This is a genomic window from Sorangium sp. So ce394, from assembly GCF_051474665.1.
Classification (GTDB): Bacteria; Myxococcota_A; Polyangia; order Polyangiales; family Polyangiaceae; genus Sorangium; species Sorangium cellulosum_D.
In genome coordinates this window covers 3442501-3672353 of record NZ_CP150339.1, presented here as the reverse complement: position 1 = coordinate 3672353, position 229853 = coordinate 3442501, and the positions used below count along the sequence as shown (strand labels likewise).

General features: G+C 72.3%; 184 protein-coding genes, 1 rRNA gene and 1 pseudogene (1 of these 186 running past the window's edge). 90 read left to right on the top strand and 96 right to left on the bottom strand.

From position 1 onward, the window contains the following. The first annotated feature begins 168 nt into the window (after positions 1-168). On the top strand, positions 169-609 hold the full coding sequence (locus tag WMF33_RS13790) for a hypothetical protein (protein WP_437337572.1): 441 nt from the start codon (positions 169-171) through the stop codon (positions 607-609). 17 nt (positions 610-626) lie between these two features. Here the strand turns inward: WMF33_RS13790 and WMF33_RS13785 are convergent, their stop codons facing one another. Continuing rightward, the gene (locus WMF33_RS13785; protein WP_437337571.1) at positions 627-1061 is read right to left on the bottom strand and encodes a hypothetical protein; all 435 of its coding nucleotides are present in this window, start codon (positions 1059-1061) and stop codon (positions 627-629) included. 257 nt (positions 1062-1318) lie between these two features. Between WMF33_RS13785 and WMF33_RS13780 the strand changes: the two genes are divergently transcribed. Next, a complete protein-coding gene (locus tag WMF33_RS13780) occupies positions 1319-5260 on the top strand; it encodes a protein kinase domain-containing protein (RefSeq protein WP_437337570.1) in 3942 nt (1313 codons plus the stop codon). Between the two features lie 31 nt (positions 5261-5291). Here the strand turns inward: WMF33_RS13780 and WMF33_RS13775 are convergent, their stop codons facing one another. Further along, the gene (locus WMF33_RS13775) at positions 5292-6113 is read right to left on the bottom strand and encodes an NAD(P)H-binding protein (protein ID WP_437337569.1); all 822 of its coding nucleotides are present in this window, start codon (positions 6111-6113) and stop codon (positions 5292-5294) included. 230 nt (positions 6114-6343) lie between these two features. Then, a complete protein-coding gene (locus WMF33_RS13770; RefSeq protein ID WP_437337568.1) occupies positions 6344-7045 on the bottom strand; it encodes a helix-turn-helix transcriptional regulator in 702 nt (233 codons plus the stop codon). Between the two features lie 587 nt (positions 7046-7632). On the opposite strand from WMF33_RS13770, the gene WMF33_RS13765 reads away from it, so the two are divergent. The 8 genes from WMF33_RS13765 to trxA all read left to right on the top strand — a co-directional run bounded on the left by WMF33_RS13765 (position 7633) and on the right by trxA (position 18809). Then, positions 7633-10401 (top strand): DUF2169 domain-containing protein, encoded by a 2769-nt coding sequence (locus WMF33_RS13765; protein ID WP_437337567.1) that lies wholly within the window; start codon positions 7633-7635, stop codon positions 10399-10401. A 95-nt stretch (positions 10402-10496) separates the two neighbouring features. Beyond that, positions 10497-12923: a type VI secretion system Vgr family protein gene (locus WMF33_RS13760; protein WP_437337566.1), complete on the top strand. Its 2427-nt coding sequence runs from the start codon at positions 10497-10499 to the stop codon at positions 12921-12923. A 100-nt stretch (positions 12924-13023) separates the two neighbouring features. Continuing rightward, positions 13024-15690, top strand: coding sequence for a DUF2169 domain-containing protein (locus WMF33_RS13755; RefSeq protein WP_437337565.1), 2667 nt, complete (start codon positions 13024-13026; stop codon positions 15688-15690). After that, on the top strand, positions 15687-16730 hold the full coding sequence (locus WMF33_RS13750; protein ID WP_437337564.1) for a pentapeptide repeat-containing protein: 1044 nt from the start codon (positions 15687-15689) through the stop codon (positions 16728-16730). Before WMF33_RS13755 ends, WMF33_RS13750 begins: the two co-directional genes overlap by 4 nt. Positions 16731-16765: 35 nt before the next feature. Beyond that, the gene (locus WMF33_RS13745) at positions 16766-17416 is read left to right on the top strand and encodes a DUF3540 domain-containing protein (RefSeq protein ID WP_437337563.1); all 651 of its coding nucleotides are present in this window, start codon (positions 16766-16768) and stop codon (positions 17414-17416) included. 12 nt (positions 17417-17428) lie between these two features. Continuing rightward, on the top strand, positions 17429-17818 hold the full coding sequence (locus WMF33_RS13740; RefSeq protein ID WP_437337562.1) for a DUF4150 domain-containing protein: 390 nt from the start codon (positions 17429-17431) through the stop codon (positions 17816-17818). Positions 17819-17825: 7 nt separating this feature from the next. Next, on the top strand, positions 17826-18272 hold the full coding sequence (locus tag WMF33_RS13735) for a hypothetical protein (protein WP_061622775.1): 447 nt from the start codon (positions 17826-17828) through the stop codon (positions 18270-18272). Positions 18273-18410: 138 nt separating this feature from the next. Then, a complete protein-coding gene (gene trxA, locus WMF33_RS13730) occupies positions 18411-18809 on the top strand; it encodes a thioredoxin (RefSeq protein WP_437337561.1) in 399 nt (132 codons plus the stop codon). A 56-nt stretch (positions 18810-18865) separates the two neighbouring features. On the opposite strand, the gene WMF33_RS13725 is transcribed toward trxA, so the two are convergent. The 3 genes from WMF33_RS13725 to WMF33_RS13715 all read right to left on the bottom strand — a co-directional run bounded on the left by WMF33_RS13725 (position 18866) and on the right by WMF33_RS13715 (position 20913). Then, positions 18866-19984, bottom strand: coding sequence for a DUF3089 domain-containing protein (locus WMF33_RS13725; protein ID WP_437337560.1), 1119 nt, complete (start codon positions 19982-19984; stop codon positions 18866-18868). Between the two features lie 28 nt (positions 19985-20012). Continuing rightward, on the bottom strand, positions 20013-20423 hold the full coding sequence (locus WMF33_RS13720; protein ID WP_061622772.1) for a GFA family protein: 411 nt from the start codon (positions 20421-20423) through the stop codon (positions 20013-20015). Positions 20424-20520: 97 nt separating this feature from the next. Then, positions 20521-20913, bottom strand: coding sequence for a DUF2809 domain-containing protein (locus WMF33_RS13715; RefSeq protein WP_061622771.1), 393 nt, complete (start codon positions 20911-20913; stop codon positions 20521-20523). A 256-nt stretch (positions 20914-21169) separates the two neighbouring features. On the opposite strand from WMF33_RS13715, the gene chvE reads away from it, so the two are divergent. The 3 genes from chvE to mmsB all read left to right on the top strand — a co-directional run bounded on the left by chvE (position 21170) and on the right by mmsB (position 25235). Beyond that, positions 21170-22294, top strand: a complete 1125-nt coding sequence (gene chvE, locus WMF33_RS13710; protein WP_437337559.1) for a multiple monosaccharide ABC transporter substrate-binding protein — start codon at positions 21170-21172, stop codon at positions 22292-22294. A 135-nt stretch (positions 22295-22429) separates the two neighbouring features. Then, on the top strand, positions 22430-23962 hold the full coding sequence (mmsA, locus tag WMF33_RS13705; protein ID WP_437337558.1) for a multiple monosaccharide ABC transporter ATP-binding protein: 1533 nt from the start codon (positions 22430-22432) through the stop codon (positions 23960-23962). 7 nt (positions 23963-23969) lie between these two features. Beyond that, positions 23970-25235 (top strand): multiple monosaccharide ABC transporter permease, encoded by a 1266-nt coding sequence (gene mmsB / locus WMF33_RS13700; protein ID WP_437337557.1) that lies wholly within the window; start codon positions 23970-23972, stop codon positions 25233-25235. 24 nt (positions 25236-25259) lie between these two features. On the opposite strand, the gene WMF33_RS13695 is transcribed toward mmsB, so the two are convergent. The 3 genes from WMF33_RS13695 to WMF33_RS13685 are packed head-to-tail and all read right to left on the bottom strand — an operon-like array spanning position 25260 to position 26484. Next, entirely contained in the window at positions 25260-25808 is a 549-nt protein-coding gene (locus tag WMF33_RS13695; RefSeq protein WP_437337556.1) for a hypothetical protein, read from the bottom strand. Next, positions 25798-26340, bottom strand: coding sequence for an RNA polymerase sigma factor (locus WMF33_RS13690; protein WP_437337555.1), 543 nt, complete (start codon positions 26338-26340; stop codon positions 25798-25800). Before WMF33_RS13690 ends, WMF33_RS13695 begins: the two co-directional genes overlap by 11 nt. A gap of 12 nt (positions 26341-26352) precedes the next feature. Beyond that, entirely contained in the window at positions 26353-26484 is a 132-nt protein-coding gene (locus WMF33_RS13685; protein WP_257792777.1) for a hypothetical protein, read from the bottom strand. Positions 26485-26688: 204 nt separating this feature from the next. Here WMF33_RS13685 and WMF33_RS13680 point away from each other — a divergent pair, with 204 nt between their 5' ends. Then, complete coding sequence (locus tag WMF33_RS13680) at positions 26689-28194, top strand: L,D-transpeptidase (protein WP_437337554.1); 1506 nt, start codon at positions 26689-26691, stop codon at positions 28192-28194. Positions 28195-28254: 60 nt separating this feature from the next. On the opposite strand, the gene WMF33_RS13675 is transcribed toward WMF33_RS13680, so the two are convergent. Continuing rightward, positions 28255-29115, bottom strand: coding sequence for an STAS domain-containing protein (locus WMF33_RS13675; RefSeq protein WP_437337553.1), 861 nt, complete (start codon positions 29113-29115; stop codon positions 28255-28257). A 252-nt stretch (positions 29116-29367) separates the two neighbouring features. Between WMF33_RS13675 and WMF33_RS13670 the strand changes: the two genes are divergently transcribed. Further along, positions 29368-30057, top strand: a complete 690-nt coding sequence (locus tag WMF33_RS13670; protein ID WP_437337552.1) for an NUDIX hydrolase — start codon at positions 29368-29370, stop codon at positions 30055-30057. 12 nt (positions 30058-30069) lie between these two features. Here WMF33_RS13670 and WMF33_RS13665 read toward each other — a convergent pair whose 3' ends face one another. Next, a complete protein-coding gene (locus tag WMF33_RS13665) occupies positions 30070-30438 on the bottom strand; it encodes a carboxypeptidase-like regulatory domain-containing protein (protein ID WP_437337551.1) in 369 nt (122 codons plus the stop codon). Between the two features lie 388 nt (positions 30439-30826). Here WMF33_RS13665 and WMF33_RS13660 point away from each other — a divergent pair, with 388 nt between their 5' ends. The 4 genes from WMF33_RS13660 (at position 30827) to WMF33_RS13645 (ending at position 35646) form a co-directional block, all read left to right on the top strand. Further along, entirely contained in the window at positions 30827-31690 is an 864-nt protein-coding gene (locus WMF33_RS13660; RefSeq protein ID WP_437337550.1) for a protein phosphatase 2C domain-containing protein, read from the top strand. A 66-nt stretch (positions 31691-31756) separates the two neighbouring features. After that, positions 31757-33673: a hypothetical protein gene (locus WMF33_RS13655; RefSeq protein ID WP_437337549.1), complete on the top strand. Its 1917-nt coding sequence runs from the start codon at positions 31757-31759 to the stop codon at positions 33671-33673. Positions 33674-33730: 57 nt separating this feature from the next. Then, positions 33731-34777: a nicotinamidase gene (locus WMF33_RS13650; protein WP_437337548.1), complete on the top strand. Its 1047-nt coding sequence runs from the start codon at positions 33731-33733 to the stop codon at positions 34775-34777. A gap of 44 nt (positions 34778-34821) precedes the next feature. After that, positions 34822-35646, top strand: a complete 825-nt coding sequence (locus WMF33_RS13645) for a hypothetical protein (protein ID WP_437337547.1) — start codon at positions 34822-34824, stop codon at positions 35644-35646. Positions 35647-35652: 6 nt separating this feature from the next. On the opposite strand, the gene WMF33_RS13640 is transcribed toward WMF33_RS13645, so the two are convergent. Further along, the gene (locus WMF33_RS13640; protein ID WP_437337546.1) at positions 35653-36621 is read right to left on the bottom strand and encodes a hypothetical protein; all 969 of its coding nucleotides are present in this window, start codon (positions 36619-36621) and stop codon (positions 35653-35655) included. A 438-nt stretch (positions 36622-37059) separates the two neighbouring features. On the opposite strand from WMF33_RS13640, the gene WMF33_RS13635 reads away from it, so the two are divergent. Then, positions 37060-38445, top strand: a complete 1386-nt coding sequence (locus tag WMF33_RS13635; protein WP_437337545.1) for a lipase family protein — start codon at positions 37060-37062, stop codon at positions 38443-38445. Between the two features lie 20 nt (positions 38446-38465). Here WMF33_RS13635 and WMF33_RS13630 read toward each other — a convergent pair whose 3' ends face one another. Continuing rightward, positions 38466-39461, bottom strand: a complete 996-nt coding sequence (locus tag WMF33_RS13630) for an AraC family transcriptional regulator (protein ID WP_437337544.1) — start codon at positions 39459-39461, stop codon at positions 38466-38468. A 231-nt stretch (positions 39462-39692) separates the two neighbouring features. Between WMF33_RS13630 and WMF33_RS13625 the strand changes: the two genes are divergently transcribed. Both WMF33_RS13625 and WMF33_RS13620 read left to right on the top strand, forming a co-directional pair. Further along, positions 39693-40202, top strand: coding sequence for an NUDIX hydrolase (locus WMF33_RS13625; protein WP_437337543.1), 510 nt, complete (start codon positions 39693-39695; stop codon positions 40200-40202). Between the two features lie 70 nt (positions 40203-40272). Next, entirely contained in the window at positions 40273-41241 is a 969-nt protein-coding gene (locus tag WMF33_RS13620; protein ID WP_437337542.1) for a Uma2 family endonuclease, read from the top strand. Positions 41242-41251: 10 nt separating this feature from the next. Here WMF33_RS13620 and arfB read toward each other — a convergent pair whose 3' ends face one another. From arfB to WMF33_RS13605, 3 genes are all read right to left on the bottom strand, one after another. Beyond that, positions 41252-41680: an alternative ribosome rescue aminoacyl-tRNA hydrolase ArfB gene (arfB, locus tag WMF33_RS13615; RefSeq protein ID WP_437337541.1), complete on the bottom strand. Its 429-nt coding sequence runs from the start codon at positions 41678-41680 to the stop codon at positions 41252-41254. A gap of 167 nt (positions 41681-41847) precedes the next feature. Then, positions 41848-44724: a DUF2169 domain-containing protein gene (locus tag WMF33_RS13610; RefSeq protein ID WP_437337540.1), complete on the bottom strand. Its 2877-nt coding sequence runs from the start codon at positions 44722-44724 to the stop codon at positions 41848-41850. Between the two features lie 207 nt (positions 44725-44931). Beyond that, the gene (locus WMF33_RS13605) at positions 44932-46452 is read right to left on the bottom strand and encodes a DUF1990 family protein (protein ID WP_437337539.1); all 1521 of its coding nucleotides are present in this window, start codon (positions 46450-46452) and stop codon (positions 44932-44934) included. A 95-nt stretch (positions 46453-46547) separates the two neighbouring features. On the opposite strand from WMF33_RS13605, the gene WMF33_RS13600 reads away from it, so the two are divergent. The 3 genes from WMF33_RS13600 (at position 46548) to WMF33_RS13590 (ending at position 49490) form a co-directional block, all read left to right on the top strand. Then, the gene (locus WMF33_RS13600) at positions 46548-46946 is read left to right on the top strand and encodes a hypothetical protein (protein WP_437337538.1); all 399 of its coding nucleotides are present in this window, start codon (positions 46548-46550) and stop codon (positions 46944-46946) included. A gap of 345 nt (positions 46947-47291) precedes the next feature. Continuing rightward, positions 47292-48479, top strand: coding sequence for an FIST signal transduction protein (locus WMF33_RS13595; protein WP_437337537.1), 1188 nt, complete (start codon positions 47292-47294; stop codon positions 48477-48479). Between the two features lie 6 nt (positions 48480-48485). Continuing rightward, positions 48486-49490: an STAS domain-containing protein gene (locus WMF33_RS13590; RefSeq protein ID WP_437337536.1), complete on the top strand. Its 1005-nt coding sequence runs from the start codon at positions 48486-48488 to the stop codon at positions 49488-49490. 83 nt (positions 49491-49573) lie between these two features. Here WMF33_RS13590 and WMF33_RS13585 read toward each other — a convergent pair whose 3' ends face one another. The 3 genes from WMF33_RS13585 to WMF33_RS13575 form a co-directional block, all read right to left on the bottom strand. Further along, positions 49574-49978: a hypothetical protein gene (locus WMF33_RS13585; RefSeq protein WP_437337535.1), complete on the bottom strand. Its 405-nt coding sequence runs from the start codon at positions 49976-49978 to the stop codon at positions 49574-49576. Positions 49979-50250: 272 nt separating this feature from the next. Continuing rightward, the gene (locus WMF33_RS13580; RefSeq protein ID WP_437337534.1) at positions 50251-51621 is read right to left on the bottom strand and encodes a hybrid sensor histidine kinase/response regulator; all 1371 of its coding nucleotides are present in this window, start codon (positions 51619-51621) and stop codon (positions 50251-50253) included. 52 nt (positions 51622-51673) lie between these two features. Beyond that, positions 51674-52945 (bottom strand): hybrid sensor histidine kinase/response regulator, encoded by a 1272-nt coding sequence (locus WMF33_RS13575; RefSeq protein WP_437337533.1) that lies wholly within the window; start codon positions 52943-52945, stop codon positions 51674-51676. Between the two features lie 109 nt (positions 52946-53054). On the opposite strand from WMF33_RS13575, the gene WMF33_RS13570 reads away from it, so the two are divergent. The 4 genes from WMF33_RS13570 (at position 53055) to WMF33_RS13555 (ending at position 57436) form a co-directional block, all read left to right on the top strand. Continuing rightward, positions 53055-53669 (top strand): response regulator transcription factor, encoded by a 615-nt coding sequence (locus tag WMF33_RS13570; protein WP_437337532.1) that lies wholly within the window; start codon positions 53055-53057, stop codon positions 53667-53669. A 352-nt stretch (positions 53670-54021) separates the two neighbouring features. Next, positions 54022-54453 (top strand): hypothetical protein, encoded by a 432-nt coding sequence (locus WMF33_RS13565; RefSeq protein WP_437337531.1) that lies wholly within the window; start codon positions 54022-54024, stop codon positions 54451-54453. Positions 54454-54751: 298 nt separating this feature from the next. Next, positions 54752-56341, top strand: coding sequence for a carboxylesterase/lipase family protein (locus tag WMF33_RS13560; RefSeq protein ID WP_437337530.1), 1590 nt, complete (start codon positions 54752-54754; stop codon positions 56339-56341). Positions 56342-56584: 243 nt separating this feature from the next. Continuing rightward, a complete protein-coding gene (locus WMF33_RS13555; RefSeq protein ID WP_437337529.1) occupies positions 56585-57436 on the top strand; it encodes a hypothetical protein in 852 nt (283 codons plus the stop codon). On the opposite strand, the gene WMF33_RS13550 is transcribed toward WMF33_RS13555, so the two are convergent. Continuing rightward, a complete protein-coding gene (locus WMF33_RS13550; RefSeq protein WP_437337528.1) occupies positions 57402-61370 on the bottom strand; it encodes a hybrid sensor histidine kinase/response regulator in 3969 nt (1322 codons plus the stop codon). The genes WMF33_RS13555 and WMF33_RS13550 overlap by 35 nt on opposite strands. 209 nt (positions 61371-61579) lie before the next feature. Beyond that, the gene (locus tag WMF33_RS13545; RefSeq protein ID WP_437337527.1) at positions 61580-62095 is read right to left on the bottom strand and encodes a hypothetical protein; all 516 of its coding nucleotides are present in this window, start codon (positions 62093-62095) and stop codon (positions 61580-61582) included. 1350 nt (positions 62096-63445) lie between these two features. Between WMF33_RS13545 and WMF33_RS13540 the strand changes: the two genes are divergently transcribed. After that, positions 63446-63781 carry a BP74-related protein gene (locus tag WMF33_RS13540; protein ID WP_437337526.1) on the top strand — a complete coding sequence of 112 codons (336 nt, stop codon included), beginning with the start codon at positions 63446-63448 and terminating at the stop codon, positions 63779-63781. Between the two features lie 53 nt (positions 63782-63834). On the opposite strand, the gene WMF33_RS13535 is transcribed toward WMF33_RS13540, so the two are convergent. The 3 genes from WMF33_RS13535 to WMF33_RS13525 form a co-directional block, all read right to left on the bottom strand. Further along, the gene (locus WMF33_RS13535; protein WP_437337525.1) at positions 63835-64836 is read right to left on the bottom strand and encodes an LLM class flavin-dependent oxidoreductase; all 1002 of its coding nucleotides are present in this window, start codon (positions 64834-64836) and stop codon (positions 63835-63837) included. 318 nt (positions 64837-65154) lie between these two features. Next, positions 65155-65493: a DUF6209 family protein gene (locus WMF33_RS13530; RefSeq protein ID WP_437337524.1), complete on the bottom strand. Its 339-nt coding sequence runs from the start codon at positions 65491-65493 to the stop codon at positions 65155-65157. A gap of 381 nt (positions 65494-65874) precedes the next feature. Then, positions 65875-66534 carry a Uma2 family endonuclease gene (locus WMF33_RS13525; protein ID WP_437337523.1) on the bottom strand — a complete coding sequence of 220 codons (660 nt, stop codon included), beginning with the start codon at positions 66532-66534 and terminating at the stop codon, positions 65875-65877. Between the two features lie 489 nt (positions 66535-67023). Between WMF33_RS13525 and WMF33_RS13520 the strand changes: the two genes are divergently transcribed. Continuing rightward, positions 67024-69057, top strand: a complete 2034-nt coding sequence (locus WMF33_RS13520; protein WP_437337522.1) for a WD40 repeat domain-containing protein — start codon at positions 67024-67026, stop codon at positions 69055-69057. A gap of 188 nt (positions 69058-69245) precedes the next feature. On the opposite strand, the gene WMF33_RS13515 is transcribed toward WMF33_RS13520, so the two are convergent. Then, complete coding sequence (locus WMF33_RS13515) at positions 69246-71393, bottom strand: hypothetical protein (RefSeq protein ID WP_437337521.1); 2148 nt, start codon at positions 71391-71393, stop codon at positions 69246-69248. A gap of 297 nt (positions 71394-71690) precedes the next feature. On the opposite strand from WMF33_RS13515, the gene WMF33_RS13510 reads away from it, so the two are divergent. From WMF33_RS13510 to WMF33_RS13500, 3 genes are all read left to right on the top strand, one after another. Then, positions 71691-72887 carry a lipase family protein gene (locus tag WMF33_RS13510; protein ID WP_437337520.1) on the top strand — a complete coding sequence of 399 codons (1197 nt, stop codon included), beginning with the start codon at positions 71691-71693 and terminating at the stop codon, positions 72885-72887. A gap of 217 nt (positions 72888-73104) precedes the next feature. Then, positions 73105-73623: a peptidylprolyl isomerase gene (locus WMF33_RS13505; RefSeq protein WP_061629217.1), complete on the top strand. Its 519-nt coding sequence runs from the start codon at positions 73105-73107 to the stop codon at positions 73621-73623. Between the two features lie 370 nt (positions 73624-73993). Further along, complete coding sequence (locus tag WMF33_RS13500; RefSeq protein ID WP_437337519.1) at positions 73994-75577, top strand: carboxylesterase/lipase family protein; 1584 nt, start codon at positions 73994-73996, stop codon at positions 75575-75577. Between the two features lie 164 nt (positions 75578-75741). Here the strand turns inward: WMF33_RS13500 and ureG are convergent, their stop codons facing one another. The 11 genes from ureG to WMF33_RS13445 all read right to left on the bottom strand — a co-directional run bounded on the left by ureG (position 75742) and on the right by WMF33_RS13445 (position 85195). Further along, positions 75742-76386 carry an urease accessory protein UreG gene (gene ureG, locus WMF33_RS13495; protein WP_437337518.1) on the bottom strand — a complete coding sequence of 215 codons (645 nt, stop codon included), beginning with the start codon at positions 76384-76386 and terminating at the stop codon, positions 75742-75744. After that, positions 76383-77063 carry an urease accessory protein UreF gene (locus WMF33_RS13490; RefSeq protein WP_437337517.1) on the bottom strand — a complete coding sequence of 227 codons (681 nt, stop codon included), beginning with the start codon at positions 77061-77063 and terminating at the stop codon, positions 76383-76385. Before WMF33_RS13490 ends, ureG begins: the two co-directional genes overlap by 4 nt. Then, the gene (locus tag WMF33_RS13485) at positions 77060-77713 is read right to left on the bottom strand and encodes an urease accessory protein UreE (RefSeq protein WP_437337516.1); all 654 of its coding nucleotides are present in this window, start codon (positions 77711-77713) and stop codon (positions 77060-77062) included. Before WMF33_RS13485 ends, WMF33_RS13490 begins: the two co-directional genes overlap by 4 nt. 1 nt (position 77714) lies before the next feature. Then, on the bottom strand, positions 77715-79436 hold the full coding sequence (ureC, locus tag WMF33_RS13480; RefSeq protein WP_437337515.1) for an urease subunit alpha: 1722 nt from the start codon (positions 79434-79436) through the stop codon (positions 77715-77717). A 12-nt stretch (positions 79437-79448) separates the two neighbouring features. Further along, on the bottom strand, positions 79449-79760 hold the full coding sequence (locus WMF33_RS13475) for an urease subunit beta (RefSeq protein ID WP_437337514.1): 312 nt from the start codon (positions 79758-79760) through the stop codon (positions 79449-79451). Between the two features lie 18 nt (positions 79761-79778). Further along, a complete protein-coding gene (locus tag WMF33_RS13470) occupies positions 79779-80129 on the bottom strand; it encodes an urease subunit gamma (RefSeq protein WP_437337513.1) in 351 nt (116 codons plus the stop codon). 10 nt (positions 80130-80139) lie between these two features. Beyond that, a complete protein-coding gene (locus WMF33_RS13465; protein WP_437337512.1) occupies positions 80140-80994 on the bottom strand; it encodes an urease accessory protein UreD in 855 nt (284 codons plus the stop codon). Between the two features lie 495 nt (positions 80995-81489). After that, positions 81490-82590 carry a phytanoyl-CoA dioxygenase family protein gene (locus WMF33_RS13460; protein ID WP_437337511.1) on the bottom strand — a complete coding sequence of 367 codons (1101 nt, stop codon included), beginning with the start codon at positions 82588-82590 and terminating at the stop codon, positions 81490-81492. 196 nt (positions 82591-82786) lie between these two features. Next, entirely contained in the window at positions 82787-83599 is an 813-nt protein-coding gene (locus WMF33_RS13455; protein ID WP_437337510.1) for an SRPBCC family protein, read from the bottom strand. A 200-nt stretch (positions 83600-83799) separates the two neighbouring features. After that, entirely contained in the window at positions 83800-84597 is a 798-nt protein-coding gene (locus tag WMF33_RS13450; protein ID WP_437337509.1) for an N-formylglutamate amidohydrolase, read from the bottom strand. Between the two features lie 61 nt (positions 84598-84658). After that, positions 84659-85195 (bottom strand): RNA polymerase sigma factor, encoded by a 537-nt coding sequence (locus WMF33_RS13445; RefSeq protein ID WP_020734746.1) that lies wholly within the window; start codon positions 85193-85195, stop codon positions 84659-84661. A gap of 100 nt (positions 85196-85295) precedes the next feature. Between WMF33_RS13445 and WMF33_RS13440 the strand changes: the two genes are divergently transcribed. Further along, positions 85296-85670, top strand: coding sequence for a thioredoxin family protein (locus WMF33_RS13440; RefSeq protein ID WP_437337508.1), 375 nt, complete (start codon positions 85296-85298; stop codon positions 85668-85670). 153 nt (positions 85671-85823) lie between these two features. Here WMF33_RS13440 and WMF33_RS13435 read toward each other — a convergent pair whose 3' ends face one another. The 4 genes from WMF33_RS13435 to WMF33_RS13420 form a co-directional block, all read right to left on the bottom strand. Continuing rightward, positions 85824-86189 (bottom strand): hypothetical protein, encoded by a 366-nt coding sequence (locus WMF33_RS13435; protein ID WP_061629219.1) that lies wholly within the window; start codon positions 86187-86189, stop codon positions 85824-85826. Between the two features lie 384 nt (positions 86190-86573). Further along, on the bottom strand, positions 86574-87044 hold the full coding sequence (locus tag WMF33_RS13430; protein ID WP_437337507.1) for a hypothetical protein: 471 nt from the start codon (positions 87042-87044) through the stop codon (positions 86574-86576). A gap of 22 nt (positions 87045-87066) precedes the next feature. Further along, complete coding sequence (locus tag WMF33_RS13425; RefSeq protein WP_437337506.1) at positions 87067-87564, bottom strand: hypothetical protein; 498 nt, start codon at positions 87562-87564, stop codon at positions 87067-87069. 534 nt (positions 87565-88098) lie between these two features. Then, positions 88099-89490 (bottom strand): sigma 54-interacting transcriptional regulator, encoded by a 1392-nt coding sequence (locus WMF33_RS13420; RefSeq protein ID WP_437337505.1) that lies wholly within the window; start codon positions 89488-89490, stop codon positions 88099-88101. A 1-nt stretch (position 89491) separates the two neighbouring features. Between WMF33_RS13420 and WMF33_RS13415 the strand changes: the two genes are divergently transcribed. From WMF33_RS13415 to rarD, 4 genes are all read left to right on the top strand, one after another. Next, positions 89492-89806, top strand: coding sequence for a hypothetical protein (locus WMF33_RS13415; protein ID WP_437337504.1), 315 nt, complete (start codon positions 89492-89494; stop codon positions 89804-89806). 63 nt (positions 89807-89869) lie between these two features. After that, positions 89870-90409 carry an RNA polymerase sigma factor gene (locus WMF33_RS13410; protein WP_437337503.1) on the top strand — a complete coding sequence of 180 codons (540 nt, stop codon included), beginning with the start codon at positions 89870-89872 and terminating at the stop codon, positions 90407-90409. Then, on the top strand, positions 90406-91254 hold the full coding sequence (locus WMF33_RS13405; protein ID WP_437337502.1) for a hypothetical protein: 849 nt from the start codon (positions 90406-90408) through the stop codon (positions 91252-91254). The genes WMF33_RS13410 and WMF33_RS13405 overlap by 4 nt, the downstream gene beginning before the upstream one ends. Before the next feature lie 179 nt (positions 91255-91433). Beyond that, positions 91434-92324 (top strand): EamA family transporter RarD, encoded by an 891-nt coding sequence (rarD, locus tag WMF33_RS13400; RefSeq protein ID WP_437337501.1) that lies wholly within the window; start codon positions 91434-91436, stop codon positions 92322-92324. A 24-nt stretch (positions 92325-92348) separates the two neighbouring features. Here the strand turns inward: rarD and WMF33_RS13395 are convergent, their stop codons facing one another. Continuing rightward, positions 92349-93200 carry an inositol monophosphatase family protein gene (locus WMF33_RS13395; protein WP_437337500.1) on the bottom strand — a complete coding sequence of 284 codons (852 nt, stop codon included), beginning with the start codon at positions 93198-93200 and terminating at the stop codon, positions 92349-92351. 146 nt (positions 93201-93346) lie between these two features. On the opposite strand from WMF33_RS13395, the gene WMF33_RS13390 reads away from it, so the two are divergent. Continuing rightward, a complete protein-coding gene (locus WMF33_RS13390; RefSeq protein WP_437337499.1) occupies positions 93347-94447 on the top strand; it encodes a TauD/TfdA family dioxygenase in 1101 nt (366 codons plus the stop codon). 277 nt (positions 94448-94724) lie between these two features. After that, complete coding sequence (locus tag WMF33_RS13385) at positions 94725-95792, top strand: lysylphosphatidylglycerol synthase domain-containing protein (protein WP_437337498.1); 1068 nt, start codon at positions 94725-94727, stop codon at positions 95790-95792. A 49-nt stretch (positions 95793-95841) separates the two neighbouring features. Here the strand turns inward: WMF33_RS13385 and WMF33_RS13380 are convergent, their stop codons facing one another. Further along, entirely contained in the window at positions 95842-96723 is an 882-nt protein-coding gene (locus WMF33_RS13380; protein WP_437337497.1) for a Uma2 family endonuclease, read from the bottom strand. Between the two features lie 658 nt (positions 96724-97381). Between WMF33_RS13380 and pepN the strand changes: the two genes are divergently transcribed. Together pepN and WMF33_RS13370 are read left to right on the top strand one after the other, a co-directional pair. After that, positions 97382-99994: an aminopeptidase N gene (pepN, locus tag WMF33_RS13375; RefSeq protein WP_437337496.1), complete on the top strand. Its 2613-nt coding sequence runs from the start codon at positions 97382-97384 to the stop codon at positions 99992-99994. 33 nt (positions 99995-100027) lie between these two features. Next, the gene (locus WMF33_RS13370; protein WP_437337495.1) at positions 100028-100675 is read left to right on the top strand and encodes a class I SAM-dependent methyltransferase; all 648 of its coding nucleotides are present in this window, start codon (positions 100028-100030) and stop codon (positions 100673-100675) included. 62 nt (positions 100676-100737) lie between these two features. On the opposite strand, the gene WMF33_RS13365 is transcribed toward WMF33_RS13370, so the two are convergent. After that, positions 100738-102984: a molybdopterin oxidoreductase family protein gene (locus WMF33_RS13365; protein WP_437337494.1), complete on the bottom strand. Its 2247-nt coding sequence runs from the start codon at positions 102982-102984 to the stop codon at positions 100738-100740. Positions 102985-103295: 311 nt separating this feature from the next. On the opposite strand from WMF33_RS13365, the gene aroE reads away from it, so the two are divergent. Then, positions 103296-104120: a shikimate dehydrogenase gene (gene aroE / locus WMF33_RS13360; RefSeq protein WP_437337493.1), complete on the top strand. Its 825-nt coding sequence runs from the start codon at positions 103296-103298 to the stop codon at positions 104118-104120. Positions 104121-104460: 340 nt separating this feature from the next. Next, a complete protein-coding gene (locus WMF33_RS13355; protein ID WP_437337492.1) occupies positions 104461-105684 on the top strand; it encodes a vWA domain-containing protein in 1224 nt (407 codons plus the stop codon). A 67-nt stretch (positions 105685-105751) separates the two neighbouring features. Here the strand turns inward: WMF33_RS13355 and WMF33_RS13350 are convergent, their stop codons facing one another. The 4 genes from WMF33_RS13350 to WMF33_RS13335 form a co-directional block, all read right to left on the bottom strand. Then, positions 105752-106240 carry an N-acetyltransferase family protein gene (locus tag WMF33_RS13350; RefSeq protein WP_437337491.1) on the bottom strand — a complete coding sequence of 163 codons (489 nt, stop codon included), beginning with the start codon at positions 106238-106240 and terminating at the stop codon, positions 105752-105754. Between the two features lie 69 nt (positions 106241-106309). Continuing rightward, on the bottom strand, positions 106310-107260 hold the full coding sequence (locus WMF33_RS13345; RefSeq protein WP_437337490.1) for a hypothetical protein: 951 nt from the start codon (positions 107258-107260) through the stop codon (positions 106310-106312). A 209-nt stretch (positions 107261-107469) separates the two neighbouring features. Continuing rightward, entirely contained in the window at positions 107470-109341 is a 1872-nt protein-coding gene (locus tag WMF33_RS13340; RefSeq protein WP_437337489.1) for a DUF4041 domain-containing protein, read from the bottom strand. A gap of 262 nt (positions 109342-109603) precedes the next feature. Further along, on the bottom strand, positions 109604-109786 hold the full coding sequence (locus tag WMF33_RS13335; protein ID WP_437337488.1) for a hypothetical protein: 183 nt from the start codon (positions 109784-109786) through the stop codon (positions 109604-109606). On the opposite strand from WMF33_RS13335, the gene WMF33_RS13330 reads away from it, so the two are divergent. The 3 genes from WMF33_RS13330 to WMF33_RS13320 all read left to right on the top strand — a co-directional run bounded on the left by WMF33_RS13330 (position 109771) and on the right by WMF33_RS13320 (position 112963). Continuing rightward, positions 109771-111888, top strand: a complete 2118-nt coding sequence (locus WMF33_RS13330) for a hypothetical protein (protein ID WP_437337487.1) — start codon at positions 109771-109773, stop codon at positions 111886-111888. The two genes, WMF33_RS13335 and WMF33_RS13330, sit on opposite strands and share 16 nt — an antisense overlap. Further along, positions 111885-112514, top strand: a complete 630-nt coding sequence (locus WMF33_RS13325) for a hypothetical protein (protein WP_437337486.1) — start codon at positions 111885-111887, stop codon at positions 112512-112514. Before WMF33_RS13330 ends, WMF33_RS13325 begins: the two co-directional genes overlap by 4 nt. Before the next feature lie 77 nt (positions 112515-112591). Continuing rightward, positions 112592-112963, top strand: coding sequence for a hypothetical protein (locus WMF33_RS13320; protein ID WP_437337485.1), 372 nt, complete (start codon positions 112592-112594; stop codon positions 112961-112963). Between the two features lie 78 nt (positions 112964-113041). On the opposite strand, the gene WMF33_RS13315 is transcribed toward WMF33_RS13320, so the two are convergent. Then, positions 113042-113482, bottom strand: coding sequence for a CBS domain-containing protein (locus tag WMF33_RS13315; protein WP_437337484.1), 441 nt, complete (start codon positions 113480-113482; stop codon positions 113042-113044). A 210-nt stretch (positions 113483-113692) separates the two neighbouring features. On the opposite strand from WMF33_RS13315, the gene WMF33_RS13310 reads away from it, so the two are divergent. Then, positions 113693-114229: a GNAT family N-acetyltransferase gene (locus WMF33_RS13310; RefSeq protein WP_061626481.1), complete on the top strand. Its 537-nt coding sequence runs from the start codon at positions 113693-113695 to the stop codon at positions 114227-114229. Positions 114230-114276: 47 nt separating this feature from the next. On the opposite strand, the gene WMF33_RS13305 is transcribed toward WMF33_RS13310, so the two are convergent. From WMF33_RS13305 to WMF33_RS13290, 4 genes are read right to left on the bottom strand one after another with little or no spacing between them, the layout of a single operon-like run. After that, positions 114277-115335, bottom strand: a complete 1059-nt coding sequence (locus WMF33_RS13305) for a hypothetical protein (protein ID WP_437337483.1) — start codon at positions 115333-115335, stop codon at positions 114277-114279. A 19-nt stretch (positions 115336-115354) separates the two neighbouring features. Continuing rightward, positions 115355-116305 (bottom strand): hypothetical protein, encoded by a 951-nt coding sequence (locus WMF33_RS13300; protein WP_437337482.1) that lies wholly within the window; start codon positions 116303-116305, stop codon positions 115355-115357. Then, complete coding sequence (locus tag WMF33_RS13295; protein WP_437337481.1) at positions 116302-116892, bottom strand: RNA polymerase sigma factor; 591 nt, start codon at positions 116890-116892, stop codon at positions 116302-116304. Before WMF33_RS13295 ends, WMF33_RS13300 begins: the two co-directional genes overlap by 4 nt. A gap of 36 nt (positions 116893-116928) precedes the next feature. Then, positions 116929-118155 (bottom strand): hypothetical protein, encoded by a 1227-nt coding sequence (locus WMF33_RS13290; protein ID WP_437337480.1) that lies wholly within the window; start codon positions 118153-118155, stop codon positions 116929-116931. Positions 118156-118450: 295 nt separating this feature from the next. Between WMF33_RS13290 and WMF33_RS13285 the strand changes: the two genes are divergently transcribed. Beyond that, positions 118451-122659 (top strand): DUF6531 domain-containing protein, encoded by a 4209-nt coding sequence (locus WMF33_RS13285; RefSeq protein WP_437337479.1) that lies wholly within the window; start codon positions 118451-118453, stop codon positions 122657-122659. After that, positions 122652-124325, top strand: a complete 1674-nt coding sequence (locus WMF33_RS13280) for a hypothetical protein (RefSeq protein ID WP_437337478.1) — start codon at positions 122652-122654, stop codon at positions 124323-124325. The genes WMF33_RS13285 and WMF33_RS13280 overlap by 8 nt, the downstream gene beginning before the upstream one ends. Here the strand turns inward: WMF33_RS13280 and WMF33_RS13275 are convergent. Next, the gene (locus WMF33_RS13275; RefSeq protein ID WP_437337477.1) at positions 124322-124741 is read right to left on the bottom strand and encodes a hypothetical protein; all 420 of its coding nucleotides are present in this window, start codon (positions 124739-124741) and stop codon (positions 124322-124324) included. The two genes, WMF33_RS13280 and WMF33_RS13275, sit on opposite strands and share 4 nt — an antisense overlap. Positions 124742-125139: 398 nt before the next feature. Between WMF33_RS13275 and WMF33_RS13270 the strand changes: the two genes are divergently transcribed. Then, positions 125140-129192, top strand: a complete 4053-nt coding sequence (locus WMF33_RS13270; RefSeq protein ID WP_437337476.1) for a serine/threonine-protein kinase — start codon at positions 125140-125142, stop codon at positions 129190-129192. A 9-nt stretch (positions 129193-129201) separates the two neighbouring features. Here the strand turns inward: WMF33_RS13270 and WMF33_RS13265 are convergent, their stop codons facing one another. Next, positions 129202-132054: a PQQ-dependent sugar dehydrogenase gene (locus tag WMF33_RS13265; RefSeq protein ID WP_437337475.1), complete on the bottom strand. Its 2853-nt coding sequence runs from the start codon at positions 132052-132054 to the stop codon at positions 129202-129204. A gap of 619 nt (positions 132055-132673) precedes the next feature. Here WMF33_RS13265 and WMF33_RS13260 point away from each other — a divergent pair. The 4 genes from WMF33_RS13260 to WMF33_RS13245 all read left to right on the top strand — a co-directional run bounded on the left by WMF33_RS13260 (position 132674) and on the right by WMF33_RS13245 (position 137990). Continuing rightward, positions 132674-133198 carry a hypothetical protein gene (locus tag WMF33_RS13260; protein WP_020734683.1) on the top strand — a complete coding sequence of 175 codons (525 nt, stop codon included), beginning with the start codon at positions 132674-132676 and terminating at the stop codon, positions 133196-133198. Continuing rightward, positions 133179-133556 carry a hypothetical protein gene (locus tag WMF33_RS13255; protein ID WP_437337474.1) on the top strand — a complete coding sequence of 126 codons (378 nt, stop codon included), beginning with the start codon at positions 133179-133181 and terminating at the stop codon, positions 133554-133556. The genes WMF33_RS13260 and WMF33_RS13255 overlap by 20 nt, the downstream gene beginning before the upstream one ends. A 17-nt stretch (positions 133557-133573) precedes the next feature. After that, positions 133574-136045 carry a SpoIIE family protein phosphatase gene (locus tag WMF33_RS13250; RefSeq protein WP_437337473.1) on the top strand — a complete coding sequence of 824 codons (2472 nt, stop codon included), beginning with the start codon at positions 133574-133576 and terminating at the stop codon, positions 136043-136045. A gap of 382 nt (positions 136046-136427) precedes the next feature. After that, positions 136428-137990, top strand: coding sequence for a 4-hydroxyphenylacetate 3-hydroxylase N-terminal domain-containing protein (locus WMF33_RS13245; protein WP_437337472.1), 1563 nt, complete (start codon positions 136428-136430; stop codon positions 137988-137990). Here WMF33_RS13245 and WMF33_RS13240 read toward each other — a convergent pair whose 3' ends face one another. Together WMF33_RS13240 and WMF33_RS13235 are read right to left on the bottom strand one after the other, a co-directional pair. Continuing rightward, positions 137991-138638: a hypothetical protein gene (locus tag WMF33_RS13240; RefSeq protein ID WP_437337471.1), complete on the bottom strand. Its 648-nt coding sequence runs from the start codon at positions 138636-138638 to the stop codon at positions 137991-137993. Positions 138639-138668: 30 nt separating this feature from the next. After that, a complete protein-coding gene (locus WMF33_RS13235) occupies positions 138669-140894 on the bottom strand; it encodes a serine/threonine protein kinase (protein ID WP_437337470.1) in 2226 nt (741 codons plus the stop codon). Positions 140895-141039: 145 nt separating this feature from the next. Between WMF33_RS13235 and WMF33_RS13230 the strand changes: the two genes are divergently transcribed. The 4 genes from WMF33_RS13230 (at position 141040) to WMF33_RS13215 (ending at position 144826) form a co-directional block, all read left to right on the top strand. Then, positions 141040-141969: an SIMPL domain-containing protein gene (locus WMF33_RS13230; RefSeq protein ID WP_437337469.1), complete on the top strand. Its 930-nt coding sequence runs from the start codon at positions 141040-141042 to the stop codon at positions 141967-141969. Between the two features lie 255 nt (positions 141970-142224). Further along, entirely contained in the window at positions 142225-142917 is a 693-nt protein-coding gene (locus tag WMF33_RS13225; protein ID WP_437337468.1) for a hypothetical protein, read from the top strand. Positions 142918-142975: 58 nt separating this feature from the next. Beyond that, the gene (locus tag WMF33_RS13220; protein ID WP_437337467.1) at positions 142976-143866 is read left to right on the top strand and encodes a tRNA1(Val) (adenine(37)-N6)-methyltransferase; all 891 of its coding nucleotides are present in this window, start codon (positions 142976-142978) and stop codon (positions 143864-143866) included. Positions 143867-143977: 111 nt separating this feature from the next. Continuing rightward, positions 143978-144826 (top strand): PhzF family phenazine biosynthesis protein, encoded by an 849-nt coding sequence (locus tag WMF33_RS13215; RefSeq protein ID WP_061622005.1) that lies wholly within the window; start codon positions 143978-143980, stop codon positions 144824-144826. Between the two features lie 14 nt (positions 144827-144840). On the opposite strand, the gene WMF33_RS13210 is transcribed toward WMF33_RS13215, so the two are convergent. Continuing rightward, positions 144841-145524: a hypothetical protein gene (locus tag WMF33_RS13210; RefSeq protein WP_437337466.1), complete on the bottom strand. Its 684-nt coding sequence runs from the start codon at positions 145522-145524 to the stop codon at positions 144841-144843. A 112-nt stretch (positions 145525-145636) separates the two neighbouring features. Between WMF33_RS13210 and WMF33_RS13205 the strand changes: the two genes are divergently transcribed. The 4 genes from WMF33_RS13205 to WMF33_RS13190 all read left to right on the top strand — a co-directional run bounded on the left by WMF33_RS13205 (position 145637) and on the right by WMF33_RS13190 (position 150394). After that, positions 145637-146107, top strand: a complete 471-nt coding sequence (locus tag WMF33_RS13205) for a nucleotide triphosphate diphosphatase NUDT15 (protein WP_437337465.1) — start codon at positions 145637-145639, stop codon at positions 146105-146107. A gap of 180 nt (positions 146108-146287) precedes the next feature. Next, on the top strand, positions 146288-147115 hold the full coding sequence (locus WMF33_RS13200) for a metal-dependent hydrolase (RefSeq protein ID WP_437337464.1): 828 nt from the start codon (positions 146288-146290) through the stop codon (positions 147113-147115). 293 nt (positions 147116-147408) lie between these two features. Continuing rightward, positions 147409-149034: a protein kinase domain-containing protein gene (locus WMF33_RS13195; protein WP_437337463.1), complete on the top strand. Its 1626-nt coding sequence runs from the start codon at positions 147409-147411 to the stop codon at positions 149032-149034. 118 nt (positions 149035-149152) lie between these two features. Then, the gene (locus tag WMF33_RS13190; protein ID WP_437337462.1) at positions 149153-150394 is read left to right on the top strand and encodes an ATP-binding protein; all 1242 of its coding nucleotides are present in this window, start codon (positions 149153-149155) and stop codon (positions 150392-150394) included. Positions 150395-150551: 157 nt separating this feature from the next. Here the strand turns inward: WMF33_RS13190 and WMF33_RS13185 are convergent, their stop codons facing one another. Continuing rightward, on the bottom strand, positions 150552-152153 hold the full coding sequence (locus WMF33_RS13185) for a glycoside hydrolase family 43 protein (RefSeq protein ID WP_437337461.1): 1602 nt from the start codon (positions 152151-152153) through the stop codon (positions 150552-150554). Between the two features lie 638 nt (positions 152154-152791). Between WMF33_RS13185 and WMF33_RS13180 the strand changes: the two genes are divergently transcribed. Beyond that, positions 152792-156157, top strand: coding sequence for a beta-propeller domain-containing protein (locus tag WMF33_RS13180; RefSeq protein WP_437337460.1), 3366 nt, complete (start codon positions 152792-152794; stop codon positions 156155-156157). A gap of 45 nt (positions 156158-156202) precedes the next feature. Here WMF33_RS13180 and WMF33_RS13175 read toward each other — a convergent pair whose 3' ends face one another. Further along, entirely contained in the window at positions 156203-157114 is a 912-nt protein-coding gene (locus WMF33_RS13175; RefSeq protein WP_437337459.1) for a hypothetical protein, read from the bottom strand. Then, positions 157114-157899: a hypothetical protein gene (locus WMF33_RS13170; protein ID WP_437337458.1), complete on the bottom strand. Its 786-nt coding sequence runs from the start codon at positions 157897-157899 to the stop codon at positions 157114-157116. Before WMF33_RS13170 ends, WMF33_RS13175 begins: the two co-directional genes overlap by 1 nt. A 1038-nt stretch (positions 157900-158937) precedes the next feature. Between WMF33_RS13170 and WMF33_RS13165 the strand changes: the two genes are divergently transcribed. After that, on the top strand, positions 158938-159369 hold the full coding sequence (locus WMF33_RS13165; RefSeq protein ID WP_437337457.1) for a hypothetical protein: 432 nt from the start codon (positions 158938-158940) through the stop codon (positions 159367-159369). A gap of 386 nt (positions 159370-159755) precedes the next feature. Here WMF33_RS13165 and WMF33_RS13160 read toward each other — a convergent pair whose 3' ends face one another. Continuing rightward, entirely contained in the window at positions 159756-160505 is a 750-nt protein-coding gene (locus WMF33_RS13160) for a phytanoyl-CoA dioxygenase family protein (protein WP_437337456.1), read from the bottom strand. A 480-nt stretch (positions 160506-160985) separates the two neighbouring features. Between WMF33_RS13160 and WMF33_RS13155 the strand changes: the two genes are divergently transcribed. Beyond that, positions 160986-161435, top strand: coding sequence for an RNA polymerase sigma factor (locus WMF33_RS13155; protein ID WP_437337455.1), 450 nt, complete (start codon positions 160986-160988; stop codon positions 161433-161435). 220 nt (positions 161436-161655) lie between these two features. Here the strand turns inward: WMF33_RS13155 and WMF33_RS13150 are convergent, their stop codons facing one another. The 3 genes and pseudogenes from WMF33_RS13150 to WMF33_RS13140 all read right to left on the bottom strand — a co-directional run. Continuing rightward, positions 161656-161805 (bottom strand): hypothetical protein, encoded by a 150-nt coding sequence (locus WMF33_RS13150; RefSeq protein ID WP_437337454.1) that lies wholly within the window; start codon positions 161803-161805, stop codon positions 161656-161658. Positions 161806-162041: 236 nt separating this feature from the next. Continuing rightward, positions 162042-162485, bottom strand: a complete 444-nt coding sequence (locus WMF33_RS13145) for an iron chaperone (protein WP_437337453.1) — start codon at positions 162483-162485, stop codon at positions 162042-162044. Between the two features lie 289 nt (positions 162486-162774). After that, positions 162775-163554, bottom strand: a pseudogene (locus tag WMF33_RS13140) (substrate-binding domain-containing protein); the annotation flags it as partial. Positions 163555-164101: 547 nt separating this feature from the next. Here WMF33_RS13140 and WMF33_RS13135 point away from each other — a divergent pair. Then, positions 164102-164527, top strand: a complete 426-nt coding sequence (locus WMF33_RS13135; RefSeq protein WP_437337452.1) for an STAS/SEC14 domain-containing protein — start codon at positions 164102-164104, stop codon at positions 164525-164527. 85 nt (positions 164528-164612) lie between these two features. Beyond that, positions 164613-165038 carry an STAS/SEC14 domain-containing protein gene (locus tag WMF33_RS13130; RefSeq protein WP_437337451.1) on the top strand — a complete coding sequence of 142 codons (426 nt, stop codon included), beginning with the start codon at positions 164613-164615 and terminating at the stop codon, positions 165036-165038. Positions 165039-165164: 126 nt separating this feature from the next. On the opposite strand, the gene WMF33_RS13125 is transcribed toward WMF33_RS13130, so the two are convergent. From WMF33_RS13125 to WMF33_RS13115, 3 genes are read right to left on the bottom strand one after another with little or no spacing between them, the layout of a single operon-like run. Beyond that, entirely contained in the window at positions 165165-166733 is a 1569-nt protein-coding gene (locus tag WMF33_RS13125; RefSeq protein ID WP_437337450.1) for an FAD-dependent monooxygenase, read from the bottom strand. A gap of 18 nt (positions 166734-166751) precedes the next feature. After that, positions 166752-168263: an ArnT family glycosyltransferase gene (locus tag WMF33_RS13120; RefSeq protein WP_437337449.1), complete on the bottom strand. Its 1512-nt coding sequence runs from the start codon at positions 168261-168263 to the stop codon at positions 166752-166754. Continuing rightward, entirely contained in the window at positions 168245-168652 is a 408-nt protein-coding gene (locus tag WMF33_RS13115; protein WP_437337448.1) for a nuclear transport factor 2 family protein, read from the bottom strand. The genes WMF33_RS13120 and WMF33_RS13115 overlap by 19 nt, the downstream gene beginning before the upstream one ends. 367 nt (positions 168653-169019) lie before the next feature. Between WMF33_RS13115 and WMF33_RS13110 the strand changes: the two genes are divergently transcribed. From WMF33_RS13110 to WMF33_RS13100, 3 genes are read left to right on the top strand one after another with little or no spacing between them, the layout of a single operon-like run. Next, on the top strand, positions 169020-169730 hold the full coding sequence (locus WMF33_RS13110; protein ID WP_437337447.1) for a hypothetical protein: 711 nt from the start codon (positions 169020-169022) through the stop codon (positions 169728-169730). Further along, positions 169708-169836, top strand: a complete 129-nt coding sequence (locus tag WMF33_RS13105; protein WP_437337446.1) for a hypothetical protein — start codon at positions 169708-169710, stop codon at positions 169834-169836. Before WMF33_RS13110 ends, WMF33_RS13105 begins: the two co-directional genes overlap by 23 nt. A gap of 17 nt (positions 169837-169853) precedes the next feature. Further along, complete coding sequence (locus tag WMF33_RS13100) at positions 169854-170105, top strand: hypothetical protein (protein WP_437337445.1); 252 nt, start codon at positions 169854-169856, stop codon at positions 170103-170105. Positions 170106-170180: 75 nt separating this feature from the next. Here WMF33_RS13100 and WMF33_RS13095 read toward each other — a convergent pair whose 3' ends face one another. From WMF33_RS13095 to WMF33_RS13085, 3 genes are all read right to left on the bottom strand, one after another. Then, positions 170181-171563, bottom strand: a complete 1383-nt coding sequence (locus WMF33_RS13095; RefSeq protein ID WP_437337444.1) for a hypothetical protein — start codon at positions 171561-171563, stop codon at positions 170181-170183. A gap of 163 nt (positions 171564-171726) precedes the next feature. Then, positions 171727-172218 carry a DUF6691 family protein gene (locus WMF33_RS13090; RefSeq protein ID WP_437337443.1) on the bottom strand — a complete coding sequence of 164 codons (492 nt, stop codon included), beginning with the start codon at positions 172216-172218 and terminating at the stop codon, positions 171727-171729. Next, on the bottom strand, positions 172215-172649 hold the full coding sequence (locus WMF33_RS13085; RefSeq protein ID WP_437337442.1) for a YeeE/YedE family protein: 435 nt from the start codon (positions 172647-172649) through the stop codon (positions 172215-172217). The genes WMF33_RS13090 and WMF33_RS13085 overlap by 4 nt, the downstream gene beginning before the upstream one ends. Positions 172650-172947: 298 nt before the next feature. Between WMF33_RS13085 and WMF33_RS13080 the strand changes: the two genes are divergently transcribed. Further along, on the top strand, positions 172948-174771 hold the full coding sequence (locus WMF33_RS13080) for a protein kinase domain-containing protein (RefSeq protein WP_437337441.1): 1824 nt from the start codon (positions 172948-172950) through the stop codon (positions 174769-174771). 257 nt (positions 174772-175028) lie between these two features. Continuing rightward, a complete protein-coding gene (locus WMF33_RS13075; protein WP_437337440.1) occupies positions 175029-177857 on the top strand; it encodes a TonB-dependent receptor domain-containing protein in 2829 nt (942 codons plus the stop codon). Positions 177858-178076: 219 nt separating this feature from the next. Here WMF33_RS13075 and WMF33_RS13070 read toward each other — a convergent pair whose 3' ends face one another. Continuing rightward, a complete protein-coding gene (locus WMF33_RS13070) occupies positions 178077-178493 on the bottom strand; it encodes a hypothetical protein (protein WP_437337439.1) in 417 nt (138 codons plus the stop codon). Next, positions 178478-180127, bottom strand: coding sequence for an eCIS core domain-containing protein (locus tag WMF33_RS13065; protein WP_437337438.1), 1650 nt, complete (start codon positions 180125-180127; stop codon positions 178478-178480). Before WMF33_RS13065 ends, WMF33_RS13070 begins: the two co-directional genes overlap by 16 nt. A gap of 526 nt (positions 180128-180653) precedes the next feature. Between WMF33_RS13065 and WMF33_RS13060 the strand changes: the two genes are divergently transcribed. After that, the gene (locus WMF33_RS13060) at positions 180654-181727 is read left to right on the top strand and encodes a hypothetical protein (RefSeq protein ID WP_437337437.1); all 1074 of its coding nucleotides are present in this window, start codon (positions 180654-180656) and stop codon (positions 181725-181727) included. A 170-nt stretch (positions 181728-181897) separates the two neighbouring features. Beyond that, complete coding sequence (locus WMF33_RS13055) at positions 181898-183973, top strand: hypothetical protein (RefSeq protein ID WP_437337436.1); 2076 nt, start codon at positions 181898-181900, stop codon at positions 183971-183973. A gap of 113 nt (positions 183974-184086) precedes the next feature. Here WMF33_RS13055 and WMF33_RS13050 read toward each other — a convergent pair whose 3' ends face one another. The 8 genes from WMF33_RS13050 to WMF33_RS13015 form a co-directional block, all read right to left on the bottom strand. Then, positions 184087-184518 (bottom strand): class I SAM-dependent methyltransferase, encoded by a 432-nt coding sequence (locus tag WMF33_RS13050; protein WP_437337435.1) that lies wholly within the window; start codon positions 184516-184518, stop codon positions 184087-184089. Then, complete coding sequence (locus WMF33_RS13045) at positions 184508-185167, bottom strand: hypothetical protein (protein ID WP_437337434.1); 660 nt, start codon at positions 185165-185167, stop codon at positions 184508-184510. Before WMF33_RS13045 ends, WMF33_RS13050 begins: the two co-directional genes overlap by 11 nt. Before the next feature lie 215 nt (positions 185168-185382). Then, entirely contained in the window at positions 185383-186681 is a 1299-nt protein-coding gene (locus WMF33_RS13040) for a right-handed parallel beta-helix repeat-containing protein (RefSeq protein WP_437337433.1), read from the bottom strand. 252 nt (positions 186682-186933) lie between these two features. Further along, positions 186934-189909 carry a glycoside hydrolase family 3 C-terminal domain-containing protein gene (locus WMF33_RS13035; RefSeq protein WP_437337432.1) on the bottom strand — a complete coding sequence of 992 codons (2976 nt, stop codon included), beginning with the start codon at positions 189907-189909 and terminating at the stop codon, positions 186934-186936. A 32-nt stretch (positions 189910-189941) separates the two neighbouring features. After that, positions 189942-192260 carry an alpha-xylosidase gene (gene yicI / locus WMF33_RS13030; RefSeq protein ID WP_437337431.1) on the bottom strand — a complete coding sequence of 773 codons (2319 nt, stop codon included), beginning with the start codon at positions 192258-192260 and terminating at the stop codon, positions 189942-189944. After that, positions 192257-193024: a carbohydrate ABC transporter permease gene (locus WMF33_RS13025; RefSeq protein ID WP_437339478.1), complete on the bottom strand. Its 768-nt coding sequence runs from the start codon at positions 193022-193024 to the stop codon at positions 192257-192259. The genes yicI and WMF33_RS13025 overlap by 4 nt, the downstream gene beginning before the upstream one ends. 116 nt (positions 193025-193140) lie before the next feature. Then, positions 193141-194052 (bottom strand): carbohydrate ABC transporter permease, encoded by a 912-nt coding sequence (locus WMF33_RS13020; protein ID WP_437337430.1) that lies wholly within the window; start codon positions 194050-194052, stop codon positions 193141-193143. Next, a complete protein-coding gene (locus WMF33_RS13015) occupies positions 194049-195335 on the bottom strand; it encodes an ABC transporter substrate-binding protein (RefSeq protein ID WP_437337429.1) in 1287 nt (428 codons plus the stop codon). The genes WMF33_RS13020 and WMF33_RS13015 overlap by 4 nt, the downstream gene beginning before the upstream one ends. A 229-nt stretch (positions 195336-195564) precedes the next feature. On the opposite strand from WMF33_RS13015, the gene WMF33_RS13010 reads away from it, so the two are divergent. After that, entirely contained in the window at positions 195565-197109 is a 1545-nt protein-coding gene (locus tag WMF33_RS13010; protein WP_437337428.1) for a DUF4215 domain-containing protein, read from the top strand. Positions 197110-197215: 106 nt separating this feature from the next. Here the strand turns inward: WMF33_RS13010 and ribB are convergent, their stop codons facing one another. Beyond that, positions 197216-198319 carry a 3,4-dihydroxy-2-butanone-4-phosphate synthase gene (ribB, locus tag WMF33_RS13005; protein ID WP_437337427.1) on the bottom strand — a complete coding sequence of 368 codons (1104 nt, stop codon included), beginning with the start codon at positions 198317-198319 and terminating at the stop codon, positions 197216-197218. A gap of 418 nt (positions 198320-198737) precedes the next feature. After that, positions 198738-199688, bottom strand: coding sequence for an aldo/keto reductase (locus tag WMF33_RS13000; protein ID WP_437337426.1), 951 nt, complete (start codon positions 199686-199688; stop codon positions 198738-198740). Between the two features lie 235 nt (positions 199689-199923). On the opposite strand from WMF33_RS13000, the gene WMF33_RS12995 reads away from it, so the two are divergent. Then, positions 199924-200730, top strand: coding sequence for a class I SAM-dependent methyltransferase (locus WMF33_RS12995; protein WP_437337425.1), 807 nt, complete (start codon positions 199924-199926; stop codon positions 200728-200730). 94 nt (positions 200731-200824) lie between these two features. Here WMF33_RS12995 and WMF33_RS12990 read toward each other — a convergent pair whose 3' ends face one another. From WMF33_RS12990 to WMF33_RS12980, 3 genes are all read right to left on the bottom strand, one after another. Further along, complete coding sequence (locus WMF33_RS12990) at positions 200825-201790, bottom strand: NADP-dependent oxidoreductase (protein ID WP_437337424.1); 966 nt, start codon at positions 201788-201790, stop codon at positions 200825-200827. A gap of 204 nt (positions 201791-201994) precedes the next feature. Then, positions 201995-202579: a protoglobin domain-containing protein gene (locus WMF33_RS12985; RefSeq protein ID WP_437337423.1), complete on the bottom strand. Its 585-nt coding sequence runs from the start codon at positions 202577-202579 to the stop codon at positions 201995-201997. A 348-nt stretch (positions 202580-202927) separates the two neighbouring features. Next, complete coding sequence (locus WMF33_RS12980) at positions 202928-203587, bottom strand: MarR family winged helix-turn-helix transcriptional regulator (protein ID WP_437337422.1); 660 nt, start codon at positions 203585-203587, stop codon at positions 202928-202930. Between the two features lie 251 nt (positions 203588-203838). Between WMF33_RS12980 and WMF33_RS12975 the strand changes: the two genes are divergently transcribed. The 3 genes from WMF33_RS12975 to WMF33_RS12965 are packed head-to-tail and all read left to right on the top strand — an operon-like array spanning position 203839 to position 206866. Further along, complete coding sequence (locus WMF33_RS12975; RefSeq protein ID WP_437337421.1) at positions 203839-204093, top strand: hypothetical protein; 255 nt, start codon at positions 203839-203841, stop codon at positions 204091-204093. Positions 204094-204115: 22 nt separating this feature from the next. Further along, a complete protein-coding gene (locus WMF33_RS12970; protein ID WP_437337420.1) occupies positions 204116-205873 on the top strand; it encodes a hypothetical protein in 1758 nt (585 codons plus the stop codon). 12 nt (positions 205874-205885) lie between these two features. Next, entirely contained in the window at positions 205886-206866 is a 981-nt protein-coding gene (locus WMF33_RS12965) for an alpha/beta hydrolase (protein ID WP_437337419.1), read from the top strand. Between the two features lie 238 nt (positions 206867-207104). Here the strand turns inward: WMF33_RS12965 and WMF33_RS12960 are convergent, their stop codons facing one another. The 3 genes from WMF33_RS12960 to WMF33_RS12950 all read right to left on the bottom strand — a co-directional run bounded on the left by WMF33_RS12960 (position 207105) and on the right by WMF33_RS12950 (position 209850). Further along, a complete protein-coding gene (locus WMF33_RS12960) occupies positions 207105-207341 on the bottom strand; it encodes a DUF4351 domain-containing protein (RefSeq protein WP_437337418.1) in 237 nt (78 codons plus the stop codon). After that, positions 207338-208318: an ABC transporter substrate-binding protein gene (locus WMF33_RS12955; RefSeq protein ID WP_061629236.1), complete on the bottom strand. Its 981-nt coding sequence runs from the start codon at positions 208316-208318 to the stop codon at positions 207338-207340. Before WMF33_RS12955 ends, WMF33_RS12960 begins: the two co-directional genes overlap by 4 nt. A gap of 290 nt (positions 208319-208608) precedes the next feature. Beyond that, positions 208609-209850 carry a methyltransferase gene (locus WMF33_RS12950; protein ID WP_437337417.1) on the bottom strand — a complete coding sequence of 414 codons (1242 nt, stop codon included), beginning with the start codon at positions 209848-209850 and terminating at the stop codon, positions 208609-208611. 113 nt (positions 209851-209963) lie between these two features. Here WMF33_RS12950 and WMF33_RS12945 point away from each other — a divergent pair, with 113 nt between their 5' ends. From WMF33_RS12945 to WMF33_RS12935, 3 genes are all read left to right on the top strand, one after another. Continuing rightward, positions 209964-210266, top strand: coding sequence for a hypothetical protein (locus WMF33_RS12945; protein ID WP_437337416.1), 303 nt, complete (start codon positions 209964-209966; stop codon positions 210264-210266). 82 nt (positions 210267-210348) lie between these two features. Then, entirely contained in the window at positions 210349-211185 is an 837-nt protein-coding gene (locus WMF33_RS12940) for a hypothetical protein (RefSeq protein WP_437337415.1), read from the top strand. Between the two features lie 349 nt (positions 211186-211534). Beyond that, positions 211535-213232 carry a DUF2334 domain-containing protein gene (locus tag WMF33_RS12935; RefSeq protein ID WP_437337414.1) on the top strand — a complete coding sequence of 566 codons (1698 nt, stop codon included), beginning with the start codon at positions 211535-211537 and terminating at the stop codon, positions 213230-213232. A gap of 1 nt (position 213233) precedes the next feature. Here WMF33_RS12935 and WMF33_RS12930 read toward each other — a convergent pair whose 3' ends face one another. The 4 genes from WMF33_RS12930 to WMF33_RS12915 form a co-directional block, all read right to left on the bottom strand. After that, on the bottom strand, positions 213234-214277 hold the full coding sequence (locus WMF33_RS12930) for a DUF4434 domain-containing protein (protein WP_437337413.1): 1044 nt from the start codon (positions 214275-214277) through the stop codon (positions 213234-213236). After that, positions 214262-215461 (bottom strand): non-hydrolyzing UDP-N-acetylglucosamine 2-epimerase, encoded by a 1200-nt coding sequence (wecB, locus tag WMF33_RS12925; RefSeq protein ID WP_437337412.1) that lies wholly within the window; start codon positions 215459-215461, stop codon positions 214262-214264. The genes WMF33_RS12930 and wecB overlap by 16 nt, the downstream gene beginning before the upstream one ends. 132 nt (positions 215462-215593) lie before the next feature. Further along, positions 215594-217078, bottom strand: coding sequence for a glycosyl transferase family protein (locus WMF33_RS12920; protein WP_437337411.1), 1485 nt, complete (start codon positions 217076-217078; stop codon positions 215594-215596). Between the two features lie 2 nt (positions 217079-217080). Next, positions 217081-218184 (bottom strand): hypothetical protein, encoded by a 1104-nt coding sequence (locus WMF33_RS12915; RefSeq protein WP_437337410.1) that lies wholly within the window; start codon positions 218182-218184, stop codon positions 217081-217083. A 673-nt stretch (positions 218185-218857) separates the two neighbouring features. On the opposite strand from WMF33_RS12915, the gene WMF33_RS12910 reads away from it, so the two are divergent. The 5 genes from WMF33_RS12910 (at position 218858) to WMF33_RS12890 (ending at position 224769) form a co-directional block, all read left to right on the top strand. After that, on the top strand, positions 218858-220192 hold the full coding sequence (locus WMF33_RS12910) for an ATP-dependent 6-phosphofructokinase (RefSeq protein WP_061624297.1): 1335 nt from the start codon (positions 218858-218860) through the stop codon (positions 220190-220192). 79 nt (positions 220193-220271) lie between these two features. Further along, positions 220272-220754 carry a hypothetical protein gene (locus WMF33_RS12905; RefSeq protein ID WP_437337409.1) on the top strand — a complete coding sequence of 161 codons (483 nt, stop codon included), beginning with the start codon at positions 220272-220274 and terminating at the stop codon, positions 220752-220754. Between the two features lie 284 nt (positions 220755-221038). Then, on the top strand, positions 221039-222544 hold the full coding sequence (locus tag WMF33_RS12900) for a hypothetical protein (RefSeq protein ID WP_437337408.1): 1506 nt from the start codon (positions 221039-221041) through the stop codon (positions 222542-222544). Positions 222545-222551: 7 nt separating this feature from the next. Continuing rightward, entirely contained in the window at positions 222552-223937 is a 1386-nt protein-coding gene (locus tag WMF33_RS12895) for a hypothetical protein (RefSeq protein ID WP_437337407.1), read from the top strand. Then, positions 223930-224769, top strand: coding sequence for a class II glutamine amidotransferase (locus tag WMF33_RS12890; protein WP_044985785.1), 840 nt, complete (start codon positions 223930-223932; stop codon positions 224767-224769). Before WMF33_RS12895 ends, WMF33_RS12890 begins: the two co-directional genes overlap by 8 nt. A 23-nt stretch (positions 224770-224792) precedes the next feature. Here WMF33_RS12890 and WMF33_RS12885 read toward each other — a convergent pair whose 3' ends face one another. From WMF33_RS12885 to WMF33_RS12875, 3 genes are all read right to left on the bottom strand, one after another. After that, complete coding sequence (locus WMF33_RS12885; protein ID WP_437337406.1) at positions 224793-225167, bottom strand: zf-TFIIB domain-containing protein; 375 nt, start codon at positions 225165-225167, stop codon at positions 224793-224795. A gap of 76 nt (positions 225168-225243) precedes the next feature. Further along, the gene (locus WMF33_RS12880; RefSeq protein WP_437337405.1) at positions 225244-226023 is read right to left on the bottom strand and encodes an N-acyl homoserine lactonase family protein; all 780 of its coding nucleotides are present in this window, start codon (positions 226021-226023) and stop codon (positions 225244-225246) included. A 70-nt stretch (positions 226024-226093) separates the two neighbouring features. After that, positions 226094-226930 carry a DUF1206 domain-containing protein gene (locus tag WMF33_RS12875; RefSeq protein ID WP_437337404.1) on the bottom strand — a complete coding sequence of 279 codons (837 nt, stop codon included), beginning with the start codon at positions 226928-226930 and terminating at the stop codon, positions 226094-226096. Positions 226931-227432: 502 nt separating this feature from the next. Here WMF33_RS12875 and WMF33_RS12870 point away from each other — a divergent pair. Then, on the top strand, positions 227433-229256 hold the full coding sequence (locus tag WMF33_RS12870; protein WP_437337403.1) for an ArnT family glycosyltransferase: 1824 nt from the start codon (positions 227433-227435) through the stop codon (positions 229254-229256). Positions 229257-229806: 550 nt separating this feature from the next. Here the strand turns inward: WMF33_RS12870 and WMF33_RS12865 are convergent. Next, positions 229807-229853, bottom strand: a 23S ribosomal RNA gene (locus tag WMF33_RS12865) (it continues 2960 nt past the right edge of the window).

The window sequence follows — 229853 nt, the reverse complement described above, 5'->3', positions numbered from 1 at the left end:
CAGATGCGCACGCGATGCGGCCTCAGCCGCAAGAACGACGTGGGCTCGCGTATTTAGCCGACGGCGCGCGATATGCAAGCGCGGACGGTATGCAGGGCCGGACGGCAAAGCGAGGAGGGTGTTGGTATGAGCTCAATGCATCGCGGTGCGGCAACGAACGCTGTCGTGGTGTCCTCGACGCCCCTCCTGACTGGCGGCGGCTCGGTCGTTCCTAACGCAACGGGGTGTACGCCCGCCGACAAGGACGCCGAGCCGCCACCCTCGGTCGCGCGCGCGCTGACCGCCGCAGCGGAGGCGCAGGGCGCTGAGCGCTCCGAGTCCTGGGAGCTGTGCGGCGCGCTGCTCGCCCTCGCCACCGGGTGGCTCGCCTGGTCGCTGCCCGCGCCGAACCCGCGCGACGTCCTGCTCGTCGCGCTCTGCTTGACGCTCGTCACGCTCGAGTACCGCCGCGCCGGGGCGCGGTTCCGCAAGGCGATCGCCGCGGCCGCGGGCGCCCGCGGGCTGACGGCCGGCGAGGCGGCGCGCGAGGCGTGGCGGCGCGACGCGGCCTTCCGCACGGCCCGCGCGGAGGGGGAGGCCGCGACGGGCGCTGACGCAGAGCGCCGCTGAGCGGCCTCACCGGCCAGCTATCCGCACCGCTGGCGCCAGCCGCCCCCCACGTCGCGCTCGCGGAACTCGGCGCGCAGCTCGCTGCGCGCGTCGGCCGCGAGCAGCTCGCACGGGTCGAAGTAATGCGACGTCCGGGCCTGCGCGGCGATGGGCGGCAGCGCGCCGGAGAACTCCGGGACCTCGGGGCAGCGATGGTGCCAGAGGGCATAGCGGTCCGGGACCTCGCCGAAGCACAGCACCTCCTTGACCCCGCCGTTGCAGTTCGTGCTCACGACGAGCACCGGACCCGGCAGCGGCGCGAAGCGATGGATCCGGAGGACCACGTCGTGGTGGAACTCGCCCTGCGTCCAGTGCGCCAGGAGCTCGAACTCGCCATGTCGATCCCGGACCTCCTGCAGCAGCGAACCGAGATCCATCGCATCGGCGAGGGCTTGAACACACGCGTTCCCCATGGCGCACGCTCCTTCACGGCAGGCGTTGCTTACGTTGTAGCACAGCGCCCGCCCGGCACGGGACGTGGGCCGCGCGATCGCCTCGCGAGGCGCGCGCAACGGCGGCGCGACACGATTCACGGAGCTCAGGAGGGCGGATGGCCGCCGATCAGGCCTCGCCGCGGCCCCGGCGAGGGTCGGCCGCGCTGGCGCGCGGCCGTCGAACGCCGAACGCCGCTGGCGGACACGCCCTCGTTCCGTGAGATACTCGAGCGCGCATGATACCGGGGGAGCGCTTGGGGGCGCGCTACACGATCGAGCGGCAGGCCGGCAAGGGCGGCCTCGGGACCGTCTACCGCGCGCGCGACGTCGAGAGCGGCGCGCCGGTGGCGATCAAGGTGCTGCGGGAGCCGACCGAGGAGAAGCGCAGCCGGTTCGCCCGCGAGGCGCGCGCGCTCGCCGCCCTGTCGCACCCGAGCATCGTCCGGTACGTCGCCCACGGGACGACGCCGGACGGCGAGCTCTACCTCGTGATGGAGTGGCTCGAGGGGGAAGACCTCGGGGCGCGGATCTCCCGGGGCCGGCTGGAGCCGACCGCCGCGCTCAGGCTCCTTCTCCGGGTGGCCGACGGGCTCGCGTTCGCGCACGCGCAGGGCATCGTCCACCGCGACATCAAGCCCCAGAACATCTTCCTCCCGGGCGGCGAGATCGAGCGGGCGACGATCGTCGACTTCGGCCTCGCGCGCCTCGAGGACGCGACGTCGTCGCTGACGCGCACCGGGGCGACGGTGGGCACGCCGTCGTTCATGGCGCCCGAGCAGATCATCGGCGATTGCGAGGTCGACGCCCGCGCGGACGTCTACTCGCTCGGGTGCGTCCTGTACGCCTGCCTGACCGGCCGGCCGCCCTTCGCCGCGCCGCACCCGCTCGCCCTGCTGGCCAGGGTGGTCTTCGAGGAGGCCCCGCGCCCGAGCGCGCTCGTGGCCGGGCTGCCGCGGGAGCTCGACGCCTTCGCGGCGCGGCTGCTCGCCAAGCGGCCGGGCGATCGCCCCGCCGCGCGGGCCGCCGTCGACGAGCTGCGCGCGCTCGCCGAGCTCGTCGCCGGGTCGTCCTCGACCGCGCCCGCCTCGGTCGCCGGCCTGACGCGCCGCGAGCGGCGCCTCGTCAGCGTCATCCTCGCGTCCGAGGCGCCCGGCGGCGGCCAGCTCCCCGCGAGCGCCGACTCCTGCGAGCTCACCGCCTCGCTCAGCGACTCCCCGCTGCTCAGCACGCTCTTCAACACGTCGCAGGCGCTCCGGCAGGTCGCCGCCCGGCACGGCGCGCAGCTCGAGCTGCTCGGGGACGGCTCCCTCGCGACCGTCCTCGCCGGCTCGGGCTCGCCGACGGATCTCGCCGTGAACGCCGCGCGCTGCGCCCTCGCCCTCCGCGACCTCCTGCCGCACGCGCGCGTCGCGCTCACGACCGGCTGGGACGAGCTCGAGAAGACGCAGCCGATGGGGCAGGTCATCGACCGCGCGAGCGCGCTGCTCGCGGCGAGCTCGGCCGGCGCGGCCCCCGTCCTCCTCGACCGGATGACCGCGGATCTCCTCGGCGAGCGCTTCGACGTGTCCCTCGACGGCGCGGGGCTCGCGCTCGTCGGCGAGCGCGAGCCCGCGGACGAGGCGCGCAAGCTGCTCGGGAAGCCGACGCGGTGCGTAGGGCGGGAGCGCGAGCTGCTCCTCCTCCAGGCGACGTTCGACGAGTGCGTGGCCGAGTCCGAGGCCCGCGCGGTGCTGGTCACGGCCGAGGCCGGGGTGGGCAAGTCGCGCCTGCGCCACGAGCTGATGCGGCGCCTCGCCGCCCGCGGCGAGCCGTTCGAGCTGTGGATCGCGCGCGGCGACCCGATGCGCGAGGGCGCGCCGTTCGGCGTGCTGGGCCAGGTGGTCCGGCGGGCGGCGCGGCTGCTCGACGGCGAGCCGCTCGACGCGCGGCGGCAGAAGCTCGCCGCGCGCGTGGCGGAGCACGTCCCCGAGCCGCTGCGGCGGCAGGTCGCCGAGTTCCTGGGCGAGATGGCGGGCACGCCCTTCCCGGAGGACGACAACGTGCTGCTCCGGGCGGCGCGGCAAAACGCCAAGCTCATGGGCGACCAGATGCAGGCGGCGTGGGTGGAGCTCGTGCGCGCCGAGTGCCGGGTGCGGCCGCTCGTGCTCGTGCTGGAGGACCTGCACTGGGGCGACCGACCCACGGTCGAGTACGTCGACGCGGCGCTCCGGCTGCTCGAGGGCGAGCGGCTCATGGTCCTGGCGCTCGCGCGCCCCGAGGTGCGCGAGGCCTTCCCGGATCTCTGGACCAAGCGGGCGCTGACGGATCTGCGGCTCACGGCGCTGTCGCGGAAGACGTGCGAGAAGCTCGTCAGCGAGGCGCTCGGGGGGCTCGACGCGGAGGACGTCGCCCGCATCGTCGACCGCTCGGGCGGCAACGCGTTCTTCCTCGAGGAGCTCGTGCGCGCCGCGGCGGACGGCCACGTCGGCGGCGTCCCGGAGACGGTGCTCGCGATGACGCAGTCGCGCCTGGAGGGGCTGGCGCCGGACGCGCGGCGGGCGCTGCGCGCGGGCAGCGTGTTCGGGGGCGCGTTCTGGCGCGGCGCGGCGCGCGCGCTGCTCGGCCCCGAGGCGGACGAGGCGCTCCTCGACGACTGCCTGGCGGAGCTCGCGCGCAGCGAGCTCATCTCCCGCCTGCACGAGTCGACGTTCCAGGGCGAGGTGGAGTACGCCTTCCGGCACGCGCTCGTGCGCGAGGCGGCCTACGAGATGCTGACCGACGAGGACCGGCGGCTCGGCCACCGCCTCGCGGGCGCGTGGCTCGCCCAGGCCGGCGAGACCGACGCGATGGTCCTGGCCACGCACTTCGAGCGCGGCGGCGATCTGGAGCGCGCGATCGGGTGCTACCGGCGGGCGGCCGAGCAGGCGCTCGGGGGGAACGACTACGCGGCGGCGCTCGAGCGCGCCGAGCGCGCGGTCGCGTGCGGCGCGGCCGGCGAGGCGCTCGGCGAGCTCGAGACGATCCGGGCGGAGGCGTGCCGCTTCCGGGGCGAGAGCGCGGCGGCCGAGCAGCACGCGACGGCGGCGATGCGGGCGCTGCCCGAGGGGAGCGCGTGGTGGAGCCGCGCGACGGGGGTGGCGCTCTGGACCTTCCAGATGGCGGGGCGCGCCGCGGCGGTCATCGCGCTCGCCAGGCAGCTGTGCGCGCGGTGGTCGGAGGAGACGGTGACCGGGCCCGTGCTCATCTCGATGGCGCAGGCGGCGCTGGCCCTGCACTATATGATGGGCCAGAGCGACGAGACCGAGGCGCTCTGCCGCCGGATCGACGCGACCTTCGAGCGCTTCCGGCACGACCCGACCGTGGCCGCGCCGGTCCTGCGGCTGCGCACGCACCTTGCGATCGTGGCCGGGGACGTCGGCACCGCGCGTGAGCTCGGGGAAGCGACGGTGAGCTGCTACGAGGCGGCGGGCGACATGCGCAACGCCTGCATCGCGCGCGGCAACGCCGGTCATTTCTGCAACGAGATCGGCGCGTACGCCGAGGCCGTGCGCCTGCTCCGCGCCTCGCTGGCCGACACGGAGCGGCTCGGCATGCCGCACATGGCGGCCTTCGTGAAGGAGAACCTCGGCCGCACGCTCGTCCACCTCGGCGCTCTCGACGAGGGGCGCGCTCTGCTGGACGACTCGCTGCGGTCGTTCGTGGCGTCGGGCGACCGGCGCATGGAGGGCGGCACCTACGTCTACCTCGCGGAGGCATCCCGCCTGGCGGGCGATCTCGCCCGCGCCGAGGCGGAGGCGCGCCGCGGCTGCGAGCTGCTCGCCGAGTGTCCGCCGCTCATGCCGTGCGCCCTGGGCACGCTCGCGGGGGCGCTGCTCGCCGCGGGGCGCGCCGAAGGGGCGCGCGAGGCGGCGGACAAGGCCGCAGAGCTCGCCGCCCCGATCATCGCCTCGCAGGGCCACCTCGAGGAGGGCGAGTCGCAGATCTACCTGGTGCGCGCGGAGGCCCTCGCGGCGTGCGGCGAGCGCGTGGAGGCTCGCCGGGCGATCGCGATCGCCCGCGGCCGGCTCCTGGAGCGCGCGGCGAAGATCGCGAACGCGGCGTGGCGGGCGAGCTTCCTGGACAACGTGCCCGAGAACGCCCGCACGCTCCTGCTCGCCCGCGCGTGGCTGGACGAGCAGGACGGCGCGCCGCCCGGGTAGGCGCCCCTGGCGGGATCTCTGAAGCGCGGAGCTAGGCCGCGAACGCCGCCGCGTGCTCCCTCGCCCACTGCGCGAACGTGCGGGCCGGCCGCCCGGTCACCCGCTCGACGGTCGGGGCGACGGTGTAGCCGATTTCCGGCGTATTTCCGTAGATTTCCACGAAGAACTCGATGGCCTCGGGCGGGAATCCCGCCGCCGCCCACCGCTCGCGCGCCTGCTGCTCCGTCAGCTCGACGAGCCGGATCTCGCGCCCGGCGGCGGCGGCGAGCGTCTCGATCTTCTGGCGCAGGCTGAGCACCTCTGGCCCGGTGAGGGTGTACGTCTTGCCCGCGTGGCCCTCCTGGGTCAGCGCCGCGACCGCGACCGCGGCGATGTCGGCCTCGTGGACCACCGCGCTCAGCCGGTCGCAGAACGGCTCGCGCACCACCCCCTCGCCGCGGATCGACGCCGCCCATTCGAGGTGATTGGCCATGAACTCCACCGGCTGGAGGAACGTCCAGTCGATCCCGCCGGCGGCGACCGCCGCGTCGAGCGGGGCGGGCGAGCCGCCGAGCAGCACCGTGATCCGCCGCACCCCGGCCTGCCTGGCGAGCGCGACGATCGGCTCCCCGGTCTGCAGCGGCGCATAATCGTCGCCGCCGAAGTTGATGAGGTGGAGCGCCTCGACGCCCTCCAGGGCCGCCGCGAACGTCTCGGGCGCGGCCAGATCGCCGGCCACGGCCTCGACGCCGGCGGGGAGCTTCGCCCTGCCCGGATTGCGGCTCAAGGCGCGGACGTGGTGACCGCCCTCGGCGAGCTGCTTCACGATCTCGCGGCCGACGGTTCCGGTCGCGCCTGTGACGAGGATCTTCATATTTTTCCTGTACCTCTGGAAACGCCACCGGGGTTCCGGCGGCCTGTGGATGGTCGTGCGCGTTGTGCGCGGGGTCTCGAAGCCGGGATTCCGTGCCCGAAGCGGGCGAGCGGCGTCCGGCTCGCCGCGGGCGCCTCAACGGCGGCGCGCACCCGAGAGCCTGCGCCATCCCTCCTGACAACCCGTGGCAGCAGCGCGCGCGGAGCGAGCGCGCCGCGCCCGCGCCGGCTTCACGCCGGGGCGCTGCGCTCGCGCTCCCAGGCGTGACGCCACTCCTTCGTCAGCGTCCGGCGCGGCTTGCCGTAGGGCTGCGCGGTGAGCGCGACGCGCTCGATGCGATCGGCGCGGAAATGCCGGAACGACGCGCGCAGGCAGCACCACGCGGCGACGATCTGCTTGCCGTCGTAGTACGCGATCTGCACCGGCCAGACGTCGCGCTCGGTGGTGCTCCCGGACTCGCTCTGGTAGCGCATCGCGAGCGCGCGCTCCTTGCGCATCGCCTGGCGCACGAGGCCGAGCACGGGCTGCGGCGCGTCGCCGGGCCCGTGGAGGACGACGGGCCAGAGCCCCGTGTCGTCGATGCGGCCGCGGAGGTCGTCCGGCGAGGCCGCCGCGATCTTGGCCACCGCGTTCGCCGCGGCGCCCGCGAGGCCCTCGTCGGCCTGCGCGCCGACCCAGCGCGCGCCGAGGACGAGCGCCTCGAGCTCCTCCGCGGTGAACATCAGCGGCGGCAGGAAGAACCCGGGCCGCAGCACGTAGCCGACGCCCGCCTCGCCGTCGATCGGCGCGCCGAGCCGGATCAGCGTCTGTACGTCGCGGTAAATCGTGCGCACCGAGACGCCCTGCTCCTCCGCGAGCTGCGCCGCGGTGACCGGACGCCGGTGGCGCCGGAGCGCGTCCATGAGCGCGAAGAGGCGCTCGGTCCTGTCCATCGCCGCCGACGATCGCAGGGCGCGCGGCCCGTGTCGAGCGCCGGCGCCGCGACGGCGCGCCGCCCCCGCCTCCGGGCGCGCGGCTGAAGGACCGCGACGCGCCCCGGAGACCAACCCCGTGGCGGTCGTTCGATGTCGTGCCGCGTCGCCCGGGCTCGTTCGTGGTTGGAGGAGAGAGGGAGCCACAGAGGCACAGAGGACATAAAGGCGAGAAAGAGCCCCCTCTCACGCCCTTTTATCTTTCCTTTTTGCGCCTTTGCGCCTTTGCGCCTTTGCGCCGAACTCTCCCCCACGAGCTCGAAGTTTTCAGCCCAGCAAAACACATAAAGCGATCCAGCAAACCGTGGATGCCAGCCGCGCGGCCCGCGACGCACCGGCGAGCCCGCAGGGAGTTGCCTACCATGCACCACAAATTCAGCGGCTCCGCCGATCTTCACAGCGCCATGGTCCCGTGAGCGCGAGCGCTCGACACGCGATGTCCTCACCGTGGACTCCCGCGCTTGCGTCCGAGAGACGCGCCGCGTATCGTCGTCAGTTCGAGAGCCCTCCGCGGCGGTGAAGGCGCGCGGGCCAGCCGAGATCACGCCGTGCAATCGCCCTGGCCCCTCCCGATCGTCGCCCTGACGCCGGCCTCCTGCGGGGCCGTGCTGTGGCGCATGCAGGGCGCAGAGCGGCTCACCGTCATCGTCAAAGCCACGTTCGCCCTCGTCCACGATCGGCACGCGGAGCTCGCCGCCCCGGCGCCGCTGGTCCGCTCCGACCAGCTGCGAGAGGGGCGCGGCAGCCTGGAGGAGGCGTGTGAGACTGCGCCCTACCTGCCGGGCGCCGGGGTCCTCGTGCGCGGACACGCGGCCGCGCCCGCGGGGACGACCGCGACGGCGCTCTCGGTGCGGGTCGCGCTCTTCCGCGACGATCGCTGGGTCCTCAACAAGGAGCTCCACGTCTACGGCGAATTCACGCCACATGCGCCGAGCCCGCGGCCCTTCAGCCTCGTGCCGCTCGTGTACGAGCGCGCCTACGGCGGCCCGCACCTCGACGCGAACCCCGTGGGCGTGCCCCCAGGGGCCGCGCTGCCGAGCATCTTCGATCCGGCCGACCCGACGCGGCCCGCGGGCTTCGGGCCCATCGCGGGGCACTGGGCGCCGAGGAGAGCGCTCCTCTCGCGCGGCGAGGCGCCCGATCCCGTGGCGCCGGACCTCGATGGCAGCTTCGACTTTCGCTACTTCCACGCCGCCCCTGCGGACCAGCAGATCGAGCGCCTCCGCGGCGACGAGTGGATCTTCCTCCAGGGGCTGCACCCGCACGCGCCGTGGATCCGGTCCAGGCTGCCGTCGGCGCGCGCGCTCGCGCGGCTGCATCGGACCGGGCCGGGAGGCGACGACCCGGGGCAGCCGGTCGAGCTCGTCGCCGACACGCTGACCATCGATGCGGATCGCCTGCTCTGCTCCTTGATCTGGCGGGGGAACGTCGCCCTCCTGCCGGGCGACCTGCCGGCCCGGATGCGGGTGGTCGCAGGCGTCGAGATGCCCGGGCGGCCCCTCGCCTGGCCTTCGGCCGCGGCGGATCCCGCCTCGTCGGCCCCGTGGCCCCCGGCGGCCGGGCCGGCGTGTCCGGCGCCCGCCCTCGCCGGGGACGGGAGGGGGGCCGAGCGGCGGACGGCGCCCGAGGGCGAGGGCAGGCCCGCGGCCGGCGCGCGCGGCCCGGCGGCGGGCATCGATCTGCGGCTCGCGCCCGTCGCGATCGTGGATCCGGGGGGTGCGCTGGCCGAACGGGGGGCGGAGCTGCCGGCGGGGCACTGGAGCGCCGTCACGCAGCAGGTGACGCAGCTGCATGCGCTGCCCCCGTTGCCCTTCTCGCAGCGGCAGGAGCCGCACTGGAGCGCCGTCACGCAGCAGGTGGCGCCGCTGCAGCCGCCGCCTCCCCTGCCCTTCGCGCCCGCACCCGAGCCGCACTGGAGCGCCGTCACGCAGCAGGTGGCGCCGCTGCCGCCGCCGCCTCCCCTGCCCTTCGCGCCCGCGCCCGAGCCGCCGCCGCGCCCCGAGCCTGCCCCGGGCTCCGTGCCGTTCGCGATGCCCTTCGCCGCTTCGGGGGCCCACGCCGCGCCGCCACCCCGGGTGCAGCCGCCGCTCGCCGGGCTCGACGAGACGCACCCCGTCATCGACCCGCCGGCTGCGCGGGCGCAGCCGGCGCCCACGCCGGACGGCGAGGCGGGCGCCGTCGCCGAGACGCCGCCCTCGCAGACACAACCGCCGCCTGGCGAGGCGGCCGCCGTCGCCGGAGCGCCGCCCTCGCAGACACAACCGCCGCCTGGCGAGGCGGCCGCCGTCGCCGGAGCGCCGCCCTCGCAGACACAACCGCCGCCTGGCGAGGCGGCCGCCGTCGCCGGAGCGCCGCCCTCGCAGGCACAACCGCCGCCTGACGAGGCGGCCGCCGTCGCCGAGACGCCGCCCTCGCAAGCGCAGCCGTGGCCCGCGCCGGTCCACGAAACCGGCCCCGCTGCGGGCGAGACGCGCTCTCCGGACGCCGCGGCGCCCGCGGCCGAGACGCCCGCGCCCGCCAGCGCCACCGCGCCGGTCGAAGCGGCTCCCGCCGACGTCGCGCCCCCTGACGCCCCCTCCGCCCTCTCTCCCTCGGACGCCTCCCCCGCCGAGCCTCCCGCGCCCGAGCCGGAGGCGCGCGGCCTGCGCGCGGCGGTGCTCGCCCGCCTCAAGAGCGGCCAGCCGCTCTACGACCTCGAGCTCGCGGGCGCCGAGCTCGACGGCATCGACTGGAGCGGCGCCTCCCTCGAGCGCGTCAACCTCGCCGGCGCGACGCTCGCCCGGTGCAACTTCACCTCGGCCCGCCTCGCCAGGGCGAACCTGAGCGGCGCCGACCTCACCGACGCGCGCCTCACCGCCGCCGACCTCACCCGCGCCGATCTCTCCCGCGCCACCCTCGACCGCGCGCAGCTCTCCTCGGCGATCCTCAGGAGCGCAGACCTCACCTCGACGAGAGGCGCGCACGCGCGCTTCGACGGCGCGTCGCTGGACGGCGCCGACCTGCGGCAAGCGCGCCTCACCGACGCCGTCTTCGACGGGGCCAGCCTCGCCGACATCAACGCAACCAAGGCGGAGCTCTCCCGATCGAGCTTCGCGAACGCGAGCCTCGCGGGCGCCATCCTCCGCGCGGCGAAGCTCAAGGAGGCGAGCCTCCCCCGCGCCAACGTCGATGGCGCCGATCTGCGCGAAGCGGACCTCGCGGGCGCCAACCTCTATGGAGTCAAGCTCGCAAACGCGAAGTCGAGCGGCGCGATCCTGCGGTCCATCGTCGAAATACCGCCGGAGGGAGACGATATTAACGTTTCTTCACAAGGTTGACTCGCGGACTCCTTTACGTCTAGCTCCATGGAACGCGCTCCCTCGGGAACGAAGGCGAAGCATTCACCTCCTCGCACCCTGGAAGAGACACGACCATGAGCGACCTCATCACGTTCTCCTCGAGCATCCTGCAAGGCCCGACGCGCGTCGTCGGCTTTCGCGGCGTGGAGGCGATCTCGCGCCCCTATCGGTTCGAGATCTTCCTGTCGATCCCGAGCGAGGGCGAGGACGACACGGACTTCGCCGAGATGGTCGGGGCCAAGGCCCGGCTCGCGATCGACCGCCAGGACGATACGAATCCGCCCTACGTGTTCACCGGCGTGCTCGCCGGCGTCGACCTCGTGCACGAGTTCGGCGGCCGCGCGCTCCTGCGGGCGGTGCTCGTGCCGCGGCTCTGGGGGCTCACCCTGTCGAAGCACAGCCGCATCTTCACGAAGAAGTCCGTGCCCGAGGTGATCAAGCTCGTCCTCGAGGAGAACGGCATCACGGGGAGCGACGTCGAGCTCAACCTCGGCAGCTACGAGACCGAGGAGCACATCTGCCAGTACCGCGAGAGCGACTTCGACTTCGTCTCGCGCTGGATGGAGCGGGAAGGCATCTTTTACTATTTCGAGCACACCGAGGACGGCGAGAAGCTCGTCCTCTGCGACGACAAGAGCTACCCCGCAGGGCCGCTCGGCGCGCCGGTCCGCTACCACCCGCAGACCGGCGAGGACCGCAGCGCCTCGGCCTCGTTCCGCACCTTCTCCTGCCAGCACGGGGCGCTGCCGTCGCGGGTGAAGCTCAAGGACTACGACTATGTCCGGCCGCACTTCCCCCTCGCGGGGGCGGCGCCGGTGTCCCAGTACGGCACCGGCGAGATCAGCCTCTACGGCGAGCGCTTCTTCAGCGCCGACGCCGGCAAGCGGCTGGCCCAGCTGCGCGCGGAGGAATACCTCGCTCGCGAGGCGGTCTATCAGGCCACCGGCTCGCGGCTCCACCTGCGCTCGGGGTACACGTTCGAGCTCGAGGACCACCCGCGCGCGCGGTTCAACACGAAGTACCTTGCGGTCGAGCTGCGCCACCACGGCAACCAGTCCGCGGGGCACAGCGACTTCGAGGAGCTCACCGGGCTCACGCACGAGGAGGTCTATTTCGTCGAGGTCGCGGCCATCCCGGCGTCGACGCAGTTCCGGGCGGAGTCGCGGACGCCGTGGCCGCGCATCTACGGTTACGAGAACGGCACGGTCGACGGCTCCGCGGCGAGCGAGTACGCGCAGATCGACGACCACGGGCGCTACCTCGTCAAGTTCAAGTTCGACGAGGCGAGCCCGCGCGACGGCAGCGGCTCCACGTACGTGCGCATGATGCAGCCGCACGGCGGCGGCGTCGAAGGGTTCCACTTCCCGCTGCGCCGGGGGACCGAGGTCGTGCTGAGCTTCCTCGGCGGCGACCCGGATCGGCCGGTGATCTCCGGCGTGGTGCCCAACGTGCTCACGCCGAGCCCGGTCACGAGCGGCAACCACACGAAGAACGTCGTCCAGACCGGCGGCAGGAACCGCCTCGAGCTGGAGGACCAGGCCGGAGCGCAGCGCATCACGCTCTCGACGCCGTACTCGAACACGTACATGCGCATGGGGTCGCCCAACGACGGGCACGAGCTCATCGGCAAGACGGACGGCAACATCCTGCTCGACAGCGGGGTGAACATGGACTTCCTGGTCGGCGCCAACTGGACCAGCATCGTGACGAGCAACATCACGACGACCGCCGCGTCGGGCAACATCACGACGACGGCGACCACGGGCGACATCACGACGACGGCCACCGCGGGCGACATCACGACGCAGGCCGTCGCCGGCACCCTCACCGACAAGGCCAAGGGGGACGCGACGTTCATCTCCGAGGCCGGCAGCGTCCACGTGAAGTCCCTGGCCGCCGACGTGAACGTCTTCGCCCAGGGCCACTACAACATCGAGGCGAAGGGCGACAAGAACGAGACCATCTCGGGCAACCACAACACGACGAGGTTCGGCAACTACAACCTCACCACGATCGGGAGCGTCCGCGCCATCGTGCTCGGGAGCGCCACGTCGATCACCATGGGGAACGGGCGCGACGTCAAGATGGGCACGTTCGAGTCGCACACGCACGGATCGACGAAGGAGTACAAGCACAGCGACGCCGAGAGCGTCACCAACGGCAGCACGTACGACCACAAGATCGGCTCCTTCAAGACGATCACCGAGGGGGCGTCCACCGACGTCAAGCTGACGCAGGCCTACGAGTTCACCTTCGGAACCAAGCTGTCGCTGTCGCTCAGCGCCACCGCGGAGGTCGTCGCTGGGTTCAAGTCGTCGATGAACCTCGCAGGCACGCTGGACCTCAAGCTGGGGCCCACGGCGACCATCAAGAACGGTCCGGAGCTCGTCATCCAGAACGCCATCTTCAAGGCCGATACGGTCACCATCGAGAACGAGAACTTCAAGCTGAAGAACGTCGCGGCCGAGATCAAGAAGAGCGGCATCTTCATCGTCACCTGACGCTCGGGCGAGCTGCGCCGCGCTCGCCCGCCTCCCGCCGGCGCTCGCCCGCGCCGGGCCCTCGCCAGGCGCTCCGGGCACAACATCCAATTCGAGATCCATGCGCGTCATCAAGCCTCTTCGCCTCTCCGTCCTGCAGCGGGTGCTCACGATCCGGCGCAGCCATCATCTGAGCGTCGGGCTCCTGATGTTCTTTCCGCTCGACGCCCCGGAGGTGCCGCTGCCCGAGGCCTCGATGTGGCAGCGGGTGACGCCCGCGCTCGGCAAGGACGGTCTCCTGGACGAAGGCATGCCCAAGCCGCGCGGCGAGGTCCTCGTCTTCGGCAAGGCGTTCTCTCCCGGGGGGGAGCCCCGGCCGGCCTTCGCCGCGGGCCTGACGGTCGGCCCGGCCGACAAGCCGCTCGTCGACAAGACGATCGCCGTCGTCGGCAAGCGGCGGTGGCACCACGGCGCGCCGACCGAGCCGGAGCCGATCACCGAGATGCCGCTCGTCTGGGAGCATGCGTTCGGCGGCCCGGACTACGCGCTGAACCCGAAGGGAATGGGGCTCGGGGCGATCGAGGAAGAGGGGGCCAGGGTGCATTACCTGCCCCACCTCGAGGACCCGCGGCACCTCCTCAAGTCGCCCGGCGACAGGCCGCCGCCCGCGTGCTTCGGCGCGCTCGATCCCACGCTCGCCTCGCGGATCGCCAAGCTCGGCACGTACGGCGCCGAGTGGCTGCAGCACGATTTCCCCGGCTACGCCCGGGATCTCGACCCCGAGTACTTCCAGGTGGCCCCGGAGGACCAGCGGCTGCCGGACTACTTCCAGGGAGGAGAGCCGATCAGCCTCAAGCACCTCCACCCGACGCGGCCGCAGCTCGGGACCCGCGCGCCGACGCTCCGCGCCCGGTGCTTCGTGCGCCAGCGGGGCGCCGAGGACGCGGACGGCGAGGAGGGCCTCCGGGAGGTCGCGACGCGCCTGGAGACGGTGATCCTCTTCCCCGACCTGGAGCGCGGCGTCGCGATCTTCCGCGGGGTCGTCCAGGTGGCCGAGGACGACGCCGACGACGTGCGCCTGCTGATCGCCGGCCTGGAGCGGGCGGACGCGCCGAAGCCGGTCGAGCACTACCGCGCCGTGGTGGCGAGGCGGCTCGACAAGGACAAGGGGCACCTCCACGCCCTGAACGACAAGGAGCTGCTGCCCGAGGCCGAGCCCGACGCCCCGTCGTTCCCGGACGAGGCGATCAGCGACATGGACGAGCTCATCCGCCGCGAGCGGGCCCTGGAGCAGCGGTCGTTCACGCGGGCGCAGCGCGAGCTCGATCAGGCGCGCCTCACCCTGCGCATGCTCGGGATGAACCCGGACGAGAAGCTCCCGCGGGAGATCAAGCGCCCGGAGGACCCGAAGCCCGACGAGCTGGCGGAGCTCGCCGAGCGGATGGATCTCGAGGCCGCGGAGCTCCAGAAGCAGGCCGACGCGCAGCGCAGGGACGCCGAGGACGAGGCGCGGAAGCTCTGCGCCGAGCAGGGGCTCGACTTCGACAAGGTGGTCGCGAAGAGCAAGCGCGAGGGGGGCGGCCCGTCGAGGTTCAGCGCCGACGAGGAGCTCGCCCGCCTGCGCGAGCTCGCCGAGGCGGGGCGCAAGGCGGGCGCGCCGATGGATGACCTCGAGGCGAAGCTCGCGGATCCGGAGTTCGCCGCGAGCCTCCGCAGGACCGAGGAGAGGGTCCTGGGCGCGTACCGCGCCTTCGCGCACCTGTACCCGCCGACCGAGCCCGCGGAGGAACCGAGGAAATCCGATCTGCGCGCCGAGGTGGAGCGGGCGCTCGCCGCCGGCGAGTCGCTCGCGCGGCGCGATCTGACGGGCGCCGACCTCCACGGGCTCGGCCTCGCCGGCGCCGAGCTGCGCGAGGCGCTCCTCGAGGGCGCGGATCTGTCGGGGTGTGATCTCGGCGGGGCCGATCTGACGGGCGCGGTGCTCACGCGCGCGAGGCTCGAGGGCGCGCGGCTCGGGAAGGCGACGCTGCGCGGGGCGAACCTCGGCGAGGCGCGCGCCGCGCGCGCGAGCTTCGAGGGGGTCGACCTCCGCGGCGCGGTGCTCCACAAGGCGTGGCTCGAGGAGGCGCGGCTCTCGGGGGCCGACCTCGCCGGGGCCGATTTCCTCGAGGCCCGCGTGCGAGGCGCGGACTTCAGCGGCGCCGCCGCGGACGACGTCCTCTTCTTCCAGCTCGACCTCACGGGCGCGCGCTTCGCCGGCGCGAGCCTGCGCAAGGCGACGTTCTTCCAGTGCGCGGGGGCGGGCGCGGACTTCGGCGAGGCCGACCTCGAGGACGCGGCCCTCGTCGAGTTCAAGGGCGAGAAGGCCTCGTTCCGGAAGGCGAAGGCCACGGCGCTGCGCGTGGTCTCCGCCTCCGCGCTGCCCGGCGCGGACTTCTCCGGGGCCGAGCTCGCGCGGGCGAACCTCCGCGGGGTCGACCTGGAGGGCGCGATCTTCGAGGGCGCCTCGGCCGACGGCGCGGATTTCAGCGAGGCGAACCTCCGCAAGGCGCGCCTCGCGCAGATCTCGGGCAAGGGCGCGCGGTTCATGCGGTCGGACCTCGCCGAGGCGGATCTGACGGGCGCGAACCTCATGGACGCCATGCTGCAGAAGGCGAAGGTGCCCGGCGCCCGCTTCGAGAACACGAACCTGTTCCGCGCCAACCTGCTCGACGCGAAGGGCGATCCGCGGACCTCCTTCTCCGACGCGCACATCAAGCACGTCGTGTTCACGGGGCAGGGCAAGTGATCCGCGACGAGCTGCTCGCGAAGGTGGACGAGGGCGAGGTCATCGCCGGGGAGGACCTGTCCGGGCTCGACCTGTCCGGGCTCGACCTGTCGGGCGTCGTGTTCGAGAAGACGACGTTCCGCGGCGCCCGGCTGAGGGGCGCGAAGATCAGCGAGTCCATGTTCAACGGGTGCGATCTCGCGGGCGCCGACCTGTCCGGCGCGCGGGCCCGCCACGCGGTGTGGAGCGGGTGCGCGCTGCTCCACGCGCGCCTCGACGAGGCCGACCTCGTCTCGGCGAGCTTCGCGGAGTGCGACGCGTCGCGGGCGAGCTTCGACCGCGCGAACCTCACGATCGGCAGCATGATCAAGGGGCGCGCCGACGAGGCGAGCTTCCGCGAGGCCAACCTGGACCGGTTCTCGCTCGTGGAGACCGAGGCCGCGCGCCTCGCGCTCGACGGGGCGAGGCTCAAGCAGGCCTGCCTGCTCAAGGCGGACCTGTCAACCGCGAGCCTGCGCGGCGCGACGATGCACCTCGCGGTGCTGGTCGGCGCCCGCCTCCGCGGGCAGGATCTGTCGGGCATGGACCTGACCCTGGCGCAGCTCACCGACGCCGACCTCGCCGGGTGCGACCTGCGCGGCGCCCGGCTCGTCCAGGCGGGCTTCAAGGGCGCGGACCTCACCGCGGCGAAGCTCGACGGCGCCGACGCCGAGCGCGGCCTCTTCTTCGGCGCGCGGCTCGCCGGGGTCTCCGCCGCGGGCCTCAAGGCGCGGCAGGCGATCTTCTCGGAGGCCGACCTCGAGGCGGCGAACCTCGCCGGCGCCGACCTCTACCAGGCCATCTTCCACCGGGCGGCCTGCCCGCTGGCGAGCTTCCGCGGCGCGGACCTGACCTACGCCGACCTCTCGCACGCGAGCATCGAGAAGGCGGATCTCTCGCACGCGAAGCTCTTCCGCGCGCGCTTCCACCAGGCCCGCGACGCGGGCGCGACCTTCACGAGCCGGTCCGCCGCGCTCGGAGACGACCCGGATCTGCTCGAAGCCGAGCGCTGGACGCCCTGAGGGGATGCCCCTCCCGACAGCAGGAGAACGAGACCATGCGAGACAATCTGGCGAGACAAAGGGTGGAGACCTTCGCGATCCAGGAGGTCGGTACGGTCATCGGCGCCGTGGACCGGTCGTTCCAGGTGCGCGTCGGGTCGGGCGACTACGCCGCGAAGCGGGCGGTGAGCTGCCTCGTCGAGCCGGCGCTCGGCGACCGGGTGCTCGTCGCGCTGCACGACGCCGGGTGCCACGTGCTCGCGGTGCTCGACCGCGAGGGCGACGCGCCGACGCGGCTCGTGGCCGAGGGGGATCTGGAGGTGAGCGCCCCGGGCGGGCGCGTCACGGTCGCCGCGGGCGAGGGCGTGCGCCTCGTCACGCCGGCCGAGGCGTCGGTGGCCGCGGGCAAGGTGCGCGTGGCCGCGAGCGAGGGGTCGCTCGCCGTCGGGGCGATGACGTACGTGGGCGAGCGGCTGGTCGCGCAGGTGGATCGCGTGAAGACGGTCGCGCGGTCGGTCGAGTCGATCGCGGAGCGCTGGGTGCAGCGGCTCGATCGGGCGTACCGGTTCATCGCCGAGTCGGAGCAGGTGCGGGCGCAGTACTACGAGGTCACGGCGAAGGCCGCGGTCAACATCAAGGCGCAGGCGACGCTCGTCTCGAGCGGCGAGCTGACCAAGATCGACGGTGGGCAGATCCACCTCGGCTGACAGGAGGCACCGATGTTCGCGAACACGCAGATGGGAGGCCTGGCCCTGGGCGGGCCGGACGTGTGCTTGACGCCGCCGGCGCACCTGCCGGTGCCCTACCCCAACCTGTCGGCGCAGCCGATGGGGGTGCCGGCGGCCTACAACGTGCTGTTCATGTGCACGCCGGCGCACAACTTGACGACGCAGGTGCCGCTCACGAACGGCGACAACGCCGGCCTGGAGATGGGCCTGGTCTCGCACACGGTGATGGGCCCCTCGCGGCACGTCACCGCGGCGTTCACCGTGCTCGTGGGCAGCGCGCCCGCCACGCGGATGACGAGCATCACGACGCAGAACTCCGTCAACGCGGTCGGGGTCAGCCTCGTCCCGAGCCAGGTCAAGGTGCTGCTCCTCGCCCCGTAGGCCGCCGATGAAAGAGCACAACCGGCTCCGCATCGAGCGCCTCACGGCCCGCTACGCGCGGCGCATCGAGGCGGCGCGCGCCCCGGCGGAAGCCGATTTCCTCCGTGAATTCGAAGACTTGCGCGAGCGCGTGCTCCGCCCCCAGATGGAGGAGTTCGCCGCCGAGCTGAGGAGAGCGGGCCACGCGCCGCGCATCGTGCTCGACGAGGGGCACGACACGCCGAGCATCGAGCTCGCCCTCGGCCTGCGCGAGGCCAAGGCGAGCCGCAACGTGGTCGGCTTCTGCGTCATCCGTTGGACCGGCTATCCGCTCCAGATCCTCGCCTACCTCGAGGTCAACCCCACGCCGTTCGATCTGGAGCGGTTCGCCCGCGCCGCGGACATAGGGCCGGACCGCGTCGAGCAGCTCCTCGTCGAGGCGATCGAGCAGATCATGGTCTGCAACGCGCCCTGAGCGGGCGGAGCAGCGGAGTCAGCAGGAACGGAGTCCGCGGGAGACGGAGGAGGGCAGAGCTCGGCGCGGGAGCGGAGGCGCGGAGTCGAGGGCCGGCCGCTCAGCGACAGGGGTAGGTTTCAGGGCTATGCTCCGCGGATGAGTACCCAAGAGCTCAGCGCGGCGAACTTCGAGCAGACGGTCGAGTCGAACGACATCGTCCTCATCGACTGGTGGGCGCCCTGGTGCGGCCCCTGCCGGGTCTTCGGTCCCGTCTTCGAGAAGGCGTCCGAGAAGCACACGGACATCGTGTTCGGGAAGATCAACACCGACGAGCAGCAGGAGCTGGCCCAGGCGTTCGGCATCCGCTCGATCCCGACGCTGTTCATCTTCCGCGAGAAGGTCCTCCTGTTCGCGGAGGCGGGCTCCTTGCCCGCGTCGGCGCTCGATCAGGTGATCGAGAAGGTGCGCTCGCTCGACATGGACGAGGTGCGCGCGAAGATCGCCGAGGAGGAGGCGAAGGGCGCCGAGGGAGGCGAGGCCGCCGAAGGGGCTTGAGGGACAGGCGGCCGCGAGGGAGCGCCGGGCGCGCCGGCGGGAGCGCCAGCGTCCTCCTACCGGGACTGGCGCGCCGACGCCGCGAGGAACGCGGCCAGCCGCGACGCGGCGTTCTCCCGGAGGTTCATGAAGAAGAGCTGGAACTCGATCGCGTGGTAGTTCTCCTCGCCGAGCACGCGATCGAGGATGCGGCTCGGCAGGTCCCGGGGCGTGGCGCCGACGTCGTGCACGATGAGCGTGCCGTCCACGCACTGGGCGTCCCCCGCGAGCCCCGCGCGCGGCGCCTTGTCGTCGCTCTCGAGGAACACCGCGCCAGGGTTCAGGTCCGCGGGCGCGCGGGCCCCGTCCGTTCGCCATGACAGCGGGTTGGTGCAGAGCCGTTCCCGCGGGTCCGGCCGGTGCATCTCGAAGTCGGTCGGCACGTACGCCGCCCCGCGCGCGTTCCACGCGACGGCGCAGCGGACGTCGTCGGCCGCCTGGCATGGTGGAACGTCGGGCGCGCGCTCGCGCAGCCCGTCGACGGTGACGGCGCCGCCGATGAGGTAGGCCGCCACGAGCTGGTCCCGGAGCGCGGTGCCGGAGATGGCCTCGCGCAGCAGCCGCTCGGCCATGACGGTGCCCTGGCTGTGGGCGGCGAGGAGGAACGGGCGGCCGGCGCCGCGCCGCGCGTTGAAGGCGTCGAACGCCCGCCGGACATCGCCGTAGGCCACGTCGATCGCGCGGTCCCCGTCGGCGGAGGATCGCGTGAACGCCATGCCGTTCGCCTGCCGGTACCGGGGCGCGTACACCGCGCAGCAGCCGTTGAACGCCGTCGCCTGGATCCCTGTCGCGCCCCGGTCGGTGGCGTCGTTGACGGCTGTGTCGTTCGTGTCGGCGTTCCAGGAGCGGCCCACGTAAGAGGTCGAGTGGACATAGAAGACGTCGGCGGCGGCGCGGCGCTGGTCGACCGCCGGCGCGGAGGGGGGCGCCGCGTCGCCGGCGTCGTCGCGCTCCGGGAGCGCGCTCCAGCTCCGCGGATCCGCGTAGTCCGGCGCGGGCGGCAGCGCCGCCGCGTCGAAGGGAGCCCCCGGCGTCAACGCGCTTCGAGTCAGCGCGCCGACGTTCAGCGCCGCGATCGCCCCGCAGGCGACGACGCCCAGCGCGACCCGGAGCGCGATCCTCACCGATCTCTTCATGGGGATACCTCGCCTCGGTGCATCTAGACTACGTGGTGGTCTTGGCGCCGCGGTAGTCGGTGGCCCCGGGGATGGCGGGCAGCCAGGGCACGCGGTGCACGGTCCAGAGCTGGAACGACGGCGGCGGCAGGTCGCCCGGCCGGTCCATCGTGCCGAGGAAGATGTCGAGCTCCCGGGCCCCGTCGCGGCGCCAGAAGAGCGATGAGCCGCAGGTCGCGCAGAACTGGCGGATGGCGAAGCTGGACGACCGGTACGTCGCGGGGGCGCCGGAGAGCAGCTCGAACTGCTCGTCGGGATAGGTGGCGAACGACGGCATCGGCGCGCCGGTCTGGCGCCGGCACTGGCTGCAGTAGCAAACGTTGACGCTCGCCGGCGCGCCGCGGGCGCGGTAGCGGATCGCGCCGCACAGACAGCCGCCGGTGTGGTGAGCCTCGGTCATGGACGTCGCCTCCTTGCTCCTGGAACTCGCGCTCGCCAGCCTGGCCCCGGCCGGCGCACCGCGCAACCGGCGCGCGGCGCAGCGGCGCAGCGGCGCGTCACGCAGCGACCCGGAGCGGCCGGCAGAGCGCGAGACCGAGGGCGGAGCCGACGGCGTACAGCGCGAGGTCGGCGGGATCGAATCCCCCGTTCGCGCCGAGCAGGAGCCGCCCCGGGGTGGTGCTGCGCGCGGCCCACAGCCAGGGCAGCTCGCTCAGCTGGAGCAGCTCGATCGCGCACGTCGCGGCGAAGACCGCGAGCGCAAGCCGGTGGGTGCGGGCGGAGATCCACACGAGCTGCGCCGCGGCGATCCACACGACCTCATAGAGCACGGCGCCCGCGCTGTTGCGCAGCCAGACCGGACCGCCGTGGAAGCGCGCGGCCAGGCCGACGGGAACGACGGCGACGATGAGGAGGGCCAGCGCGAGGCGCTTGCGGGCGGCTTCCGGCATGAGACGAGCCTAACCGCAGCCTCTCCGCCAGCGCAGCTCCCGGCGACCGGCCGTTTGGAATTGACAAGCAAAATGTGAACGCTCACAATGCTGTCCTCAAGGGCATCTTTGCTTCGCCACGGTCGTGACGGGACGATGCCTGACCGACGCGGAAGCTCGCGCGATGTCCGGCGAGACGCGGGCCATGGGCCGAGTTCCTTACCTCACTGGCCGGTTCGACCGGCTCGGATCTGCACCGTTTGCAGCAGGAGCGACGATGAAGCTTGCGAGGTTTGCCGCCGCCGCGGTGGCCATGGCCCTGGCCGCGGGAATGGGCGCCTGCGACTCCAGCGAGAAGACGGCCGACAAGGGTGGTTCCGGCTCCAAGGCGGGCCCCCTCGTCGGCGTCAGCATGCCGACCAAATCGTCGGAGCGGTGGATCTCCGACGGCAACAACGTCAAGGCGTCGCTGGAGAAGCTGGGCTATCAGGTCCACCTGCAGTACGCGGAGAACGACATCCCGACTCAGGTCAACCAGATCGAGACCCAGATCACCAAGGACGCCAAGCTGCTCATCGTCGCCTCCATCGACGGCACGGCGATCACCACGCAGCTTCAGCAGGCGGCGGACAAGAAGATCCCGGTCATCGCGTACGACCGGCTCATCCGCAACTCGCCGAACGTCGACTACTACGCCACCTTCGACAACTACAAGGTGGGCGTGCAGCAGGCCACTTCGCTCCTCGTGGGCCTCGGGCTGAAGAAGGAGGACGGCTCCGACGGCGCCGCCCAGGGTCCGTTCAACATCGAGCTGTTCGCCGGCTCGCCCGACGACAACAACGCGACCTTCTTCTTCAACGGGGCCATGGACACGCTCAAGCCCTACATCGACAAGGGCACGCTCGTCGTCAAGAGCGGTCAGAAAGACTTCAAGACCGTGGCCATCCTCCGGTGGGACCCGGCGACCGCGCAGAAGCGCATGGAGGATCTGCTCACCGCGACGTACACCGGCGGCGCGAAGGTCGACGGCGTGCTGTCGCCCTACGACGGGCTGTCCATCGGCATCCTGTCTGCGCTGAAGAGCAACGGCTACGGCGCCGGCGGCCAGAAGTACCCGATCGTCACCGGGCAGGACGCCGAGAAGGCGTCGGTCAAGTCGATCATCGCCGGCGAGCAGTTCGCCACCATCTTCAAGGACACTCGCCAGCTGGCAGAGGTCACCGTGAAGATGGCCGACGCCGTGCTCAAGGCCGGCAAGCCCGAGGTGAACAACACCAAGGACTACGACAACGGCAAGAAGGTCGTGCCGTCGTACCTGCTCGAGCCGATCATCGTGTACAAGAGCAACTACAAGAAGGTGCTGATCGACAGCGGTTACTACAAGGAGGACGAGCTCAAGTAGCCGCGGCGCCGGCGGCGCGGGGCCGGCCGGCGGCGATCGCGCCGCGCGACGCCGGCCGGCGCGCCGCCTGGGACCGCCGGCCGGGCCAGCGCCGCCCGGCTCGCGCGCGCGACCCCCTCAAGGAGGCAGACCGGGATGGCCGACGACGCGATCCTCGAGATGCACGGAATCACCAAGACGTTCCCGGGTGTCAAGGCGTTGCAGGACGTCAGCCTGTCGGTGCGCCGCGGCGAGATCCACGCGATCTGCGGCGAGAACGGCGCCGGCAAGTCCACCCTGATGAAGGTGCTCTCGGGCGTCTACCCGCACGGCTCGTACGCGGGTGAGATCTACTTCAGCGGCGAGCTCTGCAAGTTCTCCAGCGTGCGGGACAGCGAGAAGCGCGGCATCGTGATCATCCACCAGGAGTTCGCGCTGAGCCCCCACCTGTCCATCGCCGAGAACATCTTCCTCGGCAACGAGCGGGTCCACCGTGGGCTGATCGACTGGAACCGCACCAACGCAGAGGCCGAAGCCCTCCTCGCCCGGGTCGGGCTGCCGGAGAACCCGGTGACCCCCGTGATGGACATCGGCGTGGGCAAGCAGCAGCTGGTCGAGATCGCCAAGGCGCTGTCGAAGCGCGTCCGGCTGCTCATCCTCGACGAGCCGACCGCCGCCCTCAACGACGACGACTCCGCGCATCTGCTCGACCTGATCCGGGGGCTGCGCGACGACGGCATCACCTGCGTGATCATCTCCCACAAGCTGAACGAGATCGAGGCCATCGCCGATTCGACGACGATCCTGCGCGACGGGCGGACGGTCGAGACGCTGGACATGAAGAGCGGTCAGGTGACCGAGGACCGGATCATCGCCGGCATGGTCGGGCGGGATCTGGAGCACCGCTTCCCGCCGCACGAGCCCAAGATCGGCCCCGAGGTGCTGCGGATCGAGGACTGGACCGTGCACGACTCGCTCCGGCACGGGCGGGTGGTGGTGTCGGGCGCGAGCCTCACGCTGCGCGCCGGTGAGATCGTCGGGCTGGCCGGCCTGATGGGCGCGGGCCGCACCGAGCTGGCGATGAGCGTGTTCGGGGGCAGCTACGGCGTCCGCGCCGGCGGGCGGATGTTCAAGGACGGCCGCGAGATCCGCCCGCGAACGGTGAGCGACGCGATCGACCAGGGCATCGCGTACGCGACCGAGGACCGGAAGGCCTATGGCCTGAACCTGATCGAGGACATCAAGCGCAACGTCTCGGCGGCCGCCCTGCGGAAGCTCGCCGAGCTGGGCTGGGTCGACGACAACGAGGAGTACCGCGTCGCCGACGAGTACCGGAGGCGGCTGAACATCAAGGCCCCCAGCGTGCTCACGGTCACAGGCACGCTGAGCGGCGGCAACCAGCAGAAGGTCGTCCTCGCCAAGTGGATGTTCGCGGACCCCGACGTGCTGATCCTGGACGAGCCCACCCGCGGCATCGACGTCGGCGCCAAATACGAGATCTACACGTTCATCAACGCGCTCGCCGACCAGGGCAAGGCGATCCTGGTCATCTCGTCGGAGCTGCCCGAGCTGCTCGGCATCTGCGACCGGATCTACGCCATGTCGGCCGGACGGATCACCGGTCAGCTCGCCCGCGCCGACGCCACACCGGAACGGCTGATGCAATACATGACCAAGGCAAAGGAGTAGCGGCGAGATGGCCAGCGTCGCGCCCACCGGCAGCACGGCCCCCACCACCAAGGCCCTGCCCGCCGACATGCAGTCACCTCCCGAGCGGCCGCTGAGCCACCGGTTCTCGATCAACCTGCGGCAGAGCGGCATCTACGTCGCTTTCGCGCTGATCGTCGCGCTGTTCACGGGCCTGACCGGCGGTCAGCTGCTGGCGCCCCAGAACATCTCGAACATCATGGTCCAGAACTCGTACATCCTGATTCTGGCCATCGGGATGATCTTGATCATCATCGCCGGTCACGTCGACCTGTCGGCCGGCTCGGTCGTGGCGGCGACCGGCGCGGTCGCGGCCGTGCTGATGGTCGAAAACCACGTGCCCTGGCCGCTGGCGGCCGGCATCACCGTCGTCGTGGGCGCCCTGATCGGCGCCTGGCAGGGCTTCTGGGTCGCCTACTTCCGCATCCCGGCGTTCATCGTCACGCTCGCCGGCATGCTCCTGTTCCGGGCCGTGACCCTCACGATCCTGGGCAACCAGGGCATCGGCCCGTTCCCGGACGAGGTGCGCACGCTGGCCAACGGCTTCACCGAGGGGTACCTGGGCAACGTTCGCCTCGGGGCGCTCGGCGGGGCCGACGTGGTCACGCTGCTCGTCGGGGCGGCCGGCGTAGCCGGCATCGTGGCCACCCAGTGGCGCGCCCGGGCCGCCCGGCTCCGCTACAAGCAGCAGGTCGATGCGCTGCCGGTGTTCGTCGCGAAGCTCGCCGCCGCGTCGGCCGTGGTGCTGTTCATCCTCGTGCAGCTCGCCCGGTTCAAGAACCTGCCGTGGGTGCTGATCCTGCTGACCGCCCTGGCGCTGGGCTACACGCTGCTGACCAACCGGACGATCTTCGGCCGACACATCTACGCGGTGGGCGGCAACGTGCACGCCGCGATGCTGTCCGGTATCAAGGTCAGTTGGGTCACCTTCTGGATCTTCGTGAACATGGGCGTGCTCGCCGCGGTCGCGGGGATCATCTTCGCCGGCCGGCTGAACCAGGCGGGCCCGACCGCGGGGATCAACTTCGAGCTGGACGCGATCGCCGCGGCCTTCATCGGCGGCGCCGCCGTGCAGGGCGGCGTCGGCAAGGTGGCCGGCGCGATCACCGGCGGTCTGATGATGGGCGTGATCAACAACGGCATGTCGCTGATCGGCTCCCCGTCCGAGCGGGTGATGCTCGTCAAGGGCCTGGTGCTGCTCGCCGCGGTGGCCTTCGACGTGTGGTCGAAGCGACGCGCCGGGGCGACCCGCTGACCGCCCCCGCCCCGCTTCACCCCGTCACGCGCCGCCGCGCGCGGGGCGGAGCGCGAGCGGCGCCGTGCCGGTGAGCAGCCCCGCCGCGAGGGCGACCACGCCGCCGAAGCCGACGCACGCGCAGCCGAGGGCGCCCGTCAGCGCGGCGACGCCGCACGCCGAGGCCCAGGAGGCCCCGAGCCGGTCCGACCGGCGGAGCGCGCGCGAGAGCAGCACGCCGGCGGCGACCCCGCCCGCCAGGCAGGCCGGGACGCAGATGGAGACGCACCCCTCCGGCGTGCAGAGGTGACCGTAGACGCGCGCGGCGTGCGCCGCCGCGAAGGGGACGAGCCCCGCCGCGACGCCCGGGAGCACGCCCCGCCCGAGCTCGCGCCCCCGCCACGAGAGCAGCGCCGCGGCGACGTAGAGCGCCGCGCCGATGATCGCGGTGGTGAGCGGGCGGTCGCTCATCAGCGCGGCGACGAGCGCCACGGCGAGCGTCGGGGTCGCCGCCCAGGCCGCCTGTCGCGCCCTCCCGCGCTCGTAGGCTCGATAGGCCCTCTCCTTCAGGCCGGCGAGCGCCTCAGGTTCCATAGATCCTCCTCCACGCCTCCCGGAGGCGGGCAAATGCGCGCTCGCGGCGCTTGCGGAACGCCGCGCCCGAGACCGATGGATCGCGATCGCCCTCCAGCAGCGTCGCCCTCAGCGTCTCGCGATCCGCCTCGCCCAGCGCGCCGAGCACCTCGCGCGCCGCGTCGTCCAGATCCCGGGCGATCGCCGCGTCCTCCGGCGTGGGCGTGTCGGCCGCGAGCGACGGGAGTTGCTCGTCCGGCGCCTCCCGCGATCGGGTCCGCCGCCGCCGCGCCGTGCGGCACTCCCACGCCGCGATGGCGAGCGCCCAGGTGAGCGCGTCCGCCTCGGGATCGAACGAGCTGGCGCGGTCGAACACCTTGAGGAGCGCCTGCTGCGCCGCGTCCTCCGCGTCCGCGTCGCCCGCGAGCATGCGGCGGCAGAACGCGCGGATCGCCGGCCAGAGGGCGGCATAAACAGGGTCGAACGCCGCGCGATCGCCGTCGGCGAGGCGCCTCATCGAGGCGTTGAGCAGCGATCGCGCGCGCGGTTCCAAGAGGCTGGGTCCTCAGCCGCAGGGGCAGTCCGGGCACGGGCAATCCGCGCACGGACAGCCGCCGGCGAGCTGCGTTCCAGCATAGGCCATCGCCGGGATGCCGAGGACGGCCGCGAACAGGGTCACCTTGAGCCAACGACGCATGGGAGGTCTCCTTGTCTTCTCCGGCCGGCGGTCCTCACCGGCCTTCCTCGGCTCTAGGCGCGAGCGGGGCCGAGCGTGACACCCGCGCGATCGAAAATCGCGGCGGCCGGACGCGACCTCACCGGTGCGCGCGCCGCCGGCCCCCGTCGCGGCATTGGCAGAACATTCCGCCGGGCAGGCTCGGCGTGCTAGGGTGGCGCGCCTATGTCCGGCCGCTCGTGGTTCGCCGCCGTCGGCGTGCTCTGCCTCGCTTGCACGCCGTCGCGGCACGACGCCGGCTCGGGCGCCGACCCGGCCGGGCGCGCGGGTGTCGCGGTCGCGGAGCCGTCCAGCGAGCGCCCGGCAGCCGACCCGGGCGCCGCCGGGCCGGTCGTCACCCCCGAGCCGCCGAGGGCGCCCGCCGCCGAGGCCCCGCTCGCCGCGGCCGAGGCGGCGCCGGCGGCTCCCTCCCGCGTGTACGCGAGGACCCGCGAGGTGTGGATCCGGTCCGCGCCGCGGCCGAAGGCCCAGTGGATCGGGTATCTCTCGATCGGCGGCTCGGTCCGCCTGAAGAGCCCCGAGCCCGTCCGGGCCGCCGGCGATTGCCCGGCGTTCTACGCCGTGGAGCCCCGCGGGTACGTCTGCGTCGACGGCGAGCGCGCCACCCTCGACGCGGCCGATCCCCTGCTGAAGACGCTGAGCGAGCACGCCCCGCTCGTCGATCAGCCCGTGCCGTACCGCTACGGCGAGTCGCTCGGTCTCAAGCGCCTCTTGAACGTCGAGGGCATCGACGCGCCGGCGTGGCCCGAGGGGATGCACGACCTGCGGCACATGCAGGTCCGCCCGCGCTCGTCGGTCGCATGGACGAAGGAGGTCGAGGCCGGCGGGGCGACGTGGCTCTGGGCCTCCGATCTGACGTTCGTGCCGAAGGACAAGGTGAAGCCGTATGAGCCCGCCACCTTCCAAGGGGTCCACCTCGGCGCCGACGAGCGGCTCCCGATCGCGTTCTTTCGCCGCAAGCCGCGCCCCAAGTACCGCCTCACCGAGGAGAACCAGCTCGCGAAGACGGACGCCGTGTGGGAGCGCCTCGACCGGGTCGGGCTGACGGGCAAATCGCGGCGGGTCGGCGAGCTGACGTACCTCGAGACCCGCGACGACGGGCACTGGGTGCTCGAGCGAGATGCGGTGGTGATCAAGCCGCGGAAGGCGAAGAACCCGTGGGGGCGCCGCATCCAGCTCGGCGGCGCGGCGCCCGCGGCGCCGGTGGAGGGGCCGAGGAACACGTGGATCGAGATCGCGGCGCTCGAAGGCTGGCTCATCGCCTACGAGGACGACCGGCCCGTCTTCGCCACGCTCATCTCGGCCGGGCGCAACGGGGCGGAGGAGCCGGAGAGGGCCGAGCCGTTCGTGCCGCCCTCCACGACCCCGCTCGGCCAGTACCGCATCAACCGCAAGTGGGTGACGAAGACGCTCATCACCCCTCACGTCGACGAGGACGACTGGATCGAGGCGGAGGTGCCGTGGAGCCAGCACTTCTTCAGCAAGTACCTCCTCCACGCGGCGTACTGGCACAACAACTGGGGCGACGGGCAGAGCGGCGGTTGCGTGAACCTCTCGCCGGTCGACGCCAAGTGGCTATTCCACTGGACCGAGCCCCCCGTGCCGGAGGGGTGGTACGCGGTCCAGGTCACGCGCAAAGACCCGTCGACGCGCGTCGTGATCCACCGCTGATCGCCGCGGCCGAGCGCGAGGCGCGCCCGCGTCGCGCCTCGCGGGCGCCCGCAAAGGCGGCTATTTCACCGGGACGCAGCCCGCGCCGCCCGCCTCGCCCGCCGCGGCCATGCGCCGCATGCAGAGCTTGAGGCCGGCGCGGAGGTTGCCGACGGTCGTGACGCCGGACAGGTCGAGCCCGAGCGCGATCATCGTCTGGGCCACGTTCGACCGGATCCCGGTGACGATCCCCTCCGCGCCCAAGAGCCGGATCGCCTTGATCATCTCGATGATGTACCCGGCCGTCCGCGTGTCGACCGCGTCGACGCCCGTGAGGTCGAGGATCGCGTAGCGGGCGTCCTTGTTCACGATCGCCGTGAGCAGGTTGTCCATCACCTCGGCGATCCGCAGGCTGTCCACCACGCCCACCATGGGCAAGGTCAGCACCTTGTCCCAGACCTCGATGATCGGCGTCGAGAGATCGCGGATGACCCGCTGCTGCTTCTCGATCAGCTCGAGCTTGTTCCGGAGCTCCTGCTCGCGCTGCCTCGCCGCGGTGGCGTCCATGGTGATGCTGACCGCGCCGGGCTCCCCGCCGTGGCGCACGGGGACGTACCATGTCTCCCAGGTGAGGCCGTGCGCCTCGGTGACGGTGTGCGACCCTTTCCCCTCGATCGCCTGCCGTATCGCCTCCACCCCCTCCGGCGACCCCGCATAGAGCTCGTAGACGCTCTTGCCGAGGTGCTCCCCCGGCCGCACGCCGGAGGTCTCCAGCCCCTTGCCGTCGTGGAACCTGAAGATCCCCTCGCGGTCGTACCTGCACACGGCGACCGGGAGATTCTCGAGCACGGTCCGGAGGAGCAGCTCCGCCTCTCCGAGCTCCACCTCGGGCTCATTCTGGAGCTCCGCCCCCGCCGCGACCGGCGCCTCGTCCCCCGTCATGAGAGCTTTTTACCCCGCGTGCGTGCCGGCCGTCGAGCGTTTGTCGACAGCGGACGGCAAGTTTCGTGAACCCGTCGGGGGAAACATCGCACCGCTCGCTGAGCCCGCTTGTCCCTCGCAGACGCGATGTCCCGGTGAAGCCATCGAGGCCTGCGGTCGCCGTGCCGCCGCGCCGCGGGGCCGGGCGCGGCGCGGGTTGACATGGTGTCCGAAGCACACTAAGCTTCGTGTCCAGGTCACACGGAGGTCCGGATGTCCGTCGCGTACGAGCACCCACGGCCGGCATTGACGGTGGATTGCGTCGTGTTCGGCCTCGATGAGGAGGATCTGAAGGTCCTCCTCATCCGGCGGGAGCTCGAGCCGTTCCGCGGCCGGTGGGCGCTTCCGGGCGGCTTCGTGCGCGTCGACGAGCCGCTGGACGACGCCGCGCGGCGGGAGCTCGCCGAGGAGACGGGGCTCTCGGGGGTGTACCTGGAGCAGCTCTACACCTTCGGCGCGCTCGGGCGCGACCCGCGCGAGCGCGTCGTGTCGGTGGCGTACTACGCGCTGGTCAAGCTCGGGGATCACCGGGTGAAGGCGGCGACCGACGCCCGCGAGGCCGCGTGGTTCTCGGTGGACGACACGCCGGCGCTCGCCTTCGATCACGAGGAGATCTTTTCGACCGCGCTGGAGCGGCTGAAGGGCAAGGTGCGGTATCGGCCGATCGGGTTCGAGCTGTTGCCGCCGAAGTTCACGCTGTCGCAGCTCCAGCGGCTCTACGAGAAGATCCTCGAGCGCCCGCTCGACAAGCGCAATTTCCGCAAGAAGGTCCTCGGCACCGGGCTGCTCGTGGAGCTCGACGAGGTCGAGCAGGACGTCGCCCACCGCGCCGCGCGGCTCTACCGGTTCGACCGGCGGAAGTACGAGCGGCTCGAGAAGGACGGGTTCAGCTTCGAGATCTGAGGCGGGGCGGCGTCACAGGACGGCGTCCAGCGTGACGACATTGCACGCTGCGCCGCATTGATATTTCCTGTCCTTGCAGTGATCGCGGACCATGTAGTCCTTCGCCTTGCCATCTGGAGCTCGAATCGACACCTTGCACTCGAGCTCCAGGCAGCCGATCTTCGAGGGCACCTCGAAGTGCCCCGAAGCGTCGGTGGACGCCTTGTCGTCGAGGCGCGCCTCAGGGCACGTCACCGTGACCTCCGCGCCCATGATCGGATTGCCCGCCGCGTCACGCACGACGCCGGAGACATCGATCCCCGGGTCGCACCCGACGAGCGCTGCCGCCGCCAAGGCGGCCATGCACGCGCTCCGCAACGCACACCAGACTTGAGAACCCATGGTAGCTCCTCCGGAGATGACGCTGGCCTAGAACGGACATGGCGGGTTTTCATGGGGCCTTGCTCCAGCGACCTCGCCTTCGCGGCCATCGTCGCCCGTCCGCGCCAGCGAGTCGACCCGCGCCAGGGTCCGCAGGGGAGTATACGCGCCCCCGGGCATTTCGCACCTGGCTCGCACAGGCCGCCCTCGGGCGATCGGGGTTGACATAGTGTTCATTCGACACCATGCTTAGTGTACGTTGAACACACAGCCGAGGGCGCGCCGCGTGCGCGCCCCCGCGGCCGGCATCGACCGTGGACCTCCCACGTCGGGATCCGACGGCCCGCTCGGCCGCGTCGTCCACGTCCGGTCGGCAGCGCGCCCTGGGACGGGCGCAGAAGGGACCAGTATGACATGCGAGGCCGCTTTCCCGGCTGACCTCGGAGGGGGATCGCGCTTCGAGGTCGCCGGCGGCACGGTGACCGGGACGGACCACCTCGCGGTGGGGCGGCCCAACCAGGACGCCTATGCCTTCCGGGCCGAGGGCGGCTGTCTGGCCGCGGTGGTCTGCGACGGCTGCGGCAGCGGCGCGCGCAGCGAGGTGGGCGCGGCGCTCGGGGCCCGGCTCGTGACCGAGCAGGTCCTCGGCGCGCTCCGGCGCGGCGGAGATGTCGAGTCGCCGGAGACCTGGGAAGAGGTGCGGCGCGGGGCGCTCGCGCCGCTCCGGGCGATGGCGGCCGGCATGGGCGGGAGCCTCGCCGAGGTCGTGTCGACCTACTTCCTCTTCACCGTGGTCGGCCTCGCCGTCTCCGGGGGCAGGGCGTGCGCGTTCTCCCTCGGCGACGGCCTGATCGCCCTCGGCGATGAGCTCCTGCGGCTCGGCCCTTTCCCGCGGAACGAGCCCCCGTACCTCGCGTATGGCTTGCTCGATCGCCCGCCGGGCGGAGAGGCGCCGCGCTTCACGGTGCACCGCGCCTTCCCGTCGAGCGGGCTCCAGACTGCCCTGCTCGGCACCGACGGCGCGCTCGATCTCCTGGAGTCGTCGTGCCGGCAGATCCCGGGCGGCGGCGGCGCGGTCGGCCCGCTCTCCAGGTTCTGGGAGGACGATCGCATGTTCGCCAACCCGGACGCGGTGAGGCGGCGGCTCGCGCTCATCAACCGCGCGGTGACGCGGCCGGTGTGGAAGGAAGAGCGGATGGAGCGCGAGGGCGGGCTGCTGCGCGACGACACGACGCTCGTCGTCGTGCGGAGGGCCGAGAGCGCGCGCGATTGACCCGCGGCCCTGCGCGACTTCGCGAGGGGGACAACACGATTTTTCGTACGCCCGGAGGAGGCGAAGGTGGACGTTTATCTCGGTGCAAAGCGGGTTCGGCTCGACCCTCGCGCCTCGATCGGCAAGGGCGGAGAGGCGGACGTGTTCGACCTCGGCGACGGCCGCGCGCTCAAGGTCTGGAAGACGCCCGATCACCCGGATTACGCCGGACAGGACGCCGAGCAGCGCGCCGCCCAGGACCGCATCGAGCGCCACCAGGACAAGCTGCGCGCCTTCCCCGGCGCGCTGCCCGCCCAGGTGATCGCGCCCGTCGAGCTCGCGACCGACCGATCGAAGAAGCGCATCGTGGGCTACGCCATGCGCCTCGTGCGGGGCGCCGAGCCGCTCCTGCGGTACGGCGAGCCGTCGATGCGCCACGGCGGGCTCTCGTCGGCCGCGGTCTCCGAGGTGCTCGCGGGGCTCCACCGGACCGTGGAGGCGATCCACGGCCGGGGCGTGGTGATCGGCGACTTCAACGATCTCAACGTCCTCGTCGCCGGCGGCGAGGCGTTCGTCATCGACGCCGACAGCTTCCAGTTCGGCCCGTTCCTGTGCCAGGTGTTCACCGAGCGCTTCGTCGATCCGCTGCTCTGCGACCCTTCCCTGCCCCGGCCGGCGCTGGGGAGGCCTTATTCGCCGGACTCCGACTGGTACGCGTTCGCCGTGATGGTCATGCAGAGCCTGCTCTGCGTCGGGCCTTATGGCGGCGTCTTCCGGCCGCGGTCCGCGGCGGCGCGCGTGCCCGAGTGCGCGAGGCCGCTCCGCCGCATCACCGTGTTCGACCGCGAGGTGCGGTATCCGAAGCCGGCGATCCCGTACCGCGTGCTGCCCGACGATCTCCTCGACGCGCTGTACCGCGTCTTCGTCAAGGATGAGCGCGGCGTCTTCCCGCGCCGGCTGCTCGAGGGGCTCGCGTGGGCGCGGTGCGCGTCGTGCGGCGTCGAGCACGCGCGCCCTGCCTGTCCGACCTGCGCGGGCGCGGCGCCGGCCGCCGTCAAGGCGTCGACGGTGGTCCACGGCGAGGTGCTCGCGACGCGGCTCCTGAGCACGCGCGGGGTGATCCTCGCCGCGTCCGCCGGGCCGGGCGGGCTCGCTTATCTCGTGCACGAGGGCGGGCGGTTCCTGCGGGAGGACGGGTCGGTCGTCCTGTCCGGCGCGCCCCACCCCGCGATGCGGTTCGCGGTGCAAGGGCGGGCGACGCTGATCGGCCGCGCCGGCGAGCTCGTGGTGCTCTCGCCGGGAGCGCCGCCCGAGCGGATCCCGGTGGACTGCCTGGGGACGAGCCCCGCGTTCGGCGTCAACGAGCGCGCCCGCTACTGGACCCGTGGCGGCAAGCTCCTGCGCAGCGGCAGGCCGGGCGCCGCCGCGCTGTCGGGCGAGGCGGGCGCCGTCGCGATGGGCGATGTCCTCGCCGGGCAAACGGTGTTCTGGGTCGGTCCCCGCTTCGGGCTCGGCTTCTACCGGGCCGGGAACGTCTCGATCGCGTTCGTCTTCGACGCCGAGCGGCCGGGCCTCAAGGACACGATCAAGCTGCCTTTCCCCGGCGGCGAGCTCACCTCGGCCACCTGCGTGTTCGACGGGGCGGCGCCGCGCGCCGGCCGCGGGCGCGCGTGGCTCTTCCTCGCGGCCGAGCTGGCCGGCCGGACGGTGCACCGGTGCATCGTCGTGGGCGAGGACGGCGCGGTCGAGGCGGTCGCCGACGGCGAAGGGGGCGGCGGCTCGTGGCTCGGGGCGCTCACGGGCAAGTGCGCGGCGTCCGGCTTCCTGCTCTCGGCGACCGACGGCGGCGTCGTCCGCGTCGAGGTCCGAGGGGGAGCGCTCGTGGAGACGCGGCAGTTCCCCGGCACCGAGCCGTTCGTCACCCAGGCTTCCCGGCTGCTCGTCGGGCCAGAGGGCCTGTTCGTCGTCGACGCGCAGGCGATCACCTTGCTTCGCATCGCGTGAGTTCGATTCTGAGCTGATTGGCCCGCTCCCGCGGGCCCTTGAGAGGAGAGAGAGACCATGATAACGACAGAGCTCCCGCTGCCCGCCTTCTACGATCCGAGGAACGCCGAGCGGTGGGGTTACCACCCCGACGAGACGGCGCTCCACGGCGCCGCCGCGGCGTGGCGGAAGGCGCACGGCGTCAAGCCGTCGGCCGCGGACGCGCGGAACGTGCACCTCCTGCTCATCGACGTGCAGAAGGACTTCTGCTTCCCGCAGGGGTCGCTCTACGTCGCCGGCAGGAGCGGCACGGGCGCGGTCGACGACAGCCGCCGCATCGCCGAGTTCATCTACAAGAACCTCGCGTCCATCACGAACGTCACGGTCACGATGGACACCCATTTCGCGTACCAGATCTTCTTCCCGTCCTTCTGGGTGGATCGCGAGGACCGGCCGCTCACGGCGCACCGCGAGATCACGACGGCGCAGATCGACGCGGGGGAGGTGCGGCCGAACCCGGCCGTGGCGCGGTGGCTCTGCGGCGGGAGCTATCCGTGGCTGATGAAGCAGGTCCGGTACTACTGCGAGGAGCTCGAGAAGGCGGGCAAATACAAGCTGTACCTGTGGCCGCCGCACTGCATCCTCGGCAGCGACGGCCACGCGCTCGCGGGCGTCGTGCACGAGGCGCGGATGTTCCACGCGTTCGCGCGCGGGGTGCAGTCGTGGGTGGAGGTCAAGGGCGGCAACCCGCTCACCGAGAACTACTCGGTGATGCAGCCCGAGGTCCTGACGCGCCACGACGGCCAGCCGCTGGCGCAGCGGAGCACGGCATTCCTGAAGACGCTGCTCCACGCGGACGCGGTGCTCATCGCCGGCCAGGCGGCGAGCCACTGCGTGCGCAGCTCGATCGAGGACATCCTGACCGAGATCGCGCTCACCGATCGCGCGCTCGCGAAGAAGATCTACGTGATGACGGACTGCATGTCGCCGGTCACGGTGCCCGACGGCAAGGGGGGGTTCGTCGCCGACTTCACGGCCGAGGCGGACAAGGCGCTGAGCCGGTTCGCCGCCGCCGGGATGAACCTCGTGAAGAGCACCGACCCGATCGCGCGCTGGCTCGCCTAGCGCGGCGCTGGCCGCCCGGTGAAGCGAAGAAGAGAAGAGAGGCGATGAACATGAGCAAAGACGACGGTAAGACGATGAATGGCGGTGGCTCGCTCGACATCGAGCAGCTGTTCGAGGCCGCGCGGGACGAGGGCGCGCTCTCGCCGGAGGCGATGCAGGCGCTGCACATCACGGACCTGGGCGCCCAGATCCAGGCCGGCTTCGGCGTGCAGGTGGACGACGTCGCGTCGTCGGAGGTGGTGCTCGTCACCGTGATGCCCGACGACTCGGGATCCATCAAGTTCGCCGGCAACGCCCGGGCGGTGCGGGACGGGCACAACCTGGTGGTGAGCGCCCTCGCCGACTCGAAGCAGCGCGACTCCATCCTCGCGCACAACCGCTACCTGAACGGGACCGTGCTGTATCCGTATTGCCCGATCGCCCAGGCGGTGAAGATGGACACGAAGAACTACGACCCCGCGCTCGGCACGCCGCTCTACGACCAGACGGTGGTGCTCCTGGGAACGGTGATCGCCAAGGCGCAGGAGTTCGCGCTGAGCGGCGTCCCGGCGCGCACGGTCACGCTGATCATCTCGGACGGCGCCGACGCGGGATCGACGTGGGCCAAGGCCAAGGACGTGTGCGCGCTCGTCCGCGACATGCGCCGCGCCGAGGCCCACATCGTGGCGGCGATCGGCATCGACGACAAGAACACCGACTTCCGCGCCGTCTTCCGCGACATGGGGATCGAGGACCGCTGGATCCTGACGCCGAAGAGCGACGCGGCCGACATCCGCAAGGCGTTCGCGCTGTTCTCGCAGTCGGCGGTGCGCGCCAGCCAGGGCGGCGCGTCGTTCTCGAAGACGGCCGCCGGCGGCTTCGGCGCGTGAGCCGCGTCAGGCCGCGGCCGCCCAGGGAAGGACGCCGTAACGGCGGCGCAGCTCCTCGACGTCCACGTCCATGACCGACCAGAAATCCCAGTCATCCATCAGGTCGATGTTCATCTTCGTGCCTCGAACGAACGAGCGCACGAGATCGTCGGCGAGCCCCGGCGTCGCCAGCATCCCCTGCTGCGACGGCGCGAGCACCGTGAGCTTTATCCCTTGCTGGAGCTGGACCAGCAGGAACACGAGGATGCCGAACGGGTTCTCGCGGCGATACCCCGCCTGGAAGGCGATCGTCAGCGCCTCGCTGCGGAGGTCGGTGCCGTAGCCGGCGATGATGTGGCTGAGATCGTGGGTGAGCACGCCCTCGGGCACGCCGCGCTTCTCGCCGGGAAAGGAGAAGCCGTTCTCTCGATAGAAGGTGAACAGCGCCTTGCCGAGGGTGCCCTCCGGGTACCCCTCGAGGGACCGGTAGCGCGCGGCCACGGGCTCGTTCTCCAGGAGGCCGGCGAAGCTCGCGAGGTTCCTGGCGAGCCCGGATACGCCGCCCTCGTCGAGCATGCGCCGCACGCTCTTGCCGAGCAGCGCGTTGCGGCTGATGTCGATGCGCAGGAGGAGCAGCCGCCGCTCGTAGAGGCGCTGGAGCTGGCGGACCGCGGGCGGGCGCGCCCCGAGCGCCGCGGCGAAGCGCTCGACCTCGAGCAGCTCGCGCTCGTCGATGCGCTCGCCGCACAGGGTCATCGCGCAGAGGCCGCTCACGAGCTGCTCGCGGAGCGCGGGCTCGCGGACGGCGGCCGCGAGCGCCTCGGGCGCGATCGGGGCGAGCGCGTCGATGTCGTGCGCCGTGTGGAGGAGGTGCCGCTGCACCGCGGCGATCGCGTCGCGCCGCGGCCCGTCGAGGGGACCGGCCGAGGTGAGGACGCCCTTGATGGCACGCAGACCCGCGTGCGCCTGCTCTTGGCTCGGAATGAGGTAGGTCATGCCGGAGAGGATGAGGACGAGCGCGCGCCCCGTCCTTGACCGGCGGCGCCAATGTGTTGACCGGGCGCGCCGCCAGGACGGCTCGCGGGTAGCGGCGCATCGAGGGCCTCTGTCCACACCGCTGTCCCGTTGTTCTGTCCCGGGAGCACGCGCCCGAGAGCGTGGTGCCGTAGCCAGATCGCGACTCACCGCGCGCGGGGCGGCCGTGGTACGGTGGGCGCCGCTTCTCCGCCGCTGCTGGGCCGCGCTCGTGCCTCGCAGATCGCGGAGCGCGGATCGACAGAGGGCCTCGATCGCGCAAACGGGCGGCGACGTGCGCCTTCGCCGCGACAGCCGGCAATCGACAGGAGAGATGGGGGGGTGGCCATGAGGTTTCAGGTCGCTTGTACGAACCGTGATAATCCCGAGATCGATCGCGAGCTTGGACGCGCAGAGACGGTGAGCGCCGACCGCGCGGACAGCAGCGATGGGCCGTTCGCGGTCCCGCGACGGCCCCGGGTCATCACGGCGTCGCGGGGCAGCGCCGGAGAACAGACGATGCTCGACGGTCAGGAGGCGCCGAGCGCCCGCGGGATCGTCGAGCACCTGCTCAAGAGCAGGCCGGGGGAGTACGACAGCCGGGCGGCGCAGCTCCTCGCCACCGCGTCGGCGTGGGCGTACTCGGATATCGACACCTTCACCCGGATCATGGGCCGCCGGGGCCTCCAGGGGGCGACGTGCGTCGAGGTCTCGCTCACCAACGAGGAGCTCTTCGTCGACACAAGCGCATACCTCGTCCAGAGCCCGTGCAAACAGCTGGCGATCCTCTGCTTCCGCGGGACGAGGCTGAGGAACGTGATCACCTGGCTGACGGACGCGGCCGTGAAGCCGGAGCCGTTCCACGCGGCGGGGACGGTGCATGGCGGCTTCTACCGGGCCGCCCGGGCCGTGTGGTCGCCCCTCCTGGTGATGCTGAGGGGCGCGCTCCACGGGCGCCGCGTCGACGACGAGCTCTCGCGGGAGATCGAGAGGACCGCCGTCCGCTCGGTGACGCTCGACGGGCTCGTGCGCAGCGTCGACGAGGCGCGGCTCAACAAGGTCCTCGAGGAGGTGCGCGCGGTCAAGAAGCTCATCGTGCAGGACGCCAGGGAGCGGCTGCTGGACAAGGTCGCTCCGGAGAGCGCCGGCAGAGGGCGGCCGGAGGACGCCCCCGCGACGCCCGGGTGTGACGAGAGCACCTCGTCCGCGCCGTCGGCGGCCCTGGCGCCCCACGCGGCTGCTGGACATCTGCGCGCGCGCGAGGCCGGGCCGAAGCGCGCGGAGAAGCCCGAGCTGAAGGCGCTCTACATCACCGGCCACAGCCTGGGCGGCGCGCTGGCGGTCCTCGCCGCGTCGCAGCTCTTCATGGCCAACGAGGCTCCGGAAGACGCGGTGGAGGACCTCCAGGCGCTGCAGGGGTGCCTGCGCGGCGTCTACACCTTCGGGCAGCCGATGGTCGGCAACAAGGTGTTCGCCGACAAGCTCGGCCGGTGCTTCGGGGACAAGCTGTTCCGTCATGTCTACGGGGTGGACGTGGTGCCGTCGCTCCCGCCGATCTCGACGGGGTCGTTCTCGCATTTCGGCCAGGAGCTGCGCGCCAACGGGTCCGGCTGGGGCGAGCACGCCGGGAAGGTGAACCAGACCTGGTCCGCCACCTTGGGCCTCGCGCTCGGGGTCGCGGCCTTCGTCATCGAGCAGCTGCCTTTCCTCCACTGGATCAAGCTGCGCTTCTCGCTGGCCGACCACTCGCCGCTCACCTATCTGCGCGTGTCCCAGCGGAGGGACTCGGTGACCGAGTTCGACTGACCGAGCCCGCCTCCGCGCCGTCAGGCGGAGCGGCGGTAGGCGGCGGGGCTGTGCCCGGTCCAGCGGCGGAACGCGCGCGAGAAGGCGCTCACCTCGGAGAAGCCCAGCAGGAACGCGACCTCGGCGATGGTGCGGCCCCGCTCGCGCATGTGGGCGATCGCGAGCTTGCGGCGCGCCTCGTCGAGGACGCTCTTGTAGCTCTCGCCCTCGTCGCCGAGCCTCCGCTGCAGCGTCCGCGCGCTCATGCCGAGCGCGCGCGCAGCAGCGCCGACGTCGGGGACGCCGCGCCCGAGCGCCTCGAGGAGGTGGCGCTCGAGGGCGCCGCGCACGCCCGGCTCGGCCGGCAAGCGGGCGAGCAGCTCGTCGGCGTGCCGGCGGAGGACCGCGCCGAGCGCCGGGTCCGACCGCAGCGTGGGGGCGTCGAGGAACGCGGCGTCGAAGAGGATCGCGTTCTCGTCCGCGCCGAAGGCGAGCGGCGCGGCGAGGAGGCGGTCGTACTCGCCGCGCTCCGGCGGGGCGGGATGGGCGAGCGTGATCCGGTGCGGCGTGAAGGAGAGGCCGGTGAGGGCGCGGGCGCGCAGGACCCACAGGCCCACGATGAAGCTCGAGAGCTGCGGCGGCGCGACGGCGGCCGAGAAGCGCTGCGAGACGCGGGCCCGCGCGCCATCCACGGTGAGCCGCACGTCCAAGGCGTCGTGGATCAGGCGCTGATAGCGCAGCATGCAGCCGATCGCCTCGCGCACGGTGGCGCACTGGTCGGTGACGAAATCGACGACGTCGAACAGCTGGCCGACGAGCAGCTCGGCCGCGTGCAGGCCGAACGCCGGGTCGCGCGCGAGCTCGGGGACGCGGGTCCACGCGCGGACGACGGTGTCGTGGGGGACGCGGGCGGTGGGGTCCTCGAGCAGGGCGGGGTCGACGCCGGCGACCGCGAGGGCCTCGCGCGGATCGACGCCGGCGCGCGACGCGGTGAGGACGCAGAGTCGGATGGCCTTGATGCAGCCGGTGGGGCCCATGGCGCTCGCTCCCTGTCGTATCCGATCTTGCGCCTGCCATCACGGCGGCGCGCCGTCGCGCGGGGGCGAGGCCGGCGCGCGGAAGCTCTCCCCTCCCCTTGCCGTCCGCGGCGACGCCTGGTAGCCGTGCCCGTCCCGCGGCCCTCATCGCCTCGCGGCGGCGGCGGCGCGCGCGGGGCTCCGAGGTGGTTTCCGATGGCGGTCGTGCGGTGGAGAGCGTTGGAGCGGCGCGTGACCCAGCACTCGCCGTGGCGGAGGATCGAGGACGTCACCTTCGAGCTCCCGGACGGGCAGATCCGCACGTTCTCGCTCAAGAAGGAGGGGCGGGTCGTCTGCGTCCTCGCCATCTCCCGCGAGGAGCGGGTGATCCTGGCGCGCCAGTACAGGCCCGGCCCCGATCGGATCCTCGACGAGCTCCCCGGCGGCGGCGTCGAGCCGGGCGAGACGCCGGAGGACGCGGCCGCGCGCGAGCTGCTCGAGGAGACCGGGTATGTCGCCGGGCGGCTCCTGCCGCTCGGACGCCCGCTGGAGTGCGCCTACTCGACCATCGAGCGCCACGCGTTCCTGGCCGTGGACTGCGTGCGCGGGGGGGCGCAGGCGCTCGACGAGACCGAGTTCATCGACGTGATCGAGAAGCCGATCGAGGATTTCGTCGCGCAGCTCAGGGAGGGCGCCTGCACGGATCCGGAGGTCGGGTGGATGGGGCTGTACGAGCTGGGCTGTGTGAGGGCGAACGCCTGATCCGCGCCCGCCTCCTGCGTCGCGGGCGTCGCGAGCCCTGCCGGGCGCCGGCTGGGCTATGCTGGAGCGCATGGGCAGCAGGCACGACCACGTCCTCCTCGCTCCCGGCGCAGACGCGTCCGGCCGCACGCTGAAGGCGCCCTCGTCCAGGGCGCGCCCGCACGTCGACGACCGGCTGGCCCCGCCCGAGACGCGGGTGGAGTACCTCGACGGCGCCGAGATCTTCGCCGCCCCGGCCGACACGCCGCACGCGACGCAGCACTTCGATCTGACCTATGTCCTCGGCGCCCACGTCGCCCCGGGCTACCGGGGCGCCGTCGACATGCTCACCCGGGCCGACGAGGGTAGCGATTACGCGCCCGACGCCAGCGTCTTCGCGCAGAAGCCCGACCGGGGGGGCCACCGGCGGCTGGAGGAGCTGGCCTTCGAGGTCAGCGACAAGCAGGCCCTCGCCGTTCCGACCAGCAAGGCGCGCCGGCTGGTCGATCGAGGCGTGCGGCGGGTGTTCTGCATCCTGGTGAAGCAGCATCGGGTGCTCGAATGGTCGCGCGAGACCGATGGCTGGCGGACGCTCCCGAAGGATGCGGTCATCGAGGACCCGTGCCTCGTGCGCCCGCTGCCGCTCCAGGCGTTGCTCGACGCCGCGTCCTCGGACGACGCCGTGGCCCGCGCGCTGCTCCAGAAGCGCGTGCCCGCGCTCGAGGCGGCGCTCGCAGAGGGCGAGGCGCGCGGAGAAGCGCGCGGCGTGGCGCTCGGCGAGGCGCGCGGCGAAGCGCGCGGCGTGGCGCTCGGCGAGGCGCGCGGCGTGGCGCTCGGCGAGGCGCGCGGAGAGGCGCGCGGCGCGCTGCTCGGCGAGATCCGGATGGCGCAGGATGCCATCACCACGGTGCTCCAGGCGCGCGGGGTCGCCGTGCCGGCCAAGGTGGCGCGCACGATCGCCGGCTGCGACGACCCGAGCAAGCTGCGTCGATGGCTCAAGCGCGCGGCCACCGCGGCGACGGCGGCCGAGGTCGTCGCGGGCACCCGGCGCAAGCGCTGAGGGGCGGCCGTCAGTCGGCGCCCCCGCTGCGGCGCACGAGCTTCTTCTCGCTCGTGCGCCGCTTGTCGTCGAGCCGCCTCGCCTTCGACGCCCGCGTCGGCCGCGTCGGCCTCCGCAGCGCCGGCACCTCGAGCGCGCGCAGGATCAGCGCGCGCAGCTTCTCGCGCGCGTCGTCCAGGTTGCGCTGCTGATCGCGCGTCAACTGGCTCACGATGAGCAGCCGCCCTTCGGCGTCGAGGCGGCCGCGCGCCAGCGCGCGCAGCCGCGCCTTGGCGCCCTCGTCGAGCTCCGGCCATGCGGCGAAGTCGAAGCGCAGCTCGACCTTGGAGGCGACCTTGTTGACGTTCTGGCCGCCGGGCCCCGACGCGCGCACGGCGCTCCAGCTGAGGAGCGCGGCCGGGGCGGTCAGCGCATCGTTGACGACGAGGGGGTGGGACACGGCGGCTCGCTCCTCCCCGCGGCGGGCGTGAGCGCCGCGCGGGGCACCTGACGCGTAGCACGCGCCGGCCCGCGGCGAGAGCGCAGCGCAGGCTGTCGGCGGCGAGAGCGTCGCTGCGCGCCGCGAGAGCGTCGGCCGCCCCCGGGGCGCCGGCTCCCGGTGGAGCGTCAGCTCCCCGCGGCCTCGCCGCCGGGATCCCCCGACCGGGGCGGGACCTCGACGAGCCGCGCCTCGTCGCGCTTGCTCAGCTTCGCGCCTTGCCGCGAAGCCCCGTAGACGTTCGCCCCGTCGAGCTCCGCGTCGCGCAGGTCCGCCCCATCGAGCCGGGCGAAGGAGAGGTCGGCCCCGCGCATCCGGCTGGCGCGCAGGTTCGCGCCCGAGAGATCGGCGCGCACGAGGCGGCAGCCGCCGAGATCGGCGCGGTGGGCGATCACCCGACCGAGCGACGCGCCGTCGAAGCGCGCCTCCGCGAGCCGCGCCTGCCGCAGATCCGCGCCGGTCAGGCGAGCGCCCTCGAGATCGGCGCCGTTCCCCTGGGCGCGCTGCAGGTTGGCGCCCGTCAGGTCAGCGCCCGCGAAGACCGACGACGCGCAGCTCGTGCGCGACAGGTCGGCGCCGGTCAGGTCGGCGCCCGCGAAGCGCGAACCGTCGAGCTTTGCGCCCTGCCAGACCGATCCGGGCGCGGCCGCATCCTGGAACGAGCACCCCGTGAGCTCCGCGCTCGGCGCGCGCGCGTTCCCCAGCCTGGCCCGGTCGAACGCGGCGCCGGCGCCGCGCGCGTCGTCGAGGCGGGCTTCCGGGAGCGACGCGCCCGTGAACCGCGCTGCCCCGAGCGAGGCGCCGGAGAGGTTGGGGGCGAGCAGGTCCGCGCCCTCGAACGAGGCGCTGTCCCAGACTCCCCGCGCGAAGCTCGCCCGCGCGCCGGTCACGGCCGCGAGGCTCGCCCCTGCGCCGCGGGCCGAGGCGAGGATCGCCTCGTGCAGCGTGGCGCCGTCGAGCCGCGCGCCCTCCAGCACGGCGCGCGACAGGTCGGCGCGGGTCAGATCCGCGCCCGAGAGGTCTGCCCCGCCGAGATCCGCGCCGACGAGCTTCGCGTCGGCGAGGCGCGCCCCGGCGAGCTTGCTCCCGCGCAGGCTCGCGCCCTGGAGATCGAGCGCGGACAGCGAGGCGCCGCTCAGGTCGAGCCCGCTCAGGTCCGCGTGCGCGAGCTCGAGCCCTCCGAGCAGCTCGCCGGCCCGCAGCCGCGCGATCACCTCGGCCCGCAGGCGTTCGTCCGCGGGGTCCACGGCAGCGGCGCCCGCGGACGGTGCCGCGCCGGCGGCGCCTGCGGGGTCCGGGGGCGCCACGACGCCGGCCGCCGGCGGATCGGCGGCTCGAGGCGCGACCGCCGGCGGCGCCTCCACCGCCGCCACCACCCGCGGCGCCTCCACCGCCGGCGGAGCGCCCTCTCCGGCCGGCGTGCTCCCGGCCGACCCAGCTGCCGATGGCCGCAGCGGCACAGGCGCGTCCTCGGTCTCCGGCACGACCTCCTGCGCGTCCGGCGGATCGAGGCCGACGAGCGCGGTCGCGCTCTCGTCCATCGGCCGGAGCAGCGCGGCGGGCCTGGGCTGCAGCGCGGGCTCCGGGGGAGCCCACGGCGCTCCCGGGATGGGCGCGGCCGGCTGCGCGGGCGACCCGGGCGGCGCCAGCGCGAACGGCGCGAGCGGCGCCTGCAGCTGCATCGCCAGCTCCGCCGGGTCCTGCATCCGCGTCTCCTCGTCCACGAGGGTGGCGCCCGACCACCGCGACGGCCGCGACTCCCGCGCGGCGCTCGCGGCGGGCCAGGCCTGCGCCTGGGCTGCTGGGCTCGGCAAGAACGGCAGCACCGGCGCGCTCGACCTCGACGCGCCGCCGACGGGGAGCGTCGTGCCGAGATCGCCCGGCGCGCTCGGCCTCGACGCGCCGCCGACGGGGAGCGTCGCGCCGAGATCGCTCGGCGCGCTCGGTCGGTCGTGCGGCGAAGGCGCGGCCTGCTCCAGGCTGGGCCACGAGAGCGGATGGCCCGGCATCTCGAGGCCGGCGCACACCCGGATCGACGCCCCCTCCTCGGCGCGCTCGAGCGCGAAGCTGCCGCGCCACACGATGGAGCAGATCTGGCGATCCACATCGATGACGAGCGTGTCGGCGGCCAGATCGACGGGCTGCCCCTGCCCGCCCCCGCCCGCTGGATAGCGGCGCGCCAGCGCCCGCGCCGCGGGGAGCTGCGTCTGCACCCGCGGCAGCTCGGGGTGCAGCCCGTCGAGCACGAGCCACTCGTCCCCGTGCAGGAACGGCAGCTGCTGATCGGGCGGCGCGGCGTGAAAATAACGCCAGTCGAAGCCCGCCATCGGCCCGGCCTGCTGCGGCTCGCCCCCCCGCGGCTCCGCGCCGCCGAGCAGCCGCTGCCGCGCGGGCCACCGCGGCGAGATCGGCCCCATCCCGGCCGGCCGCGTGGGCTGGACGGGGTCGAGCAGGTTCGGCAGCGCCGGCGCGGCGCTGGACGCGGCGCCGACCCCCACGGGGTTCTCGGGCACGCCGGGCCCGCCGAAGGCGCGCTCGTAGACGAGCGGCATCCGCTGGAACGGCTGCGATCTCCACGGCGGGACGGGGGCGCGATCCCCGACGATCTTGAGCCGCTTGTCGAGCAGGCGCGCCTCCCCGCGGTAGATCGCCAACCGGGCGATCATCGTCGCGATCGGCTGCCCGCCCGGCGCGTAAGCGTGGCCGGTCAGCACCACCCCCACGCTCGGCAGGTACGGCGCGACCTCGCTCGCCGCCTCGAGCGAGCCCGAGGGCCCGTGACGGTCCTCGCGCACGATCGGAAGCGGCGCGACGGGCCAGGCGAGGCGATTGTGCGCGAGGGCCAGCGTGGCCTTGACGATGACCGTGACCCGCTGCGCGCTCCCGGCCTGCCACAGCACCGAGCCGCACGAGACGGCGTTCAGCGCGACGACTTGGACAGGCCACGGCGAGGTCACGTGCGGCGGATCGGGCCCGGCGAGGCAGACGCGAGGGCGAGCGTCCACTCTAAGCCCGCCGCCCCGCGGACGACAAGCGCGAGCCGTGGCGGGCTGCCTCGGTCCGCGCCCGATCGAGGCACGAAGCGACACCGCGCGGCGCCGCTTTCCTGCGGAGCGCTTCGGGGCTGGCGCGGGCCAGCCCACACCCGGGCCCCGGCCGCGCCGACCGCGTCTCGTTTCCGCGTTCCGCTTTCCGCTTTCCGCCCTCGGCGCTCAGCCCGCGGCCATCGCGGGCGCGGGGGCGCCGTCGCGCCGGACGCGGCGGTGGATGAGCTCTTCCAGCCAGCGCTCGAACGCCTTGCCCTCGCGCTCGTCGGGGTCGTCGCGGATCACCTCCACGCCCTTCTCGGCGCGGCCGCCGCTGCGCTCGACGAGGGTCTCGACGAGCGAGGTCCACGTGTACGTCTGGATCGCCCCGCCCAGCGTCTCCATGACCAGGAGGTCGGCGAGCGTCGAGGCGCGGTTCCACGTCTGCACCTCGAAGCGCACCGACCCGTCGCCGCCGGGCGCGGGCTCGGCCAGGAAGCGCACGGCGCCGGCCAACGGGTGGCCCTCGAGGGTGGCGAGGGTGATCGCGCGGGGCGAGACCTCCTCGACGCGCACCTGGACGTGTCCGCGCAGCGGCAGGGCCATCGTGAGCGTCGCGCCCGGCGCGATGCGCGTCGGGCTCTCGGGCTCGGCGCCGACGACGACCGTCTTGCGCGGCGTCAGCTCCGGGAACTCGTCGCGCACGAGCGCGATGAGCCCCTCGGCGTCGAGGCGCGCGCCGCGGATCACGGCGCGGTAGATCTTGCGGTGCATCGGGCCGAGCCCCTCGGACGGGAGCCGCTCCGGGAGCGAATCGCCGAGCTTGGCCAGGCTCTCGTCGAGGGGGGTCGCCTTCACGCCGAGCACGTCGAGGGCGTTCTCGCGGCCCTCGGGGATGACGTTCCCCTCGGTCACCATCGTGATCTGGTCGGCGTTGACCGGCGTCTCGATTCCGAACTTCGCCGCGAGCTTCGCCCCCGTCGACTCGATCCACGCCGGCAGCGGGATCCGGGTCGGGTGCCGATCGGTCATGGCCTCGAAGCGGTCGAGCACCTGGTTCATCGAGGTCAGCTCCGGGCCCGCCAGGTCGAGCTCGCGCCCCGCCAGGTCGGCGCGCTCGGCCGCGATGGCGAGCGCCTCGCCGCAGTCCTCGCACCAGATCGGCTGGAACGGATCGTCGCCCTTGCCGACGAGCGGCACGACCGGCAGCGTGCGCACCATCTTGAGCAGGAGCGAGATCTGCTCGTCGCCCGGCCCGAAGACGTTGCCGGGCCTGAGAATGATCCACGCGCGCGAGAAGGTGCGGGCGATCTCCTCGCCCGCCTTCTTCGAGCGATGGTAATCCGACTCGCCGCGATCGGCGCCGAGCGACGAGACGTAGACGAAGCGCTGGACGCGCGCTCGCTCGGCCTCGGCGACGATGTTGCGTGTGCCCTCGACGTTCACGCGCTCGAACGTGACCTGCGGAGGCCGCTCGGCGACGGTCGCCGCCAGGTGAATCACCGCGTCGCACTCGTCGGCGGCGCCGCGGATCGACGCGGCGTCGCCGATGTCGCCGTCGAACGCCTCGACGTCGCCCTCGAACGGCTTGCGATCGTCGCTCGCGTGGCGCGACAGGAGCCGGACGCCGTGCCCTCTCCGCAGGAGCCGCCGCACCACCTCCGGGCCCACCACCCCTGTGCCGCCGGTCACCAGAACCTTCATCATCCGTTCTCCTTTGCACCCATCGGATGGGCGAGGACAGGCGAAGGCCGTGCCAGCCCCAGCTCGCGGCGTGCCCGGGACTTGCTTGCAGGCGCGGCATGAGCCCGCGCATCACCGGCGCGCAGCGCCCCGGCACCGCCTCGCCGCGCGGAGGCGCCTCGCAGGGGCCGCTCGTCACGCCCGACGGCCGCTACCTGATCGTGCGCGGGCGCCTGTGGCGTCGGGCCAACCCCGCGCTGCCGGAGGACGCGCGGAGGCGCCTCGTCTCCGAGCTCATGGCGGCGCGGCGCGAGGTCGGACGCGCGCTGCGCGCGGGCGACGCGGGGGCGCTGCGCGCGGCCCGCCGTCGCGTGAACGAGGCGAAGATCGCGCTCGGCGAGCGGGGGCCGCCGTGGTGGAGCGACGGCGCGCCCGACGAGAACCGACGCTTGGTCGCGTCCACGAGCTACGCGCGCTGGTACAACGCGCTCTCCGGGGAGGAAGGGCTCGCGCGGTAGCGTCTCCCGTGCAGGGCGAGCCTGCCGCTTCCCCTATCCGGCGAGGACCTCATCGAGCGAGCGGGCGCTCATCGCCCGCAGCAGCCAGCGCTGCAGAGTCGTGATCAACCCGGGTCGGTTCGGCGGTGAGCGGCCCGACCTGGCCAGCGCCCGGGACGCAGCCGAATCGCGGCGAGGGACGGCGCCCGTTCGTGTATAGGTACCTGATGACCGCCCCGCTCCTCGCCAGCGGGAGAGCGACACGCGGGAGAGAGATGGTAGGACCACGACCGAGGACGACTCCGCATCTCCGGCGAGCGCGCCGGTCTCGGCGGGTCGGACCGTGAACCAGGGAGGACAGGGCAGATGAAGATAGCGACCTCGGCGTCGACCGCAGCGACGGCGGGCGCGGCGTTCGACGAAGCCATGTCCGCGCTCCACGCGCGCCTCGGCGCAGCCCCCGACCACATCTTCCTGAGCTACACGGAGCGTTATGACGTGGACGAGCTCGCGCGCGCCACCGCGGCGCTCCCGGCGTCGGTCCGCGTCCACGGCTCGAGCTCATGCCTGTCCGTCATGACCTCTGCCGGAGTCCACGGCATGTCCGGTCCCGGCCTCGCCCTGCTCGGGGTCGCCGACGCGCAAGGTGCTTATGGAGTCGCCGCCGAGCCGATCGGCGGGGCGCCGCGCGAAGCGGGCGCGCGCGCCGCGCGCCGCGCCATCGAGGACGCCGGGCGAGCCGGCGAGCTCCCGGCCCTGTTCTGGCTCACCGCGCAGACCGGCGCGGAGGAGGACATCCTGCTCGGCATCGCGGACGTGGTCGGCCCCAACGTGCCTGTGTTCGGCGGCTCCTCTGCAGCAGACTCCCTCGACGGGCAGCAATCGCAGCTGGAGCGCGGGCGCGCCTGCGAGGGATCGGCGCTGCTCTCCGCCCTCTACCCGTCGGGAGAGATCTCCTATGCATTCAGCAGCGGCTACGTCCCCACCGAGCACCGCTGCCGCGTCACCCGCGCCGCGGGCAGGCGCCTGCCCGAGATCGACGGGCTCCCGGCCGCCGAGGTCTACGACCGATGGACCGGCGGCCTGATCTCCGCGCAGCTGGGCGGCGGCACCATCCTGGAGCAGACCGCGCTGCACCCGCTCGGGCGGCCCTCGGGCTGGATCGGCAAGATCCCCCAGTTCCTGCTCATCCATCCGAGCACCGTGGAGGAGGACAACTCCATGACGTTCAGCGCGAACATCCACGATGGCGACGAGCTCGTGCTCATGAGCGGATCGCGGGAGAGCCTGATCGGCCGAGTCCGCTCCGTGGTCGACGCCGCGCTGGCGTCCGCGCCGCGCCCGTTCCGCGCGCAGGGCGCGCTCGTGATCTTCTGCGCGGGGTGCATGCTCGCCGTGCGCGACGAGCTCGACCGCGTGGTCGAGGGGGTGATCGCGTCGCTCGGAGCGACACCCTTCCTGGGCAGGTTCACCTTCGGTGAACAAGGGTGCTTCACGCGGGGCAGGAACCAGCACGCGAACCTCTCCATCGCCGTCCTCCTGCTCGGGCAGTGAGATGTGATGGAGGACGAGGCTGCCCGAGAGACCATCGCCGAGCTGCAACGCGCGCGCGAGGAGGAGCGGGCGCTCCGCCTGGAGGCCGAGGGGCTGGCGGAGGCGCTCCTGCTCTTCACCGAGCCGGGGACCTTCGCGGAGACGCTGGCGCGCATCGTCGAGGCGACCGCGCGGACCGTCGGGGCCCCCGCCGGGCTCGTGATCGCCTTCGCCGAAGGCGCTGACGGCCACGTCGTCGCCTCCACCGATCCGCGCCTGTCAGCCACCGTGTGGCGGCGCGGGCCCGCGTTCGATCGCGCCCTCGCGGGCCGGCCGGTGGCCAGCTTCGACCTCGCCCAGCTCGCCGAGTGGCAGCGCCAGCCGGCGTCCGTCCTGGAGCGGTGCGGCTCCGCGCTCCACGCGCCCCTTCAGGCCGGGCCAGAGCGGGCGTTGCTCGTGCTCACCCATCCCGCCCGCGCCTACTTCGACGCGCGCCATGTCAGCCTCGTCCGTCGCCTCCTGCCCGCGGCCTCGCAGGCGCTCGCGCGCGTCCGCGCCGAGGAGGAGCTCGCCCGGGCGCGCGAGCTCACCCACGAGCGGGAGATCCAGGAGAAGCTCACGCTCATCGAGCACCAGCGCGCCGCGATGCGCGCCCTGTCCGTGCCCATCCTCGAGGTGTGGAGCCAGATCCTCTGCGTCCCCGTGATCGGCTCCATGGACGAGGAGCGTTGCGGGCACCTGATGGAGCGGCTCCTCGCCGCCGTGAACGCCACCAGGGCGCGCGCGGTGGTCATCGACGTCACCGGGCTCGACCGGATGGAGGCGAACGCGCTCACGCTCTTCGTGCGCGTGGCGTCGGCGGTGAGGCTCCTCGGCAGCGCCTGCGTGCTCGCCGGCATCGGCCCCGAGGTCGCCCGGGAGCTCGCGCGGGAGGGCTTCGCGTGGGGCGACATCACGACGCACCGCCGCCTGCACGACGCGCTGCGGACGCTGCTCTCCGCCCGCGGGCGTAGTAGCCACTCGCGGGCGTAGATAGCGGCCGCCGGCGCACCGGCCAGGTGGACGGCGCGCCCAGCCCCGCGCGCCGCCCGCCGGGCCCGCTGCCCGCGTGCGGCTCAGGACGCCTTGCGGCGCGCCGAATCCCACCCGCGCCGGACGGCGCTCCTGGCCTCGTCCCACGTGCGCCCGCTCTTGAGGTCGTTCCACTCCTCCCGGAGCTTGCTCTCGACCCGGTCGTCCCAGTCGCGGTGCTCGGTGTACTGGCTCGCCGCGCCCCAGCCGTAGCGCAGCCCCGGCTCGACGTCGTCCCAGTCGCTGTTCGGCACGTGCCGCGGCGGGATCGGCTGCTTGCCGAGCGCCTGCTTCACCGTGTCGTCCACGTCCTGGTTGAGCTCCTGCCCCTTGGTGTTCGTGAAGTCCGCCTTGGTCTGCTCCCAGTCGCGGCGCAGCGCTTCCTTCACGCGCTCCCAGCCGGACGTCTTGTGCTCATCCCACCACCTCGGATTGATCGACTGCGTCATGGATACCTCCCATCGGGCGCGCGGAAAGGGGCCAGCACGGAGGCCGAGCCCGGCGCGTGAGGGGGGCCGTTACACGAACGGTGCCGCCGCGAGCGCATGCAGAAATGACCAGGAAATACAGACGCTTACAGCAGCGTCCGGGCCGCCGCCTCGCCGTCGCTCCGCGGCTGGAGGCGGCGCCCCCGCGGCAGGCAGCCACGGATGAGACAAGCTGCCTCAGCGCATCCCCGGAGGCTCCGCGCAGCCCCGGCGCCGAGCGGGACGCGCCGGGGTCACCCAGCGGGGCGCGCGCCCTCGTCCCACGCCGGCAGCGCGCAGCGGAGCGTCGCCCCCTCGCCGGGGACGCGCTCGGCCCACAGCCGGCCGCCGTGCGCCTCGACGATCGAGCGGCCGATCGCCAGGCCCACGCCGAGCCCCCGGGCCTTCGTCGTGAAGAACGGCTCGAAGATCCGCTCGAGATCCTCGGCCGGGACGCCCTCGCCGGAGTCCGTCACCGCGAGCTCGACGCGGCCTTCGCCGCCCGCGTGCGTCCGGATCACCACGCGGCGCGCCTCGGGCGGGCGGCAGGAGACCGCATCGAACGCGTTGACCAGCAGGCTGCCGAGCACCAGCTGCAGCCCGGCGCCGTCGCCCCGGACGCGCGGCAGGCCCGGCGCGAGCTCGCTCCGCACGGTCGCGCCCGCGCGGAGCGCGGCGCCCGCCAGCAGCCGGCGCACCTCGCGGACGAGCTCGTTCAGATCCAGCGCGGCCGCGCCGAGCTCGCCCTCGCCGAGCCGCGCGCGCATCCGCCGGACGATCTCCGCGGCGCGGCGGTCGTCCGCCGCGATGTCGTCGAGCGCGGCGCGCACCTCGACGACGTCCGGCGGGGTCCGCGCGAGCAGCCGCTGCGCCGCCTGCGCGTTGCTCAGGATCGCGGCGAGCGGCTGGTTCAGCTCGTGCGCGATCGACGCCGCGAGCGCGCGCATCGCCGACACCCGGCTCAGCGCCGCGAGCTCCTCCCGCGCCGCCTGCGCCTCGCCCTCGGCGGCCCGGCTCAGCGCGATCGTGCGCTCGAGGCGCTGGATCTCCGCGCGGAGCGCCTCCGTCCGCCGCGACACCTCGATCTCCAGCGAGGCCCGGGCGGCCGCGAGCTCCTCGTGCATGTCCGACAGCGCCCTCGCCGCCGCGCGCGCGGCGAGGTGCGCCCGCACGCGGGCCACGAGCTCCTCGCGGACGAACGGCCTGGCCACGCCGTCGACCGCGCCGAGCTCGATCCCCCGCGCCCGGCCCGCCGCGTCGGCGAGCGCCGTCATGAAGAGGACCGGGATCTCGTGCGTCGCCGGATCCTCCTTGAGGCGGCGGCAGACCTCGAACCCGGAGAGGCCCGGCACCGCAGCGTCGAGCAGGACCAGATCGGGCTCCTCGCAGCGGATCTGCTGGAGCGCCGCCCCCCCATCGCCGACCTCCGCGACGTCGAACGGCTGGCCCGAAAGGGCCGCCGCGAGCACCCCGCGGCTCTCGGGGTCGCCATCCACGATCAGGACGAGCGGCGGTCGGGCTCGCGCCAGCCGGGAGCCCGACGCCAGCGGGTCGGCGCGCGCGTCGAGCGCATCGCCGCCCTGGGCCCCCTCGGCGACCTGGGCGCGGGATCGTGGTGCTGCCATGAAACAGAGTCTGTGCCACGCCTCCCCCGCGGTCGACCATGGGACTTTGGTCTTAGTGGGCGCCCTCGCTATCGCGCCACACCGGCAGCGTGCAGCGGAACGTCGCCCCCTGGCCGGGGCCGCACTCGGCCCACAGCCGGCCGCCGTGCGCCTCGACGATCGAGCGGCTGATGGCGAGGCCGACGCCGAGCCCCTGGGCCTTCGACGTGAAGAACGGCTCGAAGATCCGCTCGAGGTCCGCCGGTGGCACACCCTCACCGGAGTCTGCCACCGAGAGCTCGACGCCGCCGCCGTCGGCCGGGCGGGCCCGCACCACCACGAGGCGCGCCTCGGGCGGACGGCGGGAGACCGCGTCGAGCGCGTTGACGAGGAGGTTGAGGAGCACCTGCTGGAGCTGGATCCCGTCGCCCCGGACGCGCGGCAGGCCCGGCGCGAGCTCGATCCGCACGGTCGCGCCCGCGAGGAGCGCCGCGCTGGCCAGGAGCCGGGCCACCTCGCGGACGAGCTCGCCGAGGTCCAGCGCGCCCGCGCTGAGCTCGCCCTTGCGGAGCATCGCGCGCATCCGCTCGATGACCTTCCCGGCGCGGCGGCCGTCCGCCGCGATGTCGTCGAGCGCGGCGCGCGCCTCGGCGATGTCCGGTGGCGCCTGCCCGAGGAGCCGCTGCGCCGCCTGCGCGTTGCTCAGGATGGCGGCGAGCGGCTGGTTCAGCTCGTGCGCGATCGAGGCCGCGAGCTCGCTCATCGCCGACACCCGGTTGAGGTGGGCGAGCTCCTCCTGGGCCTTCCGCACCTTGAGCTCGGCGGCCCGGTTCAGCTCGAGCTCGCGCTCCAGGCGCTGGCTCTGCGCGCGCAGCTCCTCCGTCCGCCGCGCCACCTCGAGCTCCAGCGAGGCCCGGGCGGCCGCGAGCTCCTCGTTCTTCTCCGACAGCGCCCGCGCGGCGGCGTGGATCGCGAGCTGCGTCCGCACGCGGGCCACGAGCTCCTCGCGGACGAACGGCTTGCTCACGTAATCGACCGCGCCGAGCTCGAGCCCGCGCACCCGGCTCGCCGTGTCGGCGAGCACGGTCATGAACAGGACGGGGACATCGCGCGTCGCCGGATCTTCCTTGAGCCGGCGGCAGACCTCGAAGCCGGAGAGGCCTGGCATCACGGCGTCGAGCAGGACGAGATCGGGCACCTCGCGCCGGATCTGCCGCAGCGCCATCTCCCCGTCGATGGCCACGGCGAGGGTGAGGGGCTGGCCCGCGAGGGCCTCGGAGAGCAGCTTGAGGCTGCTGGGGTCGTCATCCACCAGCAAGACGAGCGCGCGGCGGTCCGACGCCATGGGGAGAGCAGATGCCAGCGCGCCGTCGGGTGCGTCAAGCGCTTCGCTGCCGCCTCGCTTGCCCGCGGTTGACGCCCTCGGCGGGTTCGGCGTGAAATGCGCCGCTGCCATGCACGCGACCTCGCCCACCGTGTTCGTTGTGGACGACGACCCCTCGGTGCTGCGCGCCCTCGAGCGGCTGCTGCGCTCGGCGGGCTACGCGGTGGAGGGGCACGCGTCGCCCGAAGCGTTCCTGGAGCGCGCCCCCTCGGAGCGGCCGGGCTGCGTGGTCGTCGACCTGCGCATGCCGGGCCTGGGCGGGCTCGAGCTGCAGGACGAGCTCGCGCGACGGGGGTGCCCCTTGCCGGTCGTGTTCCTCACCGGCCACGGCGACGTGTCGAGCTCGGTGCGGGCGATGAAGGCGGGCGCGATCGACTTCCTCACGAAGCCCTGCGACGACACCGACCTGCTCGCCGCGGTGGAGCGCGCCATCGCGCGCGACGCCGAGGCGCGCGCCGCCCGGGGCGAGCAGCAGGCGCTACGGACGCGCTTCGAGGCGCTGACCCCGCGCGAGCGCGAGGTGTGCCTGCGGGTCGCGCAGGGGCTCCTGAACAAGCAGATCGCCGAGGAGCTCGGCGCGGCGGAGAAGACGATCAAGGTGCACCGCGGCCGGGTGATGGAGAAGCTCGGCGTGGAGTCGGTGGCGGAGCTCGTGCGGCTCGTGGATCGGATCCAGGGGCCCTGAGCCCGGCGCGCGATCCCCAGGGGTCGCCACGGGGCCACGATCTCACGCCGGGCGACGGGTCTGGAGCCCCCGGAGGTCCTGGTTCGCAGCGCCCCTGAGGTGGCCCGTCGAGGGCCGGGCGAGCGCCATCCCGGGGAGCCGTCAGAAGATCTCGGGGCACCACGGGGCGCGCGTCGTCGCTCCCGTAGGCGCGCGCCGCGAGCGCCGCCTCGACGTCCACGGGCCGGATGAGGTGCTGGCGCGGAGAGCTGTACGGGTCGGGGCGCTTCTGGGACAGCATCTGTCCGGCGCTCGGCCAAGTAGGACCTTGGTCCCATAGATTTCCCGGCTGGGCCTATTAACCTGCTCCGCCATGGGCAACCAAGTGATTGCAAACGGACGTTACAGGATTCAGACGGCATTCCGGCGGGAGAACGTGGGGGAGCAGGCCGCCGAAGCGCCCTTGTCGCTGCTCCCGGAGGAGGGCGACAACTTCACCTGGGAGGTGGCCTTCGACGGCACCGACAGCTACACGCTGCGCAACGTCAAGACGGGCAGCTATCTGGGAGACGATGATGCGCCGCAGACCAACACCATGCCGCTGCTGAGGGGCGCATCGAAGCCCTTCCCCTGGAAGATCGAGCGCGGGCCGGAGCCGGACACCTTCACCCTCTCCCCCAAGGGCTCCAACGGCACGACGCGGTTGGCCTTCAGCATGCTGCGGATCTTCCCGCCGCCGGTCGCTTGGATGCCGGCGTCCGGGGATCATCGTCCAGACGAGCTCTGGCGCCTGGTGAAGATCTAGCCAGGCCCCTCCCGCCGGCGGAAGACCCCCGCGCCGCGGTCGACGAGCGCATCCCCTCGGCGGCGTCTTCCGCTTCATGGGGGCAGTATACCCGTCGAGTGAGGAGGTCGATCGCGACGCGGCACCCGCAGGGCAGGGCGCGAAGGATCAACGCATCCGGGCGGACTTCACGAGGACGCTCCACCACCAGCTCGCCGCGCTGAACGGCCCCGCCAACGTGACCATCCCCCGTTTTTTTTTGCTGGAGCGCTCTCCGGCGCGCCAGACGTGCACCCATCGAGTCCAAGGAGACGAGTCCATGACGAGCAACAGCACCCCGATCATCAACACGGTAGAAGGTCCGGTCCAGGGCGTCGTCGAGAGCGAGATCCTCGTGTTCAAGGGGATCCCCTACGCCAGGCCGCCCGTGGGCGCCCTGCGCTGGAAGGAGCCCCAGCCGGTCGAGCCTTGGAAAGAGACCCGCAAGGCCGACGCCTTCGGCAAGGCCTGCCTCCAGCCCACGTATCCCTCGATGGACGGCGCGGGCGACGTGGGGCCGCAGAGCGAGGACTGCCTGTACCTGAACGTCTGGACGAGCGGCGTGGACCCCGGCGTCCTCAAGCCGGTCATGGTGTGGATCCACGGCGGCGCCTTCAAGATCGGCGTCGGCAGCGACAAGATCTACGGCGGGGGTCCGCTGGCCAGGAAGGGCGCGGTGGTGGTGACCCTCAACTACCGCGTGGGCCTGCTCGGGTTCTTCGCCCATCCGGGCCTGGACAGGGAGCTCGGGCCGGTGAACTTCGGCCTGCTCGATCAGATCGCCGCGCTGGAGTGGGTGCAGCGCAACATCGCGGCGTTCGGCGGCGACCCGGGCAACGTCACGATCTTCGGCCAGTCGGCGGGGGCCGAGAGCGTGCTCGCCCTGTTCGCCTCCCCGCTCTCGAGGGACAGGAACCCTGCCCTGTTCCACAAGGGCGTCGCGCAGAGCCCCTATGCGATCCCGGAGCAGACGCGGGTGAAGGCGTCCGAGCTCGGCGTCAAGGTCGCGTCGGGGCTCTTCGGGCTCGATGGCGCGCGGGCCACGGCCGAGGAGCTGCGGGCGGTGCCGGCCGAGAAGTTCGCCGAGAAATTCATGCCGACCCCGGAGAACCCGCGCGGCCAGGTGCCGTTCTTGGGGCCGGGCCCCGTGCGCGGCGACACGGTCCTGCCGACGGGGCTCAGGGCCACCTTCGAGGCCGGCGAGCAGGCGAAAAAGCCGCTCATCATCGGCAGCAACAGCGACGAGGCGAGCGTCCTCGAGGCGTTCGGCATGGATCCGGCGGCCGTCATGCAGATGATCATCGAGGCGGGCGGCGAGGAAGCCGAGGACGCCCTGGAGGCCCTCAAGCGGCTGTACCGCAGGGATCCCGAGGTGACCGAGGAGGACCTCCAGAACCCGAGCCGCTTCGCCGGTCTGGTGCTGCGCGACATGCTGTTCACCGCGCAGGCCCGGTGGCTCGCGGACAGGCACTCGAAGGTGGCCGAAACGCGGTGGTACTACTTCAGCTACGTGCCCGAGGGGGACCGCGAAGGCCAGCCCCACGGCGTCCCGCACGGCGGCGAGATGATCTTCCCGTTCGGGGGCATCAAGCCCAGGTTCACCGCGGCGGATCGGACGATGTCCGAGAAGGTCAGCAGCTACTGGTTCTCCTTCGCGAAGACCGGTACGCCGGCGGGCCAGACGAGCTGGCCCAAGCACGAGATGGGGCGCGAGGGAGATTGGAAGCAGGACAAGACTCTGGTGCTCGGCGAGACGATCGAGGTCGCGAACGACTTCAGGAAGGTGCGCCTCGACGCGCTCATCGCGCAGTATCCGAAGCTCGAGGCGGCGCTCGCGGCGGGCGCCGGCTCGGGCGGCGGGCCGCGGTAGGGGCTCGCCGGCGGGGGCAAGGCGGCCTCGACCAGTCAGCGCGGGGGGCGCCCGCAAAGGAGCCCGGCGCTCGCCCGCGGCGCCCTTCACTCGCCGGAGGTCCCGGACTCCGTGCGGCTTCGGTTCGCGCTCACCTCCGGCGGGGATGGCTGCGAGGCGCTTCGGCGTAGGACCAAGGTCCCATGGCGCGGGGGGCCGTCGCGACCCCACCATGGCCGGGCCATGTACTGCGAGAGCCGAGAGATGGATGTGGGAGCGGTCGCGTCGTCGGCGGGCAGGGGGCGGCCGTCCCCGGCGAGCGCCGGGATCGGAATCCCGGCCGTCGACCTGGTCGTGCTCATCGATTCCGGCGACGCGATGAAGGATCTGGCAGAGACGCTCAGCAAGGTGGTCGGCACGGCCATCGACGCCGCCAGGTTGAAGCACCCGGCGAGCCTCCGCGTCACGTACCTGGGCACCGAAACCGCGCTTCCGCATACCATCTTCATGATCTCGGCGCGCGGCTACCTGACCCTCGCGTGCAGGGTCGATGCGTCGTTGCTCGCGAGCCGCCCCCTCGGGCCCTGGAACGGCAAGCCGGAGGGGCGATCCGCCGGTGTCCCGGGGAGCGCGGGGCACGCCCTCATCGACATCATCTCCCACTTCGACTGGCGGCCCGGGGCCACCCGCAACGTCCTCTTCGTGGGTGATGGGCCGCTCGATGGCGTCCGTTCCCGCACGCCGGCGGGCGAGGGCGAGGATCGCGGGGCCGCGAGCCGCGCCATCGAGGCCGCCCGGCGGATGGGCGCCCGCGTGCACATGAGCCCGAGGCTCGACCGGTCCCGCGGTGACGCGCAGCTCCAGGACAGGCCGCGCAAGGGCATCGACGCGGAGTACGCGCGCGTGGCCGCCGGGACGGGCGGCCGGTTCTTCGCCGTGCAGGACAGCCTGGGCGCCCGCCTCACGATGCTCGAGGCCGCGATCGGCGCCAGCACGACGCCCCCGCGCATCACCGCGGCGGAGCCGATGCCCAGGCAACCGCAGCGGCGGGATGCGCCCAATGTTGCCCTCGGCGCCGCCCTCACATCGGCGCCGGGTGCTCGCGGGCCGCGGTGAGCCGCGCGCCGAGCTCGTGGATCCGGAACTCCTCGGCCAGCCCGCGCACCTCCCGGAGCCACGGCGCGAGCCGCGGGTCCTCCGCTTCGAGCGCGGCGAGGCGCTGCACGAGATCCTGGAGGCGACCCCGCTCGACGAGCTCGGCGAGCCGCGCGAGCTCCTCCCGGGGCGGCGGCACCATCGGTGCTCGCGGCGGCGCGCCGCTGCCGCCGCCATCGTCCACGCCGCGCGCGAGGTCGGGCGCCGCGCGGATCCAGGTGAGCGCGAGGCGGCGCTCCAGGAGCTCGAGCAGGGCGCCGAGCTCGATCGGCTTCGGGAGGAAGCCGTCGCAGCCGGCGGCCACGCTGCGCGCGCGCTCAGGCGCCTCCACGCTGGCCGACGTGGCCAGGATCGGCACCCCCGAAAGCCCGGGGAGCCGGCGGATGCGGCGCGCGGCCTCGTCGCCGCCGAGGTCGGGCATACGCAGATCCATCAGCACGAGGTCCGGCCTGCGCCCGGCCGCGAGCGCGACCGCCGCCTCTCCGCCCGCGGCCTCCAGGACCTCGAAGCCGAGCGGGGCGAGCGCGTCCCGCAGGAAGGCGCGGTTGTCCTCGTGGTCGTCGACGACGAGGATCGACCGGCGCGCTCCCTCGTAGCCCGCGATCGCCGCGGCCCCGCGCCGCTCGCCCGCCGTCGATTCGCCGGAGAGCACGGGGAGGTCGAGCGCCACCGTGAAGGCGCTGCCCTCGCCGGGCGCGCTCTCCACGTCGATGCGGCCGCCCATCTGGTCGACGATGCGGCGCGTGATCGCGAGCCCGAGGCCCGCGCCCTCGCCCTGCGCGCGCCGCTCGCCGGCCTGCTCGAACGGCTCGAAGATGCGCGCGAGATCCGCCGGCGCGATGCCCGGGCCGGTGTCCTCGACGCGGAGCACGACGCCGCCGCGCGCCTGTCCGTCGCGCGGCGCGACCCGGAAGGTCACCCGCCCCGCGCGGGTGAACTTGATGGCGTTGCCGAGCAGGTTGAGGAGCACCTGCGTGAGCCGCTTCTCGTCGACCCGGACCCACGCCGGCGTGCCCTCCGCCACCTCGAGCTCGAACGCGAGCCCCTTCTGCGCCGCCCGCACCTTGCACAGCTCCGCGACCGTCCGCGCGAGCGACGGCAGGTGGACGTCGGCCGGCGCGAGATCCATCCGGCCGGCCTCGATGCGGGCGAGATCGAGCACGTCGTCGATCAGCGTGAGCAGGTGCTCGCCCGACCGGCGCACCACGTCGACGCTCGCTCGATCCTCGGCGATGAGCCGCCCGGAGCGCTGGAGGAGCTGCGCGTACCCGAGGATGCCGTTGAGCGGGGTGCGCAGCTCGTGGCTGATGCTCGCGAGGAAGGTGGTCTTCGCCTGGTTCGCGGCGTCGGCCGCGTCCTTGGCGGCCTTGAGCTCGGCGGTGCGCTGCTCCACGAGCAGCTCCAGCTCGCGCGTGCGCCTCCGGAGGGCCCGGAGCCGCAGCCGCACGCCGGCGTAAGCGAGCCCGGACAGCGCCGCGGCGTAGCCGAGGTACGCCCAGAGGGTGAGCCACGGCGCGGGCCGGACGCGGAAGGCGACGGCCGCGGGGCCGGCGACGTTGCCGGCGTGATCGCGGCCCCAGACCTGGAACGTGTACGCGCCGGGCGCGAGGTTCGTGTAGCGCGCGCTCGCGTCCGCGCTCCACGCGCTCGGCGCCGCGTCGAAGCCGACCAGCTGGGCGCGGTAGCGCGTGCTGCGCTCGTGAAAGAGGCTCAGGAGCGCGTACTCGAACGTGACGGTGTTCTCGTCCCAGGCGAGCGACGCGCCCGGCGCGAGGGCGAGCGCGCCGCGCGGACGTTGAGCGCGGGCGTCGAGCTCGAGCGGCTTCGGCGCGACGTCCGGGACCTCCTCGGCCGGATCGAGCACCGCCACCCCGCCGGACGTGCCCGCCCAGACGCGGCCCCGGCCGTCCACGAACGAGCCGTTCTGGTTGCACTCGTTGCTCGGCAGCCCATCGTCGGTGGTGAAGGTGTACGCGGCGAGCTCGGCGGGATCGTCGGCCGTGGGCGCGCGCGGGGTAAAGCGGGTGACGCCGCGGTCGGTGAACGCGTAGACCCGCCCCTGCGCGTCCGCGCGCACGCCGTAGACGATGCCGTCCGGCAGCGCGGGCCGGCTCCGCTCGCTCAGCGTCTCGAGCCACGCCTCGGCGTCGAGGTCGTACCGCGCGATCCCGCCCTGGGTGCCGATCCAGAGCGCCCGCCGGCCGCGGGCGTCCCGGATCTCGGCGAGCGCGGCGATCGCGTCGGAGGCGAGCGGCGCGCTCGCGGCCGTGTAGCTCCGCCATCGCCCGTCCTGGAGGCGCGACAGCCCCTTCATGGTGCCGAACCAGGTGGAGACCGTCCCGCCCGGGTCCGCGGTCTCGACGATGCTGGTCACGTGATCGTCGGCGATGGGCGCCCGCTCCCTCGTGAAGACCTGCCACGCGCCGTCCGCCTCGAGCCGCGCGGCCCCGCCGACCGTACCGATCCAGAGCGCGCGCCCGTCCAGCGACTCCGACAGCCACCGGATGCCGTCGTGGGGAAGCGGGGAGCTCCGCGCCGTGTACGTGGTGAGCTGCCCGCCGGCCCAGCGGTGGAGCCCGGTGGTGTCGCTGCCGAGCCAGACCACCCCGGGCTCGCGCGCCGACGGAAGGAGGAAGGTCACGAGATCGCCGAGCTTGCCGGAGAGCTCGTGCGCGTCGAGCGGCGCGAAGCCCTGCTCCGAGGACCGCACCACGGTGTTGTTCACGGCCACCCAGATCTCGGGCGGGTCGCCCTGTCCTCCCGGCGCGCGCACCTCGGCGACGGAGGTGATGCTGCCGGACAGGCCCGCGTTCCGCTGCGTGAACCCCGTCCACCCGTCGTGCCGCAGGCGCGCGAGGCCGCCGGCGTTGGTGCCGATCCAGAGCGTGCGGCCGCCGTGCGCCGCGCCGGCCGCGGCGAGCGCCATCACGTGGTCGTCGGGCAGCGTCGAGCTCGCCTTGGTCAGCGCCGTCCACGTCCCGCCCTGGAGCCGCGCGAGGCCGCCGCCGTAGGTGCCGGCCCAGAGCGTCCGCGCGCCGGTGCCGCTCACGGTCTCGGCGAGCGCCCGTACCGGCTGTGAGAGCTCCGGCACGCTCGCCGGCGTGAAGCTCTCCCAGCGCCCGTCCGCGAGCCGGGCGATGCCTCCCCGCGTGCCGGCCCAGAGCACGCGGCCCCCAGCGCCCCCTGCGGTCTCGAGCAGGCTCATGACCACGTTGCTGGGCAGTCCGTCGGCGGTGCTCGCGAAGCGGGCGCAGCCCCGGGCGTCGCAGCGGAAGAGGCCGTCGCCCGTGCCGGCCCAGAGCCCCGACGCCCCGCCCGGGAGGGTGGCCGCGTGCAGCGCGCGCACGTCCGGGTGCTCGAACCCGGGCCCCAGGGGAAGCCGCGCCCATCGCTCGCCGTCGAGCCGGTAGAGGCCGTCGGTCGTCCCGACGAAGACCGCGCGCCCGTCGCCCACGGGTACCTCGAGGAGCGCCCGGATCGGCTTCTCGGCCGCGAGCCCCTCGGCGGCCCCGAAGCGCGTGAAGCGCCCTTGCGCGAAGCGGAGGACCTGGCCGGTCATCATCCCGAACCAGACCGCGCCGTCCTGCCCCACCGCGATCCCCTGCACCCAGCTCGACCCCCCGCCGGTCGGCAGCGGGAGGGGCGTGAAGCGGCGTCCATCATAGGAAGCAGCGCCGTTCTGGGTGCCGATCCACAGGCGGCCGCCGGGCTCGAAGGCCACGGCGTTGATGGTGATCTGGGGGATGCCGTCCTCCACGTCGAAGACGCGCATCGCCGGCGCGCCCCGCGCCCGGAGGTCGTCTGCGGCGGCGGGTCGGGGCGAAAGGGCGAGGGCCACGCCGAGCCCGAGCGCGAGGAGCAGGCGCCCGCGCGGGGACGAGGAGCGATCCGTCATGCGGGACGCATTCTAGACGAGGAGCTGTCCTCGTCGCCGTGATCGCGCTCCGCGCGACGGCGGACAACGGCGCACGAGGTGGCACGCGACGGCGCGCGAAGGCCGCTGCCCTGGCCTGGAGTGCCGAGGACGCTGGGCGAGGAGCGCGTCCTCGCGCCGGGCTCAGGCCGCGGCGGCCGGGATCTCGACGTCGCAGGGCTGCCTGAGCGTCACGGGTTGTGCATGACGGTCAGCGGGAACTGGAGGAGCGCGGCGACGACCTGGTTCGGCGCGCCGATAGGCGCCAGGTCGACCGGCTCCTGAAGCTGGTAGACGTTCCCCTGCGGCGGATACACGGGGAGATTGTCGTTCAACAGCTTGGCCGTCTTCGTGTTCGACAGCACCAGGGGCGAGCCGCCGCCCGGCGGCCGCTCGATCGTGACGGTGAAATCCAGGAACATGGTGTTGCGGTACTTCGGAGGCTGATCGCTGGCGATCTCGAGCAGGCTGAGCGGCGTGACGTCGACATCCGCCTGGCGGATGGTGACCCTGCCGAGCACGGGGCTGTCGGCCGACCACTCAAGGCCGAGCACCTTCAGCCTGACGCCGCCGAGACCTGCCGCGAGGTTGGCCTCGACCCTCACCTTCCACCCGCCCTTGAAGTCCAGGGTGACGATCCCGAGGACATCCACCCTCAGGGGAACGTTGACCGCGTAGGAGCTGCACGGGATTTCAAGACCGATCACTGGAAGACCCTGCCGCGCAGACGACATCTCGCACCTCCTTGCCCCGGTGGGGCGTTGCCCTCGTTGGTTCCGAGCGGCAGGACGCTAGCGGCGGCCGACGCCGTCCGCCATGGGACCTTGGTCCCATGGACCGGCGGGGGCTCGTGCCGATAGGATCCACGCAGCGGTCGCGCGTACGCCGTTTCAGAGGGGCGAGCGCTCGCCGACGCCGCCGTCCTGCACCGCTGGCGGGAGCGGTTCGTCACGATGAGCGAGGCCGACAGGGCGCCGCGGTGGGCGGACGCGCCGTGTCGGCGGCCTCAGGCAGGCGAGGGTGTCCGGATCCGCGGGCGGCATCACGGGCTGGCCGCGCCGCCGCGCGGAGCTGCCGGATAGGACCAAGGTCCCATGGCGCGAGGACCGTCACGACTACTGTGCGGCACATGAGCGTCGCGAAGCGGATCCGGGACGATGGCGAGGGCGCCTCCTCGGCGTGCCGGCAAAGCCCACGCCCGCCGCGCTCCGAAGGCGCAATCCGGGCGGTCGATCTCGTCGTGCTCATCGACTCCGGCGATGCGATGAAGGACGTGGCAGACACGTTCAGCAAGGTGATCGGCACGGCCATCGAGGCCGCCCGGACGAGGAGCACAGCGGACCCCCGTGTCACGTATCTGGGCGTCGGCGGCGTGTTCCCTTGCAGCGTCTTCATGGTCACAATGCGCGGCTATCTCACCCTGGCGCGCAGGGTCGATGAATCGTTGCTCCGGAGCCGCCCCCGGGCGCAGCGGACGGGACGGCAGGAGAAGGCGTCCGCCGATGCGGACGGGAGCGCGGGGCACGCCCTCGTGGACATCATCACGCACTTCGACGGGCGACCGGGAGCCGCCCGCAACGTGCTTTTCCTGGGCGACACGCCGCTCGGTGGGCTCCGCTGCCGTGCGCCGGGGGAGCAGGACGTGGAGGTCTGCGGCCCGTGGACCGGCTCCAGGGGCCCTGATCCTGACGCGCGGGCGGCGCGCTCCGCCATGGGACCAAGGTCCCACTGTCGCTCCCGGCGGGCATCCACCTCCACTGGCTCCTGCCCGAGGCGCTGGCGCACGGGATGCACGAGGAGACGGGCACGCGCTCTCCTCAGGTGCCGAACCGATGGCTCATCCTGCGCAGCCGCAGGGGGCAGGCGGACAAGCAGTGGGGGGTCGAGAGCGATACCTCTCGGTCACTCGCCCACCCGGGCGCAGTCCATAGGACGAAGGTCCCATTGCGCCCGCGGCGCGGCGCCTTCAACGTGCCGCGTGCTGGCGCCGCCCCTGGGCGGACGACCATCGCCGTAGACCCTCCTTCATCATCCAGAACCCCACGAAAGGAAACGTCATGGCCCGCTTCGCATTCACGATTCATAGAGACAAAGAGTTCATCTTCGAGACCACCGATGAAGCACGGATCGCCCACGCGCGCCGGATCCTCTCTGGAGCAGAGACGCACCAGGTGCATGTCATGGGGAGGATCGTGAAAACGCCAGCGCCCTACAACCCGGGCTGGTCGTATCACCTCGACCCTGCGACGATCACCTTCTTCGCGGTGGCGATCGAGGTATGCGATGCCAGTGCAAGCTACCTCGAGGACCACCTCGATGAGGCCTGCGGCGCGTTCCTCCCGGGCTGCCACTGGTGCCCGTGGTCGTCCAAGCTGACGCGCGAAGTGACCTGATGACCAAGAAGGCCGAGGCGTGAACCTCGGTCGCTGCTCGACGGGGGCTGCGATCAGCCGTGCAGCTCCCGGAGCAGCGCGTACGAGCGCTGGCGCGCCTCGGCATCGGGCACCGCGCACAGCACCATCAGCTCGTCGGCGCGGGTGGCCTCGAGCAGCTCGTCGAGCTGCTTGCGCACGGACGCCGGGTCCCCGACGACGTTCTGCGCGAACCACTTCTCGGCGGCGGCGCGCTCTTCCTCGGTCCACGGGTGCGCCTCAGCCTCCTCGATCGTCGGATAGGCCTCGCGTTTGCCCTGGCGCACGCGCAGGAATGCGAGCGCGGTCGGGAGCGCGAGGCGCCGCGCCTCGGCGTCGGTGTCGGCGACGATCACCGTGGCGGCGATCATGGCGTAGGGCTGGGAGAGCGCGGGAGACGGCTGGAACAGCTCGCGGTAGAGCTTCAGCGCAGGCAGCGTATTGGCCTGGCTGAAGAGGTGGGCGAACGCGAAGGGCAAGCCGCGCCGGCCGGCGACCTTGGCGCCGTAGTTGCTCGAGCCGAGCAGCCAGATCGGCGGCTCATTGCCGAGCGCGGGGACGGCGCGCAGGCCGTGGTAAGCGTGATCGGCGGCGAAGTCGCCGCGGAAGAACCCGTAGAGCTCGTCGAGCATCGCGGGGAGGCCGTCGCCGGTCGTGGGGTCGTCGCGGCCCAGGGCCGAGGCCGTGAGGGGATCGGTGCCCGGGGCGCGGCCGATGCCGAGGTCGATGCGGCCGGGGAACATCGCCTCCAGGGTGCCGAATTGCTCGGCGATCGTGAGCGGCGCGTGATTGGGGAGCATCACCCCGCCGGAGCCGACGCGCAGGGTGGAGGTCGCGGCGGCGATCCGCGAAATCAAGACCGCCGGCGCCGCCGAGCCGATGTTCGGCATGGCATGGTGCTCGGCGAACCAGTGCCGCCGGTATCCGAGCGCCTCGACGTGGCGCGCGAGCGCGACGCTCTCGGCGAAGGCCGCGCTGGCGCTGGATCCATGTTTGACGGGGGCCAGATCGAGGACCGAGAGCGGAATCCGGTTCATTGTGCGTCCCTTTTGCAAGTATCCAGACAGGATGTCAAGCGCGGCCTCCGGGGCGCTCAGCGCTCGATTGCGAGCACGAGCACGAGCACGAGCACGAGCCGCTCCGCAATCCAAGCCACGACCTCGGGCGCGTCCGTCTCCACCAGGCCGAAATGGTAGCCGAGCGTCTCGGGCTCCGTCGTCTGCGAGACGTGTTCGTCTTTCGTGAGGCCGAGCTGCGCCGGCGAGGCGGCTGACCGCGCGGACCGCCGGCGTACAGGAGAAGAGACAGCTGGATTGGACGAGATCTTTTGATCCTCGTCTTCGTCGGCCCGCGCCTCACCCGGCAGCCTTCACATCCAGCCAGTAGTTCTGGCCGTAGCGGCTGTCCCAGCTCGAGCCGCCCGTGTGATCGGTGTTGTTGAACCACAGCTCGATCCGGCTGGTGTTCGCGGGCACCTCCACCTCGCACGCTCCTGAGGAGACGTCGCCGGCTCCCTCCTGCAGGCTCGGATGAAACCGGAGGTGGGCGAGGATGCTCCACGCCCTCCGCCCGTAGCGCTCCGACCGGTGATGAGGCAACCTCTCCGTGGCGTATTCGATCCGCAAGGACTCGCCGGATCGAACGTCGCCGTGCTGCTGATGAGACCAGTCCGACGAGAAGCTCACTGTAGCCATTGTCTCTCCTCACTCCCCACCTACCCCACCTAAGACGCGCCCGGGGGCGCCGTCCATGGGACTTTGGTCCCATGGCGCCCGGGGCGGGCTCTACGCGGGGCGGAGCCCTACCTGGACCGGTACGTCTTCTACGGCGGCGCCGACGACACCCGCGGCTGCTCGGAGTGCGGCTGCGGGGCGCCCGAGGGCGCGTCGTGCACGATCATGGCCTCGGTCTACAGCGACGGGGCGTGCGCGGACCAGATCGCATCCAGCCTCGTCAGCTCCATGGCGTCGATGCCCGGGCGGCGCACTTTGCAGGTCCAGAACCGGCGAATCGCAGCGTGCCCCGGCGCCGTGCGCGGCGCGACGGCGGGGGTGTGGGTCGGACGGTCCGCGCGGTCAGCCGCCACGCCGGCGCAGCTCGGCCTTGAGCTCGGCGATGCGCCGCTCCGCGGACGCGCGGGCGGCCTGCTCCGCCTCCGCGCGCCGGTGCTCCGCCTCTGCGCGCCGGCGCTCGGCCTCCGCGCGCCCGCGCGCGGCCTCCTCGGGGGTGAGGACGAGCTCTGCACCGTCGGGGGTGCGGGCGAGCCGGAGCGCCGCCGGATGGCCCGTGGCCGGGACGACGACCCAGTGCAGATCGAGCACCGTGCACGGGCTGCGCTCCCCCTCGACGACCCGCTCGACCAGATCGCCGTCGATGCGGTCCCAGACCCGCAGCCGCTCCCCGGGCGCGGCCTCGGGGCCGAACGCGACGAGCTCCATCACACCGAGCTCGTGGTACTTGCCGAGCTTCTCCGTCCAGATCTGCGGATCCGCGTCGTGCTCGCTCACGATCTCGACGGCGAGCTCGGGCGCCCCGCGCTCCCACGTCTTCCACGAGCCGAACGGCGTGTCCGGGGTGCCGAGCCGGACGAACGCGTCCGGCGCAAGGCACCGGCTCGGGTTGGACGCGGACCAGTAGACGAACTGGCTGGATCCGATCGCCGCTCGATCCGAGAAGGCCTTGAGCACGAGATAGAGCAGCGTCCTCATCTCAAGGTGGCGCTTAGTCTCCGGCACGAGGGCCTCTTCCGGGAAGTGGAGCGGCGAGGGCGTGCGAACGTGACGGAGACGACGCGCGTGCGCGGCGGGTTGCATGGGGGGAGTATGGCCTCTCCCCGGCCGGACTGTGCGGAACAGCCATCGCCGGGGCGGCTCGAACGGTCACGCCCAGATACACCCGCGTCGCGAGGGGGGGATCCCCGGACGAGTCGCGCTCCCGGAACAGGTGCTTACCAGGTCCGCCGCGCCGCCGCCTACCTGCGCTGGACGTCGATCGCCACTGACGATGTTCTCCGGCTCCAGATCGCGGTGCGTGGTCCCCGCCGCGTCACAGAACTCCGCTCGTACCGGGACGGTCGCCTGAAGCCGTGACATGTCACGCCCACGAACCGTGACATGTCACGCCCTCGAACCGTGACATGTCACGCCCTCGAACCGTGACATGCCACACCCGATACCCTGCTGGCCTTCCCGCAAACCGAGGACGTCGCTACACTGCCTCTCACCATGAGACAGCTTCTCGGTGCATCTTCAATCCTTCTCTTCTCCATCCTCGCGGCCTGCGGCGAGTCCGGCGAGCCCCCCGCCAACCCGGGCGAGAGCGGCTCCGGCGGCGACAGCTTCGGCGGCGGAATCGACCCCGATGGCGGCTTCGATCTCACCCCCTGCCGCGACCTCCCGTCGGCCGCCATGACCGTCGACTTCTCGGGCGACGGCGAGCGCCTGCTCGTCGGCGATATGCTCGGGACGAGCGCGATCGACACGCGGACGTGGGCCGTCGAGCGCACCGCGGCGGATCACCGCGGCACGGTCTACGGCGCCGCTCTCTCGTCGGACGGCCGCGTGGCCGCGAGCTTCGGAGAGGACGAGGTCGTGCGAATCTGGGACGCCCCGTCCGGCAAGCGCCTCGCCGAGAGCCCGAAGATCGCCGGCATCACCGCGTTCGCCCGCTCCGAGGAGGGCGGCGTCATCCTGGTTGGGTTCGGCGACGGCACCGTCAAGGCGCTCGACCCCGCCTCGTGGGAGGAGCGCTGGTCGGTCGACGTCGGCGAAGGCCCTGTCGCGCCCCTGATCGCGTCGCCGCGCGGCAGCCTCTTCGCTCTTGGCAAGGACCGCGGCACCCAGCTCCGCGACGCCAGAGACGGGAGGCTCGTCGGGGAGACGACCTTCGGCGACCGCGTGGGCGCCTTCTCCCCCGATGGGACGCGCCTCGCTTGGGCCGAGGACGACGACGTGATCGTCTTCGAGGCCAAGGAGGGTATCCCGGAGCGCGCGGAGGTGCGGGCGCGCGACGTCGTCCAGGCCCTCGCGCTGGGCCCTGACACCGGCGCGGTCTACGTCGCCCACCCGAGCCACATCGAGCGGCTCGCCCTCGAGGGCGGCGCGGTCGAGATGGAGTATCCCGCCACGTTCTCGCCGCGCCAGCTCGCCGTGTCCCCCGACGGCTCGCGCCTCGCGGTCGCGTCGCAGAGCCTCCACGTCTACGACACCGGCTCGGGCGAGGTCATCTACGAGCGGTTCGCCAACGGCTTCGTCTGGAGCCACGACCTGGACAGGACACGACCCTACGTCGCGTTCGCGGGCGTGGGGCAGCCCGCCGAGGTGTGGGACTACGAGACGGGCGCCCGCCTGCGCGTCTTTCCGAGGCCGCCTGGCAACCAGCACCTCGTCGCCTTCCACCCTTCCGGCGAGCTGCTCATCAACCATGACGGCGTCGGTCGCTACTACGACCTCGAGGAGGGCGATCCGACGCGGACCGTCACCTATGAGACGGACGAGGACCTGCCCACGACCTCGTCCTCGGACCCCGAGTGGTCGGGAGACCTCAGGATGTCCCCCGACGGCACGCTGATGCTCGGCACCCACGACGCCAACACGAGGGGGATCTTCCGGGTATTCGACGCCGCGACCGGCGCGCGCGTCGCCACCTTCCCCGGCTTCGAGGGCAATCAAACAGCCTGGGTCTGGTCTCCGGATCAAAGGCTCATCGCGGTCGCTGGGTTTGCCGCGAGCGACGACTCCGCCATTCCCACGACGTACACGGGCATCGCCGTCCGCATCCACGACGCAGCGACGCGCGAGGTGCTCCACGAGCTCGTCGGCCACGAGCACCCGGTGCGGACGCTCGCCTTCTTCCCCGACAATCAACGCCTCGCCACCGCCGATGAGCGGGGCAGCATCCGCTTCTGGGACGTCCAGACCGGCGAGCTGATCGAGGAGTTCCTCGAGCGGAGCAGCGGCGGCGCAGGCGACATCGACATCCACGACGGCGAGATCGCCCTCTCGCCCGACGGCCGCTACCTGGCGAGCGCGGCGGCGAACTGGGGCCTCACCCCCGGTCACACGGGCACGATCACGATCTTCGACATCGAGAAGCATGAGCCTGTTCGTCGCCTGTACTCCTTCGCCGAGGCGAACATGGGGAACGTGAGCTTCTCCCCCGACGCGCGTCACGTCATCGTGGGCGGCGTCCCCGGCGTGCGCGTGTATTGCCTCGGTGACTCCCCCGCGTCTCCCTCTCCTGCTCCCCCGCCGCGCTGAGACGGCGTAGCCGACGATGGTCCCTCGTCGTCGATGGCCCCGCAGGAAGCCGGGGGACGCGCCGCCGAAGTCGCCGTCGCGGCCCCGCTCGCCTATGCCGTGTCGCGCTCCCGGAACAGGCGCCTACCAGGTCCGCCGCGCCGCCGCCTGCCTGCGCGCGGCCCCCCCGCGCCGCCGTGGCGACCCGCTCAGTAGGGCGTCGCGCAGACGTTGTAGCCGCACCCGTGGACGAGGAAGGCGCCGGCGACGGCGTTCCGCACCCCCCCGAAGGTCGCGACCGCCGCCCCCGTCTCGATGTCGTAGAAGACGCCGTCGCCGCGCGAGTAGAAGACCGTCGCCGAGACCGGCTGAATCCCGTAGTAGTCCTCGGTGTCGACAGGGAGCCTCGGCAGCGACGGCGTGCCGACGACGTTGCCCAGCTCGTCGTAGATCGTCGATGCCTTGTAGTTCCAGCGAGGCGTGTTGCGATCCTGGACGTAGGTCTGGACGAGCACGCGGGTATCGTCGACCCAGCCGACCGCGCAGCCGGGCACCGCGTTGACGAGCGCGCTGCCCTCGTAGATCTGCGTGAACCCGCAGCCATTCTCGGCGAGATCATCGGTCACGACGAAGTGGCGGCCGTCGGGGGAGACGAACGGCGTCGGCGCACGCCTGGTGTCCTGGAAAACCACCGATTCGCCCGACCAGTCGCTCACGATGCGCTGGTACCTGGTGGTGCTCGAGGCGTAGGTGCGACCGAGCACGGCGCCATCGAGGGACATCGAGAAGTCCATCGCCCGCACGTCGCGCGACAGCGAGGCGCGCTCCGCGCCGTCCGGCAGGGAGAAGAGCCGGAGAGAGTAGTCCACGACGCTCGACGCGGCGCCATAGGCACGCGCCGCGAGCAGGCTGCCGTCCGCCGAGAGCATCACCTTTGAGGTGAAGAACGGGATGGCCGCCCAGGGCCCCGCGTCGAGCGCGGCCGTGTCGTAGATGAAGGTCTTCCCCGAAGACGTCGCGACGGCCGCATGCCCCGATCGAGAGCCTCCGAGGGCGGTGATCCAGCCGCAGCCGAGCAGCCCCGGATCCTCCGGATCGGTGAGGATGCCCTTCAGCGAGATCACGCCGTACGAGCTCGAGGCCACCCAGCGCAGGTCCTGGTCGATGTGGATGCTGGTGTTGTAGATCATCGGCATGTCGTGCTCGCTCCGGGTCACCTCGGCGCCGCCCAGATCGATGACGTCGAGCTCCGGCCATTCTCCGCGGAGCATGCCGATCGCGCGCTCGTTCGGCACGAGCTTGTAGTCGCTCCCGTAGGCGTACTCGGCGGCGGGGACGACGCCGCCCCCGACGCGATAGATCGTGAGCGGGTAGCCCGATCTGCTGTCCTCGAAGGTCCAGAAGTAGTCGCGCGTCCCCCCGAGATTACGGGTCGACGGCAGGTTGACGATGCTCTCCTGGGTCGCGGCCTTCGAGTACACGCGCACCGTGGTGCCGGTGGTGGTGAGAAACCGCTCTCCATCCTGGAACCAGGCGTGGAACGTGCCCGAGAAGGCGGGGGTGACCGTGGGAGGCGAGCCGTCGGCGGGGAGCACGATGACGCCGTGGTCGCCCCCCACTGCGATGCGCAGCGCGTCCGGCGCCGCGTAGAGGGCTCCGTGGTAGCTCGCCGCCACGGACCAGCGCTCGACCCCCGCGGTGCTCCAGAGGGTGATGATGTTGCCAGAATACCTGCGCGTCCAGACGTAGCTCCCGTCGGTCGCGAGCCCCGCCTCGTCGTACTCCGCGGTGACGGAGGCCAGCAGGGACCCGTCGGCGGCGCTGCGCAGCTCGAAGGCGTGCTGAGGGTCCGTCTGGATCAGCACGATGTCTCCGCGGAGCTCCACGCCCCCCGGCAGCTCGCGCGGCGGGGCTCCTGACATCGGATCATCGAAGAAGGTGCCGCCCGGCGCGTGGCCGTCGGCGATGGCGGCGCGGGCGTCCGTATCCCAGAGGATCCAGCGATCGTAGTCCCAGCCCAGGACGCGGTTTCCGGAGAGGAAGAGCCGGGAGAGGTGTTTGTGGTGACCGATATCGAGAAAGGCGTTCGGAGAGCCGAGCGCCAGGCGGCCGGTGCCGCACGGGCCCAGGGCGGCGCCGGAGCCGCCGGAGCCGCCGGTGCCACCGGCGCCGCCGGTGCCTCCGGTGCCGCCGAGGCCGCCATCACCGCCGGTGCCGCCAAGGCCGCCACCGCCGCCGGTGCCGCCCTCCGCGCCGGTCGCCGTCCCGGGAGCAGCTCCGCCGGAGCCCCCTCCCCCCGCGTCGGAGCAACCGAGGAGAGCGACGAGAGGTGCCGCGACAAGATCGAGCCGTTTCATGTGCATGGTCTCATGGATGCCGCCGATGCCATCCCCGTTCATCGCCGAGCCAGCGCGCGGCACGCAAGCACATGCGGGGAGCAGCCATCGCCGACGCAGCTCGAACGGTCAGGCCCAGATGCGCCCGCGCCGGAAGGGGGGATCCCCCGACCCCCTGCGCGCCGCGCTGGCCTCCCTAGGACCAAGGTCCCATGGCGAGGCCCGGCGCTCGATTCTACAAACGGCCGGCCCGCGACAAACGGCCGGCCCTGCGACGGTGCGCGGAGGCATCGATTCACTTGCCCCGGAGAGGAAGCCATGACGACCAGCGTGACAGTCCCCGAGGACGACACCTTCTACCATCCGCCACAGTCGCTGCTCGAGGGCGAGCACGGCGAGGTGATCTGGTCCCGCCCGCTCTCGGGCGAGGCGGCGATCGCGTCGGCGCGGCTCAACCAGCTCGTGCTCTACCGATCGAGAGATGTCCACGGCAAGCCGATCGCGGTCTCCGGCATCGTCGCGCTGCCTCGCAAGCCCGCCCCGGAGGGCGGCTATCCGATCGTGAGCTGGGCGCACGGGACGGTGGGCTGCGCGGACACGTGCGCGCCGTCGCGCGACACGGTCACGTCGCCGGCGCACCCCTGGAACGAGTACCCGCACGGGCTCCTCAGCGCGTTCCTGGACAGGGGCTGGGCCGTGGCGATGACCGACTACGAGGGGCTCGGCACCGACGGGCTGCACCCGTACCTGCTCGGCGAGTCCCAGGCGCACGGCATCCTCGACATCGCGCTCGCCGCGCGCCGGCTCTTCCCCGCGGAGCTCTCGAGGAAGCTGGCGATCGTGGGCCACTCGCAGGGCGGCCAGGCGGCGCTGTTCGGCGCGCACCACGCCCCGATCTGGACGCCCGATCTCGACCTGCGCGGGGTCGCGGCGATGGCCCCTGCCTCTGGGGTCCACCTCCTCGTCGCCGCCGGCACCACCCTGGACTACGCGCAGCCGGGCTTCGCCTTCACCGCGCTGTTCCTGGCGGGCGCCATCGCCGGCAACCCGAACATCAATCCGGAGGAGCTCCTCACGGTGAAGGCGTACAGCGTGTGGCACCACATCCACGAGCGGGCGCGCGTCGAGCTGGCCAAGGAGGACTCCTGGGGCGGGCTCAAGGGGAACGAGCAGCTGCGCCCGGAGCCGAACCCCAGCAAGAAGGCGTTCTTCGACCAGCTCGAGCTGATGAACCCCGCCCTCCGCATCCTCGCCCCGATCCGGATCTCCCAGGCCGCGAAGGATCAACGCATCCGGGCGGACTTCACGAGGACGCTCCACCACCAGCTCGCCGCGCTGAACGGCCCCGTCAACGTGACCTACAAGGAGTACGAAGAGGTCTCCGCGACGCACGATCCGGTCGAGCTCGGCTTTCACTTCGGCCTGATGGACACGGACCTCCCGAGCCTGACGAGGTGGCTGGAAGAGCGGTTCGCCGACGCCGAGCCGGAGGCGCCGACGGCCAGCCCCCGGTAGCGGCCGGGCGGCCCGCGGGAGGCCGCGGCGGGCGCGGGCCGGGCTCGGCGTCGAGGCCGCCTCGGGGCTGTCAGGCGGAGCGGCAGCACGCCACGGCCGAGGAGCTGCGGGCGGCGCCGGCAGGGGAGCTCATGGCGGCCTCGGAGGCACCGGGGCCAGCTGGGGGCGCGCTCCCCGCGCTTGCCGCCCGCCCACGCTTTCACCTACCCTCTCGCCCATGGCCAACCCCACCGCGCTCCTCGAGACCTCCCTGGGCAACATCAAGATCGAGCTCTACGTCGACAAGATGCCCGTCACCGCCGGAAACTTCCTCAAGCTCGCGAAGAGCGGGTTTTACGACGGGCTGCACTTCCACCGCGTCATCGACGGCTTCATGCTCCAGTTCGGCTGCCCGCACAGCCGCGATCCGAAGAGCCGGCTGGCGGGCACGGGCGACGGGCCCGACGGCTGCATCAAGGACGAGCACCCGGCCGGCGCCAAGCTCTCGAACGAGCCCGGCACGCTCTCCATGGCCAACACGGGCTCCCCCAACAGCGGCTCGTGCCAGTTCTTCATCAACACGGTCCACAACGCCTACCTCGACTGGTTCACGCCCGGCCCCTCGAAGCACCCCGTGTTCGGCCGCGTGATCGAGGGCATGGACGTCGTGCACAAGATCGAGAAGTCGCCCACCGACGGGAGCGACCGGCCCGTGACGCCGATCCGCATGAACCGCGTCGTCGTGCAGGACGCCTGATCCGCGCGGCCGCGGTCGCGGCGCGCGCTTCCCGCCCCATCCCCCCAGCCCCGAGACTCGGCGCCGGCTCCGCGCTCTCGTAGCGCCTCGTGAGCCAGCCCTTCCCGACACATCACATCGTCTGCCTGCGACGCGCCTATGGGACCAAGGTCCCATGGCGCGATCCCAGCTCCCGGGACTAGATCCAGCGGGCCGCGCGACGGTGCGCGGAGGCATCGATTCCCATGCAGGGATCGCGCCCTTGAGCGCGCTGCCGCCCGGGACGTGCGCTCCGCCGGCCGCGGCGCGCGCGGTCCATCTCCCCAGCTTTCACGGGAGCGCGCCTCGGCGCGCCAGACGAGCAACCATCGAATTCCAAGGAGGCGAGTCCATGACGAGCAACAGCACGCCGATCATCAACACAGTAGAGGGCCCGGTCCAGGGCGTCGTCGAGAGCGAGATCCTCGTGTTCAAGGGCATTCCATACGCCAGGCCGCCCGTGGGCGACCTGCGCTGGAAGGAGCCCCAGCCGGTCGAGCGCTGGAAGGAGACCCGCAAGGCCGACACCTTCGGCCTGGCCTGTCTCCAGCCCACCTATCCCTCGATGGATGGCGCGGGCAGCGTGGGTCCGCAGAGCGAGGATTGCCTTTACCTGAACGTCTGGACGAGCGGCGTGGACCCCGGCGCGCTCAAGCCCGTCATGGTGTGGATCCACGGCGGCGCCTTCAAGATCGGCGTCGGCAGCGACAAGATCTACGGCGGGGGTCCGCTGGCCAGGAAGGGCGCGGTGGTGGTGACCTTCAACTACCGCGTGGGCCTGCTCGGGTTCTTCGCCCATCCGGGCCTGGACAGGGAGCTCGGGCCGGTCAACTTCGGCCTGCTCGATCAGATCGCCGTGCTGGAATGGGTGCAGCGCAACATCGCGGCGTTCGGCGGCGACCCGGGCAATGTCACGATTTTCGGTCAATCCGCGGGGGCCGAGAGCGTCCTTGCCCTGTTCGCCTCCCCGCTCTCGAGGGACAGGAGCCCGGCCCTGTTCCACAAGGGCATCGCGCAGAGCCCCTATGCGATCCCGGAGCAGACCCGGGTGAAGGCGTCGGAGCTCGGCGTGAAGGTCGCCTCCGGGCTGTTCGGGCTCAATGGCGCGCAGGCCACGGCCGAGGAGCTGCGGGCGGTGCCGGCCGAGAAGTTCAGCGAGAAGTTCATGCCGACCCCGGAGAACCCGCGCGGCCAGGTGCCGTTCCTGGGGCCGAGCCCGGTGCGCGGCGACACGGTCCTGCCGACGGGGCTCAGGGCGACCTTTGAGGCCGGCGAGCAGGCGAAAAAGCCGCTCATCGTCGGCACCAACAGCGACGAGGCGAGCGTCCTCGACGCGTTCGGCATGAACCCGGCGGAGATCATGCAGATGATCATCGACGCGGGCGGGGAGGACGCCGAGAACGCGCTGGAACAGCTCAAGGGTCTTTACCGCAGCGACCCCGAGGTGACCGAGGAGGACCTCAAGGACCCGAGCCGCTTCGCCGGCCTGGTGCTGCGCGACATGCTGTTCACCGCGCAGGCCCGGTGGCTCGCGGACAAGCACTCGAAGGCGGCCGAGACGCGGTGGTACTACTTCAGCTACGTGCCCGAGGGGGACCGCCAAGACCAGCCCCACGGCGTCCCGCACGGCGGCGAGATGATCTTCCCGTTCGGGGGCATCAAACCCAGGTTCACCGCGGCCGATCGGGCGATGTCCGAGAAGGTCAGCAAGTACTGGTTCTCCTTCGCGAGCAAGGGTACGCCGGAGGGCGACGTGGCGTGGCCCAAGCACGAGACGGGGGGGTTGCTCATGCGCGACAAGACCCTGAAGCTCGGCGAGACGATCGAGGTCGCGTACGACTTCAGGAAGATGCGCCTCGACGCGCTGATCGCGCAGTACCCGAAGCTCGAGGCGGCGCTCGCGGCGGGCGCTGGATCGGGCGGCGGGCCGCGGTAGGGAGCTAGCCGACTCGCTCCCGCGCTGCGCTCGGTGCTGGTCCGGCACGACGTTCACGAGATCGGGATGAAGGACGTCGCGGACCTCGAACCGCCAAGAACGCCAAGAAGAGAATCCTATCTCGGCGTCCTTGGCGCCTCGGCGGTTGATTTCTCGCTCGCCCTTCAGCCGCCCACGGAGGCGAGGCTCTTGGGCTCGAGGCCGCCCTTCTTCACGATGAAGGCGGCGATCTCCTCGACCCCCTTGTTCGCCTTCAAGTTGGTGAAGAGGAACGGCCTGTCGCCCCGCATCTTCCGGGCATCCCGGTCCATCACCTCGAGGCTCGCGCCGACCATGGGCGCGAGGTCGATCTTGTTGATGATGAGCAGGTCCGACCGGGTGATCCCGGGGCCGCCCTTGCGCGGGATCTTGTCGCCGGCCGACACGTCGATGACATAGAGGGTCAGATCGGCGAGCTCCGGCGAGAAGGTCGCCGCCAGGTTGTCCCCGCCGGACTCGACGAACACGAGGTCGAGCGGGGCGAGGCGCTGCGCGATCTCGCGGACGGCCGCCAGGTTGATCGAGGCGTCCTCGCGGATCGCCGTGTGGGGGCAGCCGCCGGTCTCCACGCCGACGATGCGCTCGGGGCTGAGCGCGCCCGAGCGGGTCAGGAACTCGGCGTCTTCCTTCGTGTAGATGTCGTTGGTGACCACGGCGACGCGCCACTCGTCGCGCATGCGCTTGCAGAGGCGATCGACGAGCGCCGTCTTGCCGGAGCCGACCGGCCCTCCGATACCGACGCGGAGGGGACCGTGAGTGCTTGCTGTCATGATCGAAACAACCTCGTGTGTTGGGTTTCGTGGTGCATCGACGAGAGATCGACCCCCGGCGTCGCGGCGCCGATGCGGTCGAGCGGCGTGTCGCGGGCGCGCCGGGCGGCGTCGACGATGATCGGCTGGAGCGCCGCCACGACGCGCTGGCCGTCCGTCTGGCCGAGCGGGACCAGGCGGATGCCCGCCGAGACGAGGCTGGAGCCGAAGGCGTGCAGGTACGCCGTCAGCGTCGGGTCGAGCGGGACACCGTGCGCGGCCGCGGCGAGCCCGACCGCGACCGGGAACGGGGCCTCGCCGGCGTGGCGCTCCGCGAAGGCGTCGAGGCGCGGGTGCGGCCAGGCGGCGCGCGTGATGGCGAGGAACGCGGCCCCCTGCTGCGCGCTCTCCAGCGCGAGCTCGCGGGTGCCCCGGAGCGCCGCCCCGAGCTCGGCCACCTCGTCGAGCTCCCGGTCGTGCTCCGCGCGGTAGGCGGCCGCGAGGAGGGCCGCGTCGACCCGGCCAGAGCCCTCGCCGAGGATCGCCGCGACCCAGACCCGGAGCTGCTCGGCCGTGCGCAAAAGGCCTGCCTCGACCGCCCACTCCAGGCCGTGGCTGTAGCTGAAGCCGCCGACCGGGTAGGCCGGCGACATCCAGCTCATCAGGCGATAGAGCGCGCCCTCACCCACGGCGATCACCTGTGTCCGCGCCCGTGATCGTGCGAATGCCCGTGTGCGTGGGGGTGTCCATGATCGTGAGCGTGCCCGTGATCATGGTCGTGCGAATGCTCGTGAGCATGGGAGTGCCCATGATCGTGGGAATGGGCGTGGTCATGCTCGTGAGCATGAGAGTGCCCGTGCCCATGGGAATGCCCATGTTCGTGAGCGTGCGAGTGCCCATGCCCGTGAGGCGCCTTCTGGTCGTACGCGCCGCGCTCCGGCGTGAACGGCGCGCGGAGCGGCGTCGCCTCGGCGCCGAGCCCCCGGACCATGTCGACGATCACGTGATCGTACCGGATGAGGATCCGCGCGCCGTCGAAGGCGGCCGGGATATGACGGTTGCCGATGTGCCAGGCGATGCGCGGCAGATCCGTCGCCTCGCGGCACGTGACCGCGACGAGCTCCTCGTCCGCCGCGCGGACCAGGAGCCAGCCGCCGTCCTCGAGGCGAAGGCCGTCCCCGTCGCCGAGCACGGTCGCCTCCGGTAGATCGAGCAGGAATTCCCACCCCGCGTCGGTCGCGAGCCGGATCCGCCGGCGGTGTCGGTCGTCGTAGGCGAGCGTCACGCGCGCCTCGGCGGCGGTCTCGGGCGTGCTCCCGCGGGGGATGACCTGGATGGCGCGTCGCATGTCAGAACAGGAAGTAGCGCTGGGCCATGGGGAGCACCTCCGCCGGCTCGCAGGTGAGCAGCTCGCCGTCGGCCTTCACGGTGTAGTGCTCCGGGTCGACCTCGATGCGCGGCGTGGCGCTGTTGTGGATCATGCTCGCCTTCGAGATCCCGGACCGGGTGTTCTCCACCGCGACGAGCGGGCGCGACAGCCCCGCGGCCGCCCCGACCCCGCGCGCGAGCGACGCCTGGCTGACGAACAGGACCGAGCTCTCGATCGCGCTCCGGCCATAGGCCGCGTACATCGGCCGGTAGTGCACGGGCTGCGGCGTCGGGATCGCCGCGTTGGGATCGCCCATCGGCGCCATGACGATCGAGCCGCTCTTGAGCACCATGTCCGGCTTGACCCCGAAGAAGGCCGGCGACCAGATCACGAGATCGGCGAGCTTGCCGACCTCGACCGACCCGATGTGCCGGCTGACGCCCTGGGCGATGGCCGGGTTGATGGTGTACTTCGCGACATACCGCTTGGCGCGGAAGTTGTCGTTGTTCTGCTTCTCCTCCGGCAGCCTGCCGCGCTGTCGCTTCATCTTGTCGGCGGTCTGCCAGGTCCGCAGGACGACCTCGCCGATGCGCCCCATCGCCTGGCTGTCGCTCGACATGATGGAGATGGCGCCGAGGTCGTGCAGGATGTCCTCGGCGGCGATCGTCTCCTTCCGGATGCGGCTCTCGGCGAACTTCACGTCCTCCGGGATGTCCTTCTTGAGGTGATGACAGACCATGAGCATGTCGAGGTGCTCGGCGACCGTGTTCTTGGTGAACGGCCGGGTCGGGTTCGTGGACGCCGGCAGCACGTTGTGCACCCCGACCAGCGCGATGACGTCGGGCGCGTGGCCGCCCCCGGCCCCCTCGGTGTGGAACGAGTGGATCGTCCGGCCCTTGAAGGCCCGGATCGTATCCTGGACGAAGCCGCCCTCGTTCAGCGTGTCGGAGTGGATCGCCACCTGGACGTCGTACGCGTCGGCCACGGAGAGGCAGTTGTCGATGGCCGCGGGCGTGCTGCCCCAGTCCTCATGGAGCTTCAGCCCGCAGGCGCCAGCCTCGATCTGCTCGATGATGCCGGCGGGCCGGCTCGTGTTCCCCTTGCCGAACAGGCCGATGTTGATCGGCAGCGCCTCGGCGGCCTGGAGCATGCGCCGGAGGTGGAAGGGGCCGGGCGTGCACGTCGTCGCGGTCGTGCCCGCCGCCGGCCCGGTGCCTCCGCCGATCAGCGTGGTCAGGCCCGAGCAGAGCGCCTCCTCGACGAGCTGCGGGCAGATGAAGTGGATGTGCGTGTCGATGCCGCCGGCGGTGACGATCTTCCCGGCGCCCGCGATCACCTCGGTGCCGGGGCCGATGACGATGGTCACGCCGTCCTGCACGTCGGGGTTGCCGGCCTTGCCGATGGCGGCGATCCGGCCGTCCTTGAGGCCGATGTCCGCCTTGACGATGCCCCAGTGGTCGAGGATGAGGGCGCTCACGATCACCGTGTCGACGGCGCCCTCGGCCCGCGTCCTCTGCGACTGGCCCATGCCGTCGCGGATGACCTTGCCGCCCCCGAACGAGACTTCCTCTCCATGGCCGTGGAGGGCGGTGAGGTCGTGCTCGACCTCAATGAAGAGGTCGGTGTCGGCGAGCCTCACCTTGTCGCCGACGGTCGGGCCGTACAGGCTCGCGTAGTTGAAGGGAGTGATCGTGGAAGGCATCGCCCGGGTCTCCTAGAGTGAACCGTTGATCTTGCCCTGAAACCCCACGACGACGCGGTCGCCGCCGTAGGCCACCAGGGGCACGTCCTCGTACGTCTGGCCCGGCTCGAAGCGCCTCGCCGTGCCGGCCGGGATGTCGAGCCGCATGCCGCGGGCCCTCTCGCGGTCGAACTCGAGCGCCCCGTTGGCCTCGTAGAAGTGGTAATGGCTGCCCACCTGGATCGGCCGATCGCCGGTGTTCTTGACGGTGACCGTCGCGCTCGGCTTGCGTTCGTTGAGCACGATCAGGTCTTTTCTTCTGCTGATGATCTCTCCGGGGATCATGGGACCTCCTCCTCGCCGCTACGGCTTGTCGTGCTCGTTCTGGGGCGCCGACATGACCCCGAGCCGCGGGCCGATCGGGTTGTGGACGGTGACGAGCTTCGTGCCGTCGGGGAACGTCGCCTCGACCTGGACGTCGTGGATCATCTCGGCGACGCCGTCCATCACGTCTTCGAGGAAGACCACGCGCGCGCCCCTGCGCATCAGATCCTCCACGGAATGGCCGTCGCGGGCGCCCTCCATCACGAAGTCGGAGATGAGCGCGATCGCCTCCGGGTAATTGAGCTTGACGCCGCGCTCGAGCCGCCGGCGCGCGACCATCGCCGCCATGGAGATGAGCAGTTTGTCCTTCTCTCGCGGGGTGAGATTCATCGACTCCTCCTCAGATCGACCAGAAACGCGGCATGCGCGCCGGGTGCCCCGAGCGCGCCGCCCTGAGCCACGAAGCCAGATCGGCGAGATCGCGCCGCACGTGCGCCGGCTCCGCGCCGAGCGCCCGGGCCACGAGCGCCCCGCCGACGAGCGTGACGCCCGCGCGGGACGACCCCCGCGAGAGCCGCGCGCGCGCCTCGTCGACCCACGCCGCCGCGTCGTCGGCGACGAGCAGCACGAGCCCCGCCGCCGTGGCGCCACCGAAGCCCGCGGGATTCGCGATCTGCGCGGCGACGTCGCCCGAGAGGTCGAGCGCGTCCGCCCACGTGAGCCGCCCTCCGCGCCGGAGGCGCCACACGTCGTGCAGCGCGCCGGCCGTGAAGCGCTCGCCCCGCGCGAGCCGGCCGAAGACGACGAGATCCAGCGCCAGGAGGCTCCCGCCGGGCGCGACGTCGAGCTCGACGCGCCGCTCGAGACGGGCGCTGTTGAACAGGATCGTCTCCTGGGGCAGCCACTCCAGCTCGGCGCCTTCCTCCGCGCGGAGCCGGAGCGACAGCTGGCTCGGGGCGCCGAGCGAGGGATAGATCTTCTCGGCGGCCTGGCTCGTCACGGTGGCCGTGGCGCCGCGGGACGCCTCGATGGAGACCCGGAGGACATCGCCGCCGGCCGTCCCGCCGGAGGTCGTGATGAACACCCCGAGCAGCGGCTCGTCCGGCTCTTGCCGCGGGAAGAGCATGCGGCACGGGGAGCGGTGCGCGACGTGCACCGGCCTCGTGCGATCGTGCCGCTCGAAGCGGACCTCGAGAAACCCGTTGTCCCGCTGCAGCCCCAGGCGGCGCTCGGGGTAGTCCGTCGGATCAGCCAATGAGAGCCCCTGTCGATCGTGCAAAGTGCGCCGCCTCGCCGCTCGCCGATCCGGCGTCGGGTTTGTACTCCAGCCGGTGCAGCGCTGTCCATAGGACTTTGGTCCCACGCCGGTCGCCTCTCTCGACGAGCGGGCCAGCCGTGCGCAGGCGGAGCGCGCGCCGCGACGTGCGACGCGCAGGCCGAGGATCGAGCCGTATGTCCGTCGTGTAGCCGCCCGGTCACGGTCCTGTCATCCTCGACAGGCTCATCCACCGCACGGCCTTTCCCAGGCTCGCCTCCGGCACCGCGGTGGAGAAGAATTCGAACGACAGAGGCACAGAGGACAGAGATATAGCCTTTCTCTCTCTTCCTTTGTGCCCTCTGTACCTCTGTGGCTCGGCTACGCATATCCGTGGTCGATTCCGCCCGAATCGACCACGATCGACTCCAGCTATGCGGCGCATCACTGCAGAGGCCAGGTGGATGGGTCCACCGACTGTATGTTGAACGATATTCAGCCCCGGTGCTCGCGGTCGCGCGTGGGGGTCGTCGCGCGCCGGTTGTCCGGGTGCACCATCCGCCTCAGTGACGGATCGTACGTGAAGAACGCATCGAAGAGGTTCAAGAACGCGTGCTTCTCCCGGACCAGCCGGGAGCACACCTCGGGGCCGAGATCGGCGGGCGCCCCGCCGCGCAGGATCTGGAGGTTGAGATCGGCGCCGGGGTTGGCCTCGTCGCGGCTGGGCGCGGGCGCGAAGTTCAGGAGCCACGAGGCGCGATCCACCGCGGAAGCGTTGGCGCGGCTCCCGTGCCATACGTAGTTGTGCAGGAACAGCGCGTCGCCGGCCCGCATCGTCACATCGACGGACCGCTCCGGCGCGTCGAACGGATAGACATAGAGGCACGCTCGCGTCTCCTCGATGTCGACGAGGGGGATCCAGAGGTGCACGGAGCCCTTGTGGCGCCTGGACGCCTCGGAGAAGCCTTCCTTGCCGCCGTCGACGTCCCGGTGGCGCCGGGTGGCGTACGATGAGCCCGCGCGCACCACCATGACCTGCTCGTACTCGAGGAACACCTCGTCCCCGACGATGCTCCGCAGGAGCGGCCCCAGCTTCTCGGCCAGCGCCTGGAGCAGATAAGGGACCTGGAGCAGCACCTTCTCCAGGTTGATCTTGTCGCGGTAGGCCGCCCTGTCCTCCCCCCACACGTCGGCGATCAGGGGGTGCACGACGGCGCGCAGGGCGCTCACCACGTCCGCGGACAGGACGCCTCGGACCACGGCAAACCCGCGTCGCTCGAAGTGACGCTGGACCTCGGCCGTGTAAAAGGCGTTGTCGACGGCGCGGATCCCCTCCCACACGTCCACGGGCCCTCCCTGGTCGAGCGAGTGTGCGAAGTACCGCTCCGCCCTCTCGGTCCCGTCCGCGCCGCGCACCACGTACCGAAACGGCTCGCCGGGAGCCAGCTGGCCCGCGTCGACGGTGTAGAGATGCGGCAGATCGGGGTGCGGCTCGCAGCCGACCGACGTTCCCCCCTCGGAGCGAGCCAGGAGGCTCTCGCCGTGCTGCAGGTGCATCTCGATGAGTCGCTGGCACCTTGGATTCATGGCCGTCATGACGATGGCATATACACCTCCAGCGGCGGGCACAGGGCTCGCCTCTCGCGGTGCATGTCGCGGCCATGGTGGGGTCATGGCGGCCCCGCGCGCCATGGGACCTTGGTCCTACGCCGCAGCGCCGCCGCGCTCGCGTGAACGACGCCAGGCGTCCCCAGGGAGCTCCCGCCCCTTCCGCCTCGGCGGCCTCCCCGGCTCACGGACCAGGAGAGAAGCGCTCGGCCATCCACGCCTGCCACGAGGGCTCGGCGCGGGCGACCGCGGCTTTGGCCTGGTCGCCGTACAGGTAGAGGCGGATCGGCAGGAAGATCTTGCCGGCCATGGGGAGCGCGAAGATGTGGGCGATGCCGGGCGCCGGCTCGTCGAGCCGCAGGAGCAGCTCCGGATGCTCGCTCGGCCCGGCGCGCTCGACGACGCCGGCGAGGGGCGGCGCGCCGGCGGAGGTGCTCACCCGCTGGCCCTCGGCGGCGCCCGCGAGCCCGAGCTGGCCGACCAGCGCGTCCCACGTCGCGGCGAGCGGCGCGGGGCCGGCGCCCATCACCTGGAGCGCCGCGCTGGGCTCTCCGCGGAAATGGGAGAGATAGAGCCGCAGGATGCGGAAGAAGGCGACCCAGCCCTGCTCATGACCTTCGAACTGCTTGTCCCAGTCGTCGGTGCTCGCGAACCAGCTGTGCACCACGCGCACGACGCAGCTCCCGCCGGACCGCGCCTCGACGATCCACTCCGTGGCGACGGCGGGGCTCCCCGGCCCCATGTCCTCCGGGCTCTCGGCGGCGAACCGGCGCGGCGGATCCCAGGCCGTGATCTTCGACACCGAGTCCATGCTGTTGCCCGGGCCGAAGTGAGACACGGCGGCGCCGCCCTCGCGCTCCTCCACGTCGCTCGGCACGAACCACGACGAGATCCCGGGTCCGGTCGCGATGGCTCGCCACACCTCCTCGGGGCTGCCGGGGACCTCGACCTCCGCTTGGACGCTCCGGCGGCCGGACGCGTCTTTTTTCACTGGCATGTTGGCTCCTTTCGAAATGTCGCGATCCGGGAGCCGAGCTCCGCGAGCCGCCGGCTCTCGACGAGCTCGACGGCCGCCGTGGCCGCGGCGGATCTCGACGTCAACGTCAGCCACACGTCAGGCTTAACCTTGACAACTTTTTTTGTCAATGACGTCGGCCCGGCGGTCCCCGCGGGGGGCGGGGCCGCGCGCGGCCCCGGTCACGCGCCGCCAGCCCCGGGGAAGAGCCCGGGCTCGATCTCCCGGTAGATCGCGGCGAGGCGCTGCGCCCAGGCCTCCACGCCGTCGTCGCTCAGCAGCCCGTCCTGGCGGATCTCGAGGAGCACGCACGGCAGGCCGCGGGCCTCGCCGTGCACGGGGATGCCGTAATCGCCCCCCTCGGTCACGCGGTACGGCTCGTTGTCGCCGACGCAGAGCCCGGGCTCGCGGCGCATCGCCTCGAGGAACGGCGCGGCGAGCCGCCGATCGCGGCCGTAGAGGACCGCGGCGTGCCAGGGCCGGTCCTGGCCGGGCATCGACGGGGTGAAGCTGTGGACGCTGAGGATCGCCGTGCTCTTCCGGCGCTCGCGCCGCTCGTCGAGGAGCGCGTCGATGGCGCGGTGGTAGGGCCAGAAGCACGCGTCCGCGCGCGCCGCGGCCTCCGCGGCGTCGATGGCGTTGCCGGGGATGGGCACGCCGCAGCTGATCTCGGGGATGGAGGTCGGCGAGCCCAGCGGCCGGTTGCAGTCGATGACCAGGCGGGAGTAGCCGGAGAGCACGAGCGCCGCGTCGAGGAGGGCGGACAGGCGCCGCGCGAGGCGCGCCGCGCCGATGTCCCAGCCGGTGTGCTGGCAGAGCGCTTCCTTCTGCGCGCCCAGCTCGGCGAGGCGCCGCGGGACCGCGTTGGAGGCGTGATCGCAGAGCAGGACCGCGCTGGATCGACCCTGGGGATTCACCACCTCGAACGCAGGCGGCTCGTCGGGCGCGAGGATGCGCAAGGCAGGCGGGGAGGAGCTCATGGCGTCTCGCCCGAGACATAGCAGACCCGAGCGCCGCCGCGCCGCGCGCGATCGGCCGCGATCAGGGCGGCGCCGTCATGCAGGCGCGCAGCGCGGCCTTGGCGCGGTGCAGGAGGACCGCGACGTGGCCGGCCGAGATGCCGAGCGCGCGCGCCACGTCCTCCCCCGGCTGCTCCTCGAGCATGCGCAGGGTCACCACCGCCTTCTGGATCTCGCAGAGCTCCTCGACGCACGCGCGCAAGCGCACGTGCTCCTCCGCGCGCGCGATCGCCTCGTCGGTCGCCGGGACGACCCCGGCGGCCTCCGGGTGCGCGTCGAGGTCCTCGTGCGGCCGGGCGCGGAAGTGTCGGCGGCGCCGGTTGCGCGCGGCGTTCCGCACCATGCCGGCGAGCACGCCTCCCCACGCGCCGGCGTCCTCCGGGAGCTCGCCGCGCTGCGCGACGGTGAGCAGCGTGCAGAGGCCCTCCTGCACGCAGTCGACCGCATCCTCGGGCGTCACCCCCTCGGCGCGCGCCAGCGCGGCGAGCGCCGCACGCTCGACGCGCACAAGGTGCGACACGCGACCCAGGATGTCGTCCGCGTCCTTGATGGCTTCCATGGTCTACGGAGGTCAGGTCTCGAGCCGCGCCCACATTACACCGGCGCGCGCTGTAATGGATGCCCGCGTCGAGACCTGCCAAGGCATGGAGGCTCGCGCAATGTCCACGAATCCCATCCACGAGATCAACGAGCTCGACTTCGACGCCGAGGTGCTGGAGGCCGGGGTGCCCGTCCTCGTCGAGTTCACCGCGGAGTGGTGCCCGCCGTGCCGCGCGCTCGCGCCGATCCTGCACAAGGTGGAGGAGGAGGGCGCAGGTCGCCTGAAGGTGGTGGCGGTGAACGGCGACCGGAGCCCGGCGCTCGCCCGCCGCTTCGGCATCCGCGGGCTCCCCACGGTCGTCGCGTTCGCCGGGGGCAAGGAGGTGGCGCGCCACGTGGGGCTGACCACGAAGGAGAAGCTCCTGAAGCTGGTCGAGGGGCGAGAGCTCTCCGCGGGGGCGCGGCGAGACCGGGCGGCGCCCTCGCCGCTCTGACGGCGTTTCGCTGACGGCGTCTCGCTGAGGGCGTCTCGCCGGTGCTCCCCTGGTCTGGCGGCGGCGCGGCGGCTCGGCCCGATCCTGCGCGGCGGCTCGGCCCGCGATCTGGCTCGCTCCGGGGGCCGCGCCGGCGGCGCCCCCGCCCGCCTTCTACCGTCGTTGCCGGTCGCGCGGTCGATGCGTACCGCGCTGCCCCTGGTTGTCCCGCTGCCCCTCGGCGGCGGGGAAGCTGACCCGGCGCGTCGCCTGCTCGGTTGCGGAGACCTCGAACGGCCCGACCGGCTGCGGTTCGCTGACCGGCCTACCGTTCTCGTCGACGAGCGTGATCGTCCCGACGTAGTCAGCGGCGGTGACCTGGACGCTCGTGTCGAACCGCTCGCACGGGACCACCTGCCTGGTGACCTGGTTGTTCTTCGCGTCGATGAGCATCAGCTCGACCGCGCTCGCGCCGTACGCCTTGCATTGAGAGGCGTCGGTCTTGTCCTCGATCGACCACTGGACGGTGACGAATCCCATCTTTTCGGGCTCTGTCTCCCCCGGCCGTGTCTCTCCAGGCTCCGTCTCGTCGCTCGTGTTGTGCATGCACGCGACCATCATCGCTGCGCATGCGCATAGCCCTGCCACAGAGTAGATACTTCGCATTCTCAACCTCGCTGTGCTCGGCGCAGATCCCGGCGCCGCGCTCCGCGCCAGCAACGCGGGTGCCACGCTGGTCTCGCGGCGGGGCGGCGAGCGACGAGAGCTCGCCCGCCGGGCGTGAGCCGCGGTTCTGCCCGCGTGGCTGCGCGCCGGCGCGCAGGGCCACACCATCGGGCCGGCGGGCGCGGGGCTCGGCGGGGAGGGCGCGCTCCTTCCCATGCGGTCGGTCGCCCGAGCGTCGCCCTGGGCCGGCCGCCGCGGCTACCCGGGTGGACGGCTCAGGTAGACACGCGTGCGGCCGGGGAACCGCTGAAAGTTGGTGCCCATATCGCCGACGACGGCGCGCGCGATCAGCTTCTCCACGAGGGCGCTCGACAGCGTGTCCATCTGCGGGTGCGAGAGCTCCAGGCGGCACAGCGTCGACGCGCACGCGAGCGCGGTCACCTGCACTTCCCGCGGCAGCGCCTCGCGCAGCTTCGCGCCGAGCTCCTCCTCCGCCTCGGCGCGCCAGCGTGGATCCGGAGGTTCCCTCTCCACCCGATCGCTGAGCTCCTGATAGAAAGCATCCATCGCCCGCGCTCGCGCGGCCGGATCCTCTCCGGCGGAAGGTCCACCCGGCCCGACCGCCGCGAGGGTGGCCTGATCGACCGTACGCAGCCGATGCTCGACGTACCCCACCGCGCCGATCGAGCAGGCGACGGCCACGAGGCTCAGCATAGTTGAGTAGCGCACGGCCTTGCCAGACGGTGAAGGGTTAGAACGCACGAACGGAGCGAACACCCGACTGAATGTTGCTGCTCGTGCCGCCCAGCACCGGCGGAAGCACGCACTCGACCACGTAGCTGTTCGACGCCGAGCCGCTGCCGATGTTGACGCTGAAATTCAGCGTCGTGACGCCGGTGAACACCCCCGTCGTGCTCGCGAAGGGGGTCGTCCCCAGCACGTTCCCCGACCCGTCATAGACGCGGCCTCGGCACGACATGACGCCCAGAACCCCATCGTCCGTCTGATCGTCCACGACAGCAGAGAAATTGATCGTCCCCGATCCGAGGTTCGCCTCGATCGGCACCGGGCACAGCAGGGAGGCGCCCTGAAAACCGTAGGTCCCGCTCAGCAGGTGGCTCGTGACCTCCTCGTCCGTCCCATACTGAGGCTGGCAGATCGATCCGTGCACCGCGGCGTCGGACGTCGTCGTCGCGAGCACCGCCCCGACGAGGAGCGACCCCGCGAAGAGCACCCTCGGCAACGTCAAACGAGCCGAAAAACCGGCACACCGCTCCCTCAACGCGCGCATTCTCGCCATGGAGATACCCCTCATTCCACAATCCAAAGAGTGGACCACGAATCGGTGGCGGACCGACCCCCGCGAGCCTGCAGAGCGCTCGCAGGAGGACCGAGAACCGGGCTCCTCGCGACGGCCTAGACCCTCCGGCCGTCCTCGACTCGCGCTGACGGTCTAGCGCGAGCTCCTATCTACGTCAAGCCGACAACATGAATGCTTCGATCATGAACCATCATGTCACGCTCGCATCGTGACATGTCACGCTCGCATCGTGACATGTCACGCTCGCAGACCGATTCGTCACGTGACATCTCACGATCGCCGTTCGCGGACATGGGCTCGGCGTTGCGCTCGCCGCCTGCGACAGCGCCATTTTCCCCCAGCGATGGACGTATCCAGCTCGGCGGAAGTTGCCGCCCGCGCGCGTCGACGCGCGCGGAGATGAGCCATCCGCTCGCCCCTCCGGGCCGCGATCAGCCGGCCGCGATCACCGCGCCGCGCGGATCAGCGGAAGTCGTCGACGTTCATGTTGTACCGCCGGATCCACCGGTGCACCTGCGCGCGATCTCTCCCGAGCTCGCGCGCCACCGCGGCGACGTTCCCCCGCCGCTGCACCAGGAGCTCCCGCAGCACCTTCTCGTCCGGGGAGATCCTCGGCGGCAGCGTCGCCCTCGGCGCGTACGCCCCCTCGCCTGCAGGCATCGGCGCCTCGTCCGGGATCGGCGTGGCGCGGGCCTCGTCCGCGGGCGGCGGCTGCGACGCCGAGCTCCGGGCCCCGTAGCCCCGCATCGTGCGCCGGATCTCGTCGCTGAGGTCCTCGACGTCGAGCTCGGCGCCGCGATCCCTCGCGGCCCAGCGCTTGATGAGCGCCTCGAGCTCCCGCACGTTGTAGGGGAAATCGTGGTGGAGCAGGCCCGCCATGAACGCCATGCTGGGCCGCGCCACGGGCCGACCGTGGCGCCTCGCGAGCGCGATGCACAGCGAGAAGATGTCTTCCTTGCGCTCGCGCAAGGGCGGCAGGGTGATGCGGAGCTCGTTCAGGCGAGCGAACAGGTCGGCGCGGAAGGCGCCCGTCTGCTGGAGCGCGTCGAGATCGCGGTGGGTGGCGGCGACGATCCGCACGTCGACCTGCTCGGGCTGCGACGCGCCGAGCGGCGTGATCTCCTTCGACTGGATCACCCGGAGGAGCTTCGCCTGGGCTTCGAGCGGCATATCCCCGATCTCGTCGAGCAGGAGCGTGCCCTGGTGGGCCGCGCGGAGGATGCCGAGCCGGTCGCGGTCGGCGCCCGAGAAGGCGCCGCGCTGGTGCCCGAAGAGCTCCCCCTCGATGAGCGCGGCGGGGATCGCCGCGCAGTTGACGGCCTGGAGCGGCCCGCGCCTGCCGCTCCAGTCGTGGAGCTGCTCGGCGAAGATCTCCTTTCCGGTCCCGCTCTCGCCGAGGATCAGCACCGACAGCTCGCTGCGCGCGATCTCGCGCAGGCTCCCGGCGAGGCGCTGGCTCTGGTAGCCGCCGACGATCCGGCTCGTCGAGGCGCGCGGCCGAGCCCCCGCCGGCGCGTCCGGATCGTCGAAATACGCGCCGTCGATGCGGTAGTGCGCGTAGCTCTCAGCGTCGCTCTCGACGAACTTGAAGATGGCGTCGCCGATCCGGATCTCGTCGAGGTGCGCGAGGACGGCCTCGGCGACGAACTCGCCGTTGTGCAGCGTGCCGTTGCGGCCGCCGAGATCGACGAGCTGCCAGACGCCCCCGCGCCGCTCGATGCGGGCGTGGTGGCGCGACGCGGTGCGCGTCGGTATGTAGATGTCCGCGCTCGGGTCGCGGCCGAGGACCGAGCCCGACTCGGAGAGGCTGTACGCCGGGCGAAACTGCTCGTAATTGGGCGCATAGAGCAGCACGATGCCTGCCCCCGAGCTCACGCGCCCGGCGGCCGGCGCGCCAAGTCGCATCGATGCCGTGGTGTTCAACGTCGTTGTCGATGCGCTTCTGTCGCCGGACATCGTGTGGGCCATGCTACCAAACATCCTCCGCGCGGCGCAGGCTTTGTTCCGTTCACACCAGCTCTCGTCGCGTCGGATCCGTGCCTTCCGTGCGACACCGCTCGCGCGGGACACTTTTTGCTACATCGCCGCACAGGACAGGGGCCGCCAGGTCTTCCGGGCGGCCCCGCTGGCGGGGACGGTCGACGTCGTTCTCGACGTTCACTTTCCTTGATAAAGGCTCGCCCCCCGGGCCATCCAGGGAGGGCCGCGGGCGTCGCTGCCTCGGCCCCTCCGGATGACCCTCCAGCAGATTTTCGAAGAGAACGCGGCCTACGTGTGGCGCGTGCTGCGAAGGCTCGGCGTTCGCGACGCCGACGTCGAGGATGTCTGCCAAGAGGTGTTCCTCGTGGTCCACCGGAAGCTCGACACCTTCGATGGCAGCTCGGCGCTGCGCACATGGCTCTACGGCATCTGCCTGCGGCTCGCGTCGGAGTACCGGCGGCGACCGCACCGGAGGCGCGAGGAGGTGGCGGGCACCGTCCCCGAGCAGATCATGGCGGCGCCGCAGGACGAGACGCTCGACCGCCGCCGCGCGCTCGATCGGCTCGACGCGGCGCTCGATCAGCTCGACGACGACAAGCGCGCCGTGTTCGTCCTGTACGAGATCGAGCAGATGCCGATGGCGGAGATCGCGCAGGCGGCGGGGTGTCCGCTGCAGACGGCGTACTCGCGGCTGCGCGCGGCGCGGGCGCAGATCGAGGCGACGATGCGCCGGCAGGAGCTCGTCGCGGCGCCGGCCGAAGCCGCGCGGATGACCGCGAGGAGCAGCGCATGAGCGACGAGCTTCCCAGGTTGATCGACGCGGACGGCAGCCCGGACGCGCTCCGGCTCGGGCTCGAGGCCGCGCGGCGCGACGGGCCGGACGAGGTCCGGCTGGCGCGGCTCGCGGCGCGGCTCCCGCTCGGGGGGCCAGGGCCGTCGGGCGGCTCGGCCGCGCCGTCGGGCGGCTCGGCCGCGCCGTCGGGCGGCTCGGCCGCGCCGTCGGGGCTCGCTCCAACCGTGGCCGCCGCGCCGCCGACGGTCCTCTCCGGCCTGGCGATCGGCGCGGCCGTGGGCGCCGTGCTCGTCGGGGCCGTGTGGCTCATGCCGTCGCGCTCGCAACCGCCGCCCGGGCCGCCCCGCGCCGCGGCGGTCGCGACCGCGCCGAAAGCGGCGCCCACCGCCGCCCCCGTCGCGGAAGCGCCGGCGGTCCCCGCGGACGCCCCCCCTGCGGCGCCGCCGCCGCGCGGGCTCGATCCGGAGCCGCCGCGCCCTCCGGCGAGCGCGCCGGCGCCCCCGCGCGCGCCCGCCCCGGCGACCGACGCGAAGGTCGCGGGGGACCCGGCGCAGGCGGCGCTGCCCGACGCCGAGACGGAGACCGGCCTGCTGCAGCGCGCGCAGGACGCGCTCGGCGCGCGCCCCGCCGAGGCGCTCGCGCTCACCGACGTCCACCGCGCGCGCTTCCCGGGCGGCGCGCTCTCCCAGGAGCGCGAGGTGATCGCGATCGGCGCCTTGAAGGCGCTCGGCCGCGGCGGCGAGGCGCGCGCCCGCGCGGATCGCTTCGTCGCGGAGCACCCGAGCTCGGCCTACCGCCGCCGGATCGAGGTCCTCGTGCCGGAGCTGAGGAGCGACCCGCGATGACGGCGGGCCCGCCCGCAGAAGACGCTTGAAATCCGGGAGCAACCTGGACATGTTCGCCGCGGCTGGACGCGAGCGGCGCCCCGCGACGGCTGCGCCGGGCCGGAAGGATCGCGCCCGGGAAGGCATCACCGTTCATGCGCACGCCCGAGAACGCTCGCGAGAGCCGCCGTGAAGCGGCCTTGGGCGTCGTTTACGGCATCGCCGCCTACAGCGCGTGGGGCGTCGTTCCCGTCTTCTGGAAGCAGCTCCGGCACGTTGGCGCGGTCGAGATCCTGGCCCACCGCACGGTGTGGAGCCTGCTCGCGTTCGCGGCGCTCACGCTGGCCACGGGGCAGCTCCGCGCGCTCGTCGCGGCGCTCCGCGACCGGCGCGTCGTCGGGGCCATGGCGGCGACCGGCGCGCTCGTCTCGGCGAACTGGGTCCTCTTCATCTACGCCGTCGCCGTGGGGCGCGTGCTCGACGCGAGCCTCGGCTACTTCATCAACCCGCTGCTCAGCGTGCTCCTCGGCATGGTCTTCCTGCGCGAGCGGCCGCGCCCGGCGCAGTGGATCGCGCTCGGCCTCGCCGCCGCGGGCGTCGTACACCTCGCCGCGCGCGCCGGCTCGGTCCCCTGGATCGCGCTCGCCCTGGCCGGGACGTTCGGCGTCTACGGCCTGCTGCGGAAGGTCGTCGCCGTCAACGCGCTCCCGGGCTCCACGCTGGAGACCCTGTTCGTCGCCCCGCTCGGCGCGGCTTACCTGGCCACCCTCCACGCCCATGGCGCCGGCGCCATGGGCCGCGTGGATCTCCGCACCGACCTCCTCCTCGCCGCCACCGGCATCATCACCGCGCTGCCGCTCGTCTGGTTCACGAACGCGGCGCGACGCCTGTCGCTCACCACCCTCGGCTTCCTCCAGTACCTCGCGCCCAGCGGTCAGTTCCTGCTGGCCGTGCTGGTCTATGGCGAGCCGTTCACGGCCACCCAGGCGGTGAGCTTCGCCTGCATCTGGACCGGGCTCGCCGTGTTCAGCGCCGACGCCGCGCTGCGCGCGCGCCGCGGGCCCGCGCGCATCGCTCCGTCCCGTCCCTGAGCCGCGCGCGGCGCGTCGAGCGGCTCATCGCGCCTCCGACGCACCACGCCCGGCGTCGTCTCCGGCGGAGAGCACCTGCCGGACCCGATCCGCGATGCCCCGGCTCCGGGCGATGACCGTCACCTGGTCCTTGTCCGTCGGCGCGTAGCGCGTCCCGTCGAGGTGCTCGGCCACGCCGTTCGCCTCGCGGAGGATCAGGGCTCCGGGGGCGTGGTCCCAGGGCAGCAGGCGATAGTAGACGCAGAAGTCCTTGTCGCCGCGCGCGACGCTCGTGTACTCGATGCAGGAGCTGCCCGCGTCGCTCGCCTCCTTCAGCCGGCCCCGCGCGCGGACCTCCACGGTCGCGCGCAGCTCGCTCGGCATGTAGCGCGCGTAGATGGTGCCCGCCGGCACCTCGGCGGCGGCCGCGGGCTCGGCGCTGAGGCGCGCGCCGTTCAGGAAGGCGCCCGCCCCCTCCTCGGCACAGAAGGTCTGTCGCCGCGCCGGCAAGTGGATCCACGCCGCGCGCGGCTCCGAGGCCCTCACCAGCGCCGCCATGATCCCGAAGCGGTCGTTGCCCTCGACGAAGTTGCGCGTCCCGTCGAGCGGATCGACGAGCCAGATCCAGCCGTCGCCGCCGAGCGCGTCGAGCAGCCGCGGGTCGGCGTGCGCCGCCTCCTCGCCGACCACCGCCGACCCGGGCAGGAGCGCGCGCAGGCCCTCGGTCAGGCGCCGCTCCACCGCGAGATCCACGGTCGTCACGAGGTCGCCGGGGTCGGCGACCGTCGCCTTCGACGTCACGTCGCCCGGAGCGAGGCGCCGCCAGAACGGCAGCATGTGCTCGCTCGCGACCTCCTCCAGGAAGGCGCCCACGCGGGCCAGATCGGGGATCGGCATCGCGGCAAGATACGTCCCCTGATACTGTCCGCTGAAGGCAAAGCGGCACGAGGATCGCCTTGCGGCGCCGGCGGCAGCGCGCTCCCTTCCTTCCCGCGCGCGGGGGGAGCGCGAGCGCCCTCCGCGCCGCGACCCGAGGGCACACGATGAGCTCCGAAGAGACCCTACCGAGCGCCGACCTCTCTCGGATCCCGGCGCACATCGCCGGCCCCGCGGCCTGGTACGGCCCCGCGATGGCGCGGGGCGACGGCTGGATCGAGCACCTCACGCCCGCGGAGGTCGAGGAGGTCGAGGCCGCCGTCCGCCGCTTCGGCGAGACGGGCGCCGATCCGGCGCAGATCCGCGCCGAGGGCTTCCCGCTGCCGACGCTGGCCGCGCGCCTCCGCCGCGTGCTCGCCGAGGTGCTCGACGGCCGCGGCTTCGCCCTGCTCCGCGGGCTGCGCGGCCGCTGGCTCGACGGCGGCGGCCGCGACGACCTGCGCGCGGCCGCGATCGCGTTCCTCGGCATCGGCAGCCACCTCGGGAGCGCGCGCTCGCAGAACGCGCGCGGGCACGTCCTCGGTCACGTCAAGGACCTCGGCCTGTCGAGCCAGGACCCGAGCGTGCGCGTCTACCAGACGCGCGAGCGGCAGACGTTCCACACCGACTCGAGCGACGTCGTCGCGCTGCTCTGCCTGCGGACCGCGCGAGCGGGCGGGCTCTCGGCGCTGGTCAGCTCGGTCACGCTGTACAACGAGATGCGGCGCGCGCGCCCTGACCTCGTGGAGGCGCTGTTCGCGCCGATCGAGACCGATCGCCGCGGCGAGGTGCCGGCGGGCGAGAGGCCGTATTTCCGCATCCCCGTGCTCAACTGGCACGCTGGGCTCCTGTCCGCGATCTACCAGCGACAGTACATCGAGTCGGCGCGCCGCTTCCCCGACGTCCCGCCGCTCACGGCGCGTCAGGTCGAGGCGCTCGACCTGTTCGACGCGCTCGCCAACGACCCGGCGCTCCACATGACCATGGAGCTCCGCCCGGGCGACATCCAGCTCGTGCACAACCACACGCTGCTGCACGATCGCACGGCGTTCGAGGACTGGCCGGAGCCGGATCGCAAGCGGCACCTGCTGCGCCTCTGGCTCGCTCCGCCCGGGGCGAGGCCGCTGCCGCCGGTGTTCCGCGAGCGCTTCGGCTCGCTCACCCCCGGCGACCGCGGGGGCATCGTGGTGCCGGGCGCGCGCCTCCACGCGCCGCTCGATCCGGCGTGAGCGCCGGGGTCACGGGCGCGGGCGCCAGCGAGCCCTCACGGCAGCCCGTCCGGATCCGGGGCTGACCGTCTCGCCGATCGGCTCGCCGGCGCTCCCGGGGCGTCCCGCCGCCGCGAGCGCGCGCTGCTCGCTCAGGGCGCCTGCGCTCCGCAAGGCAGCTCACCGCCGCGTGCGCGCGTTGCCTGCTCAGGGCGCCTGCGCTCGCGAGGCAGCTCACCGACGCATGCGCACGCCGCGCCCACATGGCGCCGGCATGCGCCTCGCAGCCCCTCTCCGCATGGCTCCCTTGCCTCCGGCCCGAGCGGCAGAGGAATGCTCCGGCGGCGAGCCCGGGCCCGCGCCGGTCGGCGGGGCGCTCGTCCCGGTCGCTCCGCCCGCCGCCCTGAACGCGCCCGCCGCCCGCCGCGCGCGGTGGAGGGCGCTGCTCCACGCGGCGCTCGCGGCCTTCGGTCTGGCCGCCCTGGCCGCGCTCATCCGCCATGTCGGCGCGGCGGAGATGCTCGCCGCGGTGATCCGCGCCGCGCCGTTCTTGCCGTTCCTGGTCGCGCTGGAGGCGGCGCGCATCGGCTGCGAGGCGCTCGCGACCGGCCTGCTCTGCGCCCCGCGGCGCGTGCCGACCGCCGAGCTCCTTCGCATCCACGCGGTCACCTACCCCGTCATGGCGCTGATGCCGGCCGGCCGCGCCGCGGGCGAGGCGGTCAAGGCCGCGCTGCTCTCCCCCTACGTGGGCGCCCCGCGCGCGGCGGCGATCGCCGCGGCGAACCAGTCGCTCGCGCTCCTGGGCGCGGCGCCGCTGTCGCTCCTCGCGGCCGCGGCGCTCTTCCGGATCGGCGGCGGCGCCTCCCCGTTCGCGCTCGGCGTGCTCGCGCACGCCGCGCTCCTGGTCGCGAGCGGCCTCGGCGTCGCCTTCGCGGCGCGGCAGCGCGCCGCCTCGGCGTGGATCACCCGGCGGTTCGCCCGCGCCGGCCAGCTCACCGCCGCCTTCCAGGAGGCGGTCCGCGAGCGCGCGCCCGTCCCGGCGTGGCCGTTCGCCGCCTGCGTCGCGGGCCGCGCGCTCCAGGCGGCGCAGTACGCCGTGCTCCTCGCCGCCGTCGGCGCCGAGAGCGGCCCGCTCCGCGCGCTCGCCGCGTACGGCGTGGGCGCGGCGGGCACGGCGGCGGGCGACCTCATCCCGGGTCAGATCGGCGCCACCGACGGCGCCTTCACGCTCGCCGCCCCGCTGCTCGGGCTCACCGCGAGCTCCGCCATCGCGATCTCGCTGCTCGTGCACCTGCTCCAGGCGGCCTTCGCGCTCGCGGGGATCGCCGTCACGCTCGCGTGGCGGCGCAGCCCGCCGGGGCGGTGAGCCGAGCTCGGCCGGGGCCAGGGAGGTCGCGCGCGCCTCCGGCGGGCGCTCAGCGGCGCTCGCGCTTGAGGCGCGTGAGCTCGGCGAGGGCCTCGGCCAGCCGCCGCTCGGCCGCGTCGGCGCGCTGCCGCTCCTCGTCGGCGCGCTGCCGCTCCTCGTCGGCGCGCCGTCGCTCCTCGTCGGCGCGCCGTCGCTCCTCGTCGAGCCGCTCCTCGGCGTCATCGAGCCGCTGCTCGGCCTCTTCACGGCGCGCCATCAGGTCGTTCACCATCGCGCCGAGCCTGGCGAGCACCTCGCGCGGCTCCGGGAGCCGGGCCAGCGCATGGTAGAAGCATAGCCGGTCGCCCTCCAGGCCCAGGTCCAGATCGAGCACGGCGCTCGCGAGCAGGCCCCCCTTCCGGGCGATCGGCTCGTAGCGCGCGCTGCCCTGGGCGAGCCGGAAGCCGCGCAGCCGGCGGCGCCGGCGGTCGAAGACGAAGTACTCGGGGATCCCGAGCGACGCGTAGCGGGCGGCGAGGTTCTCGAGCTCCTCGTTGCTCCTCTCGTTCCAGAGGATCTCCATCGCCAGGTCGACCCCCTTGCCCTCCGCGCTCACGGACCAGCAGACGCGTTCCATCACCTCGACGTCGCGCACCGCGATGAGATCCGGCGCGACCATGCGCCCTGCCGGGTAGTAGACCGGCAGCTCGCACGCGAGGTACACGCGCTTGCCGATGCTCTGGAAGTGTCCGCCCAGCGTGTCCCGGGCCGCCAGCTTCGCGTTGAAGTGGAAGTCGCCCTCGGGCGGGCTCGCCTCGGAGATCTCGAGCTCCGACGGGAGCGCATCGACGACGCGCTGCCGCTCCTCCGGGGTCATCCGGTCCCAGATCTCCTGCGGCGGGGCCCGCGGATCGTGGGGGTCGATGACCCAGGATACCGGCGCGCGCTCCATGGTCCGAGCATAGCGAGCCCGCGCACGCGCTACCACGGCACGCGCCCCGCCTGGTAGGCGCTCGGGCTCGGACCGTCGGGACGTTCCAGGACCGCGCCGAGCAAGCGCCGCGCTCCCCCACTCGCGCCGCCTTGCACCCGGAGGGAGTCCGGCACCTCCGCGCGTGCTCTGCACTGCGTCCCGGGAGGGGTCCGGCACCCCCGCCAGCGCTCTGCATTGCGGTCCGAAGGGGTCCGGACCCCTCTTCTGGCACAAAAAGAAGGGGGTACGCGGGGCTGTTGGCACAGAAAACCCTCGAAAACGTGTTTTCTGGCACAATCTTGCCCTAAAAATCGCTCCGCCGAGCGTTCTCGAGGGGTCCGGACCCCGGTGTGTCGCAATGCATTGCGTTTGTGCCGGTGCCGGACCCCCCTCCCCTGGCACAGAGCAACGCCGTTCTGGCACAGAACCAGGGCGCGCTGCTCCGTCCGGAGGCCGCCCGCGGCGTCGGCTTCGGCTCCCCAACCTGGGTCGGTTCCCCAACCTGGGTCGGTTCCCTCGCCCCGTCCCTCCACCGACCGCCCGGCGGCCTCCCCCCGCGCCTCGCGGCGGGGCGGCGCGCGCGACCGCGCCAGATCGCTGGCCACCCTCCGGGGGTTCGTCCTAGGGTGTGCACGTCATGACGGAAAAGACCGGCGGCCCTGGACGGGACGTGCTCACCCAGAAGGAGGCCGAGGAGCGCGCCGCGCGCATCGGCAACGCGCGCTACGAGCTCTCCCTCGACCTGTCGCGCGGCGACAGCGGCTACCGCGGCGAGGCGATCGCCTACTTCGACGTCCGCGGCAGCGGCGACACCTTCATCGACTTCCGCGGCCGGCGCATCGAGCGCCTCGAGATCAACGGCGTCCCGGTCGAGCCCGAGTGGTCCGACTGCCGCATCCGCCTCCCGGGGAAGCTGCTCGACCCGGAGACGCGCGTGCGCGTCGTCTACGAGAACGACTACGACCATACCGGCGACGGCTTCCACCACTTCCGCGACCCGGAGGACGGCGAGGACTACCTCTACTCGGACCTCGAGCCGTTCAGCGCCCACCGCCTGTTCCCCTGCTTCGACCAGCCGGACATCAAGGCGAGCTACCGCCTCTCCGTCACCGCGCCCGAGGACTGGGAGGTCATCGGCAACGCCCGCATCCGCCGCACCATCGGCGCCGGCCTCGGGCGCTCGACGCGCGTGTTCGAGGAGACGACCCGCTTCAGCACCTACATCTTCGCGCTGATCGCCGGCCCCTACAGCGGCGTCCGCGACGAGCACCGCGGCATCCCGCTCGGGCTCTACTGCCGCAGATCGCTCGAGAAGCACCTCGACCCGGACGAGCTCTTCACGATCACCAAGCAGGGCTTCGACTTCTACCCCGAGTTCTTCGACTACCCGTACCCCTTCACCAAGTACGACCAGGTCTTCGTCCCGGAGTTCAACGCCGGCGCCATGGAGAACGCCGGCGCCGTGACCCACAGCGAGCGGATGATCTTCCGCGACCCGCCGACCGACCACCAGCGCCTCACGCGCGCGGAGGTGTTCCTCCACGAGATGGCCCACATGTGGTTCGGCAACCTCGTGACCATGCGGTGGTGGAACGATCTCTGGCTCAACGAGAGCTTCGCCACGTACATGGCCTTCCTCGCCATGGAGCAGGCGACCCGGTTCCAGCCGGCCGTGTGGAAGGCGTTCAACGTCATGAAGAGCTGGGCCTACCGGCAAGACCAGCTCGTGACGACGCACCCCATCGCCGGGGAGCTCGCGGACACCGAGCACACGTTCATGAACTTCGACGGCATCACCTACGGCAAGGGCGCGGCCGCGATGAAGCAGCTCGTCGCGGCGATCGGCCTGCCCGCCTTCCGCGACGGGATGCGCCGGTACTTCAAGCGCTACCAGTACGGCAACGCGACCCTGCGCGAGTTCCTGTCCGCGCTCGAGGAGGGCTCCGCCCGCGACCTCGGCGCCTGGTCGCGCGTCTGGCTGGAGCAGGCGTCGCTCAACACGCTGACCGCCGAGTGGGAGCCCGACGGCGACCGCATCGGCCGGCTCCGCGTGCTGCAGACGGCCCCCGAGGACTACCCGACCCTCCGGCCGCACCGCATCGACGTGGCGCTCGCGCGCGAGGAGGGCGGCGCGCTCGTGGTCGACGCGGTGCCCGCCGAGATCGACGGCGCGGCCACCGAGGTCGCCGCGGCGCGGGGGCAGCGCGCGCCGCTCTTCGTGTTCCCGAACCACAACGACCTCACGTTCGCCAAGATCGCGCTCGACCCGGGCTCGCTCGCGTTCGTGCGCGAGCACATGGGCCGCGTCGAGGATCCGCTGCTGCGCCAGCTGCTCTGGTCGTCGCTCTGGAGCATGGTGCGCGACCAGAAGCTCGCCTCCCCCGCGTACCTCGCGCTGGTGCGGGACAAGCTGCCCGTCGAGCCCGACCTCTCGCTCGTCGAGCCCGTGCTCTCGAACGCGGTGACGGCCCTCGCGCGCTACGTGCCCGACCCGATGCGCGAGGTCGAGGCGAGCGCGTTCACCGGCCTCGCCCTCGAGGCGCTCCGGGCGGCCCCCCGCGGCGACGCGCAGATCGTGTGGGCGCGGGCGCTCCTCAACGCGGCCTACGCCGCGCCGGATCTCGCCCTGGCCGCGCGCCTCGTCGACGGCGAGATCGAGGTGGAGGGGCTCGAGATCGACCAGGAGATGCGCTGGACGGTCGCCGTGAAGTGGATCGCGCGCGGCATGGCCGGCGCGGACGCGCGGCTCGCCGCCGAGCGCGAGCGCGACCCCTCCGATCGCGGCCAGCGCGCGGCGCTGCGCGCCGAGACGGCGCGCCCGGATCCGGCGGCGAAGGCCGCGGCGTGGGAGCGCTTCCACGAGGGCGGGTACGGCTCGCTGCACCTGACGAGCGCGGCCATGTCCGGCTTCAACTGGTCGTTCCAGCGCGCGCTGCTCGAGCCGTACGCGCAGGGGTTCTTCGAGCGGGTGCAGCAGGTCTTCGAGACGCGGACGCACGAGCTCGCGTCCGCGTATTTCACCCACCTGTTCCCGTCGTACCGCGTCGATCGGGACCTCCTCGCCGCCGCCGAGGCGCGGCTCGCGGCGCTCCAGCGGGCCCCGGACGGCGCGGCGCCGCGGCTGCCGATGCTGGTGCGGATGCTGCGCGAGGCGATCGACGACCTCGCGCGGGCGATCGGCTGCCGGGAGCTCGCGGCGGCGAGCGCGCCCCAGAGCGCCCGCGCGGGGAGCGGCGGCGCCCCGCGCTGAGCGGGCGGCCGGGAGGGCGGCCTCGAGGCGGCGATGATCGTGCAGCTCGGCAAGGCGTCCGTCACGTGGACGCGCGCGGACCTCGAGGCGAAGCTCGCCGGCTACGCGCGCGTGCTCATCGACGTCGGCACGGGCGACGGGCGCTTCGTGTACCGCTCGGCCGGCGCCCACCCGGACACGTACTGCATCGGCGTGGACCCCGCGGGCGAGCGGATGCGCGAGGTGTCGTGGCGCGCCAGCCGCAAGCCCGCCCGCGGCGGCCGGCCGAACGCGCTCTTCGTGGTCGCGTCGGTGCAGGCGCTGCCCGAGGAGCTCGCCGGGCTCGCCCACACCCTGACCCTGAACTTCCCGTGGGCGTCGCTGCTCTCGGCCCTGGTGCTCCCGGAGGCGCCCGTGCTCGAGGCGCTGCGCCGGCTCGTCCGGCCGGGCGGGGAGCTCATCGCGCTGCTCAACCAGAGCGTCTTCGACGACCGGCCCTACGCGGCCCGGCTCGGCCTCCCCGAGCTCTCGGACGCGTGGATCGACGACGCGCTGCGCCCCGCCTACCGCGCCGCGGGGTTCGAGATCCGGGCGAGCGAGATCGTGGACGGGGAGGTCCCGCACCAGACGAGCTGGGGGCAGCACCTCACGCTCGCGTCGGGCCGGCGGACGCGGCTGCTCACGGCCGAGGCGATCGGCTGAGGGGCGACGGCCGCGGCGGAGGCGGCGCGCTCTGCGTCGGCCGATCGACGGGGGCGGCCGGGCTACGCCGGCGGGGCCGCGGCCGGCTCGACGCGGACCGGGACGCCGTTCAGCGCGGCGGTGCCCGAGAGCGCGTCGATCGCGAGGTCGTCCGTGAGATCGTTGACGCTCTCGCCGGCGTGCCGCCGCGCCGTCTCGAGCCGGACGCCGTCGCGGCCGTGGCCCCAGCCGTGCGGGGCGCTGACGACGCCGGGCATCACCTCGTCGGTCAGCTCGACCTCGAGGTCGATGCTCCCGACCCGCGAGCGCACCCGGACCCGCTGCCCCGCCGCGATGCCGCGGCGGGCGGCGTCCTCCGGGTGCATGAGCAGCGTGCACCGGTTCCTGCCCTTCACCAGGCGACGGCTGTTGTGCAGCCACGAGTTGTTGCTCCGGAGCTGGCGCCTCCCGATGAGCTGGAGGTCGTACCCCGCCTCGCCCCGCTGCCCCGGCTCGCCCGCCTCCCCCGCCCCGCGCTCCTCGTGGCCGGGCCCCCCGCGCTCCTCGCGGTCGAGCGCCGCGCGCGCCCGCTCGAGATCGGCGACGAGGACCTCCGGCGCGAGCTCGATGCGCCCGGACGGCGTGAACAGCCGCTCGGGCAGGCACGGCACGAGCGGCCCGAGATCCACGCCGTGCGCCTCGCGCTCGAGCCTGCGCAGCGAGAGGCCGCCCGACAGCGGGCGCACGCCGGCGCCGTAAGGCCCGAAGCGGAGGGCGGCGTCGAGCAGCCGCGTCGGCGGGAGCACCCGCGACAGGAGGCGCGCCGCGCGGCCGGCGAGCGGCGCCGCGGGCCCGGGCGCCGCGAGGCGCGCCCCGAGCTCGACGAGGATCTGCCAGTCGTGGCGCGCGTCGTCCGCCGGGGCGAACAGCGCGGGGGCGTACTTGGCGGTGTTCCGGACCGCGAACGCGTGGAACGCGAGGTCGTAGTGATCGCGCTCCAGGGGGCCGGTCGGCGGCAGGATCACGCGGGCGTGCCGGGTCGTCTCGTTGATGTAGAAGTCGATGCTGGCCATGAAATCGAGCCCGGCCAGCGCTCGATCCAGCGTCCGGCCGTTCGGCGTCGACAGCACCGGGTTGCCCGCCATCGTGAGGAGCGCGCGGACCTGCCCCGGGCCCTCCGTGAGGATCTCCTCGGCGAGCGCGGCGGCGGGGTACTCCCCGGCGAACGCGGGCAGCTGCCGCACGCGGCTGCGGCTCCGGCCGAACTCGCCGCGCTGGCCGAGCAGGTCCTGGATCGCGACGACGTCGACGGCCGGCCGGGCGAACATCGCCCCGCCGGGGCGATCGAGGTTGCCGGTGACGAGGTTGAGCACCGCGATGAGCCACGTGGTGAGCGCGCCGAACTCCTGGAGGCAGGCGCCGATCCGGCCGTAGCAGACGGCCGGGCGCGCCGCGGCGAAGGCGCGCGCGAGCTCGCGGATCTGCGCCGCGGGGATGCCGACCTTCGGGGCGACGCGCTCGGGCGTGAAGTCGCGGACGAGCCGCTCGATGTCGGCGACGCCGTTCATGAAATCGCCGAGCCGGCCCGGCGCGACGAGGCGCTCGGCGAAGAGGGTCGAGAGCAGCCCGAGCATCAGGAAGACGTCGGTCCCGGGGCGGATGAAGTGGTGGCGATCGGCGATCTCGGCGGTCTCGGTGCGCCGCGGGTCGACGACGACGATCGTGCCGCCTCGCGCGCGGATCGCCTTGAGCCGCCGCGGCATGCCGGGCGCCGACATGAGGCTGCCGTTCGAGACGACCGGGTTGGCCCCGACGATGAGCAGGAACGAGGTGCGGTCGATGTCGGGCACGGGGACGAGCATCTGGTGCCCGAAGAGCAGGGTCGAGACGAGGTGGTGCGGCAGCTGATCGACCGAGTTGGAGGAGAAGCAGCTCCGCGTCCGCAACGCCTCCAGGAACGGGGTGAGGTAGAGGAGCGACGCGTAGTTGTGCGTCCTTGGATTGCCCAGGTAGACAGCGACGGCGTCCCTGCCGTGGCGCCGCTGGACGTCGCGGAGCCGCCCGGCGACCTCGTCGAGGGCGTCGTCCCACGAGATGCGCTGGAAGCCGGAGGCGGTGCGCCGGACCGGAGCCCGGAGGCGATCCGCGTCCTCGTGGAGGTCCTGGAGCGCGAGCGCCTTCGGGCAGATGTACCCTCGGCTGAACGGGTCGCGCTCGTCGCCGCGGATCGAGGTGATCCGGTCGCCGTCGACCTCGATGTCGATCCCGCACATCGCCTCGCAGATGTTGCAGGTGCGGTGGTGCGTGCGCGCGGTCCCGTGGCTCGGCATGGCGCGCGAGGCTATCAGCGCCCGGCGCGGCCCGCGAGCGACGGAGCTCGAGCCGCGCGAGGCGCTGCGGCGCGAGGCGGGGCGAGGCTCACGTCGGCGCGCGCTCGGGCGGCGGCGATCGCTCGCGGCGTCAACCTCGGGTTGACGCTGTGTACAGGCGCGCGTGACGGCGAAGGGCGCGGCGCTGGACGGAGGGGCACCGCCGCGCGCGCTTGGCGAGAGGCGCGGCGCTGTCGTAGATCTGCGGCGCGCGCTGGCGAGGCTGCGTGTGGCCCGCGCGTTGCTCGCGTTGCTGAGGCGTGGAGACGACCATGACCGACCGCTATGCCATCATCGGTAACCCGATCGCCCAGGCCAAGTCGCCGGCGCTGCAGACCGCCTTCGCCAAGCAGTGCGGGCAGGACATGGAGTACGGCGCGATCCTCGGCGAGCTGGACGGCTTCGCCGCCGCCGTGCGCGAGTTCCAGGGGAGCGGGGGCAAGGGCATGAACATCACCATGCCCTTCAAGCTCGAGGCCTTCGCGCTGGCCGACGAGCTGACGCCGCGCGGCCGTGCGGCCGGGGCGATCAACATGTTCACCTTCCGGGCCGACGGCACCATCCTCGGCGACAACACCGACGGGGTCGGCATCCTGCGCGACATCACGCACAACCTCGGCCGCGAGCTCATGGGCGCGCGCGTGCTGCTGCTCGGCGCGGGGGGCGCGGTGCGCGGCACCTTGCTGCCGCTCTTCGAGGAGCGGCCGGCCGAGATCTTCATCGCCAACCGCACCGCCAGCAAGGCGGTGGAGCTCGCGGCCGAGTTCGGGGCGCAGGCGGGCGCCGCCCGGCTCGCCGGCGGCGGCTTCGCCGATATCGTCGGGCGGTTCGACGTGGTCATCAACGGATCGGCCTCGTCGATGACCAACGAGGTGCCGCCGCTGCCCGACGGCGTGTGGGACAAGGACTCGCTGGCGTACGACATGGCTTACAAGAAGGAGCCGACCGCGTTCGTGCGGGCGGCGCGCGCGGCCGGCGTGAGGCAGACGGCCGACGGCCTCGGCATGGTGGTCGAGCAGGGCGCGGAGTGCTTCACCCTGTGGCGCGGGGTGCGGCCCGACACCGCGCCGGTGATCGCCGCGCTGCGGGGGGCCTGAGCGGAGCTCGTCTTCCGGGGGGCGCTCCGCCGTGCGCAACCTCGCCGTGCGCAACCTGGGTCGGTTCCCCCAACCTGGGTCGGTCGCCCCAACCTGGGTCGGTTCCCCCAACCTGGGTCGGTCGCCCCAACCTGGGTCGGTCGCCCCAACCTGGGTCGGTCGCCCCAACCTGGGTCGGGTTGCCGGTGCCGCGCTGGCGCGTCCTGGCACAGAACGTTCACCACACAGCCGCGTAAGTGCCGGAAATCGCACGATTCGAACTCGGCACGCAGCATGCAATCTGGCACGCCCGGCCGCGTACGACGTGGGCACGTGAGGCCCCGGCGGCCAAGGAGACCCCATGCGCATCCGTTTCCGCTTCGCTTTCATGGTGGGAAGCCTTCTGGCGCTGGCGGCGTGCTCGGGCGGCGCGAGCTCGAGCGACCCGAGCTCGGACGAAGGCGGCGACGGCGAGATCCCGGGCAGCGGCGCCGGCGCTGACGTCGGCGCTTCCGGCTCGGCCGCTGCGGGCGGTGTGTCGGATGGGGGCGACTTCTCCGGCGGCTCCAGCGGCACCGGCGCCGGCGTCGGCGCCGGCGGCGGCACTGGCGTCGGCCCCGGCACCGGCACCGGCGGCGGCGGCGGCGCTGGCGGTGGCGGCGGCGCTGGCGGCACCGGCGGCGGCAGCGTCGAGCCTGGCACGCTCACCGCGGGCGTCTGGGACGACAACCGCAACTTCGACTTCTTCCTCTCGTACCGGAGCACGCTCTACGCGCAGCAGCTCCCGGGCTTCTTGCCCTTCACCGAGGCCGACCACCAGGCCGCCAACAGCCTCTACGCCACGCCTCCCGGACCGAAGGAGACGCTCGACGTCTCGCTCATCATCGACACGACCGGCAGCATGGGCGACGAGATCACGTATCTCCAGACGGAGTTCATCGCCCTCTCGGAATCCATCTTCGCCAAGTACCCGAACGCCGCGCAGCGCTGGTCGCTCGTCGTTTATAAAGACACCGAGGACGACTACATCGTCCGGTGGTTCGACTTCCGCGACGATCCCGACGAGTTCCAGGCGAAGCTCGCCGCGCAGGCGGCCGGCGGCGGCGGCGACTTCCCCGAGGCGCCCGACATGGCGCTGTCCAAGGCGGCCGACCTCGCCTGGCGCACCGGCAACGACACCGCGCGCCTCGCCTTCTGGGTGGCGGACGCGCCCCACCACGACACCAACGCGGGCGCCATGGCAGAGGGGATACGCGCCCTCAAGGACCTCGGCGTGCATGTCTATCCCGTCGCGTCGAGCGGCGTGGATGAGCTCACCGAGATCACCATGCGCTCAGCCGCGCAATTGACGGGCGGCCGATACCTCTTCCTGACGGACGACTCCGGGGTCGGCGGTGCCCACAAGGAGCCGACGATCCCCTGCTACTACGTGACCAAGCTCGATCGCGCGATCCTGCGCATGGTCGACATCGAGCTCTCCGGCGTCCACCGCGAACCGGAGCCGTCCGAGATCCTCCGCACGGGCGGCGATCCCGAGGACGGCGCGTGCGCGCTCTCGTCCGGCAGCGAGGTGCTCGCGTACTGAGCCGGAGGCCGCGCGTCGCTCGCATGCATCATCCCGCCGCCGCCGCCGCTCGCGGCGCGGCGGCGCGCTACGGCGACGATGCGCCGTCGAGCGGCAGCTCCATGACCACCTCCGTCCCGTCCATGCGACCGTTGGGGCGGAAGCCCAGGCTGCGGTAGAACCCCTCGGGGCTGCCCGGGCCCGGCACGTACGACAGCAGCAGCGACGAGAAGCGCCCGAGGCGCCGCACGTGCTCGATCACCTGCAGCATCGCCGCCCGGCCGACGCCGCGCCGCTGGAAGCGCTGGTCGACCATGAAGCGCCACACGCCGATCTCGGGCCTCTCCGGCGGCGGGGACGCCATCGACTGGTCTTCCAGCATGACGAAGCCGGCGGGCTCGTCGCCACAGTAGATGGCGCGGTACCAGGCCTCGGGCGCGAAATGCGCCTGGGCGAGCGAGACCGCGTTGGTCGCGACGAAGCCCTTCTGGCCCTCGGCCACGGAGAGCTCGAGGATGGCGCCGAGGTTATCGCGGGTGATCTCGCGCAGGGTAACGGGCGGCGTGGCGTCAGGCATGGCGTCTCCGGGAAGAAGCGAGGCGCCGGCTCGGCTCAGCGCTCGTCGCGCGGCAGGGTACCACGGAGCTCACGAGGGGCGGATCGGCTCCGCGAGCCAGCGAACCAGCGCCTCGGCCTCGAGATCGAGCAGGGCGTCCTCGACCTCGCCCGGACCGAGCGCGCGGGCTCGCTCGACGATCGAGCGCTCCTCCTCGGCCGTCGGTCGTCGCCCGATCCGCCGCGCGAAGAGGCGGCCGAGCAGCTCGGCGATCGCCTTCTCCTCGCCGCGCTCCTCCCCGCGCTCCACGCCGCGCTGCTCTCCTCGACGCTCGGCCTCGAGGATCATCTCCCCGATGATCGGCGTGCGACGGAGCAGCCCCTCTTCCTCGTCCTCGACCATCATGATGAGCTCCTTCAGCAGATTATGCCGCCAGGGATCGATCGTCGCCATCACCAGGAGCGCCGTGTAGAGCTCGGCCCGCTCCTCCGCGGTCCTCGCGCCCGCGTGGATCTCCGCGACCACCTCCCGCAGCGCCGCCGCGGTCGCGTTGCGTGCAAGCGGGGCGAACACCAGCCAGAGCACGCTGCCGCGCGCCCGCAGCTCGGCGACCGTACGCTGGTAGACGGCGTCGACCCGGAAGCGCGCGCCGCTGAACGGCCGCCCCGGCCAGGCGATGCGGCGCTCCGCGGCCTTCGGCAAGCGCCGCCTGCGCCCCGAGAGGACCACGGCGACGCTCTCGATCGGCGGCACCGGCTCGCCGGGGGCTTCGAGGCGGAGCGCGGCGAAGAGGAAGCCGAGGTATTCGAAGATGCGATCCGGCACGTCGCCCCGGAGCGCGAAGCAGAACTCGACATGTAACACCCGCGGCTCGCCGCCGACCCGAAGGCGAAGGGCCTTGTCGAGGCGGCGCTCGATGTTCGTGACCTGGCTGTCGAGCCAACCGAGGACCTCGATGGATCCCTCGGGGACCAGGGCACGCACCAGGTCCTCGGGGCGCCGTCGGGCGAGGTGGCGCAAGGTGATGTCGGCGTCTCCCATGCGCGGCGCCCATGGCAGAGGGCGTACCAGCCGCTCAGACGGCTGAAACCACGGGCTTCCGCGGTCAGGCGCGATGCCGGCCGGGTGGCGGCGCCATGGCGGATGGCGGCCCCTGGAACGGCTCCGCGAGGAGCCTCGGCCGCTGCGATCCCGCCCGGGCTACCCCAACCTCGATCGGGTTGTTGCGCGGGGTGGGGGTCGCTGCGCTGCTACGCGGGCGCGTAGGCTGCGACCGGCTGCGCCTCGGGTGCGAGGCGCACCCGCGTCGAGGTCTGCTGTGCAGCCTCCCTCTCTTGCCTCATTGCAACGGTCTTGCGGTACTGCTCCGCCTCGGCGACGCGCGTGATCTCGATCTCTCCGTGCATTCTCCGAACTGTCTTGGCAATCTCATCAATGTCGACCTGGAAGAACTCCTTCTTCTCATTGATGAGGTTGATCCGTCGCTCGTGGAAAGCACGATGCAGGGCGGTTTCCAGCGCCGGAGCGTCCTCCGAATAGATCATCGCATGAACATCGAACTCGAACGGCACCGACGCATCGCCGAGCTCATGCACCCGATCGAAGGGATCCAGACGGCGCGTCATACCGATCTTGTAAACGTGCTCCCCGAACGAGCCGACATTGGAGATCACATAGACGTGCCCCGAGCGCGTCAGCTGCGCTCGAGAGATCGCCCGCTCCTTGTTGGCGTGCGCTTCTTCGAGCTTCTTCTGCAGCGCCTCGATCTGCGATTGAAGCTTCAGCTGCTTGGCGCCGGCCGCCCTCTCGACCTCCTCCTGCGCCTTTCGCAGCGCCTCCTCGTAGCGCTGCTCCTCTCGCTCCGCCTCTAGCCTCGCCTTTTCGAGCTCCCGTTGCGCGATCTCCTCCTCCCGCATCTGCTCACGGATACGCCGTTGCTCCTCTTTCTCGGCCTGGACCTTCTCCTGGTACTCGTACGCGAGATACAGCTCTTGAAGCTTGAGATCGAGGTATGCCTTCGTAATCTCGCAGGCCTGTACCCCGACAAGCCCGTTGATGACCTCCCACGACTTCTTGATGCGAGACTCCATCACGTTCACGTTCTTGTAGCTCACCTTCGCGATGGCGGCATCAGACTCGCCGTTGAAGGCACGCAGTATGAGCTTGAGAGTTTGACTGACCTGCTTCCGCCCTTCCGCGGCGCTTCCGTTGACCGTCCACACGGTACGGCAGATGGCGGCTGCCTTGTCCTTGAGCATCTGCTTCTGACGGTCGCGGATCTGCTCGAGCTTGCCCTGGTAGATCTCCGATGATGAGAAATCGTACCGCGGCCGGTAGAAGCCGAAGGACTGGAGGTTCGACTCCTCGTCCAGCGCGCGCTGCTCGGCACGGAGCTTCGCGATGCTTGCCTGGAGCGACGCTAGCTCAGCCGTCCCCTGCTGGAACTGGCCCTGGAGTCCCTGCAGCTTCTGCTCCCACTGGACCCTGGCCTGGGTGACCTCGCCCTGGAGGCGTGCTCGATCTGCATCGAGCTGAGCGACGGCACGCTGCTTCTCCTGCTCCGTTGCAGCGACGCGCCCGAGGCGCTCGCTCATGACGTGAAGATCATTCTGCAACAGCGCTTGCTGAGACGCCAGGTGATCGACTGCGCTCCGCTTCTCCCTCTCGGCTGCGGCGAGGCTGGCATGGGCGTCGCTGAGGGCAGCGTGGGCCAGGCGCAGCTTCTCTAGCTCTGTACCCGTGGCGAGATGTTGCGCCTGCACGTCCCGAAGGGCGTGCCCCCACTCGGCTGTGCTACGGTCGATGTCGCTCTGCAAGCGTGACCGATCTGCCTCGAGCTGAGTAAGCACACGCTGTCGCTCGGCTTCGGCATCGACGATGCCGCGGAAGCGGTTGAGCATGGTCGCATGCGTCTGTTGGAGTGCAGCGAGCTCCGAGAAGACGCGGTCGTGCCGCTCCTGGAGACCCAAGAGGGCCTGCTCTCGCTCGGCCTTCATCCGCTCGGCAGCATCGCGGGCTCCTTGAAGCTTGTTCTTCTCGTTCCTCAGCTTCATGAGCCGTCCGACGAGCACGGCAACCACGATGAGCGCGAGACCGAGCAGGGCTCCCAGCAGTTCTTCCATGGCCGAGCACACTCCTGCGAGGGACAGATTTGCCAGGAACGATCGTAGGCCCCCCGCTAGCATCAACGTACAGGGCGTGTCAGCGCAATGAAAGCGTTTCCTCCTGAGCGGCGTTCTTCGTACCTCTGCGCACCTTCCGGATCAGCTGCGCGCTCGGCGGGGTCGCGCCGGCCGCCAGGACCAGCATCGTTCAGGTCGCGCGGGCGTCGCCCGTGGTCGGTCCCCCTAGCGGCTGTGGGGTTCCGGGCACCCGTTCAACGCCTCACCCGCCGCCGCGCTCGACCACGCGCCGCGCGCCGAGCACCTCGACGCCGGAGAGCGCTCCGTCCGGAACCTGCAACCGCTCCCGGCGCTCCGCCCACCGGGGTCCCCAGACCCGGTAACTCCTGGAATACCCCCACCGCGCGGCGTCGTTGTTGCGGGCGCCCGATGAACCCGCGAACACCGACTCTCCTTCTGGCCGCCGCCCTCCTCGCCTCGGCCTGCTCACCCCCCTCCAGGCAACCCGCGCCGGACGAGCGGAATGCCGGAGCCGAGGAGACCGCGACGCCGCCGCCGTCTCCCCCTCAAGCGCCGTCCACGACGCCGCCGTCCGCGAAGCTCCGCGCGGCCCTGCGCGCCGGCGGCGCCCTCGTGCGCGCGCCCCAGGGCGACGCGCTCTACCTGGCCGACGAGGACCACCGCGTCGTCCGCCGCATCCCGCTGCCCGTGGACGTGAGCACACCGCCCGTCGCGATCGCCATGCCAGGGCGCCCCGCGCAGGTCCTCGCGCTCGACGACCGCGTGCTCGTCACGATCCGAGACCCCGGGCTGCTGCTCGTCATGCGCCCGGATCCGACCGCTGGCCTCGCGGAGGTCGCGCGCGTGCCGCTGCCGGCCGACGCCTGGGGGCTGGCCATCACGCCGGACGAGCGCACCGCCATCGTCACCAGCGCCTGGACCGCCAAGGTCTCCGCCGTGGATCTCGCGACCGCCTCGACGTCATGGTCGATCGACGTCGCGCGCGAGCCCCGCGGCGTCGTGGTCCGCGAGGACGGCGCGGCCGCGTACGTCACGCACCTCACGTCCGCGGCCCTCACCCGGATCGAGCTGCGCTCTCCGCCCAAGGCGCGGTCGATCGCGCTCCCCCCGTCGCCGTACCGCGCCCCGCCGGACGAGCCGCGCGCCGCCTCCCTCGGATACGCGGCCGCGCTCTCCCCGGACGGCCGCCGCCTGTTCGTCGCGCGCCACGCGCTCGGCGCGATCGGCGAGCTCTCGTGGTTCGGCGCCGCCACGGTCGACGCCCTGCAGACGGGCAACGACGAGCCCCTCGCGCCCCGCCGCCGCGAGGGCGCTCCGAGCCGGATCGCGCGGGACTTCGAGCTCGACATCGCCGGCGACCCGGAGCTCGAGGCGCCGAAGACCGAGCTCGCCCCGTTCGTCCAGCCGCGCGCCGTCGTGTACCGCGAGAGCACCCGCACGCTGCTCGTCGCCAGCGAGGGCACCGACGCCCTGGTGGAGCTCGACGCGCTCTCGATCGATCCGGCGCTCCGGCCCCTCGGCACCTACCGGCTCGGCAGCTCGCCGGCGACCGTCGCCGCGGCGCCGGGGTCCGTGGACGCCCTCGCGCGCGACGTCGGCGCCGCGACCCTGTGCGGCGCGCCGAGCGGCGTCGCCCTGTCCGGCGACGAGTCCGTGGCGTGGGTGTACTGCCGCTCGACCGACACGCTCGCCATCGTCCGCCTCGACGAGCACAAGGCGGGCGCGCGCTACGAGCCGGGGCCCGTGCCGTTCATCCGGCTGGCCGAGCCTCCGCTCGTCGAGCAGGCCGCCGTCGGCCGGAGGCTCTTCTACAACGCGACCGACTGGCTCACGAGCGGCGGGCTCGGGTGCGCCGGGTGCCACCCCGACGGGCGCGACGACGGCCACGTGTGGCACGAGGTCAGCGGCGGCGACTTCGCCAATTTCTTCGGATCCGCCGACAACCGGCCGATGGAAGGGCTCGCGGGCGGCGTGGCGCGACAGACACCCATGCTCGCGGGGCGCGTCTCGGCCGTGGGCCCTTATGGCTGGAACGCCCAGAGCGAGAGCCTGGCCGCGCGCATCCTGGAGGGCTTCGGCCTGCATCGATGGGGGACGGGCGGCGCCAAGGACGGCGCGCTCGGGCTGCGCGCGACCTACCTCGCCAGCTTCCTGCGCGAGGGCCTCGCGCCCCCGCCGCGGGAGGATCGGCCGCTCACGCCGCAGGAGAAGCACGGATTCGCGCTCTTCACGAGCGAGGCGGCCCAGTGCTCCCGGTGCCATGTGCCCGAGACCGAGTACACCGACCGGATGGGCTACCCGATGCCGCGCTTCGTCGCCCAGCCGGGGTTTTACAGGGAGAAGAAGGACCAGGTGTTCAAGACGCCATCGCTGCGCTTCGTCGCCGGGACGGCGCCCTATTACCACGACGGCTCCGCGAGGACGCTCGAGGAGCTCGTCGAGAACAACGAGGATCGCATGGGCCGCACGAGCCACATGTCGAAGAAGGACAAGGCGGCGCTCGTCGCCTTCTTGAGGACGTTATGAAGAAGCTCCTTTGGATCGGGACAGTCCTGCTCGGCGCGCTCGCGCCGGCGCAAGCCGCAGAGCCGCAGAGCGCCCAGACCGCGGCGCCGTCCGGCGCCGTGGCCGCCGCGCCGGACGGCGCCGCGGCCGGACCTCGGGCAGAGACGGGGGCAGCCCTCCCGGACGGGGGAGAGGGCGCGCCGGACGGGGGGGACGGCGCGGCGGCGCCCGAGCCGCGCGCGCTGGAAGAGGCGCCGCCCGCGCCCGAGCGGACGCCGCGGCCCGCGATGGCGGAGTGGGACGACGCCGAGCCGGTGCGGCTCGCGAGGGACAAGAGCGGCGCCGCGTGCAAGGCGCGGATGCGGCGCGAGTGGCTGCGCATCGACTGCACGGCGCCCTCGCTGGCCGCCGTGAGGACGCTCGGAGCGAGCGCCGGCGAGGCGTGGTTCCGGCTGGACCAGAAGAACGGCGAGGAGCTCGCGAGCGGCGTCTCCGTGGTCTTCCCCGTCCGGCGCGGCGACCGGAGGGTGATCGAGATCCTCACGGGCGTGTGGGCGTACCGCGGCCAGCTCGGGATCTCGACCAGCTTCGTGATCTCCGAGCAATGGCTCGACGGCGACGCCGGGCCGCTCGTCAGCGTGCTGTGAGCCCGACGCGGGCCGCGGAGAGCGATCGCGCTCGGACCGGCTTGCCCGGGCGCGCGCGGCGTGCCTTGATCGGGCGCGTGACGACGGGGATCTTCGAGGCGCGTGGGTTGCGTTTCCGGCTCGATCGCCAGGGGGCCGAGGTGAGCGGGGGGCCGGCGCGCCCGGTCCAGGCCAGGATCGAGCCCGACGAGGCAGGCCTCGGCGGCGACGAGCCGCTGGCCGAGCTGCTCGGCCGCCGCCTGTCGGCGCTGCTCGGCGCGCCGGTGAGCGACGAGGAGGGGATCTTCGACCTGGCGGTCGAGCGCGATGGCGCCGTGGTCGCGGCCGTGCAGCTCTCGTGCGGCGAGGACGACGAGGACGTGCTCGAGCTGCTCGGCGAGCGGGCGCCCTCGCTGCCGGTGCGCACGCTGGTCGAGGCCCTGGTCGAAGCGCTGCGCGGCCCGGGGTGATCGCGCAGCGCCGCTGAGGCCGGATCGCCCCGCCGTAGGCCCCGGGGGCGGTCGAGGCGGCCCCCTTCGCGAGCGCCGCTACGACGCCCTTGCGCCGTGCGCCGCCTCCCGCTCGGTCACCCGGCGGACGGTCTGCGCCGTGGTCTTGTCGTCCTCGCGCTGCGCGATGTCCGACAGGCTGATGATGCCGACCAGCCGGCCGTCCGCGTCCGTGCACAGGACGCGCGACTTGTGGTGCTGCCCCATCAGCTGCTCGGCGCGGTGCACCTCGTCGTCGGGCCGGCACGCGACCACCGCGCGGGTCATGACGTCGCCCGCCTTCGTGCTCAGCGGGCGGCTGTCGGCCAGCACCCGGATGGCGAGATCGCGGTCCGTGAGCGTGCCGAGCACCTTCCCCTCGTCGTCGCACACAGGAAGGAAGCCGACGTTCGCGTCGCGCATCTTGCGCGCGGCCGTCTGGATCGTGTCCGAGGTGATGACGCACTGGATCTCCCTCTTCATGATCTCCTTGCACAGCATGGTTTCCTCCTTCGGCTCCGTTTGCAGCGCTCGGTTGCGTCGCCGCGCACACCCGGACCTTAGGGGACCGGCGCCGGCAGGGGATGGAGCAGCGGGATGAATGCGGCGTCAGGCGCCGCTTGACGGGGCGCCCGGCTCGGGCGAGCGCCCTGGACCACGCGGCGGCAGCGCCGCGCGCCGCGCGAGAGGCATACTGGGTCGCGAGGCACCATGTCGGAGCGGATCACGAGGGCGGTCATCCGCCGGGCGCAGCCCATGGACGCAGCGACCATCGCGCGCGTCGAGGTCGACTCCTGGAGGGCGGCTTACCTCGGCCTCGTTCCGGCGGCCGACCTCAACGCCCTCTCCGTGCGGGCGCGCGAGGCGAGCTGGCAGCGGATCCTGTTCCACGGCGCCGCGACCGGCACGCGGGCCTGGGTGCTCTGCGCCGACGACGCCGCGCTCGGCTTCGCGAGCGCCGGACCGACGCGCGACGACGACGACGATCCCCGCGCGGTGGGCGAGCTCTACACGATCTACCTCCTGCCCGCCGCGTGGGGCCGCGGCCTCGGCGCCGCGCTGCTCGACACCGCGCAGGCCGACCTCGCGCGGCGCCGCCACCGGACCATGACGATCTGGGTCCTCGAGGGGAACACCCGCGCGCGCCGCTTCTACGAGCTCTCCGGCTTCACCCGCGACGGGGCGCGACGGGGCGCGCGCGTCGGCGCGGGCAGCCTGCCGGAGGTCCGCTACCGGCGCGCGCTGTAACGCCCGCTGCCAACACGGACGCGGCAGCCGACGGGGTTCGGCTCGCCTCACGCGTCGCTGTCGGGCACGCAGATCCCGCCGCCGCAATCGGCGGTGCAGATCCACACGCCGCGCGCAGCGTCGCATCCACACACCGAGGGGGTGCAGCCCTCGTCGACGCAGGTCTGCCCCGCGGGGCAGCCCTGGGTCTTGCAGCCGGCGGGGCTCGGGGCGCGACACTCGGTCTCGTCGGGCTCGTCGGGCACGCACGTCCCGCCGCCGCAATCGTCGGTGCAGACCCACGATCCAGTCGCTGGGTCGCATCCGCACCTCGACGGCGTGCAGCCCTCGTCGACGCAGGTCTGCCCCGCGGGGCAGCCCTGGGTCTTGCAGCCGACGGGGTTAGGGCCGCCGCACGCGGGCTCGTCGGCCACGCACGTCCCGCCGCCGCAGTCGTCGGTGCAGATCCATGATCCGGTCGCTGGGTCGCACTCGCAGCTCGACGGCGTGCACCCCTCGTCGACGCAGCTCTGCCCCGCGGGGCAGCCCTGCGTCCTGCAGCCGGCGGGGTTCGAGCCGCGACACGCGGGCTCGTCCGGCACGCACGTCCCGCCGCCGCAGTCGTCGGTGCAGTACCATGATCCGGTCGCTGGGTCGCATCCGCAGCTCGACGGCGTGCAGCCCTCGTCGACGCAGCTCTGCCCCGCGGGACAACCCTGCGTCCTGCAGCCGGCGGGGTTCGGGCCGCGGCACGCGGGCTCGTCCGGCACGCACGTCCCGCCGCCGCAGTCGTCGGTGCAGTACCATGATCCGGTCGCTGGGTCGCATCCGCAGCTCGACGGCGTGCAGCCCTCGTCGACGCAGCTCTGCCCCGCGGGGCAGCCCTGCGTCCTGCAGCCGGCGGGGTTCGGGCCGCGGCACTCGGCGCCAGCGCCGCCCGAAGAGCTCGAGCCGTTGCCAGCGCCGCTCGAAGAGCTCGAGCCGGTGCCTGCGCCGGAGTTGCTGGTGCCGTCGCTGCCGCCGTCGCCTCCTACGCCGCTGCCGAGAGAAGATATCCCGCACGCGGCGACGAGCAGCGAGAGCACCGAGGAGCAACAGAGTGTGGATACGGTGTTCAAGAGCCTCATAACAAAGCCTCCTGCCGGTTCAATCTCCGGGTCCGCTCCGCCGGATCACGGTTTCTTCGCGCGCGCCGATGCCGGCGGCCGACTCGACGCGATCGGCGTGCGGGCTGCCGGGGTGCGCTTCGAGGAAGCGCCGCGCCGCCGCTCGCGCGCCCGCACGATCTCCCTGGCTCGCCAGCGCCTCGACGCGGATCGCCGCGGCCTCGTCGGCGAGCTGCGCGCCGGCGAACTCGCGCGCGTGGCGATCCAGCAGCGCGAGGGCGGCCGCCGGATCGCCGCGCCGCAGCGCGCGCCGCGCGGTGTCGAGCAACGCCAGCTCGGAGGCCAGCGTCGACGTGTTCCGTTCGGGCGCGCGCGGGCTGCTCGCGGCCGGCGCGGCTTTCGCCAGCGCGGCTCGACCCGGGGCGGCAGGACCCGGGGCGGCTGGCCCGGACAGGGGCGGGCCCTCGTCGGCGCGCTCCTCCGCGACGTGCCGTGGCTCCGCCTCTGCCGCGCCGGAGGCCGGCGGCGGAGCGAGCGCTGCCGGCGCCTTGGCGGGCGGGCGTACCGGTGCCGCCGACGCGGTGGGCGCCTCCTGCGAGCGCCGCGCCGGCGCCGTGACGTCGGTCCATTGCACGACCCCGAGCGTGAGGACGCCCGCGAGCGCGCCGATCCCGAGCGCGCTCAAGATCCCGCCTCCGCTGGCCGCGCCCGCCACCTTCAGCGCGGCCCCCGCGGCCGCCCCGCCCGCGGCCGCCCCGCCCACGGCTGCGCTCCCCGCGGCCGCCCCGCCCGCGGCTGCGCTCCCCGCGGCCGCCCCGCTCGCCCCCGCCTCGGCCGCGCTGCCCGCGAGCGTCGCGGCCGTCGCGACGCCGAGCGCGGCGAGCGTACGCCTCGTCAGGCCGCTCGGCGGGCTCTCGTCGAGCGCCGCGCGGAGGAGCGCCGTCTGCAGATCACCCTCCTTCTTGTCCAGGAGGCGCTCGGGATCGGTCATGGCGATTCTCCTCGGTGATGGGCCCGCGCCTCCAGCCGCTTCACGGCGGCCTGGAAGTGCTCGCGCGCGCGGCGGAGCCGGGACGCGACCGTGCCCGACGGGAGCTCGAGCAGCGCCGCGATGGCCGCCGTCGGCATCTGCTCCAGCTCGAACAGCACGAAGACGGCGCGCAGCTCGAGCGGCATCGTGTCGAGGATCGCGTCGAGCGCCGCACGGGCGCGCGCGCGATCCATCATCTCCTCGGGCCCCGGCGCCGGATCGGCGCGCTCGCGGGGCTCGTCCTCCAGGACCTCCCGGCGCCGCTGCTGCGTCCTCCGCGCGCGCGAGGCGATCCGCAGCGCCGTGCTGAACAGGAACGCAGGCTCCCGGCCCGCTTCGATGTCCCCGAGCCTCCGGGCCGCCACCAGGAAGACCTGCTGCACCGCGTCCTCCGCGTCCGCGCGCGGCACGCCGAGCCGCACCAGCGAGCGCCAGACGAAGGCCGAGTGCTGCGTCACGAGCGCAGCGAGGCGCCCGGCCGCCGCCCGGCTCTCGGGTGGGACGGCGGCGGGGAGCTCCGCCAGGGTCAGCGCTTCACCACGGCTCACGCCTCGTGCAATCTCCGGATCCAGGCGACCGGATCATCAAAACGACAGGCCGGCGCCGGCGTGCAGCGTCCACGTGACCGCGGGCACCTCGTGGACGAGCTGCGCGGGGCTCTCGAACACGAACGAGCGCCGCACCAGCGGGAGCTGCGGGCCGCCTTGCAGGTCGGCGCGCACGCGCGCCCCGAGCGAGGCGGTCGCCCGCGCGAGGAGCCCGAGGCTGGCCCAGGGCACCGTGGCCTGCTTCGCCTCGGCGATCGCCTCGCCGACCCGCCCGGCGCCGCGGAGGAAGCCGCCCTCGGCGCCCACGCAGGGCGCGAGCGCGAGCCAGCGCGCCGGGCGGAAGAGGTCCGCGCAGGCGTCGAGCCGTCCGATCCCGCGGGTGAAGCTGGCGCCGCCCGGCCCGACGTCGACGGCGCCCGTGGCGGCCAGCTCGATCGCGCCGCGAAGCGAGAGGCCGACGCCCACGTCGGCGCGCAGCTCGAGGAAGGGCCCCCCGCCGAGGAGGGCGAAAGGGGTGACGCCGGACGCCGCGCTCGCGTGGAGGCCGAGCGTCCACCGGCGCTCCTCGGGCAGCGGCTGCCGCGGGGAGCCCGAGGACACACGGGCGGCCGGTGACGGCGGGCGGGCCGGCGCGGGCGCGGCGCGCGCGACCTGCGCCGGTGAGGCCGGGGGGGCGGCGGGCGGCGGCGCGGCGGCGCGGGGCGGGCTCGATGATCCCGGCGCTTCGCCGACGGCGGCCTCCGCCGCGCCGGCCGCGCGCGCCGCGCCGGCGGGGTCCGCCGCCCCGCCGACGGTCGCCGCCCCGCCGGCGGTCGCCGCCCCGCCGGGCGCCGGAACCTCGGTCGAGCCCGGCTCAGCGGCCGGCGGCTGGGGATCGAGCGACGCGGTGGGGTCGACCCGGAGGGCCGTGATGAGCGCCAGGGCCGCGACGACCTCCGCGCACGTGACGCCGCCGACCTCGCGGACGCGCGCCCCCTCCCCCGCGCCGAGGGTGATCCGGCCGCGGGTAGCGCCCGCGCCCCCGGTGATGCGCACGCGCACCTCGAGCGCCGCTTCGTCCGGCCCGGCGGCGCGCGCGCGGCTCGTGCGCGCGGTCAGCTCGCGCAGGAACACCTCGGGGCTGGGACAGCCCTCGTGCGCCTCGTAGGTGATGCGCAGGGGCTGGTCCTCCGCCCGCGCGTCCGACCCGGCCAGGGCACCGGCGAGCACGGCGACGGCCACGAGACGGCGCGGGTGGAGCACGGCGCTCCCGGAACATCGCACGGCGGCGCAGCGTACACGAGCCGCCGTGCGTGGCTGCGCCGATCACACGCCGCCACGAACGCCGCGCCGCCGCGCGAGGACGACAGCTCCCCAAAGCGGCGACGCGGCGGACGAGGGTCGTGGCGGACGCCCCGTCGAGCGGGCCGCGACGGATACCCGCGCTTCGCCAAGGTGCCGCGGAACAGCGCGCGGGACACACCTTGCCACATCGCGCCGCTTTTTCTACCGTGGTGTGGGACTGCCCTACCAGCTCCACCAAAGCTTGATTTTTCCCACCAGCGCGAGGGAGTCGGGCATGGCGCACAACTTTCACGACATCAACGGCTGGCTCATCGTCGGCATCGAGGGTCACAGCGGCTTTCACATCTTCCCGCCCGCGCCGATGTGGTTCTGGAAGCTGACGCTGCTCCACCCGTTCACGCTGGGGGACAGGCAGCACCCGACGGTGCTGTTCAACGGCGTCCCGTCGGTCACGCACCAGCATGAGCCGATGTTCCTGTGGCCTCACCTCGGGATCATCCCCGATCCGCTCGACGCCCTGACGCCGCTCCACATCCTCTTCGGCTCTCACAAGTGCTGGCTGCCGCGGGGAGCCGTCGAGATCTGCGGCGAGAAGGCGACGTGTTGCGTGATCGGCGGCCCGGTGTCGCTCAACGCGGATTGCTGGGAGTACGGCAAGTGGCCCACGTCGCTCGTGCTGAACCCGGGGACGGTGCAGACGACGCCGACGTTCAGCGATTTCGCCCAGGGGGCGCTGACGCTGGCGATCGATCTGGTCCTGGATCTCGCCTTCGAGGTCGTGGCGAGGGCCGGCGGCGCGCTCCTCGCGAAGTTCGCGGGCGACCTGGTGAGGCCCCTGTTCCGGAAGGGCGATGATGTCGTCGGCGACGGGCTCCGCGCGGCGACCAAGAACGCCGACGAGGCGGGCCAGGAGGCGGCCGAGAAGGGCGCCAAGGACCTCGCCGACCAGGGCGCCTCCGCGCCGCCGCGGAGCAAGTGCACCGAGGCCGGCCATCCGGTGGACGTGACCTCGGGGCGCGTCGTCGACGCCAGGGTGGATCTCTCGCTCCCCGGCGCCATCGAGCTCTCCTGGGAGCGCCATTACTCCTCGGCGCGGGCCCTCGAGCGGACGTCGCTCGGCCGCGGCGGGTGGGTCCACAGCTTCGAGCAGCGCGTCGAGCGCGGCGAGCACCGGATCACGCTCCGCGACCAGGAGGGGCGCGACGTCTACTTCAGGGCGGTGAAGCCGGGCGAGCGCGCATTCCACCGGGGAGACCGCCTCACCCTGACCGCGCTCCCGGACGGCGCCTTCGCCGTTTACGATCACGAAAGCCGCCTGACCCGGCGCTTCGCGCCGGCCGAGCCCCAGGGGCCGGCGCTCCTGCGATCGATCGAGGACGCGTACGGCAACGCCATCGCGCTGGAGTACAGCGGGGCGAGGCTCCGCCGGGTGATCGACACCGCGGGCCGGGAGGTGCGGGTCAAGCTGACCCACGGCGGCCGCATCGCGCGCCTCGAGGAGTGGGCGGGCGACAGCCTCGAGCAATGGGTCGATTACGGCTATACCGCCATGGGCGAGCTCGCGAGCGCGACAGACGCGCTCGGGTACGCGGACCGCTACGCGTACGACGAGGACCACCGGATGGTGAAGACCACGCTGAAGAACGGCGTGAGCTTCCATTATGAGTACGATCCCGAGACCGGCTGGTGCAGGAGGACCTGGGGCGACGGCGGGATCCATGCGGTCGAGATCGTGCCCGATCTCGAGCGTCGCATCACGCGGCTGAGCGGCAATGACGAGCCGCGGATCCTCCACTGGAACGAGGACGGCCTGGTCGTGCGCGAGGAGACGCCGGACGGGATCCTGATCCGGACGTGCGCGTACGACGCGGACCTCTACCTCCTCGCCGAGGCGAACGGGGCGGGCGAGACGATCCGGTACGAGTACGACGCGCGCGGGAACAAGATCCGGGAGATCGACCGCGCCGGGAACGTGATCACGTGGGATCACGAAGACGACCTGCCGGTCGCTCGCGTCGAGTCGGAGGGACGGGTGGTGGAGCGTTACGGGTACGACGAGCGCGGCCGCCTGCGCGAGATCGTCTATCCCTCCGGGCTGAGGTACGTCTTGACGTGCGACGAGCGCGGCCGGGTCCGCGCGATCCACGGCGAGCAGGGCCTCCTGGCATCCTTCGCGTTCGACGCGCGGCACAACGTCGTCCAGCAGGTCGACGCCCGCGGCGCCAGGACGGAGTACGCCTATGACGCCATGGGGCGCCCCGTCGCGCGGACCGACGCGCTCGGCCGGCGCAGCTCGGTCGAGTACGACCGGCTCGGGCGCCTGCTCGCCCTCCGCCGCCCGGACGGCACCGTCGAGCGCTGGGAGTACGGCCCGCTCGAGCGGCCGATCCGGTCCACCGACGCCATGGGGTATCGCCACGAGATGGAGTACGGCGGCACCGGCGTGCTCACGAAGGTGACCGAGCCGGGCGGGGGCACGTGGAGCTTCGCGTACACGGCGCGAGAGCGGCTGCGGCGGGTCAGGAACCCGCGCGGCGAGAGCTACGAGTTCACCTACGACACGGCGGGGCGGATCGCGACGGAGACGTCCTTCGATGGGCGCGAGCTCGCCTACGCGTACTCGCGCGCCGGGCGGCTCGCCCGGATCGACTACCCGGACAGCACCTTCCGCGCCTTCTCGCACGACCCGCTCGGCAACATCGTGCGCGACGACTCGCCGGACGTGACCGCGGTCTTCCACCGCGATCCGAAGGGCAGGCTGCTCGGCGCGGTGAGCGAGCAGGGAGGCCAGCGGGTCGTCACCGTCTTCGAGCGGGACGCGCTGGGGCGGATCATCGCCGAGACGCAGGGCGCCCGCCGCATCCGGTACGGGTACAACCCGCGCGGCAGGCGGACCGAGCGGATCATGCCGGACGGCGCGACCACGCGGTACGAGTACGACGCGGCGTACAGCCTGACGGGCGTGCAGCACGACGGGTATCGGCTCGACATCCGCCTCGACCGCCTCGGGCGCGAGGTCGCGCGGCACGCCCCGGGACAGGTGACGATCCAGAGCGAGCGCGACGCGCTGGACAGGCTGATCGAGCGGACGGTCAGCGTCGGCCCCCCGGGCGGCGCGCTGTCCTCGGTCCTGGCCCAGCGATCCTGGCGCTACGACGAGAACGGGGTTGTCGAGCGGCTGGACGACCGCCGGTGGGGCGCGACCGCGTTCGCGCACGACGCGATGGGCCAGCTCGTCGCCGCGCAGCGGGGCGCCCGGCGCGAGGTCTTCGATTACGACGTCGCTGGCTCCCTGAGGAGGATGCTGGAGCGCTTCGAGCCGGCGCCGCAGACGGCGCCGGCGGAGCAGGAGCCCTGGCAGATCGCCCCGGGCAACCGCCTGGTCCACACGGAGCGCGCGACGTACAGCCATGACCGGCGGGGCCGCCGCGTCCTCAAGCGCTCGGCGCGCAGCGGAGCGGACGGGCAGCCCGACGACACGACGGCGTACGTGTGGGACTGCCGCGATCAGCTGCGGGAGGTGAGGCTCCCGTCGGGCGCCAGGGTCGCGTTCACCTACGACGCCTTCGGGCGCCGGATCCGCAAGGAGGTGTTCGACGACGGCACGGGCCTGCGCGAGGTCGTCGAGTTCGTCTGGGATGGCGACATGCTCGCGGCCGACATCCACGGCCAGCGCGGGACACGGACCTTCGTCCACGCCCCCGGGACGTTCCTGCCGCTGCTCCAGGCCGAGCAGGGGGAGGTGTTCTGTTACGTCACCGACCACGTGGGCACGCCGAGGGAGCTCATCGACGCCGCTGGCCGGGTGGCGTGGTCCGGCGCCTACTCGGCCTGGGGGGAGCTGCGGGAGACGTTCGTGGACGGCGAGCGCGCGGCGCAAGGCCGGACGGTGGAGCCGCCGTTCCGCCTGCTCGGGCAGTACGAGGACGAGGAGTCCGGCCTGCGCTACACGCGGTACCGCTACTTCGATCCGGAGGTGGCGCGGTGGTGCAGCCCGGATCCGCTGGGGATCTACGGCGGCAACGACCTGTACGGGTTCGGCGGAGCGCCCACGTGGTCCGTCGATCCGTTCGGGCTCAGCCACGATATCGACGTGAGGATCACGCTCGCGGACGGCACCGAGATCCCGGAGTTCCGCGTCGGCAACGTCCCCGGGAACCGGCTCCTGGACAGCGAGGTCATGCTCGTCCAGCAGCTCACCGGGCGCACGGATCTCGCGGGCTCCACGATCCGGATCTTCGGCGAGTGGCACTCCTGCGCGAACTGCGTCAACGCGATGGACAACTTCAGGCAGCTGCCCGAGAACCAGGGTATGGCCATCCAGTACACCGGCCTCGGGGCGGGCAGGGGCGGCCAGGGCATGCCGGTAACGCTCTACCTGGGCCCGGATCCGGTGCCACCCAACATGCTGGGGAGGGACGATTACAACGCCGAGCGCGACCGCAGGCAGCGGGCGGCGAGGCGGCGAGGCGGATGTGGTTGAGCTCGAAGGTCTCGACGCCATCGACTGGGGAGCCCTCGAGACGCCCTGCGGGCCCGGCGACGTCATCCCGGAGATCCTGCACGATCTGGCCTCTCCGGACGCCGACGTGCGCGCGGACGCCTGGCTCGATCTCCTCGAGCGCCTGGTGCACCAGGGGACCTTGTGGCCGGCCTCGCTCGCGGTCGTCCCGTTCGTGATCCAGCTGCTGGGGGCCCCCGAGGTCCCGGACCGACACCGGTTGCTGCTGCTCGTGCGGGAGCTCCTCTCGCCGGAGGGCGACCTCGGGGCGCCCGCGCGCGAGCGCTCTCCGCTCGCCGACGCGGTCGGCGAGGCCGCGCGCGCCGGGGCCCCGGTCTACGTGCGGCACGCGCTCCACGGCGATCCGCAGCTCCGGGCCAGCGCGGCCTGCGTGCTCGCCGCCCTCCCCGGGCCGACCCTCGAGCACCGCGAGGCCGTCGAGCGCGCCGTCGAGGCGGCGGCGGAGGGCGCCCACGGGGCGAGCGCCGTCGTGGCCCTGGGGTTGATCGGCCGGCGGCTCGGGATCACGATCGACGCGCCGCGCTTCGAGGATCTGCTGCGCTCCCGAGATCCGCTGGTGCGCGGGAGCGCCGGCATCGCGCTCGCGCACGTGGCGCCGCAGGACATGCCGCGCGCGGCGCTCGAGGCGATCGGCGACGCCGCGGCGCTCGGCCCGCTCGCCCGGTGGGATTTCCCGTGGGGCGACGGGCACGTCGGCGCGTACGCGGCGCGGGTGCTGGGCCGGCTCGGCGAGGCGCGGCCGGCGGAGGCGCTCGGCGTCCTGCGCGCGGCCGTGGAGCGCCGGCTCGCCGCAGGGGAGCGGCTCTTACCGCGCGTCCGCGGCGAGCGCGTCGAGCCGCCCGCGCCGCACCGCGAGTCGCTGGCCGCCCTGCTCACCGCGCTGTTCGACGTCGCGTTCCGACAGTACGAGGGGCGCGAGCACGACGAGGTGCTGCCCGAGGAGCTCTCGGCGCCGCAGCGCGCGACCCTCGAGCTCCTGGTCGCCGAGGGGGCGCTCCAGGCGCTCGCGCGGGAAGCGTCCTCGATGCTGGCCCGGCGGGGGCTATGGCTGCCGCAGGAGGGCGCGCGGTTCCTCGGGCTGTCGCCGCCGGGGCCGCTCGACGCGCGGCTGACGATGCGGGTCGACGGCGCGACCCGCGACTGGCCGATCTGGAAGTGGCTCCGGGCGCTCCGCCGCGGGCAGGTGGAGGAGGCGGCGCTGCTGGAGGCGCTCCACGGCCAGCGCTCTCCGGAGCAGATCTTCCGGCTCTGCCTCGACATCGTCTCGGGCGCCTATGCTCCCCTCGCCTTCCCCACCTTGCTCGCGGACCGTGGTCCTGGCCTGTTGCTGCGGCTCGTCGAGCCGGTGCGCCGCGCGCTGACGGCGTGCCTGCGCGAGCGCGCCGAGCACCTGCTGGAGATCGGGCGGTCCTCCAGCCCGAACGCGCAGGAGTGCCTCCTCGTGATGCTCCCGATGCTGCGCACGCTGCGCGAGCGCGGCGAGGAGGTCGACCCCCGGTACGATCCGCTGATCGCAAGGTCGCTCTCGCCCGTGGTCCTCGATCTCGGCCGGGAGATGCTCGGCCTGCTCCCCCGGGATCGCAGGGAGCCTCTCGAGCGCGCGCTCGCGCGGATCCAGGGCGGCTAGGCGAAGCGCACGACGATGCTGCTGTAGCCGCCCCGCGGGTCGTGCTCCGAGGTGACCTTGCCCCAAGGATACTCGTACGGCGGCGCGCCGAGCATCGACTCCAGCCACGCGTCGTGATTCGCCTTGCGCTCGGCCTCCTCCTTCTCGGACCAGTCGTTCCAGAAGGCCTTCGACTCCGCGCCCACCTCGAAGAGCTCGACCGACGCGAGCTTGCCGCTGAAGAAGTGCAGCGTGATCCGGAAGGTGCGGAAGCCGATGCGCTGGCGCGCCGTCCGGTAACCGCTCCGCGGATGCGCCTGGCTCAGGGCGTTGGCCGTCCGCGCCAGCGGCGACGACAAAAACTGCGCTTCCGAGTACGAGGGGCCGATGCGGAGCCCGGACGCGAGCTCGATCTCGCCTGTCTGCCGATGGATCATCCAATCCTCCGACCGCTCGCGGCAGCATACACCACGGCTCCCGGCCCCGTGTGGCCCGCCGTGCCACCCCGGCGACCGGACTCGGCCGTTCCTCGAGCGCGAGCGACTCCGCCTCTCCTCGGGTAGGTGCTCGCCGGAGACTCGCCCCCTGCCGGATCCCTCGCCGCTCCGCGGGAGATCGCGAGATCCGCCGCGCATTTCGCGCAATGCGACGGTCGCCGCACCTGTCCCCCGGTGTCGACACGACGCCCACGCTGTCGCCGCGACCCGCGACGTGCGCTTTTACCAGGGGCGTAAAGCTGCGCAGGCAACGCGGCTTTTCCCACTTGTGATGAGCGGAGACCCGGTAATATCGGCCACGGTTCGCGCCGCCCCATCCGAGGTGATTCGAGGTCTTCTTGCCGCGCTGCCCATCCTGCCATCGCCGACTCGCAGCCCTCGCCCCCTGCCCAGCGGACGGCGCCCTGGCGCCGCTCCGCGCCGCGCCCGTCGAGCTCGGCGCCGAGACGCCGCCGTCGCTCGCGGGCTTCCTCATCGGCCCGCCGCTCGCGGCGGGCGCGTTCTCGATCGTCTGGGACGCGACCCGGCTGGAGGACGGCGCGCCCGCCGTGCTCAAGGTCAGCAGGGCCCACTCGCTCCTCGCGCGCGAGCGCTTCCGCAGCGAGGCGTGGGCGCTCGAGCAGCTCGGCCCCCCGGTCTCGCCGCGCCTGCTCCAGAACGGCGTGCTCGAGGACGGCCGCGCGTACATCGCCATGGAGCGGATCGAGGGCCAGACGCTGGCCGCCCGCCTCGAGGGCCTGCCCGCCGCGCTCGACCTGCGCTCCGCGCTCGACGTCGCGCTCGCCGTGCTGAGCTGCCTCCAGGTCGTGCACGAGCGCGGCCTCGTCCACCTGGACCTCGCGCCCGAGAACGTCTTCCTCGAGCCCGGCGGCGGCGTGCGGCTCCTCGACTTCGGCCTCGCGCAGCGCGATCGCGGCGTCGTCTGCCACCCGGCGGACAGCGCGCTCACCACGCTGGGCGCCATGCTCGGGGCGCCCGAGTACGCGTCGCCCGAGCGGCTCCGGGCCGAGCCGCTCGACGGGCGCGCGGACCTCTACGCGTTCGGCGCGCTCCTCTTCGAGCTGCTCACGCTGCGCCCGCCGTTCGCCGGCGATCGCGAGGACGTCGCGCAGGGGCACCTCGGCCGGCGGCCCCCGCGGCCGAGCGAGCTCGCCCCGGCCGCCGCCCCCGTCCCCCCGGCCGTCGAGGCGCTCGTCCTCGCCTGCCTCGCCAAGGAGCGGGCGCTCCGCCCCCGCGACGCCGCCGGCCTGCGGGCCGCGCTCGCCTCGGCGGGCGCCCCCGGCGCCGCGGAGGTGGCGCGGGACGAGGCCGCGAGCTCCGCGGACCGGCACGACACCGTGGTGCTCGCCCTGGAGGCCCGCGGCGCCGAGGCCGAGGTCCGCGCCGCCGTGGCCCGGCACGAGGGGCACCTCGCGCGGCAGCGCGGCTACCGCTTCGTCGCGATCTTCCCGGGGCCGAAGGAGGCCGCGGCCGAGCGCGCGCTGCTCGCGGGGCGGGAGATCGTCGCGTCGGTCGGCGCGCCGCTCGCGATCCACGTCGCGCCGCTGAAGCTCCGGCGCGAGGCCGACGGGGGCCTGGCCGCCACCGGGCTCGCCGTGGAGCGGCCCGAGGCGTGGCTCCCCGCGGATCCGTGGCGCGGGATCGCGCTCAGCGCCGAGCTCGTCACCGCCCACCCCGGCTTCGACGTCGCCGCGGCGAGCGAGGACGGCCGCTACTTCTTCGCGCAGGAGGCGCCGCTGTCCGCGGGCGATCGCGACGCCGCGCGCGCCGCGCCGCCGCTGCCGCTCGTCGGGCGCAGCGACACCCTGAGCGCCCTCGAGGAGAGCCGCGAGCGCGCGCTCGCGGGCCTCGGGCCCGGCCTCTGCGCCCTCGTCGGCGAGCGCGGCCTCGGCAAGTCGCGGCTCGCCGAGGAGATCGCCGCGAGCAGCCGGCGCGCGCACCCCGGCGCGCTGGTGATCGCGCTGCGCGCCGAGCCGGAGCACCCCGGGCGCGCCGCCGGGGGCCGGCCCGGCCAGGCCGCGGCCGCCCTGCTCGCCGGGGTGCTCGGCGCGGAGGGCGGCGCGCTCGCGGCGCCCCGCGATCCGCGCGCGCTCTGCGTCGAGCGGCTCGGCGAGGCGCTCGGCGGCGACGTGTGGCCCGCCGTGGCCGCCTTCCTCGGCTGGCCCGACGGCGCGCGCCTCGCGGAAGAACCGCCGCCGGCGCGCCGCGGCAGCGTGATCCGCGCGATCGCCGAGGGGCTGCGCCGCCGGGCGGCGGAGCGCCCCGTCGTCGTGATCGTCGACGACGCGCACCTCGCCGACGGCGCCGCGCTCGACGCGCTCGACCTCGCGACGCGGCGCGAGGCGGATCTCCCGCTCTGGGTGCTCCTCGCCGGCGCGCCGGAGCTCGCGGCGCGGCGCCACGCGCTGAGCGCCCGCGATCACGCGCGCGACCGGGTCGCGCTCTCGCCGCTCGACGACGCCGCCGGGCTCCTCCTCTGCGCCGAGCTCCTCCGGCCCGCGGAGCACCCGCCCAGCGCCGCCCTCCGCCGCCTCTGCGCGTGGGCCGGCTACAACCCCCGCTGCCTCGTGGAGCTCACCCGGGCGATCAAGCGCGCGGGCCTCGTGCGGCTGCGGGCGCGGTCGAGCAGCTACCAGCTCGCGACCGCCGAGCTCGACAAGCTCCCGCCGTCGGTCGCGTGGCAGTGGTTCGCGACGCGGCAGCTCGAGGCGCTCCCGCCGGAGCTCGGCGCGTGCGCGAGGCTCTGCGCCGTGCTCGGCTTCGAGCTCTCGGAGGACGTGGCCGCGGGCGTGCAGCGGGCGCTCGAGGGCGAGGGCGCGGCGTCCGCTCGCGGCGACGGCATCGACGTCCCGAGCGGCCTGCGCGCGCTCGCCGCGCGGGGGATCCTCGTCCCCCGCGGCGCGCAGGACGCCGCGCGCGAGGGCCCCCCGTGCGGGGGCGCCCGCTACGCCTTCCGGAGCGCGCTCTTGCAGGAGGCGATCTACGCGCTGCTCACCGAGGAGCAGCGCGCGGGGATGCACCGGCACGCGTTCGCCGTCTGGGAGCGCCTGGCCGAGGCCCAGCCGATGGCGCCGGACCTGCTCGAGCCGATCGCGCGGCACGCCGCGGCCGCCGGCGCGCGCGCCCGCGCGGCGCACGCGTACCTGCTCCTCGGCGACATGCACCGCGACCGGCACAACAACGCCGTGGCGGAGGGCCACTACTCGTCCGCGCTCCTCTGGGCCGACGGCGACGATCAGCGCCAGCGGTACCTCGCGCTCCTCGGCCGCGCGCGCGTGCGCTACCGCGTCCTGCGCACCGGCGAGGCGCTCGACGATCTGCGCTCGGCGGGCGCGCTCGCCCGCACCATGAAGGACCCGCGGATGATCGCGGAGGCGCTGCTCGAGGAGGCGACGGCGCTCGACTGGGCCGGCGCCTGGGAGGAGTCGGCCGCGCGGGTCGAGGAGGTGATCCCGCTGCTCGACGTCCGCGAGGATCACGCCGACCCCGGGCTCGCCGCGCGCTTCGAGGTCGCGGCCGGCCGCTCGTCGTACCGCAAGGGCAACCTGGAGGACGCCCTGGAGCGGCTGACGCTCGGCGTGGAGCGGGTGCGCGAGGCCGACCACGACACGCACGTGATCGGGCTGACGCTCCTCGCGTGCGTGCTCGTGCGGTGCGGCCACCTCGACGAGGCGGAGCAGCGCTTCGACGAGGCCGTGCGCGCCTGCGAGGCGCGGGGCGACCGGGTCCACCTCGGCGCGGCGCTCGTCCGGCGCGCGGAGCTCTGGCCGGCGCTCGACGCGCCGGATCGCGGGATCGCCGACCTCAGGCGCGCGGTCCAGCTCGCCCGTGAGGAGGCCAACGCCTGGGCGGAGCGCGAGGCGACGATCAAGCTCGCGGAGCAGCTCTACCTCTGGGGGCGCGAGGACGAGGCGCTGCCCCTCGTGCGGCAGGTGCGCTCGCTGGACGAGCAGTTCAAGGACCGGCCGGTCTACAGCAGCGCGCTCCTGCTCGCGCGGATCCACGCGATGCGCGACGAGCACGCGGACGCGAGCCGGCAGCTCCGGTGGCTCCGGGCGCAGGGCGCGGTCGCGGACCTGCCGCCCTATGCGCAGGCGCTCCTCGGCGTGATGCAGCTCGCCGTGAAGGACCCGAGGAACAGCATGGAGAGCGCGCGCTCGCGGGCGGCGTTCCGCGAGGAGGGCGAGCCCTCGGGCGAGCTCGGGAGCGGTCTGAGCGCCGACCAGCGGGTCGAGCTGCTCTACTGGCGCGCGCGGGCCCTGCTCGACGCCGGCCGCCCCGACGACGTGGCGCTGCTGCTCGCGCGCATCGCGCCGCTGCTCGCCGAGAGCAGGGCCTGGCGCCCGCGCTTCGCGAAGCTCCGCGCGGGGTACGGGCAGCTCGCGGGGTAGCTCGCGGGCTCACCGCGGATCGATGCGGAACACCTCCCCGGTGAGCATCACCACGTACAGCTCGCCGGCGGCGTCCTCGCCGAACGAGGCCGCCGGCAGGCTCGACGCGAGGTCCGCCGTGATCTCCACGTGATCCCGCGCGGCGCTGCCGTCCCACCGCAGCGTCCAGAAGCGGTGTGTCCCGTAGTCGCCGTAAACGTACCTCCCCTGGAGGCACGGGATCGCCGAGCCGCGGTAGACGTAGCCGCCCGTGATCGAGCCGCCCTCACCGCTCGAGTGGCTGTGCTCCACGGCGGGCGCCACGCCGACGCGGGAGCACCCGGAAGCGACGCAGTGGTCGCCCTCCATCGTCGGCCAGCCGTAGTTGCGCCGCCCGGTGCGGGCCGGCTCGATGTTGAGCTCCTCCCAGGCGTTCTGCCCCACGTCGGCGATGTAGAGGTCTCCCGTGCGCCGGTCGAAGCTGAAGCGCCACGGGTTGCGAAGGCCGTAGTCCCACACGAGCGGGTTCACGCCGGCGCCGGAGAGGTTGCCGGACGGACCGAGCCCGGTATTCACGTCGATCCGCAGGATCTTGCCGAGGGGCGACGAGAGGTCCTTGGCCGGAGAGGTCGAGTACGGCGTCACGGCCGAATCGCCGACCGACGCGTAGAGATAGCCGTCGGGCCCGAACGCGAGCGTGCCGCCCGCGTGGTTCCAGCCGCCGTGCTTCGCGTCGAGGAGCGTCCGGACAGGCGCGCTCCCGGCCGAGGTGTCGGCGACATCCGGGTTCGTGGCGGAGCGGCGGAATTCGGCGATCGTGACGTTGCCCCTGGGCGCCGCGGTGTAGAAGAGCCAGAACCGTCCGTTGCTCGCGTAGCTCGGGTGGAACGCCATCCCGAGCAGCCCGCCTTCCGCGGTCGGGCTCGGCGTGCACACGAGCGGGCGCGCGCTCGCCGGGCGCGACGGCGGGCACGAGGTCCCGCCCCGGATGTCGAGGAACGGCGTGGCCAGGAGGACACCGTTCTTGATGAGGCGGACGACCCCGTCCTTTTCGAGGACGAACATCCTCGAGGTGTCGCCCGGCGGGCTCGTGAGGAAGAGGGGCGCTTCCAGGCCCGACGCGACCTGCGTGAGCTTCAGCCGCGGCACCCCGGCGCACGCGGGGCCGGCGCCGCCGCTCCCGCCGGCGCCGCTGCCGCTGCTCGCGCCGGTGCTCCCGCCCGCGCCGGTGCCGGCGCTCCCGCCGCCCGCGCCGGAGGTCGCGCCGCTGGCGCTCGCGCTGCTGGCGCTGCTCGCGCTGCTCGCGCTGCTTCCGCCGCTCGCCGCCCCGGCCGGCGGCCGCACGTCCTCGATCCACGCGCGGACCGCCGCGAGCCCCGCCGCGTCGGCGACCTCCGACCCGATCGGCGGCATCTGCGCCCTGGAGCCGCGGTGCGCCATCCGGCGCACCACCGCGCTCGACTCGGGGTCTCCCGCCGTGATCCGGTGGACCACGCCGGTCTCCCAGAAGCTCGGCCTCACGCCCACGCCCGTCGTGTACGTGTCGGTGCTCTCCACCGTGGTGTCCGCCGCGAGCAGGCGAGTCCGCAGCGTCGCGACGCCGGTGTCGTTGTGGCAGTTGCCGCAGTTCGCGTGGAGATAGCCGAGCGCCGCGGCCGCCGTGGCGTCGCCCGGCGGGCGGAACCCGCCCGGCATCGGCACGGTGAGCCACCCGGCGTTGCTCAGCGACCGGATCGTCTCGCCCGGTCCCGCATGGCTCAATTGCAGCGCGCTGAAGCCGAGGACGCGCTCCGGGAGCTTGCCGTGGCACTCCCAGCAGTCCGCGGTCCGCGGGATATCGTGCTTGGTCCCGCGCGCGTCCTCGACGCCGTCCTCGACAAGGAACGCGTCGCTCCCGGACGGCTCCCACGCATAGGCGGCGAACACCCAGTCGTCGATCCCCGGCCCGAACCGGTGGATGAGCCGCGTCTCCACGGCCACGCCCTCGGCGCGAAACTCCTTCCAGAACCGCGTCCCGACCGGCAGCGACCAGTGATCCATGTCGCTCGTGTCGATCGTCGAGCAGCGCGGCAGGTACACGAAGCGCCGCTTGGCCGCCCCGTCCGACCAGAGCTCGTAGGCAGGGCGGAACTCGCGCGTGTTCGCCGCGCGCGACCGGGTCGCGATGTCGGCGTAGAGCCCGGTCTCGGAGAGCCGATCGGGCGGCACCGGATCCGGCGGGAGCGCGGCCGGGTCCGCGCAGGGATCGCCCGCCGAGCTCGCCCCGCCGGTCGAGCTCGACGTCGCGACGCTCGACGCGGCGGTGCTCGCGGCGCCCGTCGTCACGCCCGTGCAGGGCGCGCAGTGCGGCCCGCCGCAGTCGATGCCCGCCTCGAGGCCGTTCATCACGCCGTCCGAGCAGGTCACGTAACAGACGTCGAGCCGGGGGCGCTCCTCCGCGCGGTCGATCTCGCTGCTCCTCAGGCTGGTGGAGCGCGCCGGCGCCTCGTCGAGGAGCACGCCGTGGTTCGGCGCGGTCCCGAGCACCCACGCCTGGACGAGCGACGACACGTCCGCCGCGCGGGGGCCGACGCCCGCCTCCGCCGCGATCGTCGCCGCGCTCTCCCGCTCGAAGCCGCCGTCGCCGAAGGTCCGCCACGCGACGGTGCGCTCCTCCCACGGGATCATGACGCGATGTACGCCGATCGCGCTGCCATCGACCTTGTACGTCTGATGAACGATCATCGAGGCGGAGACGACCGTCGCGCCCGTGGGCACGGGAGAGAGGTCGAACTGCACGACGGACCGGCGGCGGCCGGCGCTCCCGGCGGCTCCCGTCGAGAGGTTCGGAGAGGCCGAGTCGCTCCACGCTGGAGCGTTTTGCCACAGTGTCGCATCTCTCACCGTGCCTCGCTCTCCACGCTGAATCGAGACGCACACCTTGGCTTCGCTCGAGAGCGCCGCGCGCGCTACCCCGAGCCCGAGACCGAGGGGAGGCGAATCGCCGAGATCGCCCTCCCCCAAGTCGTCGACACCGCCGGTTCCATGCGCGATGTCTCCCTCAGCGCCGGGCCCGGTGCTACAGTTGACGGTCGCGACGGCGGCTCCGGCGAGGACGCCGCGCATCACGAGGGAGTGAACGCGCGAGCTCGCCGCCCCGCGGCGAGATCGGCAGTCGGATGGCCCGGGCAGCCCGGGCGCGAGGGGTCGTTTCATACGGCGAGAACCTCCTTGTGGGGTTGCCCGACGGGATCTCTCCCGCAGGTGACGGCGGTTGTGCGCGAGGCGCTCGGTGGCCCGACCGGATCCACGGACACACCTCACCATCGGTGGGCGCCGAGATCGAATCAATGAGCGTGCCACTCGGCTCGGCCAGCTCGGCTAGGCTCGGCTCGGCTGGGCCAGCGCAGCGCAGCGCACCGCGTCGCACCACGTGGGGCGCGGTGCTCGCCGGCCTGCGATGCACATCACACCGTTCAGACGCGGTTGGATTCCGCGCGAGGGCCGCGTAGAGTCACAGATTGTGTCATCCCCCGAACCGACGCAGAGCGCTTCGCTATTCCTCTGCATCACCTTCTTTCCGAGCGAGCGCCTGGCGACGGCGGTGCTGCGGCTGGTGTCCAGCTTCTGCGGCGCGGTGCTGGACGACGCGAACGTGAGCTCGCGGTTCTACATGGCCGCGCACGAGCTCGCCGAGAACATCACCAAGTATTCCACCGGCCCCCGCGTCAGCCTCGAGCTCGCGCTGGAGGAGGACGAGCGCTCGCACATCATGAAGATCCGCGCGCGCAACGAGGCGTCCCCGGAGCGCCTGCGGGAGGTCGAGAAGCGCCTGCTCGACCTGAAGACCGCCATCGATCCGCTGAAGCACTACGACGAGCTCATCACGGAGACAGCGATGGTCGAGGGCGTCTCCGGCCTGGGCCTCGCGCGCGTCCGCGCCGAGGGAGGGCTCGACGTCGACTACAAGATCGAGGGCAACGAGCTCACGATCATCGCGCACGCGCCGCTCGAGCGGTGGAGGCCCAATGAACAGCTTAAGGGTTGAGCCCGTCGTCACCGAGAGCTTCGGCATCGAGCCGACGCTCGCCGGCGATCGGCTCAGCGTCAAGCTCACGGGGACGGGCGACATGGCGGCGGCCGGGCCGCTCGCCAGCTATTGCAACGAGGTCCAGCTCGAGGTGAAGCGCCTCTCGCTGACCACCGTCGAGTTCGACATACGCGCCTTGTACTTCCTGAACTCGAGCTGCCTCAAGGCGTTCATCGCCTTCATCTGCGGCATCTCCGCGCAGGGCCTCGGGTGCGAGATCAAGTTCCTCACGGACGCGAGGCTCGGCTGGCAGCGGCGCAGCCTGGCGGCCCTCCAGCGCATGTCCCCGAGCCTCGTGTCCATCGACGAGGCGTGAGCCGGGAGCGACGGCGCATGGCGACGAAGCGGCCCACGATCGCCCTCCTGACCGACTATCTCTGCGGCGAGTACCAGTCGGAGGCGCGCTTCGGCGTCGAGCGCGCCGCCGAGGCGCACGACGTCAACCTCGTCATCGCCTTCGGGGAGACGCGCGCCCGCCGGGGCTACTCCCTCCTGGACGCCCGGGGCAGCATCTACTCGCTCGTCGGCGCGGCGACCGTCGACGGGGCGGTGATCATGTCGTCGGCGCTCACGAACGCCCTCGGCGCCGACGGCATGCACGAGTTCTGCCGATCGTACGCGCCCCTGCCCGTCTGCAGCGTGGGGGTCGCGCTGGAGGGCATCCCGAGCGTCGTCGTCGACAACGCGCTCGGAGGGGAGGTGGCGGTCGCGCACGTCGTCGACGACCACGCGCGCCAGCGCGTCGCGTACATCAGCGGGCCGCCCGGCAACACGGAGGCGAAGCTGCGCGCCCGGGCGTACCGGAGGGCCCTCGAGGCGCGCGCGCTCCCCTACGACGAGCGCCTCCTCGTGCACGGCGATTTCCTGATCGACGGCGGTCGCCGCGCGATGCGCGAGCTCCTCGCGCGCGGGGTCCGCTTCGACGCGGTCGTCGCCGGCAACGACAACATGGCCCTCGGCGCGATGGACACGCTGAAGGCGCACGGCATCGGCGTCCCCGGCGACGTGCTCGTGTGCGGGTTCGACGACGTCGCCGTGTCGCGCGTCGCGCGGCCGTCCCTGACGACCGTCCGCCAGCCGATCAAGGAGCTCGGGGCGCTCGCGGTCGCGACGGTCCTGCGCCAGCTCGCCGGCGAGCGGGTGCCGGAGTGCAGCCTCCTCCCGGTCGAGCTCACGCGGCGCGAGTCGTGCGGCTGCGGCTACTACGCCGCCCTCCCGCGCGCGTCCGCCGAGGCGCCGTCGCGCCGCGCGCCGCGCTCCATCGCCGAGCAGCGGGAGGACCTCACGCGCGCGCTCGAGCGGGCGGTGACCGCCTCGGCCGCGTCGCTCAGGGACTGGCCCCGCGAGCTGCTCTCGGCGCTCGAGGAGGAGCTCGCCGGGCAGGAGGGCCGCTTCCTGCGGGCGCTCCAGGACCTCCTCGACGCGGCGGGGCGCGAGTGCGTCGCGCTCGATCAGCTCCAGGGCGCGATCACGCTGCTCCGCGCGCGCGTCCGCCGGGCGCCCGGCGTCGCCGAGGACGACCTCGAGCGGCTCTGGCACACCGCGCGCGTCCTGATCGGCAACGCCTCCGTGCGCGCCGAGGGCGAGAAGCGGCTGCGCCTGGAGCGAGCCTCGATCGACCTGAGCTGGACCGGCATGAGCTTCTCGACGAGCCTGAGCATGCCCACGCTCCGCCGCACGCTCGCCGCGGAGCTGCCCAGGCTCGACCTCAGGCACGTCGCCGTCTCGCTCTACGACGACCCGCGGCGCGCCACCTTGCGGTCGCTCTTCCTGATGGAGAACAGCCGCGAGGTGGAGCCGCCGCCCGCGAGCTTCGCCTCCTCGAGCCTCGCGCCGCCCGGGTTCCTGAGCTCCGCCGAGCGATGGAGCGTCATCGCGATGCCGATCACGTTCGGCGAGGCGGAGCACTTCGGCATCGCGCTCGTCAACAGCGGCGCGAACGAGGTCGTCTACGACGCCGTGCGCCTCCAGATCGGCTCGGCGATGAAGGCGGTCATGATGCACCGCGAGATCGTCCGGCAGGTGGAGATCCGCGAGCGGCTGGAGCAGGAGCGGGTCCGCCAGGAGAGCGTCGTCGCGGAGCGCATCCAGACCACGCTCGTCCCGCCGCGGCTGCGCGTCGAGGGGCTGGAGCTCTGCGCGGCGATGAGGCCGGCCGCGGAGGTCGGCGGCGACTACTACGACGTGATCGCCACGCCGGAGGGCGGGTGGCTCGGCATCGGCGACGTCGCGGGGCACGGGCTCGCGGCGGGCCTCATCATGCTGATGATCCAGAGCATGGTCGCGTGCATGGCGCGCAAGGACCCGACGGCCAGCCCGGGCGAGCTCATCTCCGCGCTCAACCGGGCGATCCACGAGAACATCCGGGATCGCTTGAAGCGCGACGAGCACGCGACCCTGCTCCTGCTCCGCTACGAGCGCAGCGGGCGGGTGACGTTCGCCGGCGCGCACGACGACCTCGTCGTGTGCCGCGCGGGCACGCGGCGCTGCGAGTGCGTCGCGAGCTCCGGCGTGTGGATCGGCGTCCTGCCGTCGGTCGACGCGATGACCCGGGACGCCGAGCTCCTCCTCGAGGACGGCGACCTCCTCGTGCTCTACACCGACGGGGTGACGGAGGCGCGGAACGCGCAGCAGGAGCAGTTCGGGCTGGAGCGGCTCTGCGCCGCCGTCGAGGCCTCCCAGGACGCGCCCGTCGACGTCATCCGCGACCGCCTCCTGAGGGACGTCGAGAGCTGGTGCTCGAGCCAGGACGACGACATCACGCTCCTCGTGGCGCGGCACCGCGCGCCGCCGGGCGCCGCCTAGGGCACCGAACAGGCAGAAAATCATCTAAATTCAACAGGTTGCGGCGCCAGCTGGATCCGCCGAGGAGCAAGCTGGAAGAGCGCGGCACGCCGCGAGCGGAGAGACCTCAAGGGCGCAAGAGGCGCAAGAGGCGCAAGAGGCGCAAACGAACAGAGGTATCGTTGTATTCTTCTCTTCCCCTTGCGTCCCTTGCCTCCCTTGCGCCATTGCGGTCCTCTTCGAGTCGACGGCCGCCGCCGGATGTGGTGAAATCCGCCGTATTCCCTTGAGCAGCCCGCCCCGGCGTCGGGCGCCGGACGGCCGCGCGAAGGCGCCGCGGTGGACAGCGCTCGGCGCGGCGTGACGGCGACGGGGCGGCCCAACCATAGAACGAGGTACCCTTATGAGCCGCGCTTCCTTCGCGAAGCCCCGGATGCCGATGACCGGGGAGGAGTTCCTGGCGAGCCTGCGCGACGAGCGCGAGGTCTGGGTCTACGGCGAGCGCGTCCGCGACGTGACCGCGCACCCGGCGTTTCGCAACGTCGCGCGCATCCTGGCCCGGCTCTATGACGCCTTGCACGACCCGGACACACAGCCGGTCCTGACGGCGCCGACGGACACCGGCTCAGGTGGGCTTACGCACAAGTTCTTCCGATCGCCGAGGAGCGTGGACGATCTGCGGGGGGCCCGGGACGCCATCGCTGCGTGGGCGCGCATGTCGTATGGATGGTTGGGCCGTAGTCCAGACTACAAGTCGAGCTTCCTCGCCACGCTCGAGTCCAACGCCGAGTTCTATGCTCCCTACGAGGCGAACGCGCGGCGCTGGTACCGGGAGGCGCAGGAGCAGGTCCTGTTCTTCAACCATGCCATCGTGAACCCGCCCATCAACCGCGGGCTGCCCCCCCACGAGTCGCGCGACGTCTTCGTCCACGTCGAGAAGGAGACCGACCGCGGGATCGTCGTGAGCGGCGCCAAGGTGGTGGCGACGGGCTCTGCCCTCACCAACTACACGTTCATCAGCCAGTACGCGACGCTGCCCATCCAGGACGAGGGGCTCGCCCTGGCGTTCATCGTGCCGACGGGCGCCCGCGGGGTGAAGCTGCTCTGCCGGCCCTCGTACGCGATGACGGCCGGCGTCATGGGGAGCCCGTTCGATTACCCGCTCTCCAGCCGCTTCGACGAGAACGACGCGATCCTGGTGCTCGAGGACGTCCTCGTGCCCTGGGAGGACGTCCTCATCTACCGCGACATCGAGCGGGCGCAGCAGTTCCTGCCGCGCTCGGGCTTCGCGCCGCGCGCCTTCTTTCATGGGTGCGTCCGCCTCTCGGTGAAGCTCGAGTTCATCGCCGGCCTGCTGCTCCGGGGCGTCGAGGTCATGGGCAACAAGGACTTTCGCGGCGTCCAGGCGGAGGTGGGCGAGGTCATCGCCTGGCGCAACGTCTTCTCGGGCCTGGCCGACGCCATGGTGCACGCCCCGACGCCGTGGAAGGACGGCACGGTGCTGCCCAACGCGGAGTACGCCATGACCTACCGGGCCCTCGCTCCCTCGATCTACCCGCGGATCAAGGGGATCCTCGAGAAGGTCCTGGCCAGCTCCCTCGTGTACGTGCCGTCGCACGCGATCGACTTCGAGGTCCCCGAGCTCCGCCGGCACCTCGACCGGATCGCCCGCGGCTCGGACGGCAGCTCCGCGCTGGAGCGCGCCAAGCTGATGAAGCTGACGTGGGACGCCGTGGGCACCGAGTTCGGCGGGCGGCACGAGCTCTACGAGCGGAGCTACGGCGGCAACGAGGAGAACTGCCTGGTGGAGCTGCTGCACACCGCCGCCGCCGCCGGCGCCACGGAGCGCTGTAAGGAGCTCGTGGCCCGGTGCATGGCCGACTACGACGAGAAGGGGTGGACCGCGCCGGACCTGATCGACGCGAAGGACATCAGCCTCATCGGCGGCCGCGCCGGCGCGCGGTGATCACCGGAGCGCGGGGCCCGGCCGCGCGGCCGCCCGCGCCTCCGCGAGCGCGCGGTGCACCGCGGCGACGAACGCCGGCGGGAACAGCTCGGGGTCGGTGAACCACGACGCCACGCTGTCGACCGCGCTCCGGACGCCGGAGCGCTCGTCCGCGACCGCCCCGGCGAGCAGCCACCCGGTGCCGAGGGCGAGCCGCGTCGGCGGCAGCCCCGCGTCGCGCGCGAACGACCGGGCGATCGCGCGGCAGACCTCGTCGGGCAGGTGCGCGCGCCGGACCTCGCGCAGCAGCTCGGCCGCCTCCAGGAGGCGCTCGTAGGACGCGGCGCGCCGGGGGATCGCCCGGCAGAGCGTGCGGTGGAGGACCCGGAGGTGCTGCTCCAGGAGCACGCTCGGCATGCCGCGGTTGGCGAGCAGGCCCGCGAGCCAGCGGATCTGGCGCTCCACGACCGGGCGCGTGTGGGTCGAGAGCGTGACGAGGAACGCGCTGTCGCTCCCCGTGAAGCGCCGCCCCCGCTCGCCGTAGCGAAACCCGTAGTACGGCGCATAACCGAGGGAGAGCTCGCCCGCGCGCAGCGCCGCGGCGACCTCGCGCGGGTCGTCGGGGACCGGGGTCGAGCCTGCCTCGGGGTTCAGCGGGTGGCCTGGCATCGGAGCGGAGCGCGGCGCGCGGGCGAGCCGTCAGCCGGTGACGCGCCCCTCGATGATACCGCCGTCCGCGGTGATGGCGACAACCACCTCCGAGTCGACGAACAGCGACACGACCGGGCCGACCCAGGCGTCGTTCTCCCAGACGCACTCCCACGTCCCCGCCATCGGCGGGATGCCGCCGCGCCGCACCCAGATGCGGCCCGCGCTGCCCGCCCAGGCGCGGCCCTCCGCGTCGATCGACGCGGCCGACAGGGCGCGGCGCGGCTCGATGTGCTCCGTGAAGACGCTCTGCCCGTACCGCCAGACGACGCTCCCATCCGCGCCGACCGCGATGCCCACGCCGAGATCGGGCCGCCCGGCGCAGGCGACGAACGCCCGCGCCGGCGGCGCGGGGAGGCGCTCCATGTGCCAGTCGAGCGGCGCGTAGAGCGCGACGAGCCCCTCGCCCGCGGTCGACCGGCCGACGAGCAGCCACCGCTCGTCCTCGACGCGCGCGACCGCGGCGAGGAGCGCGACCCCCTCGGCCGGCATCGGCCGCAGCCAGCGCTTGGCGATGAACGCGTGCAGGAGCGGCCGCGGATCGTTCGGCGTCGTCGAGACGAGGATGCCCATGTCCTCGAGGTCGCCGCTCAGCGCGACGTGGCTCTGCGGCTCGCCCGGCAGCTGGAAGACGCCCGTGACGCCGCCCGTCGTGTACACCGCCAGCGTCGAGCCGTCGCCGCCGAGCAGCCAGCGGCCGGGCCCGATCCGGTGCACGAAGCGCACGCCCTGCGGGCTCGGGAGCCCGCCGGACGACGCCTCGCTCCAGCTCGTCCCGTTCCAGAAGAGCAGCCCGCCCGTCGCCGCCGCGAGGCACCGGCCGTAGCCGTCCCAGGCCACGCTCCGGATGACCGAGTCGAGGCTCGGGTGGTGGAGCACGCTCCACGTCCAGCGCTCGACGATGAACGACGGCCGAGGCGGCGGCGCCTCCCGGCTGAGGCGCGGCGGCGCGCTGATGAGCTCGGCCTCGATCGCGCGATCCGGGCTCGGGCGGTCGACGGCGCGATCGACGGCGGCGGGCGCGGCGGCGGGCGCGGCGGCGGGCGCGGCGGCGGCCTTCGGCTGGCGGGGCGAGAGCAGCGTCTGGCCGAGCTCGCCCTTGAGCTGCACCGGCGCCTTCACGTGCGTCGCCGGGATGGTCATGGGCGCCATCTCGTCGTGGGCGCGCGTGCGCTGCTCGCCCGCGCTCGCCACGATCCGCTGCTCGAGCGCGGAGACCGGCGAGGCGGGGCGGAGGTACGGCGAGAGCATCGCGGCCACGGCCACGGCCTCCTGGAGGCGCTCCTGCGCCTCGCCGGCGGAGGCCCAGCGCAGCGCGAAGTCGATCGACTTGCACGCCTGGTCGTTGCCGCGCAGCGCGGGGTGGAGCCACCGCGTCTCGAGGATGCTCCGGCGCGTGCGCGCCATGGCCGCCATGAGCGCCTGCGCCTGCGACTCCGCGACGATGTACTGCTCGCCCGTGAGCAGGAAGAAGATGACGGACGCGAGGTTGAAGATGTCGGTCCACGGGCCGATCGTGCTCGGATCGGCGGACAGCATCTCCGGCGGCGCGACCCCGGTGTTGCTGACGACGCCGGCCATGATCGTCTCGCGGATGCCGCGCGGCCGCGCCATGCCGAAGTCGCTGATCTTGAACAGCTCCTCGTCGCCGGAGCCGCAGCACAGGATGCTCTCCGGCGTGAGCTGCCGGTGGACGACGCCCACGTCGTGCACCGCCGACAGCCCGCTCGAGATGCACTCGATCGCGCGCGTCGCGCGCGCCGGATCGAACGCGTGGCCCGTGGCCTGGATGGTCCCCTGCACCCGCTGGCGGAGCGTCACGCCCTGCACGCCGCCGTGCACGTACTCGATCGTGATCCAGGGCAGGTCGAGCGTCTTCGTGCCGCGGCGGACCGCGAAGGTGCCGGTGTCGATGAGCCTGACCACGAAGGGGGTCGGGGGGACCTGCTCGTTGAGGCGGCCGAGGGACACCGCCTCCTTCTTCACGATGACGGCCGCCGACGGCCCCATCTGCCTGAACAGCGACGGCCTCAGGATCTTGACGACGACGGGGGTCTCGCCCTCGGGCGCGGTGCGGACCGCGTAGTACGAGACGAACATCGTCCCGGCCCCGGCGCGCGACACGATCCGGTAGCCGATGCTTGGCGAGAGGTCGCTGGGGATCGTGGCCCCCTGCAGTCCTCCGAGGGCCTCTTCATCGCTGGGTATTGTGAGCACGTGAACGACCATAGCGCACCCGGCGCGCCGTGGAACAACTTGACGAAGGGGGGCAATGCGGCCCGCGCCGACGTGGCCCGCGCGTGGCCCGCGCGGCCTGCCGGCGCCCCTGTAAGGTGGCGCGGGGCTCGCGCGTTGCACGGCCATGAAGAACCAGAGCTCTCTGTCGCGCCGGCTGTGCCTCGCCGGGTTCCTGCTGTCGACCGCGCCCCTGCTCGCCGCGTGCGCGGCGCAGGCGACGCCGCCTCAGGCCGTTCATCCGGAGTCCCACACCATCACGGTCGTCGGCCGGGGCGAGGTCCACACGAAGCCCGACGTCGCCCGCGCCCAGCTGGGCATCGAGGTCCTGGCGCCCAGCGTGAACGAGGCGACGAGGTCGGCCGCCGCGCGCATGAACGAGATCCTCGCGGCGCTCAGGAAGCTCGGCGTCGCGGACAAGGACATCCAGACCAGCAACTACTCCATCCAGCTCATGCGGCAGGCCGACGTGCCGCCCTGGATGCTCCCCCCGCAGCCTCTCGCGGCGCCTGCGGCGGCCGCGCCCGCCGCGCCCGCCACGGCGCCCGCGGCGCCCGCGGGGCGCGGGCCGAAGCCGGCGCCGCCTCCCGCCCCGAAACCGCCCGCGCCGCCCGATCTGGCGCCGCCCCAGCCGGCGCCTCCGGCGTACTACTATCAGGTGAGCAACACGGTGACGGTCGTCATCCGCAACCTCGATCAGGTCGGGCCGGTGCTCGACGCCGTCGTGGCCGCGGGCGCGAACAACGTGTGGGGCGTCTCGTTCGGCCTCGACAAGACCGAGCCGCTCGAGGCGCAGGCGAGGGAGAAGGCGATCGCGGACGCGCGCGCTCGCGCCGAAGCGCTCGCCAAGCTGCAGGGCGTCTCGCTCGGGGGCGTCGTCGCGATCAGCGAGATCGTCGACTCCGGCCCGCGCGGCCCGATGTACGCCCCCCGCCTCGCCGCCGGCGCGATGGCCGCGGACGCCGCCACCCCCGTCGCGCCCGGCGAGGTGCAGTTCGGCACGCAGGTGAAGGTCATCTACGCCCTGGAGAACGCGCCCGCGGGCCCGCGCAAGTGATCGCCCGCCCCGGGCCGCCGCGCCACGACGGCCATCGCGCGCGCCCGCCCCGTGGGCGGAGCCTCGGCCTCCGCGGCTGAGCGGCCTGCGCTTCGCCCGCCGGCAGGCCGGCGCCGCTGGCAGCCCGGCGCGGCTGGCAGGCCGACGCGGCCGCGGTCGGATTACAGCTATAGCCAACCCGCGCGTCGCCGCAGCGGATAGAGTTCCAGCGTCCCGCTTCGGACCCTACACCGCTCCACCCTCACCAGCGCCACCATGACCGCTCCGACCTGCCCTTCCCTGCTCCGCGCTGCCGTCCTCGCGGCGCGCCCGCGCTTCGCCACCGCGCTCGCGCGCTCGCTCGGGGCCACGGCGCTCGCCGCGTCGGCGACAGGCTGCCTCGTGATCTCGCCGCCGGAGTACGATCACCCCGAGAGGACACCGCCGGTGCTCACGGCGGTCTTCCCGCCCCCGCACACGCCCGTGCACATCGACCCGGTGAACATGATCACGAACTTCCACGCGACGGTGCTGTCCGAGGACAACGGCGATCCCGTGAAGGTCAATCTGTACCTCGATTATGGGCGGCTCTTCATCGATACGCACCCGCACCGGGGCGTCGTGGGCCGGGCATCGGTCGAGGCGGGGACCATCGCCGGCGGACAGCGCCCGGTCACGGCCACGTTAGACCGCAACTTCGACCGCCTCCCGAACGACAGTATGACGGAGGGGGAGTGTCATACGATCACCATGATGGCGTCGCACACCTTCGACGATCGCAAGTGCGATTGCCCGGACGACCCGAACGACATGAGCTGGATCACCTGGCAGCTCATCGACTGCCGCCCGGACGAGCCGTGCCCGACGTCGTGCCCTGCGCTGGACTGCCAGACCACGCGGTGCCGCTTCTGCGATGATCCCGCGCTCGCGACGGACTGCGTCCGCCCGGAGGTCGACGCGGGCCCTTGACGCCGCGCCGGAGGGCGGCGCCGGCCCCCGGCGCCGCCGGGCGTGGTACATGGGGCCGATGACCGCTCCCCCTGACGTCCAGCCCTCCCTCGCGCCGACCGGCGGGGTCGTGCGGCCCGCGCGCCGGCCGCCCGGCTGGGTCGCCCCTGGACCGCGGCCGGTGACGCCGGAGCGGCCGGAGGTCTGGCCCGGCCCCGGCGAGGACCTCTGCTACCTCTCCGGCGATTTCCGCATCCTCCAGCGGCTCGACGGCCACCGCTGGTCGGCGGACGACTTCCTGACCGCCTGCTTCGCGGCCGAGCAGGTCGCGCACGCGCCCCCGCGCCGCGTCGTGGATCTCGGGTGCGGCATCGGCACGGTGCTCCTGTTCACCGCGTGGCGCTTCCCGGACGCGCGCTGCGCGGGCGTGGAGGCGCAGGAGGTGAGCATGGCGATGGCGCGGCGGTCGGTCGCGTGGAACGGCATCGACGACCGCTGCGAGGTCCGGTGGGGGGACCTGCGCGACCCCGCGACGCTCGACGGCCTCGGGCCCGCGGACCTCGTGACGGGGACGCCGCCCTACCTGCCGGTCGGCACAGGCATCGAGTCCTATCGGGTCCAGTGCGGGCCGTGCCGCTTCGAGCACCGGGGCGGCGTGGAGGACTATTGCCTCGCGGCGGCGCGGCTGCTCGCGCCCGGCGCGCCGTTCGTGGCCTGCGCGGCGGCGCGGCAGCGGGGCCGCGTCGAGGCGGCGGCGGCGGCGGCCGGGCTCGCGCTCGAGGCGTGGCGCGACGTCGTCCCGAAGCCGGGCAAGGCCGCCCTCTTCTCCGTCTACGCCCTGCGCCGCGCCGGGGCCGCGGCGCCGTGCCGCGACGAGCCGCCGCTCCTGCTGCGCGGCCAGAACGGACGCTTCACGGAGGAGTTCGACGCGCTCCGCCGGACGATGGGAATCCCGGTGGTGAGGACATGACGGCGTGACGGCGGGTCCGCGCACTACGGATCTCGAAGTTCTCCAGCATACGAGTCCGGGATCGGCCGCTTCGGCGTGGACTGCGGCGCACGACCGCGGTAGTCGATGGCGATGAGCCTCCGGATCACGCAGGTGGACGCGTTCACGGCCAAGGCGTACCGCGGCAACCCGGCGGCGGTCTGCGTCCTGCCCGAGGCGCGCCCCGCCGCGTGGATGCAGGCCGTGGCGCGCGAGATGAACCTCTCCGAGACGGCCTTTCTGGTCGCCCGCGGCGACGGCGGCTTCGATCTCCGCTGGTTCACGCCGACGGTGGAGGTCGCGCTCTGCGGCCACGCCACGCTCGCGAGCGCGCATGTGCTCTGGGAGACAGGCCTGCTCGCGCCCGACGAGCAGGCCCGCTTCTTCACGCAGAGCGGCCTGCTCACCGCGTCTCGCCGCGACGGCGGGTGGATCGAGCTGGATTTCCCGGCGAAGCGGGAGGAGAAGGCGGAGCCGCTCCCCGGCCTCGATGAGGCGCTCCGCGTTGAGCCGCTCTACATCGGCAGGAACGCGTCCGACTACCTCGTCCTCCTCGGCTCGGAGGACGAGGTCCGCGCGGCGCAACCCGACTTTGGCCTGCTCGCGACGGTGCCCGCCAGGGGCGTCATCATCACGAGCCGGAGCTCGTCCCGGGAGTTCGATTTCGTCTCGCGGTTCTTCGCCCCCGCCGCGGGCGTCAACGAGGATCCGGTCACCGGCTCCGCGCATTGCTGCCTGACGCCGTTCTGGGCGGCGCGCCTCGGCAAGGCGGAGATGCTGGCCTATCAGGCCTCGGCGCGCGGCGGCGTGGTGCGCGTGCGCCTGCGCGGCGATCGCGTCGACCTCGGCGGCCAGGCCGTCACCGTCCTGGAGGGCGAGCTGCGCGCCGAGCCGAACATCCGGGGCGAGGGCTCCCCCTCGGACAGCCCTCCTCCGCGCTGACCCTCTCGCGCGCGTCAGCTCGGCTGCGACACGAGCGGCAGGGGCACGGTCTGCGCCCGGAACAGCGGCCGTCCGTCGCGCCCGAGGAGCCCTTCTTTCGCCGGCTGGCCCTGGGCCGGCCGCTGCTTCGCCGGGCGCGCCGGCTTGTCTCCGGGCGCTGGCGCCGGCGCGGCGGGCGCCATCTCGACCGGGGCTTCCCATGCGTTTCGGGTCCCGCCCGCCTCGTTGGCCTGGAAGAACACGGCGCGGAGCGCCCTCCCCTCGACGTCCGTCTCGACGGCCATCATCCAGAACCAAGGGCCGTCCGGCTCGGTCTCTTGCCCCATGAACGTGAAGGTCATCTGTCGCGGCTCGCTCCGCCGGCTGTGCTCGCTGCGCGCCGCCTCGAGGTGCCTCTGCGAGGGCTTGTCGGCCGGACCGCGGTACACCCGCACCGCGATCCCCTCGATATGGGGCATCAGGTACAGGCCGTCTCGGTGGACGGTCAGCCACGGGTGCTTCCCGCTGTCTGCCAGCTTGCAGAGGGCGTGACCGAACCGCTCGTGCGCCTTGCAGCCGATCCCCCAGCTCGTATCGCCCTCTTCCCGGTTCGCCTCGCTGAACGCCTTGTTGCGGACATCGACCGCCGTCTGCGCCAGGAGGACGAGCCGGCTCTCGTGCAGTGCGGGGTTCAGCTCCCAGGGAAGGGCGACATCCATCGGAGCCTGCACGCTACGCATGTTCACTGAAAAGTCAATCAGATCTCGCCGCTCCTCATCGTGATCGCTGCCGCTCTCTATCGCTGCCGCTCTCCCGCAGGCCCCCGCCCCCGTGCTAGAGCGCGCGGCCCGGAGGTATTCTGTGGGATCTCCCCCGATCGTCGGCGCTCCCGCCGCGGCTCGTCCGCAGGTAGGCGTGGGCGTCATGCTGGTGCGCGACGGCCGCGTGCTCCTCGCGCAGCGGCGCGGCAGCCACGGCGATGGCAGCTATTCCTGGTGCGGAGGCCACCTCGAGCTCGGCGAGTCCTTCGAGGACTGCGCCATCCGCGAGGTGCGCGAGGAGAGCGGCCTCGTCGTCAAGAAGCTCTCGTTCCTCTGCCTGAGCAACATCATCGCCTACGGCAAGCATTACGTGGACATCCAGCTCCTCGCAGAGGATTTCGAGGGCGAGCCCGAGGACCGCGAGCCCCACAAGATCGCCGGCTGGGCCTGGTACCCCATCGACGCCCTCCCCGCGCCGCTCTTCCGCCCTGTGGAGCTCGCGATCGCGAGCTATCGCAGCGGCCGCCGCTACAACCCCTGACCCCGCGCGCCCCGCTGCGCGGCGCCGAGCCGCGCCCGCGGCGCTATTGACTACAGTTCAATAGCTGCTATGGACACGGACCGGCACCCATGCCCGGAGCGCGCTGCTTCGCGCCCGGCACGGGCTCCCCCGGCGCCGCGACCGGCGCTGCTGGGAGCAATGGCGAGGAAGGAGAGCTCGATGATCACCGAAAAGGCGCCCCTCAAGCCGCGTAAGCCGCCCGTGTCGTTCGAGCAGGGCCTCACCCGCCACTGGCTCGGCGGCCACATGGTGCCGACCCACGTCGCCAACGCCGTCAACCTGCTGTTCCCCGCGGGCGAGCGCTTCTTCATCCGCAGCGTCGCGCGCTACGCCGACCGCGTCGAGGACCCGGCGCTGCGCGCCCAGGTGAAGGCGTTCTTCGGACAGGAAGGGCACCACGCCAAGGCGCACGAGCGGTTCTTCGACCTGCTCCGCGCGCAGGGCTACGAGATCGACCGCTTCCTCCGCGCCTACGAGCGGGTCGCCTACGACGGCATCGAGCGCGTCAGCTCGCCCGAGCTGCGGCTCTCGGTCACCGCGGCGCTCGAGCACTACACCGCGATCATGGCGGAGGACGCGCTCCAGGCCGGCACGCTCGATCTCGCCCACCCGACCGCGAGGGAGCTCCTGCTCTGGCACGCCGCCGAGGAGATCGAGCACAAGACCGTCGCCTTCGACGTGCTCAAGCTCGTCAACCCGAGCTACGCCCTGCGCCTCGCCGGCTTCGCGCTCGCCACGATCACGCTGGCGATGTTCTGGCTCTCCGCCCTGCTCGTGCTGCTCGCCCAGGAGCTCCCCCGCCGCGGCGAGCGCGACGCGCGCGCGGCGTCGACGACAGCGCGCCTCCCGCCCCTCAGGCACAGGTCCGTGCTGAAGGGCGTGTTTCTCCGCGGTATCCGCGAGTACGTGCGCCGCGACTTCCACCCTTCGCAGAACGACAACATCCACCTCGCGAGGGCCTACCTCGCCGGGATCGGGGCCGCTTGAGCGCCGGGCGGATGTCATGAGCGGTCGCGACCAGCGCGCCTATGCCGACCGCTCCGGGCTCCGCGAGCACATCGCCTCCCGCCCCCGCGCCCCGTTCTGCAGGACGCTTTCCAGCGGCTCCGCTCAGTCCGCATCAGCGAGCGCCGCTGCCGAGGCCGCCCCGCCGGGCGCCGCTCCTCCTGGGAGGCGCCCAGCCACGCTGGCGCGCGCCGCTCCGCGCGAGGGGCCAGCCGCGCTGAGCAGCGTGGCATTCCGACACACTCTCGACATCGCGCTTGACGCCGCGCGGACGCATGCACAGCCATGGCGGCGGACGTGACGCTCCTGCGACACGCCCACAGGCAGTCGCGTGCACGCCGCTTCGCAGCTGCAGCACGTGTCGCTCTTCGTTGATAGGCATGAGCAGGGCACGTATCATGCGCTCCATGGCAGATGCGGCGGGCGGCCCGCCTGGCTTCAGTTCCGGAAGCGAGAACGGCGGCGATCCCCCGGCGCCCCTCGTGCCCGACGTCGCGGATACGCTGCCGGGCGTGGACACCGTCGTGCGCGACCGGTCCCCCGCGCGGGTCGAGCCGCCGGCCGAGCCCCACAGCGACAGCTCGACGCTGAGCGACGAGGACCTCGCGCTGGCCGCCACCCGCTCGAGCATGCACGAGGGCGGAGGCCACGTTCAGGTGCCTCCCGACGGCACTTTACTGGGCGGGGTCTATCGCATTCTGGGTCGGCTCGGCGAGGGGGCGATGGGCGTCATCCTCCTGGCGCGCGACGAGCAGCTCCAGCGCGACGTCGCCATCAAGCTGCTCCGGCCGGAGCAGCTCGACAACGCGCAGATGCAGGCCCGGCTGCTCGCGGAGGCGCGGGCGATGGCGCGCGTCCACCACCCGAACGTCGTCGAGATCTACGCCTTCGGGGAGTACGTCAACGCGCCGTACTTCGTGATGCAGTACGTGCCCGGGGTCACGCTCGACACCTACGTCCACAGCAAGGGCGGCCGGCTCGGGCTCGACGAGGCGCTGAGCATCCTCGACCAGGCCTGCCTCGGCGTGTCGGCGATCCACGCCTCGGGCATCGCCCACCGCGACGTCAAGCCGAGCAACATCCTCGTCGGCCAGGCCCTCCGCGTCGTGGTCGCCGATCTCGGCCTCGCGAAGCGCATCCCCCGCGGCGACCGGGTCGAGCTCGCCTTCTCGGGCACCCCGGCGTACCTGGCGCCCGAGGTGGCGCTGGGCCGGCAGCTCGACCCTGCGCTGCTGCCGCGGATCGACGTCTACGCGCTCGGGGTGGTCGCCTACTACCTGCTCGCCGGCCGCCTGCCGTTCCAGAGCACGAGCACCGTCGATCTGGTGATGCAGCACGCCTATCAGCCGCCGATCCCGCCGAGCGAGCTCTGCCTGGACCTGCCGGCGTCGTTCGACGCGCCGGTGCTCGCGGCGCTGGCCAAGGAGCCCGACCAGCGCATGGCGAGCGCGGACGCGCTGCGCGAGGCGCTCCTCGACGCCCGCAGCGCGATGCCGGCCTACGCCCGCACGACGCGCGTCATGGTGGCCGACGACAGCCCGTCGTTCCGCACCTTCCTCGCCAGCGTCCTCGCGCAGGCGCTGCCCGGCGCCGTCATCGAGACCGCGCCCGACGGCACGGCGGCGCTCGCCGCCATCGAGGCGAACCCCCCGTCGCTCGGCGTGTTCGATCTGGACATGCCCGGCCTGGACGGCATCGCCCTCACCGCGGCGGTGCGGAAGCTGCCGCGGGGGGACTTCCCGATCATCGTGGCGACCGGGACCGGGGGCGCGGCGGACTGGCAGTGCCTGTCGCGCCTCGGCGCCTCGGCGTTCCTCGTCAAGCCGTTCGACGCGGGGCAGCTCATCACCCTGGCGCGCGCGCTCGTGGGCGTCGCGGACGAGCAGAAGCGCAAGCAATGAACCTAAAAACGGGGACCATGCCCACGGCGCCGGCGCTCTCGGCGCGGGCGGCGTGGCGCGTCGCGTGCCGGCGCGAGATCGCCGGTGTACCGACGGGTCGGCGACGTCGAGGCTCCTGATGAACGACAGCGAGATCAAGGTCCTGGTGGTCGATGACGACGAGGTCGATCACCTCGTCACGCGCAGGCTCCTCCGCGAGGTGTCCCGGACCCGCTACGACGTCACCTGGCTGAGCACCTCGGACGAGGCGATCGAGGCGCTGCTCGCCGGCGGCTACGACGTCTGTCTCCTCGATTACCGGCTCGACGCCCGCACCGGGCTCGACGTCGTGCACGAGGCGAACCGCTTCGGCTGCGCGATCCCCATCATCATGCTGACCGGGGTCGGCGACGAGGAGATCGACATGGCCGCGATGAGCGCGGGCGCGGCGGATTACCTCGTGAAGGGGCGGTTCGACGCGCAGATCCTCGAGCGCACGATCCGCTACGCCATCGAGCACAAGCGGAGCCAGCTCAAGCTCAAGCAGTACGCCGACACGCTGGAGGAGAGCAACCGGCAGCTCCTCCAGATGCACGAGGAGCTCGCGGCCAAGAACGCCGAGCTCGTCCGGCTGAACGAGGAGAAGAACCGCTTCGTCGGCATGGCGGCCCACGACCTCCGGAACCCGCTCGGCGTCATCCTGGGCTACAGCGACTTCATGCTGATGACCCACCGCCGCGGGGAGCAAGCGTCGCTGCTCCGGGAGGACGGGGTCGAGATCATCCAGATGATCCGGAGCTCGAGCAAGTTCATGCTCTCGCTCATCAACGACCTGCTCGACGTGTCGATGATCGAGCTCGGCAAGCTGAACCTCGACCGGAAGAGCACGGATGTCGTCCAGCTCGTCGAGTCGAACGTGGCGCTCAACATGGTGCTGGCCGGGCAGAAGAGCATGAAGCTCGTCGTCGAGAGCGACGAGAGCGTCCCGCGGGTCGACGTGGACGTCCACAAGCTGGAGCAGGTGCTCAACAACCTGATCAGCAACGCGATCCACTACTCCCCGCCGGGCACGACCATCCGCGTCCGGGTCGAGAGCGCCCCCGCCGCCAACGGGGGCGCGACCGAGGTGCTCCTGTCGGTCCAGGACGAGGGGCCCGGGATCGCGCCGGAGGACATCGGCAAGCTGTTCCGCCCGTTCGGCCGGGCGAGGACGGTCAGCACCGGCGGAGAGCGCTCGACGGGCCTCGGGCTCGCCATCGCGCAGCGCATCGTCGAGGGGCACGGGGGGCGCATCTGGGTCGAGAGCGTGGTCTCGAAGGGGGCGACGTTCTTCGTGGCCCTGCCCGTCGCGCCGGCGCCCGACGCCGAGGCGGCCGCCTAGAGCGGCGGTCACCCGCTTCGGAGACGGGCCCATCTCGACGTTTTCGGTGCTCAGCGCACCGGAGTGCGCTTCCGCGCCGAAAACGCCGAGCTGGACCCGTCTCCTGTGCGGGTGAACGCCGCTCTGTAACGCAGGGCGAAGACCGCTCTAGAGGGGATCAGGGCTCCTGCGGGAGCTCGGCGTAGTCGAGGTAGTCGAAATCGGCGGGGAGGCCGCTGCCGGTGAGGTCGTGGGCGCACAGCGCCGCGAAGGCGCCGGTGAAGCCCAGGCCACGCGAGGTGCGCTCGTCGGACAGGAGCGACGCGTCGAGCACCGGCCCGAGCGGGTCGAAGCGCTCTCCGTCGCTCGAGGACGAGAACTGGAGGTCCTTGCCGGAGAGCTCGAAGCGGAGGTGGACGCGCGGGGCGGCGCAGGCGGCCGGGCGCGCGAGCCAGGTGAGCCGCCCGTGCTCGCTGCCGAGGAGCGCGATCGAGCGCCCAGCGCGCTCGTCGTGGCTGACCAGCGCGTAGAAGTAGCTCTCGTCGTCGTACATGCACATGAGCCCCGCCATCTGCTGGAACGAGGCGGGCTCGACCTCGAGGCAGGTCTCGACGCGGCAGCGGAGCGACTGGATGCGGCGGCCGACGACGCTCTGCCGGTGCAGCGACTGCGGCGACTCGCGGCCGCGGACGCGCAGGTAGCCGGGGCGCTCGCGCAGCGACACCCAGCTCTCGTCGGGCACGTCGCGCAGCGTCTGGTACGCGACGCCCAGCGCCGCCCGATCGAAGTGATCGCGCGCCGGGGGCTCCTTGAAGGGGTGGTCCGGCAGGCGGGGCGCCGGCACGCGGACGGCGGGCGCGGGCGGTCGCGGCGCCCCGTCGAGCGCGAGCCAGCCGTCGTCGGTCCAGCGCACCCGCTGGATCGCGGTCTCGCGGCCGAGGATGCAGCGGCGCTCGCCCGGGAGCGGCCGCCCGACCAGGTGGGCGAGGTACCACTCGCCCGTGGTGGTCTCGACCAGGCAGCCGTGCCCGGCCTTCTGCAGCGCGATGGCTGGGTCGTGGACGGAGGTGAGGAGCGGGGAGCTCGGGTCGACCTCGTAGGGCCCCTCGATGCGGCGGGAGCGCGCCACGACGGCGGCGTGCTCGTAGCTGGTGCCGCCCTCGGCGACGAGGAGGTAGTAGTGGTCCCCGCGCCGGTAGAGGTGCGGCCCCTCGGTGCAGCCGCGGCCGCTGCCGGTGAAGATCCAGCGGCGCTCGCCGACCAGGCGGCGCTGCTCGAGGTCGAGCTCCTGCAGCACGATGCCGGGGAACTGGTTGTTGCCGGGGCGGTGGTCCCACACCATGTTGACGAGCCACGCCCGGCCGTCCTCGTCGTGGAACAGCGAGGGGTCGAAGCCGCCGCGGTTCAGCGCGACGGGCTCGGACCACGGCCCCTCGATGCGGCTCGCGGTGACGTAGTAGTTGTGCGCGTCGACGAAGCCGCCCCAGGACTTCACGTCGGTGTAGACGAGGTAGAACACGCCGCCGGCGTGGGTGAGGCAAGGCGCCCAGACGCCGCCCGAGCGGGGGTTGCCGAGCAGGTCGAGCTGCGAGCGGCGGTCCAGGGCATAGCCGATGGGGTTCCAGTGGCGGAGATCGCGGCTGTGGTGGAGCCGCACGCCGGGGAACCACTCGAAGGTGGAGGTGGCCAGGTAGTAGTCCTCGCCCACCCGGAGGATGGAGGGATCGGGGTGAAAGCCCCGGAGCACGGGGTTCTCGATGAAGGTCGGTTCGCTGGTCATCGCGGGGGCTAGGGTCCGAAGGAGGGAAGTCGGGTGCGGTTCGACGGCCGCGCCGGCGGGCGCGGGGCGACGGGCGCGCGGGCATCTTGCAGCGGAGTGGCCCGGCGGCGCAACGGGGCACGGCGGGGCGGCAGGTCACCCCTCGGCGCCGGGAAGCCGTCGGCTCCGGCGATGATGAGGAGTTCAATGGGTCGGACGGAGTCCTGGGTCGCTTCCTCCTCACCGGTCGACGCGACTGCAAGGCTCGCTCGCTACCGCTCGATGTGAGCACGGCGTTCCTCATGTGAGACGCCCGGTGCTCCGCTCGGCCCAGGTCCACACGGACGTACGCCTCGGCGCCGTCCTGCGTCATGGAGAGATCCGCTTTCGCCCCCGTCCCGTCACCGCATTCCGCGTTGAGGATGTCATCCAGAACGTGGATAATCCGTGCAATGCAGCTTCACGGCTCATGGTAGCGCGAGGCCGCGAACGCCAGCGATCGCAGGCCGCGCCGTGCCGGACGCGCCTCGATCGCGCGCCGGGGAACCGAGGTTCCGTCGACCTCGGACCGGGGCGTTCAGACCGCGGCTCATCCGTGAAGGACACATCGATGTGCGCAGGCTCCGTACCTCGCGCGAGGTACTAGGGAGGAGTAGGCAGTGGCGAAGAGAGCTCGATTCAGAGGCGTGCTGTCAGCGCAGGCCAGGGTGATGGCCGCGTTCCTCTTGCTGTACGGACAGGGATGCGGGGGCGACGAGAACAAGCCCGATCCGCAGGAGCAGATTCCGCCGGAAGAAGAAGAGAACGAGAACCCGCCGCCCGAGGAGGAAGAGCCCGAGCCTCCCGAGGAGGAGGAGCCCGAAGAGGAAGAGCCCGAAGAGGAAGAGCCCGCTACCCCAGAGGGACCCACCGAGTTCGTCTCGGCCGACGATCCCTTCACCGAAGGCTACCTCGGCGAGGAAGAGGAAGAAGAGGAGGAGGAGGAAGAGGAAGAAGAGGAGGAGGAAGAGAGCCGAGAGATCGAGGAAGGCGACATCTACCGCGTCCTCGGCGGCGGGCAGCTCCTCAACCTCAACCCCTACCGCGGCCTCCAGGTCATCGACATCCAGGACCCGTCGAACCCGAAGTTCCTCGGCCAGCTCCAGGTCGCCGGCACCCCGGTCGAGATGTACGTCGTCGGCGATCGCGCGGCCGTGCTCCTGAACGACTGGGCCGGCTACCAGCTCAAGGCCGACGGCTTGACCGTGGAGCGGCGGACCGGCGGGACGGTCCTGTTCATCGACATCGCCGACCGCACCGCGCCCAAGATCCTGTCTCAGTACCCGGTCGCGGGCCGCATCATGACGAGCCGCCTCGCGCGCGGCACGAGCAAGACCTCGCTCTACATCGCCTCGAACGGCTCGGAGCTCGAGGAGTTCGCCCCAGGCCAGTTCCACTGGGTCAACAAGACCCTGGTCAGGAGCTTCGATGTCGGCACCGCCGCGCTGACCGAGCGCCCCGGGCTCGAGCTCGACGACGCCGTGACCGCCATCCACGCCGAGGCGGACGTGCTCCTCGTCGCGCGCAACCGCTTCAGCTGGTCGGAGGAGCCCAGCACGATCTCGGTCATCGACATCTCGAACACCGATGGATCCATGGTGGAGCGCGGCAGCGTCACCGCGAAGAGCTTCGTGCGCTCGCAGTTCCACATGGACTTCCGCGACGACATGCTGCGCGTCTTCTCCGGCCCGCGGTGGGCGAGCGGGGCGCCCAGCTACCTCGAGACGTGGAACGCCGCCGACCGCGACGACATCACGCCGATCGACAGCGAGGACTTCGGCGCCGAGCAGTCGCTCTACGGCGCCATCTTCATGGACGACAGGGCGTTCGCGGTCACCTACCGGCGGCAGGATCCGTTCCACGCCTTCTCCATCGATCCGGCCGGGAACGTCACCGAGGAGAGCGAGTTCGTCGTGTCCGGGTGGAACGACTTCTTCCGCCCCGTCCTCGGCGCGACGCGCCTGATCGGCATCGGCGTGAACGACGCGAACGGCCGCCGCCTCGCCGCCAGCCTCTACGACATCACCGACCTGACCAGCACGGACCCCCTCGTGGCGCGCGCCGAGGTCGACAGCGCCGCCGACGGCTGGAGCTGGTCGGAGGCCAACTGGGATCACCGCGCGTTCACCGTGCTCGACGACGCCGTCGAGGCCGTGGCGCCGACCGGAGAGCCGGAGACGGGCCTCGTGCTGCTCCCGTTCTCCGCGAGCAGGGTCGTGGACAACTACCGGCGCCCGTTCTCGGGGGTGCAGATCTTCACCTTCTCGGACACGACGCTGACCCGCCGCGGCCTGATGGAGCACGGTACCCCCGTGCGCCGCACGTTCCGCGCCGAGGACATCGCCACGGCGAACGTGTCCGACGAGCACCTCTCCCTCTACGCGCAGGGCGATCTCGACGCCCCGACCAAGCTCGGGCAGCTCGAGCTCGCGCCGGATTACCAGAAGGTCTTCGCGTTCGGCAGCCACCGCGTGCGCGTGAAGCTGCCGTACGACACCTACTGGATGCCGTACGAGAACCGGAAGCTGAAGGCGGAGGTCGTCCCGACCGACGGGGTGACGCAGCTCGAGCAGCCGGTGGCCACCTTCGATCTGCCGCTCGACGCGCAGCTCCACCAGGTGGGCGATCTGCTCGTGTCGCTGACCACCACGTTCGAGAACTGGGTGGGCAAGGTCGTCCATCTCCAGGTGATCGACCTGTCCGATCCGACCGCGCCGCGTCTGGCGGGCACGCTCGACACGGGCGATCTCCCCTCGATCGGCGGCTACTACGGCGGGGGGAGCTCGTTCCCGACCGTGCACGCCGGGCGCGACGCCCTCGCCTTCCTGCGCGTCATCGGCCACATCGAGGATCTCGGGGTCGGCTGGACGTGCCGGACGAACGCCATCCAGAACCCGCAGTGCTTCGGGCAGGAGGGCTGCACGTACATGGCCGGCGATCGGCAGTGCCGCAAGATCGGCAACGACGAGTACTGCAACGGCGGGTTCGCCGAGTGCACGGACCACGTCGGCGCCGACACGACCTGCACGCCCGTCGAGGTCGACAGGAACGACATTCCGGGGGTCACCTCGACCTACTGCTACGAATACGTGCCGCGCCGCAGCTGGGCTCAGATCGAGATCAGCGTTGTCGACCTGTCCGATCCGGACAGCCCGGCCGTGAGGCCCGCCGTCACGCTGCCGGACGACAGCGAGACCGTGAACGTCCTCAACGACGACGGGGAGCTCTACTTCAACATCAAGCGCTCGATCGGCGCGCCGGACGATCCGCGCCCGCACACGCAGTACTTCCTCACGCACCTCGACCTGTCCAACCCGGCGCAGCCCGCGCTCGATCCGGGGATCAACGTGCCCGGCGAGATCATCTCGATCCAGGGCACGTCGATCTACGCGCGGGACAAGGTGTGGGGCCAGCAGTACATTGAGACGGCGCTCGCGCGGCTCAAGCTGCACGAGGGGCTCGCGTACCTCCAGGAGTACCAGCAGTTCCCGAACCGCCGGGTCAACGCGATCTCCATCGACGGCCGCGGGCTGCCGGTGCTGAGCCACAGCCTGATCTGGCAGCCGGTCTACGGGATTTACTACGGCTGGGATCCCAACCAGAAGCTGACCACGCTGTCGCCCCTCGCCGCCGAGGAGGAGCCGCCGCCGCCCGAGGACGAGAACGAGAACGAGAACGAGAACGAGAACGAGAACGAGAACCCGACGGTCCCCGAGTTCGACCAGCTCTCCACGGTCCGCCTCGCGTCGTGGGCGTCGCTGCGCCACACCACCGACATGCGCGCGCTCTTCGAGGTGCCCGGCGGCGTGCTGGTCATCTCCCTCGAGCAGCCCGAGGCGCCGAAGGCGCAGGCGTTCTTCCAGACCTGGGGCTGGCCCGAGAAGTTCGTGGCGAGCGGTGAGGAGGTCCTCTTCGCCGCCGGCCGCTTCGGGATTCACCAGCTCGACCGCGACACCGTCAACCTCGTCCCCTACCTCGGCGAGTAGCCGAGCGCAGACCGAGCCGGCCCGGGCGATCCCGCCGGGCCGGCTTCAGAACCCGATCATCAGGAGGTGCGCGCGCACCTCGGCGCCGAGGCGGAGATCGGCGATCTCGGCGGCGAGCGGATCGCCGCCGTCGCCCGCGCCGAGGCGCGCGATCAGGCGCGCCTCGGCGCCCATCCCGTACCAGCCGTCGAAGAGGTGCGCGCCCGCGCCGAGGTGGGCCCCGAGCAGGGCATCGGGCGTCCTCGCGAGCTTCGTGACCGGCGCCCAGACGTCGAGCCCCGCGCGCGCGAAGCCGTGAGAGCCCGTGAGGCTGCCCTTGCCCGAGACGAACGAGTAGGTCGCCGCGGGATGAACGCCCAGGGTCGCGAAGTCGAGGGCGCCGTGGGCCATCCGCAGGATCGAGGGATCGAGCGCGAGCCCCCACCGCCGGCCGAGCCGCACGCGCACGTCCGGACAAACGCCGAGGTGCGCCGGTCTCCCCCGGCCGGTCCACACGCCGACGCACACACCGAGGACGCCGAGCTCGACGCGGGGGAACGTGACCGGCCTCGGCGCGACCCACCGGGTCACGGGTGAGGGGGTCTGCAGATAGGGGTCGGGCTTCGCGCGCTCCTCGGCGAGGAAGCTCGCCTCGAGCTGCGCGCGCACCCGGGCCTCGGCTTCGAGGCGAAGGCGCGCCTCCCATCGGTAATACGCCTCCCATTCGAGGCGCGCCTGCGCCTCGAGGCGGGCGCGGGCCTCGGCCTCGGCGCGGGCCTGGGCCTCCAGATCCACGGCAGGCGGCTGCACCCGCACGGGGGGCGGCTCGATCCGCACGGTGCCGCCGATGCACCAGGGCGGGACGCAGGGGTTCGACTGGGCCGCGGCCGCCTGCGCCCAGGCGAGGGCGCAGAGCGCGAGCGCGGCGAAGCGGACCATCGCGGGGCGGAGGCGGAGGAGAGGGCTGCGCGGGCGCATCAGAACCCCACGCTCGGGCCGAACAGGAGCTCCACGCCGGCGTGCGGCCCTCTCATGGCGGAGATCGCGCCGCCGAGGCCGCCGCGGACGAGCCCGCGCCCTTCCAGGAACCACCCCACGAACCCGCCGCGCCCGATGCGCGCGGCGCGGAACTGGAACCCGAGGCCGACGTGCCCGCCGAGCATCACCTCCGGCGGCCGCGCGCCGTCATCGAACGGGAGCGTCACCTCGAGCCCGGAGCGCAGGTAGAGGTCGATGCGGTCTCGCCGGCCCCAGAGGAAGACCGCCGAGGGCTCGAGCGTCACGGCGCCGACGCGGGCGACCCCGGCGGCGTCGAGCGAGGCGTACGCGGCCGCGATCTCGACCGCGAGCGGCTCGCCCGGGCGCAGGCGCGCGCCCAGGCCGACCCCCTCCTGCGCATACGCGTCCTTGCCGAACGTGGCGAGCATCCGCCCGGCGGCGGACACCTCGAGCAGGGGCAGCCGGATCCGCACGGGGTTGGGCTCTCGCTCGACCCCGCGCTCGATCCAGGCGCGACGGCGCTCGTCGTGGACCTGCTGCGCCGCGGTCGCGCGCGCCTGCGGCTCGAGCCGCGGGCGCGCTTCGGCTTCGAGCCGAGCGCGCGTCGCGAGCTCGACCTCCGGCGTGAGCGGCGGGGGCCGCGCGGGCGCAGCCGGCGCGGGCGGCGGGCACGTTCCTGGAAGACAAGGGAGCTGCGCGCGCAGGGCGCGCGGCGCGAGCAGGACCGACGCGAGCGCGAGCGAGGCAAGGGGACGGGGGACCATGGGCACGCGAGCTCGACGCCTCGGCCGGGCGGACGTCGACGGTGGCTCACGCCGGGCCGTGGGTTCGGAGAGGAACACGCATGTTCGACGATGCACGAGCGCGGATTCAAGCGCGCGCGGAGGGCGCGAGCATCAACGCGACGATCGCCGGGGGCGCGGGGCGGGGCGAGGGCGCCCTGCGGCGCGAGGGAGGCGGAGGGATCCGGTTTCGCGGAGCGCCGGACAACGCTATGGAGGAGCCCCATGGTCGAGCAAAACACAGCGGAAAACGGGGATGGGCGGCCGGAACGCGCGGAGCCCGTCGCGGAGCGCGCGCCGGACCAGGAGGCCCGCGAGGCCGCCGGAAGGGCGGCGGAGGGCGGCGGAGAGGCCTCTCCCGATGGCGCGGCGGCATCTACGACGGCGGCCGCTGCCGCAGAGTCCGCCGGCACGGCGCCCGCCGCTGCCGCGCCCGCTCGCACGCGCCCGCCGCGGGTCATCGACATGCGCCGGCCGCGCACACCGGCGCCCGCGCAGGAGCCGCCGCCGCGGCGCTCGGCACGCGCGGGGGAACGCGGACCGGACGAGCGTGGGGCCCGCGAGCGCGGGTCGGCAGAGCGCGGCGCGCGCGACGGCGGCGCGGCCGAGCGCGGCGCGCGGGACCGCAGTGCGGCAGAGCGCGGCGCGCGCGACGGCGGCGCGGCAGAGCGCGGGGCGCCGGACAGGACCAAGGCGCCGCGGGAGGGGGCGCCCCACCGCGGACCGTCAGGCGCCGACCGCGTCGGCGGCGCTGCCCACACGCGCGCGCCCGCGCCCGGCGCCGCGCCGGGTGCGGCCAAGCGGGAGCGCCGCGGGGCCGCCGCAGCGGAGCCTGCGCCGAGCGGTGCTGGCAAGGCGGAGCCCGCCGCGGCGAAGCGCGCGGCGGCCGGCCAGGGGCCCGAGGCTCCCCGCAAGGCGGCCCGGCAGCCCCAGCGCGCCGAGGCCCACAAGGCGGCCCCGGCCCCGCCGCCGGCACCGGAAACGGCGGCGCCCTCCGAACCGCGCCGGGAGGCCGCGTGGGTGCCTCCTCCTCCCAGCCCCGCGTTCCCGAAGAAGAAGAAGCCGGCGATCACCGCCAAGGAGGCGATGAAGGCCAAGGTGCAGGCGCGGGCCGGCAAGAAGGCGGCGAAACCCGCGCCGAGCCCGGCAGCGGAGCGCGCGACGGACCAGGCCACGGAGGCCGCCCGCGAGGAGCCCAGGGCGTCCGCCGCGAAGGCCCGCGACACCGCCGCGGCGAAGCCTCGCGACAACGGCGCGGCGAAGCCTCGCGACGACGGCGCAGCGAAGCCCCGCAACAACGGCGCGGCCAAGCCCCGCGATGGCGCCGAGGCGAAGCCCCGCGACGCCGCGCCCAAGTCGGCACGCCGCGACCAGGCGGCAACGCCGGAAGCGCCGGCCAAGAAGCCCGGGCTGCTCCGGCGGCTGCTCAATCTGTTCCGGCGATCCGGCTAGCTCCGCGGGTCAGAAATCCCGCCAGGATTCCGCCTCGGTGGCGAACCGTCGCGATCCGTTGCTTTCGGCGGGATTTCGGGGGCGTGACAACGGATCGCACCCCCTCGGAAGCCATGGACCCAGCCCGGGCCCAACCGCCGAGCGGTGGAGCCGCTGGAGTGCCGCGCGCGGTACCCGGCGAAACCCGCGTGACGAAACCGACAGGGAGGGGCGCTGCTCGACGACGTGGCCGGGGGGAAGTCTGCCCGGAGGTGCGTGCGCCGGCCATCACGACGCGCCGCGAACCGCGACGGCGGCCGTTTGGACGAGCTCAGTAGGGTACAGCTATACGGTAGGATGCCTTCCGCTTGGTGCTACGTCGCGGCAATCCCAGGCTTTTTGCGCGACTATTTTAGGTAACGCTGGGTGAGCATCATGCGTGCGCTCTTGGATGCATTGATAGATGGAGCGTGCAAAATGCGCATATCCATCACATAAACGTCGCCTGCCTTGCCGCACATCTCAATGATCTGCACAGGAACGCCGTTTACGGATTGAGGCGTAAGGAAACGAGCACGGTTGGATTCCGTGGATAAAAAGAGTGCGGAGCAAACAGGATCTTCTCGCAGCGCTTGATGCGCACTCACCGGAGAGGAGCCTTTCGCACTGTGCAATCGATGGGAACCAGCGATCGCCAACGTAGCCCCTCCTCGGGGCGGAACATCATCCAGCAGCACAAAAATCTGGATGCCGGGAAGCACATCGCGAGACGGTGAGCTCACATCGAGATGCCAACCCAAATACGGAACATCCCATTCAAATTTCTGCGGTGGCGTTACAAGGATTTGCGGATGAGGTTGAGGGCCGAGCTTAAACCCCGCCAGCTCATGGACGAAATGCACAAGATCGTCGGGAATAACTTCATCAAATGCGGCTTGATGGCGAAGCCTTTGTGAAATTTGGCCGGTGACGTTAAATGGAGCGACATGATCGAATTGTTTGGTATGCCATTTTCCGTTTTCCCGCAGGTGCAGCCGCGTAAGCTCATTGAGAATGGCTTCTTTGGCGGGACTTGTTTTGTTTCGCGGAACGAGACCCTTAAAACAAAGAATCCCCTTTTCCGCGAACAGAGTTTGATCTTCTGGACTTAGTTTCATCGGGCGAAAAATTATTTAGTACCAGCAGGGTACAGCTATACGGTAGGATGCCTTCCGCTTGGCGCTACGTCGCGGTAATCCGAGGCGTTTCAGGCGTGGAAGACCTGCCCCCATCGCAAAGGCCTGTTCTGTCAATGAGCTCGTATAGTCGGACTGCCGAGTCAGGAACGGCTCCGAGAATCCTGACTTTGCGGAACGCGTTTGCTTGTCCTATCCGCGAGCGCTCGCGCCCGATCTCGCCGGCCTCTATCGGCTGAGCATCATTGCTCGTGGCGAGGTTCGCGTGATTGAGCCCCCGCGGAACGAGGTCCGACATGGCGAAGCTACGCCCGCGGCCCGAAAAGGGCCAACAGATCGATCCGTCCATCGACAGCTCCCCCCATCCGTACGCTCGCTTCCCTCACCGCCGAGCACGGCGGTCCAGCACCGAAACCAGCCGCGGCGCGTGCCAAGCACGAGCAGCCCGCGAGGCGGCCCCCTATGGCCCGTCCGAGCATGGCGGCGATCCTCGCGGAGCGCGGCATCGTCCTGGCGACGCTTGCCGGCATCCCGAAGCGCGACCGCGCCGACGTCGAGCAGCAGGTGCTCGCGAACGCGTGGAACTCGGTGCGCCGTGGGATGTACCGGCCCGACCCGAAGGGCAAGCCCCGGGACGCGCTGCGGAAGTGGCTCCAAGGCATCGCGTGGCGCCTCGCCTCGCGCTACCTCGAGAGCGCGTACGTCCGTCGCGCGGTCCTCCATCCGAGCCCCCTCGGGTTGCTGCACGAGCCCGTCGGCGTCGACATGCACGCCCAGATCGAGGCGCGTGAGGTGCTCGACGCCGTGGCCAGCCTGCCGCCCTGGCACCGGGAGGCGCTCCTCTCCGTGCTGGAACATCGGTCGGCTCGCCGAGCGCGGAGAGGAAGCGGACGATGTTCCGGGGCTCAGTGACCATGGCGACGAGCTTCATCCGCCCCTTGCAAGTTGGGCACTCGAGGACATCGATCGCAAATGTGCGGCGCAAGAGCTCGGCGCGGTTTGTCGATCGCCCGATAGCCGCCACGCTTGCGTTTCGGAGCGGCGTCATCGTCCGCCTTCGTAGACTCTTCTGGCTTCGCAGGGCGCGGTCCGATGACGCGAGCGGCGGGCTCGACGTTCGGCCCAAGCTTGCTCACCCCTCCGGTGCCACCGGCAGCCCGAGCAGCCGACCGATTGTCTCGTGAACGACCCGGGCCGCCACCTCGTCCCCGAGGGCGACGGCGCGGCTCAGGGTGCTGGCCAGCGAGGCGACCACGGCCGCCCGAGGCGACGGATCGGTCACGGCGAGCACCCCAGGCCCTGGGCTTGACAATCGGGCCCGGGTTGGGCCCACGCCTTCCGAGGGGCTCCGATCCGATCGCCTCGTCCGACAGCGTCACGCCGAGGTTGGGCATGACGTCGTTGTACAGCGCGCCGTTCACCTCCATCGGTCCGGTGACGCCGAGCAGCGTGGTCCGGATCGGCGTCTCCTTGTCGTCGAGCAGCCACGAGGCACCGACGAGGGGCGGATAGAACCGGTCAAGGCGCTCGTCTTCGAGTGTTGCGCTTTGGCGTAGGCGAAGCAGCTGCCTTTGGTTTCGTCGGCTTCTTCGGGACGTCAGAGGCGATGCGGCCAGCGACGGCGTTCCACTCCGAGAGCCGCACCACGACGGACTCGGGCACGGGCTCGTCGAGTTTGAAGCGGATGATTCCCTTGCTCGCCTCGCGGCCTTCAAGATCCTTTGTGATAGCTTCAAAGAGCGTAGACGAGACGATGTAGAGAGCGTAATGGTCCTTCCATCCCGCGAAGGATGCAACGGCGCGGCCATCAACGAGGTACGCCGGCATTCCGTACTTGATGGCCTCAACGGAAGTTGGGAGAGCACGGCGCATCGCGGCTCGGACGTTGACGAGGGCGGCGCGGGCTTCGGGAGGTTGGGCAGCGAGGTACGCATCGACATCAGCGGGCTTGGGGGTCGGCATACGCGAAGGCTTAGCACCTCCGGCGACGGCGCGCGTAGCTGACCTTGCCCTTGCCCGTCGTACCGGCACAACGGGACCAGCGAATCGCGCTGAGGCACTCTACGAGGGGGTGGAGTTGCTCCGCCGCCCAAACTTAGCTGCCGGTCCGAGGAATTGCGCTCCTTGCCGGGGACGACATCGCCTAACCGTTGCATGCAGCCGACCTGCCTCCGCGTCGGGTGCTGCCCGCCTCTCATCGGGCCTTGTGGCGAACCGCGGCCGGAGCCGATCCTCCTCGAGCCGCGCGCCGCTACTGCTCTGCGCCGACCTCGTAGAGGAACTCGTTGTAGGCGTCGACCTTCTTCCACGGGACCACGTCGACGCCGAGGTCGAACTGGCTGCCTTCGACGAGCTGCGGCGCGAGGATCTCCTTGATCGCGTCGAGGCCGATGCTCTTGATGCCGTAGACGATGTAGGGCCCGAGGTACCCCTCGTAGTACTGCCGCTGGACGTGCGTGGCCTGGATGCGACCCTGGCGCATATAATCGGCGGTCTCCGGCGCGAAGTCGAAGGTGACGATGGGGAGGTCCGGCGCGTGCGCGGCGTCCGCGGCCAGCACGCATCGATACGAGTCGATGAACATTCCGATCAGGCCCACGACGGGCGGGTCGGCGTCCTCGATCTCGCCTCTCATCAACTCGACGTCCATGGCTTGGTCATGATAGATGGACTGATGTACCAGAACGTGGTAACCGGCTGCCTCGAACACGTCCCTGGCGCCCTGAGTTCGATTGACACCGTCGACCCAGATCGGGTCGGCCCAGCCGTGGATGAGCACCGTGCCCGGCCCATCGGGCAGCATCTCGAGCAGGGTGTTCCCTGCCACGGCCCCGGCATACTCGTTGAGTACCCCGACGTAGATCTGGCGCTTCGAGCTCACCAAGTCGGCGTCGAGCGTCACCACGGGGATCCCCTTCGCGATGGCCTCGTCGAGCGCGGCCGCGTTGCCTTCGCCGACGGGCGTGATGACTATCCCCTCGGCGCCTTCCGCCACCGACCGTTCGATGTGCTGAGTCTGCCCTGCTACGTTGTCGCTCGTTCGTGCGTGGTTCGTGCGGTCGCGCGCGGCACCCTTGCGCGCAGATCAGACCTGATGCGCGCCCGGCGTCCGGAGACGGCCCACTCGATCACGACGATCGAGTCGGCAGCGGGACGAGCGGCCAGCGCATCACGTGCCTGTTCCCCCGGAGCGATGCGACGCGACAGGTCACATCGAGTCCTTGCGCGACCTCATGGACATCGCATCACAGCGAGGAGCCGCATGTCAAGCGGCGCCCAGGGCGAAAACTTCCAATCTGGGTGGCTGGATCACGCCAAGCTGCTGTGGAAACCTGGGACCAGGATCCATCCTCGGAGATCGCGTTCCTTGTACGTGGTTGGCGGCTCCTCAGCCGAGAGGTGAGCACGAGGACGCCGAGGCGGATCCGCGCCGACCTCGTTCATACGCGCCGGGCGACGCGCTCGGCGGCAGCGCGCGGAGCGACGCTCGGTGAGGCGCATCACCCGGCGAGCGCTCTCCCGCGCCGGCCCCACGAGCGCTCGTCGTGCCGTGCGCCCGATGCGCTAGCCTGCTGGAGATGAGCGAGCCCCATTCCGAGGACGCATGCCCTTTCCTTCGCGAGGACGCCGACGGCATTCTTTGTTTCGCCATCGAGGGCGATATCTCGGACGAGATCGCGCGCTCTCTCTGCGCCGTGTTCCGGCGCGTGTGGGAGAGCGGTCGCGAGGTCTTCGTGCTCGCCGACGCCCGCCGCGTCGGGACCCTGACGGCGGCGGCGCGCAGCGCGCTGGCGGAAGAGCTGCGCGGCGTGCGCTTCGGCGGGGTCGCGAGCTTCGGGGCGAGCTTCTCCGTGCGCGTCGTGACGACGCTCGCCTCGAGGAGCGTGCAATTCTTCACGGGCGAGGTCTACCCGCTGGCGTTCTTCGACACGGAGGACGAGGCGCGCGCGTGGCTGCTCGCCCAGCGAGACGCGCTCCGGGCCACGCAGCGGCAGGGCGCATGACGCCCGCCGCCCGCCGAGGCGCGCGCCATCGGCGCAGCGCCGGCGCGCAGGGCGCGCGTCGCGGGGATGGGCTACCATGCCTGGCATGAGCGATCCCCGTCCGGCGGGCGCGAGCTTCGAGCTCCGCGAGGAGCCCGATGGCCTCCTGGTCATCGCGACCGACGGCGATGTCCTGGAGGACAACGCGCGCGCGCTCGTGGACGCCTTCCAGCGCCTGACGGACAGCGGCCGCGAGGTGCTGGTGCTCGCCGACGCGCGTCGCTGCGGGGCGGTCACGCCGGCGGCGCGCAGGGTGTACCTGGACGGGCTGCGCACGGCGCGCCTCGACGGGATCGCGGTCTTCGGAGCGGGCTTCCATATCCGCGTCATGGCGACGCTCATCGTGAAGAGCATCAACCTCCTCACGAAGCGGTTCCCCTTGCTCGTGTTCTTCGAGACGGAAGCCGAAGCGCGCGCGTGGCTCCTCAAGCAGCGGGGAGCGCTCCGGGCCGGGCGGCGGATCCAGGCGTGACGTCACCCTCCGCGGCGCGCCTGCGGGGGAAACCGGTCGATGACGAGCGGTCGCCGGAAGCAGCAGCGACGACCGAGACAGGCAGACGGCCAGTGACATTCTGACCGCCAGTGGTGACGCCGCCGGCTACGTTCGCTGCCCCGATCGCGACGGCGCGGGGGACGATGGCCCGGCCGAGCATGACCGTTCCTCGAAGCCGCCTGGCCGGGGAGCGGCGGACGCGAACCAGCGCTCGAGCGCGTCCACCAACCCCTCGACGTCTCCCACGTCGCCGGCCCAAGCAATGCACCCGTCGGGGCGGATCAGCATCGACGGGCCTGCGTCGGCCGGCAAGCAGCGCACCCGCGTGAACCCGGCGGCGAGCGCGGCCGCGTGCCCGTCAGTAGACGCGTCGAGCAATATGCCTTCTCCTTCCGCCATCTCCGCGAACAGCGATGTTCGAGCGGCGGCGCGGCCGACCGGGCGATCGCCGGTGAGGCGTCCGACCACGTCTCGCTCCGCGCCGAGGTCGTAGCGCGTGGCCAGACCGCTCGTCAGTCCGTCGAGATGGTCGTTCACGGCGTCGATCTCCATCAGCTTCGCGAAGATCTGCCGCATTGCGCTCGACTGCGGGTCGGGCCGCGTGAGCGCGACCTGGGCGAGCGTGTTGGCCAGCACGGCCTCGGCCACGGGCCGCCGCTCGGACGTGTAGCTGTCGAGCAGGCTGTCCGGCTTGTCGCCGCGAATGACGGCGGCGAGCTTCCAGCCGAGGTTGGCCGCGTCGACCAGCCCAAGGCTCAGCCCCTGGCCGCCCAAAGGCGAATGGATGTGCGCCGCATCCCCCGCGAGCAGGACGCGATCCCGGCGGTACGTGTCGACCAGACGTGCGCTGTCCGTGAAGCGATTCGCCTGCTCCATCGCCGTCACGCGGACATCCGCGCCGCTGATTCGGCGCAGCGCGCCTTCGATCTCCTCGCGCGTGACGGGCGCATTGCGATCAGCCGGCGGACCGCTGAAGTCATGCAGCGCAAGCCAGCGAGGCCGAGGTCCGTTCATGACGACGCCCTCCGGCGTGCGGGTCGACCCGCGCGGCAGGCGCTCGGGGTGGTCGAGGTCGAGCACCGCCTGGTACATGAATTGGCTCGGCGGCGTACCGGGGAAGGCAAAACCGGCCATCTTGCGGATCGAGCTGCGCCCTCCGTCACATCCGACCAGCCAGGCGCAGCGCGCATGCTCCGGCCCGTCCGGGGAAGCCCAGTGGAGCGCGACGCCATCGTCATGCTGCTCCAAGCCCGTGACCTCGCACCCGCGCCGTACCTCTATACCGAGCGCGGCCGCCCGCGCGCCCAGGATCGCCTCCACGCCCTGCTGGTTCACCCAGAGCATGCGCCGTTCGGGCTCGCCCACCGCTTCTGATCGGAGCGGGAGAAGGGCGAAATGCCCCCTGGACCTGTGGGCCTGCGCCCGCCTCACTGCGCCCACCGGTCCCATGGCCGCGAAGTGACGATCTTCCGCCTCGGCGAGCGCTGGGCCCATGCTCCGGCGCTGGAGCGCCTCCACGCCGAGCGGTCCGACCGCAGTCCCCTTGAGGGCGACGCTCGGCGCAGCGAGCCGCTCGAGCACCATCACACCGGCGCCGCCGAGCTCGAGCTCGATCGCGAGCAGGAGCCCGACCGGGCCGGCGCCTACAACCACGACATCGACTTGCTTGTCCATACGTAGGTATCGAGCCGCTCAATCGTAGTGGATCAGCCTCGGCCAAGCTGCGGCCAGGGACACGCGGGGCTTCCGGCAGCGGTACACCCAGGACTCCGCCTCATAAGGCATGCACAACCCGCAGCTCAATGGAGTGACCGGCGTGACCTCTTCAAAGAGCGCATCGAGCCGCCCTCGATCGCGCGGAGAGACGACGACCAAAAGCACATTTCCGCGCACGCCGCGCGGCCCCCAAAGCCCATAATTGTTGTGACCGCTGATGGCCCGCGGCAAGCCTCGGCTCGGCCCCAGGAGGTCGACGGCGCCGGCCTCGCCGTAGTTGGCCGTGAAGATGCCGGCCTGCGGGCGCTCTTCGGGCTCGAGCGTGGCGTAAGCTCGGGCGACCGCCGCGACCACCGCGTCCCAGCCGTGCATGTCCGCGTACAGCTGCGGGAGCGCCTCCACGTGCTTCTTTTCTTCGGTGGCCGGGGCGACGCCAAGAGCTCTCGCGTACGCCAGATAGCGGTGCACCGGCAAGATCGGCAACGCCAGAGGCGCCGTCGCGACCCCGCCGAGCGCGACCGCGACGATGACCAGCGGCTTCACACAGCGTCGACGGAGGCCGTCGACGGCGACCGAGCCCGCCGCGAGCAACACCGTGTAATACGGAGCCAGGTAGCTCGCGCGGCTCTTTCCGCTCAGGGCGAGCAGCGCAAAGATCGCCAGATACGCGATGGCCACCGGACGCAGCCGACCGCGTGAAGCGATCCAGAGATAGCCGAGCCCGGCCAGCCAGATCGGCGCAAAAAGCGGATGCATCATCTCGATTTGCCCGAGCAGGAAGCCAGCCCAGGACACCTCCGCCATCTTCGACTGGGTGGCCCCTCGCAAGAACGCGGCCGTGGGCCAGCCGTGCTTCATCTGCCAGAGCAGGTACGGAACGCCGCACGCCAGCGCGCCCAGCAGCGTTAGCCAAGGCGCGCGTGTCCGCAGCAGATCGCGGCGCGCCAACAGGAGACCGCCGCCCATGCCCGCCATCAACCAGAGCGCGCCGAGCTTGTTGAGCAGCGCGAGCCCGAGCGTCGCCCCGAGCGCCACCCAAGACTTCGAGTCGTCCTCTTGAAGCACGCGTACGAAGAACAAGGTGCTGGCGCCCCAGAGCGCCAGATCCAGCGCGTTCATCGAGTAAAATGAGCTGAGGCCCAGGACCACGGGCGCGAGCGCGGTCGCCAGCATGGCGATCGCCTGCGCCGCGCGCCCGCCCCCCAGCGTGCGCGCCGTACACGCCGCGATCGCTACCGTGAGCGCGTGCGCCAGCGCGGGCACCCACCGCAGGGCCGCCACCGATTCGCCCAGCGTGCGGCGCACGAGCCAGAGCAGCGCAATCGAGAGCGGCGGATGGTCGACGTAGCCGAAGTCGAGCTCCCGAGCGCAGGCCAGATAATAGAGCTCATCGCGGAAGTAGCCATATCCGCGCAAGAATGGCAGGTGCATCAGCGCCGTCGCCGCAGCGCCCATCAACGCCGCTCGGTTTACCCGGATGCGGCCCATGGGCCCACGAGTTCCAAGCGGTCAGCAGCTTCACGTAGAGGGCCGGCGAACGTGAGCACGAGCGAGATGCGACCCGTAGCGTCTACCTCACCCGCGTCGAAGAACTCGAAATTCTCGCCATTACTACGCTCGACGACCGAACGGAACCGAAACGTGGTGTTCCCCGCGTCGATGACGCTGAGCATGCGGACCCGCACCAGCAGCGGATCCGCGAGCAGCTTCGCGATTTCGTCGGCGACCGCTGCTCGCCCTCGGATCTCGCGGCTGCGTGAGACGACGCGCCCGTCGGGCGCAAAGCACGCCTCGAGCATCGCTGCCCGCTTTTCTGGGTCCCGCTCGCTCGCCGCGTCGATGTAGGTCTTCACCGCGGCCTCGACCATGCTTTCCATCGCGGGGCCAGGAAATCCAAACGCGATCCGAAAGTCAATTGCCACCCGCCCCCGGGCCGGGCGCCGCTCGCCGCCGCCGCTCGCTCGCGCCTCGCCGGAGACCTCCGGGACGCTTCGGCGCGCGACCGCCGCGCGCGGGCGATCTCGGCAGAGCCCGCGGGCGCTGGCGAGCGGCGAGGCTCCGGCAGCGCGTCGACGTCCTGCGCTCGACGTCCTTCGGGCAAACCAGCGCATCCACGACCGCTGCCCGTCGGGCGCGTGGAGAGCGCAGATCCCCCTCGACGGCCGTCTCGAATGCGCCACGTTCGTTCCGCCGACCCCCGTGGGAGGGGGCCGGACGCGACGGGGGGACTCGATGCAGCCGCAGATGAAGCGCGTCTCGATGGAGGCGCTGAAGGACCTGCCCACGCCCGTGCGCCGCCGCGTGGACGCGGCGGATGTCTGGGCCCCGGAGGGCTACGAGGTGGAGCCCGTCGTGGCGGGCCTCTCCTTCCCCTGCGCCCTCTGCTTCGACGAGGACGGCACGCTCTTCTTCGCCGAAGGCGGCAGCACCTGGCCCACCCGGCCTTATATGACACCGCGCATCTGGCGCATGGCCCCGGGACGGGCCCCGGAGGTCTTCGCGGTGGAGGACCTGGGCGGTCCCCACGGCATGGCGGTCCGCGACGGCCATCTCTACGTCTCGCTCAAGGGCGGCTACCCCATGCGGATCACGCGCCATGACCTGCGGACCAGGGAGCGTGTCGTGCTCGTGGACGGGATCCCCTCGGGCGGCTGGCACGAGCCCGGGGGGCCGGTCTTCGGGCCGCACGACGGGAGGATGTATGTCGGCCAGGGCTCCGTGGGCTTGCAGGGCGTCGTGGTGCCCGAGGGCTTCACCGTGGACCTCGCCAAACACCCCCACGCGCACGACGTGCCGGGCCAGGACGTCACGCTCACCGGCAACACCGTCTGGGCGCGCGACCCGCGCCTACCCTTACCCTACTACCTTCCTGCGAAACCGGGCCCCCGGTCCCGCGTCCGGCACCCCAGGCAGCGGTGGAATCGAGCGGCCCGTGGATTGCGCGTTCAGCCCTGACGGCAAGAGCCTCTATGTGCTCGACTTTGGCAACAACACGGCGACGCGCAGCTACGTGGTCGCCTACGCCCATACGGGCGTGATCTGGCGCGTGACGAAGCGGTGAGGGAGGCAGATAGGTGGATGGATTCGAAGAGGCCGATCCCGAGGGCGCCGGACCCGCGGCCGTCGAACCTGCACCACCTGCTCATGCTCAACCTCGACGCCATGGGCGCCTTCGCCATCGCCGAGCAGCTGGGCCTCGCCCTCGCCCATCACGAGCTGCGCGACCTCGCCTTCGACGTGGAGGCCGAGAAGTCCACCGACCAGCTCATCCTCAAGGAGCTGATGCTGGAGATGGCGGCGGTCTCGATCCTCTACGGCGAGCGGGTCTGAGGCGTGGCCGCGCCGCGCTGCCGGGGACGCCCCGGCCGGCGCGAGCGGCCCCTCGCCTCCCCCGCCGCGGCGCGCTCAGAGCAGGCGCACCCGGATCGCGTGCGGGTCCGCCCGCTGCACGCCGCCGGCGTCGATGTTGGTGATCGGCGTGATGCGCTTGAGCTTGCCGCGCTTGCCGCCGCGGGTGACCTGGACCACGCCGACCCCGGGCGTGCTGCCCACCGACGCGTGCGGATCGCCGCTCAGCGGCGTCGGGCCGCGCAGGGTCACGAAGATGCGGTTGCCCGACGGCGACAGGTCCATGAGGTCCGGCGCAGGGTCGCTCGACAGCGGGCCCTTCAGGTCGACGGTGGCCACGTGCGCGTTCGTGTTGACGTTGAAGACCTCGGCCACGCCCTGGATCCGGTCCAGCGCCCAGATGGTGCGGCCGCGCTTCGTCAGCAGCATGCCGTGGGCGTCGCGGTCCGCGGAGCCGTCGGTGAACACCACCTGGGGCGCCGGGGTGTTGACCGGGTTCGTCGGCGCATAACCGGCGAGCGGGAATCGGTACACGTCGAACTGATCGAGGTTCGCCGCCGTCCCCCCGCCGGAGTTGATGAACATCGAGCCGCCGGCCTCGACGCCGCCGCACCCGTTCCCGTGCACGGCGCCGACGTTGTACTCGCCCACGATCTGGATCGGCGTCGCCGCAGGGTCGACGACGAACAGGCCCCCTCCGCGCAGCGTGATGAAGCCATGGGCGCCCGCCTGGTCGATGATCGGGCAAATGGGCGCGTTGTCGGGCCGGATGCCCGGGAACTGGCAGGGATCGCCGCTCGGCGCGACGCACGTGGCCAGGTTGAGCTTCGCGGCGGGATCCCACGCGAAGGTGCCCGTGGCGTAATCGGTGGAGATGCGCTCGAGCAGCTTGCCGTTCTGGTTGGCCACCAGGATGTACGAGTCGTCCGGCGCCGGCACCGCGGCGTGCGCCTGCCGCGCCCCGTCCGCGCCCTGCGACGCGCGGAGGCACGCGACCGGCGCGCGGGTCGCGGCGTCGAAGATCACGACGTGGCCGCTCGCCACGAAGGACAGCACCGCGTGGGTGCGCGTGGCATTGAAGAAGAGCATGTGCGGCCGGACCGGATTGGCGCCGGTCTGGTCGAAGCACAGCGACGCGGTGTCGCCCCCGAGGTCGATGACCTCCGCGACGGCCGGCGTGACCCCGCGGCCGGTCGAGAGCGCCTGTCCATCGTAAATGTAGAGCGTGCCGCCGTACGTCAGCCCGTTCGTGTCGGACTGGTCGACGGCCCAGACCTCGAAGGGCTGCTCGTCGCTCGCCGCCTCGAGGGCCGCCTCGGCGTCGGTCTCGGCGGCGGCCTCGGCGGACTCGAGCTCGGTCGAGTCGACGTGCTCGACGCAGGCGGATAACAGACAAAGGGAAACCGTCGCCCCCAGAAAGGGGCGGAATGAAAGCTTCATGGCTCGCTCTCCCAGCGTTGGTAAAGGCCGATGATGCTCGTCCACCAGCCCGCGGCGGACCGCGGCCAGCATCAAGCATTGGGAGAGGAGCATTACATCGCGGGGGCGTGCGCCGCAAGACACATTGCCCGGAGCGCGCGCCACCGTGCCCGGGCGCGACGGGTCACGGGTCGCGCGCTGTGCGGCCCGCCGTCGCCGCGTCCGCCGGCGCGCTCCTCGGCGCGGCGGCGAAATGCGCGATCGTCATGCCCGCCGCCATTGCCAGGACAAAGGCGAGGACGGCGCCGGAGCCGGTCGCGAGCGAGACGAGCGCCGGCCCGGGGCAATAGCCGGCCAGCCCCCAGCCGACGCCGAAGATCGCGGCGCCGCCGAGCAGGCGCGCGTCGACCCCGGTGCGGGTCGGCAGGGACAGGCGATCGGCCAGGAGGGGAAAGCGGGGGGCGCCCTCGGGGGCGGCGCGCTGCTGCCGGCGAAGGAGGCGATAGGCGAGGAAGTGCACCGAGATCGCGCCCGCCATCACGAACGCGAGGCTCGGGTCCCAGCCGCCGGCGACGTCGAGGAAGCCGACGACCTTGGACGGCTGGGTCATGCCGGAGACGCCGAGCCCCACGGCGAACAGCGCGCCGGCGAGCAGCGCGAGCGCGATCTGCTTCATCGCGCCGCTCCGAGCCCATGAAGGCTGACGTAAACGGTGGCGGCCGCGGTCGCCATGAACGTCATGGTGGCGACGAGAGAGCGGAGCGACAGGCGGCTGAGGCCGCAGACGCCATGGCCGCTCGTGCACCCGTTGCCGAGCCGCGCGCCGAGGCCGACGAGCAGCCCGGCGGCGACCAGGAGGCCGAGCGAGCGGCCGCCGCCCGCCGGCGGAAAGGCGGCGGGATGCGCGGCGGCGAGGGCGAGGCCGCCGAGGAGGAGGCCCACGACGAACGCCGCGCGCCAGGCGGTGTCGCCCCGCTCGCGGAAGAGGAGCCCTCCGAAGATGCCGCTGATGCCGGCGACCCTCCCGTTGAACAAGAGGAGGAGCGACGCGCTGAGGCCGATGAGCGCCCCGCCGACGAGCGGGCCTGTCACGGTGAAATCGTACACGATGAGACCTCGTGGGGTGACTCGTGGGGTGACTCGTGGGGTGACCGACCGACAGCATAGCAACGCGCCGCGCCCATCCTCCAGGCGAAGCCAGGCGCGGCGCTCGTGGCCGCGCGGACATGCCGAGATCCGGATCGTCGCGGGCGGTGCGCGGCGGCCCGCGCGCAGCGCGTCGCACACCGCAGGTGGGGCTGGAAGCGGGCGTGTCGCACACGCGGCCGGCGCGGCCGGCGTGGGTGACGTCGAGGGCGAGGATTCTGCCGGGGCCCCGGGGGTGCTGGTGTATACTCATCGGTCGATGGCCCAAGCAGGCTGGGAAGCGGTGGAACCGGCTCCGTCGCGCAGGATTCCCCGGGTCGGGGACATCATCGGCGGCAAGTACCGCGTGGAGCGGGTGCTCGGGCGCGGCGGCATGGGGCTCGTCGTCTCGGCGCACCACGTCTCGCTCCGCCACCGCGTCGCGCTGAAGTTCCTGCTCCCCGAGGGGCGCGCCACGCCGGGCGCGCTCGAGCGCTTCTTCCGCGAGGCGCAGGCCGCGGCGGCCATCGCCAGCGAGCACATCGCGCGCGTCATCGACGTGGGGCAGACCGACGAGGAGCTGCCCTACTTCGTGATGGAGCACCTGAATGGCATCGATCTGGAGGCGCTCGTGGAGACGCGGGGCCCGCTGCCGGTCGAGCAGGCGGTGAGCTACGTGATCGAGGCCTGCGACGCCCTCGCCGAGGCGCACGCGCTCGGGATCGTCCACCGCGACCTCAAGCCGGGCAACCTGTTCCTGGCGAGCCGCGCGGACGGCTCGACCCTGATCAAGGTGCTCGATTTCGGCATCTCGAAGGCGTCGGAGGCCGGCGCGCTCGGCCTGAACGCCAAGCTGACCGCCTCTTCCGTGGTGCTCGGCTCTCCCCGCTACATGTCGCCGGAGCACATCCGCAACACCCGGACCGTGGACGCCCGCAGCGACATCTGGGCGCTCGGCATGACGCTCTATCAGCTCCTGACCGGGCGGCTGCCGTTCGAGAACGAGGCCGTCTCGGCGCTGTTCGTCAGCATCGTGACAGACCCACCCGTGCCGCCGCGCGCGTACCGGCCCGAGATCCCGGTCGAGCTCGAGTACATCCTCCTGATGTGCCTGGAGAAGGACCCAGCGCGCCGCCCGCAGACGGTCGCCGAGCTGGTGTCGCTGCTCGAGCCGCTGGGGTCGGAGCGCGCGCGGCTGACGGCGGCGCGCATCCTGCGCAGGGCCATGGGGAACGAGACCGTGGACGCGCCGCCGCCGCCGGACCGCCCGAGGGTGGTCGATGAGGATGCCCCGACCCTGACCGGGTCGCGCGGCGCCGCGCCGGGGTCGTGGTGCGTCGTGGCCGAGCGGGCGCAGGGGTCGGCGCCGCCCACGCAGCCGTCCGCGGTCGACCCGCCGCCCGCGGTGACGATCGCGGCGTCCGTGCCGCCCGCGGCGGGCGCGCCGCCCGCGGTGACGATCGCGGCGTCCGTGCCGCCCGCGGCGGGCCCGTCGCCCGCGGTGACGATCGCGGCGTCCGTGCCGCCCCCCTACGCCTCCCCCGGCGTCGCGTCGGCCGCGGTGGCGTCGCACCTCGGCGAGCCGCTCGCGCCGACGGCGGCGCCGCCCGAGCGGCACGAGCGCGATCCCGCGGGGGACGCCCGCGGGCGCCGCGGCCGGCGCAGCGCGGCCTTGCCCGCGGCGGCGGCGCTCGCCGTGCTCCTCGGGGGCGCGGCGGCGCTCGCGTGGCTGGGGCGCGGGGCGGCACAGGTCCCGGGCGCGCCGCCCGCCGGCGAGGCGGCCTCGCGGGGCGCGCCGGGCCGGGACGAGCCGGCGGCGATGCCCGCGGCGGACGAGACGCCCGAGGCCTCGCCCCTCCCGCCGTCCGCGATCCTCACGCCCCCTGCGGCGGCCGTGGCCGCCGCGGCGAGCGGCTTCGCCGCGGCCGGCGCCGCGCTCGCGCCGTCGAGCTCGGCGCGGCCCGCGCGCCCGCGCGCCGTGCTGGCGGCGCCGGCGCCGCCAGCGGCCGGCGGCGAGCCGGCGGCGACCGCGACCGGCGGCGAGCCGGCGGCCGGCGGCGACGCGCCGGCGACGAGGGCGGTGCGCCTGCGCGAGCACCGCTAGCGGCGCGGGTCAGCAACCCCGCCAGGGCTCTGCCTCGCGAGCGAAGAGAGATCAACGCAAAGAGCGTAAAGACGCGAAAATGCACAGATTTTGTTCTTCTTGCGCCTTTGCGCCTTTGCGCCTTTGCGTTGAAATCTCCCTCCGGATCCCTGGCGGGCGGGACTAGCGGCATGCCGAGCGCGCCCTCGAGCACGCGCGCGCGCTCTCGGCGGCGCGCTCGCCGGTCTTGCCTCGCGGCGCTTCCCCTCCTCGCGGGCGTGCTGCTCCACGCCCCCGCCGCCCGCGCCGACGGCGAGGGCCAGGCCGACGAGGCCGACCTCCACTTCGAGCTCGGCCGCGACAGCTACAAGAAGGGGCAGTTCCGCGCGGCCCTCGAGCATTTCCTCGCGTCCAACCGGCTCGTGCCGAACCGCAACGTCGTCTTCAACATCGCGCTCACCTACGAGGAGCTGGGCCGCTTCGCGGACGCGCACCGGTACTACGACGACGCGCTCGCGGGCGAGACCGACCCGGAGATCGTCGCCGAGGCGCAGGCCGCGCTCGAGCGGATCGCGCCGCGCGTCGCCGTGCTGCAGATCGTCACGTCGCCGCCGGGGGCCACGATCTACGTCGATCGCAAGGACCTCGGCGCCCGCGGCACGGCGCCGCGCCGGCTCGCCCTGGCCGAGGGCCGCTACCGGATCCTCGTCGAGCTCCCGGGCTACGAGCCCGTGGCGGTCGAGGACACCGCGGTGAAGCTCGGGCAGACCAAGGAGGTGCTCATCGTGCTCCGCCGCATCGTGGGCACGGTCCGGGTGGACGTGCGCGGCGCGAGCGAGGCCACGGTCCACGTCGACAACGAGGGCGCGCCGCCCGCCTGCGCCGCGCCCTGCGACCTCGACCTGCCGCCGGGCCGCCACGTGCTCTATTTCTCGCGCGCCGGCTACCAGGCGGCGCCGCAGCCGCTGACCGTCGCCGCGCACGAGACCGTGCCGATCACGGCGACGCTCAGCCCGCTCACGGGCTCGATCCTCGTGCGCGCCAGCGAGCCCGACGCCCTCGTCGAGATCGACGGCCGGCCGATGGGCTTCACGCCGTCGGTCATCCAGGGCGTCCCCGTGGGCCGGCGCCGGGTGCGCGTCAGCCTGCGCGGCTTCGCGCCCGTCGAGCGGACGATCGAGGTCGCGGCCGGCCAGCAGGCGGCGCTGCGCGATCTCACGCTGGAGCCGATCCGCGAGGTGTCGTCGGCCTCGCGCGTCCTCGAGCGGGTCGAGGACGCGCCCGCCTCCATCAGCGTCATCGAGCAGCAGGAGCTGCGCGCCTTCGGGTACCCGACCATCGCCGAGGCGCTGCGCGGCACGCGCGGCGTCTACCTCTCGAACGACCACGTTGTCTACTCGGCCGGCATCCGCGGGCTCGGCGAGCCGCTCGACTACGGCAACCGGCTCCTCGTCCTCTCCGACGGGCACTCGACGAACGACAACGTCCTCAACGCCTCGTTCGTGGGCTCGGACGCGCGCGACGACCTCCACGACGTGGACCACATCGAGGTCGTCCGCGGCCCGGGCTCGCTGCTCTACGGCACGGGCGCCCTCTCCGGCATCGTCAACCTCGTGCCGCGCGGCCGCGACGAGCCCACGGGCGCGCACGTGGCGGCCGGCACCTACTACGACGGCGTGGCCCACGCGCGCGCCGGGTTCCACGTCAACGCTGGCCCGGACGCGGGCGTGCGGGCGAGCGTCACCGGCGCCCGCTCCGACGGGTTCGACGTGCCGGTCGCCCTGCGCGACCCCCGGGGCGGCCCGCCCGTGCCGATCGCCGAGCGCGCGGAGACCTTCCGGGCCGGCGGCACCTCCGGGCGCGCCTGGTACGGGCCGTTCACGGCGCAGTGGATGTACCACACGCGCGAGCAGCGCATCCCGACGGGTTACGTGGGCACGCGGCTCAACGACCTGGGGACGACCTACGACGACGCGCACATGATGGCCGAGGTGCGCTACGAGCCGCGGCCCGCGCCCGACCTGCAGCTCATGGCGCGCGGCCACGTGAACCGCTTCGTCTGGCGCGGGGTTTACCGGTTCGACGAGGCGACGGTCTTCGAGCAGCAGCACGGCACCTGGCTGGGCGCCGAGCTCCGGGCGGCGTGGACGCCGCTCGCCGGGCTCCGGGTCACCGGGGGCGGCGAGGTCCAGGGGCACCCCGAGGCGACGCTGCGCGGCGTCTTCGCGGACGGGCGCATCCGCACGAAGCGCGAGCCGTTCGGCTTCGGCGCCGGCTACCTCATCCTCGACGGCTCGCCCGCGCCCTGGGTGCGCTTCTCGGCGGGCGCGCGCCTGGACGTCTACAGCACGTTCGGGCCCATCTTCGTCCCGCGCGCCGCGGTCATCTTCCGGCCAGCGCCCGGAGGCGTGCTGAAGATCATGGGCGGGAGCGCATTCCGCGCGCCGAGCGTCTCCGAGCAGTACTACGAGGACGGCGAGACGCAGGTGCCCGCCGTCGACCCCACGGCGGGCCTCACGCTCGAGCCGGAGTCCCTCCATTCCGCCGAGGTCGAGTACACGCAGCGCATCGGCGACGCCTGGATCGCGCTCGGCGCCGTCCACGCGAGCCTGCTGTCGGGCGGGATCTCCCTCGAGGACCACGACGGGCTGCAGCGCTACGCGAACAGCAAGCGAGGCGCGTTCGTCGTGGGGGGCGACGTCGAGCTCCGCCGCGAGTGGCGGCAAGGCTGGATGCTCGCGGCGATGTACGGCTACCAGCGCGCCCAGCGAGGGGGCGGAGGGCGCCTCATCAACGCCCCGGAGCACCTCGCGTCGTTCCGCGGCGTCGTCCCGGTGGTGGAGCGGCTCGCCGCCGCCGGGCTGCGGATCAACCTGGAGGCGCCCCGGCGGATCTCCCGCAGCGCGGGCGGCGAGACCCGGGGCGCCATCGTCGCGGATCTCACGGTGTCCGGCGAGCTCCAGCGCTTTCACACGCGCTACGTGCTCGGCCTCTACAACGCGATGGACACGCGGTACGACTACCCGGCCGCGGAGACCTACCTCTCGTCCACGAGCCGGCAGAACGGCAGGACGTTCCTCGCCGAGATCACGGTCAGCTATCCGTAGCTCAGCCCGCCGGAAATCCCGCCAGAAACACCGGTCGATGACGAGCGGCCGCCGGAAACAGCGGCGGTTTTCATAGCGTGCTCGCGGGCACCGCGATCGTCATGACCGTCGACGCGTACGGCCCGATCGCCGACAACGGCGGCGGCACCTTCGAGAGGACGGACCCGCGACCGATGACAGCAGGCCCCGGGGGGTCGCGCGCCGGCGCGACGTCGCGGACTACTCCCGAGACGAGAGCGACGCGAGCACGCGCGCAGCGACGTCCGCCACGGAGATCTCTTCGTCGAGGTCGCAGAACGTGGCGGGGTCGCGCGTCAGCGCCTCGACGAGCGGCGCGAGGGCCGCAGCGCGCGCCTGCTCGACCTTGTCGAGCGCCACGACCCGGAGCACCGGCAGCGCGTCGCCGAGCAGCGTACGCAGCGCGTCGGTTGCCCCTTCGTCGGCCGGCAGGTGGCGCAGGGCTGTGACGCGCACCGCCTGCGGCGCGCCTCGATCGGTCGCAACCTGCACCAGCACCCGGGCCCCGTCGCGGCCGGCGGCGACGAGCTTCGTGGCCGCGACCTCGCGGTCGAGAAACCCCTCCGACCGGAGGCCGGCCTCCAGCGCACCGAGGTCGTCCGTCACCATTGCTTCCATCCCGGCAAGCTCCAATCGCAGACAAGCTGGGGCCCCGAGGGGCTGAACTTGAGACTCACGTGCTTGCCCCATGTCCCGGTCATGACGCGCCCGTCCGACGTGATGACGAGCGCCTTCGATTGCGCCTCGCCGTGATAAACGCGCGCGCCGTCGGGCGTCTGGCCGGTGTAGTCCGCCGTCCAGCCGGTCCGCTGCTTGAGCTCCGCGGCGTGAGTCTCGAAGTACTTGGCCTTTTCGGCCTGCCCGCCGGGCGCCTGGGCCGTCTGCTTGAAAAGGTCGGGGCCCGTCTGCGGTCCCGTCTGCGCGGCGGGCGCCTTCGCGGCCGGCGTCGTCTTCGGCGTTTCGACCTTCGGCGTTTCGACCTTCGGCGCCTCGACCTTCGGCGTCTCGACCTTCGGCGCCTCGACCTTTGGCGTCTCGACCTTCGGCGCCTCGACCTTCGGCGGCTTCACCGTCGGGTCGACCTTCGCCGGCGGCTTGCTCTGGTCGCCCCCCCCCGACTTCACGTCGGACGAGCGCCTCGGCAGCTTGAGGTTGCCCCCGCCGCCCCCGCGGGCCCAGCTATAGGCGCCGCCGAGGATTTTGCCGGCGACCATGCCCAAGGCCACGCCCGCGAGCGCGTGCTGCACGTAGTTGGCATAGTTGACACGCGCCTGCCACATGGTCTCGGTGGTCTTCGGCGCCGACCCCCGGCAGATCGTGGTGGGCGCGATGATCAGCCCGCCCGCCCCCCAGTAGTACGCGAAGGGGTGCGATCCGTCGGCCGGCTTGGGCGCCGCGGCGACCGCGGCCTTCGCCTCGGCGTGGCTCTGGTAAATGGTCTTGTTGATGGGCGTCGCGCGGTCGATGGTGAAGTCGACGTCCGATTCGGGTACTTTGATGCCCGGGCCGCCGGGCGTCATGTTGCCGACGTAGAGCATGAAGCCGTTGAGCCAGATGGTGTACCCGGCGGCGGTGATCGAGCGATCGACCCACTGTGGGTAGTCGGTAGGGCCGCTGATGATCTCGACGTCGATGTACGTCGGGCCCTGCTTGGGCGCCGGCTGCCGCGCGATCGCCGAAGGCGCCGCGCCGATCGGCCCCGCATGCCTCCCGGCGCTGACCGCCTCGGCCGCGCGGTCTGCCTCGCGCTCGGCCGCGTCGCCCGGCTCGCTGACGCGTCCGGCGGACCGTACACCCGCGCCCTGCTGCACGACGTGCGTCAGCTCGTGGGCGAGCAGCTTGCGCCCCGCCAGCGAGTCGGGGGCGTACTCGCCGCGGCGGAACGCGATGTCGTGCCCCACGGTGAACGCCCGCGCGTCGAGCGCGCGCGCCGAGGCGTCGGCCCGCGCGTCGGCGTGCACGCGGATGCGGCTGAAGTCGTGGCCGAAGCGCTGCTCGAAGTGCGAGCGCACGCTGTCGGGAAGCGGCCTGCCCGGGCCCGAAAGCCCGGCCGCCGCCGGCCCGACACCTGGCGACAGGGCGCCCTGATCGGGCTGCGCCGCGGGGCCGAGCGACCGAAGGGCGTCGTCGGGTTGCGTCACCGGGCCGGCCGCCCGCGCCGCGAAGGGCCGCGCGGGCGCGGCGGCCTTGCGGAAGACCGTCGAAGGCGTCGGCGGGTCCTTCGCGCGCGCGAGTCTTGCGTGGTGCAGCATCGTCCCCCCTCACGTCTGAGTGTAGCGAGCGCCCGGGCCCCCACGCAACGCCCTCGCGGACGAATCGGCCGGCGACGTGAATGCCGTCGTTTCAGGTTGAAACGGTCGCGCGGCACGCATTCAGCCGAGCCGCGGTGGCCGCGAGCCCGTTGCGCCGTTGTTGCTCAACCCGCGCAGGGGTGGCTCGTCGCGCGAAGCCGAGGAGCGCTGGAGCTCAACGGAGGCGCGCCATCGGCTTGCTCGCCGGGGCTGATCGGGGTCGACGCCTCGTAGAAACCGCTGGTCGACGCCGCGCGCTGCGCCCTGGCATGAGCGCTGCAACACGTAAAAACACAAATCAGATGAACGTCAACCGACTTGCTTGCATGCCCGGTACATCTCTCTCGCCGAGGACTCCATGAAGATTGATGAACGCAGTCTCCAATCCAGGATCTGGCAGCTCGCTGCTGCAGCAGCGGGCGTACTGTCTCTCGTCGCCTGTGGGACGGAGGAGAGCACGGCCGAGCCAGCGCTCGACGAAATTGGCGTGGCCTACGAGGGGCTGAGCTCCCACTGGGGCTGGGCCCACACGGACCACGCGAACCCCTATACGAACCGCTGCGTGAACGATGCCGCCAGCAGCATCAACGCGCTCTATGACCCGAACTATGTCATGGCCTATCGCAGCGGCAGCGACGCCTGCAGCGCATATGCGCCCACGACGGGCGCCGGGCTCATTCATCACCAGGGCATCCAGCGGCTCGCGCGTGACTACAACTATCTCCTGGTGACGACCTCGGTTCAGGGGGGCGCGCGCCCGGGCTTCGAGGTCGTGCGCCTCGGATCGCTGAGCAACAACCCGTGGCTCTTGGGTCGGAACGCTTCTCCCTCCCGGCTCCCGTCCTGCAGCGACGCGATCGTGCGCTACCAGCCCGACGACTCAGGGATGCCGTACGATCACTCGGGCGGCCTTCAGGTGAACGGCGATTACGTCATCGTGCCGTTCGAGAAGAGCGACGATCAGGCGACGGCGGGCTTTCGCGTCGCCAGGGTGTCGACCCCCTCGAACCCCCAGTGGAGCCCGCTGGTCTTGCGAGCGCGCGGTCAGACGGTCAACGCGGGAGCGGCGAGCCTCACGCTGCTCTCCTCGGGCCGCTACCTCGCGCTCGTCTTTGGCCACGACTCGGACGACGTCGAGGTGTTCGTGTCCTCGGAGGCGGCGATGCCCTACTTCGGCAGCTCGACCTCCACCTGGGTGTCTCAGGCGAGCGCCTCGACGCCCTTTGGCGGCGCGGATTATCAGGGCCTGCAGCTCGTGACCCAGTGCGACGGTCAGCTCTTCGTCGCCGGCACGCACAGGAACAAATGGTATGACGAGGACTGGGTCGACCTGTGGCGTGTGGACCTCGGCGAGACCTTCGTGCCTAGCTTCACCAAGGTGGCCAGCCGACACATGTCGTGCAGCAGCTCGGCCACGGGCAACAAGCGCTACTGCGCGTTCGACGCAGGGGCCGGGATCTATGTGGATCCAGACGGCGAGATCCTGCTTTATGGGGTGGAGCACTACAACGACGCCTACCCGGGCACGACACGCGCGGTCAAGGTGCGCGAGTTTCCGTAGACCCTGCGGTCTTCACAGGCCCCACCGCGCGGACGCGTCGAACAGAGGCTCGGGGCGGTGCGGCCGGCATCTCCGGCGCTCCGGTCCCGGCGGCGGAGCGCCTCCCGAGGCACGCCCTGTCCGCCCCCCGCGCGGGAACCGTCGCATCGATGTACTGTCGCTCCCCTCGCATGCCCCCCGTCCGCCCCCGTTCGCGCTCCCGCCGCCCTGCCGTCCGGCCGGCGCCCGCGGCCGCGCCGACCGCCTCCCCTCGCCTCGCCGGCGCCGTCCTCGCCGGCGCCGCGCTGCTGCTCGCCGCCGCGAGCGCCCGGGCCGATGGCCGCGACAGCGTCGAGGGCACCGAGACGAACGCGCTCGTCGAGAAGGAGCACCGCATCGCGCTCCGCCTCGACCGCGGGCACGCCGAGCTCGTCGTCCAGCGCACCGTCCATAACGGCGGCCCGCGCCGCGATCAGGCGCTCTTCCTGCTCAACATACCGCAAGGCGCGGTCGCCACCGGGCTCGCCTCGCTCGGGCTCAAGGGCGGACGACCGTCGTGGCGCCGCGCGGACCTCATGGAGGCCGAGGCCGCCGCCGCGAAGTACATGAATCTCCCCGGGGTCGAGGGCTTCTCTCCCAAGGATACGGCGCTCCTCTCGTGGCGCTCGCAAGGCTTCCTCGCGCTCCACGCCTTCCCGTGCGCGCCCGGCCAGCCCAGGACCGTCGAGTACACCCTCCGCATGCCCACGGCCTACCGCGAGGGCCGCCATCACCTCACCTTGCCGCGCGTGGGGACCGAGACCCTCGCCGCCACCGTCGTGGTCTCCGCGGCGCGCCCCGGAGATCGCCTGTTCCTCGACGGGAAGCCCATCTCCCCCGGCGCCACCTTCCAGCTCGCGCAGGACGAGACCGATCTCGCCCTCGCCCCGCGCCCCTCGCTCGCGCTCGACGGCGCCTTCTCCTCCTCGCTCCTCGGCAGCGGCCGCGAGCTCGTCGCGCTCCGCATCGACGCTCCGCTCCGCCTCTCCGAGCCGCCGCGCAACGCCCGCGTCGTCGTCCTCCTCGACGCCTCGCGCTCGCTCCCCGAGCGCGACGGCGCCGCGGCCCTCGCCGCCGCCCGGGCTTATCTCTCCCATCTCGACGGCTCCCTCGTCGAGGTCCTCACCTTCGACCGCGAGGTCCGCCCGCGCCACGGCCGCTTCGTCCCCGCCGCCCGCGCCGCCGCCGACCTCGGCACGCTCGTCCTCCCCCGGCGCAACGGCAGCCGCCTCGACGACGCCCTCGCCCGCGCGGACGCCCTGCTCGCCGCGACGCCCGTGGGCCTCCCGCGCCGCATCCTCGCGCTCACCGATCTCCGCACCCGCTCCGCGCTCACACCCCGCCGCCTCGGCGCGATCCTCAAGAGCGGCGCGCTCGTGCACGTCGGCGTCATCGGCGAGGGCGCGCCGGGCCTCACGCGCAACGAGCACCCCTTCGCCGCCCCGGTGCGCGCGACCGGGGGGCTCGTCTGGACGGCGCGCGCGAGCGCCAGGCCCGGCGACGCCGGCGCCATGCGCCGCGTTTACGAGGAGTGGGTTCGCCCGCTCCGCATCGACCGCCTGGACGTGCGATTGCCCGGAGCCGGCCTTTCGCAGGTCGCCTTCGGCGAGCAGCTGCCCGAGGGCGACGGCCTGGAGCTGCTTCGCCTCCACCGCGGCCGGGCCGCGCGGGCGGTGCTGACCGGCGAGCTCTGGGCGCGGCCCGTGCGGCGCGTGTTCACGCCGGACCCGGCGCACGGCCGGCTCTGGTCCGCGCTCGTGTTCGGCTCCGAGCTCCTCGAGTCGCTCACCGAGCCGGAGATGGCCGCCCTCGCCTTCCGCGGCGGCGCCGTCTCGCCCGTGACGAGCTACGTCGCGAGCGCGCCCGGAAAGCGTCCCAGGGCCGTGAGCCTGGGAGGCGGCACGGGAAGAGGCGCCAGCACCCACGAGGGGCTCCGGCGCGGCCTTGGCCACGGCGGCCCGACGGGGAGCGGGAGCGCGTTCGACCATCGCGCGTACCTCCGCGCCGCGCTGCAAAAGGCGTTCGGCGGCTGCCCGCCGGGTCCGAAGAGCGCGCGTGTCACGCTCGAGACCACGGTGGACGAGGTGGTCGACGTCCCCGCGGTCAGGCTCGCGGGGAGGCACGCCGCGGCGGTGCGCCAGTGCCTCGGCGAGGCCGCGTGGTCGCTCGCGCTCCCGGGGGAGTTCAGGGAGCAGCTCGCCCGCTATGAAATCGAGGTCTCTCGCTGAAGCGCCTGTCCGGCGTCTGCCCTACCCGGCGCCGACGAGGATGGACGAGAGAACCATGTCTCGGCGTCGCGGAGGTTCAATCCTCGCTCGATCGCCGAGATCGGCGTTCTCGACTACTCGTCGAGGGAGACCTCACGAAGCGGATCGCCTCCATCGATGTAAAGGCGGCCCCCCTCGCGCAAGGCTCTGCGAATCCGCTGCCTGGCGATATGCCCAGCCTCCGGGTGGCGGCCGTCGAGCGCGCCAACCCGAACAGCGAACGCAATGTCATAAGGCCCCTCCCCCTCCTCCAGCTCGAATTCCTCGATCGCCACATGGCGAAAGCTTAGATGGCCAGAGGCCAGCTCGGCCGCCGATCCCGCCATCGCCTGTGCGATCGCCTTGGCCGAGCGGTCGATCGCCAGAACATGCCCCTCGCCGATCCGCCTGGCGACGGCGCGCGCCGCGACGCCTGGGCCGCAACCAATCTCCAGGACACGAAGCCCCGGCCTCAACGGCAGGGCGTCCACGATCGCCGCAAGTCTGGGCGACAGATCACGGGGCATCCGGGTCGACCTTGCGGGCTGGCCGCGGGCTGAAGGCTTGTGCCGCGAGCGCCGCGGCCGCCGCGAGCTTGTGCTTCGCTTGCCACGGCGGCCCGATGGATCGACCCATCGCGTGCAGGAAAGCGTCGGCGTCCTCGAGGCCGAGCGCCGCCGCCGCTTCGCGAAACACGCGCTCGCGGTCGTACCAATGCACGGACCAGCCGCGCGCCTCGGCGGCGGCCGCGAGGGCCTCGCGGTACATGACGGAGTCGGCGACGGTCTGCGCGCGATTGTCGGCGATCCGCTCCTCGGTCGTCGGCGGGAGCGCGGGGCACACGCGGATCGCGATGCTCGCGATCGGCGCGGGCACCGCTGCGGCCAGCGCCTCGAGGCCCTGGCGCGCGCCGCGCGCGGCGGACTCGCGCACGCGGTCGACGAGCGCCACGGCGTCGGCGAGCGCGATCGGCCGCGCCCACGGGCTGTCGAGGTAACGGCCGACCGCCCACGACCCTTCGTGGTGATGCGGGTGCGTCGGCAGACCGGGATCGGTGAGGTCGACGCGCCGGCGATCGAGGAGCTCCCCGCCGGGCGCGACAGTGACGAGCACCGCCGCGTTGCCGTGCTCGGCGACGCCGACGGTCGCGGCTCGCTGCGTGCGCTCTCTCGCCATGTCTTCCTCCTTCGCGCGCACGTCCTTCGGGCGGTTCCCTCGCTCACGCCCGCCCGGACAACCCTCCGTCGATGGCTCGACCGAAGCCGCCGGGCCAGGTCTGTCCCGATCGTCGCCTTTGGCGATCTCCCCCACGGAAAGTCTCACGGATCGGCGCTGCGCCGCAAGACCGAAACGCTGGGCCGAACGTCCCGAGGGGCGAGGCCAACAGCCTGCTAGTCGCAGCCGGGCGGAGCGGACAGCCCGATCAGCGAGAAGAACGTGTCGAACGTGTTGTCTTCAAAGCAGTTGCCGTGCGTGTCCGGCAGGGTGAGCAGCGTCAGGTCGCTCGCGACGAAGGAGAAAGGGTTCTCGGCGGGCGGCCCTGGGTTCAGGCCGTTGTCCGTCGCCGTGTTGCCTGCCACGTAATTGTCGCGGGCGTCCTGGTCCAGCAGGTAAGGAACGCTGAGGGACGGATCCGCCTGGCAATCGCGGCCCGGAGCGCCGCTGACCAGCACACAGTAGTCAGCGATGGCGATGCCCGTGAGATCGTTGCCGAAGACGTGGTTGCCCGAGATCTCCGACTCGTCCACGCCGACATAGAGGATGCCCGACCCGGGCGGGACGGACGCGAGGATGCTCCCCGGCCGCGCCGTGTTCGGCCTGTTGTTGTCGTACACGTAGTTGCCGCGAGCGTTGATCCGCTTGGCGCCCGCTCGGACGTCGAAGATGCCCGGCAGCAGCAGGACCGAGATCCCCACGGAGTTGTCCCTGACCACGTTGTAGAGCAGATCGATATCGTCGCTGTTCGACGCTTCGAAGCCGTTGGTGTTGTCCTCGACCAGGTTGTGCGTGGCCAGGACGCGCTCGGAGGTCTCGATCCAGATGCCGCTGTCGTTGGCCCCCGTGGCCTTGCTCAGCGCGATCAGCCCGTTGCGCGATCGCGTGGGAAAGATCCCGTAATTCTTGTTGTTGTCCGAGTGGACGTCCACGATCCGGAAGCCGTCGACGCGCTCCGTGAACAGGCCGTTGTTGGAGAAGTCGCGGATGGTGATGCCCCGGATCTCGACGTCGTACAGGACCGGCTCGCTCTCGGTCATGGCGCTGTCGATGCCGGGCTTGAGCGCGAACGGCGGCGCCATGCTCTCGTGGCAGCCCATGCAGTCGTTGCGCTCGCTGGGCACGACGACGATCCCGTTGCGCTGGCTGCCGGCGTTCTCGAGGACGACGCGCTCCGTCGGCCTGTTCAGCCCGATGAGCGAGATGCCGCTCTTGTTGATGATCAGGCCGTTGGTCGCGTCGGCGGTCTCCCGGTACACGCCTGGCAGGATGAGGATCCTGGCCCCGTCGGCCGCCTGGTCGATGGCGTTCTGGATCGACTGACCCGGGCGGACGACGAGGGTCTGGCGCCCGTGCCGGCCGACCGGGAGCCGTCCCTCCTCCACCGCACCCCAGCCATGGGCGTTCCAGAAATCGCCGTCGTGGTCATTCGCGTGACACCCCTGGCAGCCGTCATTTTCTTCCAATGCGAGCATCGGCACATGCTGCGAGGCCGGATCCGCCAGCAACTCGTCGGAGGCTTGGGCCTGCGCAGGTACGGAGCCTGCGGCAGCTGCGCCCAAGGCGGCACAAAAGAGGGCGAGTACGTCGCGATGGCACTTCATGGAGCTCCTTCCTCTGGATGATGGAACAGCGGCCTACCTCCAGAGATACGCCGGAGCCAGGAGCGATCTGACAATGAGGAAGACGAGACGGCCGCGCCCGACGCTGCGCTGGGCGGACCGCCCTCAGTCGATCGCGAACGTCGACAGGCGGGCGGCGCCACGGAACACGAGGTAGACGTCGCGTCGCCCATAAGCGCCGTCGAGCTCGGCGGTCGCGGTGACGTAGGCGTACACGTCCCCCGTGCTCGGCACGACGGCGGTCCCGACCCGCTTGCCGCGGACCGGATCGTCGAGCCGGATCTCGACGAGCGCGTCGCCCGCCTCGGCGCGGGCGAACCCGCCGCTGAAGTGGCTGGCGCCGCTGCCCAGCTCCACATCGGAGAAGCGGATCCAGTCGCCCGCGGTTGCGCCCACGGCGTCGCCCCACTCCATGCTCTCGTCGACGAGCTCGACGCCGGCGTAGTCGTCGAAGTCGACCGCCCGCGTCTCGCGGGCGAGGTCGCGCGCCGGGATGTGCTCGCCGCGCACGCGCACGGTCGTGCGCTTTCGGATGTCCGCCGAAGACGAGCCGACCATCAGCTCGACGCCGGCCGCCTCGAGGACCCAGCGGCCCCGGGTCACGTCCCAGTGGGCGAGGTCGGAGGCCGCGAAATCGAGGTCGACCGTCCGCTTCTCGCCCGGCGCGAGGTGGACCCGCCGGAACGCCCGCAGCTGCTTGGCGGGCTGCGGATCGCGCGACGACGGCTGGCGGCTGTAGAGCTGAACGACCTCGTCGCCGGCCCGCAGGCTCCTGTTCGTGACGTCGACGCGCACCGAGATCGTGTCGCCGGCCTGCACCGACCGGGCGCTCAGCTGGAGGTTGTCGTACCCGAAGGTCGAGTACGACAGCCCGTACCCGAACGGATAGAGCGGATCGCCGTCGAAGTAGAGATACGTCCTCCGGGCCTTGATGATGTCGTACTCGAGGATGTCCGGCAGGTCGTCCGCCGAGCGATACCAGGTCTGGGTCAGCCGCCCGGCAGGGTTGTGGTCGCCGAAGAGGACGTCGGAGATGGCATGGCCGGTCTCCTGGCCCGCGTGGGTCGTCCACAGGATGGCGGGCACGTGCGACTTCTCCCACGGGATGGTCATCGGATAGCTGGTCTCCAGCACGACGATGGTGCGCGGATTGGCGGCGAGCACCGCCCGTACCAGCGCGGACTGCCCCTCGGCCAGCGCCATCGTCGTGCGGTCATGATCCTCCCGCCCGTTGATGAACGGCATGCTGCCGACGACGACCACGGCGGCATCGGCGCCTGTCGCCGCGCGCACGGCTTCGTCGACGCCGCTCCGGACCACGTCGACCTCGAAGCGCGCCGCGTCGGCCGCCTCGGTCGCGGTCAGGGCGAGCGCGCCGTCCTCGGCGATGGTCAGGTAGACCTCGGGGCCGGCCCAGTCGAACGCCTTCTCATAGCCGGCGTAGCGGATGACGTGCGTGCCGTCGCCCTGCGGCTCGAGGACGAACTGCTGCTGGACGAACCAGTCGTACGGCTGGGCGGCGCGGTTCGCGAAGTTGGCGCCGAAGTTGAAGCGGTCGACCACCTTGCCGTTGGCCGCGCTCCGCAACGTGACGATGCCCTGCCCCCAGTCGAACACGTCGAACTCCTCGGTGGGACCCGCGCTGGCCGCGCTGACGCGGAGGATGTCCCCGTCGTCGTCCGCGCCGGCGGTCACGTAACGGCCGCTCGCGACGTCGCGCAGCACGATCCGGTCCACGCCCTCGCTGGAGAGGACCGTGGCGCCGCCGAGCCGCTCGCGGATGCCGTCCAGGGGCGTGACCCGGTACGGGAGCGCCCCGGAGTACCAGTCCGTGTAGAGCGTGTCCGCGAGCGGCCCGACGACCGCGATCCGCCGCGTGGCCGACGGGTCCAGCGGCAGGAGGCGACGCTTGTTCTCGAGCAGCACCATGGCCTCGTCGGCGGCCCGGCGGGCCAGCTGGCGGTGCGCCGGGCTGTCGATGACGTCGGGCCCGATGCCGGCATAGGGGCCCCCCTCCGGATCGAAATCGCCGAGCCGGAGGCGGACGGAGAGGACGTGCTCGACGGAGGCGTCGATGTCCTCCTCGGCGAGGAGCCCTTGCGCGAGCGCCGAGCGGAGGATCTCGATCGTAGGCGCGCTGTCGTTGTTGTCGACGGTGAAGCTGTCCACGCCGGCCAGGAGCGTCGCCGCGAAGGCCTCCTCGCTCGTGGCGAAGTACCGCTGCGAGCTGGTCAGGTTGGAGGGGGCCCAGGCGTCGGACACGTTGTAGAGCGTCTTCTGCGTCCAGCTCCGCACGACGTCGCCGACATCGGGGTTGACGGTGGCGGGCCTGCCGTTGACCAGGTTATACGAGGTCATGACGCCGGTCACGGCGTCGGCGGCGATGGGCATCTTGAAGGCCAGCTCGTCATACTCGTGCTTCACGCGCGGGCGCAGGTTCGACGACGTGGTGTCACGGCGGATCTCGTTGTTGTTGGCGAGGAAGTGCTTGATGACCGGCGCGGTCTTCAGGTAGAGCGGGTCGTCCCCCTCGAGGCCGCGCCCGTAGGCGGTGGCGATCGCGCCGGAGAGGAGCGGGTCCTCGGAATAGCCCTCCTCGTTGCGCCCCCAGCGCGGGTCGCGCAGGAGGTTGACCACGGGCGCCCATACCTGCAGACCCCAGACGCGCGGGGCGAGCGCGTGATAGCCGCGAACCTCGTCGCCGACAGCCTCGCCGACCCGCAGGATGAGTTCCGGGTTCCAGGTCGTCGCCAGGCCGATCGCCTGCGGGAACACCGTGCCGGTCGCCGTCACGACGGCGCCGCCGTTGTCGCGATCGGTCGACCAGCCCACTCCATGCAATGCCTCGGTGCCGGCCTTGAAGTCCGGAATGCCGAGCCGCGGAATGGCAGGCTGGAACTGATGCAAGAGCGAGAGCTTCTCGTCGAGCGTGAGCCGGCCGAGGAGGTCGTGGACGCGGACCTCGATCGGCAGACCGGGGTCCTGGAACGGCAGCGTGTCAGCCGCGCTCGAGGCCGAGGGGTGAAGCGCCAGCGCGAGCGCGAACGGAACGGAAGCAGCAATTAAGCGAAATCTCTTCATCGATCGTCTCCTTTGGGGCCGCGTGCCGTGGCTCAGCCCTTCTCTTCCAGCGTGATGACCAGCGCGCCGCCGGCCGCCCTGACCAGCGCTCCCCGCGGGTGCTCCGCGCTCTCCCCGCCTTCGACGCCCACGACGCGGCGGTTGACGAGGAGAACGTTCCAGGCCCCCGGGGCGCCCGCGGCCTCCACCCGCACCACCGGGCCGCGCCGGGACGTGGTGAACGTCGTGACCGCGTCCCCGTCGGCGCCCGGGATCACCGTGGCGACGCTGGCGCCGTCCGCCGGCTCGTACACGCGCAGCGTCACCCCATTCGCATGGTCGTAGTCGGGGCGGTCCTCCACCGCGCCCTCGGGGATCACCGCCCCCGGCCGCACGAGCAGCGGCACGCTGTCGAACCCGTGGCGCTCGCGCACCCAGCGGCCGCCCTCGACGCGCTCCCCCGTGAGGTAGTGCGTCCACACGCCGCGCGGCACATAATAGGAGAGCTCCCCGTCGGCGGAGAAGACGGGCGCCACGAGCAGGTCGTCGCCCAGCATGTACTGCCGCTCCAGGTGCGTGCAGGCCGGGTCGTCCGGGAACTCGACGACCATCGCGCGCATCATCGGCAAGCCCTCGCCGTACGCCTGCCGCGCGGCCCCGGCCAGGTAGGGCATCAGCCGCATCTTCAGCCGGCTGAAGCGCCGCAGCACCTCCACCGACTCCTCGTCGAACAGCCATGGCACCCGGTAGGAGCGGCTCCCGTGCAGCCGGCTGTGCGACGACAGCAGCCCGAACACGATCCACCGTTTGAACAGCGCCGGGTCGGGGGTGCCCTCGAACCCGCCGATGTCGTGGCTCCAGAAGCCGAAGCCCGACATGCCGAGCGACAGGCCGCCCCGCAGGCTCTCCCCCATCGCCTCGAACGTCGACTCGCAGTCGCCGCCCCAGTGCACCGGGAACTGCTGCCCGCCCGCCGTGGCCGAGCGGGCAAACACGACCGCCTCGCCCTCGCCGCGCCGCTCGCGCAGGAGCTCGAACACCGTCTGGTTGTAGAGGTAAGCGTAGTAGTTGTGCGCGCGCTCCGGGTCGGACCCGTCGTGGTAAACGACGTCGGTGGGGATGCGCTCGCCGAAGTCGGTCTTGAAGCAGTCCACGCCCATGTCGAGCAGCGCGTCGAGCTTTTCGGCGTACCACGCGCGGGCCTCGGGGTTGGTGAAGTCGACGACGGCCAGGCCCGGCTGCCACAGGTCCCACTGCCACACGTCGCCGTTCGAACGCCGCAGCAGGTAGCCGCCCGCCCTGCCCTCCTCGAACAGCGGCGAGCGCTGCCCGATGTAGGGGTTGATCCAGACGCAGATGCGCAGGCCGCGCGCCTTGAGCCGGCGCAGCATCCCGCGCGGGTCGGGGAAGACGCGCGGATCCCACTCGAAATCGCACCACCGGAACTCGCGCATCCAGAAGCAGTCGAAGTGGAACACGCTGAGCGGCAGGTCCCGCGCGGCCATCCCGTCGATGAACGAGGAGACGGTCGCCTCGTCGTAATCGGTGGTGAACGAGGTGGACAGCCACAGCCCGTACGACCAGACCGGCACCCGCGCGGGCCGCCCGGTGAGCGCGGTGTACTTGCGCAGGATCTCCCTCGGCGTCGGCCCGTAAATGAGGAAGTAGCGCATCGATTGGCCCTCGACGCTGAACTGCGTCCGCGCCATCGCCTCCGAGGCCACCTCGAACGACACGCGCCCGGGGTGGTCGACGAACACGCCGTAGCCCGCGTTGGTGAGGAAGAACGGCACGTTCTTGTACGCCTGCTCGCTGGACGTGCCGCCGTCGGCGTTCCAGATGTCCACGGCCTGCCCGTTCTTGACCAGCGGCCCGAACCGCTCGCCGAGGCCGTACACGAAATGGTCCACGCCGAGGTCGAGCTGCTCGCGCACGTAATGGCGGCCGTCGTCGGTGTCGATGATCGCCATCGCCTTGTGCGCGCTGCCGGTGAGGCGGCGGCCCCCGGCCAGGAAGTCCAGCCTCCACCCCTCGCGGCGCCCGATCCGCACCGACAGCGCGCCCGAGGTCAGCGTCGCCGCGTCGTCGTCCACCGTCGCCTCCCCGGTCGGGTCGGCGGCAAGCTCGAACGCCGGGCCGCGCGGCCGCTCGCCCGCGAAGTGCGTGATGGTGACGCCGATGACGTCCGGCATCGGGGACGCGCAGGAGACGGTCACCGCCGGGCCCTTGAGCAGGTCGCCGCGGTGCCGGATCCGCTGGACGGGCGCGTGCACGACGAGCGACGCCGGCCCTGCGTCGATGTCGAGGACCTCCGCCGGGTGAGCCGCGTGCACGCCCTTGCGCATCATCCAGTAACCGTCGCTGAACTTCATTCCTTGATCGCTCCTGCGGTGAGCCCGCGCGATAACGTGCGCTGGAAGATGAGAAAGAAGACGACGGTCGGCAGCAGGCCGAGCAGCGCGGCGGCGCTGGACATGGTGGCGTCCATCAGCCGCTGCCCTTGCAGCACGCCGAGCGCGACCGAGACCGTCTGGTTGTCGTTGGAGATGAGAAAGATGAGGGGGATCAGGAACTCGTTCCAGGTCCAGATGAAGAAGAAGACGAGCATCACGGTCAGCGTGGGCCGCACGACCGGCACGACCACCCGCCACAGGATCTGCCACCGGCTCGCGCCGTCGATCCGCGCCGCGTCCAGCAGCGGCCGGGGGAACGACGACATCACGGACGACAGCAGGTAGGTGCCGAACGCGCTCTGGATGACGGTGAACACGATGACGACGCTGATCCGGGTGTCGTAGAGCCCGAGCTTGTTGGCCAGGGTGTACAGCGGGTAGACCAGCGACTCCTGCGGCAGCGTGTTGGCCATCAGCAAGAGGACCAGCACCGACATCCGGAGCTTGATCCGGCCGATGCCCAGCGCGTAGGCGTTCAGCACCGACAAGACGACCGCGAGCACGGCCACCGAGCCGCTGATGAGCAGGCTGTTGAAGAGGACACGGCCGAAGCCGACGCGCTCCCAGAAGTCTCTGATGCCCTCGATATGGAAACCCTCTGGCGGGGCGAGCGGGCCGTTCTCGGTGTACTCCTCCGGCGTCTTCAGCGCGTTGAAGACCACCACGGCGAACGGGATCAGCATGATACCGGCCAGCGCGCTCAGCGCCGCCAGCACCGCGTAGGCCGACGGGCCCCGGCGGCGCCGCCGCGGCCGGCGCCGCGCGGGCGCGCTCACCGGGCTCTGGGCCAGCGTCGCGGTCACGGCTCTTCCCCCAGCTCACGGCCCTGCAGCCGCAGGAAGGCGATGGTGAGCGCGAGGATGATCAGCGTCAGCACGGTGGCGATCGCCGAGCCGTAGCCGACGTCGGTCTTCTCGAAGAAATGGACGTAGGAGTAGTAGGACGGCACGTTCGTCGCGCCTCCCGGGCCGCCCCTGGTGAGCACGAAGATGTGCGGGAACGCCTTGAGCGCCGCGATCGTCGTCCACAGCAGCACCACGAAGATCTCGGGCTTGATCTGCGGGATCGTGACGTGCCAGAAGCGCTGCGCCCACGAGGCCCCGTCGATCTCGGCCGCCTCGTACAGCGAGGGGTCCACGCGCTGGAGCCCGGACATGAAGATCACGAGGGGGAATCCGATCTGGATCCAGACCATGACCCCCATGACGCTCCACAGCGCGGTGGCGGGATCGCCGAGCCAGTCGTGCGCGAGCGCGCCGAGCCCGATCGCGGTCAACAGGTCGTTCACCGCGCCGTTCTCGGGGGCGAGCAGCCAGCTCCAGACGATGCCCGCGATGACGATCGGCAGGACCTGCGGCAGGTAGATGCAGGCGCGCAGGACGCTGGCGGCGCGCGGGCCGAAGTGCCGGTCGATCAGGTCGGTCAGGGCGGACGCCAGCACGAGCCCGATCATCGTCGGGAGGATCGCCATCCCGACGATGACGAGCACATTGTGACGGAACGACGCCCAGAACTCGCCGTCCGTCGCCAGCTCCCGGTAGTTGTCGAGCCCCACCCACGTTGGGGTGCCGACACCGGCCCACTCGGTGAAGCTGGTCCCGAGGTTCATCAGGAACGGCGCCCCGATGATCCCCGTGAACAGCAGGAGTCCGGGGATCAGGTAGGGCAGGTACGCGAGCCCGTCACGCCCTGTCGCGCTGCGTGTCGTCACCTGGGCAGCCCGCTGTCGTAGCTCTTCTGGAGGCCGCCGAGCACCGATTGCGGCGGCTCGCCGTTCATGAGCTTCTGGGTATGCGAGACCCACTGGTCGTAGAAGCCCGGGACCGGCCAGTCCGGGTAGTACGCGAGGCCGCTCGACTGGGCGAGGGTGTTGAAGCCGTCGATGAGCTTCTTGGCCCTGGGCTCGGTGATGGCCGAGCTGTCGGCCGCCACGGGGACGCCGCCGGCGTTGCCGAGGATGTTCTGGATCTTCTTCTTCAGCGTGATGTCGATGAAGTCGTAGGCCAGCTGCTTGTTCTTCGCTCCCGCCGGGACGACCCACAGGTTGCCGCCCGAGCCGAGGGTCAACCTGGCGCCGGGCCACGCGAAGGTATCCCAGTCGAATTTGGCCTCCTTGGCCACGCGCCCGAACCACCACGTCCCGGAGAACATCATCGGGAACTTGCCGCTCATGAAGCCCACGCCGGCGTCCTCGGCCTTGGTGCTGACCGAGCTCTTGGCGATGTAGCCCTTGGTCACCCAGTCGGCGAACGTGGTCGCCCCGTGCGTCCAGGCCGGGTCGGTGAAGTCGGTCTTGCCGGTGTAGCGCTGGAACGCGCTCACCCACGGCGAGTCGGCCTTGTCCAGCGCGAGCTGGTAGACGTACTGCTGCGCCATGTACTCGGCGCCGGCGTTGGCCAGCGGGGTGACGCCCTTGGCGACGAACGCGTCCAGCGCCTTGGTGAGCTCGTCGAACGTGGTCGGGACCTCGACGTCGTGCTTCTTGAACAGGTCCTTGTTGTAGTAGACGAGCGTGTACTCGGCGTAGTTGGGCACGCCGTACCACTTGTCGCCGCCCATGATGCCCTTGTCGTCGTACTTGGCGACGACCTGCACGCCCGGGCCGATCAGCTTGTCCCAGCCGCGCTTCGCGGCCTCGGGGGTGAGGTCCTGGAGCAGGCCCTGCTTGGACAGCAGCCCGGCGGTCGCGTTGCCCTTGTTGTACTCCATGACATCGGGGGCGCTGCTGGAGTTCATGATCATAGGCGCGGTCTTCTGGATCTGCTCGAAGCCCTTCTCCTCGAGCTTGACCTTCACGCCCGGATGGGTGGTCTCGAACTCCTTGATGGCCTCGCTCCAGGCCACGCCCATGGCGCTGTCGGGAGCCTCGTAGTGCCAGACCCGCAGCTCCTTGCCGCCGGACGCGCCGTCGTCGCTGCGTCCGCACGCGGCCAGCGTCAGGGCCCCCGCGGCGAGCGCGGCGAGCAGCGCTGCGCCCTTGACTCTTCCGATCATAAATTTCCTCCGGGACGAGAAACCGACATCGGCCCTCCTCGTCGAAGCGCTTCGAGTTGCCGGGATGTTTACCCTTATGTTAGCGTTAACTCAACCGGTTAAGACAAAGAAATTCGCTGACCACGCGTTCATCGAGGCGGAGCGGTTGCGCCGAAGATGGCATCACGCTGCGCCGTGGAGTCAGGCTCACCCGCGTTATGACGGCTCTCTCTTGCGTTGGAGCAGATGGATGAACGTACGACTCGTTGCAGGTATTTTCGTGCTGGCGCTGTCGGCAGCCGCAGGATGCGGAGACGATGACGGCGAGGGCGGCGCCGGCGGCAATGGCGGCTCCGGCGGCGCTGGCGGTGCCGGCGGCGTCGACGCCACGAGCACCGGAACTGGCACCGCCGGCGGCGGCGGCGAGCCCACCGGCACTGGCGGCAGCGGCGGCGAGCCCACCGGCACCGCCGGCGGCGGCGGCGAGCCCACCGGCACCGGCGGCAGCGGCGGCGAGCCCACCGGCACTGGCGGCAGCGGCGGCGAGCCCACCGGCACTGGCGGCAGCGGCGGCGAGCCCACCGGCACTGGCGGCAGCGGCGGCGAGCCCACCGGCACCGGCGGCAGCGGCGGCGAGCCCACCGGCACCGGCGGCAGCGGCGGCGAGCCCACAGGCACAGGCGGCAGCGGCGGCGAGCCCGCCGGCACCGGCGGCAGCGGCGGCGAGCCCACAGGCACAGGCGGCAGCGGCGGCGCCGAGCCCACAGGCACAGGCGGCAGCGGCGGCGCCGAGCCCACAGGCACAGGCGGCAGCGGCGGCGCCGAGCCCACCGGCGAGACGGACTGCACGAACTACGAGGACGACGACGGGGACGGGTCCTACGACTGCGCGGACACCGACTGCGCCGCGACCTGCGCCCCGATCGCCGAGGCCGCCTGCGCGAGCGCGACACCCATCGTCTCGACGACGATCTACGGCGACACGTCGGAGGGCACGAGCGGCCTGGAAGGGACCTGCTTCCTCGGCAACACGGGCCACGGACCGGAAGAGATCCACCTGTTCACGCCGCCCACCGGGCAGTCGGGCACGCTCGTGATCGAGCTCGAGTCGCCGACCGATCACAGCGTCTACGCCCGCAGCGCGTGCGCGGACATGTTCTCCGAGATCGACTGCTCCGACGAGAGCTCCCCCTACGAGGGTCTGCCCGACCAGGAGCGGATCGAGATCTACGTGAGAGACGGCCAGGCCGTGCCGATCGTCGTCGACGCCTATGAGCCGCGGGAGGCCGGTCCCTACACGCTGAACGTCAGGTTCACGCCGATCGTCTGCGGCGACGGGACCGTCGACGCGATCGAGGAGTGCGACGACGGCAACACCACGAGCGGCGATGGATGCTCCTCCACGTGCGTCTACGAGCTCGACGTGCTGTGCGAGGACGCCGCCGAGCTCGCCATCGGCGAGAACACGGGCAGCACGACGGCCGGCGCGTCGGTGTTCGAAGGCAGCTGCATCGGATGGGACCTGCCGGAGGCGATCCACAGGTTCACGCCGCCGAGCGACGGCACGCTCACGCTGACGCTGTCCGCCGAGGCCGACCTGGGCTTCTACGTGCGCGAGGGCTGCGCGGACTTCGGCTCCGAGCTCGGGTGCGCCGACGACGGAGGCCGCGGCGATGACGAGACGCTCGCGATCGACGTCGCCGGCGGCGAGCCCCTGTTCGTCATCGTCGACACCTACATGCCGATCGGCGGAGGCGCCTACACGCTCACCGTCGACTTCACCCCCGCGCCCTGAGCGCCCGCGCGCCGTCCGGCGCGCCAGGGTGCCCTCTCCTCGGGACGGCCGAGGCACGCCGCGCGCGCGCTCGCCGTCCCGCGCGCGCCCGGGCAGCGCTGGCCTCTCAGGGCTGCAGGACGGGGGCGCCGGAGAGCCCGTCGGCCGCGCGCCCGCGCCGCGGAAGCGACGCGCCGTGGGCATCGACCGGCGCCGGCGGATCGCCGGTCTCGAGGTCGATCTCGCGCCTCGCCGCGGCGGGCCGGAGCGCCCTCGAGTCGAGCAGCGTCACGCGGCGGTATCCGAGCTCCACGAGCTCGCGGGCGGCGACGGCGAGGTCGAGGCCCGCCGTGTGCTCGGCGCCCGGGTCGGCCGAGGGCGGGCTGTAGATCACCGCGCCCGCGCCGGCGGCCTCGATCTCCCGCAGGGCGCCGAACAGGTCGGCGTCGCCGAGGAGGTCCGACACGAGCGCCGCGCGGTGGGTGAACACCACGGCGCGGTCGCCGGAGAGCGCGGGCGCGCCGTGCGTCAGCAGGAGCAGCTGCCGATCGCGACGCAGCTGGTAGGTGTGCGCCCGCCACTCGCCGCTCAGGCCCGCGGGCCGGAACGGGGTGGTGCCGACGCGCGCGGCGACGTCCTCGCGCTGCACCCGGTGGCGGATGACGTCCCCGATGGAGACGATCGGCAGCCCGTGCCGCGCCCCGAAGCGCGCGAGGTCCCGCCGGCGCGCCATCGTCCCGTCGTCGTTCATGATCTCGCAGATGACGGCCGCCGGGTTCGCGCCGGCGAGCCGCGCCAGGTCGACCGCGCCCTCGGTGTGCCCTTCGCGCTCGAGCACCCCGTCGCGGCGCGCGCGGAGCGGGAAGACGTGCCCCGGCGACACGAGGTCGCGCGGCGACGCGTCCCGGGCGATGGCGGCCGCGACGGTGCGCGCCCGGTCGCGGGCGCTGATGCCGGTCGTGACGCCCTCGCGCGCCTCGATGCTCACCGTGAACGCCGTCGAGCGGCGGGCGCCGGCCCGGGTCGCCATGAGCGGCAGCGCGAGGCGGTCCACCTGCGCCTCCGTGAGCGCCAGGCAGATGAGCCCCCGGCCGTGGGTCGCCATGAAGTTGATGGCCGCCGGCGTCGCGTGCTCCGCCAGGACGACGAGATCGCCCTCGTCCTCGCGCTCCTCGTCGTCGACGAGGATCACCATGCCGCCGGACCGGAGCTGCTCGACGGAAGCCTGCACACGCACCGCTGATGACGAAACTGCCATGGGCGGCCCGGCACGCACGAGGCGTGCCACGGGCGCGACCGCGCTCCTCACCTGCCTCGCCGGCGGTGGTCGGATCGGAAGCCGAAGGTGGGAGGCGGCCCAGTCGCATCCGCGAGGAGTCCCGCCAGGGATCCGGAGAGAGAGTTCAACGCAAAGGCGCAAAGGCGCAAAGGCGCAAAAAGAAATTATATATTTTTGCGTCTTTGCGCCCTTTGCGACTTTGCGTTCAAATCTCTCCTCGCTCGCGAGGCCAATCCCTGGCGGGACTTCTGCCCCGCGGAACTGGCAAGCCGAGGTGCTGCTGGAGCAGCACCCGATGCGCATCGGGTGCTGCTCCAGCAGCGGCTCGCCCCGGGGGGCGCGCGAGGCGCCGGCGGGGCGGCCGGTGCGGTCACGCGCCCGGCGAGGCGGCAGGCGGCGGCGCCAGGCGATCGATCTCGTGCAGGTCGGCGTCGGTCAGCCGGAAGCCCACGGCGGCGGCGTTCGCGCGCACCTGCTCCGGCGACGTCGCGCCGGCGATCACGGAGGCCACCGCGGGCCGGCTGGCGAGCCACGAGAAGGCCAGCTCCAGCAGGGTGCGGCCCCGGGACGCCGCGTAGGCGCCGAGCGCCGCGGCGATCTGCCGGTTGCGGTCGGTGAGGAAGCGCGCGGTCAGCGGCGCGTCCGGCGCCGAGAGGCGGGCGCCGGCGGGCGCCGCGCCCTCGGGCCCGTACTTCCCGGAGAGCAGCCCGCTCGCCAGCGGGAAGTACGGCAGGAACGCGATGCCGCGGCGCTTGCTCTCCGACAGCACGTCTTGCTCGGGCTCGCGCTGGAGCAGGCTGTACTCGTTCTGGACGCTCACGAAGCGCGCGCCCCCCGGGCGGACCGCCTCCTCGGCGCCGCGGATCTGCGCGGCCGAGAAATTCGAGCTGCCGATCTCGCGCACCTTGCCGGCGCGCACCAGGGCGTCGAGCGCCTCCAGCGTGTCGTCGATCGGCGTCTCGGGGTCGGGGCGGTGCAGCTGGTAGAGGTCGATCCAGTCGGTGCCCAGCCGGCGCAGGCTGTCCTCCACGGCGCGCTGGATGTAGGCCGGCCGCGCGCCGCCCCTGCGCTCGTCGTCGAGCCGGACGCCGAACTTCGTCGCGATGATCACCGAGCTCCGCCGGCCGCCGAGCGCCCGGCCGAGCAGCTCCTCGCTGCGCGTGCCGCCGTAGACGTCCGCCGTGTCGAAGAAGTTGATGCCCGCGTCGAGCGCCGCATCGACGACCGCCGCCGTCCGCTGCTCGTCGATGCGGCCGCCGAAGTTGTTGCACCCGAGGCCCACGACCGACACCTCGAGTGATCCGATCCGTCGCTTTTCCATCGGGCCGCGGGACTGCACGGCCTGTGCCGCTGACGGACGCGGCGGGCGGGGCGGCGGTCCAGGGGTCGATCGATCGCCGGCGGCTGCTGGCCGCGGCGCAACAACAGGCCAGCAGCCGTGCTCGCCGGGCAGCAGCAGCGGTGGCCGGGGGGGCGGCGAACCGGAGGTGAGGTGTGGGGGATGCGCGGAGCGCGCGTGGTCGGCAGCCCGGCACGCCTTCTGCCTGGGCGCCGGCATGACCACCACCATCCGTCTCACGCTCGACACCCCGGAGCTCGCTCAGGCCTACGAGACCGGCAGCCACCGGCAGTTCAACCACGGCAAGCTCCTCATCGCGGCGCTGGGCGTGCGGCGGGGCCAGCGCGTGCTCGACGTCGGCGCGGGGACGGGCCGCCTGGCCGCGTACGTCGCGGAGATCGTCGGCGCGGAGGGCAGCGTGGTGGCGATCGATCCCCTGCCCCTGCGCGTGGACATCGCCCGGCAGAAGACGCGCGACAACCTCGCGACCGCGGTCGGGCGCGCCGAGGACCTCTCCGCCTTCGCCACGCACAGCTTCGACGTGGTGTACCTGAACAGCGTCCTTCACTGGCTGGACCAGGGCCAGAAGGAGCGCGCGCTCCGCGAGGCGGCGCGCGTGCTCAAGCCGGGCGGCAAGATCGGGTTCAGCACCGGATCGCGGGAGAAGCCGCACCAGCTCGACCCGATCCAGCGCAAGGTGCTGGCGGACCTCGGGAAAGAGGCGCAGGGGACGATCCCGCACAAGCTGACGGTCGACGAGGTCCGGGAGCTGCTCCAGCGCACGGGGTTCATCGTGGACACGGTGGAGATCCGCACGTTCGTCGACCACGCCGCCGACATCGACGAGATCTTGCGGCAGAGCGGGTCGGGCTCGTTCGGCAACCACCTCTCCCACCTGAGCTTCGACGAGAAGCGCGAGGTGCGCGACCGGCTCGCGAAGGAGCTCGAGGCGTGGCGCACGCCGCAGGGGATTCGGCTCGAGCGGAACCTCATCTTCGCGATCGCCCACACAGCGGGCAACTAGCGCCGCCGGAGCCTCGCCGCTCGCCAGCGCCCGTAGGCTCCGCTCGGGAGACTGGCCTCGTCGGACGCGCCCGGAGGGCCGCTGGTCCCGGACCTCAGCGAGCAGGCGCCATGGCCAGGACGATCTTGCCACGCGGGCGGGGGCGGGTGCCGTCGAGCATCTCGTGCGCGCCGCGGACCTCGGCGAGCGGCAGCACGGCGCCGATGTCGACCGAGAGCTCGCCCGCGTCGAGCAGGGCGGCGATGCGGTCGAGGTGGGCCGTCGTGACGTCGACGAGAAAGAAGCTTGCCCGCACGCCGCGACGGGCGGCCTCTTCCTGATCAGGAGTCGACACCGCCGAGACCAGGGTGTCACGTGGCTTGAGCACGGCGAAGGACCGCGCCTGGGTGTCGCCGCCGACGAGGTCGATGACGGCATCGACGTCCCTGGCGGCGTCCTCGAATCGCTCGCTCCGGTAGTCCACGACGACGTCCGCGCCGAGGCTGCGGACGAAGTCGCGATCCTTGGCCGAGGCCGTCGCGATCACACGGGCGCGGGCCCGGCGCGCGAGCTGCACCGCGTACGCGCCGACGCTGCCGGCCGCGCCGTGCACCAGCACGGTCTGTCCGGCGTCGAGCTGGGCGTGATCGAACAGCGCCTGCCACGCCGTGACGGCGATGACCGGCACCGAGGCGGCCTGCACGTCGTCGAGCCGGCGCGGCTTGCGCGTCACCCTGCACGCCTCCGCCACGGCATGGCCCGCGTGTGCGCCGGTGAAGCGCCTGTTGGTGACGCCAAAGACCGCTGCGCCCGGCGCGAGGCCGGTCACCTCCGGGCCGACCGCGGCCACGGTACCAGCGAGGTCCGAGCCGAGCGTCAGCGGCAACGGCTGGGGCAGCGCGCTCTTGCCGGCACGAATCCAGGCGTCCCACGGCCCGACCCCGGCCGCCGCGACGCGGACCAGCACCTCGCCCGGGCCGGGCAGCGGGACCGGCACCTCTTCGAGGGTGATGACCTCGGGGCCGCCGAACCGGCGGACTCGGGCGGCGTCGGTCGAGCTGGGGAGCATCGCCGTGAACATGGGGTGGACCTCGTGCGCGTCGAGGGGATCATGCCCTATCGGGCCCCGATCGGGTCGGCGCACCCGCCTGAGGCCTCGGGGGCGCCCACCTGCTCGTGCGGCTGCGCCCTTCGCGCGCAGTGTTTGCTCACGCTCGAGCCGCGGGGTGGCGCGATGGGCCGCCGTGCACCAGCCTCGCGCGCCTGCCACGAACGCGGCCAGCGGTCAGAAGTCACCCTCCTTCACGTAAGGGTAGCTCCACAGCGTCAGCTGCAGCAGGCAGGATTTGACCCACGCCGCGTGCATCCTCTCGACGTCATCGGCGGCGTGGCCCTTCTTGGCGAGGAACGGCTTCAGGGTGAACGTCACCGGGAAGATGAGCGCGAAGAGGTTGCGAAACGGCACCAGGTCGGTCGACGGCGCCCCGTCCGTCTTGTTCTTCTTGATGCGGTGGTGGCGAAGGCCGATCTCGTGCTGGTAGTCGAGCCACTTCTGGTCGTACTCCGCGCGGGCCGTGTCGAGGATCCACTGGCCGAAGCGCTTGCGGACCCCGCCGAGGTAGTCGCCGAGCGGCTTGCCGTCGGCCTTGCCGGTGAAGGACGCGAGGAGGTGCGGGTTCGCGCCGACGAAGCCGTACCAGACGTCGAGGATCTGCTCGACCTCATCCTTCACGATGTCGTGCGAGAGGCGCAGGTACTTCACGTCCTCTTCCCCGAAGAGGGCGCTCTTCTTCATGTCCTCGAAGTCGGCTGGCGAGACCGGGGACTTCGCGACGGCGCCTGTTCCAACTGTGTATCCATGGATGGTCATGATCGTCCACTCCTTCCGCGTGCACGTCTGCACGTCTGCACGTCTGCACGTCTGCGCGTCTGCACGTCTGCGCGTCTGCACGTCTGCACGTCTGCGCGTCTGCGCGTCTGCACGTCTCCCGTCTCCCGTCTTGCCTCTTCCCTCTTCCGTGCACGTCCTTCGTGCGCGTGCGCGTGCGCGATTGCCCGGATTTAGCGCGCACGCGCACGCGCACGAGAGATGGAAGAGGGAAGACGAGAGACGGAAGACGAGGGACGGAAGACGAGAGCCAGGAAACAGGCAGCGGGAGACGCGCGCGCACACACGCGCGATTGAAAACGTCTACATCAAACCCGAGCGAATACCGCTCTAGTCAGGCTGAACGAAGCGCCGCCACGCGTCTTCGCGCTGCTGCTCTTCGGCCAGCTCGTGTTCTCCGCAATCGATCCTCAAGTGTCGACCCGCCATCGGCGCGTCGACGAAAGCACAGTGGTGGGGCAGCGCCCCTTGATGAGCGTTCGGCCGGAAGTACTTGCAGGTGACGCACATGCGGCTCACGGGGATATGCCCGCTGATCTGCAAGGAACGGATGATCTTCACGACCCCAGCCAGGAACGCCTCCTGCTCCGACGCCGAGAGCGCGCTCACCGCGGACACGATGGCGTCGGGCAATGTCGTCACCTTCTCCGCGAGCGCGCGCCCCTGGGGCGTGAGCTCGATCAGGCTCGCTCGAGGGTGGCGCGGGTCGGGGCGCTTGACGACAGCGCCCTTGTCGACGAGCGCTCGGACCGACTCGCTGATAGTCGCCAGGGTGACGCCCAGGCGATGCGAGAGCTCGCTCCCGCTGAGCGGCCCCTCGAGCGAGAGCGTCGCGAGGATCTGCCCCTGCGTGGGCGACAGGCCCTCGTGGCTCGCCTGCTCCCACGCCTGCAGCTTCATGGCGAGCCCCAGCTTTCGAAGCCCTACCGCGATGCGCCGATCGATCGGCTCCGAGTTCTCCTCGAAGAAGAGCGGGAGCGAGCGACCCATGACCCTCATCTAACTTAGGAGTCCGAAGTTGTCAAGCGAGGCGTGCGGTGCTCCGCGCCGGGGGCAGCCCGAGGGAGCGCGCGGCGGGCCACGCCCGCCCCCGGCGTCAGGTCGCGGGCACATCGCGAGGTCGAAGCGCCACGGTGAACGGTCTGGACCCATCGGCATTTCGGTTCTGGTGCCTCCCACGGGTCCAGATCGGCGCTATCTCCACGGCACCGCAAGCCGATCGCTGCGCGGAAGGAGAAACCATGAACGAGAATCTTCACTCGGCGCCTCTCGACGAGACGCCGAGAGCACGGACGAACATCCTCCGCGCCTTGCCCATCGTACTGGCGCTGCTCTGCGGCGCTTGCAGCAAGGAGCTCGGCGATGGGCCCTGGGCGGGCGCGGCGGGCGGTCCGACCCACCCGACCGGCTCGACGCGCGCCGGCGCGGCCCTCCAATTTCCTTCCGCGGAGCCGCTCGCGGTGCAGCGCGTTCAGCAGCCCTCGCGCTCGCGCTAGCGAGATCAAACGCGCAGCTCCGATGAACACCCCCCTCCAGGAACGCGCCAGTGCAGCCGGGCCCGCCCCGGATCGCCATCCTTTCATCGCCTGGTGCCTCGCGGTCCTCGCCGGCGCCGCGGCGCTCTTCTCCCTGATCCATCGGTACGCCGCCGACTACCCCCTCGCCCTCGACATCACGAAGGGCGCGATCGCGTCCTCCGCCGCGCTGGCCCTCCTCTACGAGGCGCGCCGCGGACGGCAGCGCCGGCCGATCGCCGAGCGCTGGAAGAAGCGCGCCGCCTTCGCGTTCTCGGCCGTGGCGGTCGTCGCCTACTTCGACGGGTTTCGCTTCGCCTACCCCTCCTTCTACCACCGATGGGAGCACTATCATTACTACCTCGGGGCCAAGTACTTCCCCGAGATGGCCTACGACGACCTCTACGAGTGCACGGTCATCGCGCAGGACGAGCTCGGGGTCGTCACGTATACGGACGAGCGCACCGGCCAGCTCATCACGCTCGACATGAGCGCGGAGGTGCGCGAGCCGGACAAGAAGATCCGGAACCTCGGCGTGGACAACCTCTTGATCCCCGTGGGCGGGCTCCTGGAACACCCCGAGGCCTGCAAGGCGCGCTTCTCTCCCGAGCGCTGGGAAGCATTCAAAGCGGACGTGCGGTTCTTCCGGACCGCCTCGGAGAAGGGCTACTGGGAGGACGTGGCGAAGGACCACGGCTACAACCCGCCGCCGGTCTGGACGATTATGGGGCGCATCCTGGCCGAGCTTCACCCGGCCACGACAGGCTACCTCCAGCTCCTCGCCAGCTTCGACATCGCCTACCTGCTCGGGGTGTTCGCTGCCCTCTATTGGGCGTTCGGGTGGCGCGTCTGCGCGGTGGCGGTGATCTTCTGGGGGTGCCAGTCGCCGGCGCCGTTCTTCTGGACGGGCGGCGGCTTCCTCCGGAATGACTGGCTCTTCTTCCTCGTCCTCTCGGCCTGCCTGGTGCGCAAGAGGTACTTCAAGCTCGCCGGCGCGAGCATGGTCTACGCGGGCCTGCTCCGCATCTTCCCGGGCATCGCCGTCCTCGGGTGGCTCGCCGTCGCGGGGAGCTACCTCCTCCGGCACAAGCGCATGGCTCCGTCCCACGTGCAGGTGCTGATCGGCGGCGTCCTGGCCGCGGCCGTGCTGATCCCCGTGAGCGTCGCGGTCGCTGGCAAGGACTCGTATCCACAATTTTACGAGCACACGCTCAAGGTGCACGACCAGACCCCGGTGACGAACCACATGGGCCTGCGGGTCCTCGTGGCCCACAGGTTCGGAACAGGGGTCGAGTCCGGCAGGATGAAGTACACGAAGGACGTTGCGCTCGCCGATCCCTTCGAGGTGTGGAAGCGAATGCGCAGCGAGCGTTATGCGAAGCACCGAAGCGTCGCCTACTGCATCATCGCCGCGAGCTTCGCGTTCTTCGCCTACGCAGCTCGGCGGGTACGCTCGCTCTGGGTGGGGGGGTGCCTGGCGCAGATTTTCATCATCCTGCTGTCGCAGATCACCTGCTATTACTATGTGTTCATGATCTTGAGCGCCCCGCTCACCCGAGTGAGGCGGCGCCTCGAGATTCCCCTCCTCGGCCTGGCGGCGCTCAGCCAAGGCATCTGGAGGTGGAGCTCCTGGAACGACGACAGGTACACGGTGCTCACCGTGGCGATGCTCGCGTTCTGCTACTTCCTGCTGTACACGTTCGCGAGGAGGGCGCCGCGGGGGAGGGCGCGCGTGCCGCTTCCCGCGCGCCTGGAGATGTAGTACTCAGAAGCCATGGACATGGCACATCTCGCATCCGTCCTCTTGCCGGTGTGCACGAGCTTCCGGTACGCGGTCGCGCTCGCTCCTGGGGCGCCGGCGGACTACGAGGTCGCCGCCGAGCTCTGCGTGCCGCAGGACAGCCCGCGGGACACGGTGCTGCTCACCGTGCACGGCACCACGTACTCGAGCGTGTACTGGGATTTCCCGTACCAGCCGGAGCGCTACTCGTTCGTGCGCTACGCCAACGCGGCGGGCTACGCCACGCTGAACTTCGACCGCATCGGCACCGGAGACAGCGACCGACCGCCCTCCCTTCTGGTCACACCGACCGCGCAGGCCTACGTCCATCACCAGCTCGCGGAGGCGCTCCGGAGCGGCGAGCTCGGGCGCGCATGGAGCCGGGTGGTGCTCGTCGGCCACTCGCTGGGATCGATCATTTCGGTCCAGCAGGCCGCGACGTACCACGACGTGGACGGCGTGGTGGTCACGGGGTTCTTGCACACCTACGGCCCGGGCTTGCCGCAGCTGCTCCTGAACATTCATCCGGCCACGCTCGACCCGAGCTTCGCGGGCGCCGGCCTCGACCTCGGCTATTTGACGACCCGGCCGGGCACCCGCGGCTCGCTCTTTTATCACCTCCCGAACGCGGATCCGGCGGTGATCGCCCTGGACGAAGCGACCAAGGGGCTCGGCACGTCCGGCGAGCTCGCCGAGTTCGCGCTGGTCAACACCGCGCTCACGAGCCTCCAGGTCGACGCGCCGGTGCTCACCGTCGTGGGGCGGCACGACACGGTATTCTGCGGGATCGCGCCGTGCGGCACCCTGTTCAGCGGGACCACGCTGGAGCCGGCCGCCTACGCGCCGGCCGCGGAGCTCGAGATCGTCGTCGTGCCCAACGCGGGGCACGATCTGAACCTCCAGATCAACGCGCCCACCGCGTATGCGGCGATCCGCGGATGGCTGGACGAGCGCTTCCCGCCGCTCGGGGACTAGGGTTCGCGCCCTCTCTGCCGCCGCGCCCGTCACCTCCCGCCTCCTCAGCTACCGTGAAGCAGCTGGCCGAGGCGCGGAGGATTGCTCGCAGATCGAGCGCGCCCAGAGCCGCATGGGGCCAGGCTATCACCACCGCGTCAGCGCGCGCATGCTACCCCGTGGACGGACGGCGGTCAGCCGATGCGGCGGGTGCAGCGCCGTGCCTGGCGCCCGCGGCATCACGCGCGAACGAGCCGCATCAGCGCTCGTTGAGGGCGTCGTCGAGCGTGGGCGCGGTGAGCACGCGATCGGTCCAGCCCTCGATCTGCCCGGCATCCGCGGCGCGGATGCGCGCCTCGATCGGCTCCGGCAGCTCGCCGAAGCGCAGCCCGAGCAGCCTCAGCAACGTGCTCCGCTGCCCTTCGAGGCGGCCCGCCAGGCGCCCTTGCTCGTGAAATTTCAATTCTCCCGGGCGGCTCCCGGCAGCGTCGGTCACCCCTTCGCCTTGCCGTTCGCGTCCCACTCCGCCCAGAAGCGCTCCAGGCCGAGGTCCTTCAGCGCCCGGTTCAGGAAGCGACGATCGGTCCAGGGCTCGACGTCGAAGGTGTTCCGGATCAAACCGAACTTCTTCGAGTCGGCGACCGCCGACTTGTACCGGGCGATGACGTACTCGTCGAGCAGCGGGCTCGCGTTCTGCTTCATGTCCTCGCCCTGCTGCGCTTCCTTGTAGTTCGCGTAGGGCGTGCCCGACTTCGACCACAGCTGGAACACCTGGTTGCGGTTCTTCTCGTCCGCGACCCACGCCGACGACTTCACCGCCAGCGTGATGATGCGCTGCACGATCTCGGGGTGCTCGTTGATGAAGTCCTCCCGCGCGATGATGCCTGAATTGCTCGGGTAGGTCGGCGAGTCGCCCTTCGTCGAGTAGACGATCTTCGCGATGCCCTGATCGCGCAGCGACAGGAAATCGGTGCCACCGAACGCCGCGTCGATGTCCTTCGTGGCCAGCGCCGCCTTCGACGTGGACGTGTCCATGTTGATGGAGCGAATGTCCTTCTCGGTCAGCCCGTGGCCCTCGAGGATCCGGTTCGCGGACAGCTGCGTCGCCGTGCCCTTGGCGAATGCCACCTTCTTGCCGCGCAGATCCTTGACCCCGTTGATCGGCGAGTCGGAGGGCACCACCAGATAGGCGTGGCCGCGCCGGCTGGCGCTGCCCAAAAGCCGCGTCTTGAGGCCGCTCGCCCGACCGACCACCGACGGCAGGTGGCCGTGCGTCCAGATGTCGAGCAGGTTGTTCGCCACCGCCTCGTTCACGGCCGGACCGGCGCCGCGGAAGAAGTTCCACTTCACCTCGATGCCGTCCTTCTTGAACTCCTCGACGAGGCTCCCCTGAAGGTGCAAGAGGGAAAAGAAGCTGCCCCCCGTGACGGGGCGATTGCCCACGCCCACGCCCGGCACGCCGACGCGGATCACACTGGGCCCAGCAGCACGGGCCCTGCCTGCGAGGAGCGCTCCGGACACCGCCGCCGCAGCGCCCCCCAAGAACTGACGTCTATCCATGGCGCGCCGATGTGCACCGGACATGCCATTCGCTGAGCACCCCCGAAATCAGCGCTCCGGCGCGCCACGCTGCTTCCAGGGGAGCACCCGATCCGCAACGATGCTGGCGGGCAGTCCATCCCGCAGGCCGGCCGGGGAGCCGCGCCCGGCGGCGCGCGCCCCGCCCGCGGCTCGCCGCCGGCGTCGGCCCGGCCGTCGCGGCCTCAGCCGCCGAGCCCCCCCGGCCGCGCGCTCGCGAAGACGGCGACGTTCCGCGGCGTCACCTCGGGGTCGAAGACGATCGCCGCCTCGACCTCGTGCCCCTGCTCGCCGAGGGCCATCGCGCGGTCGAGCGAGACCGCGACCTCCGTGAGGCGGGCCAGGAGAGAGCGCGGCAGCGTGAGCCGGCGCATCCGGCCGAACGCCGCGCGCGCCGCGCGCTCGCGCTCGCGGAGCTCGGCCTCGGTCGCCGGCGGGAGCCCCCGCAGCGCGAGCGCCCGCGCCGCGAGCTCGCGCAGCCCGCCGTGCGCGCGCCGCCGGTTGATCCCGCGCATCTCCTCGCCGAGGGCGACGTCGAGCCCGCGGCCGCGGAGCAGCGAGAGCAGCGCGTGCCGCCGCTCGCGCGCCGCGAGCTCCTCGTCCAGGCTGGCCTCGACCCCCGCGCGCCGCGCCGTGAGGTTGGTGAGGCCCAGCGCCTCGCGCCGGAGCACGAGCCCCGCCGCCCTCGCCGCCGCCGACAGCGGGGCGCGCGCCGGCGCGCCGATCTTCTGCAAGCAGCACGAGACGAGCGCGAGGTCGCAGCGCGCCGCCGCCGCCGCGGTCACCATGCGATCGCCGAGCTCCCCGCACGCGTGCAGGCCGACCGGCAGGTCGTCCGGCGCGAACGCGAGCGCCTCCTGGAAGGCGTCGAACGCGACGAAGCGGGCCCGCCCCCCGGCGGCCAGCGCCGAGGCCGTCGCGACGCGGTCGGGCTCGCGCTCGAGGCCGATCGCGTCGCGGTCGAAGCGCGCGGCGGCGAGGCGGGTGAAGTGCCCGTGCCCCGCGCCCACGTCGACGAGGCGGCGGGCGCGGGCGGCCATCGGCGCCACCGCGCCGAGCAGCGCCTCGAGCTGGAGCCGCTTGCGCGCCGGCACCGCCCGGAGCTCGTCCAGCGACGCAGGCGGGAGCGGCTGGACCGGCCGCCGCGGCAGCGTCGCGGCCTCGTCCGCGGCGCGCGCCAGGGCCGCGAGGCTCGCCGGCGCGCCGCCGAGCCCGTCGATGCACGCCGCGAGCCCCTCGCCCTCGCAGCGGGCGAGCTCGGCGTCCGTGAGCGAGAGGAGGAAGCCCGTCCATCCCCGCGCCTCGCACCAGGCCGGCGGCGCGCCCTCGTCGACGCGCGCCTCGACGATGTCGAGCGCCGGCACCAGCACCTCGAGGGCGCGCGCGAGGCGCTGGACGACGGTGGGCGGCCTGGGCGGCGGGGACATGCGCGAACCGGAGCGGGGCGAGCAGTACCGGATCCGCGCGGTGCGAGGAAGGCGCCTCTCGCGGGGGGCGGCGGGGGGCTTGCGGCCGGGCACCCCCGCGCCATGAGACGCGCATGGAGAAGCAGAACAAGCAGGGCGCAGCGGGCACGGACCAGCGGCAACAGCACGTCGATGAGCGCACGCAGCGGCGCGCCGGCGAGGCGCACCACGGCGGCAAGAGCTCGCAGGAGAGCGCGGAGGCGTACCAGAAGGGCGAGAACCCCGGCGGGACGCACCAGGGCGGCGACACCGAGGGCGCCGTGGGCGCGACGCACGGCCACGGCGACTTCGGCGGCAAGGGCGCGACCGGCGGCGACGAGGGCGAGGGCAGGCCGAACCCCTACGAGGACGTCGGCGTGAAGAAGGGGCGGGACTGACCCCGCCAGGCCGAGCGCGCGGCCGGAGGCATCCGGCGGGCGCGGTCTCCTGCGCGGCGGCGCATGGTAGCGTGAGGGCGCCATGCGCTTGCTCGCCTTCGCGTCTCTCTGCCTCTGGACGTGCGGTTGCGCTCCAGCCCTCTCCACGTTCCAGCCGGCCCACGTGGCCGACAAGGGCCATGTCCAGGCCGAGCTCGGGCTCGACGTCTCGATCCCGACCGGCACCATCGCCTCGCTCATCGACGCCGGCGTCGTGCTGGCGGACGTCGCGGAGTCCCGGGAGCTGTCCGAGCGCGAGCGGCAGACGCTCTTCGAGGCGGGCGGCGCGCTCACGCTGAACCCGCCGTCGGCGACGCCGCACCTCGGGATCGGCTACACCGCGCTCGACCGCTGGGAGCTCAACCTCCGCTATACCGGCAGCGCGCTTCGCCTGGGCACCCGCTATCAGCTCCTGAAGCGCGACAAGGACGGCGTCGACCTGACGGCCGGCGTCGGCGTCGGGCGTTACCTATTCGGGCTTCCTGTCGTGAGCGTCCTCGGCATCGTCGAGCTCGAGGACTTCACCCGGTGGCAGATCGATCTGCCGATCCAGGTCGGGACGGCGGGCACGTGGTATCGGGTCTGGGGCGGCCCTCGCCTCATGCTCACGACGTTCGACGCCGGCCTCACCATGAACCTGCCCGCCGTCACCGGATACCCGGGCGAGCTCGAGATCGCCGCGCTCTCCGGCGTCGGGCTCTACGTGGGCGGTCAGGCCGGCGTCGCGTTCGGCTACAAGCACGTGTTCCTGGGCGTCGAGCTCACGCTCGCGGAGATCTTCACGGGCGGCGAGCTCTCCGTGCTGGGGAAGCGGGCGGCCGCGGTGGATCTCGATAGCTTCATCGTCTACCCGACGGTGGGGCTGATGGTTGAGTTCTAGAGCGGATTTCTGCTGAACTGGCGCACTGTCCTCCAGGAAGCCCGCGCTCCTGGGTAGTGGCCCGCGACGAGCGCGGTGCGCGCGAGCGCCGTATCGACCAACGACAGAACGGGCACGCCCCGGCGAGCGCGCCGCGTCCGGGGGGAGGAGCGCCGCTCTGCGCAGCGCACGTCTCCAACGCTCGCGAGGACGAGAAATGAGCCCACAACGAACCTGCCGCCGCACGCGGCAACAACACCAAATCTTCCTTGCATGAACCGCCATGTACGAGCATCCATTCGCGGGAGGATGTATCAATATGAAGATTCGCTGTCTAAGCAGGATTTCCACCCGCGCTTGCGTGCTGTACATGTCCCTCGCCGCAGGGTGCGCCACCGTCGATGAGCCGGAACGTCAGACCGGTGCAGCGCGGACGGCGTTCAGCTCGCACCACCACGGCACACACGAGCAGCGCAGCGATCGACTCAACCCCTTTCCCTTCGACGACGGCAGGGGCCGCCGCCCCTCGGCGCCGCGCAGCAGGCCGGCGCGGCGGCCCCTGGCCGAGCGCAGCGCGCTGCGCGAGGGCGTCACGTCCTCGCCGGCCACCACGCGGGCGCTCGTGCTTTATGACCAGGCCGGCGATTGGGCGTGGCTCGGTCAATTCTACGCCGTCGCCGCGGGCAACCTCGCGAGCCACTTCGGCGGCTGGGATCCGATGCCCGTGTCGAGCTACCAGGCAGGCGACATGAACGCCTATTCGGCGGTGATCTACGTGGGGTCGACCTACGACGAGCCGCTCCCCAGCGCGTTCCTCGACGACGTCCTCCTGGAAAAGACGCCCGTCGTGTGGCTCAACCACAACATCTGGCAGCTCTCGAGCCGCGTCGCCGACTTCCCGGCGAGGTATGGCTTCCAGCCGTGGACCTTCGAGACCGCGTCCGTCGGCGAGGTGCTCTACAAGGGGTCGCGCCTCACGCGGTACGCGATGAACGGCGCCGGCATCATGACGTACAGCGGCGAGATCGACGCGACGAAGGTGAGCGTCCTCGCGCAGGCGGTTCGCTCGGACGGCGTCACCTTCCCGTGGGCGCTCCGCTCGAAGAACCTGACCTACATCGGCGAGATTCCGTTCAGCTATATCTCCGAGACGGATCGCTACCTCGTCTTCTGCGATCTTCTGTTCGACGCCCTCGCTCCGACCACGCCGGAGCGTCACCGCGCGCTCGTCCGCATCGAGGACGTGGACCCGGCCGAGGAGCCCCAGAAGCTCATCGCCATCGCAAACTACCTGTGGAGCGAGCGCGTCCCCTTCAGCATCGCCACCATCCCGATGTACGTCGATGCGGTCGGCGCCTACTCCGGCGGCGTGCCGGAGACGATGCGGCTGCGCGACGAGAACGCGGTCGTGAAGGCCCTGAAGCACATGATCGCACGAGGAGGAGAGCTCGTGATGCACGGCTACACCCACCAGTACGGGGCGCGCCCGAACCCCTACTCGGGCGTGAGCGCCGACGATTTCGAGTTCTGGCTCAGCCATGTCGACGCCGACGATTACGTGATCTATGACGGCCCCGTCCCCGAGGACTCGGCGAGCTGGGCCCTCGGCCGCATCGAGGAGTCGTACGCGGAGCTCAGCGCCGCCGGTCTGCCCGCGCCGACCATCTTCGAATATCCGCATTATGCCGGCTCCGCCGTCGACTCGCGCGCCATCGCCCAGCGGTTCCCCACGGCGTACCACCGGGGCCTGTACTTCGGAGGCGCCCTCGGGGGCGGGGCCGACGATCACAGCCGCATGCTCGGCCAGTTCTTCCCCTACCTCGTCCGCGACACCTACGGCTGGCAGGTCATCCCCGAGAACCTGGGCTCCTACGAGCCCGAGCCCTACAACCACCATCCGGCGAGGCTCCCGGAACACCTCATCGCGAGCGCGCGCGCCAACCTCGTCGTCCGCGACGGCGTGGCGAGCTTCTACTTCCACCCGTTCCTGGAGGTCGACGCGCTCCGGGAGATCGTGCAGGGGATCAAGGCCGCCGGGTATACCTTCGTGCGCCCGCGGGATCTCTGATTCAGCGAACAGCGCCGCCGCTCCCTCGCTCGCGGCACCACGCCGCATAGCCGTCGAAGAGGCGGGCGGCGGCGGCGCCGCGCTCGGGGTTCATGTAATCGAGCACGGAGAAGGCCGCGAGCCGCGCCCCGGCGGCGCGCTCGAGCGCGGTGCTCCGGAGGACCGTGGCGAGCTCCGCCGGCACGGCCTCGAACGGCAGGTCGTCGCGCGGCGGCCCGTGGACCTGACGGAACAGCTCGACCGTGGACCACAGCTCGACGCCGCGCGCGCGGGTCACCGGACGCAGGGCCGCCAGCATGCGGCTCGCCGCCTCGGCGCTGCCGTGACCGCTGCCGACTCCATCCTGCAGCATGAGCACGTCGACCGGGCGATCCGAGAGGAGCTCCCCCCACCACCGCGCGTGCTCCTCGGGGCCGAGCGTCCCCGTGAAGAACGGCGATATCGCGACAGGGCGGCCCGGGCTCAGCCAGCGGAGCTCGCGCGCCGCGCGGGAGAGGAAGCGCCGGATGCTGCGGGAGCGCTCCGCCGAGGACCAGGTCGCGTCGTCGATCTCCTGCGGCAAATACCAGCCCGCGCACGCGGGCGCCGCGGCGCACGTCCGCGCGAGGCCCGCGGCCGCGTCCGGCCGATCGAGCGGCGGCGGCAGGGCGACATCGACGGAGAACCCCTTCGGCCAGCGTGGGTCCAGGTAGAGGCCCAAAAGCACGCGCATCCCGAGGGGCTCCGCCGCCCGCAGGAGCGCGCGCACCGGCTCCTTCCCCGGCCATCGGCCGTCGAAGGGGCCGAGCTCGTCGCCGCTGTACTGGAGCACGATGCTCGTGACGCCGAGCGGCTGGAGCGGGACGAGCGCGCGCGTCCACTCGGCGACGCCGTAGCCGAGCTCCCGCTCGCTGATCTGGATGAACGTCGACTCGAACCCCCCGGGGCAGGCGCGCTGAGGATGGCGCGCCCACGCCCCGTTGCACGAGGACGTCAGGCTCAGGCAGACGCCTATCGCCGCCGTCCGGGAGAAGATCGTCAGGCTTTTGCTCAGAGCAGATTCCACGGTTGCGCCGCGGGGCTGCTGGCGGTGCGCCCGCGCCGCTTCTCGCGCGGCGCCGCGTCGAGCCCCGACATCGTCTCGAGGAGCTCGGCGATGCGCCACGCGGCCGCCCCATCTCCGTATGGATTGATGCCGCTGGCCATCGCCCGATAGCGCTCGGGCTGCGTCAGGAGCGCCATGGTCTCCTCGTAGATGCGCTCCTCGGCCGTCCCGACCAGGCGCGCCACGCCCGCCTCGATTCCCTCCGGGCGCTCCGTGACGTCCCGCATGACGAGCAGCGGCTTGGCGAACGTCGGCGCCTCTTCCTGCACACCTCCGGAGTCCGTCATCACGAGGTGCGCGCGATCCATGAGGGAGACGAATTGCACGTAAGAAACGGGCTCGAGCAGGGCGATGCGCTCGTGATGCCCGAGCATGTTGCGGACGGGGCCGGCGACGTTGGGGTTCATGTGCACCGGATAGACGATGCAGGCATCCGGCACGTCGCGGGCGACGCGGAGCAGGGCCCGGCAGATGCCCTTGAGCGCATCTCCGAAGCTCTCCCGCCTGTGCGCCGTCACCAGGATCATCCTCCGTCCGGCGAGCCGCTCCGGCGAGAAACCTGGTATCTCGGGAGGGCTCCGGCGCACGAGCTCTCGCGTGGCGAGCAGGGCGTCCACGACCGTATTGCCGGTGTTGAACACCCTGTCCGGGTCGAACCCCTCGCGGAGCAAGAGCTGGCGCGCGGGCTCGGTCGGCGCGAAGAGCACGTCCGACAGCTGATCGATCATCCTGCGGTTGATCTCCTCCGGGAACGGCGCGTAACGCTCTCCCGAGCGGAGCCCCGCCTCGACGTGCGCGACGGGGAGCTTCCCGTAGAAGCCCGCGAGCGCGGCGGCGAACGCCGTCGTCGTGTCCCCCTGGACGACCACCCACGCTGGACGGCGCTCCTGCAAGACATGCCGGAGGCGATCGAGCGCCCGCGTGGTGATGTCGTGCAGCGTCTGCTTCGGGCTCATGATGCCGAGGTCGATGTCCGGCCGCAGGCCGAACGTGCCCAGGGCCTGATCCAGCATCTGCCGGTGCTGACCGGTCGAGATGATCAGCGGCTCGAGCGCCCCGCTCCGCGACAGCCGCTGCACGAGCGGCGCGAGTTTGATGGCCTCCGGGCGTGTGCCCACGACGATCGCCACACTTCGCCTATCCATGTTTCCCCCCTCTGACAATGTCGCTTTCGCCGTCTCCACGCGCGGGGCAGCGGGCCCCGCGCGCCTCCGGCGGCGCTCCGATCTCCATGGCTTCATGGCCGCGGCCTCGAGGCGCGCGGCCGTGAGTCTCCGTCACCGCGCGTCGTCGAGCTGGCCCGGACCGAGCGCCTGCTCCTTGAGGACGAGCGGCTCGCGCTCGGGCTGCCGCGCCCGGAGCGCGTCGGGGCACGGGAAGACGTGGGCCGTCTTCAGCCACCGGAGCGGCTTTCCGGTGATCCGGTGGTTGACGTACTGCACGACGGCGCGGCCCATCGCCGCGACGCTGATCACGTTGCCGACCGCCATCCGCGGGAAGCTGAGCAGCGCGTGCCCCGCGCCGTACAGCCGGAAGACGAGCCAGCCCTTCATCCACGCGCGCCAGACGAGCATGGCCAGGTTGAACCACAGGATCCACTGCAGCGCCGAGCCCTCCGGGCAGATCTGGGCGAAGCTCCACGACGCCGCGGTCGCGAGCGCGACGCTGCTGCGGACCGCCGCGTACGCCGCGAGCGCGTAGGCGAGCACGAGCAGGAGGTTCGTCACGAGCGCCTTGCGATCGCGGAACAGGCAATACAGGACCGGGGGCGGCCCTCTCCAGCCGAGCTGCTCCCACGTCTGCAGCGTGATGCCGAGGATCCACCGCGAGCGCTGGCGGATCGAGGCGCTGAACCCGTCCGGGAAGAACTCCCGCGTGGCGATGTACTCTTCCCCTCCCGCCACGGCGGGATCGTTGCCCACGACGGTGCGGCACGCGAAGCACACCTTCTTGCCGGCCAGCCGGAACTTGAGGCCGAGCTCGTAGTCCTCGGTGACGCTCTCCGTGTTGAACGCCCGCTGCGCGTGGGAGACCGCGATGTCCTCGAAGGCATCCCGGGCGAAGGCGCTGCCCACGCCGGCCGAAGGCACGAGGCCGCCGATCGCCTGGCGGACGAGCATCTCCTTCAGGTGATGCTCCGCGAACTCGTCGATGTACGTGCCCGAGACGAGCGCGCGCCGCGGGATGCGGAGGGAGAAGACGGGCGTCTGCACGAAGTCGTAGCCCGGGATCAAGAGCGAGTAAAGCCTCAGGGACATCGGGTGGATCAGATCCTCCGCGTCGTGCATGAGGAGGATGTCGAACCGCCGTCCGCTGCGCTGCTCCTCGAGGACGATGCCTTGATAGACCCAGTTGAGGCAATCTGCCTTCGACGTCGGGCCGTCGTGGGGCACCACGACCTTGTGGATGTTCGGCGCCCGCCTCACGACGGCGTCGACCCGCGCCTGGGTCTCGGGATCGTTGCTGTAGGTCCCGCAGAAGATATGATAGCTGTCTCGGTCGTAATCGAGCGTCGACAGGTTGTGGTCGAGCATCTCCTCGATCACCTCCGCCTCGTGCCACGCCGGGACGAGGATGGCGACGCGCTTCTGCTCGACGGACCGGAGCGCCTCGATCGGCACGGCCCGCTGCGCGCGCCGGTGCAGGCCGCGCGCCAGGTAGTTGACGTCGACGAACAGCTCGTCGAGCTGGTTCGCCAGGATGGCGCCGCCGGCCGTGTAGGCCACCGCGCGGATGCTGAGATCGAGCGCTTCGAGGATCACACTCAGAACTCCACGTAAGTGGCGGCCTGGAGACGGAGATCGACGTACCCGAGCTGGCGCGGCGCCGGATCGCGGCCTTCGAGCCCCAGGTAGGAGCCGGCGTGGAGCCCCAGCGCGAGATCGAGGCGCAGCGGCCGGAGCAGCCGGAGCCGGGGCCCCGCGCCGGCGTCCACGAAGTTGTTGAAGAAATCGCAGTTCGTATCCGCCGCTGCGCGCCCCTCCGCGACCACCTGCCACGCGAGCGGACCGGTGACGAGGTAGGTGGCCGAGAGCCGCGGCCGCGCGAAGGCGATGACGTTGTCGTCGAACCTGCTCACGAACACCGCCTCGGCGTAGAGCTCTGCGCACGGGACGAAGGTCCACGAGACGCCCTCTCCTCCGGGCGCGCAGCCGCCGGTCTCCGCGCCGAAGAACGCGCCGCCCCTCGCGTCGAAGGCGACGCGCTCGCGGCCGTCGTCGAGCAGGTTGAGCGCGGGCCCGGCCTGCACGAAGAGGCCGACCCGCCGGTCCCAGAGGCGCAGCATGGCGCCGAGTCCGGCGAGGGCGTAGTTGTCGGCGTAAACGAGCGGAACCCCGCCCGCGCCTCTCCCGCGGGAGGCGAGATCGCGGGTGACCTGCGCATACGCATAGAGCCCCAGATCGAGCGAGAAGGACGGGCGGAAGAAGCCGCGGGCCCTCAGCGTCGGGACGAGATCGCTCTGCTGCGCGGCGCCGAGGACGCGGCTCCATCCATAGGTCTCCGCGTAGAGGTCGGCCGAGAGGCGCTGCGGGAGCAAGCGCAGCTCTGCCTGGGCCTTCCGCGCGAGCGCCTCGTCCGGTCCGCGGCCCGCCTCCTCGAAGCGGCGGCGCGCCTCTTCTCTATCTCCTTGCTGGCTCGCGAGGTATCCGAGCTCGAGCGCCACGAGCTGCGCGTCGGCGCCCGCCGCGCGGGCCGCCTCGAGCGCCGCCGCGGCGCCGCGGGCGTCATGGGCGGCCTTGCGCGCGTAGGCCTCGTCGAGCAGGCGCCGCGCCGCCTCCGGGGCTTGCGCCGCACTCCCCTGCTCCGCGCGGGCCGCGCGCGGCGGCGACGAGAGCAGCGCGCACGCGAGCAGGGCCCGAGCCGTCACCCCCAGAATGGCCGGCGTCGCACGGCCTCTTTCGAAGGCAGCAAACATCGACGAATAAGTAGCACACACCAAAACAACGCACGACCGAATTCACGGAAGAACTCGAGTCGACACCAGCGTTCGACAGCGACGAACGGACACGGTACCTCGAGCGCAGCAGCCGCATCTCGAGGAGAACAACGCCCCTCGTCCAAGGCGCATGACCGCGCCGCGGCGCCTGCGGCGAGCTGGCTGAGAGCGCGGCCGACGCGGCCGCGCGGAGCGCTTGTCCGAGACCGGATCTTCGTAAACACAGTTTGTAACAAATGTCGCAATCACCCCTGACGCCGCGGAGAGGGGCACGCGCGCGCTCGTCAGGGTGGCTATGCGCGGTCCCTCGCCGAGCGCACACCGGACATCGACCGCTCGCCGGAGCGCTGGCGCGTCGACGACCTCGGCCAGGGCGGTAGCTCCGCGGAGCCCCCCCGGAGGTGCGAGCGAGCTCCGGGGCTCCGGGGGGACCTTCGGCGGACCGGCGAGCGCCTCGGCCGCCTTCGGCCGGGGCGTGTGACACGGGCCGCGCGGCGCGCGTTACGACGGCGTATTGCGCATGAAACGCCGACGAAACCAGCGCCGGGAGACAATATCGGCGTCCCCGCGGCGGCCCTCGCCGCGGGGCGGTCCTCTCCTCACCATGGAGGCCTTCCGCGTGGTGACCTCTGCAGATCTCGCCATCAAGGATCTCGGCCCTTGCCGCTACCCCTCGCCCGTCGCCGAGAAGCTCGGCGAGAAGGCCACGGTGTACGTCGGCGAGGCCGACAAAGTGCTGTTCGACGATCGCCTGTCCGCCGTCCTCTCGGGCGCCGCCGGCCCGCGCCCGCCGGCGTTCGAGCTCGCCGGGCCGCGCAACCGCGCCTTCTGGGAGCCGGAGGAGATGCGCGCCGGCATCGTGACGTGCGGCGGGCTATGCCCCGGCGTGAACAACGTCATCCGCGGGCTCGTGCTCACGATGGCGCACAGCTACGGCGTGCAGGAGATCTTCGGCTTCCGTTACGGCTACGAGGGGCTCGTCGCCCGCTTCGGGCACGCCCCGGTGCGCCTGGACCCGCGCACTGTCGAGGAGATCCACCGCATGGGCGGCACCGTCCTCGGCACTTCCCGCGGCAACCAGGACCCGCACCAGATGGTGGACACGCTCGTGGCCATGGGCATCAACGTGCTCTTCGTCGTCGGCGGAGACGGCACGATCCGCGGCGCGATGTCGATCGTCCGGGCCATCGAGGAGCGCCGGCTGTCGATCGGGGTCATCGGCGTGCCGAAGACCATCGACAACGACATCCACTTCATCGACCGCAGCTTCGGCTTCGAGAGCGCCTTCGCCGCCGCCGTGGACGTCATCCGCAGCGCGCACGTGGAGGCCTCGGGCGCGAAGAACGGCATCGGCCTCGTCAAGGTGATGGGCCGGCACTCGGGCTTCATCGCGTGCTCGGCGGCGCTCGCGTCGGCGGACGTGGACGTGGTGCTCATCCCCGAGGTCCGCGCGGAGCTCGACGGCCCGCGCGGCCTGCTCGCGCACCTCGAGCGCCGCCTCGCGCGCCACGGCAACGCCGTGGTCGTCGTGGCCGAGGGCGCGCTGCAAGAGCACTGCGCCTCGAGCGCGGAGCCGATGGCCACCGATCTCAGCGGCAATATCAAGCTGAAGGACATCGGCCTCGTCCTGCGCGATCGCATCAACGCGCATTTCCGGGCGCGCGGCGTCGAGGCGACGCTGAAGTACCTCGACCCGAGCTATCATATCCGCAGCGTCCCCGCGTCCCCGTCGGACAGCGTGTTTTGCTGGAACATGGCCAGGAACGCCGTCCACGCGGCCATGGCGGGCAACACGGAGATGCTCATCGGCCGGTGGCACGGCCGCTTCGTGCACGTACCGATGCCGCTCGCCGTCCGCATGCGCAAGCAGGTCGAGCCGACGGACGATCTGTGGATGGCCGTCGTGGAGGCCACGGGGCAGCCGCTCACGTTCCATTAGGCCGGTCTCCGGGTCGAGGCGGCGCCTCTCGTGCATCAACAGGCGCGGGGCGCGACGCGCTCGTGGCATGATGCCCGGCATGAACATCTCGTCGCTCTCGCGCCCGCTCGTGCTCGTCGTCGGTCTCGCCGGTCTCGCCGGCTGTCACAAGGAGGCCCCGGCGCAGGCCCCGCCGCCGGTCGAGGCCGCGGCCCGGACGCAGGACCCCACCGCCGGGACCGGCGCCCCGACGGGCGACGGCAACAGCGCCGCGCCAGGCGACGGCAGCAGCGCCGCGCCGGGCGACGGCAGCAGCGCGGCGGCGACCGAGCCCCGGTGCGCGGCAGACGCCGACTGTGTGGTCTCCTGCGCGCGGGTCGGACAGTGCTGCGACCAGCTGTGCCCGCCGTGCGACCAAGCGTACCACCGCGATGCGCTCGCCGCGCTCCAGCAGTGGCGCGCCGAGCGCTGCGCGGCCGAGAGCTGCCCGGTCGCCAAGTGCATGGCGCCGAAGGAGGACTCGGTCGCCCGCTGCAAGGCGGGGCAATGCGTCGTCGAGCGCGTGCCGCACGTCGACCGGTGACCGGCCGCCCGCGCGAACACCGGTGAACGGCGCGGCCGAGCACGCCTCACGCTGCGTTTTGCCACAGGCCGCACCTGCGCCACACCGATCGAGCTCGACGCGACTCGACCCGATCGCACAGCCCATCTCCAGCGTCCCTCACGCCGAGATCGCCAGCCCCTGGCCCTGCGCTTGCATTGCGTGGGTCCGAGAACATCGCGATCGCGGCCGCGGACGTCGCCGGCCCACGGCTGGAACGTGGAGATCGTGGATCGGCTCTCGCCGAGATCGCCGCGGGAGGTCCCTTGGGCATCGAGATCCAGCAAGACCATTTCAAGACCGTCGATTACGGGCTCTTCAAGGCGCGCCTCCAGCAGAACCTCACCGCGCTCGAGATGGTGCTCAGCCGGCCGGGGTTCGGCCTCGGCGACACGACGATCGGCGCGGAGCTCGAGATGTTCCTCGTCGACCGGGAGGCGCGCCCCGTGCCGCTCGGGCCCGAGATCGCGCGCGCGGCGGCGAGCCCGATGATCACGCCGGAGATGGGCGCGTTCGACATCGAGCTCAGCACGCAGGCGGTGCCGCTCGCCGGCCGGCCGCTGTCGGCCCTGCGCGAGCAGATGCGCGCGACCGTGGAGGCGATCCGCGAGCGCGCCGCGGCGCGGGGCGCGCGCGTGGTCCCGGTCAGCATCCTGCCGACCTTCCAGCGGCAGGACTTCAGCCCCGCGACGATCACGAACCTCCCCCGGTACCGCGCGCTCGCCGCGGGGCTCTGCCGGCTGCGCAAGGCGCCGTTCCACATCCGGATCGACGGCGCCGAGCCGCTCGATCTGATGTCGGACGACCCCGCGATGGAGGCGGCGAACACCGCCTTTCAGGTCCACCTCCGGGCGTCGCCCGACGCGTTCGCGCGGCTGTTCAACGCGGCCATGATGATGACCGCGCCCGTCCTCGCGGCCTCGGGCAACTCTCCCACCTTCCTCGGACACCGGCTCTGGCACGAGACGCGGGTGGCGGTGTTCAAGCAGGCCGGCGACGACCGCCCCCCGGAGACCGACGCGGACTGGAAGAAGCCCGCCCGCATCGGCTTCGGGACCGGCTGGGTGCGCGACGGCGCGGCGGAGCTCTTCATGGAGAGCGTCGCGCTGCACGAGCCCATCCTCCCCGTCTGCAGCGACGAGGACGTCATCGCGTGCGCGCGGGCCGGCGGCGTGCCCCAGCTGCACGAGCTCCGCCTGCACCACGGCACCGTCTGGAAGTGGAATCGGCCGGTGTACGACCCGGCCGGCGGCGGCCACCTGCGCATCGAGCTGCGCGCCATGCCGTCCGGGCCCACCCTCGACGACATGCTCGCGAACGGGTGCTTCCTGCTCGGGGGCATCCTCGCCCTCGCGCCGACCGTGGGAGAGCTCCTGCCGTCGTTCCCCTTCGGGCTCGCCGCGCGGAACTTCTACCAAGCCGCGCAGCACGGCCTCGACGCCGAGCTGGTCTGGCCGGAGGGGCCGGGCGCCGCGCCGAAGGGCGTCCGCGCGCGCGATCTCCTCCTCTCGCTCCTGCCGCGGGTCGAGGAGGGCCTCGTGAGCGCGGGGGTCGACGGCGCGGAGGCCCGCCGCTACCTGCAGATCTTCGAGGCGCGCGTCGCCAAGGGCGTCACCGGGGCCGTGTGGCAGCTCCGCGCGCTCTCGGCCCTGGAGCCGCGCGCCCCGTCGCGCGAGGAGGCGCTCCGGCGGATGCTCGAGCGGTACATGGCCGAGGTCGACTCCGGCAACCCCGTGCACGCCTGGGCGATCCCGGGCGCCGGCTCGACGTGAGGTCGCCATGAGCCTTACCGCCACGAGCTCGCTCGCAGCGCAGATCGACGCGCGGCTCTCCGCGCCGGGGGCGATGGACGCGGCGCGGTTCGCGTCGTTCCTCGGAGGCCAGCGGCGGCGCGGCCTCACGCACGGCGGCCGCGCGCTGTGCCGCCACCTCAGGCCCTACCTCATCGCGGAGCACGACTACGCCGCGGTCGCGCGCGCCGCCGAGCGGATCGCCGCCGCGCTCGAGCGCGTCGCGCGGCGCGCGCTCGTCGACGCCGCCCTGGCCGAGGAGCTGGGGCTCTCCGCGGAAGAGCGCGCCCTCGCGGCCCTCGATCCCGGCGAGGGGCCGTTCCTCACGGTCGGGCGGCTCGACATGCTCGTCACCGAGGGCGGCTTCTCGTTCATCGAATACAACGCCGACTCGCCCGCTGGCATCACCGACCAGCTCCTCATCGAGGAGACGTTGATGGCGCTCCCCCACCTCGCGCCGCTCCGGCGCGGGCGGGGCGTGCGCGCGCCGGCGCCGCACCGGGCGCTCCTCTGCGCCCTGCGCGAGGGGTACGCCGCGTGGGGCGGCCGCGAGGCGAGGCCCACGATCGCCATCGTCGACTGGAAGACCGCCGACACATCGGCCGAGTTCAAGGTGCTCTCCGACCTGTTCTCGGCCGAGGGGCACCGGACGTGGATCCTCGATCCGGACGAGCTCGAGCTCGACGGAGGCCGCCTCTCGGCCGGCGGGGAGCGGATCGATCTCGTCTACCGACGCGTCATCACGCAGGAGCTCGTCGGGCGGCGCGGCCTGGATCACCCGCTCGTCCGCGCCTACCGCGACCGCGCGGCGTACGTGGCGAACTCGTTCCGGACCAAGCCGCTCAACAAGAAGGCGGCGTTCGCGGTGCTGAGCGCCCCCGAGTTCGCCGACCTGTTCTCGCCCGAGCAGCGGGCGGCCATCGCGGAGCACATCCCCTGGACGCGCCGCGCGCGGGCGGGCCGGACCTCGTGGCGGGGGCGCGACGTGGACCTCCTCGAGCTCATCGCCGCCGAGCAGGAGAGCTTCGTGCTGAAGCCGAACGACGACTACGGGGGCAAAGGCGTGCTGCTCGGGTGGCAGACGCCCCCGGACGCGTGGAGGGCGGCTGTCCGCGACGCCGAGGCGCAGCGCGCGATCGTGCAGGAGCGCAGCCGCGCGCCCACGGCGCGCATGCCCGCGTTCCGCGACGGCCGCGTGGTCGAGGAGGAGGTCTACTTCGACCTGTGTCCCTTCGTGTTCGCCGGCCGCATGGAGGGCGCCATGGTGCGGCTCTCGGCCTCTGCGGTGAGCAACGTCTCCGCGGGCGGCGGGGTCACCGGGCTCTTGATCGTCGACGATGCGCGCCTGAAACGAGAGGATAACCGCCATGTGTGAGCTCCTTGGCATGGTCTCGAACGTGCCGACGGACATCGTGTTCTCGTTCACGGGGCTCGCGCTCCGCGGCGGGCAGACGGGGCCGCACGCGGACGGCTGGGGCGTATCGCTCTATGATGGCCTCTTCGCCCGGACGTTCCTCGAGCCTCACCCCGCGTTCTCGAGCCCGCTCGCGCGGTTCATCCGCGAGAACCCGATCCACACGGCCCTCTCCATCGCGCACGTGCGCAAGATGACGCGCGGCGGGGCGGCCTTGAAGAACACGCACCCTTTCATGCGGGTGCTCCACCGGCGGCACATCGTGTTCGCGCACAACGGCACCCTGCCCAACGTCCGGGATCGGAAGCTCCACCTCGAGACGCCGATCGGGGACACCGACAGCGAGCATGCCTTCTGCGTCCTCCTCGAGGAGCTCCGGGCCGCCTACGGCGCGCAGTACCCGAGCGACGGGCGGGCGCTGGGGAAGACGCTCTACGAGCTGGGGAACGAGCTCGGCAGCGACGGCGTGTTCAACTTCCTGCTCGCGGACGGAGAGCACCTGTTCGCCCGCTGCGGCGACCACCTCTCCTGCATCCTCCGCCACGCCCCGTTCGGCGAGGCCACCCTGGTGGACGCCGATCTCAAGGTGAATTTCAACGACGTCCACGGCCTGGGCCCCGACGCGCGCATGGCCGTGGTGGCCACCGAGCCGCTCACGCGCGACGAGCTCTGGAGCAAGGCGACGCCCGGCACGCTCTGGGTCTTCCGCGCCGGCGAGCTCGTGGCGACGTACCCCGAGGCCGCGGCGCGGGGCTCGATCGCGGACATCGCCGAGCCCGGCCCTCCGGGCTGAGGCGCCGTGTCCGCGGCGCGCCGTCAGCCGCGCGGCCGCGCGAACAGGCCGCGGAAGAAGTCGCCCAGCGTGTGCTCCTTGTAGTCGCGGAACTCGCCGGCATCGAAGTAGACGCCGCCGCACACGCTACAGCTCTCGTACCAGATGTGCGGCTGCTGCGGGTCGACCATGCGCACCATCGGCGTCGTGCAGCGGGGGCACGGCACGCGCCGGATCTCGTTGTTCTTCCGCCCGACCGCGGGGTCGCCGGTGTCGATGTGCTGCGAGCCCTCCATCGCCTTGAGCGACTCCTTCTCACGGCTGTCGAACCAGATTCCGCCGCACGCGGTGCATCGGTCGACGTCGATCCCGCCGAAGGTGACGACATCCATCGAGGCGGTGCATTTCGGGCAGTTCACGTCGCGCTCCAGTGCGGCCGGCGCCGCGGTCTCTGGCGATGCTATCAGACGGGCCGGATCGCGTGAAGCGCCGGCGTCACGTGTAGCACGCCGGCGCGAGCCGCAGCGCCTGGACGAGCGCTGGATCGTGGCCGAGGAGGAGCGCGCCGCGGCGCTCTCGCGCGATCTGCTTGAGGCGGCGGATGCTGGCGAGCGCGGCCTCGTCGTCCACGCTCTCGCCGGGGAGGATCTCCTCGCTGAAGTTCTCGGCGAGGTCGCCCGCGTCGCCGACGAGGACGACCGTGCCGGTGTCCCTCAGCTCGACCACCACGGACTGATGGCCGGGCGTGTGCCCGCGCGTCGACACGACCTCGACGCCCGGCATCGCCTCCCAGTCTCCCTCGACGAGGTCCCAGCGCAGGCCGGGCAGGTCATAGTCGCGCTCGAACCAGGCGGGCCCGTGATCCGGGCCGAAGGCATACGCGTGCTCTCGCCGCTGCACGGAGATGCGCGCGCCCTGGAACATCGCGAGGTTCCCGGCGTGGTCCAGGTGCATGTGCGTGAGGATGACGTGGCTCACGTCGGCGGGGCGCACCCCGATCCGGTCGAGCTGACAGGCGAGCTCGTGCTCCGGGAGGATGACCGGCGGGCGAATCCCCTGCTTCGTGTAGTGCTCTTCGCGGAGCGCCGGGTCGTGGACGAGCGCGCTGTTCAGCCCCGTATCGACGAGCACGAGCCCCCGCGCGGTCTCGAGCAGATAGGCCGACACCGGCTCGGCGAGGATGAAGCGCCCGCCGCGGTCGCGCGTCGAGACCGTCTTCTCGAGGATCTCGTACCCACAGAGCAGCACGTAGAGCCTCGAGACCTCGGTGCTCATGGGCGCGACCTCCCTTGCGGCGCCGGCCCGCGAGCGGGCCTGTCCAGCCTGGCCGAGCCTCGCGCCCGCGTCATGCGGCGGGGTGTGCCAGCTTCGAGTACTTCGTGCAAAAGAACATGTACACGCCGTAGGCGCACAGGCCGGCGGCGACGAGCACGAGCAGCATGGGCCCGAAGGGCGACGCCGCCACGGTCGAGAGCGCCTCGCCGACGCCCTTCGATTGCCCCGGATCGTGGGTGATCGCGGCCTTGATCAGCGCCGCGCCGATGATCCCGAACACGACGCCGCGCGAGACGAGCCCGACCCGGGCCATCCGGAAGACCCACGTGCGCTCGGGGGGACTCATGCCCTGGGTGCTGAGGTCCCGCGCGAAGCGAGATTTCATCGCCTTGCGGAGCTGCTGGACGGCGACGGCGATCACCACGAGCCCCGCGACGCCGACCAGCACGCCCCCGAACGGCTGCTCCATCACCTTGCCGACCCAGGTCCGGGACCCGTCGCCGCCGCCGCCGCCGCGGCCGAGCGCGAGCTGGAAGGCCGTGATCGCGAGGCCCGCCGAGATCGCGCCGCTCGCGGCCCAGCCCACGCGCTCGGCCTTCCCCTTCGCGTCGTGGCCCACGTGGCCCGGGTCCTTGAGCGCGAGGACCTCGCGCCACAGCGCATACCCGAGGAGCCCGATCCCCACGACGATCAGCAGCGCTTGCCCGAACGGCTGTTCGCCGAGGACCCCGACCGCCTCGTGCCCGCCGGCGGTGCGCCCGCCGCCGCTGAAGGCCGCCTGGAGCGAGAGGGCGCCGATCAGCACATAGACGAGCCCCTTGGCCGCAAACCCGAACCTGGCCAGGGTGCGCACCCAACCGTTGTTTTCAGGCCGGGTGAACATGTTCTGTCCTACCGGAATTTCCATGGCTTCAGCTCTCCTGGGCGAGCCTGGTGCAGCGGGCATGCCACCGGTCGAGCGGGGCGCTTCGAGCGCTGGTGCGGGGGGCGTCGTGCGGTGTGGGGCGGGCCGCCACGCCTTGGCTCCAGAGTGCCTCACACCCCCTCGCCGAGCGTCGGTAACGTGCTTCGCCGCGCGCCCCAGGTGTCGCGGCGGGCGCAGCGGTCCTCGGGGGCCGTGGGCGACGAGGGCGGGTGAGCGCACATGCGCTCTCGCGATCGCGGGGATTTTCGGCGGGAAACCGGAGCGCTGGATGGAGGGGAGTCCTCTGGCAGCCTGCAAACGAGCCTACGTCCATCCTGGTCCGCGCTGGATCTTCGGTGGCCCACGCCGCGTGGTAGAGCATTGACACCCCGTTGCGGTTTGGGGTCTTCTCGCGCGCGATCTGTCCCCGCGCGGGCCGCTCTGGCCCTCCGAGCTGGCCGCGCCGGCTCTCTTGTCGCCCCTGCTTCCGCTGTTCGGCCCCTCGATGACCCAGACCTCCCCTGACGTAGCGCCCGAGCCTGCGCCTGACGAGCCGCAGCGCGCTGGAACGCCCACGGCGCTGACCGTCCCCTCGCCGTGGGGCGCGCGCGTCGCCCAGCTCCTCGCGCGCGTCCTGCCGTGGCTCGAGCGCCTCCCGCGCTTCGCCGTCGTGTTCCTGCGCGTGGTCGTCGCGCTGGCCGCGGCGGGCGCGATCGGCACCTACCTCGTGCTCGGGATCATCCACCTTCGTTTTCCGTTCGAGATCGAGTGGATGGAGGGCGGCCTCGTGGACGAGATCCGCCGCGCGCTCGCCGGGCAGAAGCTCTACGTCAAGCCCACGGTCGAGTACGTCCCTTTCCTGTACGCGCCGCTCTACTTCTATGTTGCGGCCGCGTTCTCGAAGGTGCTCGGCGTCGGCTTCTTCTCGGCGCGGCTGGTCTCGTATCTCGCCTCGATCGCGGGGATCGCGCTCATCGCGCGCATCGTCCACCGCGAGACCGGCGGCAAGCACGCCGCCCTGCTCGCGGCCGGCGTCTACGCGGGCGCGTATCCGCTCTCCGCCGGGTTCTTCGACATCGCGCGGGTCGACTCGCTGTTCGTGCTCCTGCTGCTCGCGGCGCTCTACGTCGCGCGGTTCGGCCGCTCGGTGAGCTCTGCCGTGGGCGCCGCGGCGCTCTTCACGCTGGCCCTGCTCACGAAGCAGTCGGCGTCGGTCATCTTCGTGCCGGTCGCGGCGTACCTCGTCCTCGCCGGGTGGAGGCGCGGCCTCGTCTTCGCCGCGTCTGGCGCCGCGATGATGGTCGGCAGCGTCGTCGTGCTCGACCGCATCCACGACGGCTGGTTCTGGTGGTTCGTCTTCTGGCTCCCGCGGCAGCACCCCTGGGTGGAGCGGATGTGGGTCGATTTCTGGCTCGAGGATCTGATGCGGCCGCTCTCGGTGAGCTGCCTCCTCGCGCTCTTTTACGTGATGGTCGATCGCCGGGTCTTCTCCACGGGCGACGCGCGCGCGGCGGCTCCTGGCGACGCTCGTCGCGATGCCGAGCCGGCCGACGCGCCGCGCGTGGCGGAGGCGGGCGGCGCGCAGCTCGGGGGCACGGACGCCGCCGTGCCTTCCCGGCCGGCCCACGGCTCGACCTTCGCCCTGTCCTTCCGGGACTTCCGGGACGGCAGGTATTTTTATCTCTTCGCGGCCGTGGGGATGCTCGGCGCTTCCTGGGCGGGGCGGCTCCACGCGGGCGGCTGGCCCAACGTCATCATGCCGGGCTTCGCGATCCTCGCGATCCTCTTCGGCCTTGGCGTCCACGCTGCGATCGCCGCCGCTGCCCAGCTCTCCGAGCCGCGGCGGCACCGCCTCGAGGCGTTCCTCCTCGTGCTCGCGGCCGTCCAGTTCGCCTGTCTTGCCTACGATCCTTCTCGTTACGCGCCGAAGTCCCTGGATGCCAAGGCGGGAGAGCACCTGCTCGACAAGATCCGCAAGGTCGAGGGGGATGTCTTCATCCCTGCCCATGGCCACCTCGCGACGCTCGCGGGCAAGCGCCCTTACGCCCACGAGATGGCGGTCGCGGACATCCTCGGGATCAACGGCGGCCCCGCGGGCGCCGATCTTCGCGCCGACATCGAGAAGGCGATCTTGCAGAAGCGGTTCGGCGCGATCTTCTCGGACACCGACTTCTACAAGAAGGAGATCCAGCAGGCCTATCGCCAGGAGGGCAAGGTCTTCGAGGACAAGAAGGTGTTCTGGCCCGTGACCGGCTTCCGCGTTCGCCCCGAGCGCATCTACGTGCCCAAGAGCACCGGCGCATCACGCCCGAGCATCCCCCGGCGGTAGGTCCGCCCCTCCCCGGGCGGCCCGGCGCTCTCGATCCGGCAGGCCCGAGCATCCCACGGCAGCAGGCGCGGCGCTCCCGAGCGGCCGGTCCGCCCCTCGCGCGGCGGCCGGCCCGACGCTTCCACCCCGGCACGCCCAACTCGCCCACCGCAGCAGGCCCGGTTCTCTCACCGCGGTAGGCCCGAGGCGAGGGTGTTCGTGGCGCGGCGCGGGGAGGGCCGATGTCTGAGCCTAAGACCTTTGTCCTCCGGCTCCGCCGGCGGACAAAGGTCTCAGGCGAGTTCGGCGGGGCCCCCGCGCCGCGCCACGAACACCCTCGCCTCGGGCCCGGGGGATCCGGAACCACCTCCGGTCCGGCCCGCTCGCCTGGCCCGATGCCGAGGCCGTAAGGCTCAGCGGTCCGCGGCCCAGAGCCCGGAGATGGAACAAAGCAAAAAAGCCCGCAGGGCGTTCGCCATGCGGGCTCTAGAATCTTGAAGCGTCGCGTCTCGCTGCGTCGCGCTGCTCACACCCGAGCTCCGGGCGCGATGCTCGTCACGTTCCATGGAGTATGGTCAAGCCGCACGACCTATTAGTACCGGTTAGCTCCGCCGATTG

What these genes read in the sequence shown, in the direction of transcription:
- WMF33_RS13725 (WP_437337560.1), bottom strand. Translation starts at nt 19,984, where the DNA reads ATGAAGAGATCGGTGAGGATCGCGCTCCGGGTCGCGCTGGGCGTCGTC.
- WMF33_RS13505 (WP_061629217.1), top strand. Translation starts at nt 73,105, where the DNA reads ATGGCCAACCCCACCGCGCTCCTCGAGACCTCCCTGGGCAACATCAAG.
- WMF33_RS13135 (WP_437337452.1), top strand. Translation starts at nt 164,102, where the DNA reads ATGAGCGAGCCCCATTCCGAGGACGCATGCCCTTTCCTTCGCGAGGAC.
- WMF33_RS12965 (WP_437337419.1), top strand. Translation starts at nt 205,886, where the DNA reads ATGGACATGGCACATCTCGCATCCGTCCTCTTGCCGGTGTGCACGAGC.
- WMF33_RS13305 (WP_437337483.1), bottom strand. Translation starts at nt 115,335, where the DNA reads ATGAGGCTCTTGAACACCGTATCCACACTCTGTTGCTCCTCGGTGCTC.
- WMF33_RS12895 (WP_437337407.1), top strand. Translation starts at nt 222,552, where the DNA reads ATGAGCCTTACCGCCACGAGCTCGCTCGCAGCGCAGATCGACGCGCGG.
- WMF33_RS13560 (WP_437337530.1), top strand. Translation starts at nt 54,752, where the DNA reads ATGACGAGCAACAGCACCCCGATCATCAACACGGTAGAAGGTCCGGTC.
- WMF33_RS13540 (WP_437337526.1), top strand. Translation starts at nt 63,446, where the DNA reads ATGGCCCGCTTCGCATTCACGATTCATAGAGACAAAGAGTTCATCTTC.
- WMF33_RS13530 (WP_437337524.1), bottom strand. Translation starts at nt 65,493, where the DNA reads ATGGCTACAGTGAGCTTCTCGTCGGACTGGTCTCATCAGCAGCACGGC.
- WMF33_RS13585 (WP_437337535.1), bottom strand. Translation starts at nt 49,978, where the DNA reads ATGACGCAGTCGATCAATCCGAGGTGGTGGGATGAGCACAAGACGTCC.
- WMF33_RS13760 (WP_437337566.1), top strand. Translation starts at nt 10,497, where the DNA reads ATGAGCGACCTCATCACGTTCTCCTCGAGCATCCTGCAAGGCCCGACG.
- WMF33_RS13035 (WP_437337432.1), bottom strand. Translation starts at nt 189,909, where the DNA reads ATGAAGAGATTTCGCTTAATTGCTGCTTCCGTTCCGTTCGCGCTCGCG.
- WMF33_RS13740 (WP_437337562.1), top strand. Translation starts at nt 17,429, where the DNA reads ATGTTCGCGAACACGCAGATGGGAGGCCTGGCCCTGGGCGGGCCGGAC.
- WMF33_RS13405 (WP_437337502.1), top strand. Translation starts at nt 90,406, where the DNA reads ATGAGCGACGAGCTTCCCAGGTTGATCGACGCGGACGGCAGCCCGGAC.
- WMF33_RS13450 (WP_437337509.1), bottom strand. Translation starts at nt 84,597, where the DNA reads ATGAGCTCCTCCCCGCCTGCCTTGCGCATCCTCGCGCCCGACGAGCCG.
- WMF33_RS12905 (WP_437337409.1), top strand. Translation starts at nt 220,272, where the DNA reads ATGAACATCTCGTCGCTCTCGCGCCCGCTCGTGCTCGTCGTCGGTCTC.
- WMF33_RS13695 (WP_437337556.1), bottom strand. Translation starts at nt 25,808, where the DNA reads ATGGAACCTGAGGCGCTCGCCGGCCTGAAGGAGAGGGCCTATCGAGCC.
- WMF33_RS13215 (WP_061622005.1), top strand. Translation starts at nt 143,978, where the DNA reads ATGAGCCTCCGGATCACGCAGGTGGACGCGTTCACGGCCAAGGCGTAC.
- WMF33_RS12875 (WP_437337404.1), bottom strand. Translation starts at nt 226,930, where the DNA reads ATGGAAATTCCGGTAGGACAGAACATGTTCACCCGGCCTGAAAACAAC.
- aroE (WP_437337493.1), top strand. Translation starts at nt 103,296, where the DNA reads ATGACCGACCGCTATGCCATCATCGGTAACCCGATCGCCCAGGCCAAG.
- WMF33_RS13435 (WP_061629219.1), bottom strand. Translation starts at nt 86,189, where the DNA reads ATGGGATTCGTCACCGTCCAGTGGTCGATCGAGGACAAGACCGACGCC.
- WMF33_RS13660 (WP_437337550.1), top strand. Translation starts at nt 30,827, where the DNA reads ATGACATGCGAGGCCGCTTTCCCGGCTGACCTCGGAGGGGGATCGCGC.
- WMF33_RS13715 (WP_061622771.1), bottom strand. Translation starts at nt 20,913, where the DNA reads ATGCCGGAAGCCGCCCGCAAGCGCCTCGCGCTGGCCCTCCTCATCGTC.
- WMF33_RS13050 (WP_437337435.1), bottom strand. Translation starts at nt 184,518, where the DNA reads ATGCCCCGTGATCTGTCGCCCAGACTTGCGGCGATCGTGGACGCCCTG.
- yicI (WP_437337431.1), bottom strand. Translation starts at nt 192,260, where the DNA reads ATGAAGTTCAGCGACGGTTACTGGATGATGCGCAAGGGCGTGCACGCG.
- WMF33_RS13385 (WP_437337498.1), top strand. Translation starts at nt 94,725, where the DNA reads ATGGCTCCCTTGCCTCCGGCCCGAGCGGCAGAGGAATGCTCCGGCGGC.
- pepN (WP_437337496.1), top strand. Translation starts at nt 97,382, where the DNA reads ATGACGGAAAAGACCGGCGGCCCTGGACGGGACGTGCTCACCCAGAAG.
- WMF33_RS12950 (WP_437337417.1), bottom strand. Translation starts at nt 209,850, where the DNA reads ATGTCCCCGCCGCCCAGGCCGCCCACCGTCGTCCAGCGCCTCGCGCGC.
- WMF33_RS13500 (WP_437337519.1), top strand. Translation starts at nt 73,994, where the DNA reads ATGACGAGCAACAGCACGCCGATCATCAACACAGTAGAGGGCCCGGTC.
- WMF33_RS13190 (WP_437337462.1), top strand. Translation starts at nt 149,153, where the DNA reads ATGAACGACAGCGAGATCAAGGTCCTGGTGGTCGATGACGACGAGGTC.
- WMF33_RS12985 (WP_437337423.1), bottom strand. Translation starts at nt 202,579, where the DNA reads ATGACCATCCATGGATACACAGTTGGAACAGGCGCCGTCGCGAAGTCC.
- WMF33_RS13580 (WP_437337534.1), bottom strand. Translation starts at nt 51,621, where the DNA reads ATGGCAGCACCACGATCCCGCGCCCAGGTCGCCGAGGGGGCCCAGGGC.
- WMF33_RS13535 (WP_437337525.1), bottom strand. Translation starts at nt 64,836, where the DNA reads ATGAACCGGATTCCGCTCTCGGTCCTCGATCTGGCCCCCGTCAAACAT.
- WMF33_RS13665 (WP_437337551.1), bottom strand. Translation starts at nt 30,438, where the DNA reads ATGGGTTCTCAAGTCTGGTGTGCGTTGCGGAGCGCGTGCATGGCCGCC.
- WMF33_RS13055 (WP_437337436.1), top strand. Translation starts at nt 181,898, where the DNA reads ATGCCCCCCGTCCGCCCCCGTTCGCGCTCCCGCCGCCCTGCCGTCCGG.
- WMF33_RS13090 (WP_437337443.1), bottom strand. Translation starts at nt 172,218, where the DNA reads ATGAAGCAGATCGCGCTCGCGCTGCTCGCCGGCGCGCTGTTCGCCGTG.
- WMF33_RS13100 (WP_437337445.1), top strand. Translation starts at nt 169,854, where the DNA reads ATGGATTCGAAGAGGCCGATCCCGAGGGCGCCGGACCCGCGGCCGTCG.
- WMF33_RS13145 (WP_437337453.1), bottom strand. Translation starts at nt 162,485, where the DNA reads ATGCCGACCCCCAAGCCCGCTGATGTCGATGCGTACCTCGCTGCCCAA.
- WMF33_RS13415 (WP_437337504.1), top strand. Translation starts at nt 89,492, where the DNA reads ATGCCTGCCCCCGAGCTCACGCGCCCGGCGGCCGGCGCGCCAAGTCGC.
- WMF33_RS13600 (WP_437337538.1), top strand. Translation starts at nt 46,548, where the DNA reads ATGAGCCCGCGCATCACCGGCGCGCAGCGCCCCGGCACCGCCTCGCCG.
- WMF33_RS13735 (WP_061622775.1), top strand. Translation starts at nt 17,826, where the DNA reads ATGAAAGAGCACAACCGGCTCCGCATCGAGCGCCTCACGGCCCGCTAC.
- WMF33_RS12940 (WP_437337415.1), top strand. Translation starts at nt 210,349, where the DNA reads ATGCGCTTGCTCGCCTTCGCGTCTCTCTGCCTCTGGACGTGCGGTTGC.
- WMF33_RS13485 (WP_437337516.1), bottom strand. Translation starts at nt 77,713, where the DNA reads ATGCGACGCGCCATCCAGGTCATCCCCCGCGGGAGCACGCCCGAGACC.
- WMF33_RS13045 (WP_437337434.1), bottom strand. Translation starts at nt 185,167, where the DNA reads ATGGCGAGAGAGCGCACGCAGCGAGCCGCGACCGTCGGCGTCGCCGAG.
- WMF33_RS13110 (WP_437337447.1), top strand. Translation starts at nt 169,020, where the DNA reads ATGAAGCGCGTCTCGATGGAGGCGCTGAAGGACCTGCCCACGCCCGTG.
- WMF33_RS13570 (WP_437337532.1), top strand. Translation starts at nt 53,055, where the DNA reads ATGCACGCGACCTCGCCCACCGTGTTCGTTGTGGACGACGACCCCTCG.
- WMF33_RS13355 (WP_437337492.1), top strand. Translation starts at nt 104,461, where the DNA reads ATGCGCATCCGTTTCCGCTTCGCTTTCATGGTGGGAAGCCTTCTGGCG.
- WMF33_RS13255 (WP_437337474.1), top strand. Translation starts at nt 133,179, where the DNA reads ATGAACAGCTTAAGGGTTGAGCCCGTCGTCACCGAGAGCTTCGGCATC.
- ureC (WP_437337515.1), bottom strand. Translation starts at nt 79,436, where the DNA reads ATGCCTTCCACGATCACTCCCTTCAACTACGCGAGCCTGTACGGCCCG.
- WMF33_RS13630 (WP_437337544.1), bottom strand. Translation starts at nt 39,461, where the DNA reads ATGGGCCCCACCGGCTGCATCAAGGCCATCCGACTCTGCGTCCTCACC.
- mmsA (WP_437337558.1), top strand. Translation starts at nt 22,430, where the DNA reads ATGGCCGACGACGCGATCCTCGAGATGCACGGAATCACCAAGACGTTC.
- WMF33_RS13510 (WP_437337520.1), top strand. Translation starts at nt 71,691, where the DNA reads ATGACGACCAGCGTGACAGTCCCCGAGGACGACACCTTCTACCATCCG.
- WMF33_RS13565 (WP_437337531.1), top strand. Translation starts at nt 54,022, where the DNA reads ATGGGCAACCAAGTGATTGCAAACGGACGTTACAGGATTCAGACGGCA.
- WMF33_RS13345 (WP_437337490.1), bottom strand. Translation starts at nt 107,260, where the DNA reads ATGGGAGACGCCGACATCACCTTGCGCCACCTCGCCCGACGGCGCCCC.
- WMF33_RS13220 (WP_437337467.1), top strand. Translation starts at nt 142,976, where the DNA reads ATGACCGCTCCCCCTGACGTCCAGCCCTCCCTCGCGCCGACCGGCGGG.
- WMF33_RS12970 (WP_437337420.1), top strand. Translation starts at nt 204,116, where the DNA reads ATGAACACCCCCCTCCAGGAACGCGCCAGTGCAGCCGGGCCCGCCCCG.
- WMF33_RS13460 (WP_437337511.1), bottom strand. Translation starts at nt 82,590, where the DNA reads ATGACGGCCATGAATCCAAGGTGCCAGCGACTCATCGAGATGCACCTG.
- WMF33_RS13240 (WP_437337471.1), bottom strand. Translation starts at nt 138,638, where the DNA reads ATGCCAGGCCACCCGCTGAACCCCGAGGCAGGCTCGACCCCGGTCCCC.
- WMF33_RS13000 (WP_437337426.1), bottom strand. Translation starts at nt 199,688, where the DNA reads ATGGAAAAGCGACGGATCGGATCACTCGAGGTGTCGGTCGTGGGCCTC.
- WMF33_RS13195 (WP_437337463.1), top strand. Translation starts at nt 147,409, where the DNA reads ATGCACAGCCATGGCGGCGGACGTGACGCTCCTGCGACACGCCCACAG.
- WMF33_RS13120 (WP_437337449.1), bottom strand. Translation starts at nt 168,263, where the DNA reads ATGGGCCGCATCCGGGTAAACCGAGCGGCGTTGATGGGCGCTGCGGCG.
- wecB (WP_437337412.1), bottom strand. Translation starts at nt 215,461, where the DNA reads ATGGATAGGCGAAGTGTGGCGATCGTCGTGGGCACACGCCCGGAGGCC.
- WMF33_RS13755 (WP_437337565.1), top strand. Translation starts at nt 13,024, where the DNA reads ATGCGCGTCATCAAGCCTCTTCGCCTCTCCGTCCTGCAGCGGGTGCTC.
- WMF33_RS13275 (WP_437337477.1), bottom strand. Translation starts at nt 124,741, where the DNA reads ATGATCCATCGGCAGACAGGCGAGATCGAGCTCGCGTCCGGGCTCCGC.
- WMF33_RS13550 (WP_437337528.1), bottom strand. Translation starts at nt 61,370, where the DNA reads ATGACGGATCGCTCCTCGTCCCCGCGCGGGCGCCTGCTCCTCGCGCTC.
- WMF33_RS13285 (WP_437337479.1), top strand. Translation starts at nt 118,451, where the DNA reads ATGGCGCACAACTTTCACGACATCAACGGCTGGCTCATCGTCGGCATC.
- WMF33_RS13175 (WP_437337459.1), bottom strand. Translation starts at nt 157,114, where the DNA reads ATGCGCCCGCGCAGCCCTCTCCTCCGCCTCCGCCCCGCGATGGTCCGC.
- WMF33_RS13230 (WP_437337469.1), top strand. Translation starts at nt 141,040, where the DNA reads ATGAAGAACCAGAGCTCTCTGTCGCGCCGGCTGTGCCTCGCCGGGTTC.
- WMF33_RS13410 (WP_437337503.1), top strand. Translation starts at nt 89,870, where the DNA reads ATGACCCTCCAGCAGATTTTCGAAGAGAACGCGGCCTACGTGTGGCGC.
- WMF33_RS12910 (WP_061624297.1), top strand. Translation starts at nt 218,858, where the DNA reads ATGGAGGCCTTCCGCGTGGTGACCTCTGCAGATCTCGCCATCAAGGAT.
- WMF33_RS13605 (WP_437337539.1), bottom strand. Translation starts at nt 46,452, where the DNA reads ATGATGAAGGTTCTGGTGACCGGCGGCACAGGGGTGGTGGGCCCGGAG.
- WMF33_RS13380 (WP_437337497.1), bottom strand. Translation starts at nt 96,723, where the DNA reads ATGGAGCGCGCGCCGGTATCCTGGGTCATCGACCCCCACGATCCGCGG.
- WMF33_RS13575 (WP_437337533.1), bottom strand. Translation starts at nt 52,945, where the DNA reads ATGGCGTCGGACCGCCGCGCGCTCGTCTTGCTGGTGGATGACGACCCC.
- WMF33_RS13770 (WP_437337568.1), bottom strand. Translation starts at nt 7,045, where the DNA reads ATGGACAGGACCGAGCGCCTCTTCGCGCTCATGGACGCGCTCCGGCGC.
- WMF33_RS13475 (WP_437337514.1), bottom strand. Translation starts at nt 79,760, where the DNA reads ATGATCCCCGGAGAGATCATCAGCAGAAGAAAAGACCTGATCGTGCTC.
- WMF33_RS13620 (WP_437337542.1), top strand. Translation starts at nt 40,273, where the DNA reads ATGGGCAGCAGGCACGACCACGTCCTCCTCGCTCCCGGCGCAGACGCG.
- WMF33_RS12945 (WP_437337416.1), top strand. Translation starts at nt 209,964, where the DNA reads ATGGAGAAGCAGAACAAGCAGGGCGCAGCGGGCACGGACCAGCGGCAA.
- WMF33_RS13200 (WP_437337464.1), top strand. Translation starts at nt 146,288, where the DNA reads ATGATCACCGAAAAGGCGCCCCTCAAGCCGCGTAAGCCGCCCGTGTCG.
- WMF33_RS13170 (WP_437337458.1), bottom strand. Translation starts at nt 157,899, where the DNA reads ATGGTCCCCCGTCCCCTTGCCTCGCTCGCGCTCGCGTCGGTCCTGCTC.
- WMF33_RS13780 (WP_437337570.1), top strand. Translation starts at nt 1,319, where the DNA reads ATGATACCGGGGGAGCGCTTGGGGGCGCGCTACACGATCGAGCGGCAG.
- WMF33_RS13350 (WP_437337491.1), bottom strand. Translation starts at nt 106,240, where the DNA reads ATGCCTGACGCCACGCCGCCCGTTACCCTGCGCGAGATCACCCGCGAT.
- WMF33_RS13025 (WP_437339478.1), bottom strand. Translation starts at nt 193,024, where the DNA reads ATGCTGATCCCGTTCGCCGTGGTGGTCTTCAACGCGCTGAAGACGCCG.
- WMF33_RS12935 (WP_437337414.1), top strand. Translation starts at nt 211,535, where the DNA reads ATGTCCCTCGCCGCAGGGTGCGCCACCGTCGATGAGCCGGAACGTCAG.
- WMF33_RS13310 (WP_061626481.1), top strand. Translation starts at nt 113,693, where the DNA reads ATGTCGGAGCGGATCACGAGGGCGGTCATCCGCCGGGCGCAGCCCATG.
- WMF33_RS13445 (WP_020734746.1), bottom strand. Translation starts at nt 85,195, where the DNA reads ATGGAAGCCATCAAGGACGCGGACGACATCCTGGGTCGCGTGTCGCAC.
- WMF33_RS13640 (WP_437337546.1), bottom strand. Translation starts at nt 36,621, where the DNA reads ATGACCTACCTCATTCCGAGCCAAGAGCAGGCGCACGCGGGTCTGCGT.
- WMF33_RS13040 (WP_437337433.1), bottom strand. Translation starts at nt 186,681, where the DNA reads ATGCTCGCATTGGAAGAAAATGACGGCTGCCAGGGGTGTCACGCGAAT.
- WMF33_RS13675 (WP_437337553.1), bottom strand. Translation starts at nt 29,115, where the DNA reads ATGACGGGGGACGAGGCGCCGGTCGCGGCGGGGGCGGAGCTCCAGAAT.
- WMF33_RS13520 (WP_437337522.1), top strand. Translation starts at nt 67,024, where the DNA reads ATGAGACAGCTTCTCGGTGCATCTTCAATCCTTCTCTTCTCCATCCTC.
- WMF33_RS13115 (WP_437337448.1), bottom strand. Translation starts at nt 168,652, where the DNA reads ATGGAAAGCATGGTCGAGGCCGCGGTGAAGACCTACATCGACGCGGCG.
- WMF33_RS13125 (WP_437337450.1), bottom strand. Translation starts at nt 166,733, where the DNA reads ATGGACAAGCAAGTCGATGTCGTGGTTGTAGGCGCCGGCCCGGTCGGG.
- WMF33_RS12880 (WP_437337405.1), bottom strand. Translation starts at nt 226,023, where the DNA reads ATGAGCACCGAGGTCTCGAGGCTCTACGTGCTGCTCTGTGGGTACGAG.
- WMF33_RS12870 (WP_437337403.1), top strand. Translation starts at nt 227,433, where the DNA reads ATGACCCAGACCTCCCCTGACGTAGCGCCCGAGCCTGCGCCTGACGAG.
- WMF33_RS13210 (WP_437337466.1), bottom strand. Translation starts at nt 145,524, where the DNA reads ATGGATGTCGCCCTTCCCTGGGAGCTGAACCCCGCACTGCACGAGAGC.
- WMF33_RS13685 (WP_257792777.1), bottom strand. Translation starts at nt 26,484, where the DNA reads ATGCGTCGTTGGCTCAAGGTGACCCTGTTCGCGGCCGTCCTCGGCATC.
- WMF33_RS13155 (WP_437337455.1), top strand. Translation starts at nt 160,986, where the DNA reads ATGGCCCGTCCGAGCATGGCGGCGATCCTCGCGGAGCGCGGCATCGTC.
- WMF33_RS13785 (WP_437337571.1), bottom strand. Translation starts at nt 1,061, where the DNA reads ATGGGGAACGCGTGTGTTCAAGCCCTCGCCGATGCGATGGATCTCGGT.
- WMF33_RS13455 (WP_437337510.1), bottom strand. Translation starts at nt 83,599, where the DNA reads ATGCCAGTGAAAAAAGACGCGTCCGGCCGCCGGAGCGTCCAAGCGGAG.
- WMF33_RS13650 (WP_437337548.1), top strand. Translation starts at nt 33,731, where the DNA reads ATGATAACGACAGAGCTCCCGCTGCCCGCCTTCTACGATCCGAGGAAC.
- WMF33_RS13680 (WP_437337554.1), top strand. Translation starts at nt 26,689, where the DNA reads ATGTCCGGCCGCTCGTGGTTCGCCGCCGTCGGCGTGCTCTGCCTCGCT.
- mmsB (WP_437337557.1), top strand. Translation starts at nt 23,970, where the DNA reads ATGGCCAGCGTCGCGCCCACCGGCAGCACGGCCCCCACCACCAAGGCC.
- WMF33_RS13590 (WP_437337536.1), top strand. Translation starts at nt 48,486, where the DNA reads ATGGAGGACGAGGCTGCCCGAGAGACCATCGCCGAGCTGCAACGCGCG.
- WMF33_RS13325 (WP_437337486.1), top strand. Translation starts at nt 111,885, where the DNA reads ATGAAGAAGCTCCTTTGGATCGGGACAGTCCTGCTCGGCGCGCTCGCG.
- WMF33_RS13065 (WP_437337438.1), bottom strand. Translation starts at nt 180,127, where the DNA reads ATGCTGCACCACGCAAGACTCGCGCGCGCGAAGGACCCGCCGACGCCT.
- WMF33_RS13470 (WP_437337513.1), bottom strand. Translation starts at nt 80,129, where the DNA reads ATGAATCTCACCCCGCGAGAGAAGGACAAACTGCTCATCTCCATGGCG.
- WMF33_RS13440 (WP_437337508.1), top strand. Translation starts at nt 85,296, where the DNA reads ATGTCCACGAATCCCATCCACGAGATCAACGAGCTCGACTTCGACGCC.
- WMF33_RS13645 (WP_437337547.1), top strand. Translation starts at nt 34,822, where the DNA reads ATGAACATGAGCAAAGACGACGGTAAGACGATGAATGGCGGTGGCTCG.
- WMF33_RS13080 (WP_437337441.1), top strand. Translation starts at nt 172,948, where the DNA reads ATGGCCCAAGCAGGCTGGGAAGCGGTGGAACCGGCTCCGTCGCGCAGG.
- WMF33_RS13095 (WP_437337444.1), bottom strand. Translation starts at nt 171,563, where the DNA reads ATGAAGCTTTCATTCCGCCCCTTTCTGGGGGCGACGGTTTCCCTTTGT.
- WMF33_RS13015 (WP_437337429.1), bottom strand. Translation starts at nt 195,335, where the DNA reads ATGATCGGAAGAGTCAAGGGCGCAGCGCTGCTCGCCGCGCTCGCCGCG.
- WMF33_RS12975 (WP_437337421.1), top strand. Translation starts at nt 203,839, where the DNA reads ATGAACGAGAATCTTCACTCGGCGCCTCTCGACGAGACGCCGAGAGCA.
- WMF33_RS13185 (WP_437337461.1), bottom strand. Translation starts at nt 152,153, where the DNA reads ATGACCAGCGAACCGACCTTCATCGAGAACCCCGTGCTCCGGGGCTTT.
- ureG (WP_437337518.1), bottom strand. Translation starts at nt 76,386, where the DNA reads ATGACAGCAAGCACTCACGGTCCCCTCCGCGTCGGTATCGGAGGGCCG.
- WMF33_RS13365 (WP_437337494.1), bottom strand. Translation starts at nt 102,984, where the DNA reads ATGCCGAGCCACGGGACCGCGCGCACGCACCACCGCACCTGCAACATC.
- chvE (WP_437337559.1), top strand. Translation starts at nt 21,170, where the DNA reads ATGAAGCTTGCGAGGTTTGCCGCCGCCGCGGTGGCCATGGCCCTGGCC.
- WMF33_RS13130 (WP_437337451.1), top strand. Translation starts at nt 164,613, where the DNA reads ATGAGCGATCCCCGTCCGGCGGGCGCGAGCTTCGAGCTCCGCGAGGAG.
- WMF33_RS13390 (WP_437337499.1), top strand. Translation starts at nt 93,347, where the DNA reads ATGAGCTCCGAAGAGACCCTACCGAGCGCCGACCTCTCTCGGATCCCG.
- WMF33_RS13315 (WP_437337484.1), bottom strand. Translation starts at nt 113,482, where the DNA reads ATGCTGTGCAAGGAGATCATGAAGAGGGAGATCCAGTGCGTCATCACC.
- WMF33_RS13395 (WP_437337500.1), bottom strand. Translation starts at nt 93,200, where the DNA reads ATGCCGATCCCCGATCTGGCCCGCGTGGGCGCCTTCCTGGAGGAGGTC.
- WMF33_RS13745 (WP_437337563.1), top strand. Translation starts at nt 16,766, where the DNA reads ATGCGAGACAATCTGGCGAGACAAAGGGTGGAGACCTTCGCGATCCAG.
- WMF33_RS13300 (WP_437337482.1), bottom strand. Translation starts at nt 116,305, where the DNA reads ATGACCGATCCCGAGCGCCTCCTGGACAAGAAGGAGGGTGATCTGCAG.
- WMF33_RS13720 (WP_061622772.1), bottom strand. Translation starts at nt 20,423, where the DNA reads ATGACCGAGGCTCACCACACCGGCGGCTGTCTGTGCGGCGCGATCCGC.
- WMF33_RS13515 (WP_437337521.1), bottom strand. Translation starts at nt 71,393, where the DNA reads ATGAAACGGCTCGATCTTGTCGCGGCACCTCTCGTCGCTCTCCTCGGT.
- WMF33_RS13775 (WP_437337569.1), bottom strand. Translation starts at nt 6,113, where the DNA reads ATGAAGATCCTCGTCACAGGCGCGACCGGAACCGTCGGCCGCGAGATC.
- WMF33_RS13595 (WP_437337537.1), top strand. Translation starts at nt 47,292, where the DNA reads ATGAAGATAGCGACCTCGGCGTCGACCGCAGCGACGGCGGGCGCGGCG.
- WMF33_RS13245 (WP_437337472.1), top strand. Translation starts at nt 136,428, where the DNA reads ATGAGCCGCGCTTCCTTCGCGAAGCCCCGGATGCCGATGACCGGGGAG.
- trxA (WP_437337561.1), top strand. Translation starts at nt 18,411, where the DNA reads ATGAGTACCCAAGAGCTCAGCGCGGCGAACTTCGAGCAGACGGTCGAG.
- WMF33_RS12990 (WP_437337424.1), bottom strand. Translation starts at nt 201,790, where the DNA reads ATGTTCACGGCGATGCTCCCCAGCTCGACCGACGCCGCCCGAGTCCGC.
- WMF33_RS13010 (WP_437337428.1), top strand. Translation starts at nt 195,565, where the DNA reads ATGAACGTACGACTCGTTGCAGGTATTTTCGTGCTGGCGCTGTCGGCA.
- WMF33_RS12995 (WP_437337425.1), top strand. Translation starts at nt 199,924, where the DNA reads ATGACCACCACCATCCGTCTCACGCTCGACACCCCGGAGCTCGCTCAG.
- WMF33_RS13555 (WP_437337529.1), top strand. Translation starts at nt 56,585, where the DNA reads ATGGATGTGGGAGCGGTCGCGTCGTCGGCGGGCAGGGGGCGGCCGTCC.
- WMF33_RS13340 (WP_437337489.1), bottom strand. Translation starts at nt 109,341, where the DNA reads ATGGAAGAACTGCTGGGAGCCCTGCTCGGTCTCGCGCTCATCGTGGTT.
- WMF33_RS13670 (WP_437337552.1), top strand. Translation starts at nt 29,368, where the DNA reads ATGTCCGTCGCGTACGAGCACCCACGGCCGGCATTGACGGTGGATTGC.
- WMF33_RS13225 (WP_437337468.1), top strand. Translation starts at nt 142,225, where the DNA reads ATGACCGCTCCGACCTGCCCTTCCCTGCTCCGCGCTGCCGTCCTCGCG.
- WMF33_RS13250 (WP_437337473.1), top strand. Translation starts at nt 133,574, where the DNA reads ATGGCGACGAAGCGGCCCACGATCGCCCTCCTGACCGACTATCTCTGC.
- WMF33_RS13160 (WP_437337456.1), bottom strand. Translation starts at nt 160,505, where the DNA reads ATGAAACTAAGTCCAGAAGATCAAACTCTGTTCGCGGAAAAGGGGATT.
- WMF33_RS12980 (WP_437337422.1), bottom strand. Translation starts at nt 203,587, where the DNA reads ATGGGTCGCTCGCTCCCGCTCTTCTTCGAGGAGAACTCGGAGCCGATC.
- WMF33_RS12890 (WP_044985785.1), top strand. Translation starts at nt 223,930, where the DNA reads ATGTGTGAGCTCCTTGGCATGGTCTCGAACGTGCCGACGGACATCGTG.
- WMF33_RS13070 (WP_437337439.1), bottom strand. Translation starts at nt 178,493, where the DNA reads ATGGAAGCAATGGTGACGGACGACCTCGGTGCGCTGGAGGCCGGCCTC.
- WMF33_RS13370 (WP_437337495.1), top strand. Translation starts at nt 100,028, where the DNA reads ATGATCGTGCAGCTCGGCAAGGCGTCCGTCACGTGGACGCGCGCGGAC.
- WMF33_RS13330 (WP_437337487.1), top strand. Translation starts at nt 109,771, where the DNA reads ATGAACCCGCGAACACCGACTCTCCTTCTGGCCGCCGCCCTCCTCGCC.